The following is a 230686-nucleotide window of genomic DNA, read 5'->3' on the forward strand; positions in this document are numbered from 1 at the left end:
CGTTGACGCAGAACGCGCACTGGCCGGCCTGGAACCGGACGAACGCCTTCTGTAACGGGTGCCGCTCGCCGTTCTCGGCGAGGCCGTCGAGGGTGCGCACCTCGGCGCCGTCGGGCACGGTGTGCACGTCCGTGACGCAGGACCGGGTGGGGACACCGTCCACCAGGACGGTGCAGGCACCGCACTGCGAGACACCACAGCCGAATCTGGGTCCGTACTGGCCGAGCCGCTCGCGCAGCCAGTACAGCAGCGGTTCCGAGGCCTGGTCGTCTCCGGTGCCGGCTGACTGGTACTCGGCGCTGGTCTCCTCACCGTTCAGCCGGATGGTTCGAACTGGCATATGAAGCCCCAGGAGTCATGTCCGCCGCCGCCCGCGCCCGATGCGCGAGGCGTGCAGCGCGCTCTGACGGTAAGCAGGTGTGACGGAGGGAACAAGAGTGCGGCACGTATCCGCCTGGGGCCCGTCGCCGGGGTGCACGGACGCCCGTGGGGGCGCGCCGCCGTCCGTCAACCGGAGCACACGGACTGCGGGCGACCCGCGGCCGGGCTTGACTGGTCGCACCGGGCGCGAACCGGATCACTTCAGGAGGGCCGGTGCGGCATGGACCCTGACTACGGTGCGGCGCTGCTGGCCGTGCTGTTGACCCGGGCGCCCATCGGAGTGCACGTACTGGACCGTCGGCTGCGCGTCGTGCACGTCAGCACCGGTCTGCGCACCGAGGGGGGCGTGGACCCGACACGGATGGCCGGCTGCGCCTGGCAGGACCTGGGGCTGGCCACCGACGAGGTGCTGCACATGATGCAGCGCGTACTGGAGACCGGCGACGAGGTCATCGACCACGTCTACCAGGTGCCGCAGCCACCGGGGTCGCCCACCGGGCGCACCCTGTCCGTCTCCCTGTTCCGCCTCGAGGCGCCGGACGGCCGGATCCTGGGCGTCGCCGCCACCCTCGTCGACATCACCGACCGGGAGCAGGCACGGGCACGCCTGGAGCTGCTGCACCGTGCCGGCGAGCAGATCGGCAGCACGCTGGACGTGGACCGCACCGCCCAGGAACTGGTGGACGTGATGGTCCACGGCCTGGCCGACCTCGCCGCGGTGGACATCCTCGACTCGGTGCTGCACGGTGAGGCACCGGCGCCGGGCCCCGTGCCGGAGCGGGTCACGCTGCGCCGGATCGCCTTCGCCGCCACACCGCAGGAGACGGTGCGCCCCGTGTACGAGGTGGGCAGCATCCGGATGATGCGCTACGGCACGCCGCACACCCGGACCCTCGGCGATCTGCAACCCCGCCGCGTCGCGATGACCGCCGACGAGGACTGGCTCGCCGCTGACACCGCCCAGGCGAAGAAGGCGCGTGAGGGGGGCCTGCACACCCTGATCGTGCTGCCGCTGCGGGCACGCGGGGTCGTGCTGGGGCTGGTGTCGCTCTACCGGACCAGGGACTCGCCCCCCTTCGACGACAGCGACGTCACCCTCGCGTCCGATCTCGCCGACCGGGCCGCCATCAGCATCGACAACGCCCGCCGCTACACACGCGAACACGCCCTGGCCCGGCTCATCCAGCGCAGCCTGGTGCCCACGCGACTGCCGGAGCACGCCGCGGTGGAGACCGCCTACAGCTATCTGCCGGTCGCCTCCAGCGGGGTGTGGTACGACGTCATCGCGCTCTCCGGCTGCCGGGTGGCGCTCGTGGCGGGCGACGTCTCGGGTCAGGGCATGCCGGCGGTGACCACCATGGGCAGGCTCCGCACCGTACTCGGCGCCCTCGCCACCATGGACCTGCCCGCGGAGGAACTGCTGGAACGGCTCCACGAGCTGACCGGCCAGCTGGGCCGTGAGTACCCTTCAGTCGCGGAGTCGCCCACGGAGCTGACCGCGACGTGCCTGTTCGTCGTCTACGACCCCACCACCCGCGCCTGCGTACTGGCCAGCGCGGGCCACCCGATGCCGGTGGTCGTCATGCCCGACGGCCGGGCGGAGGTCCTGGAGGCCCCGCGGGGGCCGGTGCTCGGCCGTGGTGTGCCGCGCTACACCGTCACCCGGGTCACGCTGCCGGCCGGCAGCATCCTCGCGCTGCGCAGCGCGAGCCTGGTGAAGGCCGACCCGATCGATGAACTACGGCTCTACCGGGAGACGCTGAGCCGCCCCGCGACCCGGCTGTGGGACGCGTGCGACGCGCTGCTGTCCGCCCTGATCCCGCCGAACCCCGTGGACGACGCGATGCTGCTGCTGGCCAGGACCCGTGTGCTGGGTCCGGATCAGGTGGCGGCGTGGACGCTGCCCGACACGCCGGAGAGCGCCGCCGAGGCACGCCGGCTGGTCCGTGAGCTGCTGGCGGAGTGGGACCTGGGAGACCTGGGCTTCAGCACCGAACTGATCGCCAGCGAGCTGGTGACCAACGCGGTGCGCTACTCCTCGAGCCCCGTGGAACTGCGCATCATCCGCAACTCCACGCTGATCTGCGAGGTCTCCGACCCGAGCGCCGCCACCCCACAACTACGGCACGCCGAGACGGACGACGAGGGAGGGCGCGGTCTGTATCTGGTCGCCCAGCTCAGCCAGCGCTGGGGGACGCGGCCCCTGCCACGCGGCAAGACGATCTGGGCCGAGCAGCCGCTGGAGTGAGCCCTGCCGGGCGGCTGCCTGACCCGTCATGGCGGGCCGCGGCACGACCGGCCCGCTCACTCCCCGGTCGTCAGCACCACCTCCAGGGTGCGCGGCCCGTGCACGCCCTCCACCCGGTCGAGTTCGATGTCGCTGGTCGCCGACGGCCCGGAGATCCATGTCAGGGGACGTCCGGGAGAGAGCCGTTCGAGGGCCTGCGGGACGGACGAGACGACCTGGTCGGGGACCCGAACGACACAGATGTGGTGGTCGGGGACGAGCGTGATGCGGCGGCGGCCCTGGTCAGGACCGCCGTTGAGCACCAGGGTGCCGGTCTCGGCGATCGCCACCGCGCAGCCGGTGACCACGCTGTCCACCTCGTCGAGTTCGTGCGGGGTGCTCGTGGCGAGGTCCTCCACACGGCGCGGCCCGGCGTCGGCGAGCCAGTGCGGCGGCAGCCCGGGTGGCACCAGCACCGACCGTGCCCCGCGGTCGGCCAGCAGCCGGCCCAGCAGTCCGGCGAGACCGCCCGCGTCCGTGCGGTGCACGATGGCCCGGTAGTCCGCCAGGTTCTCCGCGAGCAGCTCCACCGTCTCCTCCTCGGTGCGCTCACCGTGCGCGCGGAGGTAGTCACGGTCCACGGCCCGCGCGTAGCCGGCCGTGTGGGCGGTGCCGGTGTCGTCGGCGGGCACATCGGCCAGTGCCCGGCGCACCCGGCCCAGGATGACGTCCTTGCTGCTCACTGCGGGTCCTTTCCGGGCTCGGTGCCGGGTTGCGGGCTGCTCTGACCGCTGGCGGAGGGCGGTGCGGGACGCTGGGCGCCGGCCGCGTTGCCGGCCCCGTGGGTGCGCCGCCACCAGTCGCGGAACGGCTCCGCGGGCAGCCTCGGCAGATCGCGCGTCGCGCTCCACGCCCGGCCAGGGCCCGGCAGGGTGCGCGGGTGGACACGACGGGTGGCGGACGCCAGACGCTGTCCCGCACGCAGCGCCGCGGGATGGCTGAACGTCCAGCGGGCGGCGCGCATGGCGGCCCGCTCCGCGGCGTGCCCTCGGGCCGGCTTCAGCCGCACCTTGGCGCCCTGCCGGGTCACCGGACCACCCTCGACGACCCGCTCCCGCAGGTGCACCAGTACCTCGGGGATGTCGATCGCGACCGGGCACACCTCGTAGCAGGCGCCGCACAGCGACGAGGCGTACGGCAGCGAGGCGTCGATGTCGCTGGCCGTGCCGCGCAGTTGCGGGCTGAGGATCGCCCCGATCGGGCCCGGGTACACCGACCCGTAGGCGTGCCCGCCGGCCCGCTCGTACACCGGGCAGACATTGAGGCAGGCCGAGCAGCGGATGCAGCGCAGCGCCTGGCGTCCGACGGTGTCGGCGAGGGTGTCGGTGCGACCGTTGTCGAGCAGCACCAGGTGGAAGGTGCGCGGCCCGTCGGCCGTGTCGGCGTCCGTGGTCCCGGTCCACATGGAGGTGTACGGGTTCATCCGCTCCGCGGTCGAGGAGCGGGGCAGGGTCTGGAGGAAGACCTCCAGGTCCTGCCAGGTCGGCACCACCTTCTCGATGCCCACGACGGAGATCAACGTCTCCGGCAGCGTCAGGCACATCCGGCCGTTGCCCTCGGACTCGACGACGACGAGGGTGCCGGTCTCGGCGACCATGAAGTTGGCGCCCGAGACACCGACCTTGGCGCGCAGGAACTTCTCCCGCAGGTGCAGCCGCGCCGCCTCGGCGAGATCGGCGGGCACATCGCTCAGGCCGTCCGGCGCCGGCCGGCCCCACTCGCCCATCTCCCGCGTGAAGATGTCCTGGATCTCGCTGCGGTTGCGGTGGATCGCGGGAACGAGGATGTGTGACGGGCGGTCCTTGCCGAGCTGCACGATCAGCTCGGCCAGGTCGGTCTCGTAGGCGTCGATGCCTTCGGCGGCCAGGGCTTCGTTGAGCCCGATCTCCTGGGTGGCCATCGACTTGACCTTGACGACCTCGCGCTCGCCGGTCTCCTTGACCAGGCCGGCGACGATCCGGTTGGCCTCGTCGGCGTCGGCCGCCCAGTGCACGGTGCCGCCCGCGGCGGTCACCGACTCCTCCAGTTGCAGCAGATAGCGGTCCAGATGGCGCAGCGTGTGGTCCTTGATCTGCTGCCCCGCCGTGCGCAGCGCCGCCCAGTCGGCCAGTTCGGACACCGCCCGCGCGCGCTTGGCGCGGATGGTGTGCGTGGCGTGCCGCAGGTTGCCGCGCAGGGTGTCGTCGTGCACCGCGGTGCGCGCCGCGGTGGGAAACGCCGGCATGCCGACGAAGGTGCCAGTCACGTCGGTCATGACAGGGTTTCCTCTTCCGTGCTCGCCAGGATGTCCGCGATGTGCACCGGGCGCATGCCGGTGCGCAGCCGTGCCATGGTGCCGCCGATGTGCATGAGGCAGGAGTTGTCGGCAGCGCACAGCACCTCGGCGCCGGTCGACTCCGCGTTGCGTACCTTGTCCGCCCCCATGGCCGCCGACACGTCGGGGTTCTTCACGGCGAAGGTGCCACCGAAGCCGCAGCACTCGTCGGCACCCGGCAACTCCACCAGCCGCAGCCCCCGGACGGCCTCCAGCAGCCGGCGGGGCCGCTCACCGAGCCCCAGGGCGCGCAGCCCGTGGCAGGTGGGGTGGTACGTCACGGTGTGCGGGTAGTACGCGCCCACGTCGGTCACCCCCAGGACGTCCACCAGGAACTCGGTCAGCTCGTACGTCCTGGGGATCACCGGGGCGAGCGCCGTCGCGAGCGCGTCGCCGCGGCCTTCCGCGCGGGCCCGCTCGCCGAGCCGTGGATACAGCTCCCGCACCATCGAGGCGCAGGACCCCGATGGGGTGACGATCGCGTCGTAATCACGGAAGACATCGGAGAATTGGCGCGCCAGCGGCTCCGCCTCGTGCCGGTATCCGGTGTTGTAGTGGGCCTGCCCGCAGCAGGTCTGCGCCATCGGGAAGTCCACCTCGACACCCAGCCGGGTCAGGAGCGTGACCACAGAGCGGCCGGTGTCCGGATAGAGCGTGTCGTTGACGCATGTCAGGAACAGGGCGACCCGCATGACGTGCTTCGTCTCCTCGGTCGTCGGACAGTTGTCGCAGAGATCATGGGATGAGTCATCGGATGGGTGCAGAGTACGCGTCGCTCGTACCTCAGGCCGAGGGGGCATCCCCGTCGTATTCCTCGACCTGGCGGTCCCAGGCCTTCCTGTCCCCGGACGGCCGGTACCGCGCGAGCGGTTGGGTGGCGGCCAGCAGGGACCGCATCCGCGGCAGGTCACCGGCGAGACCGTGCGAGCGGGCCTGCACCAGGACGTTGCCGAACGCGGCGGCCTCCGCCGGCCCGGCGACCACCGGCAGCCCGCAGGCGTCGGCGGTCAGCTGGCACAGCAGGGCGTTGCGGGCCCCGCCGCCGACTATGTGCACCACGTCCACATGGCGCCCCGACAGCCGCTGCGCCTCGTCGACGGCGCGCCGATGGGCCAGGGCGAGGGAGTCCAGGATGCACCGGGTGATCCCGGCGGGCGTGTCGGGCACCCGCCGGCCCTGCTTGCGGCAGGCCGCCGTGATCCGCCCGGGCATGCCGCCCGGCGCGAGGAAGTCCGGGTCGCCCGCGTCCACCACGGACCGCAGGCCCGGTTCGGCGGCGGCATCGCGCAGCAGCGGCTCCAGCGGGGGGTTGTCCCATTCCCGCAGGCACTCCTGGAGCAGCCACAGGCCCATGATGTTGCGCAGGTAGCGCACGGTGCCGTCGAGCCCCAGCTCGTTGGTGAAGTTGGCCAGCCGGCTGGCCTCGGTGAGCACCGGCGCGTCCAGTTCGAGCCCTGCGAGGGACCAGGTGCCGGTGCACACGTAGGCGAACGGGACGCCGTCGGCAGCAGGGACCGCCGCCACCGCCGAGGCCGTGTCGTGCGAGCCGACCGTCGTCACCGGCACCGGGCCGGCCAGCCCGGTCTCGGCCAGTACCTCGGGCAGCAGCGCACCGGCCGGGTCGCCGGGGCGGCGCAGCGGCGGGAAGAGGGACAGGTCGATGCCGAGCCGTTCCGCCGTGGGATACGACCAGTCGCGGGTGCGCGGGTCGATCAGCTGGGTGGTGGAGGCGTTGGTGAGTTCGGTGCCGGCCTCGCCGGTCAGCCAGCGGCTCAGCAGATCGGGGATGAGCAGCATCTGCCGGGCCGCCGCCAGCTGGGCGCTGCCGCGGGCGGCCACCAGCTGGTAGAGGGTGTTGAAGGGCACGTACTGCAACCCGGTCGCCGCATACAGCTCGGCGGCCGGCACGCTCCGCCACACCTCCTCGGCGACGCCCTCCGTGCGCGTGTCGCGGTAGTGGACCGGGTTGCCCAGCAGGCGGCCGTCGGCGTCGAGCAGGCCGTAGTCCACGGCCCAGCTGTCGATGCCGACGGAGGCGAGCCGGTCGGTGGCTGCGCCGGCCGCGCGCAGTCCGTCGAGCACTCCGCCGTAGAGGGCGAGGATGTCCCAGCGCAGGCCTTCGGGCAGGCGGAGCGGACGGTTGGGGAAGCGGTGCACCTCGGTCAGCGACAGTTCGGCGCCCGTGCCGGAGCCCACCCGGCCCAGCATGACCCGCCCGCTGGAGGCGCCCAGGTCGACCGCGGCACACTGGAAGTCACTCATGGGCACCTCTTCTTGCTCGTCTTCTTGCTCGTCCCCCCACCCCGAAGGGGACGGGACCGTGACACATACCGCGGCGCCGCACGGCAACACCTCTGGGGGCGCCTTCCCGTCCGTCGGACAGCGTTCGTCAGACAGCGGGGGAGCCGGGGCGCGGCCACGGATCCCCACACCGCGGAAGGGGCGCTCCGCCGCCAGGACGGCCGCGCCCCGCACCGCCCCGGCTCACCGCAGGAACGCTGCGGCAACCCCCGCGTCCACCGGGATGTGCAGGCCGGTGGTGTGGGTGAGATCGCCGCCGGTCAGGGCGAAGACGGCGGCTGCGACGTGCTCGGGGAGCACCTCGCGCTTCAGCAGGGTCCGCTGGGCGTAGAACTCGCCGAGTTTCTCCTCCGGTACCCCGTAGACCGCGGCGCGCTTGGCGCCCCAGCCGCCCGCGAAGATCCCGGAGCCGCGCACCACGCCGTCGGGGTTGACGCCGTTGACCCGGATGCCGTGCTCGCCCAGTTCGGCGGCGAGCAGCCGTACCTGGTGGGCCTGGTCGGCCTTGGTGGCGGAGTAGGCGATGTTGTTCGGGCCCGCGAAGACGGCGTTCTTGGAGGCGATGTAGACGATGTCGCCGCCCATGCCCTGCGCGGTCATCACCCGGGCGGCCTCCCGGGAGACGAGGAAGGAGCCGCGGGCCATGATGCCGTGCTGGAGGTCCCAGTCCTCGGCGGTGGTCTCCAGCAGCGGCTTGGAGACGGAGATGCCGGCGTTGTTCACGACCAGGTCGAGTCCGCCGAAGGCGAGGACGGCCTCCTGGACGGCGGCCGCGATCTGCGCCTCGTCGGTGACGTCGACGCTGATCGCCACCGCCCTGTCCGGACCGCCGAGCTCGTCCGCGACGGTGGCCGCGTTCGTGGCGTTCACATCGGCGACCGCCACGCAGGCGCCCTCCGCCACCAGTCGGCGGGCGATCGCCTTGCCGATCCCGCTGCCCGCGCCGGTGACCAGGGCGATCCGGGTGGCCAGTGGCTTGGGCTTGGGCATGCGCTGGAGCTTGGCCTCTTCCAGGGCCCAGTACTCGATGCGGAACTTCTCCGACTCCTCGATCGGCGCGTACGTCGACACCGCCTCCGCGCCCCGCATCACGTTGATGGCGTTGACGTAGAACTCGCCAGCGACCCGGGCGGTCTGCTTGTCCTTGCCGAAGGAGAACATGCCCACGCCCGGGACCAGCACGATCGCCGGGTCGGCGCCGCGCATCGCGGGCGAGTCGGGGGTGGCGTGCCGCTCGTAGTAGGCGGCGTAGTCCTCGCGGTAGGCGGCGTGCAGCTCCCGCAGGCGCGCCACGGCCGCGTCGAGCGGCGCGGTGGCCGGCAGGTCGAGCACCAGGGGGCGCACCTTGGTGCGCAGGAAGTGGTCCGGGCAGGAGGTGCCCAGTGCGGCCAGCCGCGGGTGCTCGGCGCGCGAGACGAAGTCCAGCACTTCCTCGGAGTCGGTGAAGTGCCCCACCTGCGGACGGTCCTGGGAGGCCAGGCCGCGGATCACGGGCGCCAGGGCAGCCGCACGCGCCCGACGCTCGTCCGGTGGCAGCGGCTCGTGGCCGGGCAGCACCGCGCCGAAGGGCTCGGCCTTGCCGTGCTCGGCGAGGAACCGCTCGGCGGTGCGGATGATGTGCAGCGAGTTGGCCTCGCACTCCTGCGCACTCTCGCCCCAGGCGGTGATGCCATGCCCCCCGAGGACGCACCCGATGGCCTGCGGGTTCGCGGCCTTGATCGCGGCGATGTCCAGACCGAGCTGGAAGCCCGGACGCCGCCAGGGCACCCAGACCACCGAGTCACCGAAACACTCCGCGGTCAGCTTCTCCCCGTCGGCCGCACAGGCCAACGCGATACCGGAGTCAGGATGCAGATGATCGACATGGGCCGCGTCCACCAGCGCGTGCATGGCCGTGTCGATGGACGGCGCCGCACCCCCCTTGCCATGCAGGCAGTAGTCGAACGCGGCCACCATCTCGTCCTCCCGCGCCACCCCCGGGTAGACGTCCTTGAGCGCCCGCACCCGGTCCAACCGCAGCACGGCGAGCCCCGCACCGGTGAGCGTGCCCAGGTCCCCACCCGAGCCCTTCACCCACATGAGCTCCGCCTCCCCGCCGGTGACCGGGTCGGGGGCCCGGCCCTTGGCGGAGGTGTTGCCCCCGGCGTAGTTGGTGTTGCGCGGGTCGGCGCCCAGCCGGTGCGAGCGGGCCAGCAACTCGGCCACCGCGGGGTGCCCGGCCCGCCCGTCGGTCCGCTCCGGCGGGACACCTTCGCCGGACGGTGTGCTGGTCGTGCTGCTCATGTGCTCAGGCTCCCCATCCTGCTTGCGTGCCGCCGACGCGGTTGGTGACGATGTGCTGCTGCCAGCCCGAGGCGTGGTAGGCCGCGATCGGGTCCGGGTCCAGGCCGGCCGCGCTGCGGACCTCGGCCACCAGCGGGCGTACATCGGTGTTGAACGCGTCCATCAGTACGGCGTTGGCACCGAGCACGTCGCCCGTGGACTGCGCTGCGTGCAGTGCCTCGGCGTCGACGAGGAGGGCCTTGGCCGTGGCCTCCTGGACGTTCATCACCGAGCGGAGGATCGCGGGGATCTTGGGCTCGATGTTGTGGCACTGGTCGAGCATGAACGCGATCTCGTCGCCGAGCCCACCGCCCCGCACCACCTCGTACATGATCCGGAACAGCTGGAACGGGTCCGCCGCGCCCACCATCAGGTCGTCGTCGGCGTAGAAGCGGGAGTTGAAGTCGAAGCCGCCGAGCCGGCCCTCGCGCAGCAGGAAGGCGACGATGAACTCGATGTTGGTGCCCGGCGCGTGGTGCCCGGTGTCCACGACGACCTGCGCCTTCGGACCGAGCTTGAGGCAGTGCGCGTAGGCCGTGCCCCAGTCGGGTACGTCGGTGGCGTAGAAGGCGGGCTCGAACAGTTTGTACTCCAGCAGCATCCGCTGTCCGTCGCCGAGCCGCTCGTGCACGGCGGCGAGCGCCTCGGCGAGCCGGTCCTGGCGGGCGTGCAGATCGTCCTGGCCCGGGTAGTTGGTGCCGTCCGAGAACCACAGCTTCAGATCGCGAGAGCCGGTGGCGTCCATGATGTCGACGCACTCCAGCAGGTGGTCCAGGGCCTTGCGGCGGACCGCCGGGTCGGGGTTGGTGACCGAGCCCAGCTTGTAGTCGTCGTCCTGGAAGACATTGGAGTTGATCGCGCCGATCGTCAGCCCGCGCTCCTTGGCGTGCGCTGCGAGGGCCGCGTAGTCGTCGACCCGGTCCCACGGGATGTGCAGGGCGACGGCCGGCGCCACGCCCGTCAGTGCGTGCACCTGGGCGGCGTCGTCCAGCTTCTCCTGCGGTGTGCGGGGCACCCCGGGTTGGGCAAAGACCTTGAAGCGCGTGCCGGAGTTTCCGTAGGCCCAGGACGGTGTCTCGATGCGCTGGGCCGCGAGCGACGCCCGTACGGCCGACAGATCGGGCATGTGGCCACCTCTGAAAACGATTCAATCCAATATCAGGGAACTCTGACTCCGATTCCACCTCCCGTCAAGGCCTCGGTGTGGCCAGATCACTCATGGTGAGGGACGGAAAAGGGGGCGGAACGCGGTGTGCGGAGCCTTGACGTGCCTTTCGTTCGGGACTAGCTTCCCCGGAACTTGTTTGAATCATTTCATGACCGGTGAGTCATGACGCGCGAGGCACGGGAAGCGGCTCGCTCCGGAGCTGGCCGGGGGTGCGTCGCCGATCGGGTCGTGTCGTGGACCGGCGGCCGGCACGGGCCGGTGCCGCGGGTGTGCTGCTCCGGCGGAGGGGCGGCAGCGCGACTCCGGGGGACCCCTCCGTTGCCGGTACGTCACGGAAAGTCCCTCTTGTCGAGTGGGAGTTGCAGCATGACCGGATCGGAGCCGGACGCGGTGCCGGTGCTCGCGCTGGCGGGGGTGAGCAAGTCCTTCGGCGCGGTGCGCGCGCTACGGGATGTCTCCCTGCGGCTCTACGCGGGCGAGGCGCACGCCCTCGCCGGGGAGAACGGCGCAGGAAAGTCGACCCTGATCAAGATCCTTGCAGCGGTGCACCGACCGGACGCCGGCACCGTGCTCCTCGACGGCCGCCCCGTCGCCTGGCACAGTCCCGCGGACGCCCGCGACGCCGGGGTGGCCGTGATCTACCAGGAACCCACCCTCTTCCCCGACCTGTCGGTGGCCGAGAACATCTTCATGGGCCGTCAGCCGCGCCGCTCCCTGCGCCGGGTCGACCACCGGGCGGCGACCGCCGCCACCGCCGCACTGTTCCGGCGCCTCGGCGTCCACCTCGACCCCGACCAGCCCGCGCGCGGCCTGTCCATCGCCGACCAGCAGATCGTCGAGATCGCCAAGGCGCTCTCCTTCGACGCCCGCGTACTGATCATGGACGAGCCGACGGCCGCCCTCACCGGCAGCGAGGTGGCGCGCCTCTTCGGCGTGGTGCGGACCCTGCGCGAGCAGGGCGCCGCCGTCCTGTTCATCTCCCACCGGCTCGAGGAGATCTTCGCACTCTGCCAGCGGGTCACCACGCTGCGCGACGGTGCGCTGGTCGGCGCCGACCTGCTGGGGGAGCCGGGCGCTGCACAGGCAGCCACGGCAGGAGCGGACTCGACGGGGGAGAGCGGCGCGGGCCGCTCCCGCGGGATCACCGAGGACGACCTGGTGCGCCGCATGGTCGGGCGCGATCTCGACGAGCTCTACCCCAAACAGCCCACCGAGGTCGGTCCCGTCGCGCTGGACGTGCAACGGCTGACCCGCGAGGGCGTCTTCACCGACGTCTCCTTCACGGTGCGGCGCGGCGAGATCGTCGGCCTCGCCGGACTGGTCGGCGCGGGCCGCAGCGAGGTGGCGCGTGCCGTCTTCGGCGTCGACCGCTGGGACGCCGGCTCCGTCCACGTCGACGGCCGGCCGCTCACCAACGGGGCACCGAGCAGCGCCATGGCGGCCGGCCTCGCCCTCGTGCCGGAGGACCGGCGCGCCCAGGGGCTCGTGATGGGCATGTCCATCGAGCGGAACATCGGGCTCACCGGCCTGCGCAGCACGGTGCGCGCCGGCCTCATGGACCGCCGCGCCGAACGCAGCCGGGCCCTGGACTGGGCGGTCAGGCTCCAGGTCAAGTACGCCCGGCTGGCGGACGCGGTGGCCACCCTCTCCGGCGGCAACCAGCAGAAGGTGGTCCTCGCCAAATGGCTGGCCACCGGCCCGAACGTGCTCATCGTCGACGAGCCCACCCGAGGCATCGACGTCGGCACCAAGGCCGAGGTGCACCGGCTGCTGTCGCGGCTCGCCGCCGACGGGGTGGCCGTCCTGATGATCTCCTCCGACCTCCCCGAGATCCTCGGCATGGCCGACCGGGTGCTGGTGATGCACGAGGGACGGCTGACCGCCGAGATCTCCCGCGCGGCGGCCACCGAGGAGTCGGTGCTGGCCGCCGCGACCGGAAGGGCGGCAGCATGACCGTCACGCAGCAACCCGCCACCCCCGCCACCGAGCCGGCCGGCAGCGGCGCCACCCGGCTCGTCGACCGCGTCTTCAAGATGCGCGAACTGGCCATCCTCGTCGTCTTCCTGGTGATGATCGCCATCACCCAGGCCGGCAACAGCCACTTCCTGTCCGTCCAGGGCGTGAAGGACCTGCTGCTGAACGCGACCATCCTGGTGCTGGTCGCCACCGGCCAGGCGCTCGTGGTGATCTCGCGCAACGTCGACCTGTCGGTCGGCTCCACGCTCGGCATCAGCGCCTTCGCCGCCGGCAACTGGCTGCAAGGCGGCGGGAACCCGGTCCTCGCCGTGCTGCTCGCGGTTGCCCTCGGCATCGGCTGCGGACTGCTGAACGGCGCGCTGGTCAGCCTCGGTCAGGTACCCGCGCTGGTCGTGACGCTGGGCACGCTCTACGTCATCCGTGGCGTTGACTCCATCTGGGTCGGCTCCCGCCAGATCACCGCCGCCGACCTGCCCGGCGGGTTCGGCGACTTCGGGGACGGCGGCTTCGGGCCGGTGCCCTACCTGGCGCTGATCGCGCTCGCGGTGGTGGTCTGCGCCGCCTACGGCATGCGGCACTTCGCGGGCGGCCGCGAGCTGTACGCACTCGGCTCCAACCCGGAGGCCGCCCGGCTCGCCGGCATCCAGGTGCGCCGCCGGATCCTGCTCGCGTACACCGTCTGCGGGGCGCTCGCCGGGCTCGCCGGCGCGCTCTACCTCGCCCGCTTCGGCAACGTCGACTCCGGCACCGGAAACGGCTACGAACTCACCGTCGTCAGCGCCGTCGTGGTCGGCGGCGTCGCCTTCACCGGCGGCGCCGGCAGCGTGTACGGCGCCGCCCTCGGCGCCCTGCTGCTGACCTCGATCAACAGCGTGCTGCCCGCCCTGGGGGTCAGCTCCGTGTGGGTGCTGGCCGTCAACGGCGTGCTGCTCGTGCTCGCCATCGCCGTGGACCGGGTGGTCGCCCTGCGCCTGGCCGCGGCCCTGAAGAAGAGGAACGCCCGCCATGGCTGACAGCCCCCGAACGCGCGTCGCCGTGTCGCGCCGCAGCAAGGGCGCAGGCGGTGTCCCAGGAGCCGGCGCACTGCGGTGGGACAGCGTGGTCGGCGCCCTGCTCGTCGTGCTGCTGCTCGCGTCCTGGCAGTTCGTCGACGGCTTCGGCAACGCCCTGAACGTGTCGTTCCTGATCGGCAACACGCTGCCCATCGCGCTGATCGCGCTGCCCATGACGATGCTGGTGGTGGCCGGCGAGATCGACCTGTCGGTCGCCTCGACGGCCGGTCTGTCCGGAGCCGTCATGGGCGCGCTGTGGAACGCCGGGCTGCCCATCGAGACGATCATCCCGCTGTGCCTGCTGCTGGGCGTCGTCTGCGGCCTCGTCAACGGGCTGCTCGTGACCCGCCTCGGGCTGCCTTCGCTCGCCGTCACCATCGGCACGCTGGCCGCCTACCGCGGGGTGGCCCAGATCGTGCTGGGCGCCAACGCGGTGACCGACTTCCCGCCGCAGTACCTGGACTTCGCCTCCGGCCGGATCGACGGCACCTTCATCCCGTACGCCTTCGTGCCGTACCTGGTGCTGCTCGCGATCGCGGTGGCGGTGCTGCACGCCACGCCGTTCGGCCGCTCGCTGTTCGCCGTCGGCGCCAACGAGGAGGCCGCGCGATTCGCCGGCATCCGCGTCAAGCGGCACAAGCTGTGGCTGTTCGTCGCCACCGGCCTGATGTCCGCCCTCACCGGCGTCTTCTGGGCGCTGCACTACGCCAGCGCCCGCTACGACAACGCCACCGGCCTGGAGCTCTCCGTCGTCGCGGCCGTGCTGCTCGGCGGCATCGACTTCGACGGCGGCCGCGGCACCCTCGGCGGCGCCGTCGCCGGGGTCTTCCTGCTGGGCGGGCTCCAGGACACCATGAGCCTGCTGAACGTCTCGGCCCAGTCGCAGATCGTGGTGACCGGCGTGCTGCTGGTGATCTCGGTGCTCGGGCCGCGGGTGGCCCGGCAGATCGCGGTCGCGCAGGCCGGCCGCGGTGCGGGCGCCGGCGGTGGGCCCGGGGCGGATCCCGAGGCCCGCCAGGGCGCCGCGGAGCAACCGGGGGAGCAGCCCGGCCCGGGCCACGGCAGCGCGTCGCCCGCCTCCTGACCCCGTCGGGCACATCCTTTCCGGCCTTCCCTTCGCCCCACCGCCTTCCGTCCTCCACACGCTTCTCCGCCTCCTCACGCCGCTCCACACGCCGCTTCGAAAGGGACCGATGATGTTCTCTCCCGTACCGGGCCGTTCCGCCGCCCACCGCACCCGGAGCCGTTCCACCGGCACCGCCGGACCCCGTGCCGCCGCGGTCCCCAGCGGGCTGCGCCGCGCCGGGGGCACGCTCGCCGCGGTCGTCGCGCTGGCACTGGCCGCCACGGCGTGCGGCGGCACCACCAAGGACTCGGTCGACCACGGCGGCGACAAGGCCACGGGCTCCGGCGCCAAGGCCGACCCGAACGCGGCCACCAAGAAGGGCCTGAAGGTCGCCTTCCTGCCCAAGCAGGTCAACAACCCGTACTTCACCGTCGCCGACAAGGGCGGCGAGAAGGCGCTCAAGCAGCTCGGCTCGTCCTACCAGGAGACCGGGCCCAACAGCGCCACCGACACCTCCGGGCAGGTCTCCTACGTCAACACCCTCACCCAGCAGCAGGTCGACGCCATGGCGGTGTCCGCGCAGGACCCCGGGGCCCTGTGCACCGCACTGAAGCAGGCCATGAAGAACGGCATCAAGATCGTCACCTATGACTCGGACACCAACCCCGAGTGCCGCAACGTCTTCATCTCGCAGGCCAGCGCCGAGGCGATCGGCCGCACCCTGGTCCAGCAGATCGCCAAGCAGATCGGCTACCGGGGCGAGATCGCGATCCTGTCCGCGGCCCAGACCGCGACCAACCAGAACACCTGGATCACGTACATGAAGGACGAGCTGACGGAGCCGCGCTACAAGAACATGAAGCTCGTCAAGACCGCCTACGGCAACGACGACGCGCAGCAGTCCTTCCAGCAGACGCAGGGCCTGCTCCAGGAGCACCCCAAGCTGGCCGGGATCATCTCCCCGACGACGGTCGGCATCAAGGCAGCGGCCCAGTACCTGTCGGGTTCGAAGTACCGCGGGAAGGTGCGTCTGACCGGCCTCGGCACCCCCAACGACATGCGGAAGTACGTGAAGAACGGCACCGTGGACGCCTTTGAGCTGTGGGACCCGGCCAAGCTGGGCGCGCTCGCCGCGCACGCCGCCGTCGCACTGTCCTCCGGGCAGATCACCGGGGCGAGGGGCGAAAAGCTGAAGGCGGGCGACATGGGCACCTTCACCGTGGGCGCCCACGGCGTCATCGACCTCGGGAAGCCGACCGTCTTCGACGCGAAGAACGTCGACGACTACCGGTTCTGAGCGCACGTCGCCGGACGAACCCCTGGTGGCTGGACCGGGCCGCGGGCGCGGGGCGCATACGCTGACACCAACTCGGCCCGTCGGCACCGCCCGCACGGGGCCGAAGACGGCACGGCAGGACGGAGCACAGGGGAGACATGGTCGGTATCAAGGACGTGGCGCGGGACGCCGGGGTGTCGGTGGGCACCGTATCGAACGTGATCAACCGTCCCGATCTGGTGTCCGAGGAGACCCGCCGCCGGGTGCAGTCCGTCATCGACCGCCTGGGTTACGTCCGTAGCGAGTCGGCACGGCAGCTGCGCGCCGGGCAGAGCCGCATCGTGGCGCTGCTCGTGCTCGACATGGGAAACCCCTTCTTCGTGGACGTCGCGCGCGGCGCCGAGCGCGCCGCGCGCGAGGCGGGGCTCGGCGTCATGGTGTGCAACAGCGCGCAGAACCCCGCCGAGGAGGCCGACTACCTGTCACTCTTCGCCGAGCAGCGGGTCCGCGGAGTGCTGCTCACCCCGGCCGACGCGACGGGCCACAACATCGCCGCGTTCCGCCGGCACAACATCCCGTTCGTCCTTGTCGACCGGGTCGCGGAGGGCACCACCGAATGCTCCGTCTCCGTGGACGACGTGGCCGGCGGTGCGCTCGCCGCCCGGCATCTCATCGACGCCGGCCACCGCAGCATCGCCTACGTCAGCGGCCCGCCCGGGTTCAACCAGGTCAGGGACCGTCGCCAGGGCGCCCTGCACGCCCTCGCCCAGGCGGGTCTGTCGCCCGAGACCCTGCACGAACTGCCCACCGAGCACCTCGACGTCGCCGCGGGCCGGGACGCCGGCGCCCGGCTGCTCGGCCTCGCCGACCGCCCGACGGCCGTCTTCTGCGCGAACGACCTGCTGGCGCTCGGCGTGTTGCAGGCGATGTTCGCCGCCGGGGTCTCGGTCCCCGACGAGGTCGCCATCGTCGGCTACGACGACATCGAGTTCGCCGCTGCCGCCGCCGTGCCGCTCACCTCGGTGCGCCAGCCGGCCGTCACGATGGGCTCGATGGCCGCCGAGCTGCTGCTGGAGGAGACCGAAGCGAGCGACGGGGCCGCCGGTCACACCCATCGGCGTGTCGTCCTCCAGCCGGAACTCGTGGTACGCCGCTCGACGCTGCGTCAGCGGTGATTCCCTGGCAGCCTGGCAGTCTGGGGTGATCCGCCGGCGGCTGCCCGGGTGCGGGAGCGCCGGGAGGCCGGGCGGGCGTGTCACCGGGCCTACCCGTGCGGCCGGTGCCACCCGGCAACGGCATGGGCCCGGCTTCCAGAGTGGCAAGCGACTGCTTAGTATGCTCGTCGAGCCAGGTTCTACGAATCCTCCCGTGGAGGCCTCCTATGCCCCCTGAGCCTTCGATGCAGGCATGGCACGTGCACGAGACCGGCGAGCCGAGCGAGGTGATGCGGCTGGAGGAGACCGCCCGGCCGGAGCCCGGCGAGGGCCAGGTCCTGCTCAAAGTGCGCGCAGCGAGCATCAACTTCCCCGACGCGCTGCTCTGCCGCGGCCGCTACCAGGTGCGTCCCCCGCTGCCGTTCACGCCCGGCGTGGAGATCTGCGGCGAGACCGAGGACGGCCGGCGCGTCATCACCAACGCGGCCCTGCCGCACGGCGGCTTCGCCGAGTACGCCCTCGCGGACGCCGCGAACCTGCTGCCCGCCCCCGAGGCGCTGGACGACGCGGAGGCCGCCGCGCTGCTCATCGCCTACCAGACCGGGTGGTTCGGCCTGCACCGCAGGGCGCAGCTCCGGTCCGGCGAAACGCTGCTGGTGCATGCCGCGGCCGGCGGTGTCGGCAGCGCTGCCGTCCAGCTGGGCAAGGCGGCCGGGGCCCGTGTCATCGGTGTCGTCGGCGGCAGCACCAAGGCCCATGTGGCCCGGACCATCGGCTGCGACCTCGTGATCGACCGGCACACCGAGGACGTGATCGGCCTGGTCAAGGAGGCCACGGAGGGTCGGGGAGCCGACGTGGTCTACGACCCCGTCGGTGGCCACGCCTACACCCAGTCGGCCAAGTGCGTCGCCTTCGAGGGACGCATCGTCGTGGTCGGCTTCGCCAGTGGCACCATCCCGAACCCCGGCCTCAACCATGTGCTGCTGAAGAACTACGCGATCCTGGGGCTGCACTGGGGCCTGTACGCCGCGCGGGACCCGCAGGCCGTCCTGGACTGCCACGGTCAGCTGACCGCGCTGGCCGCCAAGGGGGCGATCCAGCCGCTGGTCAGCGAGCGTGTCCCGCTGGCCGACGCGGCTCAGGCGGTCCAGCAGGTGGCCGACGGTGCCACCACCGGACGCATCGTCGTGCTCCCGGACGCCCCGGACAGCGCCGGGCAGAGCGGAGCGCAGGCATGATCGACGCTGCCGACCTGCGCCGTCGCACCCGCGAGCTGCTCACCGCCCACCCGCCGGCGACGACGGAACCCGACCGTTTCCTCAAGGCCCGCTTCGACGCCGGACTCGCCTGGGTGCACTACCCCGAGGGGCTGGGCGGTCTCGGCGCGCCGCGCTCCTTGCAAGCCGTGGTCGACGAGGAGCTGGCGGCCGCCGGCGCCCCCGACAACGACCCGCGTCGTATCGGCATCGGCCTCGGCATGGCCGCGCCGACGATCCTCGGCTTCGGCACCGATGCCCAGAAGCGCCGCTTCCTGCGCCCGCTGTGGATCGGCGAGGAGGTGTGGTGCCAGCTGTTCAGCGAGCCGGGTGCCGGATCCGACCTGGCCGCGCTCGGCACGCGGGCCGTACGCGCCGGGGCCCACGGGGCCGCGACCGCCGGAAACGGGAGCGCCGGAGACGGGAGCGCCAGAAACGGGAGCGCGGTCAGGGCGGCGGAGGACGGCGGGGACGGGGCGGACGGAGCGGACGGAGCCGGCGGGGACTGGATCGTGAATGGCCAGAAGGTGTGGACGTCCAGCGCCCATCTCGCCCGCTGGGCGATCCTCATCGCCCGTACCGATCCCGAAGTGCCCAAGCACCGCGGCATCACCTACTTCATCTGCGACATGACGGCCCCGGGTGTCGAGGTGCGGCCGTTGCGCCAGATCACCGGCGAGGCCGAGTTCAACGAGGTCTTCCTGACCGATGTCCGGATCCCCGACGCCCACCGGATCGGCCCAGTCGGGGCGGGCTGGAAGGTGGCGCAGACCACTCTGATGAACGAGCGGGTGTCCATCGGCGGCAGCCGGATGCCCCGCGAAGGCGGCATGATCGGTCCGCTCGCCCGCACCTGGCGCGAGCGTCCCGAGCTGCGCAGCCATGCGCTGCACCAGCGGCTGCTGACCCTGTGGGCCGAGGCGGAGGTGGCCCGGCTGGCCGGGGAGCGGCTGCGCCAGCAGCTCGCCGCCGGCCATCCGGGCCCCGAGGGCTCGGCCATGAAGCTGGCCTTCGCCCGGCTCAACCAGGAGATCAGCTCGCTGGAAGTGGAACTCCTCGGCGCTGACGGGCTCGGCTACGAGGACTGGACCATGCGGCGCCCCGACCTCGTGGACTTCACGGGCCGGGACGCCGGCTACCGCTATCTGCGCGCCAAGGGCAACAGCATCGAGGGCGGGACCAGCGAGATCCTGCTGAACATCGTCGCCGAGCGCGTCCTGGGCCTGCCGCCCGAGCCCCGTACCGACAAGGACGTCGCCTGGAAGGACCTCACCCGATGAGCACCCCCCGCAGGACCACCGGCGAGCCGCTGCCGCGTACCGAGGAGCCCGGATCCGCCCGCCCGGGCGACGAGCCAGGCTCCGTACCGGCGGCAGCAGGGGCCGGTGCCGCATCGCCGGCGGGAGGGACGGACGCCACCTCACCGGCACCTGGATCCGCCGCGGAGCCGGCGTCTGCTGCGAGGCCGGGGTCTGCTGCGGAGTCGGGGCCCGGTGCGGCGCCCGAGTCCGTCGCGGAGGCGGCGTCTGCTGCGAGGCCGGGGTCTGCTGCGGAGTCCGGGCCCGGTGCGGCGCCCGAGTCCATCGTGGAGGCGGCGTCTGCCGCGAGGCCGGGGTCTGCTGCGGAGTCCGGGCCCGGTGCGGCGCCCGAGTCCGTCGCGGAGGCGGCGTCTGCCGCGAGGCCGGGGTCTGCTGCGGAGTCCGGGCCCGGTGCGGCGCCCGAGTCCGCTGCGGGCGGATCCGCATCTGCGTCCGTACCCGCGTCCGCCCCGCGGGCCGGCATGTCCGCCCCGCGGGCCGGCATGTCCGCCCCGCGGGCCGGCATGCCCGCCCCGCGCGGTGCGTCGAGCGGATCGCTCTCCTGGTCGGCGGGGCCCGCTTCCGCTTCCGGTTCTTCCGCTGCCGGCTCCTCCACCGGCTCTTCTTCGGATCCTGGCTCCGGCGCCGCATCCGACTCCTCGGCATCGCCCGACCTGCTCTACTCCGAGGACGAGGAGGATCTGCGCGCGGCGGTGCGCCGACTGCTGGATGATCACTGCATCCCCGCCGAGGTCCTTGCCCGTACCGAGTCCGGCACGCCGCACGACCGCGCGCTGTGGAAGCTCCTCGCCGAGGACATGGGGCTCGCGGGACTGCTGGTGCCCGAGTACTTCGGTGGCCAGGGCGCCACCCACCGTGAGGTAGCCGTCGTCCTGGAGGAACTGGGCCGCTCCCTGGCCCCCGTTCCCTTCCTGACCAGCGCCGTCGTCGCGACCGATGCGCTGCTGGGCTGCGTGGCTGACCACGCCGGCGTGGGACTGGGAGACGCCCTGGCGCCTGGGGACGCCGGTGCCGGCACCGAGGACGCCGGCTCGGCCACGAGCGCCGGCGGCGGCGGGTCGGACGAGCGCGGCGCCGGCGCGCCGGCCGCGGAGCTGCTGGCGGAGCTGGCCACCGGGCGCACCGTCGCCGTCCTCGCGCTGCCCTTGGCCATGGGCGCCGGGGCCTTTGCCGGCGGGGAGGCAGCGGTGGGCGCCGGCTGTCCTCGCGTTCGCCATGAAGGCGGCGCCCTGCACGGCCAGATCACCGGCGTTGCCGACGCGGCAACGGCGGACGTGCTGCTCGTCTCTGCCGACACCGGGCTGTACGCGGTGGACGTCCGGCAGGACGGGGTGGTCGTGACGGCCAGGACCTCGCTCGACGGCACCCGGCCGCTCGCCGATGTGGCCCTCACCGCAGCCCGGGGGCGGATCCTCACCGCGCACCCGCAGCGGGTTCTGCCCAGGGCCCTGGACGTGGGTGCCGGGCTGCTCGCCTCCGAACAGCTCGGCATCGCCGACTGGTGCCTCACCGAAACCGTGCGGTACACCCGCGACCGGCACCAGTTCAACCGTCCCGTCGGCTCGTTCCAGGCGCTCAAGCACCGGCTCGCCCAGCTGTGGCTACGGATCGTGCACACCCGCGCCGCGGCCCGGAACGCCGCCGACGCGCTGGCGACCGGCAGTCCCGAGACCGTGCTCGCCGTGGCACTGGCCCAGTCCAGCGCCTCGGACACCGCCGTCCACGCCGCCGAGGAAGCCCTGCAACTGCACGGCGGCATCGGCATGACCTGGGAACACCCCGTCCACCTCTACCTGAAGCGGGCCAAGGCGAACTCGATCGCGCTGGGCACCGCCGCCCAGCACCGGCAGCGACTCGCCTCGCTCGTCGATCTGGCACCGCCCGCAGGCTAGGCCCTGTCGTCAAACTCCCGTCTGCCCGGCGACGCCATGCACGCCCTCTCGCCGCACCGGGCACAAGCCCACGTACATCCAGTACGCGGACTCGCGCCCGCCGCGCCGAGAGCACGCACCTGACGCCGCCAGGCCGCCCTTCGGGCAACAACGGGAGTTTGACGACAGGACCTAGGCCGGCCACCGCCGTGGGCGCGTTCGGCACCCAGCGTGACGCGACGGCTTCGGGCCCGGGGTAGCGCCTCGGGCCTGAGGTAGCGCCTAGGGCCCGAGGTAGCGCTGGGGCCGAGAACGCGACCGAGAGCCAGACGCGGGCGGGCCGTTTGAGCCGGGATCGGGCGCCGTCCGGCCCCTGTCCCAGGGGAGCGGGGAGTGATCCAAGTCCCGTCCGGTGGCTGACCGCGCCTGGGGGGCGGGTGACGAAACTCACCCGATGCCAAGTTCGGCCGTCTGAACGCCGCGTGGACCGCGCGCGGCGTGAACCGCTGGCGGCGAGCAGGTCAACTCCCCATCGGCGTGTGCTTCCGCGGCGCCCGGGCCCCCATACTCTCTGGGGTCCCGACCGGTACGTCCCAGGAGGCAGCGCATGGCCGACCCCACTCGCCGCAGAGCCCTCGCCACGCTGGGTGCCGCCCTTGCCTGGGGTACCGCGAGCCCCGCCGCGACCGCGTGGGCGCTCGACGGTCCGCGCGGTCGTCCGCTGCCCCGCGCTCACGCGCACAACGACTACGACCACCCCCAACCTCTCTTCGACGCCCTAGACCATCGCTTCGGCAGCATCGAAGCGGACATCCACCTGGTCGACGGTGCGCTGCTGGTCGGCCACGATGCGGCGGACCTCGATCCCGCCCACACCCTCGAATCGCTCTATCTGGACCCCCTCCACGCCCTCGTCAAGACCAACCAGGGGTCCGTCTACCAGGGCTGGCCGACCCCCGTGCAACTGCTCATCGACATCAAGACCGACGGCGCCGCCACCTACCTGGAACTAGACCGTCACCTCCGGCGCTACCAGCAGATCCTCACCGCATACCGGCACGGCAAGGTGCATCAGGGACCGGTCACCGCCGTCGTCTCCGGTGCCCGCGGCACCCGTGCGCCCCTCGCGGCGCAGCAGGTCCGCCACGCCTTCTGCGACGGACATCTGACCGACCTCGGCAGCTCGGCCTCCGTCACCCCGCTGATCAGCGAGGACTGGACGGCCGCCTTCACCTGGCGGGGCAACGGGCCCTTTCCCGCCGAGGAACGTGCCAAGTTGCGGAAGATCGTCTCCACCGCCCATGCGCACCGGCAGCGTGTCCGCTTCTGGTCCACCCCGGACGGAGCGGGCCCGGACCGCGAAGCCCTCTGGCGTGAGCTCTACGACGCGGGAACCGACCTGCTCAACACCGACGATCTGGCCGGCCTCGAGATGTTCCTCACTGCACGCGGCGGGCACTGACTCCCTCCTGGCCTGCGCCGCCTTCGTCCTGCTCACCGGACCGCCCGGTTCGTGACATACCCCTTCGGCACCCGTGGACGCCGCCCTCGACTCTCGGCCCTGGGGCGGGACGGGAGCCGGTCGACCGAACAGGCAGGCGCCGGACGGTGATCCGTGCGCACGTCGCCCGTGGACACCACCCGTTCGGCGGACACGCCGGTCGGCCGGACGGGCCCCGTGCTGCGCCACACTTACCGCCGAGAGCCATGGTGTCGACGTGGCGCGGGAGGATGACGATGGCGATTTCCATCTCGGCGGTGCTGCTTCTTCTGATCCTGGCCGTGATCTTCATGCGTAACGGCGCACTCAAGACGTCGCACGCCGTGGTCTGCATCCTGCTCGGCTTCTACCTGGCGAGCACGCACATGGCACCGACCATCCAGGACGGTCTGGCGGCCACCGCCGACATCGTGAGCCGTCTGGACCCCTGACCCCGCTGCCATGCCTGAGCCTGCGCCGCGCGAGCAGCCCGGGCCGGGGGTCGTCCTCCGCCCTGAGCCCGGGTGCCGGAGTCGGAGCCGGCCCGGGCGCAGAGGTCCCGCGCCCGGGCCGGGGACGATGGCCCGGGCGCAGGCCGGTGCCGTCGTCAGCCGTTCAGGCCGTCAGATCCTGCCCAGCGCGGCCGCGTTGACGAGGCTGATGTACCTGGCCCAGTCCCAGTACGGTCCCGGGTCCGTGTGGGTGGCTCCGGGCACTTCGACGTGTCCGATGATGGTCTCGTGGTTGATGGGGATGCCGTACTTGCCGCAGATCGTCGCGGTGAGTTTCGCCGACTGGGTGTAGAGCGCGTCGGTGAAGTACTCCGGTTGGTCCACCCAGCCCTCGTGCTCGATGCCGATGCTGCGTGTGTTGTAGTCCCAGTTGCCCGCGTGCCAGGCGATGTCGTGCTCGCGGACGCACTGCGCGATATGGCCGTCGTTCGAACGGACCACGTAGTGCGCCGACACCTCCCTCGACGGGTCCTGGAAGATCTTTATGGCGTCGCTCCAGTACTCCTGCGTGACGTGGATGACCACGTAGTCGATGGGGTACGTGCTGGGCCGGTTGGACGCCGTGTAGTTCGACGTGCTGGCCGGGAACGACTCGGCTGATGGGTAGTCGACCGCGCGCAGTGCCTCTGCGGGCGAGGTCGCCGTCAGCGCGGTGGGCACTGCGGCGAGTGCGGCGCCCTGGAGGAGTCTGCGCCGGCTGAGGAAGGAGGATCTGGCACGTTCCATGGTTGGCCTGCCTTTCGGTGGGGGTACTGACAGGGCGGATCCGAGCGGTGGTGCGGTGGTGCGGTCAGGAGCGGCCACGGACCCGGCGGTTCGGGCCCTGGCAGCCGCACGGGCGGTGCAGACGGTGCGGTACCGGATGGAGACTCGCGGCGGCAGTGCGGAGCTGGACGAGCGTGGTCCGGATCAGAGGGGAGACATGGCTGCGGCGGTCCGCCGCGGGCGCGCACGCAACCCTTGGCGGCCACGACGGTCCGGCAGCCGCTCCCTGCGGAGCACGGCCACGCCCTCCTCGGACCGATCGAGCACGGCGCCCGGGCCGATGCGGGCCTTCGGCGGGGCACCACCGAACGCCCAGCCGCACTCGTCCGGTCGCGGTCGCACCGTCAGGACCCTGGCATCACTCATCGCGGCTGGGCTCCCCTCTGCGCGGACTCGAAGGCGGGGTCCTCGTCGAGGTGGACACGTGCCGTGTCGGCTATGCGCTGCGGATGGCGGCGTATCAGGATGGCCAGGACCACGACTCCGGCCAGCAGCCAGACACCCACGACCGGGCCCGCATAGGACACGGGCGCGCTGAGCTTCGACACGAAGTCGAACACCGGCAGCCCGGCCGCCGTGCACAGTGCCGGCACGAAGGCGACGATGCCCAGTACGGGGAAGACCACATGGCGTAGGGGATGCAGCGCCGCGCGTCGATGGCGGAGGAAGTAACCGGCGCAGGAGGCGTTGGTGATGATGTAGACGCCGATGACGACAGTGACGATCATGGTTGCCAGCAGCAGAAACGCCGTCTGGGGGTCGTATCCGAAGCCCAGGCCCAGCATCACGGCGACCGCCACCACGAACTGCACGGCCACCCCGGCGACGGGGGCGCGGCGCACCGGGTGGAGACGCTTGAACGCACTCGGGAACACCCCGATACGTGCCAGGGCGTAGGCGGTGCGGGTCGACACGTTCGCGCAGGCGTTGGCATTGGCGATGGTCGAATTCACCACGGCAAGGAACACCAGCACCCAGAACAAGCCGAACGACCCGCGGGCCACCCCTTCCCAGGACGCTGCCCCGGAGGCGCCGAACGCCTCGAACCTCCCGGGGCCGATGTACACGTCCATCGCGTAGGTCGTCAGCACGTAGAACAACCCGATGGCCAGTGCCGCGCCGAGCACTGCGCGGTGCAGGGTGCGGCGTGGCTCACGGGTCTCCTCGGCGAGCGGGGCGGCGGCCTCGAAGCCGGCGAAGGCCAGCACCGTGTACACCGAGCCGGCGAAGACGCCGCTGATGCCCTCGTGAGCCGTCGGAGTGTGGCCGGAGCCGAACACCGAGAGCGTGTTGTCGCCGCCCGCCTTCACGATCAAGAGGCCGGCGAAGACCAGCAGCACCGCCACTTCGAACACGCCGAGCACCGTGCCGAAGCGCGCCGAGGCACGCACACCGAAGTATCCCGCCGCGGCGATGATCAGTGCGCCGGCCAGCGACCACGGCCACCACAGGTCACCGGGGTACGAGGACCACTCCTCGTGCAGGGTGCCCGCGGTGGTGAAGCCCAACTGGAGTAGCAGCAGGGGAGGCACCAGGGCCTCCACGCACACATAGCCCCAGCCGACCAGGAACCCGACGGCCGGATGCAGCCCACGCGCCGCGTAGGTGGCCACCGATCCGGCCGCGGGCAACTCCCGTGCCAGATCGGCCACGCATGATGCTGTGAACAGGCACGCGACCAGCGCGATCAGCACTGACAGGGGCAGGCTTCCCCCCGCGAAAGCGGTACCGGCCGGAATGGAAGCGGCGACCGCGGCTGCCGGTGCCATGGCGGTGACGCTCTGGAACAGCACGTCGCTGAGGCCGATCGCCCCGCGTCGCAGGCCCGTGTCCGCCTGATGGGTCTGCTGCGGCATTGCACACCCCCTCCCGGGTCGCCGGACGGCGCTCGTCGGTGTCCACGCGTGTGAGTTACGCGCGTCACATACGGTACGAGCACGGGAGGTTGACGCGGAAGAGTGCACGACGAATCTGGGGACGACCACAAGAATGTGAATAACTTCGTCCCCCACACGGGTGATTGAGGGCCGCCGGACGCGGCACCACGTCCCGATCACCCGGCGACCGGCAGTCGCCTCACGCTCCGTTGACCGACCCGTTCGCCACTCCGGCCGGATCGTCCAGTACCGCCCGTACGACGGAGTGCGCGGCGCCCAGCAACGGTCCCTCGGAACCGAGCGGGGAGATGGCTATCGGACATGCCGGGCCCGCGGTGCGGCGCTCCAGCTCACCTCGGAGCGAAGGCAACAACCAGGGCGCCAGATGTGACAGTGCGCCACCGAGCACGACACACTGCGGATCGAGCAGGTTGACCGTGCCGGTCAGCGCGATGCCCAAGGCCGTGCCCGCATCGTGCAGAGCCTGGCGCACCTGCGCATCGCCGGTGGCTGCGAGCTCCGCGAGCAGACCCACGCGCCCTTCGCCGGGGTCGAGGCCGGCGGCGCGCAGCACTGCCTCCTCACCCGCGAACTGCTCCAGGCAGCCACGTCCACCGCAGGCGCACGGCGGACCGTCGGGGTGCACCGGCACATGGCCCAGCTCGCCCGCGAAGCCACGCGTCCCGCGCAGCAGGCGCCCGTCGACGACCACTGCCGCACCGATACCGATCTCGGCGGAGACGTGGACGAAGTCACCCGGGACCTGCTCGCCGAGCCACAGTTCGGCGAGCGCGCCGAGGTTGGCCTCGTTGTCCACGGTCAGCCGGTGCAGAGACGGCAACAGGGGGCTGAGGTCGGTGTCGTGCCAGTCCAGGTTGGGGGCACGCACCACCGTGCGCGTGTCACGGGCCACCAGGCCGGGAACCGCGACCGCGAGCCCGGCCGGGCGCAGGCCCTCCCGGTCGGCCTGCTCGACCACCTGCTCCACCAGTGCCGTGAGGTCGGCGATCACCGGATCCGGAGCGCGTCCGCGGTTGCTGACGTGCCGTTCGGCGCGGGCACGCACCTCGCCGCGCAGGTCGACCAGACAGACCGCGAGATGGTCCACGCCCACCTCCGCGCCGATCCCGGCGGGACCGCGGCCGCTGACGGCCAGCGCCGAGCCGGGCCGGCCGACCCGCCCCGGCCGCTCGGGACCGAGCTCTTCGAGGAGACCGGCGCGGATCAACTCGTCCACCAGAGTGGAGACCGCGGCCCGGGTCAGGCCGATCCGGGAGGCCACTGCGGCCCGCGACATCGGTCCGTCCGCGGCGATCGTGTGCATGACCCGGGACAGATTGCGGCGGCGCATGCCCTGCTGAGTGTCGGGGGTGCCGGCGCGCGTCTCGTGCAGGGGAGCGGTCATGCGAGGGCCGGCCCTCCGTGCGGGAGGCGCGCTGCCCCGGGTCTGGTCGATGCTCCGATCATGCCTTGTCGAGCAGCGGGGCGGCGTCGGAGAGCACTCCGCTGATCCTTTCCAGGGTCTCGGTGTCACGCTCCACGGCATCCAGCACCGGTCCAGCGGCGGTGTCCCAACGCCGGGCGACGGCAGCGGGATCCTCACCGGTCAGCACCCCGGCCGCCTGGGCCGCGGCACCCAGGGCGACCAGTTCCTTGGCCTCAGGGATCTGCACCGGCCGGCCGGACAGCCGGCGTACCGTCTGCTGCCAGGTCGCCCCTCGGGCGCCGCCCCCGATCAGCAGCAGCGGCGCCGCGCGGTCGGCGTCCGATTCGAGGACCAGGTCGACGGCGCCCAGCAGCGAGTGCACCGCACCGTCGTAGGCGGCCTGCAACAGCTGTCCGGGTGTCGTGTCGTGCCGCAGCCCGTACAGCAGGCCGGAGGCGCCCGGCAGCGCAGGGGTACGCTCGCCGTCGAGGTACGGCAGCAGGGTGACGGCGCCGCCGGGCTCCACCGCCTCGCGTTCCCGACCGAGCAGGGCGGCGACCCGGTCCACGGCGAGCGTGCAGTTCAGCGTGCAGGCCAGTGGCAGCCAGCCGCCGCGGGCGTCGGCGAATCCGGCGACCGTGCCGGTTGCGTCCGTCGTACGGTTCCTGGAGACCGCGTAGACGGTGCCGGACGTGCCGAGGCTGAGTACGGGGGTCCCGGGGCGCAGCCCCAGCCCCAACGCGGCGGCCGCGTTGTCACCGGTGCCGGGCGCGACCAGCGTGCCTTTGGCGAACGGTAGCCCGCTGCCGTCCCGGACCGTGCCGGCCACCTCTCCAGGGCGCACGACGCGCGGCAGCAGCGCACCGTCGACACCGGCCATGGCCAGGATCTCCTCGTCGTACGACTCGGAGGTCGACGCCCACCAACCCGTGCCGGAAGCGTCACCGCGATCAGTGGTGCCCTCGCCCGTGAGGCGTTCGGTCAGGTAGTCGTGCGGCAGGCGGATGGCAGCGGTGGCACGGGCCGCCTCGGGTTCGTGCTCGGTGAGCCAGGCCCACTTGGTGATCGTGAAGGACGGCCCAGGGACGCTACCGACACGCTCAGCCCATGCCTTGGCACCGCCCAGCTGCTCGATGAGGCGCTGGGCCTGCGGTGCCGAGCGCACATCGTTCCACAGCAGGGCCGGGCGGACCGGCCTGCCCTGGGCGTCCAGGGTGACGAGCCCGTGCTGCTGGCCGCCGACCGAGACGGCCGCCGCCTCGTGCGCCGCCGCACCGCACTGGTGCAAGGCCTCGCCCAGTGCGCTCCACCACTCGTCGGGATCGCTCTCCCGCCCCGCTCCCGACGTGACCGTGTGCGGGGCCTGCCCGCTCGCCACGATCCGTCCGGTGGCGACGTCGACGACCAGGGCCTTCGTGGACTGCGTGGAGCTGTCCACTCCGACGACGAGTGGCCCCTCGGCTGCTGACATCCGGCTCTCCGTTCCTGCGGCTCGTACCGGTCTGGTGCGCCGGATCATCCTCCTGGGAGACCGTCTCCCGGACCTCCCCCAGGAGGACGATCCGACCCATTCTGCGGTCCCTGACTTCCCAGCGCTGCGAGTGCATACTAATTTGTAAAGCGCCATGACGAAATAGCGCGAGCGACGAGGAGCCGTGTCATGAGTTTCCAGCCCACCCGCGAGGACAAGTTCAGTTTCGGTCTGTGGACCGTCGGCTGGCAGGGCCGTGACCCGTTCGGCGACGCCACGCGTCCGGCACTCGACCCCGTCGAGTCCGTGCAGCGCCTGGCCGAGCTCGGTGCCTGGGGTGTCACCTTCCACGACGACGACCTGATCCCGTTCGGTGCCTCGGAGACCGAGCGCGAGTCGCACATCAAGCGCTTCAGGCAGGCGCTCGACGCCACCGGCATCGTGGTGCCGATGGCCACCACGAACCTGTTCACCCACCCCGTCTTCAAGGACGGCGGCTTCACCGCCAACGACCGCGACGTGCGCCGGTACGCCCTGCGCAAGGTGATCCGCAACATCGATCTCGCGGTCGAGCTGGGCGCCCAGACCTATGTCGCCTGGGGCGGCCGCGAGGGCGCCGAGTCCGGTGGGGCGAAGGACGTGCGCGACGCGCTGGACCGCATGAAGGAGGCCTTCGACCTGCTGGGCGAGTACGTCACGTCCCAGGGGTACGACCTCCGCTTCGCCATCGAGCCCAAGCCGAACGAGCCGCGCGGTGACATCCTGCTGCCCACCGTCGGCCACGCGCTCGCCTTCATCGAGCGCCTCGAACGGCCCGAGCTGTACGGCGTCAACCCCGAGGTCGGCCACGAGCAGATGGCGGGCCTGAACTTCCCGCACGGCATCGCCCAGGCCCTGTGGGCGGGCAAGCTCTTCCACATCGACCTCAACGGCCAGTCCGGCATCAAGTACGACCAGGACCTGCGGTTCGGCGCTGGTGACCTGCGTGCCGCGTTCTGGCTTGTCGACCTCCTGGAGAGCGCCGGATACGAGGGTCCCCGGCACTTCGACTTCAAGCCGCCGCGGACCGAGAACTTCGACGGTGTGTGGGCGTCTGCCGCCGGGTGCATGCGCAACTACCTGATCCTCAAGGAGCGGGCCGCCGCGTTCCGTGCCGACCCGGAGGTCCAGGAGGCGCTGCGTGCCGCGCGTCTGGACCAGCTGGCCCAGCCCACCGCGGCCGACGGTCTGGCGGGGCTGCTGGCCGACCGGAGCGCCTTCGAGGAGTTCGACGTGGCGGTCGCCGCCGAGCGCGGCATGGCCTTCGAGCGCCTCGACCAGCTGGCGATGGACCACCTGCTGGCGGCGCGCGGCTGACACCCGACCGCACAGCCGGCCACCGGGGCGGGGCCGCGGACGCTCTTGTCCGCGGCCCCGCGCCCGTTTCCGGCGGTCGGTCGCCGGCGTCGCCGGTGCCAGCGGCAGCCCCGGGACCGGCAGGGATCGAGACGGGTCCCCTGGGCGCGGACTGGCACCGCCAGATCGGCATCCTGGGGTACACCCCCGCACGGTAGTGTAGCCAGCCCCCAGGAGATACGGGGGTCGGCGCCGTCCGCTTCGGGGTGGTGGCGCCATGGTCGCCCACGGTCACTGTGCGTACGTTTCATGATGTCAGCCTTTTATCAGAGACCGGAGACCTCATGCCCCAGGCCATTCAGGACCTCGCGGTAGCCCCACCCGATGACGCCCGCTCGCCCACCAAGGGAAGCGAGTTCGCACCGCTGCTGCGCGCCGTCAAGGCCCAGGGGCTGCTCGACCGGCGCCCGCGCTGGTACACCGCGCGCATAGCCTCCAACGCCCTGCTGCTCACCGCCGTGGTCCTCGGTGTCGTCCGCATGGGGGACTCCTGGTGGGCCCTCGCCCTGGCACCCGTACTGGCGGTCCTGTCCGCCCGCACGGCCTTCATCGGCCATGACGCGGGGCATGCTCAGATAACCGCCGACCCCGCGGTGAGCCGAGCGATCGGCCTGGTCCACGGAAACCTCCTCCTCGGCATGAGCTACGCGTGGTGGAACGGCAAACACAACCGCCACCACGCCAACCCCAACCACATCGACAAGGACCCCGACGTCGCCGCCGACGTCCTGGTGTTCACCAGCGAACAGGCCGTCCCACGCAGAGGCTTCCGGCGCTGGCTGACTCGCCACCAGGCGTGGCTGTTCTTCCCGCTGACCCTGCTCGAAGGGTTGGCTCTGAAAGTCCACAGCTTCCGGGATCTGCGCCGGCAGCCACGACGGGACCGGGCGGTGGAGGCCCTTCTCCTGTCCGCCCACGCCGTCGGCTACACGACGCTGCTCTTCACCGCCATGCCCCCGGGCAGGGCTCTGCTCTTCCTGGCGCTCCACCAGGCACTCTTCGGTCTGCACCTGGGTCTGGCGTTCGCTCCCAACCACAAGGGCATGGCGATGCCCGACCCGGGGGGCGAGGGATGGGGCCATCTGCGCCGCCAGGTGCTCACCTCGCGCAACATCCGTGGTGGCCCGTTCACCGACTGGTTCCTCGGAGGCCTCAACTACCAGGTCGAACACCATCTGTTTCCCAGCATGCCGCGCCCGCACCTCCGAAAGGCCCAGCCCCTGGTGCGCGCCCACTGCCATACCCTCGGCATCCCGTACACCGAGACCAACCTCCTCGAGTCCTACCGGCAGGCGCTGCGACACATGCACGCGGTGGGGGAGCCACTCAGGGACGCATAGGGGATGCTTCAGGGGCGTATCAGGGGCGTGGCGTGGAACTGCTGAGGAAGCGGGCACGTTCTTCAAGACAGAGAGCGGCACCCGCCGCGAAGGAGGCGACACACATGTCGAACAGGGCGAAGGTCGCAGCGGGAGGTGTTGCGGTCGGGCTCATCCTGCTGATCTGGCTGCCCTTCTGGGCCGTGCTTCTCATAGTGCTGGGCGTTCCCGCCGCAGCCTATCTGACCTTGGATCCCGGGCAGCGGCGCAGGCTTCGGCGAGTCAGCCGCAAGCAGTTGGGCCGCTGAGAGCCCGGAAGTAGCTCGGTAGGCAGAGACATCGGCGGTCCGGGCAGGGGCGACAGCGGCTGCCCGGCCGATCCGGGGCGGGATCCTTCCCTCCCCGAAGACAAGGCCGGGTATCTGGGGACCTCAGGCGACTCAGGACCGTCCCGTGGCGGCCACGCCGGCCCCGTGCTGCCCGAGGCCGACCGGCGGCGACCGTGCCCGGCGCGTGGGTGGTGCCCGGGGTGGTGCCCGGGGCGCGGGTGCTGCCCCGCGCGCGAGGCCGTCCGGCCGCTGCTCCAGGTAGCACCGGCACAGCGGCCTCCACGTGACCACGCTCAGGCTCGGCCTGCCGCGTCCCTACGGCACACGTCGTCCCTACGGCACACGTCGTTGCAGTCCGGACCGCGTACCGCCGCCCTGCCGAGCGGGCGCTCTCAGGTGGGCCGTACCGCCATCTTGTCGAGCGCTTCCAGCAGCGCCGGAAGCTCTGGGCCGCGTCCCACGGGCAGTACCTCGCCCGGCTTGTCGTCGAGGAGCAGAAAGGCGATGTCGTCCGTCCGGGCCACCATCGACCACCCGGGGCCGTCCGCCCGTAGCGTCCGCGCCTCACCGGGCGCGAAAGAGGACCGTACGCGTCCCAGCGGCGGCGGGTCCGCCACATAGGTACGGGCCTCGGCGAGGACACGCTGGATGTCGGTGTGCCCCGCCGGCGTGCCCGATTCGTCGCCCGCGTCCTCGGCTACATCCGCCTTCGTCCCGCCGTCCTCGTCGTCGGACACCGAGTCGCCTTCTGTGGCGAAGTCGGTGTCGTCGATCCGTTCCCGCCAGGCCGCCCACTGCAGGGCGATCTCATCGGCGCCCAGCCGCCGCTGGGCGGGTCCCCAGATGCTGGTGTCCGGGGGAGTCAAAGGAGAACGTTCCGAGCGTTCGGGGTCCGGCTCCGGATCGTGCGGGGCCGGTACGCCCGGCGCCGAGACAGCAAGGTCGAGCGGCCAGCCGGGCAGGGCGTCGATGATGGAACGCTCGTCGGGTGACAGGTCATACTCCATACCGCAGTCCCAGGAGGCGATGGCGACCGCCACCAGGGACACATCGTCCACGACGACCGTCCACCGGGCGCCCGAACCGTCCTGGCCGAGTACAAGCCCATAGCCGTCCGGGTCAGGCACGAGACCGAGAGCCCCACAGGCCTCTGGATAGTCGTCGCCGAGCACGCTCGGGAACTGCGCGGGCGTCAGCAGCACCGCAGTCAGTACATACAGCGCTTCGTCTCCGGCGGCGACGGCAGCGTCATCCGTCACGGCCATGCATCCTCCCCAGTGCTTTGTTTCGTCGGCGCACCCTAACCACTCGTTGACAAGCGCGTCGAGGGCGGTGACCAGGAATGTTGTCCAGCGGTGCGCATGACGGTCCATCTGTCCGGCTGGTCGGACAACCGGGGGACCGATGGGCGGAGGGCATCGCTCCGGAAATTCTGGCACCCCGCCTCCCGGGACTTTCAGGGGGCCGCCCCCTCCCGGCACCCGCTGGGCACTGCACGGGCCTGAAGCCCTGGTCGGGTCGCCGTGTGGAGGCACGGAAGAGGAAACGTTGCCGACGGTCAAAGCTGCCGTGTCGCCAGGGCCAGAAAGCGTGCGTCCGTGTCGACGTACGACGTCATGCGCCAGCCGGAACGTGCCAGCAGCGGCCGCAGGTGCTGCTTGGCCCGCAGGTCATCGGGCGTGATCTGGCGCCCCTGCCGGGCCGCGAGCGCCGCTCGCCCGACCGGATGGAAGAGCGCAAGCCGTCCTCCCGGCCGCACCACCCGGGCCAGCTCCCGGAGGTTGTCCTCGGGACGTGGCAGATGGGAGATCAGCCCGGCCGCGAACACCGCATCGAGCACCTCCGAGCGCAACGGTAGCCGTGCGACGTCCGCGACCAGCAGCTGTCCACAGACGTGCCGCCCCGCTTCCACCGCGGTGTCGATCATCGCCGGTGTGAGGTCGGCGCCCAGCACCGTGCCCTGGGCGCCGACCGCCTCCCGCAGCGCGGGCAGAGCGCGACCGGTGCCGCATCCCGCATCAAGGACGTGGTCGCCCGAGCGCAGCGCCAACTCGGCCACCGCAGCGCGGTACGCGGGGCCGTCGCCGGAGAATTTGGCGTCCCAGCCGGCGGCGCGAGACGTGAAGAACTCCCGGACGCGTGCGAGGTCCTCCCGTAGCTGTGCATGGTCGTCACTCATGCGCCTCATCCTGGCGCATGGCATGGCGGTGCATGGCGTAGGGACGTCGTGCACCGCCACGCCCTGGGGGGGTGTCGTGCGGAGCGCCGTCGCGGTAGGACACCCGAACCGATCAGCCCACCATGTCCGCCATCGCCACCGCCTTGTCGATCCGCACTCGCACGAGGAGCTCTCCGGGGACGGCGTTGCGTGCCCCGAATTCCTCTGCCTTGTCCTCGCCCAGGTAGCGGGCGGCGATCCTGGTCGCCCAGACCCGCATCTCCGGCAGGTCCTCCGAGAGGGCGGCACGGCCCTGTAGGACGACGAAGGAGAACGGTGGCCGGGCGTCGTCGACGCACAGGCTGACCCGGTCGTTCCGGGCGAGGTTGCGGCCCTTGACGGTCTCCTTGCCGGTGTTGAAGACGATCTCGTCGCCGTCGAGCAGAAACCAGATAGGCGCGCTGTGCGGACTGCCATCGGACCGCACGGTCGACAGCGTGGCAGTGCGCGTGCCCTGCGAGATGAAGGCCCGCCATTCCTCGTCGGTCATCTTGAATGCCATACTCCCATCCTGCTTGCTGGACCGCCGAGGGTGGTGAAGGCTGGCAGACAGATCCTCCGGCCGGGGGCAGACGGCCAGCGGACACACGATGCGGGGAGATCGCGGATGCCTCAGAACAAGGGCCTCAGCTGGCTATTGGACGATCTGATCCACCGCGTCGAATATGTGCGGCACGCGCTGGTGCTTTCGAATGACGGACTCGTCACGGGCACCAGCACCGGCCTGAAGCATGCGGACGCCGAACACCTGGCGGCGGTCTCGTCGGGGCTGCACAGTCTGGCCAAGGGATCAGGGAGCCACTTCCGCGCCGGACGGGTCCGGCAGACCATGGTGGAGTTCGATGACGCCCTGCTCTTCGTCACCGCCGCAGGAGAGGGCAGTTGCCTCTGCGTGCTGAGCGCTGCCGAGGCTGACATCAGCCAGATCGCCTACGAGATGACCCTGCTCATTCATCGCGTGGGGGAGCATCTTGAAGTGGACCCCCGCCATCATGAGCACGCGTCAGCTGATCACTGACCCCATCTGACCAGCGAAAATACGCTTGGCCTCAGAGTTATCCACAGGCTCGACACGTTACGTGACTTTGCGGTTACGGTTTTCCCGTGACCGACGCCTTCTCGATCGGTCACCTGCACGGGGGAGACCGACATGACAGGCAAGACCAGCACGGGCCCTGGCGCGCCCACCGAGCAGCGCCCGGCTCTTTCCGCGAGGCTCACCCTGAGCCGTGCGGCACGCGAGCTGGGGCTCAAGCGCGGCGAAATCGACCTCGCCGTCCGACTGGGACGCATCCGCACCGTCACCGAGCCCTCCCAGGGACCGGAGCCCCCCGGCATGGCCAGGGCGCGCCGTCGGGTGGACCGTACCGAGATCGACCGGCTGCGCGCGCCGGACGGCTCTTTCGAGGCATTGCGCGAGAGTCTTCGAACCGTCAGTGCCCCGCAGGGCGCCGCCGAGCTTGGCATCACCACCGTCAGGTTCACCAAGTTGGCCCGCCTCGGTCTGCTGGCCCCGGCCACCTACTACGTCAATCGCTACCGCACCGTGGTCTGGCAGTACCTGGCAGAGGAAGTGAAGAGTTTCGCGGCCGACGAGGGCCACGAGAGCCTGCTCACCCACCGGCTGCCGGAGCGCATGAGGACCCAGCTGAACGGCGGCGCCGACCTGCGCGCCCGTAACTGGCGGGGCAGGCACGCCGGTTCTCTGATGCGGTTGGCCGAGGACGCCTGGTCACGTGCCGCCGTTCCGGCTTCCCTGCTCGAGGAGGACGAGGTCGCGGATGTCGTCAGGGATCCGCATGAGCGCGCTTATCTGGCCTGGTTGAGCCCCGAGCGGCCTGATGCGTACCCGCCCGACTCGCTCGCCGCCCAGGCCGTCGACGATCTGTTGAAAGCGGACGATCCAGAGGAGATCGCCTGGCTGCGGGCAAGCCTGTCACTCGGTGTAGCCGAGGCAAGGAAGACGCAGCCAGTTCCCCGACCCGCCCCGGGGATGCAGTTCCACAGGAGGTGGCACGACGAAGGGTCCGGCGCCAGCGCGGCGGAGGCGGGATCAGCCGGCTGGTCGGAGCCGGGAGCCGCAGGCCAGGCGAGGGCGAAACTGGCCGGGGGCGCGACCCAGGTCGAGCCGCCCGGTGAGGGCACTGCCCCTGATGAGCCGACGGGCGCTGACGAGCTGACGGGCAGGCCTCCCGGAGGACGAAGAAGGCCGAGGGGGCGGAGATGGCCGATCGGCCGGCTCCGTCGTGGCCGGCGGCGGCCAGGTGAGGAAGGCTCTGGGCGCAGCCCCTCGCTGACGTAGCTCACGGCGCCACGTCACCGACACGCTTGCTGCTGGCCACTGCCCGCGTCCCAAGACCGGCCCGGCTCAGAGCGGCCGGAACAGCCCTTCCTGCACGACCGAGACCAGCAGATGCCCCGACCGGTCGTAGATGCGGCCACGAGCCAGCCCGCGCCCGCCGGTCGCGATCGGTGACTCCTGGTCGTAGAGGAACCATTCGTCCGCGCGGAACGGCCGGTGGAACCACATCGCGTGGTCCAGCGACGCCATGTCGAAGCCCCGGGGCCCCCACAGCGGCTCCACGGGAATGCGTACGGCATCGAGGAGGGTCATGTCGCTCGCGTAGGTGAGCGCACAGGTGTGCACGAGGGGGTCGTCGCCCAGGGGTCCGACCGCTCGCATCCACACCGCGCTACGCGGCTCCGCGTCCTTGATCTCCTGCGGAGCCCAGCGCAGTCGGTCCACGTAGCGGATGTCGAAGGGCTGGCGCCTGGCCATGCGCTCCAGCTGCTCCGGAAGCGCCCCCAGGTGCTCACGGATCTCCTCACCGATCGTCGGCAGCTGCTCGGGGTCGGGAACCTCGCGTGGCAACGGCAGCTGGTGTTCGAACGTGGCTTCTTCGGGTTTGTGAAAGGAAGCGGTGAGATTGAAGATCGTCCGGCCCTGCTGCACGGCGGTGACCCGCCGGGTGGTGAAGGAGCGTCCATCGCGTACCCGCTCGACCAGGTACACGATCGGCACCCCGGGCCTGCCCGGGCGCAGGAAGTACGCGTGCAGGGAGTGCACGGGCCGATCGCCGTCCGAGGTGCGGCCCGCGGCCACCAGGGCCTGCCCCGCGACCTGGCCGCCGAAGACCCGTTGCAGGGACTCGTCGGGGCTGCGGCCGCGGAAGATGTCGACCTCGATCTGCTCCAGGTCAAGTAGGTCGACCAGCCGCTCCGCCGGATTCGTCATGGCTGATGCTCTCCTGTCTGCGGGGCGGAGCACGGCCTCCGGGACCGGTCCGCCGGGGGTGCGGGCCTGCACCTCACAGTTGACCGACGTCCGTCACGCGGACGACCGCCCGGCCCTCTGCATCGGACGCGGCGAGATCGACCTCGGCACTGATGCCCCAGTCATGATCGCCGTTGGGGTCGTCGAACGTCTGGCGGACGCGCCACACCCCGTGCCCAGGATCCTCCTCGATCATCAGCAGCCTCGGCCCACGGGCGTCCGGCCCGGTACCGAGGGTGTCGTACTCGTCCCGGTAGGCGTCCATCGCCTCGCCCCACGCGTCGGCGCCCCAACCGGACTCCTCGTCCAGCTCGCCCAGCTCCCCGACCTGGTCGAGGGCCGCCAGCTCGACGCGCCGGAACAGTGCATTGCGGACCAGCACCCGGAAGGCACGCGCATTCGAGGTGACCGGCTTGACCTGGTCGGCCTTCTCCTGTGCCTCCTCGGCCGTCATCTCCGCCGGATTGGCGAGCTGCTCCCACTCGTCGAGCAGACTGGAGTCGACCTGCCGGACCATCTCACCCAGCCAGGCGATCAGATCCTGAAGATCATCGGATTTCAGATCATCGGGCACCGTGTGGTCCAGCGCCTTGTACGCGCTCGCGAGGTAGCGCAGCACGATCCCCTCGGTCCTCGCCAGCTCGTAGAAGGAGACGAATTCCGAGAAGGACATGGCCCGCTCGTACATGTCACGGATGACGGACTTCGGCGACAGCGGATGGTCGCCCACCCACGGATGGCTCCGGCGGTAGGTGCGGTAGGCGTGGATCAGCAGTTCTTCGAGCGGCTGGGGGTAGGTGACGTCCTGGAGCCGCTCCATGCGTTCCTCGTACTCCACCCCGTCAGCCTTCATCGCGGCCACCGCCTCACCGCGCGCCTTGTTCTGCTGGGCAGCCAGGATCTGCCGGGGGTCGTCGAGCGTGGACTCGACGACGGACACCATGTCCAGAGCGTAGGAGGGCGACTCCGGATCGAGCAGCTCGAAGGCGGCCAGGGCGAACGTCGACAGCGGCTGGCTCAGGGCGAAGTCCCTCTGGAGATCCACCGTCAGCCGGACGATCCGGCCCTCCGCATCCGCGGTTTCCAGCTTCTCGACGATGCCGCCGTCCAGCAGCGAACGGTAGATCGCGATGGCCCGCCGAATGTGCCGCAGCTGCTGCTTGCGCGGCTCGTGGTTGTCCTCCAGCAGCCGGCGCATGGCCTTGAAGGCGTTGCCGGGGCGGGCAATCACCGACAGCAGCATGGTGTGGGTGACCCGGAAGCGGGACGTGAGGGGTTCCGGCTCGGAGGAGATGAGCTTTTCGAAGGTGCTCTGCGACCAGTTGACGAACCCTTCGGGCGCCTTCTTGCGGACCACCTTGCGGCGCTTCTTCGGATCATCACCGGCCTTCGCCAGCGCCTTCTCGTTCTCCACGACATGCTCGGGGGCCTGCGCCACCACGTATCCGGCCGTGTCGAATCCAGCCCGGCCCGCGCGCCCGGCGATCTGGTGGAACTCCCGTGCCCGCAGCACCCGCACCCTGTTGCCGTCGTACTTCGTCAGCGCGGTGAACAGCACCGTCCTGATGGGCACGTTCACCCCCACGCCCAGCGTGTCCGTCCCACAGATCACCTTCAGCAGACCGGCCTGCGCCAGCTTCTCCACCAGGCGCCGGTACTTCGGCAGCATCCCCGCATGGTGGACGCCGATCCCATGCCGGACGTACCGCGAGAGGTTGCGTCCGAACCGGGTGGTGAAGCGGAAGTTGCCGATGAGCTCGGCGATGCGGTCCTTCTCCTCACGCGAGCACATGTTGATGCTCATCAGCGCCTGGGCGCGCTCGACGGCCTGGGCCTGTGTGAAGTGCACGATGTAGACCGGTGCCTGCTGGGTCTGGAGCAGTTCGGTGAGCGTCTCCGTCAGCGGCGTCAGCCGGTAGTCGTAGGACAGCGGCACCGGACGCGTCGCCGAGCGGACCACCGACGTCTCGCGGCCGGTGCGGCGCGTGAGGTCCTGCTCGAACATGGACACGTCGCCGAGCGTCGCGGACATCAGGATGAACTGCGCCTGGGGCAGCTCCAACAGCGGAATCTGCCAGGCCCAGCCCCGGTCCGGCTCCGCGTAGAAGTGGAACTCGTCCATCACCACCTGGCCGACGTCGGCCTGAGCCCCGTCGCGCAGCGCGATGGAGGCAAGCACCTCGGCGGTGCAGCAGATCACCGGGGCGTCGGCGTTCACGGAGGCGTCACCGGTCAGCATGCCCACGTTCTCGGTGCCGAAGAGCTTGCAGAGCTCGAAGAACTTCTCCGACACCAGCGCCTTGATCGGTGCCGTGTAGAACGTGACCTCGTCACGGGCGAGCGCGGCGAAGTGCGCCCCCGCCGCGATCATGCTCTTGCCGGAGCCGGTGGGCGTCGACACGATCACGTTCGCCCCGGAGACCGCCTCGATCAGCGCCTCCTCCTGATGCGGGTAGAGCGTGAGACCGCGCTCGGTGGCCCACGACTCGAAGGCTTCGTACAAGGCGTCGGGGTCGGCGGTCTTCGGCAGCTGATCGATGAGGGTCACACCCCCATCTTGCCCGCCGACCCTCCCGATCCAAGAATCGGTCGGCCATGCGAAGATCGCGAACGCTACGCTGATGCGCCGACGGAACGTCATCGATCGCGGACAACTGCACAGGCGGACAAGGGAAACAGGGCGGGATGCAACCATGATGGGACCGGCACACTCACTGTCTGGAGCAGCGGCCTGGCTGGGGGTGGGCGCGGCCGCGGCAGCCGCCGGGCACACCATGCCATGGCCGGTCCTGCTCGTGGGGGCCCTGATCTGCGCCGGAGCTGCGCTCGCCCCGGACCTGGACCACAAGTCGGCCACCATTTCGCGAGCCTTCGGGCCCATCTCGCGGGGCGTGTGCGAGATCGTCGACAAGCTCTCCTACGGCGTCTACAAGGCCACCCGGATGAAGGGCGACCCGCGTCGCAACGGCGGACATCGCACGCTCACCCACACCTGGGTCTGGGCGGTGCTGGTCGGCGCCGGATCCTCGGCCCTGGCCATCCTCGGCGGCCGCTGGGCGGTACTGGCCATTCTGTTCATACACATGGTGCTCGCCATCGAGGGTTTGCTGTGGCGGGCGGCCCGCGGGTCCAGCAGCGACGTGCTGGTGTGGCTGCTCGCGGCGACCAGCGCCTGGATCCTCGCCGGGATCCTGGACAAGCCGGGGAACGGCTCCGACTGGCTGTTCACCGCCCCCGGCCAGGAGTACCTGTGGCTCGGCCTGCCCATAGTGCTCGGTGCCCTGATGCACGACATCGGGGACGCCCTGACGGTCTCCGGCTGCCCGATACTGTGGCCGATCCCGGTGGGCCGCAGGCGCTGGTACCCGGTGGGGCCGCCCAAGGCGATGCGGTTCCGGGCCGGCAGCTGGGTGGAGCTCAAGGTGCTCATGCCGACGTTCATGGTGCTCGGCGGGGTGGGCTGCATGGCCGCGCTCAACTTCATCTGATCCATCCGAGTGCGCCGGCACCCGTGAACGTGGTGACACGGGCCGGGCGGCGGCCGCCGGTCGCGGAGCCGCCCGGGTGGCGGTCAGCCGTGCCAGGACCGCCACAGCGCCGCGTACGCCCCGTCAGCTGCCACCAGCGCGTCATGGCTGCCCAGCTCGCTGATACGGCCGTTCTCGACGACCGCGATCAGATCGGCATCGTGCGCGGTGTGCAGCCGGTGTGCGATCGCCACCACCGTACGCCCGTCCAGGACGCGGGCCAGGGAACGCTCCAGGTGCCGTGCCGCACGCGGGTCCAACAGGGACGTCGCCTCGTCCAGGACGAGGGTGTGCGGGTCGGCGAGCACCAGCCGGGCCAGCGCGATCTGCTGGGCCTGGGCGGGGGTGAGCGCGTGCCCGCCCGAGCCGACCTCGGTGTCGAGCCCGTTCTCCAGGCCGCCAGCCCAGTCCTGCGCGTCCACCGCGTTCAGCGCCGCCCACAGCCGGGTGTCGTCGGCGTCCGGGCGGGCCAGCCGCAGGTTGTCGCGCAGCGAGCCGACGAACACATGGTGCTCCTGGTTGACCAGGGCAACATGCGCGCGGACCTGCTCGGCGGGCATCCGGGACAGCTCGGCGTCGCCCAGGGTGATCCGCCCGTCTCGGGGCGCGTAGATCCCGGCAAGCAGCCGGCCCAACGTGGACTTCCCCGCCCCCGACGGTCCCACCAGAGCCAGCCTCGTCCCCGGCCGGATCTCCAGCGACACCTTGTGCAGCACATCGAGCCCCGGCCGGTATCCGAAGTGCACCGCATCGGCGCGCACCGCCCGGCCCTCGGGCGCAAGGGAGCCGTCTCCCTCGTCGGGGCTGATCTCCTGGACGCCCACCAGCCGGGCCAGCGAGACCTGAGCGACCTGGAGCTCGTCGTACCAGCGCAGGATCAGGCCCACGGGATCGACCAGCATTTGGGCGATGAGGGCGCCGGTCGTCAGCTGACCCACCCCGATCCAACCGTGCAGGACGAACACCCCACCGACCATCAGGACCGAGCAGAGCACGGTCACATGCGTGATGTTGACGACGGGGAAGAGCACCGAGCGCAGCCACAGGGTGTATCGCTCCCAGGCCGTCCACTGGCTGATCCGTTTCTTGGACAGCTCCACACGGCGGGCACCCAGCCGGTGCGCCTCCACGGTCCGCCCCGCGTCGACGGTCTCGGCGAGTGCGGCGGCCACGGCGGCGTACCCGGCGGCCTCCGATCGGTAGGCGGACGGCGCGCGCCGGTAGTACCACCGGCAGCCGACCGTCAGGAGCGGCACCGCGATCAGCACCGCGGGAGCGAGCTGCGGCGCGGTGACCGCGAGCCCGCCGAGCAGCAGACCGACCCAGACGACACCGATCGCCAGCTGGGGCACGGCTTCCCGCATCGCGTTGGCGAGACGGTCGATGTCCGTGGTGATCCGGGACAGCAGATCTCCGGTACCGGCCCGCTCCAGTACCCCCGGCGGCAGGGCTACGGACCGGACGAGGAAGTCCTCACGCAGGTCCGCCAGCATCCGCTCGCCGAGCACGGCCCCGCGCAGCCGCACCTGCCGTACGAAGTACGCCTGCACAGCGAGTGCCACCGAGAACAGGGCGATGATCCGGCCGAGGTGCATGTCGTGCATTCCGGCGTCGTTCGACACGTTCTGGACGAGCGAGCCCAGCAGGTAGGGGCCCGTCATCGAGGCGATGACCGCGAGTGCGTTCGCCCCGATGAGTACCACGAACGCCTGCCGGTGCCTGCGGAACAGCACACCGACATAGGCCCGTACCGTGGCCGTGGAACCGACGGGCAGGGTGTGCGCCGTCTTCGGTGCCGCCGGATCGTAGGCCGGGGGCGCCAGGCCGATCATGCCGTCTCCTCAATGTCCGTCAGGTCTGCCAGGTCCGTCAGCTCTTCCGCCGTGCTCACGTGCGGCCGGCCGCTCGGGCCCGTCGGCGTGCGTCCGGGGCCGGACTGCGTCGAGCGGGCGCTGTCCGGTGCCGAGGGTGCTGCGGAGGGAACCGCGCTGGTCCGGCCGGTGGGCGCGAGGCCGCGGGATGTCTCGCCGTCCACGGAGGGGTGGTGGCTGGTTTCCGGGAGCACGGCAGGCGCGGCTGAGACCGCCGCTGCACGGCCGCCGTCGCCCGCAGGGGCGGCTTCGGCATCGGGTTCCCGGGTCACCACGGCTCGATACCGGGGCTCGCCGGTCAGCAGCTCGCGATGCGTGCCGGTCGCCAGTACTTTCCCGTCATGGATCAGCACGACCCCGTCGGCGCGGTCCAGGAGCAGTGGCGAGGAGGTGAAGACCACCGTCGTCCGACCGGTCCGCACCGTGCGCAGGCCGCTGGCGATCCGCGCCTCCGTGTGGGAGTCCACCGCCGAGGTCGGCTCGTCGAGGACCAGCACCTGCGGGTCCGTGGCCAGCGACCGGGCCAGCGCGAGACGCTGCCGTTGCCCGCCCGACAGGGAACGGCCGCGCTCGGTGATGTGGGCGTCCATCGGGTCCGTGGTGCCCGGTGCGCCCTGCAACACCGCATCGAGGACGTCAGAACACTGGGCGGCGGTGAGGGCGTCGTCGGCTGAGACCGAGCCGGTGGTGGGGACGTCGAACAGCTCTCGCAGGGTGCCGGAGAGCAGGACCGGATCCTTGTCCTGGACGAGCACGGCGGTGCGGGCGGTGTCCAGCGGCAGTTCGTCGAGGGGCACGTCGCCGAGCAGCACGGACGGCGGCTCGGGCGCGTCGTCGGCCGCGTCGGACACCGCGTGTCCACCGAGTCGTTCGGCGAGTCGCCCGGCGACGTCCGGGTCACCGCACACCACGGCGGTCAACCGGCCCGCGGGCGCGAGCAGCCCGGTGAGCGGGTCGGCGAGATCCCCGGACGGGAGCTCCGCGGCGCGTGATCCGACGGCGTCCGTGACCCGCTCAAGCGACAGCACCCGGGCCGTCCGTTTCGCCGACGGTCGGGAGAAGGAGTACGCCATGGCGATCTCCTCGAAGTGCCGCAAGGGGAAATTGAGCAGGGAGACGGCGCTGTACACGGTGACCAGCTCCCCGACGGAGATACGGCCTTCGTGGGCGAGGTGCACGCCGCGCCAGACAACCAGGATCAGCAGCGCCCCGGGCAGCAGCACCTGGACCATCGAGATCAGCGACCACATGCGGGCGCTGCGCACGGCAGCCTTGCGAACCTCCTGGGAAGCGTGGCGGTAGCGGGTGAGGAAGAGCTCCTCACCGCCGATGCCGCGCAGCACCCGCAGGCCCGCAACGGTGTCGGAGGCCAGCTCGGTCGCCCGGCCGGCCTTGGTCCGCTGGACATCGGCACGGCGGGTCGCGTGGGGGAGCAGCGGCAGCACGGCGAGCGCGAGCACGGGCACTCCGGCCGCCACGATGAGGCCGAGGTCCGGCTGGTAGACGGCAAGGGCGACGCAGATGGCGACGACGGTCACCAGCGCGGCCGTGAAGCGCGACAGGGCCTCCACGAACCAGCCGATCTTCTCGACGTCACCCGTGGAGACGGCGACGACCTCACCGGCCGCGACCTGGCGAGTAAGGGTCGATCCCAGGTGCGCGGTCTGTCGGGAGAGCAGCTGCTGGACTCGGGCTGCGGCGGTGATCCAGTTGGTGATGGCGGTGCGGTGCAGCATCGTGTCGCCCAGGGCGATCAGGAGTCCGCACAGGGCGGTCAACCCTCCCGCCAGGGCGAGCCGGCCGCCATCGCGGTCCACCACGGCCTGCACGGTGAAACCGACCGCGTACGGCAGTGCCGAGACGGACAGGAAGGCCAACAGCCCCCAGCTCAGGGACTTCAGCTGCCCGCCCAGCTGCTTCCGGCCGAGCCACAGCAGAAAGCGAGGGCCTGACCGGGCATCGGGCACACCAGGGTCGGCGAACGGAAGATCTCGAATGTGCATGGTGTCTCAGACTCAGAGTCGGAACGGACGGCGGAGGGGCGGATGGGTGAGGCGGTCGGAGCGGGCGCAGGAGGGGGACCGGGGCAGGCGAAGGGAGAACGGTGCGGGACAGATGAGTGAGACGGCGGCGTGCGCCTGGCCGGTGGTGAGGCGTGCGACGTCATCGTCCACGGCGATGGCCACCTGCGCTGGCGGGGGTGATGGGCGGAATGCGGGAAACCGTGACAGGCTCCCGGCTCAACCGGCCATGAAGCAATCGATTTATTGTCCGGCAGCGGCGGCCACAGCCTGATTCGTCGAGGTCGGCTTCCGCTGCCGGACTGACTCTCGCGTGCTGGGGGAACATAGGGCACATGCGCACATCTGGTGCGGCATCAGCCGCGATCGCCTCGTTGGTCTGCGGAGTCCTTGCGCTGGCCGCGGTTTCCTGTTCGGGCCGGAGCGATGGAAGACCTCAGCGGGCCGACGTGAGTGCTGGACCGGGTCGTGACGCGGATGCCCGGGGCGGTGCGCGGGCCGGCGGTCTTCGGCAGATCCCCTATGTGGGTGAGCGCCTGCGCGGGCGAATCCCTTCGGACACCGGCCAGGTCCTCGCGGTCTACGGCGCAGGCGAGGACTCCGACCGGGCCACCGTGCAGTTGTTCGTCCGTCATGACGGCGTCTGGCGCTCGGTGCGTTCCTGGGCGGCCCACAACGGCAGCAAGGGCTGGACGACCGACCATCATCTGGGGGACCGTCGCAGCCCCGTCGGAGTGTTCACGCTCAGCGACGCGGGGGGAGTGCTGCCCGATCCCGGCGCCAGGCTGCCGTACACCGCATCTGCCTCGTTCCAGGCTCCGCACTACTGGGCGAGGTCCTACTGGCACGACTTCGACTACGTCATCGCGATCGACTACAACCGCGTCAGGGGCACCCCGCCCACGGATCCGACCCGCCCCCAGGGGGAGGCATCAGGCGGTGGCATCTGGCTGCACATGGACCATGGCAGTGGCACCTCGGGTTGCGTGAGCCTGGCCAAGTCGGGAATGCGGTATCTGCTGCGCACTCTCGACCCGAGACAGCACCCGGTCGTCGTCATGGGGGACAGGGCTGATCTGGCCTCCTGATCCGGAAGGCGTGGCGCCGCGGCGCGGTGGCTTCCCGGCCTCCTCCAGGCATCGGGACGACAACGGAACGAAGCCCACCGACGGCTGGCTCAGCAGCGACTGTCGGCCAGCAGCCAGCAGCCAGCAGCCAGCAGCCAGAGGCCAGAGGCCAAGCAGCCAAGCAGCCAAGCAGCACTGTGGCCGCTTGGGGAGCGTCCGCGGATGCCGCTGGGTCTGCTCCTGGCGTCGCTCGCTGACGCGCCGCTGAGACAGCCGCCTTCTACTCGCCGGACGAGAGGGGGGCGGGGGGTGCGCCGCCACCGCCGGAGGCGTCGGCTCCGCCGCCCCCGCGTCCGCCCCTGTCGTCGCCCTTGTTCCTCCTCCTGCCGCGACTCTCGCTCCCGTCGCTGTCATCGGGAAGTCCTGGGGAGTCGATCAACGCGGTCAGCAACTCGCCGAGCGTGTCCCGTTGACCGGGGTCCAGCGGGGCCAGGATCTCCTCTGCGGCTGCGCGACGGGCCCGGCGCAGTTCCTTCAGGGCGTGCCGTCCCTCGTCGGTGAGCTCGATCCGTATCACCCGGCGGTTGTCGGGATCGGGGACGCGTCGCACCGTGCCGTTCGCCTCCAGCCCGTCGACCAGCGTCGTCACGGCCCGGGGCACCACCTCAAGGCGTCGGGCCAGCTCGGCCATGCTCGGGGGCGAGTCGTACTGCGCCAGTACGCGCAGCAGCCGGGACCGCGCCGGTGTCGCGCCGAGCCCGCACCGCTCGAGATGGCGCTTCTGAATGCGATGCACACGGCGCGTCAGCCGCAGCAACTGCTCGGCGAGCAGGCCGTCGGCGTCGGAGGTACTCATGCCGGAACCATAGCAGGACCTCATTCATTGTGAATATAGGTAACAATGAGCTATGCTCGCTCTTGCTTGCGGCGTCGCACCCTCCGTCTGCGCGGTCGTTGCACGCGTCACTCCGTCCGTGCGCCACCTCTGGAACGCGCCACCCTTACCCCCTGGCCCCGCCGCCCGATCTTCCCTGGTGGGGCCAGTCCTCTCACCGTTAGGAGCCCATGCGCCACGATCAACCCGTCTGGAAGCCGCCCTCCACCGATGAGCAGCAGCCTCGCCAGACTCGCCGCATCCTTCGTCTCTTCCGTCCCTACAGTGGCCGTCTCGCCGTGGTCGGCCTGCTGGTCTGCGCCTCGTCCCTGGTGTCGGTGGTCACGCCGTTCCTGCTCCGCGAGATCCTGGACACGGCCATTCCGCAGCGTCGTACGGGGCTGCTGAGCCTGCTCGCGCTGGGGATGATCCTCAGCGCGGTCGTCACCAGCGTGTTCGGCGTATTGCAGACCCTCATTTCGACCACCGTCGGCCAGCGCGTCATGCACGATCTACGTACCGCCGTCTACGGCCGTCTGCAACGCATGTCGCTGGCGTTCTTCACCCGCACTCGCACCGGCGAGGTCCAGTCGCGGATCGCCAACGACATCGGAGGCATGCAGGCCACCGTCACCCAGACCGCCACCTCGCTCGTCTCCAATGTCACCAGCGTCATCGCCACGGTGGTGGCCATGCTCGCGCTGGACTGGCGGCTCACCGTCGTCTCGCTGCTGCTGTTGCCCGTGTTCGCGTGGATCAGCCGCCGGGTCGGTCGCGAGCGCAAGAACATCGCCACCCAGCGACAGAAGCAGATGGCCGCGATGGCCGCGACGGTCACCGAGTCCCTGTCGGTGAGCGGCATCCTGCTGGGCCGGACGATGGGCCGTGCCGACTCGCTGACCAAGTCTTTCACCGGGGAGTCCGAGGCCCTGGTCGACTTGGAGGTGCGCTCGAACATGGCGGGGAGATGGCGCATGTCCGTCATCACCATCGTCCTCGCGGCCATGCCTGCCGTCGTCTACTGGGCGGCGGGGATCGCCCTTCAAATGGGTGGTCCCACCGTCTCCATCGGCACGCTGGTCGCCTTCGTCTCGCTCCAGCAGGGTCTGTTCCGGCCCACCGTGAGCCTGCTGGCCACCGGGGTGCAGATTCAGACCTCGCTCGCCCTCTTCCAGCGCATCTTCGAATACCTGGACCTGCCCATCGACATCGAGGAGCCGGTGCGCCCGGTGCGCCTCGGCGAGGCCAAGGGCGAGATCCGCTTCGAGAACGTCTCGTTCCGCTACGACGACAAGGGGGCCCCGACTCTCGACAGCCTCGACATCACGGTGCCTGCGGGCGCCTCCCTGGCCGTGGTCGGGCCGACCGGAGCGGGCAAGTCGACGCTCGGGTATCTGGTGCCGCGGCTGTACGACGTCACCTCGGGGCGCGTCACCATCGACGGCGTCGACGTGCGGGACCTGCCTTTCGCGGACCTTGCACGCGCGGTGGGCGTGGTCTCGCAAGAGACCTACCTCTTCCACGCCTCCGTCGCCGACAACCTCCGCTTCGCCAAACCCGACGCCACCGATGAGGAACTGGTCGCCGCCGCCCGTGCCGCCCAGATCCACGACCACATCGCCGCCCTGCCCGACGGTTACGAGACGATCGTCGGCGAGCGCGGCCACCGCTTCTCGGGAGGAGAGAAGCAGCGCCTGGCGATCGCACGCACCATCCTGCGCGATCCTCCGGTCCTCATCCTCGACGAGGCCACCAGCGCGTTGGACAACCGCACGGAGCACGCGGTGCAGCAGGCCATCGACACGCTGTCCGCCGACCGAACCACGCTCACCATCGCGCACCGGCTCTCCACCGTCCGCGATGCCGACCAGATCCTCGTCCTCGACCGCGGGCGGGTGGCCGAGCGCGGCACGCACGACGAACTCATCCAACAGGACGGGCGCTACGCCGCCCTCGTCCGCCGTGACGCACGACTGGAGCAGACAGAGTGAAAATATGCCCGGATTCTGGGTATATGCGCGTTAACGTGCCGCCATGAAGAGCACACCTCCGCGACGACCCGGATGGCAGCCACCGAGCCGAAACAGCGTTCGCCTGACCCGCCGGGGCCGGCTCGTCGTGACCGCCGCCTGCGCCATGGCCGTGGCGGGCGTCATCGCACTGACCGTGACGCTGGCGCTCCCCGACGACAGGCAGCCTGCATCGGCCAAGACCCTGACGATTCCCGAGGGCTGGCGCGCCAGCCAGGTGTACGCGGCCGTGGACAAGGCGCTGGCCCTGCCCGAGGGCACCACCCTGAAGGCGGTGCCGAAGGCGGATCTGAAGTTGCCTGCGGAGGCAAAGGGCAACCCGGAGGGCTATCTCTACCCGGCCACGTATCCGGTGACCAAGCGCACCACGCCCCAGTCGCTGTTGGCCGCCATGGTGGCAACCGCCGCCAAAAAGTTCAGTGGTCCCGTGGTCACCGGCGCCCGGAGCAACGCCATGAGCGTCTACCAGGTCGTCACCATCGCCAGCGTGGTGCAGGCCGAGGCCGCCACCCCCGCGGACATGGGCAAGGTCGCCCGGATCATCTACAACCGGCTCGCCCGCGGCATGCCGCTACAGATGGACTCCACGATCAACTACGCGCTGAACCGCTCGAGCGTGCACACCACCGAGCAGGACACCAGGCTCAACAGTCCCTACAACTCGTACAACCGCATGGGCCTGCCGCCCACACCGATCGGCAATCCAGGGCACCCGGCGATCGAGGCGGCGATCAACCCGACGGCTGGGGACTGGCTGTACTTCGTCACCGTCAAGCCTGGGGACACCCGCTTCAGTTCGAGCTACGAGGAGCAGATGGCGAACGTGACGGAGTTCAACCAGCGCCGCCAGGCGGCCCGTGCCATCGGATGACGGCGGGCATCGCCATGGCACAGAGCGAGCCGGAGCGGCTTGCGCCTTCGGCCCGGAATCCGATCCCCCTTGCGTCTTCCGCAAGCGCTGACCGGTGTTCCTCAGGCCACGGCCGGCGTCTGGGCGAGCAACCGGCGGATGTCGCGCACCGCGGCCCGTCCCGCGCGGCCGGCGCCGATGGTGCTGGCGGACGGCCCGTAGCCGACGAAGTGGATCCGAGGATCGGTCACCACGCGTGTCCCATCGAGGCGGATACCGCCGCCCGGCCCGCGTAGCCGCAGCGGTGCCAGGTGGTCGAGCGAAGCCCGGAACCCGGTCGCCCAGAGGATCACGTCGGCGTCGAGGCGGCGTCCGTCGCGCCACACGACGCCGTCCGGTGTGATCCGGTCGAACATGGGGTGCCGGTCGAGCACACCCGCAGCACGTGCCCGGCGCACCGCGTCAGTGAGGGGCAGCCCGGTCACCGAGACCACGCTGAGCGGGGGCAGGCCCCGGCGGACTCGCTCCTCCACCAGGGCGACCGCCGCCCGGCCCCGGTTCTCGTCGAAGGGACCGGCACGGAAGTTCGGCGGCCGGCGGGTGATCCAGGTCGTGGCGGCCGCGTACGGGGCGATCTCCATCAGGTGCTGGACTGCCGAGGTGCCGCCGCCGACCACGATCACCCGCAGCCCGGCGAACTCCTCGGGTCCGCGGTACTGCGCAGTGTGCAGCTGTCGCCCGCGGAAGGCCTCCTGACCGGGCGGGTGCGGCCAGAACGGACGGTCCCAGGTTCCGGTCCCGTTGATCAATGCCCTGGTGGCCCAGACACCCGCCGATGTCTCGACCCGCAGCCGCCCGCCGTCGCCCTCATGTACGGCGCGCACATGCACCGGACGGCGCACGGGTAGCTCGAAGTCGCGCTCGTACGCCGCGAAGTACTCGGCGATCACCTCGGACGACGGCCGCGTGGGATCCGCCCCGATGAGCTCCATCCCGGGCAGCGCGTGCATACCGTGCACGGCGCCGAAGGTGAGCGTTGGCCAGCGGTACTGCCAGGCACCCCCTGGCCCCCGGGCATGGTCCAGCACGACGAAGTCGGAGCCCGGCGCGAACCCGGTGCGCCGTAGGTGGTAGGCGCTGGCCAGTCCCGCCTGGCCCGCACCGATCACCACCACGTCGACCTCGGGGTGCACGCGAGCGGAGCCGGCCGCGCCCTGGCCGGCCAGGGCGCCGGCATCAGCAGCGACGGGGATGTACGCGGTGGCGGCGACCTCGGCGCCCGTGATGACGGCCGGGGAAGCAGCGGGGCGCCCGACCTCCCGGCCGGTGACGGCGCCGGAACCGGCGACGGCACCCTGCACGCTCAAATCGTTCACGTTTCTACCAACCCCACGAGGCCGGAGGATCTTCCCTGACCCAGACGAACCGTCCAGCTCGACGACCCAGACGAACCGACGAGCTCGATCGCCTCGCCCGGCCCTCGCGGATCGCCTCGCCCGGCCCTCGCCACCGCCTCGCCGGCCCGCCGCTTGGTCCCGTCCACCGCCGACCCGCCCGCGGACATGGCCGGGGCATCGCCACAAGCGCGGCGTCGCAAGAGAGGATGGGGCCATGTCCGATGCCTTCAGCACCCGCATGCTCAACATCACCACCGGCTCCGAGGAGACCGTCGTCGACCTCACCCAGGAGTGCGAGCGCTACCTCAGGGAGGTGGCGGGTCGGCGGGACGGTCTGCTCAACGTGTTCGTCCCGCACGCCACCGCCGGAATCGCCCTGATCGAGACGGGCGCGGGCAGCGACCACGACCTGCTTGCCGCCCTGCAGGACCTGCTCCCCGCAGACGACCGCTGGCGGCACCGGCACGGCAGCCCCGGACACGGCAGGGACCACGTCATGCCGGCCATCGTCCCGCCGCACGCCACGCTGCCCGTGATCGACGGCAGCCTGGCCCTGGGCACCTGGCAGTCGGTGTGCCTCGTCGACACGAACGTCTCCAATCACGACCGTCAGGTCCGACTGTCGTTTCTCGCCTGACTCGGTGACTTCCCCGGTCACGGCGCCGTGGCAGTGGACCGCAACACGTCCAGAACCCTGTGGTGGACATAGCCGTTGCTGTACAGGGCCGCCCCCGACGAGATGCTGCGGTCACCGTCCAGGTCGCTGACCGTCCCTCCCGCCTCCTCGACGATGGGGACGGCGGCGGCGATGTCCCAGGGATCGGCGGTCATGTGGAAGAAGACGTCTACTACTCCGGCGGCGACCAGCATGGCTCCGTGGCAGGCGCCGGCCCATTTCGACAGTGGGCAAGTCCCTTTGCGGTCCAGGTTGAGAAGTCGCGGCGGGGGACGGAGGCACGGGGCCGGTCATGCGTGCTCGCCTCGGGGACCGCATCGATCTGCACGCTCATGATTGAGCCTGTTGAGCGGGGCGCGGTGGCCGTCTTCATGGTTCTGCTTCGGCGTCCGAGCGGGCGTTCCCCGCGGCCGGACGGACACTGCTGGACACGGCGCGACGGCGCACCGGCGCGACGGCGCACGGGCAGGGCTCTCTGGCATCGCCTCACCGGGCGAGGCGGCTTCTCAACCCGGCCGGTGTGGTGAAGAGGTGTCCGTGCATGCCGATCGTCTCGGCGGCCTGCACGTTGTCCCGGCGGTCGTCGACGAAGAGGATGCTTCCTGCGTCTTGCCCCAGAGCGTCGCGGCACCAAAGGAAGGCGTCGGGGTCGGGCTTGATGTGGCCGATGCGGCAGGAGAAGGCACGTACCTCGAAGTACCCGAGCCAGGAGTGGTGCGCTTCGTAGTGGGCGGCCAGCTCCTCGGGAACGTTGGAGAGCAGCGCGATGCGCCGCCCGGCGTCGGCGAGCTCGGCGACCAGGGCGACCATGGAGTCGTCGACAGCGCTCCAGCTCGCGATGTCGGCTTGGACGAGCGCGGCGGTGCGGCTCTGGTCCAGCCGGGAGCCGATCACGTGCTGCCAGTAGGCCTGCCCGGTCAACTTTCCGCTGTCGTACCGTGGGCGGTACTCCCAGTAGGCGTCCCAGAACTCGGGAGCGGGCATGTCCGCCGCCCGCACCAGACGGTCCTTTCCCTGCTCGGACTGAAGGCGGGCAAGGACGCCAAAGAGGTCGAAGAGCACGGTCGTGGTCATGCGGTCACACCTTCCGTACGCTCACGCCCGCCCCGGCCAGCGCGCTGGTCGCCTCCTCCGGCGCGAGCTCGTCGGTGACGAGGGCGTGCAGAGCGGAGGCGGGGGCGACGAAGGCGAGCGCGGTGCGGGAGAGCTTGACGGACTCCGCGATGGCGATGACGCGGCGGGACGAGGCGATCGCGGCGCGCTTGACGGCGGCGTCGTCCAGGTCGTAGGCGGTGAGGCCGTGGTCTGCGTCCAGTCCGCAGCAGCCGATGATCGCGGTGTCGAAGCGGAGGGCGGCCAGGGAGGCCTGGGTCAGCGGGCCGGTCAGCGCCAGCTCACCCGGGCGGGGGCAGCCGCCGGGCACGAGAAGCGTCAACTGAGGCGCTGCGGAGAGGGCGTTCACCGCGTGCAGGGAGAGCGGCATGACGGTGAGGCGTCGGTGCTCCAGGGCGCGGGCTACCTCCAGGCAGGTGGTGCCGCTGTCGAGGACGACCGACTCGCCGTCGGCGAGCAGCGCGGCGGCCTCGGCGGCGATGCGCCGCTTGCCCTCGAGCCCCTCCTGAGCCCGGAGCGCGAACGGCGGTTCCTCGCCGCGGAGCAGCAGGCTCTTGGCTCCGCCCCGGTAGCGCTCGAGCACCCCCTGGGCGGCCAAGGTGTCCAGGTCACGGCGGACGGTCATCTCCGAGGCGCCGGTGAGGGCGGCCAGGTCCGCGACCTGCAGGCGGCCCGCCGCGCGTACGGCCTCGGTGATCTGCCTCAGTCTCTCAGTGCCGGTCATACCCTGAATTGAACATCGAGTATGTTTGAAGTGCATCTTATTGCACGAAAATTTTGTTCGATATGTTCGATCCATGGACAGACAGCTGCGAGCCGCCCGGCTGGCCACCTTCGCCTACTTCACCTTGAACGGCTTTCTCCTGGGCATGTGGATCGTCCACATCCCCGACATCGAGCACCGCACCGGAATCGGCCACGCCGTACTCGGCTGGCTCCTGCTCCTCCTCGGCGCGGGCGCCTTCGCGGGCATGCAGGCCGTCGGACCGCTGACCGACCGCTTCGGCGCCCGCGCCGCCGTACCGCTCAGCGCCGCTCTGTGCAGTGCCGCGGTCGCGCTGCCCGGCCTGGCCGCGAACGCCTGGACGCTCGGTGCGGCCCTGCTGACGCTCGGAGTCGGCAACGGCTGCCTGGATGTCAGCATGAACGCCCACGCCATCCATGTGGAACGCGGCTACCGGCGCCCCGTCATGTCCGCCTTCCACGCCGCCTTCTCCATCGGCGGCGGCCTGGCCGCACTGATCGGCGCCCGCACCCTCAGCTGGGGCTGGAGCCCGACGGTGACCCTCGCCACCGCGGCCGTCCTGGGCCTCGCCGTCGCGGCGATGGCAAGGCCCGCACTGCTCCGGCCCGACCACCTCCGCACACCCGGCGCCCCCGCCACCTCACCCAGCGCCGGCCCGAGGGCCCGCCGCACTCCCCGGCGCATATGGGCACTGGCGGCCCTCGCCTTGATGGTCATGCTGTGTGAAGGGGTGGCCAACGACTGGAGCACCCTCCACCTGCGCAACGTCCTGGGCGCACCAGCCGCCGTCGCTGCCCTCGCCTACGGCTCCTTCGCCACCGCCATGACCGTCGGCCGCCTGCTGGCCGACCGGATTGCCGCGCGGCTCGGCCCGGTGGCCGTCCTGCGCTACGGTGCGTTCGGGGCCGCGGTGGGCCTGGCCGTGACCGCGCTCAGCCCCTGGGTTCCCTTGGCGCTGGCCGGCTGGGCCGTGTTCGGGCTCGGTCTGTCCGGCTGCGTTCCCCAGCTCCTGAGTGCCGCCGGCCACACAGGCGAGAACGCCGCCGCCACCAACGTCTCCCGCGTCGCGGGTCTCGGTTACCTCGGGATGCTCGCCGGCCCGGCCGTCATCGGACCTCTGACGCAGCTGCTTCCCCTGAACCTCACGTTCTTCCTTCCCGTGGCGTGCTGCGCCGTCGCCGCCTCTGCCGCCGGAATCCTGCGGCCGCCGTCGCACCATGCCACCACTCCCTGGGAGGCCGGAACCGTAGACACGATCCAGGGATGACTCGGAAGGGCGCCGGCCCGCTCCCGGTGTGCTGATGGTCCATGAGGGCACAGAGGGCACAGAGGGCACAGAGGGCGCAGAGGGCGCAGAGGGTGGTCGAACGTGGGGTGTGGTCCATGGTGCCGTCGATCAGCGCGAGACCAGTCTCTTCGGCTCTTTTCCGAAGGTGGCCGGCGGACCTTCGGCGCGTGAGTGGAGTCCCCCGACACCCCCCGACAAACAGACTGCCGTGGCACTGGCACGACCGCCCCACCCGACATCCCTGATCACACACCCGCTCCGCGCCGCCTCTACTATCGTTGCGCGTTCTCCGACGGACGCCGACGCCAGCCTGGTCGTGTCCGCCGCCAACGCCCGACATGACACGACGACGTCCACCGCAGGGCGATGGAGTCGAGCATCGAGGAGAGGAACGTTCATGCGCGCCCGGAGCATAGCCGCGACCGCCGCAGCAGCATTGGGGCTGGTGGCCGCACATGACCTTGTCCAGAAGAAGCATGCACTGCTCCGGAATTTTCCAGTGGTCGGACATGCCCGGTATCTGCTGGAGGCGATCGGTCCGGAACTGCGGCAGTACATCGTGACCTCCAACGATGAGGAGCGCCCGTTCAGCCGTGACCAGCGCAGCTGGATCTATGCGTCGGCGAAGGGGGAGAACAACTACTTCGGGTTCGGGACCGACAACGACGTTGAGCACATGCAGGGGCACGCGTACCTGAAACAGCGCACGTTCGCCGGCACGCTGCCCGACCTGCACGATCCGCAGGCGCCACTGCCCTCGGCCAAGGTGCTGGGCGGGCCACGTGGGCGCGCCAAGGCGTTCCGGCCGGCGAGCGTGGTGAACATCTCGGCGATGAGTTTCGGATCGCTCTCCGGCGCGGCGATCACCGCCCTCAACAAGGGGGCGGCGCTGGCGGGCACGATGCACAACACGGGGGAGGGCGGCCTCTCGCCGTACCACCGCAACGGCGGCGACCTCGTCCTTCAGATCGGCACGGCGTACTTCGGCTGCCGCAACGAGGACGGCAGTTTCAACATCGACAAGCTCAAGGACGTGGTCGCCAGCGCCCCGGTCAAGGCGATAGAGATCAAGCTCTCCCAGGGAGCCAAGCCGGGCCTCGGCGGGATGCTGCCGGGTGCGAAGGTGACACCCGAGATCGCCGAGATCCGCGGCATCCCCCGCGGCAAGGACTGTGCCTCCCCTGCGCGGCACACCGCCTTCCACGACGTCGACTCGATGCTCGACTTCGTCGAACTGCTGGCCACCGAGACCGGTCTGCCGGTCGGGGTCAAGAGCGCGGTGGGAGAGATGGACTTCTGGCAGGAGCTGGCCACGCTGATGGCACGTGGTGACCGTGGTGTCGACTTCGTGACCGTCGACGGCGGTGAGGGCGGCACCGGGGCGGCGCCGCTGACCTTCAGCGACTCGGTTTCGCTGCCCTTCAGGATGGGCTTCTCCCGGGTCTACAGCACCTTCGCCGAACTGGGGCTGACCGACGACGTGACCTTCGTCGCCTCGGGCAAGCTCGGCCTGCCCGAGAACGCCGCGGTCGCCTTCGCCCTGGGCGCCGACATGATCAATGTGGCTCGTGAGGCGATGCTGTCGATCGGCTGCATCCAGGCGCAGAAGTGCCACACCGACAAGTGCCCCACCGGCATCGCCACCCAGAGCCCGCGGCTGGCCCGCGGCCTCGACCCGACGTCGAAGGCCACCCGCGCCGCTGACTACCTGCGCACCCTGCGCAAGGAGCTGATGAAGATGTCGGCGGCCGTCGGCGTCGCCCACCCGGCACTCATCACGGCCACCGACATCGAGATCATGAACGGTGACTACGACGCCCGCACCCTGGCCAGCGTCTACGGCTACAAGGACGGCTGGGGCAAGCTCGGCCCGCAGCTCGCCGATGAGATCACCGCACTGCTCGCCGCCGAACCGAGCTCCGTGCGGAAGCCGACCGTCTGACGGGGACAGGCACCGCGTCCGCTGCCCTCCGGCCGGTACCCGAGCGGGCACCGGCCGGTGCCGTCTTCGTCTGCCCCGTCCCACGACGGGTTCACGCCCAGGTGGTCACCACCTGCCCCGCCTCCGGCCCGGCCGCACGACACTGACGCCTTCGGCAGGCTGGGATCCCGGTCTTGCCGAGCTTCGGCTGCGGTGTCGATCCGGCTGAACGTGCCTGGCTCGCGCGCCAGGGCATCGAAGGCCTCTGTAGCGGCCCACCCGACTCAGAGCCCGGTGACCTTGGCGCTCGCCGACAGTTCGTAGACCAGGGTGACCGTGCGGCGCCCACCGGGCGGCAGGGTGACGTCCCAGCGGACGATGCCCTCGGCGTCGACCGCGTCGGGCGCCGGCGAGCACGCGTCCTTGTCCAGGCGTATCTCCACCGCCGAGACCTCGGAGACCGGGACCCGCTCCCGAAGGAGGACCACCCGCTCGTCATGCGCCTCGGGGGCGGAGAACCGGGACAGGTGCAGTTGGACCGTGCGGGTGACCACGGTCCGCTGGGTGACACGGGCCACCTCACGGGACTCCTCGGCATGCCGGATCACCCGGTAGTCGTCGCAGCTGCCGAAGGCCAGCTCGACGGCGGCGCCGGGGGCGGTGAAGTCCAGCGTGCCGCGGCCGCTGAATCCGCTCCCGCGTACCAGGTCCACGGGCCCGGCGAGCAGCGCGTGGCCGGACAGGTTGTCGAACCGCACCACCTGGGTGACCAGGGGCGACAACTCCGGTGAGCAGGCGTACTCACTGGGCGCAGCCGTGCTGAACGCGGAGAGCGGCACTCGGTGGGCGCGGCCGTCACCGGGCACCGAGACCGGCGCCGGGGAGCTCAGCACCCGCGCCTCGCCGCCGTCGTCCACCCCCGGCAGGCCGAGCACTCGGGCCGGGCCGAGGGCACCGATCTCCTCCTCGCGCAGTTCGACGTCGACCGTGCGGCGCTCCGCTGCGGAGCGGTCCTTGAGCGTCAACCGGTCCTCGCCGAGCCGCGGCGGGTCGGTCGCCAGCGCCGAGCGGGCCGTCGACAAGGTCAGCCGTACGTCCGACCAGTCCTCACCCGTGCGCTGCCAGACCATGGCGTCGGTCTCCAGCGTCACGGAGTCCCCCTCGAGCACGGCCCGATAGGCGGGCCGCCACAGCGCACACGGGGTGAGGTGGCTCAGGCGCAGCCCGACCGGCCCGGCGGCCGCGACATCCACGGTCAACTCGACATGGCCGACCAGTTCGGCGGGCTCCTCTTGGGACAGGTGCATGGCCCGCTGGGCTTCGCCGAGTTCGACGGAGAGGGCAGCGAGCCGGGCCTGTGCGGCGCGGAGTTGCTCGCCGTACCCGTCGCGCTCGTCGTCCACGCGGTCCAGTTCCCGGGTCCAGCGGGGACGTTCGGCCTCGCCCGCGCCGGCGCCTTCGCCGATCTCCCGCAGCAGATCGGCGGCGAGGCGGCCGAGCAGGTCGAGGCGGGCTTGCAGGCGGTCGCATCGCTGCCCCAGGGCGGACTGCTCCTCTTCGAGGGCCTGTACGCGCCGGCGCAGTGCGGAGTCGTCGTCGGTGGACGGCAGCGGAGCGCGCGGTGTCCAGCTGCGCACGATCCGCACGTCGAGCACGGTCGCGGGGTGGTCGGCGGTCAGCTCGGCGTGGAGGGTCCGGTCGACGGCCAGCGCGCTGACCGGTCCGAGGCGCAGACGGTGGACCCCGGCCTCCAGGTCGAGCACGACGGCGCGCTCGACGTGGGCGCGATCCTCAAGGCAGGTGACGGCGGTGACGGGCAGGGCGATCGGCTTCGGGTCCGTGGACATGGTGGGTGTCAGCTCCTTCGAGCGCCGCCGACCAGGGCTTTGCCGGTCGGGATGCGGATCTCGTAGCCGCCGTCGAGGGCGGCGGTGGCACCTGCGGGCAGGTCCAGTCGCCAGATGCGGGTGCCCGGCGCATGTCGATCCGGGTCCGTGCCCTCCTCGGGTGCCGTCCAGTCGGCCCGTTCCTCGATCCTGACGTCCGGGTCGGAGGTGACCGGCACTCGCTCGCGTACTTCCACGGTGACGGCCCTCGACAGCCGGTTGGCCAGCTCGACGTGGACGCGGTGGTCGAGCACGGTGGTGTTGTTGCGCAGGCCCGAAGTCGACTCGTGCAGGTTCGTACGGCGGGTGACCCGGATGCCCTCGGCCGGCCCGAGCCCCACCCGGCGGACGCCGCCGGGAGCAAGCGTGGGCAGTGCGGCGGTCAGCAGGAAGCCGTCGTCGACGGTGACCTCCACCGGGCCGGCCAGCAGTGCCTGGTCGGTGCGGTTGGAGAGCACCAACGTCGCGTACACGGTCTGTTCCAGGGACGGCACGCACAGGTACTCGGTCCGCAGTCCGATCGGGATCTCGCCGACGGTGACGGTGTGCCAGGTGCCGTCCGACGGAATGTCGGTGCGGGCGGTGGCGTCGAAGCGGTGGTCGAAGGAACCCGCCGACTCGCGGGGCCGCACGGCCTGTCCGGGCAGCGGCAGCGCGGCCACCGCTTCGGCGCGGCGGCGGTACTCGGCCGCGACCGGGTCGAAGGGGGAGTCGGGAAACAGCCGGCCCCTGCGATCGCCCTGCTCGTCAGGGCCGCACAGCACAAGGGCGGCATAGTCGAGCTCGGCGCCGCTCGGCTGCGGCGGACCGGCTACGGGTGCCGGGGAGGGCGGTGGCGCGGCCTGGCCAGGAGCCGCGGGCGCCGTGGCGGCAGGGGCACCCGCGAAGGATTTGGCTGCGGCACGCGGCCTGGCGCCCGGTCGGGAACCGGCCGGCTGTGCAGGGACGGGCATCGCGCCGCCGTAGGCGTCCGGGGGAGCGCCGTCCGCGCTCTCGAGTACGGGGACCGAGTCCGGCGGACCGCCGTAGCCCTGCGGTGCCGGCCTCGGGGCAGGCGGCGGAGGCGGAACGGGAGCGGACGCGAAGTCGGCCACGGCATCCATGGGCGCGGCAGCTGTCCCGGCAGCAGCGGGTGCGGCGCCCTGGGCAGGGCCGGGGCCTGCCGTGTCGTACCCGGAGAACAGGTCGGCGAGTCCGGCCGGGGGCTCGCGCCAGCCAGCGGACGCGGGGGCGGCCTGGCTGCGGCCGATCCGGATCGAGCGGAGCCTCGGCAGGTCGGTGCGGCGCCGAAGGTCCGCGGTGGCCAGGGCGATGCGCACGCCGGTCCAGTCCTCCCCGGTCCGCTGGGCGACCGAGGCGCGCAGCACCATACGGCCGCTGTCGTCGCCCTGACGGTAGGCGAGACGGTAGGCCGGCACCCAGACGGCGCCCGGCACCCCGTATTCCAGCTCCACCTCCGCATCGCCGGTACCGTCGAGGGCCAGCACCGCGCAGAGCGTGGTCTCCACGTGCGCTGACGGCGCGTCGGTGGAGGCGCGGGCGAGCCGGTCGACGGCGACGCTGAGCTCGTGGTCGGCGATGCGCAGTGCCTCCTCGAGCTCCAAGAGGCGGTCGTGCAGTGCCGCCAGTCGCTCGTCGACGAAGTCGGCGAGTTCCAGCCACGCGTCGGCGGGGGTGCGGCGGTGCGGGTCGTCGCGCCTGCGGGGAGGTGGGACCGGGTGGAGGGCCCTCACCTCCTTGATCAGGTTCAGCTGCCGGTCCCGGCGCCCCTGCGCTGCTGCGTGGCCGTCGCTCAGCCGCTCGACCTCGCGCCGCAACCCGTCGGGCGTGTCCGTGCCGAGTGGCTCGGCCTCGACCTGGACCCGGGCCTCGGTGACGCGCACCCCGGAGGCGCCCAGGACACGGGCCCGCAGCGAGCCCGGGTCCAGCGAGCGGGGCAGTCCCGTCACTCGCACCCGGCCGTCAGGCGACACGCTGCCCCGGGCCACGCGTCGGCAGACCGCGCCCTGCGCGTACACCACGACCGAATCGAGGGTGGACTCCCACCTCTGTGCTGGCTCAGCCGTCATGTGCCCCGCCTCCCCGCCGCGCCGATGCCGAGCGAAGCTTACGCTCGGGCGGCATGCGCGTCCGCGTCGAATCAGCAGGAGGGGGGCGTTCCGCAGGCGGGAGGTCCGGGGTCGCGGTGACCTTCAGATGATTGACTGGCTCCGGCAACCGCACCACCCACACAGCAGGAGTACCCGCAGCCATGAGCCAGCCCTACATGTACGAATACAAGGTCGTCACCTTCCGGGAGTCGCTGATCGGCGACGCCCTGGACGCCGACAAGCTGGAGAAGGTTCTCAACAAGCAGGCCGAGGACGGCTGGGGGTTGAAGACGATAACGTCAGCCGACGTCAAGGGCCGCATAGGGCCTGGCGCGGTCGAGGGTCTGCTGCTCACCTTCGAGCGGCCGCGCCAGTAAGGCGGGAGTGCTCTGCTTCGGCCATCCCGAAGGACGGCCGTCAGGACGTACGCGTCTCCGCGTGGGGCAGCAGGCATCCTTGACCGGTTGCCTGCTGCCCTGAATGCGCCGGCGGCATCCGGTTGCCGCGGCTGCATTACGCGGCAACTGAAAGAGGCACGGGCTGTATGAAGTCCACCGGCATACCCGCACGCGATGACCACTCCGGCTCGGCCGTCGGTGCCGCGGACGAACCCAGGCGCACGGGATGGCCGCACAGCCCCCTCACCCCGCTGGTCACCCTCGCGGCGTCGGTGCCCGTCGCCCTCGTCAACGAACTCTTCACACACGGCGAGTCGGCCCTGGTGGCGACGGTGGTCCGCTTCGTCGGCATCGTCATGCTCTGCACCAGCGGCTGGTGGGCGGGCACGCACAAGGCCATCGGCACGCTCATCGCCTTCGTCCTTCCCGCCGTCATCGCCGTGACCGCCTCGCACGCCGCCGACATCGGTGCGGCCACCCTCATCGTCGTCAATGTGCTGCTCACCACGCTCCCCCTGGTCGCGTGCCGCTGGCTGTGGCGGGTACGCCGACGCCCGGCCGACGCCACGCGGTAAGCCAGCGATGAACGGGCTGCGTTGACGACGACTCGAGACGCGCCGCAGTTCAGTAAGTGCGGGTCATCCCCGGCAGGAAGTCCGTGAGCCCCGCGGAGCTCCTAACACGTTCAAGTAGCGCGTTCAAGCGGGAGGTTGGGGGAGCGGTGGCACGGGCGGGGGCGCTCGGGGCCGGCCCGGGATCGCCGCGCGCGGACTGGAGTGGGTGGGTGAGCGGTATGTGCACCCGGCGTGAGGGTGCGGGTGAGGAGTCGGCGTCGCGCTTCGCGCACGGGGGTGTCGGTGTTGGACGTGAACGGTTCCTCTTCCGGATGTGAACCGTCCCCTTGTGTGAATGTTCAACGATCGCCTAGGGTCCGCCCGTCCGCACGGACCCGGAATCTTCGGATCCATGGCAGCTCCGGGCCCTCCCTGTCCCTCACGTCTGAAGTGGGCCACCGCATGATCGTTCTTCTCGGTGTGGTCGTGGTGATCCTCGGATTCGTCACGCGCCGCAACCCCGTCCTCGTGGTGGGCGTCGCCGGTATCGTCACCGGACTGCTCGGCAAGATGAGTCCGCTGGAGGTCCTCGCGGCCTTCGGGCGGTCCTTCGCCGACAGCCGTTCGGTCACCGTCTACGCCATCGTGCTCCCGGTGATCGGCCTCCTGGAACGCTACGGCCTGCGGGAACAGGCCCGTCGGCTCATCGGCCGGCTCGGCAGCCTCAGCGCCGGCCGCTTCCTGACCGTCTACCTCCTGGTCAGACAGGTGACCGCGGCCTTCGGCCTCAACAGCATCGGAGGCCCCGCACAGACCGTACGGCCGCTCGTCGCGCCCATGGCCGAGGCCGCCGCGGAACGCTCGACGGGTGCGGCGCTGCCGGACCGGCTGCGTGAGAAGGTGCGGTCCTACTCCGCCTCGGCCGACACCGTCGGCGTTTTCTTCGGCGAGGACTGCTTCATCGCGATCGGCTCGATCCTGCTGATCACCGGTTTCGTGAACTCGACGTACCACCAGAGTCTGGAACCGACCCAGCTGGCCCTGTGGGCGATCCCGCTCGCCGTCTGCGCCTTCCTGATCCACGGCGCCCGTCTGCTGCTGCTGGACCGGCACCTGGAGCGTGAGATGGCGCTCGCCTCCGCCGAGCACGACATGCCGCTTCCGAAGGAGGACACCAAGTGATCAAGGTCGAATGGCTGTACTGGCTGGTGGGCCTCGTCTTCTTCGTCATGGCCGTACAGATGGCGGCCGACCGCAGCAACCCCAGGCGGTGGGCCTCCGCCGGGTTCTGGGGCCTGCTGGGGCTCACCTTCCCCTACGGCACGGGAGTCGCCAACGCCACCGCGCACACCGGCGGCTGGACCCTGCCTGCCGAACCGCTCGGCGCCGCGGTCCTCGTCCTGATCGTGCTCGCCGGGTTCAACTTCCTCGGCAAGGGAGTCGTGAGCACCACCACCGCCGAACAGCGCGAGGCCTCCGCGGAACGGCTCGGCAGCAGGATCTTCATCCCCGCTGTGACGATCCCGTTCGTGGCGATCGTCTGCGCCTCCGTACTCGACACGTCCGGCCTGTTCCAGGAGGGCCAGGCCACCCTGCTCGGGCTCGGCGCCGGGTGCCTTGTCGCCCTCGTCGTCGGCATGCTGGTCACCGGTGAGAAGAAGCTCTCCGTTCCGCTGCACGCCGGCCGCTCCATGCTGGAGGCGATGGGCTCCGCCCTGCTGCTGCCCCAGCTGCTCGCCGTGCTCGGCTCGATCTTCGCGCTGGCCGGAGTCGGCACCCAGGTCGGCACGATCATGCACGATGTCCTGCCGGGCGACTCGAAGTACCTTGCGGTGATCGCGTACTGCGTCGGTATGTTCCTGTTCACCGTGATCATGGGCAATGCCTTCGCCGCGTTCCCCGTCATGACCGCGGCGATCGGCTGGCCCGTCCTCGTCGTGCAGATGCACGGCAACCCGCCCGCCGTCCTCGCGATCGGCATGCTGGCCGGTTTCTGCGGCACGCTCTGCACACCGATGGCCGCCAACTTCAACATCGTCCCGGCCACGCTTCTGGAGCTGAAGGACCAGTACGGGCCGATCAAGGCGCAGATACCGACGGCGCTGCCGCTCCTGGTCTGTGCCACGGTGCTCATGGCGTTCTTCGCCTTCTGAGCCGTCCGCCGTGCGCGGTGCCCGGGGGTGCCCGCCGCTCACGGCTGCCCGCCGCCCCGAGCCGTCATCCTCCATCCTCCGGAAAGGAAGCGCCGTGACGCGTGTGCTCATCACCGGTTTCGCTCCCTTCGACGGTGCGAGCGTCAACCCGTCCTGGCAGGCGGCCTCGCTCGTGGCCGCCGAGCCACCCGAAGGGCTCACCGTCACCGCCGCCGAACTGCCCTGCGTCTTCGACACATCCATCGACGCGCTGCGCGACGCGATCCGCGCGGCGGTCCCCGATCTGGTCCTGTGCCTGGGCCAGGCAGGCGGTCGCCCCGGCGTCACCGTCGAACGCGTCGGCATCAACATCGACGACGCCCGCATACCCGACAACGCCGGCAACCAGCCCATCGACGAGCCGGTCGTCCCGGGCGGCCCCGCCGCCTACTTCACCAACCTCCCCGTAAAGGCATGCGTCGCCGCCCTGCGCGAGGCCGGTGTGCCGGCCGCCGTCTCCAACACCGCGGGTACCTTCGTCTGCAACCACATCGCCTATGGCATCGGCCACCTGGTGGCCACCGAGTTCCCGCACGTCCGCGGCGGTTTCGTGCATGTCCCCTGGGCGCCGGAGCAGGTCACCGACGGCACCGCCCCGGCCCTTGAACCCGCCACGGTGGCGCGCGGGCTGCGCGCCCTGCTCGTCGCCGCGGCGCACACGCCCGCCGGCCAGGACCTGAAGGTCACCGAAGGAGCAGTCCATTGACGACGCCGATGACGCTCGCCCCGTACGCCGCCGGCTTCGCCCGCCGCGCCCTGGCGAACATCACCCGCGCGTACCCGAACTTCCCCGCGCACCTCATGACCTCCCCGGACGATCGGCCGGCGCCGGGCGACCTCCATCCGGCCTTCTACGGGGCGTACGACTGGCACTCGTCGGTCCATATGCACTGGCTGCTCATCCGCCTGCTGCGCCGCCACGGCAACACGCCCGCGTTCGCGGACACCGCGGAGGCCGTCGACGTGTTCGACCGGCACCTCACCCCTGAGAACCTCGCCGTCGAAGCCGCCTACCTCCTCGACCGCCCCTCGTTCGAGCGGCCGTACGGCTGGGCCTGGCTGGTGGCCCTCGCCGCCGAGTGCCGGGCGTACGGAGGCGCGACGGGCGACCGCTGGGCCGCGGCCCTCGCTCCGGGAGTGGCCGCGGTCGACCGGCTGATGGCCGAGTGGCTGCCGAAGGCCACCTATCCCGTCCGGCACGGGAACCACCCCAACAGCGCCTTCTCCCTGACGCTGATGCTCGACGCGGGACTGCTCTCCGACGCGACCACCAGGGCCGTGCGGCAGCGCCTGCTGGACTGGTTCGCCGACGACCGGGACGCCCCGGCCCACTGGGAGCCCTCCGGCCAGGACTTCCTGTCCCCGACGCTGACGGAGGCCGACGCGATGCGGCGGGTGCTGACGGCGGAGCGGTTCGCGCGGTGGCTCGACCGCTTCCTGCCCGCGCTGCGCTCCGGGGCGACCTGTCCGCTTCTGGACGTGCCCGTCGTCTCCGACCACCGTGACCCGCAGATCGGCCACCTGCTGGGCCTTGCCCTGAGCCGGGCCGCCGCGCTGCGCTCGATCGCATCGGCCCTGCCGGACGGACCGGTCCGCACCCGCCTCACGGAGGCGTCCGAGGCGCACCTCGCGGCGGGCCTGCCCGCCGTGGACGGCGGGGACTTCACCACCGAACACTGGCTGGCCACCTTCGCGGTGCTGGCCCTTGAAGCGCACGGTCAGTAGTGCACGGTCACCAGTGCATGGTCAGTAGGGCACGGTCACCAGTGCATGGTCAGTAGGGCATGGCCAGGTCCTCATCGTCTCCGGTGTGTCGACCGCGGGCCACCCCCTCGCCCGTCGTCACCACCCGGACAGCAGCATCTCCTGCGCCGCCCTCCCCTGGGTGACGCCCACCCCGCCGCCTGTCCGCCGCGTTGCCGCCGATGTGGCCGCACCGTCGACGTGTACCTGCGGGCCGTGCGCGCCGAACAGTCCGAGAGGTAGTCCCGATACCGTCCCCCGTCCCCCGCCGCCCGCCGCCCGCCGCTGGAGCAGCACGGTGATCGCCCTCGTGATCGTCGGCGTCCTGCTCCTCCAGCTGTACTGGATGGTGAACGCCTCGGCTCCAGCCCGGTGGCACCCCCTCGACGCCCCGCTCGAGCGTATTCCGCTGCTGCTGCTGCGCGACGACGCACGGCTGCCGCTGCACGGCTGAGCCACCGGTGCGTGGCGGACGGAGCGGGCGGGGCCGGTGCCGGGCAGGGCTGCGACCTGGCGCGCGGGCAGAGGACACTGTCACCACCACGTGCCCGAGACCGCCACCACGTGCCCGAGACGCATACCCGCACCGGAAAGGCAGCAGGCGATGTCCCCCTCCGAAACGGCAGCCCCCAGCCCGGCCGACCTCCTGGCGGCCATGCCCTTCGCCGCGCGACTCGGCATCGAACTCCACGAGGCCACCCCTGACCGAGTCGTGGGCAGCCTGCCCTGGTCCCCGGACGCCTGCACCGCGGGCGGCATCCTGCATGGCGGCGCCCAGATGGCCCTGGCCGACTCCGTCGGAGCGGTCTGCGCCTACCTCAACCTCCCGCCGGGCGCCGGGACGTCCACGGTGGAGTCCAAGACCAACTTCCTGCGTGCCGTGACCTCCGGGCGCGTCCACGCCACCGCCCGTCCCCTGCACGTCGGCGGCACCCTCGTCGTCGTACAGACCGACCTGCGGGACGACAGGGACCGGCTCGTGGGACAGACCACGCAGACGCAGATCGTGCTCGCCGCGAGGAACGGCGCCACGAGCTGATCCGGCCCGTCGGGGCGACGGCCGCACGGTCCTCAACACCTGGTCAACAACGCGGGCCCGTCGTGCTCGCTCGCGCCGCCGACCGAAACCGGAGTGGCGGAGCTCCGGCGCACCTACGAGACCAACGTGTTCGGTGTCGTCGCCGTCACCAACGCCTTCCGTCGAAGGCCGCCCTCAACGCCCGAGCGGCCGCGGCGGGCGGGGAACCGGCAGAGGCAGCGGAGGGCGCCGTACGGCTGGCGCTCCTGCCGGACGACGGGCCAACCGGCGCCTTCTTCTCCTGGGACGGCACCACCGTGCCGTCGTGATCAGGGCCCCGACTTCCGGTATTCATCGGTGCGGTGAGTCCTGGCCCACCAAATGGTTGAGAATCGGTACATGCCATCCATGCCATCCGTGCCATCCGTGCCTCAAGCTGATGCCGGACTGGAGCGGGCCGCTGCCGCAGATGAGCGCATCACCCACAAGTGGCTTCACGGGCTGACGTGCAATGCGGGTATGCCGGGGGCCGTGCTGGAGCGGCTGTTGGCATGCGATGCGCTGCCCGGGTCCGGCCGGTGGCTCGCCATGCGAAGGCTCGATGCCGAGGCGACCGCCATCGTGGTGGCGTCGCCGTATGTGCGGCACCGGCTGGACGTCGCGGAGAATCCGACGGCGGACCCCGATGTGCTGATGCGGCTCGCCTACGACGCCGAGCCTCGGGTTCGGCTCGTGTACACGGTGATGGTCGGTGAGTTCAAGCGTCGGATCCCGGCGAAGCTGCTGGAGATGCTGGCACGCGATCCGGATCCGAAGGTCAGGCGGGCGGTCCTCTGGTATCAACCCCTGCCGCCCGCCGTGCAGGACCGGCTCGTCGAGGACGAGGACCCACAGGTACGGGCGGCAGCGCTGAACCGGCCGCTGTGGGAACGACTCGCGCAACCGGTACGGGAGCGACTGCTCGACGATCCCGCCGAGCAGGTGCGTGCGAAGCTCGCCGAACTGTTGCGTCCCAGGGAAGAACCGGAGGTACTGGCAGCCGAGTTGCGGGTGGCGCACCCCGAGGCGCACGTCCGATGTGAGGCCGCCGGTGACCTGGACGTACCGTTCACCCTTGCCCTGAGGCTCGCCCACGATCCCGAGAACGCGGTCCGGCTCGCCCTGTCGATGCGGGAGGACCTCACCGAAGAACAGCGCGCATCGATCCGGTACGACGTGCCGGACTGGTTCACATGGCCCGCCTGGATGGCGCAGAAGGCGGCGGATCCTGATACGGCACGGCGGATCTCTGTGTCCGCACACGCCGGGTTACGACGGGCGCTCGCCAGGCAGCCGCACCTGCCGGACGATGTGGCGAGACGGTTGGCCGAGGACGAGGACCCGTTGGTGCGGCGGCACCTGTGCGCCAGCCAGGACGCCCCGCACGAAGTGCTGCTGGAGGCGTATGTCGCGGATGAACGGAGTACGGCATTCCTGCTGAATCACCGCAACTTCGCCAAGCCCGGTCTGGCCCGATTCGTGGACGATCCCGATCCGCGGCTGCGGATGGCCGCGCTCCACGACCCGGAGGCGGGCCCGGAGCTGCCGTTGCGGCTGGCCGACGATCCGGAGGTGGGGTGCTGGGCGCTGCGTGACCCGAGGTTCCCCGCCGGAGAGCTGCTGCGGCGGCTCACCAGGATGGACAGCGCGTTCGGCGCCGCTGCCAACCCGACGCTGCCGCATACCGTGATGCACCGGCTCATCGACCTCAGTCAGGGGGCAGCTCCTGCTGGGAAGGGAGCGTGACCCGCGCCGCGCGCCGCTCGCCGTCCAGTACGCGCAGGGCGCGCGTCAGCGTCGGAGCGTGCAGTTCGTTCTCGCCGCGCTGGTGCATCAGCGCCAGCGCATCCCGCAGCGCGACCGCCTTGGGCACGAGGGCCTGGGCGGCCCGCAGCCCCGAGTACGTGTCGTGGGCGCGCGCCGGATTGATCCGGCCCAGCAGGTCGATGATCTCCAGGTACTGGTCGATCAGCTCGCCTTCGGCGCGGGTGAGCGCGGGCAGCGGGGGAAGTTCGGGAGGCAGCATCAACGGGTCACCCGCCGAACTCGGTCTGGGTGCCCCGCCGGCTCGGGATCACCTGGTCGATCAGGCCGTACTCGACCGCCTGCTGAGGGTCGAGGATCTTCTCACGCTCGATGTCGGAACTGATCCGCTCGACGCTCCGGCCGGTGTGCCGGGCAAGCATCTCCTCCAACTGCTCACGGATGCGTAGCAGCTCACGTGCCTGGATGGCGAGATCGTCCGCCTGGCCCTGGATGGGCTCGGCGACGGCCGGCTGGTGGATCAGCATCCGAGCGTCCGGCAGCGCGGACCGCTTGCCGGGCGCGCCCGCGGCAAGCAGCACCGCGGCAGCGGCGCCGGCCTGTCCCAGGCAGACGGTCTCCACGTCGCAGCGGATGAACTGCATGGTGTCGTAGATGGCCGTCATGGCGCTGAACGAGCCGCCGGGGGAGTTGATGTACAGCGAGATGTCGCGGTCCGGCGTCTGGTATTCGAGGTGCATGAACTGTGCCATCACATCGTTCGCGGAGGTGTCGTCGATCGGTGTGCCGAGGAAGACGATGCGCTCGTCGAGCAGCTTCGAATACGGATCCATGGTCCGCTGGCCGGCGCTGGTGCGCTCGGTGAATTCGGGCAGGACATAGCGGTTGAACGGACCGGACTGACGGGTCATGGCGGACGCCTCCTCGTGGCGGTCTCCGTAGGGGCATGCCCTGTAAGAAATGTACAGGACGTACGTGAAGCGGTGCGATACGTTCGGCCGCCGGTCCGCTGCACGTCCGGCCTGCCGTCATGATCTGGCGCCTCGCACCCCGACCGCCTCTGACCTGCACTCCCGTGCCCCCCGCACGGATCACGTGGATCTCGTGGACCACGCTTAAGCTAGAGAACATGGCCTACGAGATTCCCGTGACGCAAGCACGGGCCGAGCTCGCCGATCTGATCAACCGCGTCGTGTACGGCGGTGAACGCGTGGTCGTCACGCGCCACGGCAAGCCGCTCGTCGCCTTGGTCTCGGCCGCTGACCTGCGCCGTCTCGAAGAGGAGCAGGACACGACGGAGGAGCCGGTGGTCAGCGCCGTCTCGGCCGTCCACGCGGTACCGCCCGCGCCACGCGAGCCACGGTTCGGCATCGCTGCCGAGCACCGGGGCACCGAGGCCCGCTAGGTCCTGTCCGGCGGATCTTGCCGCGATCGCGGGGTCTGGCACGCCCATCTGCGGCGTTGTCGTCGGTTGCCAACGCGCCGCGTCGGCGCCCTCCTCCGCCTTGCAGCTGGACGCACCAGACCCCGCTCACCTGGGCCGAAAGGTGACCGCCACCCGTATGCGGCCTGATCCGCCGGACAGGACCTAGCGCCGGCGACCAGCCGCCGGTGGCGGTCCGGCCGGTCGGCGGAAGGGGGATGTCGCCGGCAGGGTGGCGCGGATGGCAAGCCGGGCTGCTCAGGACGTGTACGTCGCCAGCCATGCGTCTTCCGCCGCGTAGTCGAAGAGGTCCACCACCGGGTCGTATGCGCTGGCCATGTCGGGGAAGGCCGCACGCCAGTCGCGATCCCGTAGCTGTCCCGCCAGCCACTCCACCGTCTCCGGCAGTGCGTCCGCGTAGGAGACGACGGGGCGGTAGCCGATCTCCCGCTCGGCCGCCGCCATGTCGTAGACGACCGGGTGGGCCGTCGTCCAGGGGGTGTCGCCGACGGCGAGCGACGGCGCAGCGCCCGGCAGGAGCACCGTCTCGGTCTCGACGCCCATGACGGCGTCGATCGCCGCGCCGATCTCCCGGACGGTGGGGACCTCCGGATCTCCGGCGTTCAGCACCCGCGAGCCCGGCCGGGCCGCCGCGAGCCGGATCAGCTCGGCGAGGTTGCGCACGCTCGCCGGGTGGAAGCGGTTCTCGCCGCGATGCGCGAGGACCCGGGTGCGCCTGCCGTCCAGATTGCGCTTGACGAAGTACAGCTCGCGCGGTGAGCGGCAGTGCGGGCCGTACACCGCCCCGGCCCGCAGCAGGGTCGTGGGCAGCCGGTCGCCGGCCGCCAGCAGCTCGCGCTCCAGGGCCACCTTCTTGGTGCCGTAGCTCTGCTCGCCCGGCGCGACCGTGGACTGCGTCTCCGGGATCGGCACCGGGTACTGCGGGAAGCCGTCGGGCTCCAGCTGGGTGTCGAAGCTGCGGCCGGTCTCGTCGGCGTAGATGGCGGCACTGGAGATCACCACCGCCGAGCCGACCCGATCGGCGAGCGACACCAGCTGCCGGGCGTGCTCGGCATCGAAGGCGACGATGTCGACCAGGACGTCGCACCCCTCGCCGACGACGGCGGCGAGCGCGGCGTCGTCAGCGCGGTCGAGCGTGACCGCGCGCACCTCCGCGGGCCATCCGTCGTCCCGGCCGCCGCCCCGCGAGCCCGCCGTCACCGTCCAGCCGTCCTCGGCGAGCGCCCGTACCGCTGCGCGTCCGATCTGGCCCGTTGCCCCGATCACCACCGCGTGTCCCATGAGCCGGACCGTACGCTCCGGCCGCGCGACGCAACCAGAGTGTTTAGCCAACCGCAGATTCCGGGTTTGTCCGATGGATTCCCACCGGGGCGCCGCCTCGACCCGAGCGTTGCGTCAGCTCAGCGGTAGGCGCGGGAACTTCCGACCTGTCGCCGCCTCCGAGCCGCCCTGCTGCTCGGCCTGCTCGGCCTTGGCCACGGCGGCGTACTTGTCCACGTACTCCTGGTCCGACAGCTCCAGGATGGTGTACATGATCTCGTCGACGACCGCCCGCAGCACGGCCTTCTCGTTCTCCATGCCGTAGTAGCGGGAGAAGTCCAGGGGCGCTCCGAAGCGGATCGTCACCCGGTGCTGGACCTTGGGCAGCTTCTGGCCGGGCGGCTGCGCCTCGAAGGTGCCGATCATCGCGCACGGTACGACGGGCACCCGGGCCTGGAGGGCCATGGCGGCCACGCCGACCTTGCCCTTGTAGAGGCGACCGTCGTGCGAGCGGGTGCCTTCCGGGTAGATGCCGAGCAACTCGCCCTTGGACAGGACGCCGAGGCCCTCCCGGATGGCGGCCTGACCGGCCTCCTTGCCCGAGCGGTCCACCGGGATCTGCCCGATGCTGTGGAAGAACGCGGCGGTGAGCCGGCCCTTGATGCCGCCCCCGGTGAAGTACTCCGCCTTCGCGAGGAAGGTGATGCGCCGTTTGAGGATCGCCGGCATCACGAAGTGGTCGGAGAACGACAGGTGGTTCCCGGCGACGATGGCGGCACCGGTGGTCGGAACGTGATCGAGGCCCTCGATCCGGGGCCGGAACAGCAGGCGCAGCAGCGGGCCGAGGAACACGTACTTGAGTACGTTGTAGAACACGGGACGCCTCTCTCTACACGATCGGCTCTGTTGAGGTGTTCTGCCATGTCACAGCACACATCTACGAACTCAATCGCCAGGAGAGTGCGGCCGCCGGCGGTCAGATCTGGTCGGACTCATGCTGACTCCTTGCTGCCTTTACTGACGTCGCCTCAGGTGGCGTGCGTGCCGGCGAGGCTCACCCTGCGTGCTGGGGACTGATCGTAGCCCGATTCGCCATGCCACTTGCAGCCCCGGGGCGCCGGTGCCGACGAGTGCCGGTCGGCACCCGGCCGCACCCGCTGTCTCGCTGGACGGAACGGGCGGGAGGAGCGCGGCGCCCGGGTGCGCGGTGATGGCCGCGTGAGTGCTGACCCGCGGGGAGACCCGGAACGTCGCCGCCTCGAAGCCGCCGGCCGGTCGCCCCCACACCGTGGCGCTCATCAGGCGGGTGCGCGTACGTGTGCTCGGCGGTCACGGGGTGAGGCGGGCGCCCTCGGCGTCGTAGCCATAGATCCAGGCGTTGCCCGCCAGGGGATCGGACCCGGCGAGAGCGGTGTCACGTGCCTGTTGCTCGGGCCCGTCGGGCAGGTGGTTGACGTCCCGGCGGGCGTGGCTGACCTGTTGGAGGCGCGTGGTGCGTGCGATGCGTGCCGACTCGTACCGCTCCAGGGCGCGCTCGGGGTCGGGCACGGACGCGGCGAGGCAGCGTGCCAGCACGGCGGCGTCCTCGATGGACTGCGCCGCGCCCTGCGCGAAGAAGGGGAACATGGGATGGGCGGCGTCCCCGAGCAGTGTGATCCTGCCCCGGGTCCAGTGCGGCAGCGGCGCCCGGTCCAGCAGCGCCCAGCGCCCGGGGACACCGCCGGCGGCGATGAGGTCCGTCACCCGTCGATCCCAGCCGGCGAACTCGGCGTGGAACTCCTCGGTCGTGGCCGTCGCGCTCCACGACTCGTCGGTGTAGTCCCCGGCGGGGGCGAACGCCACGACGTTGACGGCGCTGCCGCCGGAGATCGGGTAGTGCACGAAGTGCCGGCCCGGCCCGAGCCAGAGGGTCTGGGCGCGGCGAAGGGCGAACTCAGGGGCGACCCGGGCGGGCACGATGGTGCGGAAGGCGCACACGCCGGAGTACTCCGGCGGGGTGGGCTCGGCCACCGCGCCGCGGACGACGGAGTGCACGCCGTCGGCGCCGATGACGACGTCGGCCTCCGTCCGGCTTCCGTCGGCGAAACGCAGCAGTGCCCCGTTCGGGCGCGCGTGGACCGAGGTGCAGCGTGCGTTCAGCCGGATCCGGTCCTGGGGCACCGCCGTCCTGACGGTGTCGAGCAGATCGGCCCGGTGCGCGACGTACGTGCGCTCACCGTAGAGCCGTTCGCAGACACCGGTCAGCCTCTCCACCGAGAGGACGCTGCCGTCGGCCCAGCGACGGAACTCCCATCCCCAGTCCAGCGGCACGGCCCGGCGGAGAAACCGTTCCATGACGCCGAGCTGCCGCAGCAGCCGTACGGCATTGGGGGCCAGCACCAGTCCGGCGCCGACCTCGGCGAGCGCCGGGGCCTGTTCGTAGACGGTGGCGGCCAGCCCCGCGCGGTGCAGGAAGCCGCCGGCGGCCAGGCCACCGATGCCGCCCCCGACGATGGCGATCCGCGGGCCGTGCACCAGGGCGGGCATGGATCCACTCCTCATGTGTCGCGATCTCGCGATCTCGCGATCTCGCTGTCTCGAGGGAGAACGTCGCCGTGGGACCTCGACCCCACCGATTCCTTCGCCCTCCATCGATACCCTCGACCGCCTGGCGCGTCCATGTGCGCAGGGAGTTCGGCCGCCGCCGCGGGCCAGCGGGCAAGCCGACCCGACACGCGGTGACTGCCCACGGCTAAGGATGGGATCGGGCCGGCCACGTTCGCCGGAGTGGAGTAGAAGCATCCGCCCTGATGATCGTTTTTAAGGCTCGGTGGCGCGGTCCGCGGGCGGCGGGATCTCGTCGGTTTCTGACTCGATCAGGTGGAATGTCGTATCGAAATACCGCCGTATTCGGCATGTGCCGGCGGGCTCGATCGGCCGATCTTCATGCCATGAGGCGAAGCATCGCGCCGCTATAGTCGGGCCCATGGGCAAGCCCAAGGACTTATCCACGTTCTGGATGCCCCCCGTCCACGGGGTCGAGGTGCTGCACGCCCACTTCAGGCAGCACCAGTATCCGCGCCACACCCACGAGGCGGCCACCGTGGCGCTCATGGACAGCGGTGCGGCCTCCTTCCTCTACCGGGGCGAGATCCACACCGCGACCGCGGGCGAGGTGTTCCTGATCAACGCAGGCGAGGTCCACACCGGCTGTCTCGCGCATCCGGAGGGCTACCGCTACCGGGTGCTGTATCTGGGGGCGGGAGCCCTGGGGCAGTTCGACGACGGGGACGCGGCGGACGGCGGGCCGCGCGGCTGTCCGATCGAGTTCCGGGACACCGTCGTACGGGACCCGCGGCTCGCCGCGCTGCTGGACCGCACGCACCAGGCGCTGACGCCGGCCGCGCCCGGTGCCGACAACCGGCTGCTCCAGGAGGAGTTGCTGGCGGAACTCGGAGAGGTGCTGTGCAACCGGTACGCCGAGCCGCGCCCGGGCGGGCCCGAGCCGCCGCCGAGGGACGGGAACCAGGCGGTGTCGATCGCCCGGGAGTACCTCGAGTCCCGGTTGGCGGAGAAGGTCTCGCTGGTCGAGCTCGGGACCGTCGCCTGCATCAGCCCGTTCCGGCTGTCCCGGTTGTTCAACGCCGAGCTGGGCATGCCGCCGCACGCCTTCCAGAACCTGCTGCGGGTCAAGCGGGCCAGGCAACTGCTGGCCGGCGGGGCGCGCGCGGTGGGCATCGCACGTGATCTCGGATTCTACGATCAGGCCCATCTGAACCGGGTGTTCAAGCGCTACACCGGGGTGACGCCCCATCAGTTCAAGGTGGGCGCCACGGGGCAACGCTAGCCGCACGCGTCCCCTGGTCCACCCCGGCCAGCCGGCGTCCGCTGCCGCGGGCCGATCCGCGACCTGTCACGCATCACGGAGGAAAACCATGGTGGAAGTGCATGTCCTGCGCGTCTTCACGGACGAGGACGGAGCGTTCGGCAACCTGCTGGCGGTGCTGCTCGACGCGGCGGACTGGGAGGCGGACGAGCGACAGGAGCTGGCCACCCGACTCGGCTACAGCGAGACGGTCTTCGTCGACGACGTGCCGACCGCACGGCTCCAGATCTTCACACCCGCCTGCGAGCTGGCCTTCGCGGGCCACCCGCTGGTCGGCGTCAGCGCGCTGCTCGCCCGCACCACCGGCCACCCGCCCAGGGAACTGCGCCCCGTGCGGCTCGCGGAGCCGGTGCTGACGCGCACCGACCCCGACGGGACGACCTGGGTGCGCGGCGCGGTCGCGGACGCCCCGCCCTGGATACACGAGCACCTCGGCAGCGCCGCCGAGGTCGAGGGCCTCGTACCGCCCCCGATGGAAGGGCAGTCGCCGGTCGACGAGGAGAAGCGGTGGCGGCGGACGCAGACCTGGGCCTGGCAGGACGAGGCGGCGGGCGAGGTGCGGGCCCGGGTCTTCGCCGCCGACTTCGGGGTGCTCGAGGACGAGGCGTGCGGATCCGCCTCGTTGCTGCTCAGTGCCCGCACCGGCCGGGAACTGACGATCCACCACGGACGTGGCTCGGTGGTGAAGGCCCGCCCCGTGGGCGAGGACCACGCCGAGATCGGCGGCCACGTGGCCCACGACGGTGTCCGGCACGTGGACCGGATTCCGCGGCCTTGAGCGCGCGGTGCCCGGGCACGCAGCCACCGGTGACGAACAAGATGTCACGAAGCCAAAGAATGACCGGAATATACGTACAAAGGTGTTGAACAGCTTATGTTACAAAGAACCGGCGCACAGGACACACCGGACCCGCAGGCCCCGGTCGCAGCGCGGGACGGGCATGCCGCTGCGGACGCGGCGGGCGGCGGAAGCCGGTCAGAGGGCGGCACCTCGGTCTATGTGACGCTCACCCTCAACATGGCGTTGTGGGGCAGCGCCTTCCCCCTGTCGAAGGCGGCGGTCGAGACCGTCCCGCACCAGGTCGCCGCCCTGCTGAGGTTCGGTTTCGGCGGTCTTGCCATGCTCGCGTGGCTGCTCGCCACCGGTGGCCGGCTGTCCGTGAGCCGCAGGGACCTGGGCCGTACCGCGATCGCCGGCGCCCTGGGCGTCTTCGGTTACAACACCCTCTTCTTCTGGGGGCTCTCGCTGGCCCCCTCGATCGACGGCAGCATCCTGGTGCCGGTCTTCGCGCCGGTGCTCACCACCGCCTTCACGGTGCTGATCCAGCGGCAGCGCACCTCGGCGGCGCGCGCCGCCGGGCTCGCGCTGGGCATCGGCGGAGCCGTGGTCTTCCTGCTCGGTGTCGGCGGCCTGTCCGACCGGCAGCGGCTGTTGGGCGACCTCGTCTACGTGGCGGCGGCGGTGTCCTGGGCGGCGTACACGCTGGTGTCCAAGCGGATGCTCACCGGCGATCCGGTGCGGGCCACCGCCCTGGCGACGATGAGCGGCTCGGTGATGCTCGGCATCGTGGCGCTGCCCGCGGCGACCACGGTCGCGTGGACCGGCCTGTCCGGCGGCTTCTGGCTGGTGGTGGCCTACCTGGCCATCGGTCCGACGGCGGTGGCGTACGTCTTCTACTACCGCGGAGTGCGGGCGGTGGGACCCGCCACGGCCTCGGCGATGATGTTCCTGTCGCCGGTGTTCGGCGCGGGAGGCGCCGCGCTGTTCCTGGGCGAAGGGCTGGGCTGGATCCAGGGCGCCGGCGCGATGCTGATGCTGGTCGGCGCATGGCTCGCGGTGAGCGGGCGGGTGCGGCTGCGCGCGAGGAAGGCCACGTCATGAGGCCGGCACGCCAGGGCAGCCATCGACCGAGCCATCAGGGGGAGGCACCGTGACCGACGCGTTCATCGCCGCGCGACTGCGTGCGTACGCCGGGCCGACGATCTTCAGCGAGATGACCGCCCTCGCGCAGCAGACCGGGGCGGCCAACCTCGGACAGGGCTTCCCGGACAGCGACGGCCCGCCCGAGCTGCTCGAAGCCGCCCGTGACGCGATCGCGCAGGGCATGAACCAGTACCCGCCGGCCGTCGGGCTGCCCGCGCTGCGGGCCGCGATAGCCAAGCGGCGGGCGGACGACCACGGCGTCGGCTACGACCCGGACGAGGAGATCGTCGTGACGGCCGGGGCGACCGAGGCGATAGCCGCCGCGCTGATCGGACTCTGCGACCCGGGCGACGAGGTCGTCGTCTTCGACCCGCTGTACGACTCCTACAGCGCCTGCCTGGCCATGGCGCAGGTGCGCCGCGTGCCCGTCCTGCTGGAGTACGACGGCACCCGCTTCACCTTCGACCCCGACGCGTTGCGCCGCGCCATCGGACCGCGCACCAAGGTGATCCTGCTCAACTCCCCGCACAACCCGACGGGCAAGGTGTTCGAAGCGGCGGAGCTCGAACTCATCGCCCGGTGCTGCGTCGAGCACGACCTGATCGCCGTCACCGACGAGGTGTACGAGTACCTGGTCTACGACCGGATGCGCCACCTCCCGCTGGCCGCACTGCCGGGCATGCGCGACCGCGTCCTGTCGATCTCCTCGGCCGGCAAGACGTTCAGCTCCACCGGCTGGAAGGTGGGCTGGGCCTGCGGCCCCGCCCGGCTGGTCAGCACGGTCCGCACCGTCAAGCAGTACCTGACCTTCGGCACCGGCACACCGCTCCAGGCCGCCGTGGCGGTGGGGCTGACCACGTGCATGCCCTGGGTCGAGGAGCTGCGGGCGGGCCTGGAGCGCCGCCGCGATCTGCTGGTCGCCGGCCTGCGGGCGGGCGGCATCACCACCTACCCGAGCAACAGCACCTACTTCGTGCAGATGGACGCCCGGTCCTTCGGCAGCGCGGACGGGCAGGCGCTGTGCCGCACCCTGGTGGCGGAGGCGGGGGTGGCGGCCATCCCCAGCGTGGCGCTCTACGACGACAAGGCGGCCGGGCGCCCGCTGGTGCGGCTGGCCTTCTGCAAGGACGAGGAGGTGCTGGCCTCCGCCGCCCGGCGACTGGCCGACCACGCCCGCGCCACCTCCCAGGACCCGCCCCGGAAGTGACCGGACGGACCCACCCCGCGGACGGAGTCCGCACCCGTGGCGTCCGTGGCACCCATGGCACGAGTGGCCCCGGGTGTCCATCGCCGCGGCACGCCCGGGAAAAGGCAAGAACGTCCAAGACAGCGCGTGCTTGGACCAGAGAGAATCACGGTGCGTGCACGCCTGGCCCGATTGCGTGCCGCACTGCACGATCCGAGGAGGCAACACCACATGACCGACGAGAACGCGCCGACGCCGGTGGTCTGGGACACCAAGATCGCCGTGGTTCTGCGAGAAGACCTTGAAACATGGCAGAAGCTCAACATCACCGCGTTCACCGTGAGCGGCATCGCCGCCACCGTGGAGAACGTGACCGGCGAGCCGTACGAGGACGGCTCGGGCGTGCAGTACCTGCCGATGTTTCGCCAGCCGGTGCTGGTGTTCGCCGCCGACGGCGACAAGCTCCGCCAGATCCACGAGCGCGCGCTGCGGCGTGAGATTCCGGTCGCTGTCTACACCGAAGAGCTGTTCGTCACCAACAACGACGAGGACAACCGGGCGCAGGTCAAGGCCGTTCCCTCCGAGAAGCTCAATCTGGTCGGTCTGGCCATGCGGGGTGACCGCAAGGCGATCGACAAGGTCGTGAAGGGCGCCTCGCTGCACCCGTAGGGACCTTCGTCCGGATCAGGCCCAGCGTGTGATCCGGACGAGAGGCCCCGGGCCCTGTCCGACCTGACTTTCGTCGGCTGCCGGCGGTGGAGCCCCCGAGCGGGCGCTCCACCGCTGTCGGCCGGTGCCCATCCGACGGCCGATCGACCGGCCGAGCACGATCATGCACCGTCAGACAGCTGCGGGAGACCCAGGTGACAGACGTGGACAGTCCGGACTGCGTTCTGATCGGCTTCAACGAGATCGACTTCGGCGACTTCGCCCGCGCGCAGCAGGCGTTCGAGACGACCTCCGGCTCGTATCAGGAACTGCTGACCAACTCCGTACTCCTCGGCGACACGCGCAGAACGTACATGGACCTGCTCAACGCCGTACGGGAGCGCATGACGGGGCAGCCCTCCCACCTGACGGCATTCGAGATGCCCAGCCTCGGGGTTGCCTACCTCGCCAGCTTCCTGCGTCGCCGGGGCTTCGGCGTCGACATCGTCAACTTCTTCAACACCGGCAAGGCGCAGCTGGCGCAGTCACTGGCCCGGTCCCCCCGGGCCGTCGCCATCACCACGACCTACTACGTCGACGACGAACCGATTCGGCAGATCATCCGGTTCGTACGGGAGCACAACCCGGACGTGCCCGTCATCGTGGGCGGGCCACGGGTGCACAACCTCTGTGCCGGACAGCCGGCACGCGTCCAGGACGTGTTGCTGCGGGCGATCGGCGCGGACATCTACATCGACTCCGCCCAAGGGGAGGACACCCTCGCCTCGGTGCTGGGCGCGCTGCGCGACAAGGGCGGCGACCTGAGCCGCACCCCGAACCTGATCTACCGCGACCGGGCGCAGCCGCGCGGTCCGCTGCTGCGCACGCTGCCCATGGTCGAGAACAACGACCTGAACGAGAACGCCGTCGACTGGTCGCTGTTCGACCCCGGCTACTACACGCCGACCACCTACATGCGCACCTCGCGCAGCTGCTCCTTCGGCTGCGCCTTCTGCAACTACCCCGCCATGGCCGGGCCGCTCACCCTGAGCGACGTCTCCACCATCGAGGCCGAACTGCGCTACCTGTGCGACCACGGGCTGCGCAACATCATCTTCGTGGACGACACGTTCAACGTTCCCCTGCCGCGCTTCAAGAAGATCTGCCGGATGATGATCGAGAACAAGTTCGACCTCCGGTGGGTCTCCTTCTTCCGCTGCTCCAACGCCGACGACGAGGCGTTCGACCTGATGGCGGAGGCCGGGTGCGTCGGGGTCTTCCTCGGCATCGAATCCGGTGACCAGCGGATCCTGAAGAACATGACGAAGTTCGCCCGGACCGACCGCTACGCGTACGGCATCCAGGAGCTCACCCGGCGCGGCATCGTCACCCTGGCCTCCATCGTGCTGGGCTTCCCGGGCGAGAACGAGGAGAGCGTCACCAACACCATCGACTTCCTCAACCAGACCCAGCCCACCTTCTACAACGTCCAGCTCTACTACCACGACGTCCTCGCCCCCATCGAGAAGAAGCGGGAGGAGTACGGCATCGAGGGCAGCGGCTACTCCTGGCGGCACGCCACCATGAGCTGGCAGGAAGCGGCCGAGTGGAAGATCGAGTTGATCCGCCGGGTGCAGGGACCGGCTCTCATGCCACTGTACGGGCTGAGCATCTGGTGCATCCCCTATCTGATGGCGCAGGGGATGACCATGGACGACATCGTACGGTTCGCCAAGAGCGCCACGCGGCTGGTGACCAAGGGACTGCAAACCGACCGGACCGACCCCGACCGGGAGATCGACGCGATCGTCCGCGACCTGAGCGGTGCGGGAGCGGTGCGTGCGTAGCAGCGGTGGGCCGGAGGGCGGCTGGCTGCACGTCTGGCACCCCCGGCCTGGCGCCCGGGTACGGATGGTGTGCCTGCCGCCGGCCGGCAGCTCCGCCGCGTTCTACCGGCCCTGGGCCGCCCTGCTGCCGCCGTACGTGGAGCTGGCAGCCGTCGAACTGCCGGGCCACGGCGGCCGTTACGGAGAGCCGTTCGCCACCTCGTTCGACGAGATACGCGACGGGGTGACCGCCGCTCTGGACGAGCTGCCCGACCGGCCGACTGCGGTGTACGGGCACAGCATGGGCTCGGTGCCCGCCCTGCACACCGCACGGGCGCTGGCACGCCGGGGCGGCCCGTCGCCGGTCGCGCTGGTGGTGTCCTCCCGGGACGCCCCGTCGGTGGCCGCCCCCGAGCGGGACGACCTGCCGGACGACCAGTTGGTCGAGCTGCTCCTGCGGCTCGGCGGGATGGCCGAGCAGGCGCTCGCCGACCGCCCGTTGATGGACGCCGTCCTGCCCGTGCTCCGTGCCGACCTGACCTTGCTCGCCGGGTACCGCTACGCCGGCGGGCCGCCGCTGGACTGCCCCGTACGCGTCTACGCCGGCACCGGCGACACCGCCACGACCCCGATCGGCCTTGCGGCCTGGCGGCGCGAGAACCCACGGGACTTCCGGCTGCACCGGATGCCCGGCGGCCACTTCTTCTTCCGCGGGTGCGAACGGCCCTACCTCGCCCGGCTGGCGGCCGACCTCACCCGGACCGCGCTCGGCGAGCCCGGTGCGGCCGTCGCCAGGCCGTAGGCCCGCACCGAAAGCCGGGGCACCCGGACCGAGATCAGCCAGACCCCGCTCGACCAGCCAGCACTCACCAGGGCCCGCCGATCACCGCGGCGGGAGAAGGGACGTCTTCGATGACAGGCGCCGGCCCCGCACCTCTCTCCCCGCCCACCGTGTACAGCGGCCCCACCCAGGTACTGGCCGTCGCCGGCAGCGTCGTGGGACCGGTCGACGTGGCCGCGCTGCGCGAAGCGCTGCGCGCCAGCCGGGCCGGCGCCGAGCTGTCCGTCGTCGACCTGCGCCACGTTCCCGCCGCCGAGCGTGAAGAGGCGGTGCGGGACATCCTGGAGGAGGTGGCGGTGGGTCACGGGATCGACCACCCCGACGACGGCGCATGGCCGCGCCTGCGGCTGCTGCTGGTGCCGGACGGTGCGGTGCTCACCGCCGCCGCGCACCGGGCGGTGCTGGACGAGGCCTCGTTCGGACTGCTGCTGCGCGAGCTGTGCGCCGCCTACGGCCGGCCCGGCCGGACATCCGCCCCCACCGACCCCCCACCTGCGGAGGCCGTGCCCTCCTCGGTGCCGTCCGGCACGTTGCCCACCGACTGGCCCCGCCCGTCGGCGCTCACCCAGATCGCCGCCACCGTGCCGCTCAGCGTCCCGGCCGGGACCGCTTCCGCCCTGCGCGACCTGGCCAAGGAGAGCGGAGCCGACGAGAGCGTCGCGCTGCTGGCCGGGTTGCACGCCCTGCTGTCCCGGCTCGGCGCCGGTGCCGAGACGGCGGTGGCCTGCACCACCAAATCCGGCGATCCCCGGCTGAGCCGCGCGGACACCGCAGCGGCGGCGACCTTCCGCGCCCTGCTGCGGGAGGTGGCCGAAGCGGGACCGACCGGCGAACCGTCCGCTGCCGCCGCGGTGGCCCTGACCGTACGCGAACGGCCGCTGCTGCCGGCCACGCTGGGCACCCTCCCGCTGACCCCGCTGCGGCTGCCCCGCACCGGTTCCCCCCACGAGCTGCGGCTGGTGCTGGAACCGCAGGCCGGCGGCGGTTTCGACGGGACCCTGGAGTACGCCACCGAGCTGTTCGAACCGGTCACGGCGGAGCGGCTGGCGGCCCGCTACCCGCTGCTGCTCGCGGCCGCGGCCGACGACCCGGCGGCCCCGATCGCACACCTGCCGTTGCTCACCGCGGCGGAACGGCACCTGGTGCTCCAGGAGTGGAACCGCACCGGGCCCGTGGAGCCGCCCGAGGGCTGCCTGCACGAACTCATCGCCCGGCAGGCCCGCAGCGCACCGGACGCACCCGCCGCACTCTGCGCCGGCACCCTCCTGACCTACGGGGAGCTGGACCGTCGTGCCGAGCGCCTCGCCAGGACGCTGGCGGGCCACGGGGCGGGCCCCGGGCGCGTCGTCGGCATCTGCGCACGCCGCTCGGTGAACGTCATCGTCGGCATCCTCGCCGTCCTCAAGGCGGGCGCCGCATGGGTGCCGCTGGATCCGGCGTATCCGGCGGAGCGGCTGGCGTTCATGCTCTCCGACAGCGCGGCGCCGGTGGTGCTGACCGACGCGGCGTCCGCGCCACTGCTGGGCGGCGGGTCCGCCACGGTACTGCTGCTGGACGCCGGGCAGGACGGCGTCGACGCCGGCGACGACGGGGACGCCGCCGAGCCCTTCGACGCCGGGGCCACCCCGGAGTCGTTGTGCTACGTCATCTACACCTCAGGCTCCACCGGACTGCCCAAGGGCGCCGCCAACACCCATCGCGGCGTGCTGAACACCATGCGGTCGCTGGTGAGCAGGCTCCGGCTGGGCTCGACCACCCGGCTGCTCCAGACGTCGTCGCCCAACTTCGACATGTCGGCGTTCGACGTGCTCTCCACCCTGATCTCCGGCGGCTGCCTGGTGATCCCCGAGCAGGACGAGGCAACCGACCCGGCTCGGCTGCTCGACCTCGCGCACCGTGCCGACCTCACCGTCTGGAGCTCCACTCCGGCGCTGTTCAGAGGCGCCCTGGACGAGGCGTACGCAACCGGGCGCGGACTCCCGCCCCAACTGCGCACGGTCGCGCTGGGCGGCGACCGGTTCCCGCCCGAGGTGCCCGGGATGCTGGCCGACCTCGCGCCCGGCAGCCGGGCGTTCAACTTCGCCGGGATGACGGAGGTGTCCTTCACCACCACCTCCCACCCGGTGACCGAGGCGGACACCCTGCGTGCGGCGGTGCCGTGGGGCAGGCCGCTGCCCGGCCAGCGGATGTACGTGCTCGACGAGCGTGGCGAGCCGGTGCCGCCCGGCCTGCCCGGGGAGCTGTACATCGGCGGTGAGGGCGTCGGCGCAGGCTACTGGAACCGGCCCGAGCTGACCGCGGAGCGGTTCGTCCCCGACCCGTTCACGGCCGAGCCGGAAGCCCGGATGTACCGCACCGGAGACCGGGTGCGGCACCTCCCGGACGGCGCGGTGGAGTTCCTGGGCCGGTTGGACCACCAGGTCAAGGTGCGCGGCTTCCGGATCGAGACCGGTGAGATCGAGGCCGCGCTGACCCGGCACGACCGGGTGCGGGAGGCGGTGGTCGAGGCACGTGCGGACGATGCGGCGAGGGGCGACCAGCGACTCGTGGCGCACCTCGCCGTGACCGGACCGGACCCGCTGTCCGTCGAGGAACTCCGCGCCTTCCTCGGCGAACGGCTGCCGGACCACATGATCCCGTCCGTCTTCCTGGCCCACGACCGCATCCCGCTCACCCCCGGCGGCAAGATCGACCGGGCCGCCCTGCGCGCCGTCGCGCTCCCCGAGGACCGCCCCGACCTCGACACGCCGTACGTCGCACCGCGCGACGACGTCGAACGCGACATCGTCGCCGAGTGGGAACTCGTGCTCGGGGTCGGCGGGATCGGCGTGCACGACCAGTTCGCGGCGCTCGGCGGCCACTCGCTGCTGGCGACCGCGACCATGGCCGCACTGTCCGACGCCCTCGGGGTGCCGCTGTCCGCCAGGGACCTGTTCGAGGCGGACACCCCGGCCCTGCTGGCCGACCGCGTGCGCACGCTGCGCGGCTGACGCCCGCCGGGCCGGGGCCCGTCTCAACGGTGGTGCACCAGCAGGGTCTGGGCCGAGCGGGCGACCGGGCCCGCCGCGTCGAACAGGGTCGACGTGGTGAGTCCCGGGAACCCGGGGCCCAGGCTGGTCTCGGCGTCCAGGCAGAGCCACTCGCCGACGGGCGGGCGCAGCAGGTGCACGGTCAGCTCGGGCGGCACGAACCCCCAGGCCCGGATGTCCAGTTCGGCGCTGATGCCGTTGGCGGAGTCGACGGACAGCACGGTCCGCTGGACCGGTGACATCGGCTCGCCGTCCAGCAGGGGCACCCGAGGTCGCAGCCAGACGGCGGCCGGCCCCGGCCGGCCGTAGCTGCCCCGCGCGAAGTGCCATTCGACGGAGTCGAGGAAGCCGCACGTCCAGTCGCTCGGGGCACTCGCCGCAACGTCATCGGGACCGGGTGGCCCGGCCGGCGGAAGGCGCTGCGCACCGGCGACGGGCACATCATCGGGCGCGGGCAGCACGGCCCACGCCGCGGCGGACACCAGCGGCCGACCGGCCTCCGACAGCTCGCCGCGCACCAGCCGCACCCGACGGCCCGGGCGTTCCACCCAGGCCCGGACCGTCAGGGGACGCAGCGGGATGGGCCCCAGGATGTCGTAGCCGATCCGGCCCAGCGCCAGTGCCGGGCCACCACCACCCTGCTCATCGCCGTCACCGGCTGCGCACCGCTCGATCTCCCGGGCCAGCAGTGCACCGGGCGGACCGAAATGCTGGTAGTCCGCGGACCAGGGCCCCTGGGTGTGCTTGGTCGGCAGGAACCGACCGTCACCGATGTTCTCGAAGTACGCGTTCATGTACGCCATCCTCGGTGGTCGGCGTCCGACACGGGGACCGTACCCCCTCATCCCGCAGTTCGAGCACGCTCACCCGCTCCCGCACATCGATCCGGGGCCGCGGCGCCGGGGCCACCCTGCCATCCGGCGTCCCCACGTACAGCCAGCCCAGCAGGCGTTCGCCGTCGTCGACCCCGAGACACTCGCGTACCGCCGCCGAGTCCACCGCCGCACCGGTGCGCCAGATCGCGCCCCAACCGCGGCTGTGCAGCAGCAGGTGCAGCGTCTGGACCATGGAGACGGTGGCGGCCAGTTGCTCCCACTCCGGCACCTTGGGGTGCGGCAGCCGCGGGCTGAACACGATCGTCACCAGCAGCGGGGCGCGCAGCGGCTTGCCGCGGGCCCGCTCGCCGGCCAGCCGGTCGCCCGCGTCCTGTGCCAGGGCCCTGCCGAGCCGTTCGCGGCCCGACCCGCGGACCACGACCAGGCGCCAGGGCGTGAGGCGCCCGTGGTCGGGTGCGGTCGACGCGGCCTCGACGAGTTCGAGCAACGTGTCGTCGTCCGGCCCGGGATCGGTGAGCCGGGCGACGCTCCGGCGGGTCAGCACCGTGTTCATCACGTCCATGAGGGTCTCCCTGGCGTCAGCGGGTCGCCGTCCGTGCCGACATCGGCCACAGCAGCCGGGTGGGGCCTGTGCGGGGGATCTGCTCGATGGTCCTGGCCGTGGGCCCGGGAGCGTCCGCCACCAGCATCCGGTCGCTCACACCGGCGAAGCCGGCCCGGAAGTGGTTGACGGACTTCACCGCCACGATCCGGTAGCGCTCCGGGACACACCCGTGCAGCAGCAGGATCTCCGGGTCCAGCACCTGCCGGCGCTGCGAGGCGACGATCACGTCGCAGGTACCGACGGTGATCCGGGCGCTGGTGCCGAAGTCGGCCCGCTTGCCGCGCCGCATCGCGGTCTGCACGATCACCCCGTCCGTGAGCGCGCGCACCGTGCCCTCGGCCTCCACCGGCGGGCCGCTCGCCCAGTCGTGCCGCCCGCCGAGCCGGACCGGGAGGGTGGCGCCGACGCCCGCTCGCACGGCCGCCGCGACCGTCTCCGGGTCCCATACGGTGGCGAAACACGTGGGCTCCGGCACCTGGAGCAGGGCCCGCAGCAGGTAGGTGCTGTCGCCGGCACCGCCGCACCCCGGATTGTCGCTGCCGTCGCCGATGACGACGGTGCCGGGGGCGCCGGCGAGCGCCTCGTGAAGGGCCTGCTCGGGCGTGAGCGGTGCGGTCCGGAACCGTTCCCGGTGGACCGTCAGCCAGGTGGCGACCTCGGCACCGCACTTCTCGGCGAGCGCGTGATCGCCGTCCGTGACGGTGACCACGCTCGCCGCGGCCTGCTCGGTGTCCGCGTACGGGAAGCCGTGGAAGACGGTGCAGGCCAGCACCCCGGGCCGGGCCTCGATCTCGCGCACCAGGTCGCGCAGTTCGGCGGCCGGCGACCCGGCGACGGTCGGCGAGGGCGGCAACAGCATCGGCAGCCTGTGCTGCGCGAGCACCGGCGTCACGGCTCCCCGGGCGGCCGCGAACGCCAGCTCGCCGGCGAGCCGCGAGCGGTCGGCGGCGTCGGTGTGCGGGTACTCGTGGAAGCCCGTCACCACGTCCGCGAGGTCGAGCAGCGCCGGCGGCACGTTGGCGTGCAGGTCCATGGTGACGGCCAGCACGGCGCGCGGCAGCAGCGCGCGTACGGCCTGCAACACGGCCACGTCCATCGAACGGTCCGGGACCACGACCCCGGCCCCGTGCAGGTCGAGCAGTACCACGTCGCAGTCCCCGGCGGCACGCAGCTGCGCCAGCAGCCGTTCCTCCAGCTCCCGGTACGCGTCTGCGCCGACCGCCGGTCCGGGCTCGGCGCGTGCGTGGGCCGCCGGGTGGACCTCCGCCCCGGCACCGGCGCACGCGTCCAGGTAGCCGCCGGTGACGGTGGCGGTGCCGCCGAACTCGGTGATCAGGTCGGGACCGTGGTGGCAGGAGAAGGCCGCCAGGTCGGCGGTGCCGAGGTACTCGACCATGAAGGTGCTGGACTCGTGGACCAGCCCCCCGACCGCTGCCCGTGGCGACGGGCCCCGGCCGCTCACCGCGCCACCGCCGCCCGGGACCCGGTCGCCCGGGTCACCGTCCGGCCCCTTGCACGGCGCCCTTGAGGGTGATCTCCGTCTGCCGTTCCACCGGCAGCGTCGCGGTCGGCTCGGCGGCCGTGCCGGGGCCCGTGCCGGGCAGCACGAAACCCGGCGTGCGGAAGACGACGGGGGGTTCGACGCCGTCGTCGACGTAGTACGTGTCGCTCGGGCCGACGTCACTGGCCTCGGTCATGTTCGGCAACGTCGCCACGGCGATGTTGGCCCAGCGGCCGACGCCCTGGTCCCACTTGGCGCCGACGAAGGCGGGGATCCCCGCCGACGCGCAGAAGTCGTGGACGCGGAGCGCTTCGCCGATGCCGCCCACCCGGCCGACCTTGACGTTCACCATTCCGCAGGCGCCCAGTTCGGCCGCCTCCTGCACCTCGCGCAGCGAGTGGACCTGTTCGTCCAGGCAGATCGGGGTCTCCATGCGCTTTTGCAACTCGGCCGTGCTGCCCAGCAGACGGCGCGGGAAGGGCTGTTCCAGGGCGTGCATGCCGAGCCCCTCCAGCCGGGTCAGGTGCTCCAGGTGCGTCTCGTCGTACGCGGCGTTGGCGTCCGCGATCACCCGCAGGCCGGGGAAGGCCGCGATCACCTCGCGCACCGGGACCAGGTCCCAGCCGGGCTTGATCTTCACCCGGACCCGCGGGTAGCCGACCCGCACCGCCTGCGCGACGGTCTCGACCAGCTCCTCGACGGTCGCTTCGATGCCGACCGTCGTACCGGCGGGGACCGGTCGCACGGTTCCGCCCAGCTCCTCGCAGAGCGGACGGCCCCGCAGCCGGGCCTGGAGGTCCCACAGCGCGGTCTCGACGGCCGCCTTGGCCTCCTCGTGGCCGTTGACGTCCTGCCACAGCCGCAGGCAGTCCCGCGGGTCGCTGCGGCCGGCCTTCAGGAGCATCGGGCCGAGGAACTGCTCGATGACGTACCAGGCCGTCTCGATGGTCTCGTAGTTGTAGAACGGGGTCTCCATGGCGCTGCACTCGGCCCGCCCGGTGGCTTCGGCGCCGTCCGCCCCGCCGTCCACCTCGACCTGGAGCTTGGTCCAGGTGTGGTACCGCTGCCACCGGTTCTCGAAGGGGTGGGACAGCCGGGCCGTCACCAGCCGGAGCCGGATCCTGTCGATGGTCATGGTCAGCGGTTCCGCCGCCGCGGACCGCGTACCCGGTTCGCTCATCCAAGTCCTTCCACGCTGGTGTCGTCGGTGCCGGCGTTGCCGGGACCGGGTGTCCGGGCCGAACCGGGGCGCGGCACGGGGCGGGTGGCCGGGTGGCACACCGGCGCCCCGTGCCGCGCGGACGGGTCGTCGCCTGCCGTCACTCGTCGCCGGAGTAGACGAAGACCGGCTCGCTGGGGTCGTAGGCGCGGTTCAGGATCGCGTCGAAGTGCTGGTGCCGCAGCTCGATGGCCTGGCGCAGGCTCTCCTTGGCGTCCTCCCTGCGCTGCGGGGTGTCGCAGTACCGGATGAGCAATTCGCGCAGCGGCTCGGTGTGCTCGTCCTCCAGCTCGCTCACGCCGTCCTGGTCGGAGTCGCTGGAGGCGTGGTGGACGAAGAACTCGTAGCCCCACCGCGGGAGCTTGTAGACGTCCCGCATCACGGCCATCATGCTGTGGCCCGCGTTGTTGGTGATCGGCGGCTGGCCCTCCATCAGGAGCAGTACGGACGCGGCGCCGACGGTGAAGTGGACGTTGGTGTTGTTGCACGCGTTCTTGTTGTGCTCGATGAGCGCGACGGTCTCCGGGAAACGCTCCGCGTCGGGCAGCGACGCGGGATCGACGCCGACGGCGCGCCCGAAGTCCTCGAAGGTCTCGACGTGCCGCTTGGACCGGGTCAGGCCGCCGGTCTCCTCCTCGTACGCGTTCTCTATGAACGAGCGGCGCAGGTCCAGGTCGTCGGCGCGCATGCCGACGCCCATGAGGTTCCGGGTCCACCAGCTCTTGATCGGCCAGCGCTGGATGACGAAGGTCTGAAGGAGACGCTCCGTCGCCTTGCCCTCGAGGATCGTCTGGTAGAGCGTGCTGGTCATCTTCTTCCGCTCGGCAATGATGCCTTCGAGCTCGTCGACGAATGCGCTGTTGGACATGGTTGCTCCTCGGAGAGGGTGAGCCTGCGGGGGAGAGGTCCGTGCGGGAGGAGATCAACAGGGTGTGTGGGCGCTGTCGAGCATGGTGAAGAGCGTGCTGGTCGGGTCCGCGCTCCTGAGGTCGGCCAGGCTCTCGATGTTGAGGTCGAGTATTCCGCTGACGATCGACTCGCACCGGGACAGGATCTGGTCACCCTTCCAAGGGGTGAGGAGGCCGACCGCGGCGTCGACGAGCGGGGTGACCGAGACATCGCAGAGCCGCCGGAAATGAAGATGCGCGGCAATGAGTTCAAGGGCCAGATTGCCGCCGCCTTTGCCCATTCCGCAGAGCGAGGCGTCGATATAATCGAAGCCGTTGTCCAGGGCGGCGAGGGCGTTGGCGAAACCCAGACTGAGACCGTCGTGCGCGTGGAACCCCAGCGTTGTCGATACGGTTTCGCGTACCTGCCGGGTAATCCGGGAGACACCGTCCGGGAACATGCTGCCGTTGGAGTCGGCGAGATAGAAGAGGTCTGCTGAGATTCTCTCTGCGGCCTCGGCTGCGGTGAGAATCTCCGGCTCGGTGAGTTCGCTGATGCGTATCAGGTTGACGGCGAACCGCATTCCCGCTTCGTGCACCGCAGCCGCGTACGAGTCCAGTTCCGCAACCTTGTGGGGCGGTACCGGCATCCGCACCAGACGTACGCCGAAGCGTGCCAGACCTGCCAGGTCGGATGGCGTGGCGTCCTTGGCGTGGGCCATGACCACGAGTCCGGTGCCGGCTTCCCGGGCGGTGCCGGACTCGGCCTGGAGCGCCTCGAGATAACGGGGTGGACAGGAAGCGGAGGGCGCCGTGTGGCCGTCGGTGGAGTGTCTGGCAGGGCGCAGATATCCCACCTCGGTGAGCGGAATTCCGGCTGCTGCGCAGGATCGGACCACCCGTTTCGCCTGCTCGGTGGTCCACGAATGCTTGTTGACGTATCCGCCGTCGCGGAGTGTTACGTCGAGTAAGGTGGATTTGTTGCCAGATTTCATGGGTCTCCCGAGTTTGAGGCGCAGGGTTTTAGATGCTTCCTCGCGGGTCTCGGGTTTTCATCTGACTGCCCGCTACATGGAGCCTAGGCGAATGGCATGTGCTTGGACAATATTGCAGCCCTACCTTGGCCTGATTACGGCTCTATAACGGGCCCCCAATGCGTCGCAGCGACGGACCTGACCTGCCTCTCGGTGACGGCCTGCTGGTCATCTTCCGCCATCCGTTGACTGAAAAGCGTCCGAGGTCGCTCCGGAAGCGGCTGCCGAAATGTTCGATCTTTCCTGTGTTTGCGCTGGTCAAAACGGCGCCGGTCGACGTTGGGCCGGTGGGCGCGTGGCCGGTCCGCCTGACGGGCACTCAGCTCTCGTCCGCGTAGCTCTCGTCCGCGTAGCTCTCGAACCAGTGGGTGTCGAAGTGGCGGGCCGTCGAGAACGGGTGTTGCCGGTCCGTGAGCATGCGGTACACGAACTCGGTGGTCGTACCGTCGAAACGCCGCCACGAGTCGGGGATGTCCTCGCACGCGAGAACGGGCCACCCGTCGGGGTCCGGGTCCTCGGTGAGCCAGTAGAACTGGTCGGCCTGCTCGGATCCCGCCCACTCCACCAGTCCGCCGGGCGCCGGGTACACCTCGTACGGCTCCCACAGGCCGGTGCGCCGCGTCCCGGCCCACTCGCCCAACCACTCGGTGTGCAGGACCAGGTCATCGCTCTCGAAGCAGGCACCGGGCACGTGGAGCTGGAGGAAGCCGTCGAACGCGCCGTGGCCGAACATCTCGGCGAGCCGCTTGTAGTCACTCGGCAGCGCGGTCCCCATCCGGGCTTCGACCGCCGCCCAGTCGACCGTACGGGCCCGCGTGGTGTCCCATCCCGTGACGGCGACGACCCCGTCCAGCCAGGAGGTCTGCTCCGCCAGGTCCGCCGCCGGGTCCTCCCGCTCGGCGACCAGCGCCACGGTCCGTACGCCGTCGTCGAAGCGTGCGGTGCCGCAGCCGATCCACCGGCCCGCGTGCGCCCACGCGCGCATCTCCACGATCCGCTCGCCGAACGGTGCCAGGAGCGGCAGCCCGGTCCGCCCCGTCACCGTCGGATCGGCGTATCCGTCCATGGCGAGGTTGCGCGGTCGCCCGTACCGTCCGCTGAGCGCGCCTTGCAGCCCGGGGAGGTCGATCCCGTCCGCGGGGGCCAGGCATACGTGTCCTGCCCGATGCCCTGCCTCGCCGCACACCAGATCGCCCGTTCCCGGCCAGGCCAGGCGCTGGACCGCCGAGAGGATGTCGCCCTGCTCATCCGTGGTGGGCATGTCTTCCATGGTGCGCATTGAAGCGGACGCGACTGACATCGGCGTGTGCGGTCCGTGCCCCGCCGGACGAGCGGCCACACCACGGCCCGCCCTCCACGGCCCGCGGTGGACTTCGGGCGAGGTCGTCGTACGGCGCTGACCTGCCATGACGTAAAACTCCTCAAGTAACTTTGCCAAGTTGCTTGAGGAGTTTTACGGTGGGGAGGTGACCCCGAACCCCCGGCCGCAGCAGTCCGGCGCGTCCGCACAGCGTCTCAACGATGCGATGAAGCGGCTGCGCGCACGCCTGCGTGCGGAATCCGGGCAGCACGCGACCGGAGTGACCCCGACGCAACTCGTCATCCTGGCCAGCGTCGTACGGCAGGGCCCGGTCACCGCGGCGCGGCTCGCCGCGCAGGAGCACGTCAGCGCGCAGTCCATCGCGCAGAGCCTGGCGGTGCTGAAGGCCGCCGGACTGATCCACAGCGCGCCCGACCCGAACGACGGCCGCAAGAAACTGATCAGCGCCGCCCCGTCCGCGACCGAGCTGGTCGACAAGCTCCTGGCCGGCCGCGCCGCCTTCCTTGCGCGCGCCATCGACCAGGTGGTGGGCCCCGGCGAACGCGAGGACATGGAGAAGGCCATCGACCTGTTGGAGCGGCTCGCCGATGTCGAGCTGGGCGCGGACGGCCGATGAGGACCGCCACCGGCGGGGACGACACCCGGGAACGCGAGCGCGCGGCGACACCCTTCACATGGACCTTCACCGCCCCGCTGTACCTGGGCTCCGCCCTCAACCCGATCAACAGCTCCATCATCGCCACGGCCCTGGTGCCCATCGCGAGCGAGCTGCACGTCCCGGTGGGCGCCACCGCGGTGCTGGTCTCCTCGCTCTACCTGGCCAGTGCCGTCGCCCAGCCCACCGCGGGCAAACTGGCGGAGGTGCTCGGCCCGCGCCGGGTCCTCCTGTCCGGCGTCGTGCTGGTGCTGCTCGGCGGCCTGGTGGGCGGGCTCGGCCAGAACCTGGCGATGCTGACCGTCGCCCGGGTCCTGATCGGCATCGGCACCTCGGCCGCGTTCCCCTGCGCGATGCTGCTGATCCGCCGCCGTGCCGAGGGCCTCGGCATGGACGCGCCACCCGGTGGAGTGCTCGGCAGCGTCGTCTTCCGCGCCGGTGCCAGCGACCACGGCCTGCACACCCTCGGCCTGGTCCTGGTCGCGGCGGGCGTCGTCGTCCTCCTCTTGACCGTCCTCGACCGCGCGCTGATGCGCCCCGGCACGGACGGGTGAGGCCCACACCCCAAGTACCCCCGGGCACGCGGACCTCCCGGAACCTCGGGCCTGGGAACACCACCTGGGACGTCGACACGGCCCTGGGAAAACGGAAACGAACCCTCGCAAGGAGAACCACCCATGACCCCCTCCGGCCTCCCCGCGATCAACCCCGAGCGCACCGCCCTGCTGGCGATGGACTTCCAGAACGGCATCGTCCCGCTCGCCCCCGAGCCCGATGCACTCGTCGAACGGGTCAAGGGCGTCATCGCCGACGTACGCGCCGCCGGCGGCACCATAGGCTACGTACGCGTCGCCTTCACCGAGGACGACTGGGCCACGGTCCCGGAGACCAACAAGTCGTTCAGCGCCTTCGCCGGCGCGAAGGTGATGCACCACGAGGACGCCACCACGCAGATCGACGGACGGGTGGCCCCCGAGGACGGCGACATCGTCGTCCGCAAGTCCCGCTACGGCTGGGGCACCACCACCGACCTCTACGCACGGTTGAGCGAGCGCGACATCGACACCCTGATCCTCACCGGGATCAGCACCAGCGGTGTCGTCCTGTCGACGGTCATGGAAGCCGCCGACCGTGACTACCGCATCATCGTCGTGTCCGACGGTGTCGCCGATCCCGACCCCGAGGTCCAGCGGGTGCTGGTCGAGAAGGTGTTCCCGTCCCGGGCGTACCTCGTCGACACCGCCGGGCTGCGCGCACTGCTCGCTGCCGCCTGAGACGGCCACCGCGGCGAGCGGTCGTGCGGGTGCTGCTGCCACGGCCGTGTCCCGATGGCGGGGGGCGTGTGCCCCCCTCGCTGTCAGGCACACGGTGCACGGGCTCGGGCTCGACCTCGCCCGACGGCGTCCCCGCTTCGCCGTCCTGTCTCATCTACGGTCCGTTGTCGATTCCGGCAGCGACCACAGGGCCCGCCAAGGCGATGTCGTCGTAGCAACGGGCCTGCGCCAGGAGGTCGGGATCGTACCCGGGCATTTGGCGTGCGCCGGACGGGCGCGCACCGGTCACCGCTCGGCCCAGTTGCGCAGGTGGTCCGCGACGCGGGCGTACGTTCGGCGCCATGTGGGCAGGTGGGGGCCGTACCTCCAGGTGCGTGCCGGCCCGCCGGAAAGCGCCGGCACTTCGGGGCGTGCGGTCATGCCGGCCATCCGCCGTCCACCGGTATCAGCGTTCCGGTGATCCATCCGGACTGCTCCGGGTCCAGCAGGAAGCACACCAGCCGGGCCACCGCGTCGACGGCGCCCGACCGGTCGTGCGCGGCACCCGGTCCGACGGTGCCCCGCAGGTGGCGGACGCCGTCCAGCCCGGTCACGCGTCCCGTGCGGCCGACGCCTTTCGGGCCCGGCAGTACGGCGTTGACGCGTACGTCGGGGGCGAGTTCCCGCGCGAGGGACCGGGTCAGGCTGTTCAGTGCGGCCGTGCTGGCCAGGTGGAACGAGCGGCCCGCAGGAGCCGTCCCGGCTCCCGACGAGGTCACGTTGACCACCGCTCCGCGCTCGGCCCGCAGCCACGGCAGGGCGCACCGGACCAGCTCGGCGGGACCGCGCACGTTGACCGCGAACATGCCGTCGAACATCGCCGGGTCCGAGGCGTCGAACGGTGCGATGCCGGCCAGCCAGGCGCTGTTGACGACGGCGTCCACGCGGCCGAAGCGGTCGACGGCCGCCATGACGATCCGTTCCCCCGCGTCGGGCGCAGCGAGGTCCGCGCAGACCCGGTGCACGGGCGTGCCGAGGCGTTCGGCCAGCACCTGGAGGGGAGCCGCGCGGCGTCCGGTGAGCGTGAGATGCGCCCCCGATCTGGCGGCGCACTCCGCGACACGGGCGCCGATGCGCGATCCCGCACCGGTCACGATCACCGACTTTCCGGCGAGACTCACTACGTGTCCTTTCACGCCCCCGTCCTGCGTGCGTTTATCGGGTACACGGTGCGCGCGGGGTGGCGCCGGAGAGCGTCAGGGCAGCGGACGCACCGGTTTTTCCGAGGGGGTGAGCGGCTCCAGCAAATAGCCGCGCCCCCATGCCGTGCGGATCGCGAGGTTCACGCTGACCAGGCGTCTGCGCAGTCGCATGATGTGCAGATCGAGGGAGTTGCGGGTGGGATTGCTCAGGGCTGAGGTGACGAGGCGTTGCCTGAGTTCCTGACGTGGTACGACCGATTCGAAACGCTCGACGAATAGCCCCATCAGCTCGGTCTGTGTCGACGATATGGTGATCCACTGCGCGTCGAAGTAGAGCGTGCCCGATGAATCGAGAACGGGTGTTCTGCGGCTGCGTGCCCGGTGCCGCAGCGTGGCGACGCGGGCTTCCAGGTCGGCCCGGGATATCGGGGCGCGGACCCAGTCCTCCCGCGGATCACTGCACAACGGCGGTTCGGCGCCCCCTTCCACGACGAGCAGGCAGGGAATTCCCTCCCGCTTGCAGTGGCTGCGTAAGTCCGCCTGGGCCGGCCATCGTACGAACTTCACATCACTATTGGAGTTCTTGTACACGGCGACCCCCAGAGTGATTGGTTCCGGCGTGAACAGCTGGTCGGAACGCAAGAACACTAGCAAGAGGATCAAAGGCCGGACAAGAAGTAAGAATTCGTCAAATCTGGCCCGCCGTATATTTCCCGCCCAGGTAATTATTCAGATTGTCGCGGAATTCATGGTGCCGGAGGGCGGCAGAATCCTCATCCGTGCATGCCGCAACTCCCCGGCACTGAGGTCCCGGATGCCCCTGACAGGGGCGGCTCCCGCGCAGGGCTGTTCAGGGAAGCGGCGCGCGGGTGCGCCGACGTGCCGGACTCGTCGGCACCCTGGCAGGGGATCCTGCACCAGGGTGCCGACGGTGACGGGCTCGTCCGACGGCTGCGTCAGGGCCCTGACGTGGGTGTCCCGAGCCGGCGGTCGGTGCGCCGCCGCCGTAGCCCCCGACCGGTCAGCAGCATCGCCGTCGACGTGGCGGCGAAGGCCCAGATGACACCCGCGTTCGCGGTACGTGCACCCACCACCAGCAGGATGAGCGAGGCCAGGGCCGCCAGCGCCACGAAGAACCCGCGGGCCGCGGTGGCCGCCGCCCAGCCGGCTCGCAACTGACACGCAAAGCGTACGGCCGACAACCGTCGGTGCAGCCGGTGGTCACGGTCGAGCGCCGCCTCCATCTCGTCGAGAATGCGCTGCTCGTGCTCCGGGAGCCGGCCCTTCGCCATGATCTGCTACCTCCCACCATCACTGGTTCGGGCTGCGTCACGGGTGCCCCGGTGCCCCCGAGGCCTAACGACAGGAACCCGCGCGGGGGAGCCTGGCGTCTGAGCTCCTGGGGCCGGTCGACGTCGCCGGTGCGACGCCGGCCGGGGCACCCACGGACCTGCCGGTTCCGGGCGTACTCCCGGGCACGGTCTGCGATGCTTCCTGCGGGCCGCGATCCGCGGGCCGCGTGGCGCCGAAGCGCCTGGGCCCGACCGGCCGGTCCGGCGGGCGCGGCGCACGGCGCCGTCGTGCGAGACGGGTGCTGAGCGCGGTGAGGGAACGACTGGGGGACGGCAAGTGCGTGTGACGTGGTACGGGCGCTGGCGCAGTGGTGCGGCAATGGGGTGGCGGCGGCAGCAGATGGTCCGCTCCGCCCTCGTCGGTGGCACGCTGCTGCTGGTCCTGATCGTGATGCTGTCCATGTGCGGAACGACCCCGTCCGACAGCACCGGGGCGGACGACCACGGCTCCGGGCCGCGGCCCCGCTTCGCGGTGCCGGCCGGCTACGACACCGCGCACGGCTGGGACGCCCACCAGGTGTCGGACGCGTTCGCGGTGGCGCCCACCACCGGCAGCATCGCCGCTCTCGAAGGCGCCGGCCGGGACCGCATCAGGCTGCGCGCACTCGACGTGACGACCGGCCGGACCCGCTGGACCGGCGAAGCCCGAAAGGCCCCGTCCGACTCCTGGACGCACCCCCGGCTGCTGGAGGTGGCCAAGGGCGGCCGTGAGTTCTTCGTCGTCTGGAGTTACGGGGACGTCAGCACGTCGGTGCTGGGCGGCGCCGAGAAGGTGGTCGCCCTCGACGTGTACGACGCCGCCTACGGCACCCGGCGCCACGTCGAGGTGCCCTGGAACGAGCCGCCCGACGTGGCCGGCGGCGGCCCCGGCATCCTCATCGGGCGGGGCGGTGACCACGCCGCCGTGGTGGACCCGACCGACGGAGCCGCGACGAAGATCGCGGCGAAGGACCTGAAGTATCCGAAGGGCTGCACCGACTGCCGTCGGAACACCGAGATCCGCGGCCTCACCACGCACGGTCTGGTGGTGCGCGGCGCACGGCAGTTCTGGGTGCGCGGCGGCTTCTACGGGCGCCGGGTGGCCCCCAAGGGCACCGATCCCGCCTCCGGCGTGCCCACCTCCGTGGCCGCCGACCGGGTACTGGTCAAGTGGCGCAAGAAGCACGGCAGCAAGGGCGCCGACGACCTGGAGACCTGGGCCGTGCACGATGCGGCCACCGGGAAGGTGCTGGCGTCCGCCGACTGCCACCGGCCGGCGATCGAGCCCGGCAGGCACCCGGAGATGACCTCCTCCTTCTCCGGCCGCTACCTGGTGGCCGGCTCGCTCGCCTTCGACCTGAAGGAGCACAAGGGGCACTGCTACGACGAGTCGGACCAGCCCGGTCCCGGCGCCCCCGGTGACGCCGCCGCGGCAGATCCGGACGATCCCGCCGCCGACCACGGCCCCCGGCCGCTGACCCTGACCACCGTCACCGACGACGGCATCGCCTACGGCACCACGGCGGCCCACAGCGCGGGCGGCGGCAGACCGCAGGAGGTCACCCTCGCCACGGCCACCGCCGAGGCGCTCACCCCCACCGCCCATCTGCCCGCGGTCGACGTCGGCGGCTACGGCATCTTCCCGTACACCGACAGCGCGGACGTCGACCACCTCGTCGGCCACCCGCGGCACAGCCCGGCGGGATGAGCCGCGCCCGTCGAACCGGCCTGATCGGACGGGGTGTTCACCGGCACGCACGGCGACGTGTTCGCTACGGTTGATCACGTGCGGAACGGCGCGACGGTGCCGGGTCGCGCCGGATGTGCGGACAGGGGGAGTTGCGGGATGGTCGAACCGATAGCGATGGCGGCGCTCACCTGGATGCTCAACTCGGTGGGCCAGGGCATGGCGGGCGAGGTGGGCCGGCGCGGCGCGGAACAACTGGGCGCCGTGGTCGCCCGGATCACCGGACGCCACGTGCCCGCACCGACCACGAACGCGGAGCGGGACGCCCTGGCGCGGGTCCTGCACGAGGCCGCCCGACGCGACCCGGCCCACGCCCGTAGCCTGGCGGCCGTTCTCGACCTGCTCGGCACCGCCCTGCCCGGACCGCGAACCGGGCACCACCCGCCCCCGCTGCCGCCGGGCGTACGGTCCTTCACCGACCGCAAGGAAGCGCTGCGTCTGCTGACCCGCGAGGCGACCCGGGCCGCCCACGGCCGGCCCCGCCAGGTGCTGGTGTACGGCCCGGAGGGCATCGGCACCAGCGCGTTGGCCGTGCAGTGGGCACGGGAGCACAAAGCGGACTTCCCCGACGGCGCCCTCCTCGCCGATCTGCGGGGCGAGGCGCCGGGCCACGGCTGCGACCCGCGCGTGGCCCTGCGTATCCTGCTGTGCCGCCTGGGCCTGACCGAGGAGGAACTGCCGGGGTCCACCGAGGCACGGTCGGAGACCTACCGGCGGCTGACCGAGGACCTCCGCATGGTCGTGATCCTGGACCACGCCCAAGGGCACGCCCAGGTACGACCGTTGCTCACCGGCGCGCCCGGCGTCTTCACCATCATCTGTGCGCGCCATCCACTGCCGGGCCTCGACGCCGTCCCGGTACCGGTGGGACCGCTGCCCGACCGGGACGCGATGCGGCTGCTCAAGGCGCTGGCCGGCAAGGCGGCGGTGGCCGGCGCGCGGGAGAGGCTGCCCGCCCTGCTCAGCCGCTGCGCGGGTTCTCCCTACGCCCTCCAGGCCGCCGCCCACGACCTGTGCGCCCGCGCCCACGCCTCGCTCACCGGCTGGGAGACGGCCGGCCCCGCACCGGACCCCCAGGGCCCCGCACGCACCGTCGAGGACCCCGCACCTGCCGTCGAGCACCGCCCCGTCGGGCTACGCCCCGATGCCGCGACCGGCGTGCCGCAACCGCCTGACGGTCCGTCCGCACACGGTTCGGGGCCGGCTTCCCAGGGAGAGACCATGCCGCAGGACCCGGTACACGGCCTCGCCGAGGACGCCTACGCCCGGCTCCCGGAGGACGCGGCCCGCTGCTACCGGCTGTGGGCGCTGCGCCCTTGGGACCCGCTGCTGCCGCCGGCCGCCGCGGTCATCGCCGGCATCCCCGAGGAGCAGGCCGCCACGCTGCTCGCCGACCTGGCGCAGCGTTCGCTGCTGGAGCCCGTGGCGGGCGGCGGACACCGCTACCGGGAGGGCGTGCGCCGGCACGCCGAGGCGGCGGCCGTTCGTGAGGACGGCCTGGCCGCCTGCGCCCGCGCCGTCCAGCGCGGCGTGGCGCACCACGTCGACGTCGCCGTGCACGCGGCACGTGCCGCGTTGCCCAAGCGCTGGCCGCTCGGCGCGCGGTACGCCGCGGCAGATCCCGACCGCCACCCGAGCACCGCGGCGGCCCTCACCGTGCTCGTCGCCGCGCTCGGCAACCTGACCGAGGCGGCCCGCGCCGCCGAGGAGTTCGAGGACTGGGACACGGTGTTGGAGCTCGCCGAGGCGTCCTGGCCGGCGCAGTTGAAGGCGGGCCGCGAGGACCAGGTGCTGCCCCTGCTGCGCATCGCGGCACGGGTCGCCGGCGTGCACCGGCCGGAGACCCGGATGGCCGGACGCATCCACGCACAACTCGGCCTCGCCCTGCTGGAGCTGAGCGAGCACGCCGCGGCCGAGGACGCCCTGCGCGCCGCTGCCGAGGCCGACCGGGACGCGGACCACCTGCGCGGGCAGGCCACCGCAGTCGAGTCGTTGGGACTGCTGAGGCTGCGGCAGTGGCGCTGGCAGGAGGCGTACGACTGCTTCGCCGAGGCGGGCGCCCTGTGGGACCGGGTGGGGCCGGGGGACGAGGGCTTCGACGATCTGACCCGCGCGCGTGCACTGCTGCACCGGCACAGCGGTCGGGCCCTACGCGGCCTGGGCGACCTCACCGCGGCACTCGCCCAGTCCCATACGGCGCTGGCCACCTTCCGCGCCATCGACGACGTGTACAACGCGGCGCGTACCCTGACGGACATCGCCGAGACCCAGCTGAAGGCCGGCGCGCCCGAGGCGGCGTTGCCGCTCATCGACGAGGCGTTGCCGCTGCTGGCGGCGGAGGGTGCCGTCCCGCACGTCCGCTATCTGCGGACGCTGCGTGACCAGTGCACCGGCGACCTCACTCCGGAGGACTGACCGTCACCCGGTGCGCGACCTGTCCGGTGCGCACCGTGAGACCGCTCGCACACAGCTCGTCCAGCGACTTCCCGCCCGCGAGCCAGGCGTGCAGCGCGGCGGCGTACGCGGCCGGATCGGCGCCCCGTGCGCTGCCGGTGAGGCGAACCGTCCGGCCGTCGCGCAGGGCGGCCGTGCAGGTGGCGGGGGAGGTGACGTATGCGGCGAGGGCGCAGTGGGGCCAGCGCTGGAGCGTCCGGGCGGCCCACTCCTCGGGCGGGCCGAGCCTGGGGTCGTCGGCGGCCGCGTACTGGAGGATCACATCGGCCTGCGCGAGCCTGCCGGGATCGAGGGTGTCCTCGTGTACGGCGGTGTGCACGGCGCCCTCGCCGGGCGGCTCGTAGCGGGGGTCGGCGTGGCGGGTCACGGCGATGTCGCCGGCAGCCAGCAGCCGGGTGAGGACCCGCAGCGGGGCGGTGCGCCGAGGGGGCCGGTACGGCGGCAGCGGCAGCGGGTCGAGCAGGGCCGGCTCGTCCGGCTCGGCGATCCCGACGAGCCGGTAGCAGGCGCGCCGCAGCAGGGCGGCGGATCTGCCGGGGACGGAGCTGGTCAACCGCGCGGGTCCGGGCAGCGGCCGGTGCTGCTCGACCAGCGCGTCGAGCTGCGGCGGCAGCGGTGCACACGGGTCCAGGCGGGGTGCCTGGCGTATGAAGTCGGCCACCGGGGAGTCGGTGCCCAGGACCGTGAGGGGCGCGGCGCCGAGCAGGACGGGGGTGCCGAGGGCGGCGGCGTAGTAGCTGACCGAACCGAAGTCGCCGATGACGGCGTCGGCGGCGATCAGCGCCTGGCACCACTCGGTGAGCGGGTCGACCAGGGTGAGCCCGGCACGCCGGGACCGATCGAGCCAGGTGCGGACCTGACCGGGGCCGTGGCCGTGCCAGATGTTGGGGTGGAGCACCGCGGCGAGGCGGTGGGTGTCGACGGGGAGTTCCGCGGTCAGCCGCGGCAGCAGGTGGGGGAGTACGTCGTCGGGCGCGTCGGTGCCCTCGGGGGTGTTGTCGCGGCCGCCGTCGCCGAAGAGGGATTCCGGGTTCCAGGTGGAGTTGAGCAGTACCAGCCGCTGCCCTTCGGTGACGCCGAGGGCGCGGCGGAACCGCTCACGGTGCGGCAGGGCGGCCAGGATCCGGTCGTAGCAGGGGTCTCCGGCGAGGACGGCGGTGTGTGCCGCTTCCGGGCAGGCGGCACGGAGCCGGTCGAGCTGCTCGTCGTGCGACAGCACCATCGCGTCGGCGATGGGCGCTCCGTCGGCCAGCAACCACTCGCGCGACAGCCCGAACACCGGCGCCGGTACAGCCGTGTCCCCCTGTGTCCCCCTGTGTCCCCCTGTGTCCCCCTGTGTCCCCCTGTGGCTGAGTCTTTTATTGTAGCCCGCGCCATGCGAGAGGACGATCAATTTGCCTGGTAGTGCGTTGAGTTGGCCGCCGAAGCTCGCGGAGATCGCCAGGTTCACGGGTGTGCGAAGGGCCTGCTCCCAGGGGAGTACGGGTACGCCCACCCGGGTCAGCAGTTCCGGTACGCCGTGCTGGAACGGGGAGGAGCCCGTGCTGGTGGCCAGCAACTGAACCCGCAGGTCGTCGCGGAACAGCGGCAGCACGTCGAGGAGCCTGGTCGCCGAGGTGACGTTGTGCACGACGAGCAGGACCGTACGGCAGCGGCTTCGAGTGGACCATCGGGCCGCATCCGCGCCCACCGGCACCCGTATCCACTCGGCTTCCGTATCGGTCACCGCCGTGTCCCCCTGGTCGCTCGCCCGACTTGCGCGGATCAGGCAACGATAACCAAGGACGGCGGACGGTGGATCAGGCGCGGGAGGCCACCATGGCCAGCGTGATCAGGCCGAGTACGACCCAGCCGAACCAGAGCCATCCGTTGCTTCCCATGGCCGCGGTGTAGGCGGTCACCAGGACCAGACCTGCGACCGTGACGACCCCCATCGTCTTCGTGGAACCGGGCATCGCGAACCTCCTCCTGCGGCCGGGCGCAGCGCGGTCCGGACCGCGGTCCCATGTGTGCGACCTCATCCATCATCCCTCGCGCGGCACTCCGACGACCAGGGCATTGCCGGCCAGGGGCGCTCCGGGGTCTGGAGCGCCCTGCGGGTGTGGTGTCGGTGCGACCGACTACGGCGCCGTCTGGTCGTCGCCGACCAGGAGGGGGTGTTTCGGTCGTGTCCGGATCGTCGGTGGGTGGTGGGTTGCTCGCGCAGTTCCCCGCGCCCCTTCAGGGGCGCCGTGGTCGCCCTGCGACGCCACCAGAGCAGGGGTGACGGTGGCCTGATGTCAGTCGGTGGAGGTGTCGCCGGAAGGGGTCGGCGTGGTGGCCGGTGTGCTGCGGTGCCGTCGGACGAGGACGGACAGCACTGCCAGGCACAGTACGGCGACGGCGTAGGCGAAGTACTGCACGGCGGCGGCGAGCCCTGCTGCGGTGGCGAGGAAGCCGACGCCGATGACGGGCAGGCCGACGCCGACGTAGATGATCACGTAGAAGCTGGAGATCACGTCGGCCCGGCGTTCGGCGGGGGCTGCCTGGTTGACCGCGGTGAGGCCGCCGAGGAACGCCAGGCCCTGCCCGATGCCCGCGATCACGGTTGCGGCGAGCAGCAGGGTCGGCGACGACAGCCCGCCGGCGAGCGCGAGCAACGCCAGTCCGGCGGCCAGCAGCGGGAGGCCGACGAGCTCCAGGGTCCGGGCCGACCTGCCGTAACCGGTGAGTTGGGCGAGTGCGGAGCAGAGCAGCATCAGTGCCACGGCCGCACCACCCAGAAGCAGGTTCGTGCTGCCCGACAGCGTGGTGACGTAGGTGGGGATGAGGGTGAGGAACAGTCCGGTCACGGCGAACGCGAGGAGGCTGGCCGTCCCGCTGGTGGCGAAGACCGTCCGCATGCCGCGGGGGATCTCGGGGCGGCGGGGGTGCCACCGGGCCGTCGGGCGCGTCCTGGCCGGCAGCGCCATGATGGCTGCCGCCGCGGGGAGCAACAACGCGATCTCGATCGCGAAGGGCAGGACGTGCGGTGCAGGGGCGTACTGCGCGAGCAGGCCGGCCAGTACGGGTCCGAGTCCCAGGCCGCCGACGGAGGCCACCGTGGACACCAGCGCCGCCTTGCCGCGGTTGCCGGACGGTTCGAGCTCCGTCAGCGCGGCGGTGAGCGGACCGGAGGCCGCCCCGAGTGCGAGCCCTTGCAGGATGCGCGCGGCGAACAGCCAGCCCGTGCTGTCGGCGAGGGCGAAGACCAGCGATCCCAGGGCGGCCACGGTCAGCGCCGGCAGCAGCACCCTGCGGTGGCCGACGGCGTCCGAGAGCGGGCCGGCCAGCAGCAGGGAGGGGATCAGCACGGCCACGTATGCGGCGAAGATCAGCGTGACGACCAGGGGCGAGAACCCGAAGCGGGCCGCATAGCCCCGGTAGAGCGGTGTCGGCAGATTCGTGCCGGTCAGCAGGATCAGCAGCGCGTAGGCCGTGCCCCAGAACCGCAAACGCGCTGCTCGCGCGGGCCGTCTCCCCGGGTTCGCCTTGGGTGGGCGGTGGCGTTGGGGCGGGTGCGTGCGGTGGGGTGGCTGGCTGCTGGGTGCGGTGATGGGGCGGTCGAGCGACATGCGTTCCCTCCCAGAGCATCATGTTCGGATTCGTCGAACATAGCAGATGTTCGGGATTGCCGAACATGTTTGGGTATGCTGGGGGCATGGCCAGCCGCACCGCGACCGAACTCGTCCACCCCGACCGCGACCACCTGCGGTTCACCACCGTGCTGGCCGCCCTCAGCGACCCGGTCCGGCTGGCCATCGTCGCCCGCCTCGCCGACGTCGAACCGGATGGCGAGCTGGCGTGCGCGACGTTCGCGCTGCCGGTCAGCAAGTCCACGCAGAGCGGCCACTTCAAGGTCCTGCGGGAAGCCGGCGTGATCCGCCAACGCGACGAGGGGACCCGCCGGTTGAACCGACTACGCAGGGACGACCTCGACGCCCTGTTTCCTGGTCTGCTCGATCTCGCCATCCCGCAGGGGCGTGAGGCGATCGCCGGCTGGTGACGGAAGGGTCACCGGTCTCGGGCGCTGAGGGAGGCGAGATAGGCGTTGTAGGCCTCGAGTTCCTTGTCGCCGTCCCGATCCGCGGCGCGATCCTTGCGCCGTGCCTGGCGTTGTTCCGAGCGGTACCACTGGAAGAGCAGTGCCAGCAGCACCAGGACCGACGGCACCTCGCTGAACGCCCAGGCGATGCCGCCCGCAGCGGTCTGGTCCGCCAGCGCGTCGATGCCGAGGGAGGCCGGCGGGTGCTGGTAGGTGCCGATCATCGCGGTGGAGGCCATCATCAGGGCGATCCCGAAGAAGGCGTGGAACGGCATCCCGGCGAACAGCTCCAGCATGCGCAGCACGTAGCCGGGGCGATGCGGGCCCGGGTCCACGCCCATGATCGGCCAGAAGAAGACGAGGCCGACGGCGAGGAAGTGCACCATCATCACCAGGTGCCCGGTCCTGGACTCCATCAGGAAGTCGAACAGCGGCGTGAAGTACAGCCCGTACAGGCTCGCGATGAACAGCGGAATGGTGAAGGCGGGATGGGTGACGACCTTCATGAACCGGCTGTGCAGCAGCTTCAGCAGCATCTCGCGCGGGCCGGTGCGGCCCCGGCCGGCGACCGGCAGGGCCCTCAGCAGGAGCGTGATCGGTGCGCCGAGCAGCAGCAGGATCGGCGACAGCATGCTGATGATCATGTGCTGCACCATGTGCACGCTGAACATGACCATGCCGTAGTCGTTGAGTCCGGTGCACATCACGAGGAGCACCGTCAGCACACCGACGGCGAACGCGGCGCTGCGGCCCACCGGCCATCGATCACCGCGCCGCACCAGCCGCAGGACGCCCCACCCGTACAGGGCGAGCGCCAGCACGCCGACGACGAGGAAGAAGGGGTCGGGGGACCAGGCGAGTCCACGGCCGAACGTGAAGGGCGGCAGATCCATCGTCATGCCGTGCCCGCCGTGATCCATCCGCCGGCTCCAGTTTCGTGCTGATTGCGTGCTGTCCGTCCGCACCAGAGTAGAACCGTCGCCGGGGGCGGCGATCGCCGGGGCGGCTCCTGGCGCGCGCGACACGGCCGGATCACGGTGCGGGCGCGGCGTGCCGGGCAGGCCGGCCCCGCGCCGCGCCGGACTACGCGCTCACAGCACGCACTCGGCCTCCGCGTACCGCTCGTCGGGCACGGTCTTCAGCGTCTCGACCGCCTCGGCGAGCGGCACCATCTCGATGTCGGTGCCGTGCAGTGCGGTCATGTGCCCGAACTCACCACGGTGCACGGCCTCCACGGCGTGCCAGCCGAAGCGGGTGGCGAGCACCCGGTCGTACGCGGTGGGGGTGCCGCCGCGCTGCACATGCCCGAGGATCACCGGGCGGGCCTCCTTGCCGAGGCGTTCCTCCAGCTCCACGGACAGCTGCCGGGCCACGCCGGCGAAGCGCTCGTGGCCGTACATGTCCTTGCCGCCCTCGTCGAACTCCATGGAGCCCGGACGCGGCTTGGCGCCCTCGGCGGCCACCACGATCGCGAACTTCTTGCCCGCCGAGAAACGGGCCCTGACCCGCTCGGTCAGCTCGTCGATGTCGAAGGGCCGTTCGGGCACCACGATGGCGTGCGCACCCGCCGCCATGCCGGAGTGCAGGGCGATCCAACCGGTGTGGCGGCCCATGACCTCCACGATCAGCACACGCTGGTGGGACTCGGCGGTGGTCTTCAGCCGGTCGAGGGCCTCCGTGGCGACGCCGACGGCGGTGTCGAAGCCGAAGGTGACGTCGGTCACGGCGATGTCGTTGTCAATGGTCTTGGGGACGCCGACGATGGGCAGGCCGGCGTCGGACAGCAGGCGGGCCGCCTTCAGGGTGCCCTCGCCGCCGATCGGGATGACCGCGTCCAGACCGAGATCGGCCACGTGTCCCTTGGCGCGTTCCACCCCGTCCCGCAGATGGGCGGGCTGGACGCGGGAGGAGCCGAGGATGGTGCCGCCGCGCGCCAGGATGCCGCCGACCGCGTCCAGGTCGAGCTTGCGCCAATCGCATTCGAGCAGGCCCTTCCAGCCGTCCTGGAAGCCGATGACCTCGTCACTGTGGTCGACGACGGCGCGGTGCACGACCGAACGGATGACTGCGTTCAGGCCGGGGCAGTCGCCGCCGGAGGTGAGGACACCAATACGCATGTGCGCGGGAAACCTTTGCAACGTGGGCCGATGGCCGGACCACGCCGTCCGGCTGGATCACGCCCAGCCTACCGGCGCCGTGGCGTGTTCCCAGGTGCCGTCCGCCTGCTGGACGCGGTCGCTCAGATGTACACCTCCGGCTCCGGTGGTGCGCCCGGAGCGATCACTCAAGGCGGGACGGCCCGATCCCCGGGCGGCCTCAGGCAGGCTGCTGCTGGGCGGCGGAGATGCGTTCGGCGCGCAGCGCCTCGTACCAGCGGTCGTCGACCGGCGGCAGCGCGTTGACGTCGAGCGCCAGCTTCAGCAGCAGGTCCGCGATCTGCGGGTTGCGGGCCAGCACGGGGCCGTGCATGTAGGTGCCGAAGACGGTGTCGTTGAACGCGCCCTCGGTGCCGTCGCCGGTGCCGTTGCCGCGTCCGAGCTGTACCCGGGCGAACGCCTTCGCCCGGGGGCCCAGGTGGGTGATGCCCTGGTGGTTCTCGAACCCGGTGAGCTGCGGCAGGCGCAGCTGCGGGTCGATGTCGGCCAGCACGTCGCCGACGCAGCGCTGGCCCTCGCCGCGGGTGGAGATCACGTCGAGCAGGCCGAGGCCGGGCTCCCGCTCGCCGAGGTCGTTGATGAACTCGTGGCCGAGGATCTGGTAGCCGGCGCAGACCGAGAAGACGATGGCGCCGTTGTCGACCGCCCGGGGCAGCCCGCCGTCGCGGCGCAGCCGCTCGGCGGCGAGCCGCTGCGGGCGGTCCTCGCCGCCGCCGATCAGGTAGATGTCGCCCGAGGTCGGGATCTGCTGGTCACTGCGCACGTCGATCCGGGTCACGGCGAGCCGGCGCTGCCTGGCCCGGCGCTCCACGACGAGCGCGTTGCCCTGGTCGCCGTAGGTGCTCAGCAGGTCCGGGTAGACCCACACCACACGCAGGCTGCTCTCACTCATGCTCGAAGTCGTCCTTACTCGTCCTTCTCGGCGGATCGGCGGCGGGCGGCGAATCAGTTGCCGACGCGGCGGCGTAGGTCCTGGAACGCGGTGTAGTTCGCGATGGTCTCGATGCGGCCCGGTGGGGCGGCACGCACCGCCTCGTCGAGGGTGTCGAAGACCTGGAACGTCTGGTCGGCGACCTCCAGGCGCACCGCGAGGTCGAGCCGGCGGTCGCCGACCACGGCGATCGGGTGACCGGTGAGCCGGGTGTAGTCGACGTCCCACAGCCAGGAGGTGTCGGTGCCGTCGGCGCCCCGGGCGTTCACGGAAAGGATCACTGGGGCCGGCGGGCGGTCGATCAGCGAGAAGGTCTCCAGCCAGCCCGCCGGGTTCTTCGCCAGCAGCAGCCGCAGGTCACGGCCCATGAACTGGACGATGTCGTAGCGTCCGGCGACGGCCTGCACCTGGTACATCCGCTCCAGGGCGACCTGCGGCGGCACCCCGAAGGCGGCGGCGACGGCGGCCGAGGTGGCGGCGTTCGCCTTGTTGGCGCGGCCCGGCAGCTGGAGGTGGATCGGCCAGGCGGAGCCGTTCGGGTCGAGGACGTGGTCGCCGGCGAGCACCCAGGTGGGCACCGGCCGGCGGAAGCCGCACTCGGCGCAGAACCAGTCGTCGCCCGGCCGCTGCATCACGCCACCGCAGGACGGGCAGGACCAGGCGTCGTCCTTCCACATCTGGCCGGCGGCCACCCACACCACGTTGGGCGACGAGGAGGCGGCCCACACCACGAGCGGGTCGTCGGCGTTGGCGATGATGACGGCCTTCGAACCGGCCAGGCCCTCGCGCCAGTGCTCGGCGAGCATCCGGGTCTCCGCGGCGCGGTCCAGCTGGTCGCGCGAGAGGTTCAGCAGCGCGATGGCCTTGGGCTCCACCTCACGGGCGACCCCGGCCAGGTACTTCTCGTCGACCTCGATCACGCCGAACCGGGCGTCCGAGCCGCCGGCCAGGGCGGAGGTGATGCCGGCCGGCATGTTCGCGCCGAGCGCATTCGACACGACGGGGCCGGCGGCCCGTAGCGCCTCGGCGATCAGCCGGGTGGTGGTCGTCTTGCCGTTGGTGGCGGAGACCAGGATCACGTCCAGATGCTGGGCGAGACGGCCGAGCAGCTCGGGGTCGAGCTTGAGCGCCACCCGGCCACCGATCACCGAACCGCTGCCGCGCCCCGCGGCACGGGAGACCGCCGCAGCGGCCCTGCCCGCCGTCACGGCCAGCTTGGCCCGCGGCGACAGCGGGTCCGAGTTGCCTGCCATCGTTGAGGATCCTCCTTGGATACGGCGCGCGCGTGCCCCGGGCACCTGGGTTGAGGGCGCCGCGCAGCCCTCAGCCTATCGAGATCCGCTCAGCTGCCTGAACATCGACGATGTTACGGATCGGGGTGTGCCCGCTGCCGAGGGTGTTCCGTCCAACGCCGAGCGTGTCTTTTCGGATCGAAGGGCGGGGGCGTCCCGGCGGAACCATCCCGTCCGAACCACCCCGGTCCGACCCTTACGCTTGGCGCCGTGCGACGCCGTTCGATACCAGGCGCCCAGGGGCGCGTACGACCCATGAGACTGCTCGGCGACCCCGTGCTGCACGCGCCGTGTGCCGAGGTCACCGAGTTCGGCCCGGACCTCGCCCGGCTGGTCGAGGACATGTACGCGACCATGTACGCCGCTCGGGGGGTGGGTCTCGCCGCCAACCAGATCGGTCACGACCTGCGGGTCTTCGTCTACGACTGCCCGGACGACGAGGAGCGGCGGCACCTGGGACATGTGGTGAACCCCCGGCTGGTCGACGCGGACGGCGAGGTGCTGCACGGTCCCGAGGGCTGCCTGTCGCTGCCCGGCCTCGAGGCCCGCACGCCGCGCTTCGACCGTGCCGTGGTGGCGGGCGTCACCGTCCGGGGCGAGCCGGTACGGGTGTGCGGCACGGGCTTCTTCGCGCGCTGCCTGCAACACGAGTGCGACCACCTGGGCGGCGGCCTCTACCCGGACCGCATCACCGGCTGGCGGCGCCGCCGGGTGCTGCGCGCGGCGGCCAAGGCGCCCTGGAGCACGTGAGGCGCGCCGCACCGGGGCCGGATCCGGCGCGGTGGCGCGCCACGGGCCGTACAGGGTGATCCGATCCGCCCGGCAGCGCGGCCGGACGTGCTGCGGGGACGGTCAGAAGCGCGGCCCGTCCGCCGCGTCCGACGCCTCGGACAGCCGCCCCCACAGCAGATCGGCCAGGCTGCGCACCAGGTCGGCGCGGGAGCACGGCCGCTCGCCGAGCCACCAGTCGCCCGCGGCGTGCATCATGCCGACGATGCCGTGCCCCCAGACGCGGGCCAGCCGCTGTCCGTCCGGACCCAGGTCGAGGCGGGCCTCGATGACCTTCGCCATCTCCTCGCCGAGCCGGCGCAGCAGGGGAGCGGAGTGCCGACCGACGTCGAACCCGCCCTCGGCCTGCGGGCCGGGCTCCGCCGGATGCATCAGGAACCGGTACACCTGCGGGCGTGCTTCGATCGCCGCGAGATAGGTGTCGAGCGTCGCCTCGACCCGCTCGCGGCGCGCGGCGGGGGCGTCCAGGGCGGCGCGCAGCGAATCCAGCAGGGCGTCGGTGTGCCGCTGGGCGAGCGCCGCGTAGAGTCCGCCCTTGTCGCCGAAGTGCCGGTACAGGATGGGTTTGGTGATGCCCGCCTCGGCGGCGATGGCGTTCATGGAGGCGCCGGGACCGTCGCGGAGCACCACACGGTCGGCGGCCTCCAGCAGTTCACGCCGCCGCTGCTCCGGGGACCGCTGTTGCTCGGTCCGCTGTGTGGTGTCGGTGTCCATGGCTCTCCCCACCCGTGCTGATTCGGTGCCGCCTGCGCAAACTAACACTTGTCATGGTGCGGGCCTCGAACGCGCTGCCGGAGCGGGCCGACGACAGAGTTGACATCGGCTACCGGCCAGTAACAGACTCTGTTACCGCAAGTAATGCATGGGGAAGACGTCCCTGGAGGGGTCATGGCGGAGTTCACGATGGAACTCAACGACGAGCAGAAGGAAGTTCAGGAGTGGCTGCACGGCTTCGCCGCCCAGGTCATCCGCCCCGCAGCCGCCGAGTGGGATGAGCGCGAGGAGACGCCGTGGCCGGTGATCCAGGAGGCCGCCAAGGTCGGCATCTACTCCCTCGACTTCTACGCCCAGCAGTACTTCGACCCCAGTGGCATCGGCCTTCCCATGGCCATCGAGGAACTCTTCTGGGGTGACGCCGGCATCGGCCTGTCCATCGTGGGCACCGGCCTGGCGGCCGTCGGCGTCCTCGCCAACGGCACCGAGGAGCAGATCGGTACCTGGATCCCGCAGATGTACGGCGACGTGAACGACGTCAAGGTCGCCGCCTTCTGCTCCTCCGAACCGGACGCCGGCAGCGACGTGGCCTCCATGCGCACCCGTGCCGTCTACGACGAGGCCAAGGACGAATGGGTGCTGAACGGCACCAAGACCTGGGCCACCAACGGCGGTATAGCCAACGTCCACGTCGTGGTCGCCGTCGTCGACTCCGAGCTCGGCTCCAAGGGCCACGCCTCGTTCGTCATCCCGCCGGGCACCCCCGGCCTGTCCCAGGGCCAGAAGTTCAAGAAGCACGGCATACGCGCCTCGCACACCGCCGAGGTCGTGCTGGAGGACGTCCGGGTGCCCGGCGACTGCCTGCTCGGCGGCAAGGAGAAGCTGGACGAGCGGCTGGCACGCGCCCGTGAGCGGGCCAAGGGCGGCGAGCGCCTGAAGAACGCCGCGATGGCCACGTTCGAGGCGTCCCGCCCCGCGGTCGGCGCCATGGCGGTCGGAACCGCACGCGCCGCCTACGAGGTGGCCCTCGACTACGCCAAGACCCGTGAGCAGTTCGGCCGCCCGATCATCGACAACCAGGGCATCGCCTTCCAACTCGCCGACATGCGCACCCGCGTCGACGCGGCCCGGCTGCTGGTGTGGCGGGCCTCCTGGATGGCGGCGAACCGCAAGCAGTTCACGTCCGCCGAGGGGTCCATGTCGAAGCTGTTCGCCAGCGAGACCGCCAAGGAGGTCACCGCCCAGGCGATCCAGATCCTCGGCGGCAACGGCTTCACCCGCGAGTACCCGGTCGAGCGGATGCACCGCGACAGCGCGATCTACACGATCTTCGAGGGCACCAGCGAGATCCAGCGCCTGGTGATCGCCCGCACCCTGTCGGGCGTCCCGATCCGCTGACGCCCCGGGCCCGGAGAACGCGTAGCGGGCACCACCACGAGAGAGCGCCCTCCCGAACGGTCGAGGGCGCTCTCTCTTCGCGCTTTCGACGCCCTGCGAACCAATAACCTGATGGTTGGCAACGATGGACATCCCCTACAGGGCAGAGCGTCATGGAGACAGTGGAAGAAGTCGACGCGTTCGCGTTCGACGCCCACGCGGGACAGGTCGACAAGATCGGCGTGCCGTACATCGAGCACGTCCGCGCGGTCGCCGCCGGACTCATGCCGTTCGGCGAGGAGTTGGTGATGGCCGGGCTGCTGCACGACGTCATCGAGGACACCCGCTGGACCGGCGCTGAGCTGCGGGCGGCGGGCGTCCCGGAGCGCGTGGTCGGCATCGTCGAGCACGTGACGAACCAGCCCGGCGTGCCGTACGAGGAGAAGATCAGGCGGATCACGAGCAGCCGGGACGCCACCCTCGTCAAGATCGCCGACAACGCGCACAACAGCCACCCCGACCGGGTGGCCCAGCTGCCCGAGGAGGAGCGGGCACGGCTGGCCGCCAAGTACCGGACGGCGCGAGATGCGCTGTGGGGCGCAGCAACCTCCGAGGACGTCGCGCGGATCGTCTCCCTCGTCAACCCGTCGCTCCTGGCGGAGCTCCAAGAGCGCACAAGAACGGCGTGACCGCCGCCCGACGCGACCCGGGCGCAGGCTTTCGCTCCGGGCGGGAGCTTCTCCACCTACGCTGTGCACGCATGGGGATCTTTCACCGGCCGGGGCTGCCCGAGGACCTGCCCGAGCCGCGCGTGCTCTGGGCGCGCTGGGGGCTTGTCGCCGTGCTGACGGCGACCACCGAGGACGAGGGGCAGGGGATCCACCGCACGGGTTTCTGGGCGGGGGAGCAGGAGCTGCGGCGGGACGACTGCGGCTGCACGTGGTGGACGCTGGCCCACCAGGGCGACGGGAGGTTCGTGCTCTACGGCGAGGACGAGTCGAGTGACGTCAAATGGCACAAGCCGCCCATCGACATGCTGTCCGGAGTCCCCGACTGGCTCCCCTTCGAGACGCTGCGTGATCTGCTCGACGGGTATGAGCTGGGGTGCGTCTACTGGTGGGAGAAGGGCGCTTGGGCGCGTGCGTCGTACCCGACCGGCCTCGGGGACGACGGCCTCGACTGCGGCATGTCCCTCTTCGCCGACTGGAACGGAGCCAGGAACGAGCTGGCGGGTTTCGACCGTGCCGTCACCGACGAACTCCTGGCGGCCGCCGAAGCGTACCGGCTGACCCCACGAGCGCTGGAGGGCCTGGTGGACGAAACCGGCGCGGAGCACTGGGACCTGCCCGCCATGCTGAGGTCCCTGCGGCAGAGCGGTCTCGGGGCCGGGACGGTGGAGCACGCATCGTGAGACGGCCGGCAGGATCGGACGGTCGGGCGCTCCGATCCGCCGACGTTGCGTGCCCGTGAGAACGCGCGGGGCACGCCATCACGAGAGAGCGCCCTCGACCCTTTCCAAGGGCGCTCTCTCGTGGGCTCCCACGACGTCGGACGGCGTCAGACGAGGGTGAGGCCCGCCTCACGCGAATCGGCCGTCGCGGGTGTTGCGGCCGCACGGTTCTCGCGGCTACTTCTGCGCGACGCAGCACCCGTAACACGGGCCGCAGTTGATCGCGCCGGCCGTACCGGCCACTCCGACCACGCTGACGCCGGCGAGCAGGGCGACGGCAATGAGACGGCTTACCTTGCGCATGAGCGGCCTCCGCTTCGATCACTGGGATATGTCGTAGGCAGAGTCGACGGAGCCGGCACGCGCGTCAAGACCTGTCACCACGGGCCGGTACGCCCACTCGACGGCCGCAACGAGCCACCGGAAGACGGCTGGACGCCGATCACCCGGCGAGTTCCTCGGCCGGCGGGACCGTCGGCGCGGCCGGCCCGTGCCGTAGCGGTGTCAGTTGCTCGATGTCGTAGCGGCGCCGCAGTTCCGCGATGGCCGCGTGGTCGGGTGGGCCTGCCGTGGCGAGGATGTCCAGCAGCTCGTCGAAGTACCGCTCGTGGTCGGGCGGCGGCGAGGCCTGGAAGAACATCTTCGCCGGGGTGTCGGTCGGATTGGCGAACGCGTGCGGGCAGCCGGGCGGCACCACGATGACGGTGCCCGGTGTGGCCCGTACGACACGGTTGCCGGACGACGACTGCCAGTGCCGCCAGCCTTCGGGGGTGCGCACCCGGGGCTCGAAGGCGAGCACGTCCAGCTCGCCGTCGAGCACGTAGAACAATTCCTCGCTACGGGTGTGCACATGGGCGCCCACGTCGAAGCCGGGCGGCACCACCACCTCGAAGCTCGACGCGCTGCGCGAGTGGGCGCCGGTCACTTTGAACGTCACCTGCTGGGCGGCCGTGCGGACGGTGCGGCCCTGCCCCGGTGGCACCAGCAGGCCTTCGGACGGGGTGAGCGTGGTCATGGAACTCCCTGGAGAACGGTCGCGTGGATGGTCACGGGGCGTGCGGCGGGTGCGGGTGCGGGCGTCGTGCCGGCCGGTGCGCCGGTCACCAGGCGACCGGTAGTGCCTCGGGGCCACGGATGAGGGCCCCGCGACGCCAGGGGACCTCGTCGCCGGGCACCGCGAGTCGCAGTCCGGGCAGCCGGTCGAGCAGGGTGTCGACCAGCAACTCGGTCTCCAGACGGGCGAGGATGCCGCCGGGGCAGTAGTGCGGGCCGTGTCCGAACGCCACGTGCGGATTGGGGCTGCGCTCGAAGTCGATCCGGTCCGGGTCGGGAAAGACGTCCGGATCGCGGTTCGCGGCCAGGTACGAGACGTAGACCGGCTCGCCGGCCCGGATGCGCACCCCTTTGATCACCATGTCCTCGAGCGCGATCCGGGACAGGCCGACGGCGGAGCGGTGCGGGATCCAGCGCAGCAGCTCGTCGACGGCCGACGGGCGCAGCTCGGGCTCGGCGCGCAGCCGGGCCAGCAACTCCGCGCGGGTCAGCAGCAGGTAGAACATCTGGCCGCTGTTGTTGGTGACCGCCTCGCCGCCGATCTGGATCAGCACGGCGAGCCCGACCGCCTCCTCCTCGGTCAACTCGCCCCGGCCGACCGCCGCGCCCAGGAGCGAGGCGATGTCCTGCCCGGTGCTGCCGTGCCGCTCGTGCACCAGCCGCGCGAAGTACCCGGCCATGTCGTCCTTGGCCTGCTCGCTGGCCTGCACGCCGTGCGACGACGACAGGATCAGCTGCGTCCAGGTGTGCATCTGCCGTCGGTCCTGTGCCGGCACCCCCATCAGCTCGCAGACCACGGCGATGGGGAAGGGTCCGAGGACCCGTTCGGTGAGGTCGGCGGGCGCACCGTCGGCCAGCATGCCGTCGACCAACTCGTCCAACATGCCCTGCGCACGCCGGCGCAGGGCCGCCACACCACGCGCCGAGAACGCGGGGGTCACCGTGCGCCGCAGGCGGGTGTGGTCCGGCGGATCGGCGAAGCCGACGGCGCCCGGCACCGGGATGAAGTGCGGCGCGAGACGGGTGACTTGCCGCCCGACGACGGCCGCACGGCTGAACCGCGCGTCGTTCGTCACCATCCGGACGTCGTCGTGGCGCGTCACGAGCCAGGCCCAGCCTTCGCCGTTGGGCAGCCGGATCCGGGTCACGGGGCCCTCACGCATCAGCTCGCTGAGCACCGGGTCGAAATCGGCGGACGTGAGATCGAGGGCCGGCCAGAACCGCACGGGTGGCTGGGCGTCCGGCTCGGAAGCCGGGGCGGTCCCGGGCGCCCCTGGGGCCTGGACTGCTGCCCCGGACGCCCCGGACACACCGGACGCCCCGGGCGGCGTGGACGGCCGCCTGGGTGCATCGGTCACGGACGGCTGCGCGCCCACGGCGGTGCCGCCCCTCGTGGTGTCATCGGTCATACGGCGGCCTCCACCGCGATCGGTACCCGGTCCTCGCCCTCGCAGGTCCAGCATCCGAGCGCCATCTCGGCCGTGATGCCGGGGCCGAACCCGGCAAGCAGCCCCTTGGCCTGGTGCTCGGCGCCGCCCTCCTCGAAGAGCCGACGCAGTGCGTCCAGCACGACGGCGCTGGCGATGTTCCCGTACTCGGTCAGCGTCGCCCGACTGAACCGGAACGCCTCCGGCGGCACCCGGAGGAACTTGCTGAGGTCGTCGAGGATCCGTGGGCCACCCGCATGCACGATGTAGAAGTCCAGGTCGCAGGCGTCCCAGCCGTGGTCCCCCGCGAGCTGTTTGAGCGCCGGAGCGAGCGGCTCCATGGTGGCGGGCACCCGCTTGTCCAGCAGGAAGTGGAATCCGGTGGCCCGGACGTCGTAGGCGATCCAGTCCTCCGTCTTCGGGATCAGGTACGAGCCGTTGCGCTGGAGCTCGACCCCCTCACCGCCCCGTCCGCGCACCACGGCCGCAGCGACGCCGTCCCCGAACAGGCCGTTGGACAGCAGCGAGCCGATCCCGAGGTCCATCGGCTGGTAGCACAGCGAGCAGAACTCGCAGGCCACGATGAGCGCGTTCGACTCCGGGTAGGCGGTGCAGAAGTCGTGCGCGCGGTTGATGGCCGCGCCGCCGGCAGCGCAGCCCAGCTGGGCGATCGGTATCTGCCGGGTGTCGCTGGGGAAGCCCATGTTGTTGATCAGCCATGCGGTCAGCGACGGCATCATGAAGCCGGTGCACGACACGTAGATGATCACGTCGACTTCGGCGGGCGTCAGTTGGGCGTTCTCCAGTGCGTCGCGCACCACCGCGGGGACCCGCGCCTTGGCCTCCGCCACGTAGAGTTTGTTCCGCTGCTCGAAACCGGGGTGCTCCAGCGTCTCCCCGATGGGCTGGACGATGTGCCGGGTGAGCACCCCGGTGTTTCCGATCAGCCGTAGCGCGAGCGGTAGTTGAGGGTGGTCGGCGTGCAGGGTGCGCGCCAGGTCGAGCGTCTCCTCCATGGTGATGATGTGTTCCGGTACGGAGACGGTGGGCTTGCACAGAGTCGCCATAAGCCTTGAGCCCTCTCTCGCCCCCCGGGGTGGGTGACCTCCCCACGATCTCCCGTACCGGCGGGGATATCGCGCCGGACTACTCCACACCGGGAACCGGGAGACCGGAAAACGCCCGATGGCACGAGGGCGGCGCCCGCGGACCGGGGCGCCCGGCGGGCCGGCGCCGTACGGGTGAGGTGCAGCGGGCGGGCGGGATGCGCAGTGGCCCGCGGGCCGGCCCGCGGACTCAGCCGCGGGTGGTACTGCTGTGCGCGATGCAGGCGACGTCGATGCGGTCGGCCAGCTTGGCCAGCTCGATGGCCAGCGCCGCCACCGTGTCCTCGTCGAGGTCGTCCCGGCCGGAGTGCACCAGGTGCAGCCAGTGCCCGCCGATCGCGCGGAGCAGCTTGCTGACGTCGGCTGCGGCGACGTGCAGCTGACCGTGGTGGTCGATGATCAGGGGCGGTGTCACTTCACGACCCACTGGACCCTCCCGGAGGACGACGACCCTGTGGATCGTAACCGCTGCCGACGCTCAGGCCGCGCAGCAGCGCGCGCGGCGCCCGGCGCGCCGGGCGGACGGGTCACGCGGCGCGCCGGGCGTGGCGGCGGGCGTGGCCGACGGTCGCGCGCGGCAGAGCTCAGGCGGCCCCGCCGACCTCAGGCCGCCTGCCAGACCGTGGTGGCGTTGCAGAACTCGCGGATGCCGTGACCCGACAGCTCCCGGCCGTACCCCGAGCGCTTCACTCCGCCGAACGGGAAAGCGGGGTGGGATGCCGTCATGCCGTTCACGTAGACCCCGCCCGCCTGGAGATCGCGGACGAAGCGGGCCACGTCGGTCTCGTCGCGGGTCCACACGTTCGAGCTGAGCCCGAACCGGGAGTCGTTGGCGATGCGCACCGCCTCGTCCAGGTCCGGCGCCCGGTACAGCGCGGCGACCGGGCCGAACGCCTCCTCGCGGTGGATGCGCATGTCGGGCGTGACGTCCGCGAGCACGGTCGGGGCGTAGTACCAGCCGTGCTCCGCGCGCCCCTCGGGCCGCCGGGCACCGCACAGCACGGTCGCACCCTGCTGCCGGGCGTCGTCGACGAGCGCTTCCAGATCGGCCCGGCCCTGCTCGCTGGAGAGCGGTCCGACCTCGGTGTTCTCGTCCATCGGGTCGCCCACCCGCAGGGCCCGCATGCCGTCGGTGAAGTGCCGGGTGAAGGCGTCGTAGACGTCCTCGTGCACGATGAACCGCTTCGCTGCGATGCAGGACTGGCCGTTGTTCTGCACCCGGGCCGTCACCGCGACCTGCGCGGCACGCTCGACGTCGGCGGACGGCATCACGACGAACGGATCGCTGCCGCCCAGCTCCAGCACGGTCTTCTTGATCTCGTCGCCCGCGGTCGCCGCCACCGACCGGCCGGCCGGCTCGCTGCCGGTGAGCGTCGCCGCGGCCACCCGGGGGTCGCGCAGCACGCCCTCGACCGCGCCGGAACCGATGAGCAGCGTCTGGAAGCAGCCCTCGGGGAAGCTCGCGCGACGGAAGAGGTCCTCCAGGTACAACGCCGTCTGCGGCACGTTCGACGCATGCTTGAGCAGTCCTACGTTGCCCGCCATCAGCGCGGGCGCGGCGAACCGCACCACCTGCCAGAGCGGGAAGTTCCACGGCATCACGGCCAGGACCACGCCGAGCGGCCGGTAGACGACCCGGACCTCGCGTGCCCCGGAGTCCTCGACGTCCGTGCTCGCCGGGTGCTCGTCGGCGAGCAGGGACTCGGCGCGCCCCGCGTACCACCGCATGGCCTTCACGCACTTGGCGACCTCGGCGCGTGCCTGGGTGATCGGTTTGCCCATCTCGGTGGTCATGGTGCGTGCGACGTCCTGCGCGTCCTCCTCCAGCAGCTCGGCGGCGCGGCCGAGCAGGATGGCCCGGTCGCCGAAGGTGGTGTTGCGGTACGCGGCGAAGGCGGTGTCGGCGGACGCGAGCCGCTGCTCGATCTCCTCGGGGCCCAGGGCCTCGTACGTCTTCAACGTCTCGCCGGTGGCCGGGTTCACCGTCGCGATGGGCATGGGGACGACCTCCTGCGGGATTCTTCGGCCTGCGGTAAGGCCGGTCGGGTACCCCTCGCACCCTCGGCCATGCGTGCCCGGGGTCGTCGGGCGGTGGACCAAGCGGCGGGAGTGCTGCCCTGGGTCAGGTCGGCAGGTCCGGCGCCCGCTCCGCCAACCGGTCGAGGAAGACGCGCTGGGCCGGGATGATCAACCTGCCTGCCTCGTCCAGATCCAACCACGCCACCCGGTCGAGTTCGGGGAACGTGGCCGTGCGGCCCGAGCCCCGTGGCCATTCCATGGTGAACGTGCCGGTGACCACGGTGTCCGGATCGAGGTCCCCGGCCACCGCCCACGCGGTGACGACCTTGCCGCCGGACTGCCGGACCTCGCCGAGCGGCACCGCCGCACCCTGGGGCGGCGGCACGCCCAGTTCCTCGGTGAACTCGCGGCGTGCCGCGTCGAAGGCCGCCTCGTCAGGCTCGTACTCGCCCTTCGGCAGGGTCCAGGCCCCCGCGTCCCGGCGCGCCCAGAACGGGCCGCCCATGTGACCGAGCAGCACCTCCACGCCGCCCTCGGCGGCCGGCCGGAACAGCAGGAGCCCCGCGCTGCGCTTCACGTCCTCTCCTCCCATCCGCCCGGACGGCACCGGCCCGGGGGTCACCGTCCCGCGTGGGCAGCCAGCACCGTCTCCACCGTGTCCGCCTGCTCGGGAGCCTTGTCCTCCCGGTAGCGCACCACCCGAGCGAACCGCAGGGTGACGCCGGCCGGGTAGCGGGTCGAGCGCTGGAGGCCGTCGTAGGCGATCTCGACGACGAGTTCCGGGCGCACCGTCACGACATGGCCGTCATCGTCGGTCGCGAGGGCACGCAGTCGCTCCGTCTGCCAGGCCAGCATCCGGTCCGTCAGCCCCTTGAAGGTCTTGCCCAGCATGGCGAACGAGCCGTCCGGCCGGCGGGCGCCCAGATGCAGGTTGGACAGCGTGCCGGTGCGCCGGCCGTGTCCCCATTCGGCGGCCAGCACCACCAGGTCGAGGGTGTGCACCGGCTTGACCTTCAGCCAGGAGGCACCGCGTCGCCCGGCGTTGTAGGGCGCGTCGAGCGCCTTGATCACCACACCCTCGTGGCCGCGCGCCAGCGTCTGGGCGAGGAAGTCGTCCGCGGCGCGGCGCGCCGCCTCGTCGGCCCGGCCGGGCACGACGGTGCGCCGTACCCGTTGCGGTGCGGGGATCAGCCGGGCGAGTTCGGCGTGCCGCTCGGACAGCGGCAGGGCGAGCAGGTCGCGCCCGTCGACCAGCAGCGCGTCGAAGAAGACCGGCGCCACCGGGACGGCGGCGGCCGCCGTCGCCACGTCGACGCGGGAGCCGACCCGCCCGGCGATCTCCTGGAACGCCCGTGGCCGGCCGTCCGGGTCCAGGGCCAGCACCTCGCCGTCGAGGATGAAGCTGTCCGCTTCGCAGGCCAGCGCCAGCTCGGTGACCTCGGGCAGCCGGCCGGTGATGTCGTCCAGGGTGCGGGTGTAGACGTGCACCTCGTCCTGGTGACGGTGCACCTGGATGCGGATGCCGTCGAGCTTCTCCTCGACGGCGCAGGGGCCCAGCCGGTCGAGGGCATCGCCGACCGAGGTCGCGCTCTGCGCGAGCATCGGCTGCACCGGGCGGCCCACCGTGAGCCGGAAGTCCGTGAGCGCCTCGGGGCCGTGCGCCAGCAGTGCCTGGGCGACGGCCCGGAGCGAGCCGGCCAGCATGACGGCGCGCCGCACGTCCGGCGCGGGTGCCTCCGTTGCCTGGGCGAGGCCTTCGACGGCGAGCGCGTCCAGGGCGCCCTGGCGCACCTCGCCGGTGAGCAGGCCGACCAGGAACCGCTGCTCGTCGGCGGTGGCGGCGCCCAGCAGGGCCCCGACCAGCTCACGCCGCCTGGTCTGCGAGCCGGTGCCGGAGACGGCGGCGAGACCGGTCAGCGCGGCGTCCACCTCGCGCACCGTGAGGCCGGGCTCCGGTGCGGGCGGCACCGGGTGGCGCAGCACGCTCCAGCCGATCCCCAGGCGGCCCTGCGGCAGGCGTCCGGCGAGGTACGGGATGACGATCGGCGCGTCGTCGGGTTCGGCGTCCCGGAACAACCCGGCCAGCAGGGCGATCTTCCGGGACCGCGCCGAGGTGGCGGCGACCTCCCGGGAGACCTGCGCGAGCCGGGCCAGCAGCATGCCCCCATCGTGCACCTTCAGGTCGGCGCGGCACGACCCGGTGACCGGGGCGGGGCGATCCGGCACCGCCGATGGTGCTTGGCCAAAGCTTTGCCGATGGCTTGATCGTGACGTCCGGTGTCCGGTCGGCCCACCTACATGCCCACGATTGCGGCGAACCGCGCAGAGCACATCCGTCCCTCGGCTCCCGCAAGGCCGAATCGCACCGCTGGCCATCTGCCAGGGCCCGTTCGCCGTTTGACCTTGGTAACCGGTGTGACTCACGCTCGAAACATTAGATGCTAGATACAACCGACTCCGTGGACGCCGTGCGGCCACAGGACTGCGCGGTGCCGGCGCCCGCGGACATCGCAACCGGGAGGAAACGGGATGTGTGGCATCACCGGCTGGGTCTCCTTCGATCGCGACCTGAAGGCCGCCGCCGGCACATTGGATGCAATGACGGAGACCATGGCCTGCCGGGGCCCCGACGATCGGGGCACGTGGATCGACGGTCCCGCCGCGCTCGGACACCGCCGGCTCGCGATCATCGACCTGCCCGGCGGACGTCAGCCCATGAGCATCGAGACGCCCGAGGGACCGCTCGCGCTCGTGTACTCCGGGGAGACGTACAACTTCACCGAGCTGCGCCGCGAACTCACCGGCCGTGGCCATGCGTTCACCACCGACTCGGACACCGAGGTCGTGCTGCGCGGCTACCAGGAATGGGGTGAGGCGTTCGCCGAGCGGCTCAACGGCATGTACGCCTTCGCGATCTGGGACGGCCGCAGCGACAAGCTGGTGATGGTGCGCGACCGGATGGGGATCAAGCCGTTCTACTACTACGAGACCCCCGACGGCGTGCTGTTCGGCTCGGAGCCCAAGGCCATCCTGGCCAACCCGCTGGCGCGCCGCCGGGTCACCACGGACGGCATGCGCGAGCTGTTCACGTTCGTCAAGACGCCGGGGCACGCGGTCTGGGACGGCATGCACGAGGTGGAGCCCGGCACGCTGGTCACCGTGGACCGCAGCGGACTGCGCCGGCACGTCTACTGGGAGCTCACCACCCGTGAACACCCGGACGACAAGGACACCACGATCGCCACCGTGCGGTCCCTGCTGGAGGACATCGTGCGCCGGCAGCTCGTCTCGGACGTGCCCCGCTGCACCCTGCTCTCCGGCGGTCTCGACTCCTCGGTGATGACCGCGCTGGCCGCCCGGATGCTCGGCGAGCAGGGCGAGAAGGTCCGCAGCTTCGCCGTCGACTTCGTCGGTCAGACGGAGAACTTCATCGCCGACGAGCTGCGCCAGACCCCCGACGCGCCCTTCGTGCACGACGTGGCCCGCGAGTCGGCCACCGAGCACCAGGACATCATGCTGGACTCCGGCGCGCTCGCCGATCCCGAGGTGCGCGCCAAGGTGATCGGCGCCCGGGACATGCCGACCGGCCTCGGTGACATGGACGCCTCGCTCTACCTGCTCTTCAAGGCCATACGCGGGCACTCGACGGTGGCCCTGTCGGGCGAGTCGGCGGACGAGGTCTTCGGCGGCTACCTCCAGTTCTTCAACGAGGACGCCCGCAAGGCCGACACCTTCCCGTGGCTGGTGGGCTACGAGAAGCACTTCGGCGAGGACTCCGACGTCGTGCGCCCGGAGCTGTCCGCGTCACTCGATCTGACGGCCTACACCGCCGACAGCTACCGCACCGCCGTCGCCGGCATACAACGGCTGGACGGGGAGAGCGACTTCGAGTACCGCATGCGCATGATCTGCCACCAGCACCTGACCCGGTTCGTGCGGGTGCTGCTGGACCGCAAGGACCGCATGAGCATGGCCGTCGGCCTCGAGGTGCGCGTGCCGTTCTGCGACCACCGGCTCGTGGAGTACGTCTACAACACGCCCTGGTCCCTGAAGTCCTTCGACGGACGGGAGAAGAGCCTGCTGCGCGAGGCCTCGGCCGATCTGCTGCCGCGTTCGGTCTACGACCGCGTCAAGAGCCCCTATCCGTCCACCCAGGACCCCAAGTACGCCGTCGCCCTCCAGGAACAGGCCAAGGAACTGCTGTCCCGGCCGTCCCATCCGGTCTTCGACATCGTCGACGCGGACCGGGTCAAGCGCGCCGCGCACCGCGAGGCGGCGCAGACGAGGATGGCCACCCGGCGCGGCCTGGAGGTCGCCCTCAACCTCGCGCTGTGGATGGACCTGTACAAGCCGGAAGTGGTCCTGGACTGACGGCAGGCGAGGGGCCCGGTGACCGACGGCAGCCGGTGGGCCCGGCCGTCCGCCGCCGGGCCCACCGCCGCATGCGGGTGCCCCGCACCGCCGTGCCCCGTAGGGGTGGTGCGGAGGTGACGCGCCGCGGCCGGGACAATCGGGGTCATGTCCGTCTTCGATACCCACCTGCTCGCGGCGCCGGTCCCCGGCGCCGCCCCGCTGTTCGGCCTGTCGTCGGACCAGGGGCTGCGCCAGTTCGCCGAGTTGGCCCTGGCGCTGTTGCTGTCGTCACTGATCGGCCTGGAACGCGAGGCCCGGCAGAAGAGCGCCGGGCTGCGCACCCACACCCTGGTCGGCGTCGGCAGCGCACTGTTCATGGAAGTCTCCGTACACGGCTTCGGCGCCCTGCTCGGCGTGGACGGAGTCGCCCTCGACCCGTCCCGGGTGGCCGCCCAGATCGTGTCCGGGATCGGCTTCATCGGCGGCGGACTGATCTTCGTCAGACGGGACGCGGTACGCGGGCTGACCACGGCGGCCACCGTCTGGCTCACCTGCGCCATCGGCATGACGTGCGGCGGTGGGCTCGGCCTGCTCGCGATCGCCGCCACCGTGGTGCACTTCCTGATCGTGCGGGGCTTTCCCTGGATGTTCGCCTGGCTGCCCTCCCAGGCCGCTCCCGGCCTGGTCGAGCTGCGGCTGAGCTATCTGCCGCGCAGGGGACTGCTGGGGCGGACGCTCGAGCTGTGCACCGGCCGCGGGTTCCGGGTCGTCGACATCCAGGTCGAGGGCCGTGAAGAGACCGGCGGCCGGCCCGTCGACGTGGTGCTGCACCTGGAGGGCACCGCCCCCGCGTACCAGCTGGCCGCCGAGCTGACCGAGTGGGAGGGGATCAGCGCCGTCGGCGTGGGAAGCGAGTCGGACCACACGGAGTGAGGCGGACCGCACGGAACGCCTCGCCCGAGGGTGCCGAGGGGCACCGGGGGAGGCGTGAGGGCGACCGTGAGCGCCGAGGGCGGAGCGGCCCTGGCGGAGCCCCGGCCCTTAGATCGACAGGCAAACTTGCAAGATTGACTGCCTGCCTCGTACGGTGGAGGCCATGCAGGACATCTCTGACCAGACCACCGCGGAGCAGGTCGCGGCCGATCTCTCGGCCACCGTCGGCCGGCTGTCGCGCCGGTTGCGCACCGCCTCGCGGGAGAGCGGGCTCACCCCGTCTCAGCGTTCCGTGCTGGTCCGGCTCGGCACGGTCGGGCCCGCCACCACCGCCGCCCTGGCCCGCGCCGAGTACGTCCGGCCCCAGTCCATGCGGGTGACCCTCGCCGCCATCGAGGAGCAGGGCTTCGTGGCCCGCACTCCGGACCCCAGCGACGGACGGCAGTCCGTCGTCGCCATCACCGACAGCGGCCGGCGCACCCTGGAGGCGGTCACGGCAGCCAAGCAGGGCTGGCTGACCGCCGCGCTCGCCGACCGGTTCGACGCCGCTGAGCTGCGCACCCTCGCCGAGGCCACCGCCCTCCTGGAGAGGCTGGTGGGTCGGTGACCCGCGACGCGCCACCCCGGACCGGCGGGTCGGCAACGGTGCGCACGCCCGGGAAGGCGCCCCCGCCCGGCGCACGGGGCGCCACCGCTGTCACCGACGACCGGACGCGATCGGCGGACCCCGGCAGCCGGCGGACGCCCGACTCCGGCGGCCCGACCGGCGGCGCCCGCGGCACGCGTGACGGGGACGCCGGGGGCCCCGCCGAACCGCGCAAGGGGTTCGGCGCCCGGCTCACCGCCCCGTTGTTGCTCGGGTCGCTGCTGAACCCGTTGAACACCACGATGATCTCCACCGCCCTGGTGGCGATCGGGCACTCCTTCGGCATCGGCGCCGCCGACACCGCCTGGCTGATCTCCGTGCTCTATCTGGCGAGCGCCGTCGCGCAGCCCGTGCTCGGCAAGCTCGCGGATCTGCTCGGCCCGCGCCGGGTGTTCCTCGCCGGACTCGTGGTGGTGGCCGCCTCCGGCCTGGTCGGCACCCTCGCGCCCACCTTCGCCTGGCTGGTGGTCTCCCGACTGCTGCTCGGCGTCGGCACCTCGGCGGCCTACCCGGCGGCGATGTCGGTGCTGCGCGACGAGTCACGCCGGGTCGGGCGCGCCACCCCGCGGCCGGTACTCGCGCGGCTGTCCTTCGCGGCGCTCGGCAGCGCGGCGGTCGGCCCCACCTTGGGCGGGTTGCTGGTGACCGCGGTCGGCTGGCGCGGCATCTTCGCCGTGAACATACCCATCGCCGCGGTCGCCTTCGCCAGTGCCCTCGTGTGGGTGCCCGCCGACCCGCCCCGTGCGGCCGCGCGCCGTGCGTCGGACGCGTCCGCCAGGACCCCGCGGGCCGGTCTCGACCCGCTCGGCATCGGACTGTTCTCGACCGCGCTGACGATCCTGGTCTTCTTCCTGCTCGGCCTCTCCCACCCGATGTGGTGGCTGCTCGCGCCGTTCGTCCTGCTGGGCGTCGTCCTGGTCGGCTGGCAGCTGCGCTCCGCGCACCCCTTCATCGACGTGCGCATGCTCGCCCGCAACCGCGCCCTCAGCCGCACCTATCTGCGGCACGGCATCAGCTATCTGCTCATCTACTGCGTGCTGTACGGGTACACGCAGTGGCTCGAGGAGGCCCGCGGCTTCTCGTCCGGCCACACCGGGCTGCTCATGCTGCCGATGTCGCTGTCCGCGCTGGCCGGCTCGCTCTTCGGCGCCCACACCAAGGGCATCCGGGCCCCGCTCACCGTCGGTGCGGTGCTGCTCGCCATCGGGTCCGGCGTGCTGGCCACCCTCGGCGGCGCCACGCCGGTCGTCGTGCTGCTGCTCGCCGGCGCCTGCTTCGGACTCCCGCAGGGCCTCATCGGCACCAGCAACCAGGCGGCCGTGCAGCACCACGCCCCGGCACGCGACATCGGCTCGGCGGCCGGCCTCCAGCGCACCGCCCAGTACGTCGGCGCCATCACCGCGTCCAGCCTGATCGCGCTCGCCTACGGGCAGCGGGCGACCGACGCCGGACTGCACCTGATGGCGATGGTGGCCGGGGTGCTCGGCCTGGTGCTGATCGCCCTGACGGTCACCGACCGGGCGCTACGAGGCCGCTGAGCCCCGCCGCCCGGCCGGCGACGCGCGCCTGCCGTCAGCCCCGCAGCCGCGGTGGCAGCCAGCGCAGCTGCACCGCCTCCTGGAACGGGCCGCCGCCCTCGTGCTCGTTGAAGTCGTACACCTCTATCGTCTTGTCGTCGTTGCCGTAGACGTTGAAGGCGGCGAAGACGGTCGACGGCGGGCAGATCTGGTCCTCCAGGGCCGTGGAGAACAGCGCGGGGGCCCGGCCGCGCGCCGCGAAGTGCACCCCGTCGAAGTAGGCGAGGGTCTGGAGGGTCTGGGCCGTGCGGCCCCGGTGCGTCTTGAGGTAGCGGCCGATCTCGCGGTACGGGTCACGGTCGGTGAGCGTCGTCGCACGCGGGAAGTCGCACAGGAACGGCACGTCCGGCGCGATCGCCGTCAGATCCGGCACCAGGCCCCCGACGGCGACCGTGAGGGCACCGCCCTGGCTGGCCCCGGTCACCGCGGTGCGCGCGGCGTCGACCAGCGGATGGGAGCGGGCGGCCTCCACGGCACGTACGGCGTCCGTGATGACCCGGCGGTAGTAGTAGTCGTGCGGGTCCTCGATGCCGCGGGTCATGAAGCCCGGGTGGGAGGGCGGGCTGCCCACCGGGTCGGGGGTGTCGCCCGGGCCCCAGCCGGAGCCCTGGCCGCGGGTGTCCATCACGAAGTGGGCGAAGCCCGCCGACGCCCAGAGCAGGTGCGTGTGCGCAAGCCCGCGTCCGCCGCCGTACCCGACGAGCGTCACCACCACCGGAAGCGGCTCCGTCGTACCCGAGGGAAGCACCAGCCAGCCCTTGACGGGGTGCCCGCCGAAACCCGCGTAGGTCACGTCGTGCACCTCGACCGTGGACAGGTGCGTCTCGACGGGCTCGAAGCGGGCGTCCAGGGCGTGGCTGCGCGCCTCCGTGAGGGTCTTCGTCCAGAAGGCGTCGAAGTCCTCCGGTTCCACGGACGTACTGCGGTAGTCCCGGAGTTGGGCCAGGGGCAGGTCGAACAGAGCCATGCGGTACCGCCTTGATGAGGAGAAAACGGCTGACGGAACGGTACGTCGTCGTGGATCGGGATGGCACGGCCCGGTCGTGCCGGGACGCCGATCACCGCGGCGAGCCGGGTGATATGCCCGGAATGCTGCTCTCCGGCGAGGGATTTTGACACGCCCTTGACAAATGTGGGGGCGGGTTGCGGGCATGCAAAAGATTCAAGCTGTCGCGCAAAAAGTGATTGAGTCACGTTAATAAATTGTTTGCTGTCGTGCTGGTACGGACCCATCCTCACGCTCCCCACCCTTCGTACCGGCCCCGCAGGCGTCCTCCTCCGCGCGGCGGCAGCGAGTGCACAAGAGCAAGCGCGGCCGGCGCGCGCCTTGCCTGACATCCCCACGCACGTCAGGAAGGAAGGCTCATGTCACGACGTCCACACAGCGGGCGGCGGCTGATCACCGCCCTCGCCCTGATCGTCACCGGTGGGGCGGCCGTCGCCTTCCCGGCGCACGGCGCACCCGGCGACATCCCCCCGGGGACTACCAGCAAGTCCAGCTCGCCTACGGTTCCGACGAACTGGGCGAGGCGATGTCGCTCGCGGTGCTGCCGGACCGGTCCGTGCTGCACACCGCCCGGGACGGCACGCTGCGGCTCACCGACGCCGAGGGCAACACCAAGGTCGCCGCCAGGCTGAACGTGTACACCCATGACGAGGAGGGCCTGCAAGGCGTCGCCACCGACCCGGACTTCGCCCACAACCGCTTCGTCTACCTGTACTACTCACCCCGGCTCGACACCCCCGACGGCGACGCCCCCACCGACGGTGGCGCCGCCGACTTTGCGCCCTTCAAGGGCCATGTGAACCTCTCGCGGTTCCACCTGGACGACGACGGCACGCTGGACACGGCGAGCGAGAAGGTGCTCCTCGAAGTCGACAACGACCGCGGGCAGTGCTGCCACGTCGGCGGTGACATCGACTTCGACAGCACGGGCAACCTGCTGCTGAGCACCGGCGACGACACCAACCCGTTCGAGTCGTCCGGCTCCACCGCCGGACGGCTGCCCGACCTGCCCGTCAGGAGGCCGTCCGGCGGCCCGGGCCGCGCCGCAGCGCCAGGTAGGCCCAGCCCGCCATCAGCAGGGCTGCCGCCCCGGCCGAGATCAGGGTGCCGGTGCTGAACAGCGGCTTCGCCCTGGCGACGGGGGCCGGCAGGGGCGCAGCGGCCCGTGCCGGCTCCGCCTTCTTGCTCGGCAGCGCCGGCAGCGAGCCCACCGGCCGCACCTGCCCCGAGGCCTTGAACCCCCAGTTCAGCAGGGAACGCGCCTCGGCGTAGACGGAACCCTGGCCGGCCTCGGGGTGCATCACCGTCACCAGGATGGTCCGTCCGCCGCGGCGTGCGGCGGCCACGAGGGTGTTTCCCGCGTTGGTGGTGTAACCGTTCTTGACGCCGATCAGCCCGGTGTAGCGGTCCACGCCGTCGGCGCCGGTCAGCAACCGGTTGGTGTTCTGGATGGCGAACGAGCCGTGCTCGTCGGGAAACTTGGCGAAGTCGGTCGCGCAGTAGCGCGCGAACTGCTCGTCGGCGAGCCCCGCCCGGCCGAACACCGCGAGGTCGTAGGCGGAGGAGACCTGCCCCGGCTCGTCATAGCCGTCCGGGGTCACCACCCGGGTGTCACGCGCCCCGAGCCGTGTGGCCGTCGCCTGCATCTGCCGCACCGTCGACCGCTCCCCGCCGATCATGGCGGCCAGTACGTGCACGGCGTCGTTGCCGGACCGCAGGAAGACACCGCGCCACAGGTCGTCGACGCGGTAGCGGTAGCCGGGTACCACCCCGACCAGGCTGCTTCCCTCGCCGACGCCGGCCAGATCGCGGTCGGTGACCTTGTGCCGGGTGCCCGGGGTGAGCTGGGGCAGCGCGGTGAGCGCGAAGAGCGTCTTCAGGGTGCTCGCCGGAGGAAGTCTGCGGTGCGCGTTGAGCGAGGCCAGCACCTCGCCGGTGCGCGCGTCGGCGACCAGCCACGACCTCGACGACAGGTCGACCGGCAGGGCCGGCGCTCCGGACATCCGTCGCACCTGCTCGCCCGCCCTGTCCAGCAGCGAGTGCGGGGGCGCCGGCCGCGGCTTGGGAGGCTGGGGCTCCGCCACGACGGCGGGGGACGGGGCCGCCGCCGCGGCACCGGGCAGCAGCAGGACGGCGCCGGCGGCGAGCGCCGCGGCACGGGTGCTCCGCAGGCACCGAAGTGATCTGATCGCCATTCAGCCACCGTAAGAACGCGGGGCCGACCTCGCAGACCGGCATGGGCCACCCGGAGGAAGGCCGACCGGGGGACACGGGCCCGTCCGGGTGAGCGCGACGGCCCGGCGGGCGTCGCGGTGACCGGCGCGGCGGGGCGTGTCCGCGTGCCCGGGTCACGGGCCACTGCTCCGAATGACGTTGCCCAGGGGGCCATTCGCCGCGCCGCAGACCACCTTCCGCGCGAATTCGTCACGAACGGGGAACCCCGTACGGGGCCACCCTGTTGTGCCTGGCGTGAGAGTTGCCATCCGTCCCCACCGGCTCCCGCTCTTGGTGCTCCTGCCGCGTTGCGCGCCGCTCGCCGCCGCCGTGACCGCCGCCCTGACCGTCGCCCTCTCCGGATGCGCCGGGTCACCAGGTCCGGCCGAGTTCGGCGATGCTCCCGGGGCCTCGCGCACGCACGGCTCCACCGCCCCGTCCCCGGCCCAGGGACCTCAGCGACCCAGGCACCACACCTCCCGCTTCCTGGCCCTGCCGCGCCGCCCACCCGGACTCGGCACCCGCACCCTGGCCCTGATCCCCCGCGAAGCGCAGCAGGTCCTCGTGGTCACCGGTTCCGGCCGGAACACCTCGTCGGCCCGTGCGGTCCTGCAAACCCGCACGGCGGACGGCTGGCGCCCCGGCCCCATCTGGCCGGCCCGCAACGCCCGCGACGGCTGGACCACCCGCCACTTCGCCGACGACCTGCGTACCCCCATCGGGGTCTTCGGCCTCACCGACGCCGGCGGCCGGCGCGCCAACCCGGGCACCCGGCTGCCCTACGACCGCTCGGAGGACTTCACGGCCGCCGGCACCGGGTTCAACGGCGAATCCCTGGCCGGCTCCTTCGACTACGTGATCGCCATCGACTACAACCGCGAGCCGGGCACCTCACCCCTCGACTGGAGCAGGCCACTCGGCGAGGACCGGGGCGGCGGCATCTGGCTGCACGTGGATCACGACGGCCCCACGCACGGCTGTATCGCCCTGAGCGAGGAGCACATGACGGAACTCATGCGCCTGTTGGACCCGGACAAGCACCCCGTCATCGTGATGGGTCCGGAAACCTCGCTGGCACGCTGACGCACGGTCGCATCTTCGGGCTCGGCTCCAGGACGACGTGGGAGCCCGCTCTCCTGGTCCGCTGGTCCACTAGTTCACTAGTCCACGTGCAGCCACACGGCCTTGGACGGCGTGCCCTTCTTGTCGCTGGCGAAGACCATGTACCACCCGGACGGCACCAGCGAGCGGTCCACGGGGATCCGTACCGTGACCGAGTCGGGGCCGCGTCGCATGTCGAGCCCGATGGAGCGCTGGTCGAAGTCGGTGACATGGGTGGCCGAACCAGGCCGCATCAGCCGCATCCGGGTGATCCGTGCGGCATCCGCACTGCGGAACGTGACCTGGTCCCCGTGCGCCACCATCCGGGGCCCCCGGAGGGCCAGCGCGGCGCGGTGGCCGTGGTACAGGTACGGCGGCGAGTACACCTCCACCCGCTGCTCGAACCGGCCGGGCCGGGTGTTCGCCCGATCGGAGAAGAGCGGGTCGGAGCCGAAGACGGCGACCCGGCCGTCCGGCAGCAGCAGCGCCTCGCTGTGGTAGTTGCGGCCCACGGTGGGCGCGGCGGCCGGCACGAAGGCGTTCCTGGCGGGGTCGTAGAACTGCGCCCGCAGCACGTTGCTGGCACCCCGCCCCCGGTAGTCCCGGCTGCCACCGGTCGTGAAGACGGTGTCGTCGGGCATGACCACGCTGTTCAGGTACCGGGTCGGTACCGGCAGTTCGGGGCCCGGTGTGAAGGTCGGACGGTCGGACGCCAGGTCGACGATCGCGGTACGGGCCGTGGACCTGGTCGACTCGCCGACCCCGCCGCCGCCGAGCACCATGACCCTGCCGCGCTGTGCCGGCGGCAGCAGCACCGACGATGAGGTCTCCAGGACGCCCGGGTCGGGCAGACCCTTGATCGGCGTGAACGTGTTGGTGCCCAGATGCCACACGCCGGGCTTGCGGCCGCGGTCCGCCGGCCCGTAACCGGCGTTGGAGCCGGAGTAGAAGACCGTGCCGTGGCCCGTCAGGAAGAACGACGGGTAGGTGGGGAAGTAGCGCGTCGGCCCCGTCGACCACGTCTTCGTCCGCGGGTCGTAGATCTCGTTCTTGCCGGGCACCACCTGGCCGATGTCGTCCAGGCCCGAGACCGCCAGCACCCGCCCGTCCGACAGCGAGGTCAGGGTCGGATACCAGCGCGCCTCGCTCATCGGCGCCACCTGCGTGTACTTCTCCGTGACCGGGTCGAACTCGTAGGCGTTCCGGATGCCCTGGAAGTCCTTCTTGTCGAGACCGAGCCTGGTGGCGATGCCGTAGAAGTTCCGCTCCTCGTCGCCCTTGAGGCCCTTGACCCTGTACTGCTCGGTGGTGTTCGTGATGCCCCGCCGGCCGTTCACGGAGGCCTCCACGTAGACCCGTGCCTCGCTGGCGGTGACCTTGACCAGGCCCGCGCGGCCGGTCGTCGTCTTCTTCGCGGGCGGCACCCGGACGGCCACGTCGGAGCGGTACTCCACGCCCGACGGGGAACGGAAGACAGTGCCCTTGGGGAAGACCCGGGCGTGATCGGGATCCTCGTTCTTGACCAGCATCGCACCGCCGGCCCGTTTGACGTCGCCCTTGAGCACCTCGTAGCTGCCGGTGCCACCCGCGATGAGGATCTTGCCGTCCGGCAGCTGGGCGTGCCCGGCGCAGAACAGGTCGTCCGGCGTGTCGATCTTCTTGAAGGTGTTCTTCACCGGGTCCCACAGCGTGCTGCGGAACGTGCCGCCGTGAAAGTGCTTCACGTCGTTGCCCGAACCGGCGATCAGCAGCACCTTGCCGGTGTGCAGCATGATCGCGTGGATCGCGTTGAGCTGGAACCTCCGCGGCGCCGGCGCCGGCGCCCAATGGCCCTGCTGCGCCTTGTAGGCGGGACGGTTGACGGCGTACCGGTGGTACTCGTGGCGGGCGAAACCGACCACCGCCGGGGCGTTCAGACCGACCAGCAGCAGGACGACACCGGCGCCCAGCCAGGTCCTACGGGCCTTGCGACGGGCGCGGCGAGGGGTCATCGGCTGCCTTTCGGGTCACGACGGGCGCGGATGTACCGACGACTACCGCACCTGCCCGGACAGCCGGTGGCGACACTCTGACGGACCGGCGGCAATAGCCCGAACCGGCCAACGGCGCCGTGCCCCGAAGACACCCGCGGGCCGGGGGAGGGACGCCCCCCGAAAAGACGGCCGGCCGCACCCAAGTCCCACGCTGGGTGCGGCCGGCCGACGACAGTGACCGTTCGATGACCAGTCGAAGTCGATCACTCTGTCACCCCTGCGGAGGTGCGTCTGCCCCCGCTTCCGCCGCCTACACACGGCAGCCGCGGGGGAACCGCAGAGAAGCCGTGGAGAAGCGTGGAGTACCGGGCACGGCAGACCACCCCACGGCGCCCGCGTCGGCCCGTCCGGGTGCGACATTCTCGCCGTTTTCAGGACGGTCGGTGGTTTATGGAGGGAATCAGGAACTCGGCGAAGCAGCCGTGGAACTTGGCCATTCCTTTACAACCGCTCGGCACCTGACGGGCTCTCAAAGATGTGACGTCCCCAGCGGATGTGCTCCCCGCCCGGCCCCACCGGCTGTCCGGGCACCGGCACCCCGCAGGGACACCTCGAAATGATTCCGACCGGACACCACCGCACCACCCGCACCAGGCCCACCGCGACAGGCCCCAGACAGGACCCCACTCCTTCGGACACCTGAAACGGCAGGAAGAGGATGGACGCCGTGCACGACGCAGTGCAGCGGCCGGCACCGGCAGGTGCACGGACCGCGGAGAGCAGGCGGGAAGCCGCTGCCGCTGCCCTGTTCGCCTCTGCCTACCCCAGACTGGCCGGCTGGTGCCGGGGCCTGGTGCACTCCGACGACATGGCCCACGACATCGCGGCCGAAGCCTTCACCCGGCTCTGGTCCCGCTGGACCAGCGTCGCCGCCCCGGTGCCCTACCTGTACTCCGTTGCCTCGAACCTGATCAAGCAGCAGTGGCGGCGCGCCGACCGGGAACGCCAGGCCCTGGGCCGCATGACCGCCGAAGCCGTCGAGCCTGCGCCGCCTGCCGACCGGGGCACCGCGATCAAGGAACTGGTCCAGGCCCTTCCGGAGCGGCAGCGCGTTCCCGTGCTGCTGCACTACTACGCCGATCTGAGCATCGACGAGATCGCGAAGGCGCTCCACCGCCGCCCCGGAACGATCAAAAGCGACCTCTACACCGCACGTCAGGCACTCAAAGCCGAACTGCGAGGACACCATGACATCACGACCTGACCGTGAGCGGCGCCCCAGCGGCGACCACGACCCGTCCGACGTCCCCGACGCGCTCCGGCGGTCGGTGACACCGCTCTCGCCACCGCCCGGCGCCTACCAGGACATCAGGAGCCGCGCCCGCACCCGGCGCAGGGGCCGCTTCCTGTGGACCGGCGTCGCCGTGGCCTGCTGCGCCGCCGCCGGCGTCGTGGTGGTGAACGCCACCAGCGACCACACCTCCCCGCCCAGCGTCGCCGTCGGAGCATCCGACGACGCCTCGGCGCAGGGCCGGTCGGCGACGGGGAGCACCACCCCCTCCGGCAAGGACTCGTCCGCCGCCGGCGGCGGCGCCACCGCGTCGAGCCCCGGCACCACCGGCCACCCCAAGAGCGCCGATGCCGGTCCCGCCACCTGCGAGACCGCCGACCTGAAGGTCGCCCTCGGCGCGGGCGAGGGCGCGGCCGGATCCCAGTACCGGCCCCTGCGGATCACCAACACCGGCGACGCGGCCTGCTCGCTCTACGGCTTCCCCGGCGTCTCCATGGTCGACGCCGCCGGCAAGCAGGTGGGCAAGCCCGCCGACCGGTCCGGCAGCCAGGCCAGTGGCCGCGTCGTGATGAAGCCGGGACAGCGCGCGCAGGTCACCCTGCGCATCGTCAACGCCGCCAACTACGGCGGTGACCAGTGCCACCTCACCGATGTCGCCGGGATCCGCGTCTACCCGCCGGGTGAACGGCACTCCGTCATCGTGCACGTGTCGGGTCTCCAGGGCTGCACCAGCACGACCGCACAGACCCTGACCGTCACCTCGTACGGCGTGCACTGACCCGTCACGGCCCCTCAGGGGTCTTACGGGCCTGCGCTGACCTGGGGTGATGCCTGGGTTGACCACGAGACCCCGCAGCGACACCCGGAACCCCGAACGACACCCCGAACAGGTGCGCGTGGGACGCCGCCCGGGGCGTATGGCGGTCCCCGGGTGGCGCCACGGGGTCCCTCGTGTTGCGCAGCCGAGGGGCCGCAGCGACCCTGGAAAGTAACCCAATGTTCATCAGCGCTCACTCTTCGCGCTCAGGGCTCTCCCTCGCTGCCTTCAGGACGTGGGTGGGGGCACTTCCCGCGGCTGTTCGGGGCAGTGCGGTGGGGTGCACCTCGTACGCCCGTTCCGGGCGGTGGGGGAGTCCCGGGTGGGAGGGGGCGGCGAGTCGGGCCCTGCCGCGAAGGAGCACGCCCATGACCGCTCCCGTCAACCGCTACTACGTCCTGGAAGTGCAGGCATCCGGCGAACGCGCCGCGCACATCCGCCACATCCTCACCGCCCACCTGCGCTACTGGGGGCTCGAAGAACACATCAAGCCGGTCTGCCGCGCGGCACACGAACTCTTCCGGAACGTGGCCGAACACGCCGGCGACAACAAGGCCTGCATCGTCGAACTCCGCTGGAACGGCCGCTTCCTGACCACGGCGATCTCCGACCGGGCCGCCTCCCTGCCCCGGCCGCTCGGCCCGGCGCGCGGGGGCCTCGCCACCGTCGCGGCGCTGAGCGACACCTGGGGCGCCTGCCCCACGCCCGAGGGAAAGATCGTCTGGTTCACCAGGCGGGCCACCTGTGACCACACCCTGCCGCTGGCCGGCCGGCCGGCGCCGACGCGGTCGACGGCGAAGCGGACACCGGACGGCGTGCCGTCCTGATCGGACGCGCCCCCCCCGCCGGACAGCCACCCGGCGGGCGATCCTCGGCCCTCGCCGGTTTGGGCACACCCACCCGGTGGCAGCCGACAGCCCCCGCAGAAACGGGCGCCGACGCCCCACCCCCGGCGTCGGCAGCCTTCCTCCCACCCCTGCGCGCCGGCGTCCTGGAGCCCCTTGTTTCGCCGACGGGGAGCAGGGGACTAAATTGGTTGACGTCAAGCAAGTAATTTGCCCGCGCCGAGCCGATCGAGCGCCCGCGAGTCTCGTCCGCACCGCCCGGACGGGACCCGGACGGGCGGGGGACGCCGGTCCAGGCCCGGGCCCGAGGCGTCCACCGGGTGGGAGTGGTTCGTGTGAGAGATGCCGTTGAGGTGACCGCGTCGGGGCCGGCCCGTCCCGAGGTGGGGCCCCGGTACAAGTGGGTCGCGCTGTCCAACACCACCCTCGGCGTGCTGATCGCCACGATCAACCAGTCGATCCTGCTGATCGCCCTTCCGGACATCTTCCGGGGCATAGGCGTCGACCCGCTGGAGCCGGGCAACACGGGCCTGCTGCTCTGGCTGATCATGAGCTACATGGTGGTCACGGCCGTCCTGGTGGTCAGCTTCGGCAAGCTGGGCGACATGTACGGCAGGACCCGGATGTACAACCTGGGCTTCGCCGTCTTCACGGTGTTCTCCGTGCTGCTCTCCGTGACCTGGATGAAGGGCACGGACGGTGCCCTCTGGCTGATCGCCATGCGGGTGCTCCAAGGTGTCGGCGGCGCCATGCTGATGGCCAACTCCAACGCGATCCTGACCGACGCGTTCCCGGCCCGCCAGCGCGGCCTCGCCCTCGGTCTCAACCAGGTCGCCGGCATCGCCGGATCCTTCGTCGGCCTGGTCATCGGCGGTCTGCTGGGGCCCGTCGACTGGCGTCTGGTCTTCCTGGTGTCCGTGCCGTTCGGCGTCTTCGGCACCGTCTGGGCGTACCTACGCCTGCGGGACACCGGCGTGCGCACCCCGGCCCGGCCCGACTGGTGGGGCAACATCACCTTCGCGCTCGGCCTGGTCTCCCTGCTCACCGGCATCACCTACGGCATCCAGCCGTACGGCTCGCACAGCATGGGCTGGACCAACCCCTCCGTCATCGCCGAGTTGGCCGGCGGAGTCGTCGTCCTGGTGATCTTCTGCGTGATCGAGACGAAGGTCGCCTCGCCCATGTTCCACCTGAGCCTGTTCCGCATCCGTGCCTTCACGGCGGGCAACCTCGCCGGGCTCCTCGCCTCGCTGGGCCGCGGCGGACTGATGTTCATCCTGATCATCTGGTTGCAGGGCATCTGGCTGCCCCGGCACGGCTACAGCTTCGCCCAGACCCCGCTGTGGGCGGGCATCTACATGCTGCCGCTGACGGTCGGCTTCCTGGTCGCAGGCCCGGTGTCCGGCTGGGCCTCCGACCGGTTCGGGGCGCGGACCTTCGCCACCGGCGGCATGGTGCTGGCGGCCGCCACCTTCGTGGCCCTGCAAGCGCTGCCGGTCGACTTCAGCTATCCGTGGTTCGCGCTGATCCTGCTGCTCAACGGCATCGGCATGGGCCTGTTCGCGTCGCCGAACCGTGCCGCCATCATGAACAGCCTGCCGCCGGACCAGCGCGGCGTCGGGGCAGGCATCAGCACCACCTTCCAGAACGCGGCCATGGTGCTGTCCATCGGCATCTTCTTCTCGCTGATGATCGCAGGACTCGCCGGCTCGCTGCCGCACGCCCTGACCAGCGGCCTGACCGCGCAGGGCGTCCACCACGCCGACGCCGAGAAGATCGCGGCCCTGCCGCCGGTGGGCGTGCTGTTCGCCTCCCTGCTCGGCTACAACCCGATCAAGACCCTGCTCGGGCCGCATGTGCTGAGCCAGCTGCCGCAGGGACACGCCGGATACCTGACCGGCCGGGAGTTCTTCCCGCAGCTCATCTCGGGCCCGTTCGCCGACGGCCTGTCGGTGGCCTTCGACTTCGCCATCGCCGCCTGCCTGATCGCCGGCCTCGCCTCGCTGCTGCGCGGCGGCCAGTACTACCACGACGACCAGCGGGGTCGGGCCGGTCGTACGGAGGCCGAGGACGGCACGCCGGCCGCGGCGCCGGACACCGCCGAGCCGTCCCCGGCGCCGGGCGGCCCCGCGCCGAAGCACTCGCCGGCGGCCGGCGGCCCGGGGGCGCCCTGATGCCGCACACGCCCGACGGCCCGCACGGCGACGGCCGCCCGCACCACCCCGACGACCGGGAGGACGCGGACGGCCCGGGACCGGCCGACAGCCGGGACGGTTCGGCCGGCCCGGACCGTGCCCGCGCCGCGGACACCGCGCACGCCGCGGGTGGCTCGGACAGCCCCGACTCCGCCGAACTGGCCAACCGGCTCCGGGCCGCGATCCAGCATCTGCTGCCGCTGCTGCGCGGCCAGAGCGTGCGCGGTGACATCACCCCGAGCCGGATGGCCGCCCTCGCCGAGCTGGCCGAAGCCGGGCCGATGCGCATCAGCGAACTGGCCGAACGGGTCGGGATCACCCTGTCCACCACCTCCCGGATGGCCGACCTGCTGGACGGACTCGGCTGGATCGAGCGCCGGCCCGACCCCGCCGACCTGCGGGCCACCCTGATCAGCGTGAGCGAGGCCGGCCGCGCCGTGCTGATCTCCGTACGCAAGGAGCACGCCGACCGGCTCGCGGCCCGGATCGACCGGCTCCCCGACGACCTGGTCCGCGAACTGCACCACGCGCTGCCCGCCCTGGAGGCCCTCGCCGAACGGACCACGCGACGCCACGAAGCGCAGCCACCCGGCAGCGTCGGACGCCGGTAAGCAGCGCCGCCGTACCGGGCCGCCACCCACCCGGTTCGGCCGGCACCCCACCGACCAGGGCAAACGCACCACCGATCAGAAAGAAACAGAGGACACTCATGTACGACGCAGTACTGTCCGAGACCATCACGATCACCGGGCACGGTGGCGACCGGATCGAGGCGTACTCCGCGCGCCCGCTCACCCCGGGACCGTTCGGCTCGGTCGTGGTGATCCACCACATGCCCGGCTACGACGCCCCCACCAAGGAGATCGTCCGCCGGTTCGCAGCGGAGGGCTACGCCGCGGTCTGCCCCAACCTCTACAGCCGTGAGGCCCCCGGTGCGGAGCCCGACGACGCGGCCGCCGCGGCCCGCGCCCAGGGCGGTGTCCCCGATGAGCGGCTGGTCGGCGATGTCGCGGGCGCCGCCGCCCACCTGCGTGGCCTGCCCTCCTCCAACCAGCGTGTCGGCACCATCGGCTACTGCTCCGGCGGTCGCCAGTCCTTCCTCGCCGCGTGCAGCCTCGACCTCCAGGCAGCGGTCGACTGCTACGGGGCGTTCGTCACCGGCCGCCCGCCGGAGGGCTTCCCCCTCCAGGTCGAGCCGCTGGACCACCTGACCGGTGAGCTGTCCTGCCCGCTCCTCGGGCTGTTCGGCGCCGAGGACCAGCACCCCTCGCCCGCGGAGAACGCGGCGCTCGAGGAGGAGCTGAAGAAGCACGGCAAGGACTACGAGTTCCACACCTACGAGGGGGCGGGGCACGCCTTCTTCGCCGTCGACCGGCCCAGCTACCGCCCGCAGGCAGCGGTGGACGCCTGGGGCAAGGTGCTGGACTTCTTCGGCCGCCACCTCCAGGGCTGACCACCGGCCGTCACAGAGCCCCCGACACATCCCCGTACATCTCTCCGGTGGCCCTCCCACCGGCACACGGAAGGCGTCAGCAAGCCATGTGCACCTACCTCACCGAGAAGATCGCCATCCAGGGCAGCGGCAAGGGCGCGCGCGGGTACTTCTCGCTCAGCGAGGCCATGGTCTACATCGACCACCCCCAGCACGCTCCCTATGAGCACACGGTGAACATCGACTTCCTCAACCCCGCCCAGGGCCCGTCCGCCCGGGTGGCGGTCGAGCTCACCGAGGAGGCCGCGCTCGCGCTGATCGACGCCGTGCGCACCGCCCTCGACGCGGCACCCCCCGGGCTTGCCTCGGCCGGGAACGCGGGCGCCGAAAACGCGGCGTAGCCGCCGGGCGCCCTGTTCCGTGGGAAGCCGCACGGGTCGTCGCCGCGGCCGTCGGAGTCGACGACCCGACCGCCGTGGCGACGCTTTCGCTTTCGGGGCGCCGGCTTCCGACGTGGCCCGACACCGTGGCAGGGCTGGCCCGTCGCCGAACGGTTCCTGCTCATCGGGCTCTCCAACGCGAGCCGGACGGCCCCTGCTCGGCCTCAACGCGCACGCCGGGCTGCGCTGGCACCAGGCCCTGTCCGCCGAAGACGCCGCACGCGCCGAGCGAAGCGCGGCCGGTGCGCGGCCGGTGTCTCAGCCTCGGCCGTCCGCCTCGGCGGCCCCCGCACCGGTGTGCAGGACCTGGTGCTCGATCGTCTCCAGGGACTTGCGGGACAGCTCGCTCAGCAGCTTCGCGGCGAACACGTAGGCGACCACGCCCATGACGGCGAACAGGAAGAAGATCAGCGAGGCACCGGCAGCCAGCATGATCGGGAAGAGCAGGGTGACCAGGAAGATGGCCACCTGCGCCCACAGCGCGGAGAAGCTGACCCCCGCACCGCGCAGATGGAGCGGGAAGATCTCGGGCAGCGTCACGTAGAGCAGCGGGCCCCAGCTCAGCGAGTAGGCGAACTTGAAGACCGCCAGCGCCAGGACGGACACACCCTTGCCGAAGGCCTGCGACTGGAACGAGAAGAGGAAGACCAGACCCAGTGCCGCCATGGCCGTCGCCATCAGCGCGGCGCCGAGCAGCAGCAGGCGCCGCCTGCCGACCCGGTCCACGACCCTGGCCTCGATGGCGGTGGCGATGACGGACAGCAGCCCGAGGCCGACGCTGTTCATGATGGCCGCCGACTGGCCGAACCCGACGCTCTGAAGGATCTTCGGCGCGTAGTAGACGATCGTGTTGATGCCGATGAGCTGTTGCAGGGCCGCCATCGCACAGCCGATCAGCAGGACCCGGCGCAGCGACCGGTTCCGGAAGAGTTCGACGAGACGGCCACCGCGCTGCCGGGAACCGGAGTCGCCGCGCAGCTGGGCGACGACCTCGTCCTCCTCGCCCGGGGCACAGATCCGCAGCACGGCCCGCGCCTCGTCCTCGCGGCCCTGGCGCAGCAGCCACCGCGGGCTCTCCGGCTGGAAGAGCATGCCGATCACGACGAGCGCCGCCAGCACCGCGCCGATCCCGATGATGACCCGCCATGCCTCCCAGTCGGCGAGCACGTAGTCGACCACGAACGCCAGGAGCGTGCCGGTCGCCAGCATCAGCTGATGCAGCGACGTCACCGCGCCACGACGCTGGGTGGGCGCGAGTTCGGCGAGGTAGGCCGGTACCACCGCCGTGATGCCGGCCAGGCCGAGGCCCATGAGGACACGGAAGACGATCAGCGGGGTGCCGCTGTCCGACCAGGCCATGCCGAGCGCCGCCAGGCCGAGTACGACGGCGGCGGCCATCAGCGTGGGGCGGCGCCCGAAGCGGTCGCTGATCCTGCCCACGACGAGCATGCCGCCGACGGTCCCGGCGGTGACGATGCTGACGAAGAGGCCGACCATGCCGTCCGACAGGTGCAGATCGTGCTGGATGAACAGGATCGCGCCCGCCATCATGCCGAGGTCGTACCCGTACAGCAGGGCGGCCAGGGCGATACAGACGAACATCACCGCGCGGCGGACCCGTCGGGGGTGCGGCGCGGCGCTCGACCGGTTCCGGTCGTGCTCAGTGGCGGAGTTCAACGACATGTGTGCTTCCGTTCATCGGCGCGCTGGGGTGCAGGAGGGACATGCGCCCGTGGGCGGCGGCCATGGGTACCGGCAGGGCGGGGCGAGTAGGCGGCGTCGCCAGACCGTCGAAGGGGGTGACCCCCATCGGCCGGACGCCAGACCCTACGGAGCTTCTACATTCTGCATGTAGAATGTCAATACCCTGATCACCACTCGGTGGGTCGCCCGTCGGGCAGCCGCCAGTCGGGATCGGCCGGCAGGTCCTCCGTCCGGCGGCGCAGCACCTCCGGCAGGGACACGTCGATGCCGAGTCCGGGGCCGGTGGGCACCGCAAGATGACCGTCCGCCGGCGTCAGGGGCGCCGGATCGGCGAGGTAGTCGGTCATCTCGGCCGTCGCGCCGGCGCGTGCGCTGTTGTAGTGGATGCCCAACGACTGCTCGTGCAGCGGAATGTTGACGGCGCACGACGCGACCTGGAGCGAAGCGGCCAGGCTGACCGGGCCGTTGGGGTTGTGCGGGACCACGGCGACGTCGAAGCACTCGGCCATCCGGCAGATCTTCTCCAGCTCGAACAGGCCGGTCAGCGAGACGTCCGGTTGCAGCACGTCGACGACGCCCTCGGTGAGCAGGGTGCGGAACTCCCACCGTGAGGTGAGGCGCTCCCCGGTGGCGATCCGGGTCGAAAGACCGCCCCGGCAGATGTCGCGGAGCAACTCGTCATGGCCCGGGGCGACCGGCTCCTCGACCCACAGCAGCCGGTACTGCTCCAGCTCGCGCAGCAGCGGACGGACCATCGGGCGGGCCACCCGGCCGTGGAAGTCGAGCGCCACCTCCAGATCCGTGCCGAAGGCGTCCCGCAGGGCCGCGACCCTGGCCACCACGGAGTCCACCGCCCCAGCGGTCTCGATCAGGTCGAACTCGGCGGTGGCGTTCATCTTGACCACCGTGAAGCCCTGCGCCAGACGCGCCTTGGCGCCGGCCACGACGTCGTCCGGGCGGTCGCCCGCGATCCAGGCGTAGGTCTTGACGCGGTCACGGACCCGGCCGCCCAGCATCTCGTGCACGGGCACGCCGAGCGCCCTGGCCTTGCGGTCCCACAGCGCCTGCTCGATCGCCGCGGTCGCGGTCGCGAGGACCGGCCCGCCACGGAAGAAGCCGTCCTTGCGGCACCGCTGGACGGCCTCCTCGATGCGGTCGGCGTCGGCGCCGGTCAGCGCGCGCGTCAGGTCGTCGATCGCCCCGCGCACCGCGGCCCGCCGCTTGGGGACGATCGCCTCTCCCCAGCCCTCGGCGCCGTCGTCGGTGCGCAGCCGGACCAGGATCCAGCGCGGTGCCACGCAGTAGGTCTCTATGTCGGCGATGGCGGGCATCGCGTCTCCTCGCTGTCGGTGGGTGCGGGTGGGTTTTGGCGTCCCGCATGTTACATGTAATATTCATGGCAAGATAGATCAAGGAAAGGCGTGCTGTGGGGTCACGGATCGCGAGCAGCCGGGTTCGGGTACTGCGGGCCGAGGCCCATGACGGAATCGCCATGTCGTTCTCCGCGCTACGGCACCGGAGCATGGTGCTGGTCGAGCTGACCGACCCGAGCGGACTGGTCGGCCGCGGCGAGAGCTGGGTCAACTTCCCGCACTGGGCACCCCACGAGCGGCTCGCCACCCTGCGCGAAGGCGTGCTGCCGCTGCTCGACGGCGAGGACGGCGACCGCGTCGCGGCAGTACAGGCGAAGCTCGTCGAGGCGCTGGCCCCGCTGGGCCGCCAGTGGGGCGCCCCCGGGCCGGTGTTCCAGGCCATCAGCGCGGTCGACGTGGCGCTGTGGGACCTCAGGGCACGCCGGGCGGGCTGCTCGATCGCCGACCTCGGCGCCGGCCGGGTCCGCGACGAGATCGGTGTCTACGCCAGCAGCCTGGGCCCGACCGGAGTCGCCGAGCTGGCGGCCCGCTGCCGGGACCAGGGCTTCACCGCGGTGAAGGTCAAGCTCGGCTTCGGCAGGCAGATCGACGACGCCAACCTGGCGGCGGTCCGTCGGGTCTGCGGTGCCGACGTCGACGTGTTCGCCGACGCCAACCAGGGCTGGTCCCTCCAGGAGGCGATCGACGCCGCGCCGATGCTGCGCGAACACGGCGTCGCCTGGATCGAGGAGCCGGTGCGCGGCGACCGGCTGCCCGACCTGGAGCGGCTCCACGACCGAACCGGCCTCACCATCGCCACCGGAGAGAACGTGTACGGCCGCGCCGACTTCTGGTCCTACGTGGACTCACCCGCCGTGGCCATCGTGCAGCCCGACCTGTCCAAGACGGGCGGCCTGACCGAGGCGCTGGCCGTCTGCACCCTGGCCGGCGCCCGGGGCAAACGCGTCGCACCCCACCTGTACGGCGGTGCGGCCGCCTTCCTGGCGACCCTGCAACTGGCCGCCATGTGCCCCTCGGTGTGCGTCGTCGAATACGACGTCCGGCACAACCCGCTGCGTGACCCGCTGCTGCACCGGCCACCCCACCCCGTCGACGGCCGACTTCGCCTGCCCGCCGGGCCGGGCCTCGGCGTCGAGTTCGACACCGCCGCACTGGACAAGTATTCGGAGCCGCACTCATGACACAGACCCAGACGACCCTTCCGGGACACGCCGTCCCCGGGCTGCCCGAGCCACGGCAGCCCTGGCCGGTCGACGTGGTCGAGCCGGCCACCGGCGCCGTGCTCGCCAGCTACGTCGGCGGTGGCCGCGCGGACGCGGCGCTGGCGGTCGACGCCGCATCGGCCGCGCTGCCCGACTGGTCCGCCACCCCGACCCCGCGCCGCGCCGCCGCCCTGCTGGCGATCGCCGCGGCACTGCGCACCCCGGACGTCACCGAGGAACTCGCCGTGCTGACCGCACGGGAGACCGGCAAACGGCTCGCGGAGGCCCGCGCCGAAGTGGGCATGTCCGCCGGCTTCTTCGAGTGGTTCGCCGCGGCCGTCCAGGGCCGGACCGCACACCAGCTCGACGTCGTCCCCGGCATCCGGCACGAGGTGAACTCTCGCCCGCTCGGCGTGGTCGCCGTGGCCACGCCGTGGAACTTCCCGCTGTCCATCCCCGCCCGCAAGATCGCTGCCGCGCTGGCCGCCGGGTGCACGGTGCTGTTCAAGCCTTCCGAGGTGGCCGCCGGTTCCGCGCTCCGGCTCGCCGAGATCGTCGCCGGGCAGGTGCCGAGCGGTGCGCTGTGCACCCTGCTGGGCGACGGCGCCGCGATCACCGAGACCTGGATCGACGACCCGCGGGTGCGCGGCATCAGCTTCACCGGATCCACCCGCGTCGGACTGCTCGTCGCGGAACGCGCCCGGCACAGCCTCACCCGGCCGGTGCTCGAGCTCGGGGGCAACGCCCCGTTCGTGGTGCTCGACGACGCCGATCCGACGGACGCGGTCGAGCTGATCAACGGCGCGAAGTACCGGAACAACGGCCAGTCCTGCATCGCTGCCAACACCGCCTGGGTGCCGCGCCGCATGCTGGACACGGTCGTCGAGGCACTGCTGGACACGGCCGGCTCGCTCGTCCTCGGTGACCCGCTCGACCCCGCCACCACGCTGGGCGCGCTGGCGCTGCCGTCCGACCCCGCGCGCGTCGACGAACTGGCCGAGGACGCCCGGCGGCGCGGCGCCACCGTGCACCGACCGGGCCCCGCGGCCCCGGGGCAGGGGCAGTTCGCCCGTCCCGCGATCGTGGTCGACCCGCCACGGGACGCCCGCGTGGTCACCGAGGAGAGTTTCGCGCCCGTGCTGCCGGTGCTGCCCTACGACGACGTCACCGAGGTCATCGAGGCGACCCGGGCCTGCGATCTCGGGCTCGCCGGCTATGTCGCCACCCGTGATCCCGACCGCGGCAGGCGGATCGCGGCGGCGCTGGACGTCGGTATCGCCGGCGTCAACACGGCGACGCCCAACAGCCCCCATGTGCCGTTCGGCGGCCTGAAACTCAGTGGCCTCGGTTGGGAGGGCGGACAGGCGGGCCTGGACGCCTTCCTCGCGCCGCAGACGATCGCGGTGGCCGGCCGGTGAACCGACCGGACCTGCCCGAAGTCGTGGCCATCCTGCGCGGCCTGGCGCCCGAACGCGCCGTACCGGCGGTCGGCGCCCTGGTCGACGCCGGCATACGGGCCTTCGAGATCACCATGAACAGCCCGGGCGCCCTCACCTCCATCGAACGGCTCGCCGCCCGGTACGGCGCGGACGTCCGGGTCGGCGCCGGAACGGTGCGGTCCGTGGACCAGGTGGGCCAGGTCGCCGCGGCGGGCGGCACGTTCGCCCTGTCGCCGCACACCGACACCGGCATCATCGCCGCATGCCGCGAATCCGGGCTGCTGTCCGTGCCCGGCGCCTTCACGCCCACCGAGATCGAGCACGCCTGGCGCAGCGGAGCGGACGTCGTCAAGGTCTTCCCGGTGCAACCGGCCGGCCCCGGCTACCTGCGGGCCGTGCGCGATCCCCTGGACGACGTGCCGTTGCTGGCCTGCGGCGGCCTCACCGCGGAGGTGGGCCGGGAGTGCCTCGCCGCCGGGTGCGTCTCGCTGGGCGTCGGGCTCGGCCTCTTCGACGCCGACGCGGTGGGCCGGGACGACTGGGCGGCCCTGGGCCGCTCGGCAGCCGGCTATCTCGAGGCCCTCGGCCCGAGGCGACCGTAGGATCATGGCACCCTGTTCATCACCCGGGCGCCGATCGCAGCCGTGCCGGCGGCCGACGTGAGGAGAGACGTGGAGGGAACGCGGGTGGACGAACTGGCGCCGTTGCGTACCTCGGAGCGCATCACCGACGCCGTCTACGAGTCGCTGCGCCAGGCCATCTTCTCCGGGACGCTGCCCCCGGGCACGAAGCTGAGCGTGCCCGGCCTCGCCGAACGCCTCCGGGTGAGCCGGAGCCCGGTCAGGGAGGCCGTCGTACGGCTCACCTGGGACCGGCTGGCCGTCGAGGAGCCACGACGCGGCGCCGTGGTCGCCCGGATAGACCCGGCGGACCTCGCCGAACTCTACGAGGTGCGCGAGGTGATGGAGGGCGTCGCCGCACGGCTGGCCGTGCAGCGCGGCGGACCGCACCTGGTGGCCGAGCTCGACCGGATCCTGCGCAAGCACCAACAGGCGGTCGCGCTGGGCAATCTGGCCGAGCACGCCGAGCTCGACATGAGCTTCCACAGCAAGATCAGGGAGGCCGGCGGCAACCGCCATGTCATCCGTACCCTGGACGAGATCCAGGCCCAGGTACGGCTGGCCATGGTCACCACGACGGTGACCTCGGGCCCGAGCACTGCCGTCGACGATCACCGCCGCATCGTCGAGGCGATGCGCAGCGGTGACGCGGACGCCGCAGAGGCGCACGCCCGGACGCACATCGCGCGACTCAAGCACGCCCTGAGCCACCAGGAACCCCTCGCTCCCGAAGCCTCCTGAGCCTTCTGAGCCCTCTGAGTGCTGTCGGAAGCCCCCTCCGTCTCCTCCGCCGGAGTGGGCCGTGCGCGCGGGGACGACCTGCCGCCCGACACCGCGCAATCTGAACTCCCCGTGAGAATCGGCGCTGCCGGCACGCCCGCCGCATCACTTCAAGCGCGTTGTCTTGACACTGCACCGGCTCGATGACTGGATGTGCCCTGACATCGCTGATTCCTGCTCACTTTTCCGCTTACGTCTCAAAAGCAGCAGCAGGTTCTTTTGGCATATCTTCGGTCCGGGGGGAGAGATGGGAAGCAGTATCGGCCTGAGACAGGTGAGCAAGGTCTTCCCGGGCGGGCAGCTGGCCGTCGAGCGGGTCTCGCTCGATGTGGAACCGGGAGAGTTCCTGGTCATCCTCGGTCCGTCCGGATGCGGAAAGTCCACGTTGCTGAGGATGATCGCCGGTCTCGAGGAGATCTCCGAGGGGGAGTTGGAGATCGACTCCGAGCCGGCCAGCCACCTGCCGCCCGCCCACCGTGACGTTGCCATGGTGTTCCAGAACTTCGCGCTGTACCCCAGCATGCGCGCCGCCGACAACGTGGGGTTCCCGCTGCGGATCTCCGGCCGCACCGAGGAGGAGGTCAACGCCCGCGTCAACGACATGGCGCGCATGCTCAGCCTCGAGGACCTGCTCGGGCGGTACCCCTCCCAGCTGTCCGGTGGCGAACGCCAGCGGGTCGCGATGGGCCGCGCGGTCATCAGGCGACCGTCGATCTTCCTCATGGACGAGCCGCTGTCCAACCTCGATGCGAAACTCCGCCACCAACTGCGCAGCGAAATCCTCGGTGTGACCCGGCAGACCGGCGCCACCACGGTCTACGTGACCCACGACCAGTCCGAGGCCATGTCGCTGGGCGACCGGGTAGCCGTCATGCGCGGCGGGGTGCTCCAGCAAGTGGACACCCCCAGAGCCGTCTACGCCCGGCCCGCCAACGTCTTCGTCGCCGCCTTCGTCGGCGTCCCCCGCATCAACCTGCTGCACGGCACCGTGATCGCCCCGCTCGGCGGCGCCATGGCGGTCGACCTCGGTGAGCAGCGGCTGACGCTGCCCCAACCGCTCTCCCGCGACCACCAGCTGCTGCGGATCCAGCAGAACCGCCCGCTGCTCATCGGACTGCGCGCCGAATCGGTGCGGGTCGCACCGCCCGACCAGGCGGCACCCTACGAGGCGCCGCTCAGCGGAACGGTCCAACACGTCGACTACCAGGGCCACGAGACGCTGCTGCACCTGACCGTCGGCGCCCGCGCCGCCGAGGTGCCCGACCTGGACCGGCCCGGGGCCCGCCGCAGGGCCCGCGTCGCCCGGAACACCCGGCCGGCCCGCGGCAGCTCCCGTCTCCAGGTCCGACGCCTGGCGGCCGCCGCCCTGCGCCGCGCCGACGGTGGGGGGTCCGCGTCCGGCGCCCCCGGCGCGGAGACCGCGACCGTCTCCGGGCCTTCCGCGACGGCGTCCGCGACCGCGATGACGCTCGGCGACGCGGCGGGCGAACTCGTCGTACGAGCCGTGCCGCACGCCCAGCCGGTACGCGGCGACCGGCTGCCGCTCCTCGTCGACCTGCGCAGCATGCTCGTCTTCGACCAGGCCGGCAACCGCATCTGCCCGGCACCGTCCCAGCAGCCGAACCTGGAGCTCTAGGTGTGCTGACCGGACAGGTTGGCGACGCCATGCACGCCCTCTCGCCGCACCGGGCACAAGCCCACGTACATCCAGTACGCGGACTCGCGCCCGCCGCGCCGAGAGCACGCACCTGACGCCGCCAGGCCGCCCTTCGGGCAACGACGGGAGTTTGACGACAGGACCTAGACACCGCCAGGACAACGGCACGTTCGGTGGGGAATCGCACGCCAGCGGACGGCGCCAGAGCGTGTCAGGGCACGCGTGAGGCAGGAGACGACCGGGCCCGGGCCTGTGGCCAGGGCGTCGTGGTGGCGCCGGATCGGCGGCAATGGGCCGGGCGACCGTGTACCGCCGAGTGCCGGGCGCACCCCGGTTGCCCGGCCGGCACCCGCTCAACGCCGCCAGCGGTCCCGCGCCGAGCAGCGCGAGCATCACCGCGTCGTTGTGCGCACCGCCCACCAGATGCCGGAGCACCGGCGGGTTGAGACCGCCGAGCCAGCGCGCGGCGGCCGGATCGGAGCCGCACCGCCGGGCCAGCACCGGCAGGAGGGCGACCATCGTCGCCACCCCGGCCGGCACGAGCAACCGCATCCCCGGCAGCCCGACCGGCGCCAGGAGTCCCGCAAGAGCCAGGAACGCCGACCCGTAGGGTGCCGGGGTGCCGCGCCACGTCGGCGCGACACCGGCGACGGGTGGGCCCCGGAGCCGGTCGGGACCGGCGGCGTACACGTCCACGTGCGCGTGCGCCATCGCGCCCTGGGCGAGGTAGCCGTAGACGTCCCTGCTGAACAGCGGCGGCGCCAGCACCAGCGGCACGGCCCAGATCACCAGCGTGATCGGAGTGCCGGTGGCGACGGCCCGGCCTGGGCCCCGCTTCGGCCCCGGTGGCCCCTCCCCCCAGCCGGTCCAGGCCCCACCAGGCCCCGATGAGCAGCACCAGACCGAAGTACGAGCCGCACAGGGCCGGCGCGTGAGGGCCGGCCGACGACACCGGCATGTCCCGCATGGCGAGCGCCCCCGCACCACCCAGGCTCCCGAGCGCCGATGCCGTAAATCCCACGAGCCCGAGCAGCCGGCACACCCTGACGTTCGACCGGCACGCCCTGGTGTTCCACGCGGCGGAGAGCCTGCTTGCCGCGCATGACGGGCACGCCCATGCGGGGCGGCGGCCACCTTACGGGTCGCCCGCGGTCGGGCGCCGGGTCGGGAGACGGCTGGCGCCGGCTCGCGGGATGGCGGGCGCCGGTGGACATGGCAGCCGGGCGCCGGTGGGGGAGCGGTGGGCGCGGAGGCGACGACGGAGGGGCGGTGGCTCAGCGGGGTGGGGTGTGGCCGCCGGCCGGCCGCGTGCCGATGACGACGGTCGAGCCGAACTCCGCGGAGTCGGCCACCCGCACGTCAAGACCGCCGAGAGTGAAGGCGCGCGCCGCCGAGGGGGCCTGACGGCGGCTCGTCTCGACGAACAGCCGGCCACCCGGCGCCAGCCACTCGTGCGCCCCGTCGACCACCCGGCGCAGCACGTCGAGCCCGTCCGTGCCGCCGTCGAGCGCGACCAGCGGCTCATGCACCCGGGCCTCCTGCGGCAGCAGCCCGATGTCGCCGCTGGGCACGTACGGCACGTTGGCGGCGAGCAGGTCGACCCGGCCGCGCAGGGCGCCGGGCAGCGGGGCGTACAGGTCGCCCTCGTACACCGTGCCGGTGGGCAGGTTACGGCGGGCGCAGCGCACCGCGGCCGGGTCGACGTCCGCCGCATGCAACTCGGCCCCGTCCAGCGCTGCGCCGAGCGCCGCCGCCAGCGCACCGGTGCCGCAGCACAGGTCGAGGACGACGGGGCGGGCCGGGGCGAGCGCGACGGCCGTGGAGACGAGGAACTCGGTGCGCCGGCGGGGCACGAAGACGCCGGGGTCGACCGCGATCCTGAGCCCGTGGAACTCCGCCCAGCCCACGACCTGCTCCAGCGGGAACCCGGCCACCCGCCGCTCGACCATCGCGGCCAGCTCCGCCGGAGTGCGGGCCGCGGCGTGCAGCAGCCGTGCCTCGTCCTCGGCGAACACGCAGCCCGAGGCCCGCAACCGCGCCACGATCGCGGCGGGACCGGGCGCATCGAGGGCGGCCGGCGATGGCGTGGGGGAGGAGCCCAGGGCGCCGGAGGGGTCCTGGGCGTCATGGGAGGGATGAGCGTCGCCGGCGGCGGGATCGGGACCGGGCAGCCGGGCGGACGAAGAAGATACCGACATGGAACTGGGGAGCCTTTCGACGGGAAGCCGAGGGTGCTCCGCGGTCTCCTACGCCGAGGCGGTCGGACGGCCGTGACGAGGGAGCACCCCACCGTGCACTGCGGTAATGGGTCTCACCTCCTTGGGACGTCCCTGCTGGGCCCGGCCACCCTACCCGACGCCACGGAGGCGCGGCCCGGCCGCCCCCGTCGCGCCCCCCGGCGCGCCGGGGATCGCACCCGGTGGCCGGGGATCACACCTCGGCCGCCTCGAAGAGCGCGCTCACCGACTCACCGTTGTGGATGCGCCGCACCGCCTCCGCCAGCGCCGGGGCGATCGACAGGATCCGCAGCTTGGGCGTGTGGTCCTCCTTCGGCACCGGCACCGTGTTGGTGCAGACGATCTCCAGCACGTCGGGCTGCTGGGAGAGCCGGTGCAGCGCGCCGGCCGAGAACAGGCCATGCGTGCAGGCCACCCGGATCGAGCGCGGCCGCAGCTCACGCAGCCTTTCCAGCAGCTCCAGGACGGTGCTGCCCTTGGCGATCTCATCGTCCAGGACGATCACGTCCCGGTCGGTGATCTCGCCTATCACGGAGCTGATGCTCACCCGGTCGTCCGCGAACCGCTGCTTCGCCCCCGCCGCCACCTGCGCGCCGAGCATCCGGGCGAACGCGGCGGCCTCCTTGGCGTTGCCGAGGTCGGGGGAGACGACGGTGGCCCGCGACAGGTCGTGGCTGCGGAAGTGCGCCGCCAGCTCGCGCAACGCGTGCAGATGGTCGACCGGCACCGAGAAGAACCCGTGCACCTGCGGGGAGTGCAGGGTCATCGCCAGCACCCGGCTGGCGCCGGCGGAGACCAGCAGATCGGCGACGAGGCGTCCGCCGAGGGAGATACGCGGTGCGTCCTTCTTGTCCGAGCGGGCGTAGGAGTAGTGCGGCATGACGACGGTGATGCGTGCCGCCGAGGCCCCGCGGGCGGCGTCGCACATCATCAGCAGTTCCACCAGATGCTCCTGCACCGGCGCGACCAGCGGCTGGATCAGGAAGACGTCCCGTTCCCGGCAGTTGGCCTGCAACTGCACTTCGAGGCAGTCGTTGGCGAACCGGCTGACCCGTGCCGGAGACAGTGGCACCCCCAGGTGCGAGCAGACCTCTTCGGCTAGTTCCCGGTGGGCGCTACCGCTGAACACGGCGATGTCACGCACGGACTGCTCCTCGCTGTTCCTGCCGGCCCGTACATGATCGGCCGGGCTGCTCCGCCATGCTACTGAGCCGGCCGGCACGTCCGGCGGTGGGCCGCTCAGGCCGCCCGCTCGTGGGCCAGTTGCGCGGCCGCGGGGACGGAGCCGCGGTGCAGGGGGCCGTGCCCCGGCAGCAGCGTGTCACCGGCCAGCTTCTCGATGGTCCGCAGTGACTCCCGGGCCGTCGCCCGGTCCCGGTCGAACATCGCCGGCAGCAGTTGGGGTCCGCGGGTGCGCGAGGTGGGGTGCCCGCTGACCAGCGCATCGCCCGAGATCACGATCCCTTGGTCGGGCAGGTGGTAGACGCAGTGGCCCAGGGTGTGCCCCGGAGTGTGCACCGGCACCGGCCGCCCGGGCAGGTCCAGCGGACCGGCTGCCGGGAAGGGCTGCGGGGCGCTGACCCGGACGTCCGTCAGCGCGCCGGCGCGCAGGACGTGCACGAGCCAGCGCGACACGCCGGGCCGCCAGGCGTTGGCCACCGCGCGGCCGGCGGAGAGCTGGTGGAGGAACTCCCGCCGCGCATGCGGCACCTCCGCCTCGTGCAGGTACACCGGTACCGCGTGGCCGCTGCTGAGGAACTCGACCGAACCCAGATGGTCCACGTGCGCATGGGTGACGAGGACCGCCGCCACCGATTCGGGGCGATGCCCGAGTGCCGCCAGCGACTCCAGCAGCAGGGCGCGGTCGCCCGGGTACCCGGTGTCGATCAACGTGACGGCGTCGCCTTCGGAGAGGATCACCCAGTTGGTGTTGCTCCCGTGCACCAGGTGCACGCCCTCGGACGCCTGGACGATGCTGTCGGAGCGCATGGTCCTCCCATCTGGCCCTGACCGGGAGCGCCGGCCCGGACCGCCGGCCGTCCCGTGGCGAACGGACCGCCACGAGGCTAGTGCGGTAACCGGAAAGGTTCACCGGCTCGCGGCGCCCTGCACGGCACCTCGCCGCGTTGTCACATCGCCCGAGTACATCCCGTACACGGGCGATGCTCCGCCTTGCGATGCACCGCACGCCGCGAGCTTCCGGCAAACCTTCCCGGCCACAGCACTAGACAATCACAGCACCCCTCGCCAACCGCCTCGCCGACGGACCGTTCCGCCGCGACGCTTTCCGGTCAGCTGCCCGGACGTCCGGACGCTACGAAGGCGTGGGCGCCGGGTCCTCGGGCTGCGCGCCCGAGCCGATCACCCCGCGCACCCGCGTGGGGGCGGCCGCGCACGAGGCGCGCCGCACCAGCCGGGTCGGCAGCGTGAGCTGCCGCTCGGCGGGCGACCGGCCGGCGAGGAGGTCCAGCAGCATCTCCACCGCGCGCTGACCCATGAGTTGCAGCGGCTGCTCGACGGTGGTGAGGGCCGGCTCGACCGCGGTGCTCTCGGGGACGTTGTCGAAGCCGATCACCGACAGGTCGTCGGGCACCCGCATGCCGAGGGTCAGCGCGGTCTCCATGGTGTTGATCGCCGTCACGTCGTTGGCGGCGAAGACGGCGGTCGGCCGGTGCGGCAGCGTCAGCAGGGAGCGGACGGCGTCGGCCGACTCGCTCTCGTGGTAGCCGGCGTTGCGCACCAGCTCCGGGTCGAAGGGGACGCCGGCGGCGGCCAGGGCGCTGCGATAGCCCTCCTCACGCTGCTTGCCCGAGACCAGGTCGCGCGGCGGACGGCCGAGGAAGGCGATCCTGCGGTGCCCCAGGCCGAGCAGGTGCTCGACGGCGAGCCTGGCGCCGTGCACGTTGTCGGCCTGCACCGTCCAGGCACCGTCCTCCCCGGTGTGCGGGTCGACCGCGACGACCGGCGAGGCCTCCTGCCCGGTGGGCGCCGTGGGCGTCACGAGCACCGCCCCGTCGATCAGCGTTCCCAACAGCCGGGAGAGATAGCGACGCTCCCAGCCGATCCGGCCGGCCGGGTCCGCGCCGGTGGAGTACACCACCAGCTCGTAGCCGGTGCCCCGCAGGGCGCGCGCCGCTCCCTTCAGCAGTTCCGCGCTGTAGGGCTCTATGGCCCACACCAGGATGCCGATCACGTTGGTGCGGTGGTTGCGCAGGCTGCGCGCCACGATGCTGGACTCGTAGCCCAGCTCGTCGATGGCCGCGCGCACCCGCTCCAGGGTGCTCCGGGCCACCCCATGGCGTTCGTTGAGCACCTTGGAAACGGTCGCGACGGACACGCCCGCCTGCGCTGCGACCTCCCGGATGGTGACGCGGTTGCTCCTCACGGCCGGAATTGTACGGGCCGTCAGGCGGATAGAAAACGTTATCGATAACGATTGACATGTCTGTTCCCGGACGAGCACGATGGCGGTCGCCGCGGTGGAACACCCCGTTGCGGCACGGAACTTGTCCCCGCCGACACGGCGGCACGAGAGGCGCCGCACGCCGGACGGCCATGCGTCCAGGAGTCCGGTGCACAGCTGCACCTGAGCGGACAACGGGCCGGAAGGAGGCCGCACATGACGCCGATGACGAGATTTCGATCTTGCGGGCGCCCGCTCGGCCGGAGCGCCTGCGCCCCACGAGGCCGGCCACTACGATCCGCAGGCGACGCGTGGGCGCGGCCACCGGCACCCCTGCGCCGCTGGCCGCTGCCGCGTCGGAACCCCCATCCCAAACTCCCGGTCACACCGGTGTGACCGGGGAGAGAGGCGGACAGCGATGACGGCATCGGTCACCCCTCGTAGGACCGTGCTGGCGGCGGGCCTCGCCACCCTGGTCGGCGGCGCGCTGACCGGCTGCGGCAGCTCGGGACCGGAGTCCGGCGACGCCGGAGGCGACGCCCCCTCGGCATGGATCATCGACGGCGTCACGGCACAGGTGTTCAACAACTCCTTCACGGCCTGGGGCGACGCGCACCCCGACCAGAAGTTCACGGTCCAGTCGTTCGCCAACGACCCGTACAAGCAGAAGATCCGCACCGCCGTCGGCGCGGGACAGGCGCCCACCCTGATCTACAACTGGGGCGGCGGCACGCTGGCCTCCTACGTGCGGGCCCACAAGGTCGACGACCTGAGCGACCTGGCGGCCGACCCGAAGCTGAAGGGCCGGTTCCTGCCCTCGATCGCAGCCGGCGGCCGGATCGGCGGCAAGACGTACGCGATGCCGAACAACGGCGTCAAGCCGGTGATGATCTACTACAACAAGGACCTGTTCCGGAAGATCGGCGCGGAGCCCCCCACGTCCTGGGCCGCCCTCATGGACCTGGTGCCCGCGTTCAAGCAGGCCAAGATCGCGCCGTTCGCCGTCGCCGGCCAGGCCAAGTGGCCGCTGCTGCCGTGGCTCGCCTACCTGATGGACCGGATCGGCGGCCCCGGCGTGATGAACGACATCCTCGCCGGCAAGGACAGGGCCTGGTCCCATCCGGCCGTGACCGACGCCAACCACAAGATCCAGGCCCTGGTGGACGCCGGCGGCTTCGTCGATGACTTCGCCTCCCTCACCACCGACAGCGGCGCCGACGTGGCCCTGCTCTACACCGGCAAGGCCGCGATGACGCTGGGCCTGCCGGCCGCCTACCAGACCGTGCAGGAGGGCGACCCGGGGTTCATCAAGGACGGCAAGCTCGGCTACGCGCCCTTCCCGACGGTCGACGGCGGCTCCGGAGACCCCGGGAACGTCGTCGGCAACCCGTCCAACTACTGGTCGATCTCGGCGGATGCGAGCGACGCGCAGAAGGAGGCCGCCCGCGCCTACCTCAAGGGCGGCCTGCTGAACGGCGCGTACGCGCACGACCTGCTCACCGCCGGCAACGTCCCCCCGGTGGCGGGCGCCACGTCGAAGATCGCCGGCTCCAGCGACCCCGACTACTTCACCGCGGTCTACGACATGTCCGCCAAGGCGCCGCACTTCGCCCTCTCCATGGACCAGGCACTCAGCCCCAAGGCGGGCGACGCGGTGCTGACCAACCTCCAGCAGATCTTCCTCAAGCAGATCACCCCCAAGGAGTTCGCGGACCACATGAACGCCACCCTGCGAAGCTGAGATCGAGTCGACGTGACGGCCCTGCACCCCCGTACCCCCGCGACCCCACCACCCCGGTCCGTGCCACGCCGTCGCCGGGACGGCGCGAACGGGCTGCTCGTCCTGCCGGCACTGGCCATGTTCGTCGTCTTCGCCCTGCTGCCGCTGGCCGGTGCCGTCATCCTCAGCCTCACCCGCTGGGACGGCCTGGGCGCCATCGGTTGGGCGGGGCTGGCCAACTGGTCCGGTGTGGTGAAGGACCCGGTCACCGGCCACGCCCTGCTGCTCACCTTCAAGATCATGGTGGTGTCCTGGCTGGTGCAGACCCCGATCAGCCTGCTGCTCGGGGTCTTCACCGCCGGCACCCAGCGCTACCGCGCCGTTCTCGCCGCCCTGTACTTCGTGCCGCTGCTGCTGTCCTCGGCCGCGGTCGCCCTGGCCTTCAAGGCCATCCTCGACCCGCACTTCGGCATCGGCGCGGCGCCGGGCCTCGGCATGCTCGCGCAGAACTGGCTGGGCGACCCCGATCTCGTCCTCTACGTGGTGATCTTCGTGATCGCCTGGCAGTTCGTGCCCTTCCACACCCTGCTGTACCAGGCCGCCGTACGGCAGATCCCCGTCTCGCTCTACGAGGCGGCCACCATCGACGGCGCCGGCCGGCTCCAGCAGTTCCGCCACATCACGCTGCCGCAGCTGCGGGGCACCTTCATCACCTCGTCGACCCTGATGGTCACCGGCTCGCTCACCTACTTCGACGTGGTCTTCGTGCTCACCGGCGGCGGACCCGGCAACGCCACCCGGCTACTGCCGCTGGACATGTACCTCACCGGTTTCACCGCGAACGACATGGGCGCGGCGAGCGTGCTGGCGGTGCTCCTGGTCGTGATCGGGCTCGCCCTCGCCCTCGCCCTGACCAGGTTCACCGGCTTCAGCCGGATGCGCAGCGAACAGGAGGGGCTGTGACGGCCCAGGCACCCACCACCTCCGCACCGCATCCCGGGACCCGGGCCGCCGGCCGGCATCCGACGGGTCCCACGCGCCGCCGCGGCGCCCGGCGCCGCCGCCCCAACGTCCCGGCAGCCGTCGGCGGGTTCGTCTGGCTGGCCGTCATCATCCTGCCCGTCTACTTCGTCGTCCTGAGCAGCCTGCGCGACCAGGCCGGGTTCTTCACCACCAACCCGCTGGCCCCCACCGCCGACCTCACCCTGCACAACTACGCGCTGGTGCTCCAGGGCGGCTTCGGGCGCTACTTCCTCAACAGCGTGACCATCACGGTCGCCTCGGTGGTGGTGACCGTGGTCCTCTCCCTCATGGCCGGCTACGCGATCGTGCGCGGCCGGGGCCGGCTGGTGCGCTCGGCGTTCTCGATCTTCCTGGTGGGGCTCGCCGTCCCCGTGCACGCGACGATCATCCCGCTCTACTACATGATCACCCGCGCCCATCTCTACGACAGCCTGCTCGCGCTGATCCTGCCGTCGATCGGTTTCGCCGTGCCGATCACCGTCCTGATCCTCGCCAACTTCATCCGGGACATCCCCAAGGAGCTGTTCGAGTCGATGCGGCTGGACGGCGGCACCGACTGGCACATCCTGCGGCACCTCGTCGTCCCGCTCGCCCGGCCGGCCGTCGTCACCGTCGCCATCTACGACGCGCTGCACGTGTGGAACGGCTTCCTCTTCCCGCTGATCCTCACCCAGAGCCCCAGCCAGCGGGTGCTGCCGATGGCCCTGTGGACGTTCCAGGGCGAGTTCACCATCAACGTGCCCGCGGTGCTGGCGGCGGTGATCCTGTCGACGTTGCCCATGTTCGCCGCCTACCTCGTCGGGCGCCGCTACCTGGTCCGCGGGCTGACCGCGGGCTTCAGCAGATGACCGGCACACCTCCCGGCGGCCCACCGCCGCGGCACGCAAGGAGCATCCACATGAACGACGCGTCCGTGCTGATCCACGTCGACGGCGACCACCTCGCCACCGCGGCGGGCACCCCCGTGCGGCTGCGTGGCGTGGGCCTCGGCGGCTGGATGAACATGGAGAACTTCATCACCGGCCACGCCTCCACCGAGGAGCTCCAGCGGGCCGCGCTGCGCCGCATCCTCGGCGAGGAGGCCACCCACGCCTTCTTCGAGCGGTTCCTGGACGTGTTCTTCACCGACGCCGACGCGGCGCTGCTCGCGGGCCTGGGCATGAACTGCGTCCGCGTGCCGTTCCACTACCGGTACTTCGAGGACGACCAGCGCCCGATGGAGCTCAAGAAGGAGGGCTTCGCGCTGCTGGACCGGGTGGTCGACACCTGCGCGCGGCACGGCCTGTACACGGTGCTCGACCTGCACGCCGCGCCCGGTTTCCACAACCAGCGCTGGCACAGCGACAACCCCACCCACCGCTCGTTCTTCTGGACCCACCGGCACTTCCAGGACCGGGTGGTGCACCTGTGGGAGGCGCTGGCCGAGCGCTACCGCGACAACCCCTGGGTGGCCGGCTACAACCCGCTCAACGAACCCGCGGACTCCGAGGGCCGCAGCATCGGGCCGTTCTACGCCCGGCTGCACGCCGCGATCCGCGCCGTCGACCCGCATCACGTGATCTTCCTCGACGGCAACCGGCACGCCACCGACTTCCAGGTCTTCGGCGATCCGTGGCCGAACACCGTCTACACCGTCCACGACTACGCGCTCGCCGGCTTCGCCGACAGCGGCGAGTACCCCGGCCCGTCCCGCGGTCACCACGTGGACCGCGCCTTCCTGGAAGACAGGTTCCTGACCCGTGCCGCCTACATGCGCAGCACCGGCACCCCCATCTGGGTCGGCGAGTTCGGCCCGGTGTACAGCGGCGACGAGCAGCGTGACGCGTCCCGCTACCGGGTGCTCGCCGACCAGCTCGGCATCTACGACGCGTACGGCGCCGGCTGGAGCCTGTGGACCTACAAGGACATCGGCCTGCAAGGTCTGGTGCACCCGCCGGCCGACGCCCCGTACGTGCGCCGCATCTCCCCGGTGCTGAAGAAGAAGGCCCGGCTGGGCGTGGACGTGTGGGGCGGGACCGACGAGGGCGTGCGGCACCTCCTCGAACCGATCGAGCGGACCGTCGCCGAGGAGTTCCCCGCCTTCGACCCGCCGCCCTTCGGCGCCCGGCAGTGGATCCACGTCCTGGTGCGGCACATCCTGCTGGCCGAGCCCATGGTCGACGACTACGCCCGCTGCTTCGTGGGGCTCGACGCCGACGGCATGCGCGCACTCGCCGACTGCTTCGCGCTGGAGAGGTGCGCGGTGCGCACGCCGCTCGCGGACGTGCTGCGGGAGCACCTGTGAGGATCGCCCGTATCGAAACGCTGCTGCGCGGGCCGCTCGCCGTGGTCCTGGTGCACACCGACGACGGGCTCACGGGCATCGGGCAGACCGCGCCGTACGAGGCCGCGGGCAGCGTCGAGATCCTGCACACCATGATCGCGCCACACTTCCTGGGCCGCGATCCCTGGGACGTGGAGGCGCTCGTCGACGCCTGCCTGCGGACGCACTACAAGTTCCCCGGCAGCTTCGTGCACCGGGCGCTGGCCGGCGTCGACACCGCCCTGTGGGACATCCTCGGCAAGGCCGTCGGCCGGCCGGTCAGCAAGCTGCTCGGCGGGCACGCCCGTGCTTCGGTGCCGATGTACGCCTCCAGCATGCGGCGCGACATCGGACCCGAGGCGGAGGCGGAGCGGCTGGCGCAGGCCGTGGCCGACCACGGCTTCCGGGCGGTGAAGATCCGGGTCGGAGAGGCGATGGGCCGCGACGCCGACGCCGCACCCGGCAGGACCGAACGGATCGTCCCGCACACCCGCAGGGTCCTCGGCGACGCCGTCGAGATCTCCGCGGACGCCAACGGGGGCTTCTCGGTGGGCCGGGCCATCCGGGTCGGGCGGCTGCTGGAGGAGTACGGCGGCTTCCACTTCGAGGAGCCGTGCCCGTTTGCGGACCTCGAACAGACCGCGCAGGTGGCGGCGGCGCTCGACATCCCGGTCTCCGGAGGCGAGCAGGACTACTCGCTCGCCCAGTTCCACCGCATGATCACCGGCCGGGCCGTGGACATCGTGCAACCCGACATCGGCTACATCGGCGGCGTCTCGCGGGCCCGCAAGGTCGCCGTGCTCGCCGAGGCCGCCGGCATCCCCTGCACCCCGCACTGCGCCAACGACTCGTTGCTCCAGGTCTTCACCCTGCACCTCGCGGCGGCCCTGCCGACCTGCTTCCAGTACCAGGAGTGGAGCATCGAGAGCACCGCGTGGTCCCGGGGCGTCTACGCGCCGATGCTCGAGGTGATCGACGGCGCCGTCGCCGCCCCCACCGCGCCGGGGTGGGGCGTCGAGGTGGACCCGGAGTTCGTTCGCGCGGCCGAACGCCGCACCTCCGGCCTTTAGGCGCGCCGGGGCCCGCCGGGCGGAAGCGGACCGGGCGGCGCCGAGGGCGGCGAGCGGGCATTTTCGATCATGGCCGGTCGAGACCGGTGGGGCTTCCGGCGCGGGGCCCGCGCGGGGCCTGCGCGGCGCGTGCAGAACTGCGTGGTCATGGCATCCAAGGCGGTGGTGACCGGCCATGCCGGTAGATCCGGACGTCTTCGACCTTGAGGCGGTCACAAGGGGTGCGTAAGCGGCTCGAAAGCGCTGTAATGACGGATTGTGGTCACCGACGGCTCGACGGGACGGGGAACGAGGGCGTTGCGTGCCGAAATCGCGTTGGAAGCACTGTCCGCCGATCTTGATACCCAGGCCTGGACTCGGGCCGTCATCGAGCAGGTGCTCGTCTTCACGGACACCGCCCTCGCGGCCGTCTACCTGCCGGACGAATCCGGCGACGAGCTACGCCTGGCCTGCTCGGCGGGCGTGCCGCGGACGCTGTACTCGATCGCCGACCGCTATCCGGCCGACGGCGACGCACCCGTGGCCGCCGCCCACCGCGCGGGCGCACCACTGTGGCTGACCGCGGACGACCTGACCCGGCAGGCACCCGCCGCCCTTCAGGAGGCGTGGAAGAGCAACGGTGCCCAGGAGAGTGCCGCCAAGGACATGTCCCTCGCGGTGCTGCCGCTGAGGGGGGAGCGGGCCGCACAGGGGTGCCTGCTGGTCGTGGGGGACGGCCCGGACGGCTTCGGCGCGGCGGACCGGCACCACCTGGAGGTGTTCGCCGCGGCCCTCGCCGACCGGCCCCCGCCACGCCCGCCCACCCTGCCCGCGCAGGACGGCTCCACCGCCGCCAGCAGCTTCACCCTGGCGATGGACTCCGGCCGGGTCGACGTCGACGACCAGGTGCTGGAGCTGTTCGGTCTCGACCGGGACGCCTTCGACGGCCGGGTGGAGACGCTGCTGGCGCAGACCGTGCCGGAGGACCTGCCCACCCTGATGTCCGTCGTCGAGCCCGGGCACATGGCCATCGGCGACCGCGAGCTGGACTTCCGGATCCGGCGGCCGTCCGGCGAGCCGAAGTGGCTCAGGCTGCGCGGCCGGGTGCTGCCGCCCGACGAGGGCCTGCCGCCGCGCCTGCTGGGCACCGTCGTGGACACCTCCGACCTGCGCTCGCGCGCCGGCGACGTGTTCCGGGTGCAGCGGCTGGCGGCCGTGCTCGCCGCCGCCACCACCGTCCGTGACGTCGGCCAGGCCATCGTCACCGCCCTGCGGCACCCCCTGAAGGCCCATCGCGTCGCGCTCGCCGAGGTGGAGTCCGACCGTCTGGTGGCCACCGTCCTCGATCCGCCCGAGCCGGAGGCCTGGCCCGAGGTGTGGCGCACCGAATGGCGCTCGGAGTGGCCCGACGCGCCCATCCGGGCGATGCCCACCGTGGCGTCGGCCCTCCAGGAGGGGCGGCTGGTGTTCCGGGCCGCCGGCGCGGAGCTGGAGCCCGCCCTCGCCGAGGTGGGCCCCGGTGGCCTGGCCGTGCTGCCGCTGCCCGCCGCCGGCCGCACCGTCGGCGTCTGCCTGATCGGCTGGGACGAGCCGCATGCGCCCGGGTCCGACGAGCGGGCCCTGCTGACCGCCGCCGCGACGCTCGCCGGCCAGGAACTGGTGCGGGTGCACGCCCTCGACGCGGAGCACGAACTCGTCGGCACGCTCCAGCGCACGCTGCTGCCGCGCAGCCTTCCCGACCTGCCCGGCGGGCGCGCCGAGGCCCGTTACCTGCCCACCACGGTCGGCCTCGAAGTGGGCGGCGACTGGTACGACGTCATTCCCAGGCCGGACAGCCATGTGGCCCTGGTCATCGGCGACGTCCAGGGCCACAACGCGGGCGCTGCCACCCTGATGGGCCAGATGCGCACCGCACTGCGTGCCTACGCCGTCGAGGGGCACCCGCCGGACGTGGTGGTGTCCCACGCCAACCGGCTGCTCGTGGGCATGGAGAGCGACCTCTTCGCCACCTGCGTCTATGTCGACGTCGACATGGAGGAGGGCACCGCCTGGTGCGTACGGGCCGGGCATCTGCCGCCCGTGCTGCGTCACCCGGACGGCAGGACGGAACTGGTGGAGACCGAGGGCGGCCCGCCCCTCGGCGTGCTCGCCGAGGCCGACTTCCCCATGACACCGCTCCGCCTCCAACCCGGCGCGCTGCTCGTCCTCACCACCGACGGTCTGGTCGAGTCGTCCGAACTCGACATCGACGACGGGCTGCGCCAGCTCTCGGCCACGCTCGGCCAGTGCGACCCCGCCCACCTCGGCCTGGTCGCCGACGCCCTGCTCGGCCGCGGCAACCGCAACGACGACGTTGCCCTGCTGCTGCTCCGCTACGACGGCATGGCGGTGCGCCCGCTGCGGGAGAGCTGGACCATCTGGCGGGTGCCGGAGGCGCCCCGGCACGCCCGCCGCTTCATCAAGCGCACCCTGCGCGCCTGGAACGTGACGCGTGAACTCGACACCGTCCTGCTGGTCGTCTCCGAACTGGTCACCAACGCCCTGGTGCACACCGACGGTCAGGTACGCCTCGAGCTGACCCTCATCAACAACCGGCTGCGGGTCGCCGTCACCGACGCGTCACCGCGCACCCCCGTCAAACCGACCAGCATCGGCTGGGAGGCCACCGGTGGCCGCGGCATCCTCCTCGTGCAGGCCGTCTCGGACGCCTGGGGCACGCTGCCCGTCAGCGGCGGCAAACAGGTCTGGAGCGAGATCGAGGTGGGGTGAACGGCGCGTGCCGTGGCCGCCCGTGCCCCGGCCAGGGGCACGGGCGGCCGTCCCGACGTCACAGGCCCGAGCGCAGGCGCCCCACGAGCTCCGCCGCGTCCCGCGGTCCGCCGCGCGGCGCCTCGGGCCATTCGTCCACCCGCGTCCACCAGTAGGCCCGGGGCGTGCCGGGGTAGCGCGGCAGGAGGTGTACGTGCAGGTGGGGCACGTTGTCACCGATCACGGCCGCGTACACGTGCTCCGCGCCCGCAACCTCGCGCAGCGCACGTGCCGCCGTTGCGTTCCAGCGCCCGACGCAGGCGGCTTCGTCGTCGGTCAGGTCGCCGAGCCCGGCAGCGTGCCGGCGTGGTTCCACCAGCAGGTGCCCCAGGTACACCTGCTTTGCCTGCCCCGGTGAGTCCGGGCAGACATGAGACACCACCACCAGCTCGTCCTCGTACACCGCTCCACCGGGCGTCAGCCCGATGTCCCGGTGCTTGCCGCAGACGAAGCAGTCCGCCGAACCACCCTGATCCGCCATGGACCTGATGGTGGCTGACCGGTGGGCACGCCACCACCGTTTTCGACGGGAACGGCGGGGCGGTGGCCGGGCGATCCGTGCCGGCGAGCGCAGGTGGCAGGTGTTCACCGTCCGGGTTTCCAGCGGTGTCAGGCGCGGGTCAGCGATCCGTCATCGGGTCCGGGCACCATGGTGGTCAACGGAACCGGGGGAGGCCGAAGGCGGGCCGCACCAGGCGGTTCCCCGGAGAGGTACCCGAAGTGGCCCAACAGGGTCCGGGATTCGCGTCCCGGTCGGGTTCTGCCCGCGCAGGTTCGAATCCTGCCCTCTCCGCTGCGCGGCCGGTCACCGAAGTGTCGGTGGCCGGCCGCTCGGTGTCTGCCGACAGGTATGCGGCAGGGGTTCCTACTGGGTCACGAAGGTCGTCACGCTCTGAGCGGGAAGGCTGCCTGTGAAGGAGCCGTTCGACACGCTGATCCCGGCCTGGGACGCGACGTTCCTGCTGGAGTCCGTCAGCCAGGACGCGACGCTGGACGCCGTGCTGTTCGACAGGCTGAACTGCTGGCTGACCGTCGAGGAGTTCTTGTTGATGGCGACGATGACGATCTGGGAATTGGCGCCCTTGTATGCCGAGACGTAGACGTTCGACTGGGGGTTCGCGGTCACGTTGATCCGCACGGCACCGGGGCGGACGAACTTCGAGAACTGCGCCATGTTGGCGCCGCGCTTGCTGATCTGCCCGTCCTCCCGCATGGGGCCGTAGCTGCGCCGGATGTACCACCACACGTACGCCTGGAACTCGGCGTCCACCATGGCGTGGTGGATGTGCTCACTCACGTCGAGCGCCTCGGGCCAGGCGTCCGCCGAACTGCTGCTGTTGGGGTAGTAGACCTCGGTCATCCAGAGTTCCTTGCCCGCGCCCTTCTGCTGGAAGAGGGGGTAGGGGAAGTTTCCGTACGAGGTGCCGTAAAGGTGGGCCCCGAGAATGTCCATGTTGGCGAGTGCGGCCGAGTCGTTGAGAATCGGGTCGGACATGCTCTTCACGTACTGGAACGACTCCGGTGCGATGACCTTGGTGTTGATCGAGCCGGCGTTGTTCTTGAGGAAGTTGACTATCTCGGTGGACGTCCATGACGTCCAGTCGTTCGCATAGTCGGGCTCGTTCTGCACCGAGACGGCATACAGGTTGACGCCGTTGTTCTTCATGTACGTGGTGAAGTCGTTCAGGTGCTGCGCATAGGCGGCGTACGAGCTGTACTTCAGCCGCTTGCGGCCGGAGACGGTCTCCGTCATCGAAGAGGGGGGATTCCACGGCGAGGCGAAGACGATCGCCCCGAGCGCGGCTGCACGCTGCGCCGTCGCCACCTCCTTGCTCCAGTTCGACTGGTCCTCGTCGATGTGGATGCGCAGGATGGAGAATCCCAGTTGCCCCGTGCCGTTGCCGAATGCCGTGTCTCTCTGGGCGGCTGTCAGGTCGCTGATCCAGACCGGGTGGTTCATGCCACCGAAGCCCCGGATCGTCTGCCGCACCGCCGACGGGTCGACTACCACCGTGGCGGCCGCCGCGGACGGTGCTCCGGATGCCGCCCTGGCCGGGGTCGCGGCCAGGACGGGGAGCGCACCCATCGCGGCCAGGACGGACCTGCGACGTGCGTGTCCCGACCCGCTGGCTCCGTCGGCCGTGGATTCATTTCGATGTGACGCCATTATCCCACCTCTTGGACGTTGGTATTGCCCTGAACCCTCTCGATTCCACTGCCTGGTTGACGTTGTTCCGCCTGCCTCACCTCCTTGCGATTCAATTATGGGAGCGCTCCCATTTTGAATCGGAGCGTTCCTTTGTGGCGGTGCGCATTTCCGGTGTTGCCCGGACCCGGCCTTCGTGATGCCGGAAAGTCCGTCTTGGGGGCTGGGTGCCCGCACAAGGGCGTTCAGCATGGTGAACGGTGTGCATGATGCTGAGCGGTGGCACCGTAACGGCCCAACTCGCCACCGTCAATACGTCCCCCCATGGGCAGCGCGGGGTGGCGCAGGCGAGAGGCTCCCTTGTAGCGTCCCCGACGTGGGACCACGGTGCAGACCTGGCAGCAGCAGTGCAGCCGGCAGAGGGTGAAGAACCGCTGTCCGGCGGGCGGATCACGTGTGGCGTCGTGCGTGTCGGCGACACCGTTCGACGGCCGGTGACAGCGAGGTCCGCGTTCGTCGCCGAACTGCTCGGGCACCTCGAATCGCACGGTTTCGCCGGTGCACCGCGCTACCTCGGGCTCGACGACCGTGGCCGCGACACCTTCAGCTACGTGCCCGGATGGGTACCCGCCAGGTTTCGGACCTGGAGCCGTTCTCAGGTCGCCGCCGCCGGCGCACTCCTGCGATCACTCCACGAGGCCACCCGCGACAGCCGCCTTGCCGGAGCCCATCCGGTGGTGTGCCACCACGATCCGGGACCGAACAACGTCGTCTTCCGCGACGACCGCCCCGTGGCCTTCATCGACTTCGACACGGCGGCGCCCGGCCATCCCCTGGAAGACCTCGGCTACCTGGCCTGGACGTGGTGCGTCTCGTCCAGGCCACAGGCCCCACCGGTGCAGGCACAGGCCGCCCGGGTGCGGATCCTCGCCGACGCCTACGAACTCGACCGTCCCGACCGGGCCGCTCTCGTCGACGCCATGCTCGACCGCCAGATGCGCAACGCCGGCTGGTGGCGCCGGCAGCTCGACGCTCCCCGGCCGCGCGTGGCCGACGGCGAACTGATCCTCTCCCGCATCGCATGGTCGCTGCGCGAGCACCGGCACACCGCCGCCCACCGCCTTGTCTTCGCCACGGCGCTGCGCTGACGCCACCATGTCGTCCCCGGCCCATGACCACGGTTCATGGCTACGGGGTTCGTGACTACGGTGCATGGCCACGTCATGAGACGGTCCGGTGGTGTCGGAGATGCCGGAGATGATGAGCGGGGTGGCGGCGGCCTTGGCTGGGGCTTCGTCCCCTTCGTGGGCGCAGCGTGTTCGTGCCGGGCAGGACCTGGCTTCCTGCGCTGAGGTTCCCGAGGCAGCCGAAGCGTTGCTGAGGCTGTTGCTGGACGTCGAGGACACGGCCGTGACGCGCCGGACCGCCGAGGCCCTGGTCCGGGTGGGTTCGCTCGCCGCCGTCCGGCTCCTCGCACGAGCGGTGGCCGACGCCGACGACAATCATGCCGACTGGCTGGAGACCGGGGTGGGTGACGCACGCGCGGGAGAGCGGGGTGTGCCGGACATCGCGCCCGTCTGCGGGCAACTCGCTCACGACCCGGACGAAGCCGTTCGTCGGGGTGCCGCGGAGATCTCCGCATGGGCGGACGACATGAGCGGGTGACGCGGGCTGTACGGGCATCCGCTCAGGCGCCGGGCACCGTGCGGTGGACCTGGCGCAGGAATGCGGCGTTGTCCGGGGTGTTGCGGATCTTGTCCAGCAGGACCGGCAGGCTCGGGTGCCCGTCCTGGGCCGACAGGGCGCGCCGTAGGCCCCGCACGGCGGTCAGTTCGTGCGGTGGGACCAGCAACTCCTCGCGCCGGGTGCCGGAGCCGGCGATGTCGACGGCCGGGAAGACGCGCTTGTCGGCCTGGGCGCGGTCGAGCCGCAGCTCCATGTTGCCGGTGCTCTTGAGCTCTTCGAAGTAGTAGTCGTCGGCGCGCGATCCGGTCTCGACCAGTGCCGTGGCGAGGATGGTCAGCGACCCGCCTTCCTCCGTGAGCCTGGCCGCTCCGAACAACCGCTTGGGCCCGAGCAGGGCGGCCGCGTCCACCCCGCCGCTGAGGGTGCGCCCGCCTGCCGCGGCCGCGTTGTTGTGGGCCCGGCACAACCGGGTCAGGGAGTCCAGCAGGATGACGACGTCACGGCCCTGTTCGACGAGGCGTTTGGCGCGTTCCACCGCGAGTTCGGCGAGCGCGATGTGTTCTTTGGCGGCCCGGTCGAAGGTCGAGGCGAGTACGTCGCCGCGTACCCGGCGGGTCATGTCGGTGACTTCCTCGGGACGTTCGTCGAGCAGCACCACCATCAGGTGGCACTCCGGGTGGTTGGCGGCGATCGCGTCGGCGATCTGCTGGAGCAGCACCGTCTTGCCGGTGCGGGGTGGCGCCACGATCAGTCCACGCTGCCCTTTGCCCACCGGTGCGAGCAGGTCGACCACGCGCGGGGTGAGTACTCCGCCGGGAGCTTCGAGCCTGAGCCGCTCGTGGGGGTGCAGGGGGGTGAGGGAGTGGAAGTGCGGCCGGCCGCGCTGCTGCTGCACCGGGCGGCCGTTGACGAGTTCCACCTGCGCCAGCGCACGGGCTCCCGCGCGTTCTCCCACGATCAGGTCGCCCTTGCGCAGGTCGAGGCGGCGGATCTGGGCGGCGGGCACCTGCACGTCGTCGGGCGCCGGCAGGAGCGCGGGCCCGCGCAGCAGTCCCTGCCCGTTCCTGGTGATGTCGAGGATGCCGCCGATCTGCTCGGTGTGGGCGGTCGTGTCGGGTGCGTGTCGGTCGTGTGGCCGGTGCTGGGTAGAGGGTGGTTCGAGTGTGGTGGTCATGCTGGTGGTCCTTTCGGGACGGATGTGTGGGTGGGGCGGGGTTCGCTCTGGCGGACGGACGGCCCGGAGCAGGGAGCAGGGAGCAGGGAGCAGGGAGAGACGAGAGGGGAGAGGCGAGTGCCGAGGGCAGCCCGAGGCCGGCGGCCGTGCTGCCGCGCCCGTCGGCGGGCGGGGGCACGTCAGCGGGCCGGACGGCGCCACGCGGGCGGCGTAGGGGCCTCGACGGAGGCCGGTGCGCCGCCGGACGGTTGGCACGGTGCCGTGAGCGTCCGGGGGCGTGGTGCGGTGGCCTGCCCGTGCGCCGTTCGGCGCGTCAACTGCCGCGCACCGGGCCGTGGCAGACCGTCGAGCGGCCCATGGCCGCTCGGTGCACCGACGGCAGTGCGTCGGTTGTCCGTATCGGAGAGCCCGATACGAGATCTCGCCGGTGAAGAGAGAATCTCGGAGGGAAGAGCACGCCGGTCGTGCTGGACGGGCGGCACGTTCCTGAGGGAGAGCGGCGATACGGCGCCTGAACGGCGCTAGAGACGCATGCCTAAGATAACTGTAGCACTATCGAGGCTCGGCGTGTGCCTTTCAGCTCGATACGGCGATCGGATCAGTGCGGCGGTTGGCCCGCGGGACCCGCAGGAGGCTCCGTCGGCCAGGGTGCCGGCCCCTGGCTCGGCGGCGGAAACCCGGGCGCGGAAGGTCCTGCGAAGTCGGCCGCCGGGTCGGGCACGGCCGGCCCGAAACCGGGTGGGGGCAACGGGGCGGCCGAACCGGGAGGTGCCGCATACGCGGAACCGGGAGGCACCGGCGAAGACGGATCGGCGTACCCGTAGGGCGCGGCCGGGCCGGTGGGCAGGGACGACGCCGGTTCGGCATACGGTGCCGGGAACGGCGTCGGCGAACCGGGAACGAGGCCGGGCGGAACGAGGCCGGGCGGAACGGGGCTGCCGCGTCGCAGGCGCCCGGCGGCCCGGGTGACGGCGGCACGGCTCTTCCCGGCGGCGTTGGCGACGCTCTGGTAGAGCTGCACGCCGGTGACCGAGGTCCCGGCGATGCGGTCGGCGACCGAGCGGCCCGTTCCGAACAGCGTGGGCACCGCGTTGCACAGGAAGATGAGGCCCGAGAGCAGCCAGCACAGCCAGGCCACGACGAAGTCGCCTTCCAGCAGCAGGCAACAGGCGAGCGCGTACAGGCCGACGTCGGTCACGGCGGTGACGCCCGCACGCACCGCCGCCCGCCGCCGTCCCGGCGGCACCGGCTCGATCGCCGTGACACGCAGTCCCATGAGGGCCTTGCCGAGGGTGCGGCGCATCCACAGGACGGACGCGAACTGGTAGAGGAACGCGAAGACCGTCAGCCCGACGAACGCCTGCTCGACGTCGCGTACCGCGGTGTGCCAGAGCCGTAGGCCGATGTTCTCGGCCGCGCCGGGTACGTCCCCGTGCGAGCCGAGGACGTCCCAGACGCCCGCTCCGGCCAGTCCGATGCTGGTCACCTCGCCGGAGATCCGGTGGAAGGTGAAGACACCGAGCAGCACGGCCACGGTGACCACCAGGGCGAAGTCGACCAACCAGGCGAGCAGGCGACGCCCTACCGCCGGCCGGGCCGGTGGCGCCGGCGGGCCCGCAGCCACTGCGCCCGGCAGCGGCGTCCCCCACCCCGCTGCCTCGCCGCCCGGCGGACCCCAGCCCGACGGGACCTGACCCGGGACCGCCGGACCTGGTATGCCTGGCTCCGACGAGTCCGCCGAATGCTGGAACACGAATTTCTCCCCCGAGACAGCGACACGAGGCGGGACAGCGACACGAGGGGACGCTGTGGACGCCACAACGGCCTCATACGATAGTCGCGGCCGTCGCAACGGCCCAGCGGTCGCGCCGATGCTGCTGGCCAGCGGCCGGCGGCGCGCCGGCGTTGTACCCCGATACCCCGTCAGAATTCCTCGTGCCGGTCCGGATCGCCGCCCAGCCGGCGGCCGGTGCGATCGCCGACGGCGGCCATGTCGACCTCGTCGAGCTCGAAGTCGAAGACGGCGAAGTTCTCGCGCTGCCGACCTGGATCGGCGGACTTGGGGATGGGCAGGGCGCCGAGCTGGATGTGCCAGCGCAGCACCGCCTGGGCCGGGGAGACACCGTGCCGCTCCGCAACGGACCTGATCGCCGGGTCACCCAGCAGGTCACCGCCGCGCCCCAGCGGGCTCCAGCTCTCGGTGACGATGTTCTTGCCGGTGCCGAAGGCGCGCAGCTCGTCCTGGGGCAGCAGCGGGTGCAGCTCGATCTGGTTGACCGCGGGCAGTACGCCCGTCTCCTGTTCCAGCCTGTCGATCTGGGCCGGGGTGAAGTTGGAGACGCCGATGGAACGGATCAGCCCCTCCTCGCGCAGCTTGATCATGGCCTTCCAGGAGTCGACGTACTTGTCCACCCGCGGCAGCGGCCAGTGGATCAGGTACAGGTCGACGTACTCCAGGCCGAGCCGGGTCCGCGACTCCTCGAAGGAGCGCAACGTGCTCTCGTGACCGTGGTCGCGGCCGGGCAGTTTGGTGGTGACGACGATGTCCTCGCGGGGTACGTCGCTGCGGGTGATGCCGCGTCCGGTGCCGGTCTCGTTGCGGTAGTTGGTTGCCGTGTCGATGAGGCGGTAGCCGATCCGTAGCGCGCTGCCGACGGCTGCCTCCGCCTCACTGTCACTCAAGGGCCAGGTGCCCAGCCCGAGGCCGGGAATCGTGGTGCCGTCGTTGAGCCGGTACGCCGGGACGCGGGTCACGGATCGCTCCTTCGCTCGCTGGATCGGTGGTGCGCTGGCCCGGCCAGCGTATACACGTGCCGGTCCGGCGCCGGGGAACGGCGTGCGTGCCGGTACGGCCGCGCCGCCGCGGGCGGGCATCGGCCGTGCGCCGGGGCGCCGGGTACGAGCCCGGGCGCGGCACACGGGTGTCGGGGCACAGATGTCGGGCACGCGTGTCGGGTGTGGCTCGGGGGATGATCGGCACGGTCATGTGAGCGGATCTCAGGAGTCCACGACCGACCACGACCGGCACGAAGGCCCCGGCGGAAAGGCACGGCATGAACAGCGCGGAACTGCTCGGCGACGCATACGGGCGCATCCGGGAGGAGGTGCACGCCGTGGTGGAGGGCCTCTCACCGCAGGACCTGAACGAACGCCTCGACCCCGGCGCGAACTCGATCGCCTGGCTGGTCTGGCATCTCACCCGGGTCCAGGACGATCACATCTCCGAGGCCGCTGGCCGCGAGGAGGTGTGGACGGCGCAGGACTGGCACGGTCGCTTCAAGCTGCCCTTCGCCTCCTCCGCGACCGGCTACGGCCAGAGCAGCAAGCAGGTCGGTCAGGTGCGGGTGGAATCGGCGGAGCTCCTGCTGGGGTACTACGACGCGGTCCACGAGCAGACGATGGACTTCATCCGCGGCCTGCACAACACCGACCTGGACCGGGTGGTCGACGACAGCTGGACGCCCGCGGTGACGCTCGGGGTGCGCCTGGTCAGCGTCATCGGGGACGACCTCCAGCACGCCGGACAGGCAGCGTACGTACGCGGGGTCCTGAAGCGGCGCTGACCGCGCGGTGCCGGTGCCTGCACATCCTCGGCGGGTCCGTCGCCGCTCAGGCGCGAGCCAGCAGCGCGTACAGCAGCGGAATGCGCGGCGCGGGGTCGGGCAGGCGCCACCAGCCGGAGGCGGTACGGACCATATCGGGCCATCGCGGCCACGGCAGTTCATGGGATTCCCGGAGCCGTGCCACGCGCAGGCCCGCGCCCGTCACCGCGTTCACCACCTCGGCGATGCCGTGCATCCACTCGAAGCACTCGGTGGCGCCGGTGACGGCGGGTCCGTCGGTGTAGGTGTGGGTGCCGTCGCGGCGTACCGGACCCCGGCCGCCCAGGTAGTCGTGGCGCAGCAGCAGCGCAGTGCCCTCGTCCAGTTCGGGCGTCAGGCCCAGGGAGTTCAGCAGCGGATGGAACTCCACGATGTACAACCGTCCGCCGGGCCGAAGCAGCCTGGCGATCTCGCGCGCCCAGCGATCCAGGTCAGGGAGGTAGCACAAGGCCCCCTTTCCGGTGTAGACGACGTCGAAGCGGCGTTCGCCCAGCGTCTGGACGGCGTCGTAGACGTTGCCCTGCACGTACTCGACGGCGATGCCCGACCGGGCGGCCAGCTCCCGGGCGGCGGTCACCGACGCGCCGGACAGGTCGAGCCCGACGGCGCGTGCGCCGCGTGCGGCGAGCGGAATCGTCTCGGTGCCGAGATGGCACTGCAAGTGGACGAGGTCCCGGCCGTCGAGCGGGCCCAGGTCGTCCCACTCGAAGGGCGCGAACCACCGTTCCGGGTCGAGTTCGTCCGCCAGGCCGTAGAACCGGCTGGCGACGTGGATGGGGGTGCGGGCGTCCCAGTTGGCCTCGTTGGCCCGCATGCGCCGCTGGTCCTCCAGGGACAGCAGTGACGAAGGCCGAATGGATTCCCGTGCTGCCTCGGTCATGGGGCCATCTCACCACGACCCGGCGGTGTGGATGGCCGGAAAGCGCCAGGTGTTCACCCTGGGCGGGCGGCACCAAGCGCCGCCCGCCCGTCTTCCCCCGCCTTCCTCAGGGGGCAGTCCACCCGTCGGCCTTCCGGCCGGCTGTCACTGCTGCGGCCCCTGGCCCTCCCCGTGGCCGTACTTGTCCTTGGCCTTCTCCTGGGCGGTGTCGACCTGACCGCTGTGCTTGCCCTCGGTCTTCTTGTCGACGTAGTCGCCGCCCTTGTCGATGCCCTTGCTCGTCTGCTCGGGGTGACCCTTCAGCATGTCTTTGAGCTTGTCCATGACGGACATGAGTCATCCTCCCTCGACGTTCCTTGCATATCCTCCGCTGGTTCAGGTTCCCGCTGCGACGTGATATTCGCACCGCCCGCCCATTCTTTTTTCGTGTTTCACCCGCGGTGCCGGGACGGTGACCGAACGGCGTCGGTACGCCGCCCTCACGCATCTGTTTCCCGTGCTTCATGGGCCGCCAGTGCCGGAATGACGCCGCCGGCGAGGACCGCCGCCCTGCGGTGCGGCGGCAGTCGATGGCGCAGCCGGTACTCCTCGTCTCGGGTGGTGTTCCGGGCGGTCAGACACGGCTCGGCGGTGGGGGCGAGCGCGGCCCGCACTCCCTCGATGACCAGCTCGTCGTCCTGCTGGATACGGTCGTAATCCGCCGGATCCATGAATTCCAGGGCGAGGACGCCGAAATTCGCGAGATTCTGCCAGTGAATGCGTGCATACGACTTGGCGATCACCGCACGCAACCCCAGATAGCGTGGGGTGATGGCGGCGTGCTCGCGTGACGAACCCTGCCCGTAATTGTCACCGCCCACCACGAGATGCTCGCCGTCCTCCTCGCGATCCGTGGCACGGTGCGGATATTCCGGGTCGATCCGCGTGAACGTGAACGCGGCCAGCCGTGGAATGTGCGACCGGAAGGGCAGCGCCTTCGCGCCGGCCGGGGAGATCTCGTCGGTGGAGACGTCGTCACCCACCTTCAGCAGCACCGGTCCCCGCACGGTGTCCGGCATCGGATCGAGGTCGGGCAGCGCGGAGACCCCGGGACCGCGCACCAGCTCCACCCGGGCCGCCTCGGCGGGTGGCGGCGGCGGCTCCAGCATGGCCGTGTTGTGTGCCGCCCGCCGCATTGCGCCGGCTTCGGGAGGCTGCGCCCCGGTGCGCGCCGCCCAGTCCCGCGGATCCGTGATGACGCCGGTCAGCGCGGAGGCCGTGGCGGTCTCCGGCGAGCACAGCCACACGGCGTCCTCCTCGGTGCCCGAGCGCCCCGGGAAGTTGCGCGGGAAGGTGCGCAGGGAGTTCCGGCCCACCGCCGGGGCCTGGCCCATGCCGATGCAGCCCAGGCAGCCCGCCTGGTGGATCCGGGCACCGGCCGTGATCAGGTCGAGGACCGCGCCGGAGCGTGTGAGGTCCTGGAGGATCTCCCGCGAGGTCGGGTTGACGTCCAGGCTCACCCCGGCGCCCGTCTGCCGCCCCCGGACGATCGCCGCAGCGACGGCGAAGTCCCGCAGCCCCGGGTTGGCGGACGAGCCGATCACCGCCTGGTGGACCTCCTCGCCCGCCACCTCGCGCACCGGCACCACGTTCCCCGGCGAGGTGGGCCGGGCGATCAGCGGCTCCAGCGAGGACAGGTCGATCTCGTCGACGCGGTCGTACCGGGCGTCCGGGTCCGCCGTCAACGGCGTGAAATCGTCCTCCCGGCCCTCGTCGCGGAGGAAGTCGCGCACGGCCTCGTCGGCGGGGAAGACGGTCGTGGTGGCCCCCAGCTCCGCGCCCATGTTGGCGATCACGTGCCGGTCCATCGCGGACAGCGCGGCGAGCCCCGGGCCGTGGTACTCCAGGACCCGGTTCACCGCGCCCTTGACGCCGTGCCGGCGCAGCATCTCCAGGACCACGTCCTTGGCGCTCACCCACGCCGGCAGGGCCCCCGTCAGCCGGATGCCCCAGATCTCCGGCATCCTCAGGCGCAGCGGCCGCCCGGACATCGCCAGCGCCACCTCGAGACCTCCGGTGCCCACCGCGAACATGCCCATCGAGCCGGCGGCGCAGGTGTGCGAGTCCGAGCCGGCGAGGGTGGCGCCGGGCCTGCCGAAGTGCTGCATGTGGACCGGGTGCGAGACGCCGTTGCCCGGCTTGGAGTACCACACCCCGAACCGGTGGGCCGCGGACCGCAGGAACGCGTGGTCCTCCGCGTTGCGCTCGTCGGCCTGGAGGATGTTGTGGTCCACGTACTGCACGCTGGCCTCGGTACGCACCCGGTCCAGGCCCAGCGCCTCCAACTCCTGCATGACGAGCGTGCCGGTGGCGTCCTGGGTGAGGGTCTGGTCGATGCGCAGCCCGATCTCGCCGCCCGGCTCCATCGTGCCCTCCACCAGGTGGTCGGCGATGAGCCGCTGGGTCACCGTGCCCCGCGCCCCTCCCGCGCCCTCCTGCCGTGCGGCGTCCGCCGCCGCGCGCGTGCCTGCTGCCATGCCGCGCCTCCGCCTGAACGTAGCGTCCTGCTCCATCGCGGGCCGGGTACCCGGCGGGCCGGCGATGACGCCGGGCCGCAGAGCGGGGGAGGGGCGTGCGCTGACGATGCGGTACGGCGGCCCAGCGGTGGTCACACTGCCGGCCCAGCGGTGCAACGCGCACGTGCAGAGGATGATCACGAACGTGCAGAGGATGTGGTGGCCATGCATCCGCGGTGAGGCGTGGGGCGGTTGCGAGCCGTGACGCCGGAGGGAGTACTGTGCGCCGCGCACCTCTTCACTCCAACTACACACCTCGTGTGGAGGATTCATGAATGGACCCACCTCATCCTGGCGACGGCCGGGACTCTTCATAGGGAGCGCCGCCGCCGCGGTGGCCGCCGTCGGCCTGTGCGCCGTGCCCGCGTCGGCGCACACCCCGCACTGGTCGGTGGACTGCTCGCAGGTGACGGTGGACCTCGCCGCCTACAACGGCAAGGTGACCAACACCGTCTCCGTCACGGTGGACGGCAAGGACCTGCTGGCGACCAAGACGTTCGGTAGCACGTACCACGACAACCTGACGCTGCCCGAGCACGACAAGGCGCTCACGGTGCACCTGGTCGTCAAGGCCGGCGATGGTGACCAGTACAACGTCGACCAGACGAAGACGGCTCCGGTGTGCGCCTCCACCCCGCCCGCCACGCCGACGCCGTCGGAGACCTCGAAGCCGTCGCCGACCCCCACCAAGGAAGTCCCGTCGGCCACCGCGTCGGCGAGCGAGGCCGCTCCGGTGCCCAGCAGCAAGCCCAGTGCGTCCGATCTCGCTGAGACCGGCTCCTCCAGCTCCACCCCGATCATCGCCGGCGCAGCCGCCGTGGTCGTGGTCGCCGGTGGTGGCATCCTGCTGGCCACGCGCAAGCGGAACGCCGCGCGTCACTGACGCTCCGTCAGGGCACGATTGACGGTCGTGGCATCCACGGCCTCAGGACACCCGTGACGTAGGGCCGGCCCTGACCCCGTCGGGCCGGCCCTGACCATGTGCGCCAAGATCCTGCCGCCCTCTTCCCCCTGCCCCGCCTGTCGTGCTGAAGTCTCGTGCGAACACGGTGATGTGACGAGACATGGGGTGGCGAAAGTGATGACGACACAGCGGACGGCGCGACGGTTCAGACCTCTGCGTGCCACGGCGGTCGTACTGGCAGCGAGCGGTGCCCTCGTCGGCGGCACCTTCACCACCGCGGCGGTCGCCGGCACCGCCCCCGACACCGGCGCGGTCCGCTCGGCACCCGCCGCCCCCCTCGCCCCCGGCGTCGACTACCGCGACTTCACCATCATCGCCTCCGCGGGCACCGTGCACGGCCACCTGGTCTCCGTCGACCTGCACGATCCGCACATCGCCGTCGACCTGCTGCACGGCGCCTCGGTCACCGACCGGCAGCCGGTGTCCGCACTCGCCGACGCCCAGGGCGCGGTCGCCGGCGTCAACGCGGACTTCTTCAACATCGACGAGAGCCAGCACCCGGGCGTGCCGGCCACCGGCTCCTCGAACGGCCCCGCCATCGCCGCCGGCCACGAGCTCAAGGCCGCCGTGCCCAACGGGCAGCGGTTCGGCCCCGCCCTGCCGTCCGGCACCTCCACCAAAGACGTCATCGGCGTCGGCGCCGACCGCCGGGCACGCCTCGACACGCTCACCCTGGAGGGCGCGGCGCTCACCCAGGACGGCACCCTGCCGCTGGCCGGGCTGAACCAGTACGCGCTGCCGGTGGGCGGCGTCGGTGCCTACACCTCCGACTGGGGCACCGTCTCCCGGGCCCGCGCCGCCTGCGGCACCGACACCCAGCGGGGCGCCCCCTGCACCACGGACACCTACGAGGTGACGGTGCGCCACGACCACGTCGTCGCCCGCTCCGACACGCCCGGCACCGGTGCCGTCGCCCCCGGATCCGTGGTCCTCCTCGGGCGCGAGGCGGGCGCCGACGCACTGCGGGCACTGCCCGACGGGGCGTACGTCCACGTCGCACACCACCTCGCCGGCACCGGCCGCACCCCGCTGCGGTTCGCCGTCGGAGGGTTCCCCGTGCTGCGTGACGGCAGCCCGCTGCCCGGGCTCGACACCGTCACCGCCGCGACCCGCACCGCAGCCGGCCTCGGTGACGGCGGACGCCGGCTGTACCTCCTCGCCCTGGACGGCACCGCGGAGACCAGCGCCGGCCTGACGATCAGCGAGCTGGCCGCGGTGTTGCAGGACTTCGGTGCCACGGACGGGATCAACCTGGACGGTGGCGGCTCCACCACGCTGGTCACCCGCGACCCGGGCGCCGACCGGGTGACGGTGCGCAACCACCCGGGCGGCGGTGCGGAGCGTCCGGTGCCCAACGGCGTCGGCGTGTTCACCCGCCCCTGAGCGGCGCGTGCGCGCCGGCACCCCTGCCGAAGGGGGCCGGCGCGTCGTGCCGCGCGGGGTGCCGCGGCGGCCGGCGCGGCGTTGGCACGGGCAGCGCCGCCCACTGAGTACCATCCGGGACGTGGCGCGCCCGGGACGCCCGGCCGGCGGGCCACACCGTTCGCCCCACGGAGGAACCACCATGCTGTCCACCGCGTACGTGCCCGGTGTTCCAAACTGGCTCGATCTCGGCACCCCCGACACCGACGCCGCAGTCGCCTTCTACACGACCCTGTTCGGCTGGGAACACCGTTCGGCCGGGCCCGAGGCGGGCGGCTACGGCTTCTTCCTGTACGACGGCAAGGTGGTGGCCGGCGTCGGCCCCCTCACCGACGAGGGCGCCGCCTCCGCCTGGACCGTCTATTTCCACACCCCGGACGCGGACGCCACCACGAAAGCCGTGGAGCAGGCCGGGGGAGCGGTGCGGGTCGCCCCCATGGACGTCTTCGACTTCGGTCGGACCGCCGCCTTCACCGACCCCACCGGCGCCGACTTCGCCGTCTGGCAGCCGGCCCGGACACCGGGAGGTCTGGAGGCCGTCGGCGTGCCCAACAGCCTTGCCTGGACCGAGCTGTACACCACGGACGCGGCCGCAGCCGGCGCCTTCTACCGCTCGGTGTTCTCCTGGCAGATCACCGAACAGGACGTCGGAGGCGGCATCACCTACGCGGTCCTGGCGCCTGCCATCGGCGGGTCGGACAGCGAGCACGGCGGGCTGATGCAGTTGCAGAAGGTCAACCTCGACGCCGGTGCCACCTCGGAATGGCACCCGTACTTCGCGGTCGCCGACTGCGACATCACCAGCGCCGCGGCCACCGGCGCCGGTGCCACCCTGCTCATTCCGCCCATGGACGCCGGCAACGTCGGCCGGATCGCCATGTTCCTCGACCCCGCGGGTGCGGCCTTCGCGATCCTCACCCCAAGGCCCTGACGTCCCCCGGACGGGGCGGAAGGCCCCGGGTGGACTCGCCCTGAGCGGCCAAGGCACAGCACCCCGTGGCCGATCTGCTTCTCGAGACTCGTGGTCCCCGACGGTCCGCCCGTGCACGACGGGCCCCTTTCCACGCTCATCGGCGGTACCGTCGTGCCAGCAGTGGAAGCCGCTGGCGCGTGTGGCCTTCCGCATCCTGCGAAGGAGACACAGTTGGCCACACACCGTCCCCCACGCCTGTCCACGGGCCAGGCCGGCCAGGGGCCCGATCGTCGTCGCGCCCTGCTCGGGCTGGCGCTGGCGGGCACCCTCGCGGCGGGCCTGCTCGCCGCACTGCCCCCGGACAGCGGCCAGGCGGCCGCCCCGCAAGGCCCCACCGCCACCGCGCCCGCCAGCTCATCGGACACCCTCGGTGCCCTCTACACCTCCGCGCACACCACCTTCCGGATCTGGTCGCCGGACACGTCCGACGTGTGGGTGACGGTCGGCGACACCAGCTACTCGCTGGACCCGGTCACCCTGGACGGGTACAGCGACGTCTACCAGGTCATCGTCGACGGCGATCTGAAGGGCAGGGCCTACCAGTTCGCCGTCGGCGGCAGGAACGTGCCCGACCCGTATGCGCAGATGGTCGAGCCCAACACCACCCGCGGCATCGTCCTCGACACCGCCGCCGTCACGCCCAGCTCCGGTGGCTGGGCCGCCACCCCACAGCTGGCCGAACGCGAGGACGCCTCGATCTACGAGCTCAGCGTCCATGACTTCACCGTCGACGCCAGCTCCGGGGTCGACCCGGACAAGCGAGGAAAGTTCCTCGGCCTGGTGCAGACCGGCACCACCCACGACGGCGTCCGCACCGGCATCGACCACCTGAAGGAACTCGGCATCACCGACGTCCAGCTCATGCCGTCCTTCGACTTCGGCTCCGCCGAACCCAACTGGGGCTACGACCCGGTGAACTACAACGTCCCCGAAGAGCAGTACGCACAGTCCACCGACCCCGAGGACCGGGTCAGGGAGTTCAAGGACATGATCAACGGATTCCACCGGAACGGCATCCGCGTGATCATGGACGTGGTGTACAACCACACCTTCAGCAAGGACGTCTTCGGCGGCATCACGGGCAAGTACTACACGGCGACCGACCTGTCCGGCACCGGCAACTCCCTGGACGACGGCAATCCCATGGTCAGCCGCATGATCCGCGACTCGCTCGAACACTGGGTGCGGGACTACCACGTCGACGGATTCCGCTTCGACCTGCTCGGCATCCACCACTACGCCAACGCGGCCGGCTGGGCGAGCTATCTGAACGCCGCGTACCCGGAGCGCCGGTTGCAGTTCCACGGGGAGCCGTGGAGCGGCGGGGTGACCGACCCCCAGGAGTCCGAGAAGGTGCGGTACGGCACCGTGCCGGCGCTGGCCGCGGCACACGTCGGTGTCTTCAACGGCGCCTACCGCGACGCGATCAGGGGCGGCACCCGGGACAACGTGATGGCCTACATGGGCGGCGCCGGCGACGCCACGGCCGTTGCCACCGGCATGCGGGGCTCCCCGCTGGCCGTCAAGAGCACCGACCCGCTCTCCAACCCCTGGGACCCCGCCTTCACCTACGACCCCGAGCAGACCGTCAACTACGTCTCCGTGCACGACGACCTCAACCTCTGGGACAAGATCACCTACTCCGGCGGCACGGACGGCGCGGACGGCCGGGCCGGCCGGATCGACCGGTTCGCCGTCGGCATGGTGCTGACCTCCCAGGGCATCCCGTTCCTGTCCGAAGGCGACGAGTTCCTGCGCTCGAAGGTCGTGAACGGTGACTACACCACCGCGATGAACTCCTACCGCGCCCCGGACCAGGTCAACGCGATCCACTGGGGTGACAAGACCGCCCACGCCACCACCTTCGCCTACTACAAGGACGCGCTCGCCCTGCGGAAGTCCACCCCCGCCCTGCGCCTGACGTCCTGGGACGCGGTGCACGACCAGATGTCCACCCGCACCGACGGCCAGGTCGTGATCTCCGCCATCAGCTCCGACGCCGGCGCCCCGGACACCTACGACACCGTCGTCGTCGACAACCCCACGGGCGGTGACTACACCGCCTCCCTGCCCGCGGGCTCGTGGACCAAGGTCTTCGACACCACCGGCGCGGTCAGCGCAGCGGACACCACGTGCGGGTCCCTCGCGGTGACGGTCTTCAGGAAGTCCTGACGACAACCGCCTCCAGCGGCGCCCCATGGCGGCGCGGGGAACCGCGGGAGCAACCACCCACCGGCAGGTGGCCCGGCTACGACAGGGACAGCCCCTTTCGGACGGTGACGACCTGACGGTCTCGTCGTGGCCTGTCGCGCAGTTCCCCGCGCCCCTTGAGGACGCCGTGGGCACCGGAGGCGCAGGGGCAGCGCGGGGTCAGCCCCGCCACGCCCAGTCCGCCACCTCCGGCAGATCGTTGCCATGCTCACGGATCCAGGCGTGGTGGCGCAGCCGCACGTCCTGCATCTGCTGCCGCACCGGCGCCGCCCGCACCGCGAGTCCGGGCACCCGGTCGATGACGTCCATGACCAGCCGGTACCGGTCCAGGTCGTTGCGGACCACCATGTCGAACGGGGTCGTCGTCGTGCCGATCTCCTTGTAGCCGCGGACATGCAGATGCGCATGGCCGGTGCGGCGGTAGGCGAGACGGTGGATCAGCCACGGATACCCGTGGTACGCGAAGATCACCGGCCGGTCCCGGGTGAACAGCGCGTCGTACTCCGCGTCCGTCATGCCGTGCGGGTGCTCCTCCTTCGGCAGCAGCCGGGCCAGATCGACGACGTTCACGAAGCGCACGGCGAGCTCCGGAAGGTGCGCGCGCAACAGCTGCGCGGCGGCCAGCGCCTCCTGGGTCGGCACATCACCGGCGGCGGCCAGCACCACGTCCGGCTCCCGGGTGCCGTCCTCGGTGCCCGCCCACGGCCAGACCCCGGCGCCCCGCGCGCAGTGGGAGCGCGCCTGGTCCATCGTGAGCCAGTCGAAGGTGGGCTGCTTTCCGGCCACCACCACATTGACGTAGTCGCGGCTGCGCAGCACATGGTCGGCCACGGAGAGCAGGGTGTTCGTGTCCGGTGGCAGATAGACCCGGACGACCTCGGGGCTCTTGTTCAGGATGTGGTCGACGAAGCCGGGGTCCTGGTGCGAGAAGCCGTTGTGGTCCTGGCGCCAGACATGCGAGGTCAGCAGGTAGTTGAGGGAGGCCAGGGAGGCCCGCCACGGCAGCTTGCGGGTGATGCGCAGCCATTTGATGTGCTGGTTGACCATCGAGTCGACGATGTGCGCGAACGCCTCGTAGCTGGAGAACAGGCCGTGCCTGCCGGTCAGGAGGTAGCCCTCCAGCCAGCCCTGGCAGGTGTGCTCCGAGAGGATCTCCATCACCCGGCCGTGCGGGTCGAGGTGCTCGTCCACGGCCAGCTGCTCGGCCTGCCAGGCCTTGCCGCTGGCGTCGTAGACGGCGGACAGCCGGTTGGACGCGGTCTCGTCGGCGCCGACGATACGGAAGTTCCGGCTGCCGGCGGTCGCCTTCAGGATGTCCCGCAGCAGCGCCCCCAGGACCCGGGTCGGCTCGTGCGTGCTGCGGCCGGGGCCGTCGACCGGTACGGCGTAGTCCTCCAGCGGTGGCACGGGCAGCTCCCGCAGCCTGAGCCCACCGTTGGCATACGAGGTCGCACCGAGCCTGCGGCCGCCCTTCGGCACGCAGGCGAGCACGTCGGGTCGGGGCCGGCCCTGCTCGTCGAAGAGGTCCTCGGGCGCGTAGGAGCGCAGCCAGTCCACCAGCTGCCGCAGGTGCTCCGGGTTCTCCCGCACGGCAGGAAGGGGCACCTGGTGGGCGCGCCAGGTGCCCGCCACGGGCAGCGCGTCGACCTCGGCGGGGCCGGTCCAGCCCTTCGGGGTGCGCAGCACGATCATCGGCCAGCGGGGCTGGCCGGTGACGCCCTCCTGGCGGGCGGCTCGCTGGATCTCGGCGATCCGCTCCAGGGCGTCGTCCAGAGCGGCGGCCAGGGCGCGGTGCACGGTCGTCGGGTCGTCGCCGGTGACGTGCAGCGGCGTGTGCCCGTAGCCGCGCAGCAACGCGTCGAGCTCGGCCTCGGGCAGCCGGGCGAGCACCGTGGGGTTCGCGATCTTGTAGCCGTTGAGGTGCAGGATCGGCAGCACCGCACCGTCGTGCACCGGGTCGAGGAAGGTGTTGGAGTGCCAGGAGGCGGCCAGCGGCCCGGTCTCCGCCTCGCCGTCGCCGATCACGCAGGCGACCAGCAGCTCGGGATGGTCCAGCGCGGCACCGTAGGCGTGGGCGAGGCTGTAGCCCAGTTCGCCGCCCTCGTGGATGGAGCCCGGTGTCTCGGGCGCGACATGGCTGGGCACCCCGCCGGGGAACGAGAACTGCCTGAAGAGCCGGGCCATGCCCGTCGCATCCCGCGCCACGTCCGGGTAGACCTCCGAGTACGAGCCCTCCAGCCAGGAACAGGCCAGTACGGCGGGACCGCCGTGTCCCGGCCCCCACACCGCCAGCACGTCCCGGTCCCATACGGTGATCACCCGATTGAGGTGGGTGTACACCAGGTTCAGGCCCGGTGAGGTGCCCCAGTGGCCCAGCAGCCGCGGTTTGATGTGTTCCGGTTGCAACGGCCGGGTCAGCAGCGGGTTGGCCATCAGGAAGATCTGGCCGACGGCCAGGTAGTTGGCGGCCCGCCAGTGCGCGTCGAGCCTGCGCACCTCGTCGTCCGTGAGCGGCATGCGGGGCTGGGTGGCGGCGTCGGGCATGAGCGGTCCTTCCCGTGGGAGCAGGGTGGCGTTGCACCTCTCCTTCCACGGTCCGCCGCCCGCTACGACGGGCGCGCGATGGCTGCGCCCACCGGGTGACCGTCCCCGGCCGATCCACAGGCAACCGGACGGGCCCGGGCGCACCCGCTGGCCCGCCCAGCTCGTCCGGTTCCATGGCCCCTACAGGGGCCCGGACCGCCCGCTGCCGGGGCCAGGTCGACCCCTACATGGGCCAGGGGGTCAGCTGCTCCCGTTTCGATGGCGCGTTCATGTCCTCGATGTCCCGCTGTGCGGTGCCCAGGAGCTGGTGGGCGAGGTCGCGTATGGCCCGCCCCGCGGCCAGCTCGTCACCGATCTCCGGTACGTCGCGGTCCTTCGGGTTGCACCGGGCGAGACCGTGCCCCACCACGGACGTGGTGCCGGTGTCCACCTCGGCGCGCGCTGTCGTCTTGCCCTCTTCCTCGGAGAGGTAGAGGTCCACCTTCCACTGCGCTGTGTGCTGCATCGTCCGCTCCTGATTCACGAGAGTCCAGCTACAGCCTCGGACCTTCGCGCCGGACCGTCATGGGGCCCAAGGTCCCCACCACGCCGCCGACCGGGCCATGGCCCGGCACCGCGCCCGTCACCCTCCCGGCACCGCCGCACAGCCGCCGCTCAGCTCCCGTCGGGACCTCGCATCGCCCGTACCTGGGCCAGCTGGGCGTCCAGCGGCCCGAGCCCCACGTCGCGGCGCCGCTCGTCGAGCGTCTGCGGATGGCGGACCTCGTACGGCAGCAGGGTGTCCGGGTTGATGCGGGTGCCGTAGAACTGCGGCTGGCCCACTTCCACCGCACAGTGGTCGGCGATGAAGGCGTGGTGCACGGCCGGGCAGGCGCCGTCGTCGGCCGCACGCGCGATCAGATCGCGGCAGGACAGCTGCAAGGCCAGGTCAGACGCATGGAGCAAGATCATCAACGCCGCCGTGGACGCCCGCTCGCCGACCGCCCGGGTGGTCGGCCAGCCGTGCCGGTCCACGATCGTGCGCAGCGCATCGGTGTTCGCGCGGCGGCACGCGGCGACGCGGCGCAGCGGCAGCGTCGCGCACGTCGTCTGCGCCTGCTGCGTCAGCCGACGGTCCTGCTCGGCAAGCCGCACCAGCTCGGCGGCGAGCCGGGCCAGCAGCGCCCGGTCCGGTGCCTCGGGTGTCCGTGGTGACCGCCGTGACACCCGGCTCATGCGCAGTCCTTGGTGGAGAGCGTGAACCACACCTTCTTGCCCCGGCTGCCCGGATCGGGAGGCGCCGTGCCCCAGTCGTCGGCCAGCGCACACACGATCGCCAGGCCGCGCCCCGATTCGGCGGTCTCGTCCGGTATCCCGGGCCGAGGCAGCCGGGGGCATGGGTCGGCCACCGTGACCTGTAGCTCCTCGGCCGTGCACGCCAGGGTGATGGTCACGACGTCACGCGCGCCGCCACCGGTGTGCCGGACCGCGTTGGCGAAGAGCTCAGCCGTGGCCAGGACGGCGCTGTCGAGGAGGTCCGACAACCGCCAGAGCTTGAGATGGGCCGTGACCATGCGCCGCACCCCGGAGGCGTGCGCGGGGTGGGCGGGGACGGCGGTCCTGAAGAGCAGCGGCCTGCGCGGCGCGGTCAAGACACCCTCACCACGCTGTTCGGTACGGCAGGAGTGCACGCCGTCGATCGGGAGGCGGGGGCGTGCGGTGGGGAAGGTGGCGTGGGGGAGGGCACTCCCGATGCCGTCATCAATCGTCCTTTTGTGCGTGCCGCAGGAGTGGGGGTGGCCGCATGGGTGAGGGCGGCTGAGCCGCGTTGGCTGTAGGGACAGCCAACAGTCCTCCGTGGCACTTCGGCCAGAGGGTGCGGGGGTTGTCTGGTTGGCAGGAGGTAGTGGGGGGTGGCCAGGGGGTGGTGGGGCGGAGCCCCGAGGGGCGGGGAGCGCGACGGGCGTGACCGGCGTGGTGGAAGCGGTGCGCAGGACGGGCGAAGCGGACATGGCGGAATGCGGGGGCCTGGGGGACGGGGTGGGCGCGACCGGCGTCGCGGGGGCGGTGTGCATGGCGGGAGTGGCAGACCTGAGGGGAGCGGTGAAGGGGAGAACGGGTGCGTGCGCGGGGGGTGCCGTGACCACGCCCGGGTGTGAACGGTGTGTTTCGATGGCGAGATGAGTGTGAGCGAGGACCGGGTGACCGAGGGCGCAGGGCTCGGCCCGGGGCCCGGAATACGCGGAAAGCGGGTCGTGGTCACCGGCGGCGGCCGCGGGCTCGGGGAGCAGATCGTACGCCTCCTGGTGACCGAGGGTGCGCGGGTGGCGACCTGTGCGCGTACGGCGGGAGATCTGGCGGCTCTGGCGGCTTCGCTGGAGCCCGAAGCTCGGGAACGGCTGTACACCGAGACGCTCGACGTCACCGAGCCGGATCGGCTGGATGCCTTCGTGGCCGCGGCGGAGAAACGTTTTGGGGGGCTGGACGGCGTCGTCGCCTGCGCCGGTGGCGCGCGCGGCGGTCGTCTGGACCGTTCCGACCCGGTCGACTGGTCCGCCACCTGGGCGGTGAACGTCGGCCACACCGCCGGGCTGATCCGCGCGGCCGTGCCGCATCTGCGGGCCCAGGGCGGCGGTTCCGTGGTGGTGATCGCGTCGATCTCGGGCTGGAAGCCGGGGCCGCACGCCCCGTACGGGACCGCGAAGTCGGCTCAGATCCATCTGGCGGCCACCCTTGCCCGTGAACTCGGCCCGGACGGCATCCGGGTGAACGCCGTCTCGCCCGGCTCGATGCTCATCCCCGGCAGACGCTGGGACCGGATGCGCAACGAACACCCCGAGGCCTTCGCCGGCTTCGTCGCCGCTGAGCTGCCGAGCGGCAGGCCGGTGGCACCGCAGGAGGTCGCGCGGGTGGTCGCCTTCCTGCTGTCCGACTGGTCGACCGGCATCTCCGGTGCCCACCTCCCTGTCGACCGCGCCCAGAACGCGCCGACTCCTGACGGTTACTGACTCGCCCTGACCCATGTCCGCTCAGGCCGCCATGCCCAGTACGGCCCGGGACGTGCGCTCGAACTCCTGGACCAGGGGCTCCTTGCGGTGCGGAGCCAGGCGCTGGCGGAAGTCGCGCAGCGCCTGGATCGAGCGTTCGCTGTGTACCGCGCTCAGGGTGTCCAGTGCCTCGGTCGCCGTGCTGATCGCCTCGTCGAGTCGGTTCTGCTGGAGGTGGGCGGTGGCCAGTACGGACCGGCTGATCGCCTGCCGGCGGCGCCGTTCGGCGTTGGCCCGCACGGAGGCGTCGGCCAGTTGCTCGGCCTGCACGGCGAGTCCCAGATCCCGATGGCACAGGGCGGCCTCGGCCTGGAAGTAGTGGGAGTCCAGAAAGCGCACCCAAGGCGACTCCTGGTCCGCCCCCCGGCTGGCCGACAACCGGTCCTCGGCGGCCCGCAGCGACGTGGCGGTCTCACGGTGGTGGCCCTGGGCGGCATGTCCGCGTGCCGCCATCGCGTGCAGCCGCATCAGACCGAGCGGACTGCCCGCGTACTTCGCGGTCGCGATCCCCGCCCTGGCCAGCGCCACGCCCTCGTCGGGGCGCCCCAGGTTGGTGGCCAGATGGGACAGGCCGGCCAGGATCTGACCGCCCAGCACCCGGTCCCCGCTCTCGGCGCAGAGTCTGAGCCCCTGGGTCATGTATCGCTGCGCCAGTCCGTACTCCCCGGCGTCGTACGAACTCCAGCCGGCCATCGCAGCGAGGCGTGCCGCGGCGGCGAACAACTGCCGCTGCTGGTGCTCGGGCAGGCCGCGCTGCTGGAGCATGGGCACGACCTCGGTGGAGAGGTAGTGCACGATGCTGGTGCGCACCCCGCCGCCGCCGTACAGGTTGTCCATCCGGTCGAACATGCCGATCATGGCGTGCACTTGCTCGACTCGGCCGCTGGGCGGCGCATGGTCGGGCTCCGGCTGGTTGCCCTGCTGCGGCGTGGTCCTGTCGGGCTGCTCGGGGCGCTCGACCAGCCACAGCAGCCAGGCACGCTGCCCAGCGGCCAGGGCCCCCGCCACGAAGGGCACCGTGCCGAGCAGGGTGCGCCGTGCGATGTCGGTGGAGCCGAGTTCGGCCAGGGTGTGCAAGGTGTCTCCCACGTCTTCCCCGTAGACGAGGGCCCGGCTGACCACCGGGCGTTGCTGGTCGGTGAGGAAGCCCAGGTCCGACGGCGAGAGGGAGCGGCCGATGCGCTCCGAGAGCACGGCGGCTATCAACTCCGGGGTACAGCCGCGGGGTTGCTGTCCTTGCAGCCAGCGGGTGACGGACGCCTTGTCGTAGTGCGGCTCGGCGCCCTGGCGGCGGCCCAGTTCATTGATGCGCAGGGCGAGCGAAGCGTAGGAGCAGCCGGCTTCCTTGAGCGCGGCGGCCAGTGCCTGGTTGGCCGCGCCGGCGCCCTTCTCCGGGGTCCTTGCCTGTCCGATGGCCACAGTGCCGTCCCGCTCTCACCTCGCGGTCCCAAGCGGCCCGGTCCGTCGTCCACGGACCGGGCCGCTTCCGGTCGCCCCACGCCCCGCCCCCCCGAGCGCTGCCAGGGCCCGTGGGGGCGACCAGGCATTCGAGCGCCGCACGCCCGGCCGGCGCGCGTGAAAGAGGTCCGTCCGGTCGTGTGCGGCAGATCACCTGCTAACTATGGGTGCCACCGGTAACAGTCCGCAACCTGCATTCTGATAATTTCAGAACGAACCGCAGGCGCACGTTTGTCTCATGGGTGCCGTGGCACACTGGCCCGCTGGAACACCGTGATCAGGGAGGTGGGCACGTGGCCGACGGCCGCTCGGGCGGCAGCGCCCCGACCGTCCTGCGCATGGTCCTCGGCAGGCGCCTGCGGCACCTGCGTGAACAGGCGGGGGCGTCCTTCGACGAGGCCGCCCGAGCCATCGATGTGACGCCGCTGACCGTGCGGAGGATGGAGAAGGCCGAGGTAGGGCTGCGTATCCCCTATGTCCGGGAGTTGCTGCACACCTACGGCGTCAGCGCCCAGGAGACAGACGACTTCCTCGCACTGGCCCGCAAGGCCAACCAGCCGGGCTGGTGGTACAAGTACCGTGACGTACTGCCCGACTGGTTCAGCGCCTACGTGAGCCTGGAGAGCGAGGCCACCGTCATCCGGGTCTACGAACCCCACTACGTGCCCGGCCTGTTGCAGACCCACGACTACACCACCGCCCTGATGCGCGTCGGCTTCCCGAGCGAGTCCGAGGACGAGATCGAACGCCGGGTGGACCTGCGGATGCGCCGCCAGGAGCTGCTCACCAAGCCCGAATCGCCCGCGCTCTGGGCGATCCTCGAAGAGACCGTGCTGCGTCGTCCGGTGGGCGGCAGGGGTGTGATGCAGGCCCAGGTCGAGCGGCTCATCGAGGCCCTCGACCTGCCGCGGGTGCGCCTCCAGATCATGCGGTACGCGACCGGAGCACACCCCGGGGCCTTCGGCCCCTTCCACTACTTCCGGTTCGGTTTCACCGAACTGCCCGACGTGGTCTACACGGAGTCCCTCGCCGGCGCGGTCTACGTCGACCAACCCGACGACGTCGTCTCCTACCTCGAGGTGCTGGACCGGATGACGGTGCAGGCCGAGCCGGTCTCCCGGACCAGAGCGATTCTGGACGAACTGCGTAAGGAGTTGTGATCCATGGGATCCAAGGACCCGATCCACAGCGGCGTCAGCGCCGTCGACCTCGGCACCGAGGGCTGGCACAAGCCCTGGAGCGGAACCAACGGCGGCAGCTGCGTGGAGGCCAAGATGCTGCCCGGCGGAAACGTCGCGCTGCGCCAGTCGACCGATCCGCAGGGACCCGCACTCGTCTGCTCCCAGCAGGAGATGGCCACGTTCCTGGCGGGTATCAAGTCCGGCGCGGCCGACTTCCTGCTCGCCTGAGTCGTTCTCCTCGCCGCGTTCGGGGCGGCGGTGGTGCGCCGGGCCGACGTCGCGCACCACGACGCATCTCGATACGCCGCTCCCTTCGTCACTACGCCCGCACAACCGGACAACCACCCCGGCCACTCCCGCCGTCGCACGGCTGCGGCCCACACTGGTCGGGCCCGAGGGGGGCCCGGTCCACGTAGACCACGCCCGATCCGAGGAGGCCGCGCCCGTGTGCCGGGCCGCGGTCTCCTCGGATCGCGCGAACGGGGGCCGGATGCGTCAAGAGCGTTGGTTCCGCATCGACGAGAAGTCGAGTCCGCGTCGACACCGTGTGCCGCCTCCGTATCCATGAGGCGGCACACGCCGTGGCGGCAGGGCGACCCGGACAGGGGGCACGGATGAACCTTCAGGAGGCCATGAGCCGGTACCGGACCCTGGTGCTCGAAGGCCGTGACGGCCTCGACCGGGACGAGGCGCTCACCGAACTGACCCACGGCGGGTTCCACATCCGGCGCATCGCCGGCACCCTGCACCACCTGGACCCGGCCCGGCCGTACCGCGAACTGCTCACCGGCTCCGAACGGCTCGCCCTCGACGGCGGCATGGTCCGCGAACTCGTCTACGGACCGCTGCGCCGCGGCCACTCCCGGGTCACCTGGATCCAGGCCCTCGACTTCGCGGAGGCCGTTGCCGAGCGCGACGGCGCCCTGCTCCACCTGAAGCAGGCGCCCGGCATGGCGAACACCTGCGCCGCGCCGGCCATGGCGATCCGATCCCGCACCCACCCCGCGGCCACCACGAGCACCACCACCGGGCCCGACGGGATCGGCGCGTCCGGGCGGATCGGCGCAGCCGACCGCATCGAGGAGGGCGACGAGAGCGATCGAGGTGAGGAGGTCGACGCGGCGTGCGCCGCGTACGACCGGGCCTTTCGCACCCTCGCCCAGCACGTTCCCATCGTGACCATCCCCGCCGCTACCACCGCTTCGGGACGGCGGATGTCCGGAAACACGGGGGAGCGGTTTCCCGTCTCTCGGTAGCTTTCTATGGCAGCCGAAGTTAGTCGCGGGCCTCGATCAGTTCGCCGACGCGGGTTCTCGGGAGCCCAGGCGTCCGGGCAGGCGGAGTCCCTCCCGCAGTGGCACCAGCTCGGTCTGTAGCACCAGCGTCGCCGCGCCGATGGCGGGTGCGGCCGCTGCGGAGGTGGAGAGTTGGACGTCGATGGGGTGCGTGGCGCGGGCGAAGAAGGAGCGGTCCAGCTCGTCGCGGACCACGGGAAGGTAGATCGAGCCGGCGGAGGCGAGGCTCGGGCCGGTGAGCACCAGCAGCTCCAGGTCCATGATGTTCGCCAGGGTGCGCGAGGCCACCGCGAGATAGCGTGCCGAGCGCTCCAGCAGGCCGCGCGCCGTGCTGTCGCCGCGTCGCGCTGCCCGGGTCAGCGCGGCGAAGTCGGCCGCGATCCGCTGCTGGTCATCGGCCTTGGCCAGCCCCGCGGCGCGGGCCAGACGGCCGTCCGCACGGGCCTCGGCCACCACGGCAGCCGGCCCGGCCAGGGCCTCCGTGCAGCCGCGCGCCCCGCACCAGCAGACGGGCCCGGCCACGTCGAGACAGATGTGGCCGATCTCCCCGGCGTTGCCGCTGGCGCCGCGGTACACCACGCCGTCGATCATCAAGCCGGTGCCGATGCCGGTGCCGCCCATGTACACCGCGGCGAAGGTGCGGGAGGTGCCCACCACTCCTGACCAGTGCTCACCGAGGGCGGCCGCGGTGGCGTCGTTGTCCAGCACCACCGGGAGCCGGGCGGCCTCGGACAGCGCCTGGTCCAGCGGGAAGTCCTCCCAGTGCCGCATCACGGGTGGCGTGAGCCCCATGCCGCTGGCCGGGGTGAGCGGCCCGGGGGAGACCAGGCCGATCCCGAGGACCCGGTCCGGGTCCACCCCGGCACCGTCGATGAGGGAGCGCACTTCGCGGGCCATGCGGGCGACGACCGCGGGTGGCTCCGCCGTGCCCGCACCGGCGCGTGCGATGCGCGAGACCACCGAACCGGCCAGGTCGGTGAGGACGTAGGTGATGCCGGCGTGGTCCAGCTGCACCCCGACCGCGTACCGGGAGGTGTGGTTCAGGCGGAGCAGGACCCGCGGCTTGCCGCCCGTCGACTCGGCCCTGCCGATCTCCATCACCAGGCCGTCGTCGATCAGCCGGCGCACCACCGTGGAGATCGTGGCGCCGGTGAAGCCGGTCGCCTGGATGAGGCCGACCCGGCTGATCGTGCCGGCGGCCCGGATCACGTCGAGCACCGCCGACCTGCTGCTGGCATGGTGGGTGCCCCGTACGGGACCTGTCACGTCGTCCTCCGACAAGGCCGCCGGCCGCCCGGGTGGGGCGGGCCGAGTGGCGATCGCAGACCTTTTCTTCGGCTCGTAAACATACCTGCCCACACTCCGTCCCGATCAACATCACATCCCGCCCGCGTGCGCGGTCCCACCCACCGGACACGCCGTCAGGCCGCGCCACCTGGCCCGACCGTCGAGCGGATCCGCCGGACGTGCAGCTGGGGCAGCCCGGACGTGCTCCCGAAGCTGCGGGAGTTGTCGAACGGGGAGCCGCAGGTGTCGAACGGGTTCCTCGTCCTGAGCCCAAGCCTCCCCGCTGCTCCCCGAGAACGCGACCGCCCGGACCGCTGAGACCGCACCGGAGCAATCTGGCGCACCCTCACGACGACGCCCCTCGCACGGCCCGCGCGAAGGCTCCCGCAAGGGTCCCCACCAGCGCTTCAGTCACCTCCGACCCGGGAGCTCACAGCACCTCATCACCCGGAGAAGCGGCGGCCGTTGACCATGTGCACCGACCGCCGTCAACCCCGGTCGACTCGTCCTCGACGGACCCGTTCCCACACCCTTGACTTTGTTTCTTCGGGAGATTAACAATCCGCTGACGCGCCAGCCATGGACGGTTGTGGAAGCGGTTGCAGCTGCGCCCGCCGATCCATCAGGAGAGGATCAACGATGTCCGTGCACACCAGGGTCGGCAGGGGACGGCGCGTACGCGGCGCCGTCGTGGGGGTCCTCGCGGTGGCGCTGAGCGCGGCCGGTTGCGCCGGGTCCTCGGACGGCGGGGGCGGCAAGAACGCCGACACCCTGATCGCGTACACCGGTCAGGCGGGCGACTACCAGTACAACTTCAACCCGTGGTCGCCGACCCACATCGGCGGTGGGGGCACGATCTTCGAGCCGCTCTTCTACTACAACGTCGCCCGGCAGATGGACCCGGTGCCGAGGCTGGGCACCGCGTTCCAGTGGAACGAGGACGGCACCCAGCTGAAGATCACGACCCGTGCCGGGGTGAAGTGGACCGACGGGCAGAAGTTCACCGCCGCCGACGTCGCGTTCACCTTCAACATGATCAAGAAGAACAAGACGATCAACAACACCGGCTACGACGGCACGGCCAAGGCCGTCGACGGCACCCACGTGGTGGTGGACTTCGACAAGCCGGCGTTCATGGACGGCCCGCAGATCCTCGGCAAGTTCTTCATCGTCCCCGAACACGTCTGGAAGAAGTACGCCGACCCGGCCACGAACACGGTCAAGAACCCCGTGGGCACCGGTCCCTACAAGCTGGGTGACTTCAAGGCGCAGGCGTTCACCCTGACGGCGAACAAGGGCTACTGGGGCGGCGCGCCCAAGGTCAAGAACGTCCGTTACATCGCCCTGTCCGGCAACCAGTCCGGCGCTGACGCCCTGAAGGCCGGCCAGGTCGACTGGATGACCGGACCGGTGCCCGGCATCGAGAACGTCCCCAAGAACTACCCGGGCTACCAGTCCATCACCACCCCCCTGAACCAGACGGCCCTGTTCACCTGCTCCAACACCGACCTCGGCTGCAAGGGCCCGCAGACCGACCCGGCGGTGCGCAAGGCGATCTACTACGCCCTGGACCGCACCCAGGTGAACAAGCTGGCGTTCGACAACACCTCGAGTGAGATCTCGCCCGGCGGCGTCATTCCCGGCCGCGACAAGAAGTACGTCTCCGGCAAGCTCTCGGAACATCTCGCCCCGATGTCCCCGCAGCTGAGCAAGGCCACCGGCATCCTCGAGGCGGCCGGGTACACCAAGGACTCCAAGGGGTTGTACGCCAAGAACGGCGAGGAGCTCTCGCTGACCGTCAAGGTGGTCTCCGGCTGGACCGACTACATCACGGCCGTCAACACCATGGCCCAGCAGGTCAAGAAGGCCGGGATCAAGCTCACCATGCAGCAGCAGTCCTGGAACGAGTGGGCCGACGCCCGTGGCCAGGGACACTTCGAGCTGCTGATCGACGCGCTGACCCAGGGCCCGGCGCCCGACCCCTACTTCGCCCTGGACTACTTCTTCGACGGCAAGAACACCGCCGAGGTCGGCAAGACGGCCAACCCGAACTTCAGCCGGTTCAAGAACGCGAAGGTCGACACGGCCCTCGCCAGGCTCAAGACGATCAACCAGGACGACACCGCCGCCCGGCAGGCCCAGCTCGACATCATCCAGACCGAGATCGAGAAGAGCCTGCCGTACATCCCGGTGCTGACCGGCGGCACCACCTCCGAGTTCAACACCGCCAAGTTCACCGGCTGGCCGTCCGCGAACAACCTCTACGCGTTCCCCGCGGTGTGGTCGACGCCCGATGACTCGCAGGTGTACCTGCACCTCAAGCCCGCCAAGTGACGCCGGACACGACCCGATTCGGGGCCCTGCCGTCCGCGGCCGGGCCCCGCCGGATGCTGCGCACCGACCAGGCGCCCGTAAGGAGCGGCACCGCATGAGGTACTTCGGCCGGAAGATCGGCTTCTATCTCGTGGCCCTGTGGGGGGCCCTGACCCTGAACTTCATCATCCCGCGGCTGATGCCGGGCAACCCGGTGGACATCCTGATCGCCAAGCTTCAGGAGCACGGCGGCACCGTCGGCCCTCACGTGCGGCGCTCCTACGCGCTGCTGCTCGGCACCGACACCGACGAGCCGATCTGGAACCAGTACGTCGCCTATCTGGGCCACATGGCCCACGGCGACCTCGGCGTCTCCGTCAGCGCCTTCCCCGCGAAGGTGTCCGACGTCATCTCCCAGTCCCTGCCGTGGACTCTCGCCCTGGTCGGCCTGTCGACGTCGATCTCGTTCGTGGTGGGCATCCTCATCGGCACGATCGTCGGCTGGCGGCGCGGCACCTGGCTGGACTCCGCGGTGCCGGCGACCACCGTGCTGGCCGCCGTGCCGTACTTCTGGCTGGCGTTGATCTTCGCCACCGTGTTCGCCTCGGCGCTGCACTGGTTCCCGCTGCTGGGCGGCTACGACGTGACCCTCACACCCGGCTGGAACGCCCCGTTCATCCAGTCCGCCATCAGCCACGCGGCGCTGCCCGCGCTCACCATCGTGGTCTCCTCGCTCGGCGGCTGGCTGCTCGGCATGCGGAACATGATGGTGGCCACCGCCTCCGAGGACTACATCCTCACCGCCCGCGCCAAGGGCCTGCGCACCAGCCGCATCATGCTCCGCTACGCCGCCCGCAACGCGGTGCTGCCCTCGATCGCCGGCTTCGCCACCTCGCTCGGCTTCGTGGTCTCCGGCTCGGTCGTCACCGAGCAGGTGTTCTCGTACCCCGGCATCGGCTCCAAGCTGCTCCAGGCCGTGCAGAACAACGACTACGCCCTGATGCAGGGGATCTTCCTCGTCATCACGGTGGCCGTGCTCGGCGCCAACTTCGTCGTGGACCTGCTCTACGGCGTGATCGACCCCCGTACCCGATCCGGTACGTGAGCAGGGAAGGAAGCGTCACGGTGACGAACATCAGCACCCCACCCGGCGTCGTGGGCGAGGCGTTCCCGCCCGAGCCGGGCGCGCCGGTGCCGGCCGGCGGCGGCGCGCCGCGCAACGGCTGGCGCGCCCTGCTGCCGCGCTGGTCGCCCAAGTTGGGCGTCGGGATCGGCCTCGTGGGCGCCATCGCCCTCTTCGGCATCTTCGGCCCGTTCTTCGCCGGCGACCCCGACACCATCAGCAACATCGGCCTGACCCCGCCGGGGGGCGGCCACCTCCTCGGCACCACCCAGACCGGGCAGGACGTCTTCGCGCAGCTCACCCACGCCACCCGCGGCTCCTTGCAGATCGGGCTGCTGGTCGGCGTCATGGCGACCCTGCTGTCCGCCGTCTTCGGTGTCGTCGGCGGTTTCGCCGGAGGCATCCTCGACGAGGCGTTCTCGCTGTTCTCCAACGTCATGCTGGTCATTCCCGGGCTGCCCCTGGTGATCGTGATCTCCGGCTTCGTGCCGGTGAAGCAGCGGGGCAGCTGGACCATCGCCGTGGTGCTCGCCGTCACCGGATGGGCGGCCTCCGCGCGGGTGCTGCGCGCCCAGACGCTGTCGTTGCGCGGCCGGGACTACGTGGCCGCCGCCCGTGTCGCGGGGGAGAAGCCCTGGCGGATCATCGGCGTGGAGATCCTGCCGAACCTGCTGCCCGTGCTGGCCTCGCAGTTCGTCTTCGCGGTCGTCCTGGCCATCCTCAACGAGGCGGGGCTGTCCTTCCTCGGCCTCGGCGCCGCCAACTCCGAGACGCTGGGCACGATGCTCTACTTCGCACAGAACGGGTTCGCCCTGCAACGCCAGGCGTGGTGGTGGTTCGTGCCACCCGGCCTGGTCATCGCCCTGTTCGGCTGCGGCCTTTCGCTGATCAACTTCAGCCTCGACGAGATCATCAACCCGCGGCTGCGGACCGCCCAGGTGCGGCGACGGTGGCTGCGGCGTACGGCAAGGAGCGTGGCGTCATGAGCCTGCCCGCCACCGGCTCCCGTGGCGCCCGGCCGTCGGACGGCCCGACCGACGCCGTGCTGACCGTCGACCACCTCGACGTCGTCTACCGCGCCATCCCGCAGGTACACGCCGTCAAGGACGTCTCGCTCACCCTGCGGCGCGGCGAGATCCTCGGCCTCGCGGGCGAGTCGGGCTGCGGCAAGACGACCCTCGCGTACGCCGTCAACCGGCTGCACGAGCCGCCCGCCGAGGTGACCGGCGGCACCGTGACCTTCCATGACCGCGACGGCACCGACATCGACCTGCTCGCCCTCGGCGACGAGCCGCTGCGCCGGTTCCGCTGGGACAAGCTGTCCATGGTCTTCCAGGGCGCCATGAACGCGCTCAACCCGGTGCTGTCCGTCCGGGCCCAGCTCGACGACGTGCTGCGCACCCACCGCCCGCGGATGACCAGGGCCGACCGGCACGCCCGCTGCACCGAGGTGCTGGAGCTGGTGGGCGTGGACCCGGCACGGATGAACGGCTTCCCGCACCAGTTCTCCGGCGGCATGCGCCAGCGGGTGATGATCGCGATGGCGCTGCTGCTCGACCCGCAGGTCATGATCATGGACGAGCCCACCACGGCGCTCGACGTGCTGGTGCAGCGCGGCATCCTCCACGAGATCCTGCGGCTGCGCCACGAACTCGGCTTCGCCGTCATCTTCATCACCCACGACCTGCCGCTGCTGCTGGAGCTCAGCGACCGTATCGCCGTGATGCTGCGCGGCGAGGTCGTCGAGTACGCCGCGGCGGACGAGCTCTACGCACGCCCGAGCCACCCCTACACCCGGCAGCTGCTCGGCTCCTTCCCGAGCCTGACGGGGGAGCGCGGCGGGTTCCTGCGCACCGGCGACGGAGCGGCGACCGCTGAACCGACCGGGTCCGGCGAGTCGGCCGCGTCGCCCGGGTCCACCGTGGCCGGCGCGACACCGGACGCGGTCGGCACCGAAGCCGGCGCGCCCGGCGCACAGCTGACGAAGGAGCAACCATGACCACCCTCGAGGTGCGGGACCTCGTCAAGGACTTCCACGCGCGCTCGGGCTTCTCACGCAGCACGCTGCGCGCCGTGGACCGGGTCTCGTTCCGGTTGGCGCCGGGCCGCACCGTGGCCCTGGTGGGCGCCTCCGGGTCCGGGAAGTCCACGGTGGCCCGCATGATCGCCCGGCTGGAGCGGCCCACGTCCGGGCGGATCACGGTGACCGACGACGACGGCCACGAGGTGCAGCGACGCCACTACCGCGACCACGTCCAGATGGTCTTCCAGGACCCCTTCGCCTCGCTCAACCCGTTCCACTCCATCGAGCACCACATCGCCCGCCCGCTGCTGCTGCACGGGCGCGCCAAGGGCCCCGACGACACCCGTGCGCACGTTCGCCACCTGCTGGAACGCGTCAATCTCAGTCCGGCCGACGACATCGCGCACCGCAGACCGCACGAGCTGTCCGGCGGGCAGCGCCAGCGGGTGGCCATCGCCCGGGCGCTGGCGCCCGGCGCCCGGGTCGTCATCGCCGACGAGCCGGTCTCCATGCTGGACGTCTCCAGCCGGCTCGGCGTGCTGAACCTGCTGGCCCGCCTGCAACGCGAGGACCGGCTCGCGGTGCTCTACATCACCCACGACCTGGCCACCGCCCGGCACTTCTCCGACGACATCCTCGTGATGTACCGGGGCCGGATCGTCGAGCGGGGCCCGGCCGACGACGTCATCCTGCGCCCCCGCCACCCGTACACCCGGATGCTGGCCGCGGCCTCGCCCGATCCCGAGGCCCGCGGCCGCCGCTTCACCCGTGATGACGTCCCCACCGCCCTCCCGGACCCGGGCGAGGCCGCCTTCGACCACCACACGGGCCGGTGGACCGCGCCGGACGGCACGGAGCGGCCGGCCCCCGCCGGAGTGTGACGCCGCCCCCGGGTCGTTTGACGCGCCCGTCATTCTCTGACTACGGTCAGAGAATGACGACGGAGCAGGTGGCGCAGGTGCGACGCTTCAACCGGACGGTCGCCGAGCGCGTGGGTGTGCTGAACGACCACTACCTGGGCGGCGCGCGCCCGTACGGGCAGGCCCGGCTGCTCTGGCAGATCGGTGACGAGGGCACGCACGACGTCCGTAGCCTGCGCGACCGGCTCGGCCTCGACTCCGGCTACGTGAGCCGTCTGATGCGGGCACTGGAGCGCGACGGTCTGATCGCCGTGGAGCCGCACCCCCGCGACCGTCGGGTGCGCACCGTACGGCTGACCGAGGCCGGACGGGCCGAACGCGCCCTCCTCGACGACCGCAGCGAGGCGCTCGCCGCATCGCTCCTCGGTCCGCTCGACGCCCGGCAGCGGGACCGGCTCACGTCCGCCATGGCCGAGGTCGAGCGACTGCTGACCGCCTCCGTGGTCTCCGTGGAGGTGCTCGATCCCGACCACCCGGACGCCGCGTACTGCCTGCGTGCCTACGCCACCGAGCTGCACGAGATCTTCGACGGCGGCTTCGACCCCCAGAACTCCCTGCTGCCCGATCCGGCCGAACTCCGCGCGCCGCGCGGCCTGTTCGTCGTCGCCCGGCTGCACGGCGAGCCGGTGGGCTGCGCCGGGCTCAAGCTGCCGGCCGGAGCACCCGCCGAGATCAAGCGGGTGTGGGTCTCGCCCGGCACCCGGGGACTCGGCCTGGCCCGCCGACTCCTCAGCGAGCTCGAAGAGCGTGCCGCCCGGTGCGGCCGTGATCTGGTCCGGCTCGACACCAACAAGGCCCTGGAGGCGGCCACCCGCCTCTACCGCTCCAGCGGCTACACCGAAGTCCCGGCCTTCAACGACGAGCCGTACGCCCACCACTGGTTCGAAAAGCGGCTGACCCCCACCACACGGAGGCAAGAACCCTAGAGGGGACGGCCTGGGGCGGACCTGCATAATGCGGACCTGCATAATGCAGTCATGGATCATGAGACCGCACGGATGTTCGTCGACTCCTGGGTGAAGGCGTGGAACGCGCACGACCTGGACGCCCTGCTGGCGCACTTCGCCGACAGCGTGACGTTCCGGTCGCCGGTGGCCGCGCAGCTGCTCGGCGGTGACGGAGTCATGCGCGGCAAGGACGCGCTGCGCGGCTACTGGGCGGAGGGCCTGCGGCGCATCCCGGACCTGCGGTTCGAGGTGGTCGGCGGCTACGTCGGTGTGGACTGTCTGGTCATCAACTACCGCAACCAGAAGGGCGGCCTGGTCAACGAGGTGCTGATCTTCGACGGCCCGCTGGTCACCGAGGGCTACGGCACCTACCTCGGCGCGGACGACAACCCGGCCGGAGCCCGCTGATCCCGTTCCGGCCGTATCCGGACTGAGCTTCGCCCCTGCCGGCGCCGGACGAGTGGCCGACTCGCCGTGGGACCGGGGGAAGGCCGGACGCCGTCCTACGGGCACGTTGTTCCGCTGGGCCACCACGCCCACGCTTCCGGGGGATGATTCTCGTGCGGGTCTCGCGTACCGTCCTGGCCGTTCTCGTCGCGCTGCCGCTGGTGGTGGCGGGGGTGTTCGGCTGGGCCGTCAGCAGCCACAACGGCCGCTGCCCGGAGTCGGACTGAGGTGGTGGGGCGGCCGGCCGGACCCCCGCAGGCCCCGCACCGACCGCCCTCACCGGCCCCGTCGGTACACGTACACGTGTACTTACAGGCACGTACTCACGGGCGGGTACTCACACATCGGGTACTCACACATCGGGTGCTCACACCCGCGTCGCCCGGATCAGCACCAGCCGCTCCGGGAACAGCACGGGCGCCTGCACCCCGGCGGACGACAGGGCACGGCCGGGCAGGATGATCCCTTCGGGGGTCCACCAGGGCAGCGGGATGGTCCAGCGCTGGGCGATGCCGTCCGGGACGTCGCCGGGCGGCTGCGGGCGTACCCGGTACCGGGCCTCGGGGTCCAGGCCCGGCAGCCGGACCGGGCCGGTCGGGTACAGCTCGGACGACGCGTGGGCCACCAGGGCGTACAGGGCGTCGCAGCGGTCCTCGGCGACCACGCCGTGCAGGTGGTAGGCGGGGTCGGGGTGGTCGGCGTGCACCGCGGTGCCCGAGTGCAGCAGCGGGCGCAGCTCCTTGTACAGCGCCACCCACGCGGCGAGCCGGGTGCGGTCCTCCTCCGGCGCGGCGGTCAGGTCCCACTCGATGCCGAAGTGGCCGAACAGCGCGGTCCCGGCACGGAAGTCGACGACATGGCGGCGGCCCGTGGTGTGCGCCGGCGCCGGGCCGATGTGGGTGCCCATCAGCTCCAGGGGGATCAGCGCGTTCGTCCAGCGCTGGATCTGCTGGCGCTCCAGCGCATCGTTGCAGTCCGACACCCAGACCCGGTCGGTGCGTTGCAGGACCTCCAGGTCGACCCGCCCGCCACCGGACGAGCAGGACTCGATCTCCAGACCGGGGTGACGCTCCTTCAGCTCGTCCATCAGCCGGTAGGCCGCACGCGTCTGGTCGTGTACCCCGGCCCGGCCGCTGGCCTGGTGACCGGCCTCGACGAGATCGCGGTTGTGGTCCCACTTCAGGTAGGCGATGGGGTACGTGGTCAGCAACTCGTCCAGCCGCCCCAGGAGGTAGGCGAACGCGTCCGGGTGCGCCACGTCCAGAACCTGCTGGTGCCGGGCCCGGCCGGGTAGCCGGTCGGCCGCCCCGGCCATGATCCAGTCCGGGTGGGCGCGGGCGAGCTCCGAGTCCTCGTTGATCATCTCGGGCTCGACCCAGATGCCGAACTCCATGCCGAGGCCCGTCACATGGTCGATGAGCGGGCCGAGCCCGTCGGGCCAGACCTCGTCGGAGACGTACCAGTCGCCCAGCGCCCGCCGGTCGTCGCGCCGTGCGCCGAACCAGCCGTCGTCCAGCACGAACCGTTCCGCGCCCACCGCTGCCGCGGCATCCGCCAGCTGCCGCAACCGCGCCAGGTCATGGTCGAAGTAGACCGCCTCCCAGGTGTTGGCGACGACCGGGCGGGGGCGCGACGGGTGCTGCGGCCGGGCCCGCAGATGGCGGTGGAAGCGTGCCGACAGCGCGTCAAGACCTACGCCGTAGGACGCGTACTGCCACGGCGAGGTGTACGACGCACCCGGCTCGAGGAGGACCTCGCCGGACAGCAGCAGCTCGCCCGAACCCAGCACCGACACGGAGTGGAAGGTGCGCTCGGCGAACGTGCGGTGGTTGCCCGACCAGGCGGTGTGCACGCCCCACACCTCGCCCGACCGGTTGCCGAACCCGGCGGCGCCGGCGATCAGCAGGTACGCCGCGTCGAAGCCGGTACGGCCGGTGCGGTTCTCGCGCATCCGCAGGCCCTGGGTGAAGGCGGTCCGCTGCGGGCTGCGCTCCCTGAGGTGGTGGCCGCTGAAGTCGAGCAGTTCGGTGGCGACGGACGGCACCGGCAGGGTCAGGTGCAGCGCGTCGACCGTGAACGGGCCTTCGCCGGTGTTCGTCAGCCGGGCCCGCTGCCGTACCAGACCCTCGGCGGTCAGCTCGATCGTCAGCTCCAGGCCAAGACCGGCCGTGTCGTCCCGGGCGTCGACGAGCAGCCGTCCGCCGGCGCCGTCCGCGGAGGGTGAGCCACCAGCCGAGGCGGAGCCGCCGGCCGTGTCCGCGCCCCCGAGCGTGAGCGAGCCGCCCACCACCCGGAACGCCGTGGAGAAGTCCCGCCCGGCCCGGTTGCCCACCAGTCCCGGCGTCCCCAGCCAGCCCGCCGACTGCTCGGGCAGGATGCAGACCTGCACCGGGTCCTCGACCGAGAACCCGACGGGCTGCGGCCGGCAGGCGAGCCGCAGTGCCGCAAGCTCCGCCGCGTCCAGCAGCCCCGGATCGGCACCCCAGTGCACGACCCGGGGCAGCAACCCGTCGGAGAGATCGAGGACGAGACCGACGCCCGCCGCGCGCAACTGCACAAGCCCGCTGTCGGGCAGGCCGGCGAGGCCCGGGGTGGGGGAGTGCGGGAGGGAGGTGTGGGAGGTCATGGGCGAAGGAATCCTCCGGGGAGCGGCATCGGGTGGATGGACGGCTGAAGAGACGTGCGGGTACTTCGTGCCCGGACTTAGTTAATTTAACGGCCTAAGAATGTGTTGCGCCATGCCCGCATCGGCTCCCGTACCGTTGCGGACCGTTTTCACCAGGCGTGCCCCGAACCCTCGTCCGGGGTACCGTCCTGCCGCGAAAACCGCTGGTTCGCGCCGCGTTGTTAGGGTTCCATCGACACCGGCCGGGGTATTCCGCAGGGGGTCCGGCCGGCTTGCGCGGGTCCGGCCCGAGCGCCACGGCTCCACCGCGCCGCCCGGCGCATGACCTTCAGGAGGTGTGCGGTGCGATCCGACGGGGCGGGAAGCGGCCCGGTGGGACTGGTGCTGGCACGGCCGACCAGGCTGCTCGGCGTGGAACCGTTCTTCATGGAGCTGATCGCCGGCATGGAGGAGCGGTTGGTGCCGCGCGACATGCCCGTGCTGCTGCACGTCGTGCCGACCCTCCAGGACGAGTGCGCCACCTACCGGCGCTGGGCCCGGCAGGAGCTGGTCGAGGCGGTGGTGGTGGTCAATCAGGTCACCGACGATCCACGGCCCGCGGTGCTGCGGGAGCTGGGCATCCCGTTCGTCCTCGTCGGCCCGGGAGAGCCGGACGCGGCCGCCGCTTGCGTCCGCACCGATCACGCGACCCCGGTGCGCGACGCGCTCACCCACCTCCTGGAACTGGGCCATCGGCACATCGCCCGCATCAGCGGCCCGACCACCCTGCTGCACACCCAGGCCCGCACCCGTGCGCTCCTCGACGGCTGCCGGGCCGTCGGCCTCGATCCGGTGCTCGTCGAAGGCGACTACTCCGCCGAGTCCGGCGCCCGGCTCACCCGGCAGCTCCTCCAGGGCGGCACACCGCCCACGGCGATCGTGTACGACAACGACGTGATGGCCGTCGCCGGACTCGCCGCCGCCAAGGAACTGGACGTCGCCGTCCCGGACCGCCTGAGCCTGGTCGCCTGGGACGACTCCACGCTCTGCTGGCTCGCCTCGCCGGCGCTCACCGCCATGACCGTGGACGTGCACCGGTTCGGCGAGCTCGTCGCTGAGACGGTCCTGGAGGCCGTCGACGGCGGACCCGTCACCGAGCGGTGGTCCCCGACCGCGCACTACTCGCCGCGCGGCACGACCGCCCCGTGCCGCTTCTCGCCGGTGCCGCTGCCCACCGCGCCCCGCCCAGGACCGACCGTGCCGCCCCGAGACACGGGCGCACGCGCAGGGCGGCGCTGAGCCCCACACCCTGCCGGTACGACGCCCCACCGCACCCGCGACACCACCCGGATCCGGTGCCATGGCCGGCATCACCCCGCTGACCTGGTACGGAGCGGCGTAGTCCACGCAGTGCACGGCAATGTCCACACACGCCGTGGCACAGTCCCGCACGGTCCTTGAACGGCGCGACGGAGACGGCGCCCGAGGATGACGCACCCCCGTCTTGACGGCGCTGTACGGCCCAGGGCCCGGCCGGTCAGCGGTGCGTATCTCCCCCACTCACCAAGGAGAAGTCCATGACATCGATCAGACACCTCCATCGCCAACGGCGGACCTGGGCGTTCCTGGTACCGGTCCTGGCCGTGCCCGCGGCGCTGCTCGCCGCCCCGAGCGCGGCCAACGCCGGACCGCAGCTCACCGCGGTGGCGGCCGGCTGGCCCACGCCGACCGGGCAGAAGGCGGTCTCCTCCACCATCGAGGTCAGCGGCAGCATGGACGGCGGCCTGGTCCGCTACTACGGCAGCGGCGACCTCGGTGACGGCGGCCAGGACGAGGGCCAGGACCCGATCTTCAACCTCGCCAACGGCGCCACCCTGTCGAACGTCATCATCGGCTCGCCCGCCGCCGACGGGATCCACTGCGACGGTACGTGCACGCTCAAGAACGTCTGGTGGGAGGACGTCGGCGAGGACGCCGCCACCCTCAAGGGCGACGACGGCGGCAGCGGCCAGACCATGACCGTCGACGGCGGCGGTGCCCGCAAGGCGTCCGACAAGGTCTTCCAGCACAACGGCCCGGGCAACTTCGTCATCGAGAACTTCCAGGTCGATGACTTCGGCAAGCTGTACCGCTCGTGTGGAAACTGCAGCAACAACGGGTTCGCGCGGCATGTGACGGTCTCGAACGTCACGCTCACCGCACCGGGCGACGCCGTGGTGGGGATCAACACCAACTACGGTGACACCGCCCGGCTCTCCGGGATCACGATCATCGACGACGATGACCACGACATCACCATCTGCCAGAAGTACAAGGGCACCACGAGTGGTGAGCCGAGCGAGATCGGTGAGGGCCCGGACAGCACCAACTGCCTGTACAGCACGTCCGACATCCACTACCAGTAGCGGGCGCAGCACCTGCACGAGCCGCAGGTGCACCACGCGCCCGTCCCGCCGGCAGGGCGACACCCGGCCGGTGGGGTGCCCTGCCTGACCAGCAGGACCGCCTCGCCCGACCGACGAGGCACATCGCTACCGAAGAGGCCGCACCGCGCGGCCGTGTACGACGGGGGTGTCCCGCGGCACGGCCGCGCCGGTGTGTCCGGCACCCGACCCGCGCCCACCCGCGCTGCCTGCCGTCGCCGGCCCGGACCCCGTCCCGTCGGCGTCGCTGCCCGGTGTGAGAACGTGCCGTCATGCCCTTCGCCCAGGCGGCCGACGGTGCCGCGCTCCATTACGAGGTGCACGGCTCGGGACGGCCGCTCGTCCTCCTGAGCGGGCAGGCCAACGACCACCGCTGGTGGGACGCCGTGCGGGACGACTTCGCCGCCGAGTTCACCACCGTCGCGCCGGACTACCGCGGCACCGGCGCCAGCGACCGGCCCGACACCGACACCTACGGCACCCGCGACCTCGCACGCGATGTGCTCGCCGTGCTCGACCACGCCGGCATCGAGCGCGCCCACGTCTACGGCACGTCCATGGGCGGGCGGGTCGCGCAGTGGCTCGCGGCCGACCACCCGGAGCGCATCGACCGCCTGGTGCTCGGCTGCACCTCGCCCGGCGCACCGCACGGCCTGGAACGGGGCCCCGAGGTGCGGCGCGCCCTGGCGCAGCCCGATGCGCGGGCCGCCCGGCGCGCCCTGCTGGAGCTCATGTACACGCCCGGTTGGCTCGCCACGCACCACGGACCGTTCCACACCCTCGGCGACCCGACCATGCCGGGCCATGCGCGACGCCGGCACCGCCAGGCCAGTGCCGGGCACGACGCATGGCAGGCGCTCCCGCGCATCACGGCACCCACCCTCGTCGTGCACGGCACCGACGACACGTTCAACCCCACGGGCAACGCCCCGCTGCTCGCCGAGCGCATCCCCGGGGCGCGGCTGCACCTCGTACCGGGCGCGCGGCACGCGTACTTCGAGGAGTTCGCAGCCGTCGCCACGCCGCCGGTGCTGGAGTTCCTCACGTCCGACGGCACCTGACGCCGCTCACCGGTGCCGGCGCCCGGGATCGTCCGGCGCCGGCCCGCCGGCCTCGGCCGCGCGCGCCCTCAGCGCCCTGAGTCCCTCGGCGATGGGCGTCTGCCGCTCACTGCCGCGGCGCACGCAGGTCAGGATGCGGCGGGAGACCGGCGGCCGGTCGCCGAGCCGCACCCGGACCAGGTCGTGGTGGCGGGCGAGTGGTGCCAACCGGGGTACCAGGCACACCCCCCAGCCCGTGACCGATCAGGGCCAGCACGGCATGCCAGTCGTCGGCGTGGTGCACGGCGACCGGGTGCATCACCCTGGCGTCCGCCGGCGCCGTGGTGTCCCGGGACCGCCCGGTGCTCAGGGCAGGATCGAGTCCACGTACCCACCGTCCACGCGCAGCGCGCCGCCCGTGGTCGCGGAGGCCTGGTCGGAGCTGAGGTAGACCACCATGTTCGCGATCTCCTCCGGTTCGATGAGGCGTTGCAGGAGGGACTGCGGGCGGTGCTCGCGCATGAAGACGCGCTGTGCCACGTCCCACGGCAGATCGCGGTCGACGAGTTCGTAGACGAAGTCCTCCACGCCCACGGTGTGCGTGGGGCCGGCGATCACGGAGTTGACGGTGACGCCGCTACCCGCGGCCTCCTTGGCGAAGCCCCTGCTCACGGCCAGCAGCGCCGACTTGGACATGCCGTAGTGGATCATCTCGGCGGGGATCACCACGGCGGAGTCGCTGGCGATGTACTGGATCCGACCCCAGCCGCGCTCCATCATGCCGGGCAGCAGTGCACGGGTCAGACGCACCCCGGCCAGCACGTTCACCTCGAACGAGCGACGCCAGTCGGCGTCGGTGATCTCCAGTGCGGGCTTGGCGCCGAAGATGCCGAGGTTGTTGACGAGGACGTCGATCTGCGGCAGCTGTGCCACGGCACGATCGGCACCCTCCTGCGTGGACAGGTCGGCGGGCACCGCGACGAAGTCCGAGCCCGGCGCCTCCGCGAACAGCTGGGCCACCGTCGCGGCGACCTTCTCCCTGTCCCGGCCGTTGATCCCGACCCGGGCACCCGCATGGGCGAGGCCCGCGGCGATGGCCGCCCCGATGCCCTGGGTCGATCCGGTGACCAGCGCCGTGCGGCCCGAAAGGTTGACCTGCATCAGTACCCACTCCACATTCCACGTCGTCGATGGATGCTGCACCTCTGCTCCCACTCGATCGTGGATGAGGATCGGCACGGGCGCAGCTTTCCCGACGTGTCAACTCGGGGTTGACACCCCTAGAGTGTCAACCTAAGGTTGCCTCATGGAGCAGCAGCCCACTCAAGCGACCACGTCCGTCCGCCTCGACGACCTGATTGACGCGATCAAGAAGGTGCACACCGAGGCGCTCGACCAACTCACCGACGCCGTCCTCGCCGCCGAGCACCTCGGCGAGCTGGCGGACCATCTCATCGGACACTTCGTGGACCAGGCCCGACGTTCCGGCGCCTCCTGGACCGACATCGGCAAGAGCATGGGCGTCACCCGTCAGGCGGCCCAGAAGCGTTTCGTCCCCAAGGGGCCCGGCAGCCTGTCGGACCTCGACCCCAGCCAGGCCTTCGGCAAGTACACGGTGCGCGCCCGCAACGTGGTGGTCTCCGCGCAGACGGAGGCCCGGGTGGGCAGCCATGACCACATCCTCTGCGCACACCTCGTCCTGGGCCTGCTGAGCGAGCCCGAGGCGCTGGCCGCGCAGGCGATCGTGGCGCAGGGGGTCAGCCTGGACGCGGTGCGGGAGGCGGTGACCGGTGCACTGCCGCCCGCCGTCGACGAGGTGCCCGCCCTCATCCCCTTCGACGCGGGCGCCAAGAAGGCGTTGGAGCTGACGTTCCGCCAGGCCCTGCGCCTCGGCCACAACTACATCGGTACCGAGCACCTCCTGCTCGCCCTGCTGGAGTGCGAGGAGACCGACGGCGGCGGCGTCCTGACCGGCCTCGGCGTCGACCGCGAGGCGACGGAGGCCACCATCCTCAAGGCCATTTCAGCTCTCGTGGCCCGGCGCGCTACGGAGACGGACAAGGACTGACGACCGGCCGGAGCGCGGGACGGCCACGATGCGCCGTGTAGTGCCGTGTGCAGCCGTGTACGGCTGAGGGCATGGCGCAGCCGTCGCCGCCCGCGCTCGATGTCGTCGTCTCCTCCGTCCCTTTGTGCGCAACCATGCCGCGGGCCCTGGGCCGAGCGGGAAAACCGCTGGCCGCACGGGGCGTTCCCATGGCAGGGTCCCGCCGTGACGGAGAAAGACAGCATCGTGATCACCCCGCTGGTGGAGCGCCCATCCCTGGCTTCCCGGATGTACGGGATCGCCGACTCCTGGCCGGCCTTCACCTCGCACGACCCGGTCGCGGACTCCCTGCTCAGCCGGGTGGTCGAGGACTTCCCCCACACGTGCGTGGTGGCGACGGACGGCGACCGGGTCGTCGCCCGTGGGCTGAGCGTGCCGTTCAACGCCGTGCTGGACGGCCGTGAGGAAATGCCGGACACGGGGTGGGACCAGGTGCTCGTGTGGGCGTACCGCGACCGGCGCGCCGGCCATGCACCCACGACGATCAGTGCGCTGGAGATCACGGTGGACGCCGCATACCTCGGCCGCGGCCTGTCCTACCGCATGCTGGCCGCGCTGCGGGACGCCGCCGCCGGGCAGGGCCACACCGCGCTGCTGGCCCCGGTCCGCCCCACGGCCAAGCACCTCGAACCGCGCGTCCCGATGACCGACTACATCCGCCGACGGCGCGACGACGGGTTGCCGACCGACCCATGGCTGCGCGTACACGTCAAGATCGGTGGCAGCATCACGAAGGTGGCTCCGGCGGCGATGACGGTCAGCGGCTCCCTGTCCCAGTGGCGGCAGTGGACCGGCCTGCCCTTCGACGCCGACGGTGACGTCGAGGTACCGGGCGCCCTCGTCCCGGTGCACTGCGACACCACGCATGACCGTGCCGTCTACGTCGAGCCCAACGTATGGGTCCGGCACGAGGTGCATGCCCGCGCCACCTGACCGGCGCCGGCGGACCCGGAACCGCACGGCACGTGTCCGCGTCCGTTGGGACAGCCGGGAGATCGTTCGGGCATCCGGGAGATCGCCTGTAGGGGACTCGCCATGAGTCTCGCCACGAGTAGGGGGAATCGCTGTGACGGGAACGGCCGCCCGCCATCTCTACCTCACGCGGCACGGTGAGGCTGCACCGGACGAGAGCGAACTGACGGACGTCGGACGCCGGCAGGCCGTACTGCTGGGTGAGCGACTTCAGGGGAGCCCTCTCTCGGTGGTCCATCACGGCCCCCTCCCGCGGGCGGAGCAGACGGCCAGGCTGATCCGTGACCAGCTCGACGACGTTCCCCTGCACCGGTCCGAACTGGCGGGTGACTACCTCCCCTACCTGCCCCGGCGCGAAGAGCTTCCGCGGGAAACGGCCGATGACACGCTCGCCCGGCTGTCCCGGTTCCCGGCCGACGAACGCAGGAAGGGGCCGGAGCTGGCCGAGGCGGCACTCGCCCACTTCACCGGACCTGTGGTCGGTGACGAGCCGCGCCATGAACTGCTCGTCACCCACAACTTCCTCATCGGCTGGCTCGTCCGAGCCGCTCTCGAGGCCCCGAGGTGGCGCTGGATGGGTCTCAACCACGCCAACGCCGCACTGACCGTCATCCGTTACGCACCGGGCCGGCCCGCTTCCGTGCTCGTCTACAACGACACGGGGCACCTTCCCCCGGAACTCCGCTGGACCGGCTTCCCGCCCGACCTCCGCCCAGGCTGGTGAAGGAGGTGTGATGCCCGGAGGAGGAGACCACGAGGAGCCTGAGCCGGCCGACCGCGGCGGCGACCCCGCTGCCACGCAGACCGGACTGATCATCTTTTTGAACGGTACATCCAGTTCGGGCAAGTCCAGCATCGCCAGGGAACTGTTGCAGATCCTGGACGCGCCCGGGCCTGCGCTCGAGCCTGCGTCCGGACCTGCGTCCGGCCCGGGTCCCGGGGCCTACTTCCACATGCCGGTGGATGCCTTCCATGCGCTGCGCAGTCGCAGGGAGGTCAGCGCGGAAGCGCTGCCCGGTGTGCTGCGGCGTACGTGGATGGGCTTCCACCGCGCGGTCGCCGGTATGGCCGCGGCCGGCAACAACGTGGTGGTCGACCATGTACTGAGCGAGGAGTGGCGTCTGCTGGACTGCCTGCGGCTCTTCAGCGCCAGGAACGTCGTCCTCGTCGGCGTGCGGTGTTCGCTGGAGGAACTCCGGCGGCGTGAGCAGGCACGCGGTGATCGCCCGCCCGGGCTGGCGGCGCGGCAGTTCCAGCACGTCCATGCGCATGGCCTGTACGACGTCACCTGCGACACCACCACAGCCACCGCGCTGGAGTGCGCCCGGCAGATCAGGGCCTTCCTGCCGCAGCGGCCGACCCCGACGGCCTTCGAACAACTTCGAAGGAAGCTGCTTCCCGACCTGCCGGGCGCGGGCCGAGAGGCCGTGACGTCACGTCGTCCCGGCGTTCCCCCGGCAGGCCCATAAGGTGAGCGGATGATCGAACCTGATGGGTGGGACACACCGGCGGCGCTGCCTGCGCACGCCATCGAGGTGGGCGGTGACGCGACGGCCCGGCCGACGCGGAACTCGGTGGGCGGCTGGCCCTTCCTCGACGAGGGCCAGGAATGGCCGGAGTGCTTCTGCGGTCAGCGGATGGTGCTCTTCTTCCAGCTCGACATCCCCTCGGACCTGGAACCCTTCGCCGGAGATCACCTGCTGGTGTTCCACTGCCGTGCTCACAACGACGCCTCCGAGCCCGAGCTGTCCGACGGCCGGCTGGTGTCCCGCTACTGGGACGCTCCCCAGCTGCCCTATCCGCGCCCGTTCTGGCGGATACTGCTCCAGCGCGAGGCCGCGCTCCCGACGCCGGAGCCCGAACCGTCGCTGCGCGCCGCGGCGCTCACGCTCCGGCCCTTCACGGACGTCCCCGGTGGGCAGGGCAAGGGCTCCCAGACCTTCAAGGTGGGCGGTGCGCCGTCCTGGGCACAGTTTCCCGAGCACTACACCTGCGCGTGCGGCGCCGAGCTGGTGTACGTGTGCCAGGTGCCGGAGGGCATGGAATTCGCTGCCTGTCCCGGCCAACCGGAGCAGCCCTACAGCGTCGGCGCGGACACCTACAACCTGTTCCTCGGTAACGAGGTCTACCTGCTGGCCTGCCCTGCGCACTGCGACCCGGCTGCGGTCTGGCCGGTCAACCAAAACTGACCAGCGGCGCCGGTCCGCATTTTCGTTCTCGTTCACACGGTTTTGTTTCCGCAGGTCAGAGAGCTGTTATAGGAGATGACAACGGTCATCAATACAGCCTTTGGCGAATGCGTCGATGGTGCGTTTCACTACGGCGAGCCGTCAACGCAAGGGGGGATACGTACGACATGAGCGACCACCACCACGACCACGATGCGGGCCACCAGGGCGGAAGCCACGAGCATGCGCACGGGCAGGCGCACGGGCATGGACACGGAGCCGGTGGGCACGCGGGGCACTCCCACGGCGTGTCGGCGGACGCGGACCGCCGCTGGCTGGCCATCGCGCTCACGCTCATCACGGTGTTCATGGCGGTCGAGGTCGTCGTCGGCATCGTCGCCGGCTCTCTGGCGCTCATCTCCGACGCCGCGCACATGCTCACCGACGCCGCGTCGATCGTGCTCGCCATGGTCGCCATGCGGTTGTCCGCACGTCCGGCCCGCGGCGGCTTCACCTACGGGCTCAAGCGCGCGGAGATCCTCTCGGCGCAGGCCAACGGTCTCACCCTGCTCCTGCTCGGGGCCTGGCTGGCGTACGAGGCGGTCCGCCGGCTCATCAGTCCCCCCGCGGTCGAGGGCGGACTGATGCTCGCCGTCGCGCTCACCGGCATCGTCGTCAACGTAGCGGCCACCTGGTGCATCTCGAGGGCCAACCGCACCTCCCTGAACGTCGAGGGCGCCTACCAGCACATTCTCAACGACCTTTTCGCGTTCGTCGGAACCGCCATCGCCGCGCTGTTCGTGCTGCTGACGGGCTTCGACCGCGCCGACGCCATCGCCACGCTCGTCGTGGTGGCCCTCATGGGCAAGGCGGGATACGGGCTGGTGCGCGACTCCGGCCGGATCTTCCTGGAAGCCGCTCCGGTCGGCTTCGACCCCGACGCGATCGGCGACGATCTCGCCGCGCAGCCATCCGTGGTGGAGGTCCATGACCTGCACGTCTGGACGATCACCTCGGGCGAACCCGCCCTGTCCGCACACGTCCTGGTCGAGCCGGGCGGCGACTGCCACGCCGTGCGTCGGCACTTGCAGAAGTTGCTGCGCGAGAGCCACGACATCGGCCACGCCACGCTCCAGGTGGACCACCTCGGAGAGGACAGCCAGGCTGCCGACGAGCTCCTCCAGATCAGAACGCCACCTCGGAACGCCGATCCGGGCGAGCACTGCGACGACGCCCACGGGCCGGTCCACCGGGCCGGACCGCACGAGCACTGACACCCGCGGGCGCCGTCGCCTTCTCAGCCGACGTGCAGCGTCAGGGCTGTGGTGTGGAGCTTGCCACCGGTCTGGAACTGGAGGAACAGCCGCCAGTTGCCCGCGGTGGGCAACTCGGCGTGGAAGGGCAGTCGAGGCCCGCCATGGCCGGCGTCGACCCCGGTGGTCGGGTGGAGGTGGGCGAACGCCGAGTCGCCCTCATGGAAGGCGGTGAGGTGGGCGTAGCTGTCCAGGTAGGGCTCGAGGTTCGTGACGGGCGCGCCGCCCCTGGAGACGCTGACGGTGAGCGGATGTGCCATCCCCGCCATCAGTTCGCCCTTGACGGTGACGGTGTACCCGTCGACCTCGGCAGACGCGGCGGGCGCGGGCAGCGGGGTCTTCGTGGCGTTGCCCGGGACGGTGACGGTACGGCTGAGCACGAAGTCCTTCCCCTTTCCGGGCCCGTCGGCGGGGGTGAAGGAGGCGAACATGCGCCAGCTGCCCGGGGTGAGGGAAGCGAGGTCGGCACTCCAGGTTCCGCTGTCGGCCATGACCGGATGGACATGCTGGAAGCCGGTCAGATCCGAGCGGACGGCGTAGAAGTGCATCCGCTTGGTCTGGTCGAGGGAGAAGCCGGTGACCGGTGAGCCGTCCGGTCCGTTCACCGTGAACCGGTAGGCGACCGGCTCGCCGGCGGGGAGGTGCGCGTCCTGGGAGGCGAGGCGGTAGCCGTCCTTGCCGGCGGACAGGCCGTTGCCGGTGGCCATGGTGCCCATGCCGGGCATGCCGTCCGTCGACGAGGTGGCCTTCGGCGAGGCGGGCGCCGTGGTCTTCGTGCCGTGGTCCATGCCGGGCATGGACGAGGAGTCGTGGGAGGTGCCGCAGGCCGCCAGCGCCAGTGCAAGGGCGGCTACAGCGCCGGCGGCCGTGATGGAGCGACCGGGGCGGGTGAAACGCGAAAATGCGGACATGTGTTCGAGTTGCTTTCCGGGTGGCGCGCCACACCGGTGGCGCGCGAGAAGGACAGGGCTCGGAGCCGGACCCGGTCAGGAACCGGGGCCGGCGATGCCCGTCACGTCCGCGCGACGCACACCTGAAAGAGGAGATCCCGCCCGCGTTCCGGAGGCCCACGCCGTCTTGTCCCGCCGGTGGCTCGCAAGGCCGTCGGTGACCACGTGGCCAGTGCCGCGACGGCACCTGCGGTGAGCAGTGCGGGGGTCGGCAGCGGATGGTTGTGCACACGGACGGGGGTGGAGACACACGTCGCACCGTGCGTCCCCGTCTCGTACGCTGCCTGGGCGGCGGGGGCGCCGTGCCCGGCCGTGCCGTGCAGGTCGGTCCGGGCCATGGTCGAGGAGGCGTGGCCGGCCTGCATGGGTACGGCGGCGGGGCCCGTTCCCCCGTGGCATCCTCCGATCGCCGTGGCCGGGGAGCCGTGCATGAGGAACAGGCCGAGGAGGATCGCGCACAGTGCAACCAACCGGGCGGTGCCCTGCCGGTTCACACGTCCGCCGTCCACTGACGTCCCTTCCGTCTGCCGCGTACCGGGTGGCCGTGACCTCCACAGCCCCACGCGCACCACGATACCCCTCCCCGGTACCGCGGTGTCAGGAGCCGACCATCAGTCCCTCGGGTGCCGTCCCGAGCTGAGCGTGCTCATACGGGAAGCGGGCGAGTGGGGCTTCGCCGCTGAAGAACGTCTGGGCCCGGACCATCGCCTGCTCGTCCCTGGTCACCTGCCCGGGCCGGGAGCCGTTGCCGAGGAGCACGCCTCCGAAGCGCATGCCCATATAGGCCGCGGTGTGGTGCAGGGTGAGCACCAGCGGCCGAGCCACCACCTCTTCACGATGCGCCATCGCCGTCACGCCCCACAGCGTGCGCCCCGCCATCTGTGCCTTGAAGCTCGGGTCGGGGGAGGCCAACCACTTCGACCAGTAGTCGAGGTAGCGCTTGGCGTAGGACGACAGCGAGTACCAGTACAGCGGCGAGACGATCACGATGTCGCTGGCCGCCAGCGTCGCCTGGCGCAGCAGCTCCTCGTCCTGCTGCTCCGGCCAGGGCGCGTCGGCATGTCGCGCGTCGACGTAGTCGGGAAGACGGAGCCGGGTCAGGTCCAGCCAACGCTGCTCGACGGTGCCCGGCAGCCGCTCTGCCGCGGTCCGGGCCAGCTGCTCGGTGTTGCCGTCCGCGCGGGCGCTGGCGAGCAGAAAGAGGAACGAACGGGTCAACGTGGCCTCCAGCCGCGTGGGTGGGTTCGCCCGATCCAACCCTGATCGAGGTCGCGGTATTTCCTGCCGTCCCCGGCCTCCGCACCCCTCGCCCAGGGCGATCGGCGCTACGGCCGGGAGCCGGTGGCGGGTCGGCCCGTGCCGTTGTCGCGTGCGCCCTTGGCGCGGCGGGCCCGGGACTGCGTGAGCGCGGCGCCGATGATCACGACGGCCGCGCCGGCCGGGGTGGACCAGCTCAGGGATTCACCGAGCAGTGCGACACCCGCCGCGGTGGCGATGACGGGCACGAAGTAGGTGACCATCTGCGCGGTCGTCGGGCCGACTTCGTGCACGAGCCCGTACTGGATCAGCATGGCGAGACCCGTACCGAGAGCTCCCAGGGCGACCACCGCGAGCAGGGGCAGGAGGGGGAAGTGCGCCGGCAGGGAGGTGAACAGGGGGGTGACGACGGCCAGCTCCACCGTGGCGAGCAGCAGTTGTCCGCCCGTCAGCGTGAGGTGGGAGTGCGGGGAACCGGCCAGCGTCCGCCGGACGTAGATCCAGCCGACGGGGTAGCTGAGCGAGGCCAGGAGCGCCAGCAGCGTGCCCCGTACGTCCAGGCCGCTGAAGCCCTGCCAGACGCCGAGCACCGTGAGCACGCCGAGGAAGCCGATGCCGAGCCCCGCGACACGACGGCGCGAGGGGCGGTCCTCCGAGAGCGCGACGAGCGAGAGCAGCATGCCCCACAGCGGTGACGTCGCGTTGCATATCCCTGCGAGGGTGGACGGAATCGTCAGCTCTGCGAAGGCGAACATCGAGAAGGGTGCGGCATTGAGCAGCAGGGCGGCGACCGCGAGATGGGCCCAGGTGCGCGGCTCGCGCGGGAGCCGCTGACGCTTGACCACCAGGGCGGCGACGAGCACGGCCGAGCCGAAGAACAGGCGGCCCAGCGTCACCTGGAACGGCGCGTAGGCCTGGGTGCCGACCTTGATGAGCAGGAAGCTGAACCCCCAGATCGACGCCAGTACACCGAAGCGCAGCCGCCAGCCGAACGCCCGCCGGCCAGGCGCGGGGAGTGTCTCGTCACCGGCGGTCGAGGCCCCGGTGCCGGTGGCGCCGGAGCGGGTGATCCCCTTCGTGGCGGGCGAAGGGCGGGTGGTGGGGCGCGCGCCGGCATGGGTGGTGGTCGTGGTGGGTGGCGTGGGCGCGCAGGGGGCGGTGTCGCCGACGGTGGATCCGAGGCTGTGGGGCGTGGTGCTCATGGTCCCCAGGATGAGGTGGCTCATCGATTAGCACAAGAGAGTTTTTCTGAGCATCATTGCGTAGCATTGCTTACATGTTGAATCTGGAGCGTCTCCGTACTCTCGACGCGATCGCCCGCCATGGGTCGGTCAGTGCTGCCGCTGCCGGCCTGCACGTGACGACCTCCGCGGTCTCCCAGCAGATCACCAAGCTGGAGCGCGAGGTGGGCCAGCAGCTGGTGGCGAAGAACGGCCGCGGGGTGCGCCTGACCGACGCCGGCCGGCTGCTCGGCGAGCACGCCGCGCGCATCCTCTCCCAGGTGGAGCTCGCCCAGGCGGACCTGGAGGCACGGCGCGGGCAAGCCGTGGGCGAGCTGCGCCTTGCGGCCTTTCCCACCGCCGCCCGCGGTCTGCTGCCACCCTCGCTCGTCGCGCTGCGCGCCCGGCACGCGGGGCTGCGGGTACGCACCGAGGAGCTGGAGCCGGAGCAGGCCGTCAGCGCGGTGGTCCGGGGCGACCAGGATCTCGCCGTCGTCCTGGACTGGGACAACCGCCCCCTCCCGCTCCCCGAGGGCCTGGTCAAGGCCGCCGTCCTCGACGACCCTGCCGATATCGCCATGCCCGCGGACCACCCGCTCGCCGACCGCGCCGAGGTGGACCTGGAAGAGCTCGCCGACGACGAGTGGATCACCTGGCCGGCCGGCGAGTTCTGCCATGAGTGGCTGCTGTTCACGCTGCGGGCCAAGGGCTTCGAGCCGCGTATCGCGCATCGCGCGCAGGAGCATCACACCCAGCTGGCGCTGGTCGCCGCCGGGTTCGGGGTCTGCGTGGCCCCCCGCCTGGGCCGCGGCCCGGTGCCCGCCGGGGTGCGCACCATCCCCGTGCGGCACCGGGTGTACCGCCATGTCTACGTGGTCTGGCGCGCGGACGCCGATCGCCGGCCGTCCATCCGCGCGGCCGTGGAGGCGCTGCGGACCGCGGCCGCCACGACCGGCGGGCAAGGCCACGGGCGGCCCGCGAGCCCAGCATGATCCAGACGAAGGGCCCTGGCTCCGCGACGTCTTGGCCGGCCACGGCGCCGGGCCGCACGCGTGGCCGGAATACCCACGGATGCGGGCCGGTTGGCCCGGCGTGGCCACTTCGGGGCTCATCGGCAGTGGACTGATCGGCAGCACGCTCGCGCGACTGGCCGTGCCCTTCAAGGCCTACCACTCGTTGCCGCGCGAGCCTCTGGCGGGCAAGACGGTCATCGACGCCGGCAACTACGCTGCGCAGCGCGACGGCAGGGTCGAGGCCCTGGACAACGGCTCGACCACGACCAGCGAGCTGCTCCAGCACCACCTCGGCGAATCGGCGCACGTCGTGAGGGCGTTCAACAACATCCACCACACCCACCTCGCCCTACTGAACAGGCCGACCGGCGCCGAGGACCGCAGCGCGCTCCCCATCGCCGGAGACGACGCCGAGGCGAAGCGGCACGCGACCGAGCTGCTCGACACCCTCGGACACGACACCGACGACGCGGGACCACTCGCGCAGAACAGGCTGTTCGCACCGGGCACGCCCGCGTACGGCGCTCCCCACACGGAGCTGCCCAGCGGTTCGTTGACCTCTCTGGCCGCCGGCCCCGCCTCGGCCGAGTTGCTCTCCCCGACGCCGGGCCCGGCTCCGGCAGCCGAGATACGAGCGCTCCCGGCGAAGGCGTCCATCGCGCGAAACCGCCCGTGACGTACGGTGTGCGCAGGCGAACAGCGCTGAACGCGCGGCGAGCGCGCAACCCGGGTCGAGATCAGAGCGCATGATGAAGGCAGCCCGCTTCAGCCACTTCGGTGGCCCCGAGGTCCTCGAGATCGTGGATCTTCCGGACCCGCACGCGGGGCCCGGCCAGATCCGCGTCTCGGTGCGCGCGGTCGGTGTCAATCCGACCGACTGGAAGCTGCGCAGGGGTCTGATGGGCGGGGAGCTCCCGCAGCTGACGGGCCGCGACGTGGCGGGCGTCGTCAACGCGGTCGGCGCGGGCATCACGGACGTCAGGCTCGGTGATCGTGTGTTCGGCTTCTCCGACGACGGTGCGGGCGCGGCCGAGCTGGCGCTGCTCTCCCACTACGCGCCGATCCCGCCGTCGCTCGGCTTCGCCGAGGCCGCTGCCTTGCCGGTCGCCCTCGAAACGGCCACCCGCTCCCTGGACGCGCTCGGAGTCGGGACCGCGTCCGGCGCCGGGAACACGCTGCTCGTCAACGGCGCCACCGGTGGGGTCGGCAGCGCCGCCGTCCAGCTCGCCGTGGCACGCGGCGCACGCGTGATCGGCACCGCCAGTCCGGCCAACCACGCGTACCTGCGCTCGCTGGGCGCCGAGCCCGTCGCCTACGGCCCAGGCCTCGTCGCACGGGTTCGCACGCTCGCGCCCGACGGCGTCGACGCGGCGCTCGACGTCGCCGGGAGCGGCGTGCTGCCCGAGCTCATCGAGCTCGCGGGCGGTCCGGAGCAGGTCGTGACGATCACCGACTTCGCCGGCGCGCAGGAGCACGGGGTGACGTTCTCACGCGGCGACACCGGCCGCGCGGTCCATGCGCTCGCCGAGATCGGTGAACTGATCGAGGCCGGGCGGTTCTCGCTCCCGGTCGCGCGGACCTTCCCGCTCGCCGAGATCGCGCAGGCGCACCGCCTCAGCGAGGACGGCCATGTGCGCGGGAAGCTCGTGCTGCTGGTCGGCCGATGCGGCCGCGGCGACGGGACGTGACCTGGCTCGCCGGGTGACGAGCGAGCCCGGCGCGGGTACGGGGAGTGGCAGCTCAGGGGCGGTTCCTGCGCGGTTTCAGCGGGGTGCCGGGGAGCGTGGGCGCAGGCAGGCGGTCGCCGTCGTAGCCGTGCACCGCGCCGAAGCGGTCACCGCGTTCCCAGTCCTCGCGGGCCTGCCTGATGTCGTCGTGCGTACGGCCGACGAAGTTCCACCACATGATGATCTCCTCATCGAACGGCGGCCCGCCGAGCAGCACCGTCCGGGCGGCGGTGCCCGAGCCGTTCGCCATCGTCAGCCCGGCGGCACCCGGTGGGACGTAGCCCAGCTCGCCGGGGGCCACCGGCGCCCCGGACAGGCGGACGTCGCCTTCGTCGACGAGGAGTCCGTGCTCGAAACCGGTGGTCACGGGGAACGTGACCCGCGCACCGGGAGCCAGGAGGATCTCGGCGCCCAGCAGCGGAGTGAAGGTCGGCACCGGTGAGGTGCTGCCGGCCAGGGCGCCGAGGAAGACCCGGACTTCGGCGCCGTCTAGGCGGACGGGCTCGGGCGCGTAGTGCTGGAAGGCGGGCTCCGTGTCGCGGTGCTCCGCCGGCAGCGCCACCCAGAGCTGCACACCGTGCAGGACCGTGGTGTCCGGCGTGGAGACCTCCGAGTGGCAGATGCCGTACCCGCCCGTCATCAGGTTCAGCTCGCCGGGCCGCACGAACGCGTGGCTGCCGAGACTGTCGCGGTGCTCGATCTCGCCGCTGAACAGCCAGCTCACCGTCTGGAGACCGATGTGCGGGTGCGGTGCGACGTCCATGCCGCCGGTCGCTGCGACGTCGTCCGGGCCGTAGTGGTCCGCGAAGCACCAGGCGCCCACGAGGGACCGGGCCCGCTGCGGCAGCGTGCGCCGCACCCGCATCGCCCGCGGCCCGCCCAGCGGGACCTCGCGCGCCGAGAGCACCTGCACGGGCCCGGCCGTGTCCTGGCCGCCGGGTGCCGTATCCGCGCAGCGCACCTCTTCCGGCCGGGTTTCGAGATTGCTCACGGGCCCTACCGCCTTCCAAGATTGTTGTTCATTCAACTATAATCGGGATCGGCGCCAGGGCGGTCGCGCCGCGCGGGCGACACGGCGCGGAGCAGCAGACGGTGACGGCCGTACTCCGGAGCGGACCGGGGGCGCCCGCCTCGCCCCGGGGCTCCGAGGCGCACCTTATGCGGGCGGCTCCCGGCACGTAGCGTTCCTGTGAGCCTGCCGCCGTCCCTAAGGAGCCCGCCGCCGTGCGCGCGATCATGGTCATGTTCGACACGCTCAACCGCCGCTTCCTGCCGCCCTACGGAGCCGAGGGGATCCACGCGCCGAACTTCGAGCGGCTGTCCCGCGAGGCCGCCGTGTTCGACACCGCCTACGCCGGCAGCATGCCCTGCATGCCGGCACGCCGGGAGATCCACACCGGCCGGCACAACTTCCTGCACCGCTCCTGGGGCCCGCTGGAGCCGTTCGACGACTCCGTGCCGGAGATGCTCTCGCGCGCCGGCGTGTACACCCACCTCGCCACCGACCACCAGCACTACTGGGAGGACGGTGGTGCCACCTACCACAACCGCTACGACACCTACGAGTTCTTCCGCGGCCAGGAAGGCGACAGGTGGAAGGGCCACGTGGCCGACCCCGTCCTGCCCCCCAGCCTGAGCTGGAAGTCCGACGCCGCACGCCGTCAGGACTGGATCAACCGCCAGTACATGGCCACCGAGGACCTCCACTCGCAGACCCGCACCTTCGACGCCGGCCTCGAGTTCATCGCCACCAACGCCGCCGAGGACCGCTGGTTCCTCCAGATCGAGTGCTTCGACCCGCACGAGCCGTTCTTCAGCTACGACGAGCACCGCTCCCACTACCTGCACGGCATCCCCGCCGACCAGGTGCCGGGGGAGCGGGCCGACTGGCCCGACTACCGCCGGGTCACCGAGGACAAGGACGACGTGGAGCGGGTGCGCGGCGAGTACGCCGCCCTGCTGACCATGTGCGACGCCTCGCTCGGCCGGGTGCTCGACGCCATGGACGAGCACGGGCTGTGGTCCGACACCCTGCTGATGGTCTGCACGGACCACGGGTTGCTGCTCGGCGAGCACGGTTGGTGGGGCAAGAACGTGCAGCCCTGGTACGACGAGACCATCCACACCCCGCTGTTCATCTGGGACCCGCGCTGCGGGACGCGGGGCGAGCGCAGGACGAGTCTGGTGCAGACCATCGACCTCGGTCCCACCCTGCTGGACTTCTTCGGTGTTCCGCCGACCGACCTGATGCAGGGCGTGCCGCTCGGCGGCGTGGTGGCCGACGACACGCCGGTGCGCGAGGCGGCCCTGTTCGGCGGGTTCGGCGCGCACGTCAACGTCACCGACGGCCGTTACGTCTACATGCGCGCCCCGGCGCGCGCCTCGAACGAGCCGCTGTTCGAGCACACCCTGATGCCCACCCACATGGAGAGCCGCTTCACCCCGGACGAGCTCGTCGACGCCGAACTGATCGGGCCGCTGCCGTTCACCAGGAACGCCCCCGTGCTCCGCATCCCGGGACGCACCTGGGGCAACGCCTACGCCTACGGCACCCTGCTGTTCGACCTGGCGGACGACCCGGGTCAGCAGCGTCCGCTGCTCGACGGCGCCGTGGAGCTGCGCATGGCCGGCCTGTTGACCGACCGGATGCGGGCCTGCGACGCGCCGGAGAGCCAGTTCGTCCGGCTCGGCCTGCCCGCCACCGGAGCGGTCACCGAGGAGCATCTGCTGGCCAGGGTCCAGTACGCCCAGGTCCTGGCCGCACAGGAGGACCTGCCGGACGCCGAGGAGTTCGGCGGGCACGCGCTGGGGGTGACCGTGCCGGTGGGCGAGCTGCTCGGGCACGAGGGGGCCCAGGCCGCGTTGCTGCGGCACCTCCCGCTGCTGGCCAACCAGAACTTCGCCGCGCAGGTCGCGGACCAGTCGCCCTGGCAGCTCGCCGTCAGCACGGCCGGCATCTCGGCGGCGGTCCTGCACGCCCTGGACGCCGAGCTGGCGGCGCTCGCCGCACCCGTCACCCCCGCCGGCGCAGCGGCGGCCCACGCCGACGCCACCGACCAGGGGCGATGAGCCTTCGGTGGGCCGTCGCCCACCGCGACGGCCCGCCGCCGCACCGCTTCGACCTGCCCTTTACGGTGGCCTGGTCACCCCATCGGGTGTCATCCCCGCCGGGGCGCCCGGCACCGCACCACCGCACAGGAGCCACCCGTATGAAGATCCGCTCGGCCGAGACCCTCGTCACCAGCCCGGGACGCAACTTCGTCACCCTGCGCATCACCACGGACGACGGCATCACCGGCCTCGGGGACGCCACGCTCAACGGTCGCGAGCTTGCCGTCGCGAGCTATCTGCGCGATCACGTCGTGCCCCTGTTGATCGACCGGGACGCCGCCCGCATCGAGGACACCTGGCAGTACCTGTACCGCGGCGCCTACTGGCGGCGCGGCCCGGTGACCATGGCGGCCATCGCCGCCGTCGACACCGCCCTGTGGGACATCAAGGCCAAGGCGGCCGGCATGCCGCTGTACCAGCTGCTCGGCGGCGCGTCACGCACCGGAGCCCTCGCCTACGGGCACGCGTCCGGTCGCGACGTGCCCGAACTGCTGGACTCGGTACGCGCCCATCTGGCCAAGGGCTACCGTGCCATCCGCATCCAGACCGGCATCCCCGGACTCGACTCCGTCTACGGGGTGGCCGCCTCCTCGGCCGCCGGGGGCGAACGCTACGACTACGAGCCGGCCCGCCGGAGCACCACGGCGGTGAACCGGCCCGTGGAGGAGGTCTGGGACACCCGCGCCTACCTGCGTCACCTGCCGAACGTCTTCGAGGCCGTCCGGGCGGAGTTCGGTCCCGAACTGCCGCTGCTGCACGACGGCCACCACCGCATGACCCCCATCCAGGCCGCGAAGCTCGGCAAGGCGCTGGAGCCGTACGACCTGTTCTGGCTGGAGGACGCCACACCGGGCGAGGACCAGGCAGCCCTGCGGCTCATCCGGCAGCACACCACCACACCGCTCGCCATCGGCGAGGTGTTCAACTCGGTGTACGACTACACCACGCTGCTCGGCGAGCGGCTGATCGACTACGTGCGCTCCGCCGTCACGCACACCGGCGGGGTGACGCCGATGCGCAAGCTCCTCGACTTCGCCGCCGTCTACGGCATCAGGTCCGGGCTGCACGGGCCCACGGACATCTCGCCCGTCGGCATGGCCGCCGCCCTCCACCTGGACATGGCCGTGCACAACTTCGGCATCCAGGAGTACATGCAGCACGCCGCGCAGACCCTGGAGGTCTTCCGCACCTCCTACACCTTCACCGACGGCCTGCTGCACCCGTCCGACACACCGGGCATCGGCGTGACCTACGACGACGACGTGGCCGCCACGTTCCCCTACGAACCGGCATACCTGCCCGTGAACCGGCTCAAGGACGGCACCGTCCACGACTGGTGAGCCACCGAACTCTGCAAGAAACGCAAGTGCTTGCAGAGAATCGCAATTTTGCAGCGAATAATTAGAAAGTTGCGCTACTTCGTAGACTCTCTGCGGAGGACGCTCATACTCTCTGCACGTCCGCGCCACCCCACTACGCAAGGACGTATGGACGCATGAACGTCATCCGTGCACACACCCCCACCAGACGCCGCAGGACGGCCCGCGGCCTCGGCGCAGCCCTGTCGCTGGTACTCGCCGCGGGCACCCTCGCCGGTGCGGCCGTCGCCACCGCAGCGTCCGACGCGCATGCGGCGGCCGTGCCGGCGCTGTCCCCGTTCGCGGTGCCGGGCCGCGGCGCCACCGTGCCGTTCGCGGAGCAGGAGGCCGAGTACGCCGACACCAACGGCACGCTCATCGGCCCCGACCGGCACTACACCACGCTGCCGTCGGAAGCCTCCGGGCGGCAGGCCGTCACGCTGGACGGGGCGGGAGAGTACGTCGAGTTCACCCTCACGAAGCCGGCCAACGCCATGTCGTTCCGGTACTCGCTGCCGGACAGCTCCGACGGCACGGGACGTGACGCCGCGCTGGACCTCAGCGTCAACGGGACGCACCTCAAGGACGTGCCGGTGACCTCGAAGTACAGCTGGTACTACGGCGGCTATCCGTTCAACAACAACCCGGGCGACACCAACCCGCACCACTTCTACGACGAGGCCCGCACCTTCCTCGGCGCGACCCTGCCGGCGGGCAGCAAGGTACGCCTCCAGGTGACGTCGACCGCCGGCTCGCCCACCTTCACCATCGACCTCGCCGACTTCGAGAACGTCGCGGACCCGATCGCGAAGCCGTCCGGCGCCCTCGACGTCGTCGCCGACTACGGCGCCGACCCCACCGGCGCGGCGGACTCGACCGCGGCCATCCAAAAGGCCGTCGACGACGGCCGGACGCAGGGCAAGGAGGTGTACATCCCGCAGGGCACCTTCCAGGTCACCCAGCACATCGTGGTCGACCAGGTGACCCTGGCCGGTGCCGGCCCCTGGTACTCGGTGCTGACCGGCCGGGACGCCGGCGACCGCACCAAGGCCGTCGGCGTCTACGGCAAGTGGGCCGCCGACGGCGGCAGCAGCGACGTCACCCTCAAGGACTTCGCCATCATCGGCGACATCCGCGAGCGGATCGACGACGACCAGGTCAACGCCATCGGCGGCGCCCTGTCCGACTCGGTCGTGGACGACGTGTGGATGCAGCACACCAAGTGCGGTGCCTGGATGGACGGCCCGATGGACAACCTGACCATCAAGAACAGCCGCATCACCGACACCACCGCCGACGGTGTCAACTTCCACAAGGGCGTGACGAACTCCACCGTCACCAACACCTTCGTCCGCAACACCGGCGACGACGGCCTCGCGATGTGGGCGGAGGCCACCCCCAACGTCAAGGACGGCTTCACCCATGACACGGTGGTGCTGCCCATCCTCGCCAACAACATCGTCACGTACGGCGGCCAGGACATCAGCCTCTCCGACAACGTCATGGCCGACACCCTCACCAACGGCGGCGGGCTGCACGTCGCCAACCGCTACCCGGGCGTCAACTCGGGCCAGGGCACCGCGGTCTCCGGCACCACCACCGCGGCCCGCAACACCCTGATCCGCACCGGGAACAGCGACTACAACTGGAACTTCGGAGTCGGCGCACTCTGGTTCGACGGGCTCAACGAACCCATCAACGCCACCATCGACGTCACCGACACCGATGTCCTCGACTCCTCCTACGAGGCGATCCAGCTGATCGAGGGGTCCACCAACGGCCTGCACTTCAGCCACGTCGACATCGACGGCACCGGCACCTACGCCCTACAGATCCAGGCACCCGGCACGGCAACGTTCGACCATGTGGTGGCCACCGGCATCGGCCAGGCGGACACCCCCATCCACAACTGCATAGGCGAGGGCTTCAAGATGACGGTCGGTGACGGCAACTCCGGCTGGAACGAGGCCGCCCCCGTCTGCACCGGCACCTGGCCGGACCCGAAGTGGACCTACGACGGCGTCCCGTCGGGCTCATAAGCGTCCTTCCCGCCCCACACCGGTCCCCGGCAGCCGTGCGACCCCACCCCGCGGCTGCCGGGGACCTCCCTGTCCCACGCCTGGCCGCACGGGCCTGCGGTGGGCCCTTCAGAGCACCGCCCGAACCTGCGGGAAGTGGCAGGCCGCCACCTGGTCGGTCGCACCGTCCCCGAGCAGCGCCGGACGCTCGCGTTCACAGCGGGTGCGGTCACTCGCTCCCAGCGCGGCGAAGACGGGGCAGCGGCCACGGAACCGGCAGCCCGGGTCGCGCTGCGTCGGACTGGGGGGATCCCCGGCCAGCAGGATCCGCTCACGGGCCCGTTCCCGGGGCGGGTCCGGCAACGGCACCGCGGAGAGCAGGGCCTGGGTGTACGGATGCCGGGGGCGTGCGAAGACGTCCTCCACGGTGCCCGCCTCGACCGTGCGCCCCATGTACATCACGCTCACCCGGTCGGCGATGTGCCGCACCACGGACAGGTCGTGCGACACGAACAGATACGCCAGACCCAGCTCCGCCTTGAGCTGCTGGAGCAGGTTCAGCACGCCGGCCTGGATCGACACGTCCAGCGCGGACACCGGTTCGTCCAGCACGAGCAGTCGCGGATCCACCGCCAGCGCTCGCGCGATCCCGATCCGCTGCCGCTGCCCCCCGGAGAACTCGTGCGGGAAGCGGTGCGCATGGGCCGCTTCGAGCCCGACCAGACCCAGCAGCTCCGGGATCCGCCGACGCACCGCGGCGCGGTCGGCGCCCAGGGCACGCAGTGGCTCGGCGACGAGGTCGGCGACCGGCATCCGGGGGTCCAGGCTGGCCATCGGATCCTGGAAGACGATCTGCATCTGCGACCTGAGCTGGCGCATCTGCTGCTTGGTCAGCTGGGCCGTGGAGCGCCCGAGCACCTCGACGCTGCCGCTCTGGGGCGGTCTGAGCCCCAGGATCTCGAACAGCGTCGTCGACTTCCCGGACCCGGACTCGCCCACCAGGCCCAGCGTCTCACCGCGGCCGATGTCCAGGTCGACGCCGTCCACCGCGTACACGCTGCCCGTTCTACGCTTGAAGACGGTGCCCTTGAACAGCGGGAACGTCTTCGTCAGCGCCCGCACCCGCAGCACCGGCGAAGCGTCGTCAGGGGCGTCGGGCCCGGCCGCCCGGGGCGGGATCGACGGGACGGGGAAGACATCGGCGGGACCGAGCCCGCGCCGCAGGATCTCCTCGGCCCGTATGCAGGCCGCCCGATGCGTCTCGGGGGATGCCGGGTCCGCAGCCGTGACGGCCGAAGCGGGTTTCGCCTCCGGGCTCCCCGCCGGGACCGGCGCTGCGGTCCGCGAGTCCGGGGCCGGTGCTGCGCTCCGTGGGGACCGGCCGACGGGCAACAGTTCGGGCTCCGCGTCGCGGCACGCCGGCTCGGCGAGCGGGCAGCGGGGCGCGAAGGGGCAGCCGGCCGGCAAGGCATCGGCGGCCGGCGGCGCGCCCGGGATCGGCACCAGCACGGACGGCCGGGGCGACCCGGCGCCGCCGGCCCCGTCCTCCCCGGCCGACGACGCGTCCGCCGAGGACGGCACGGAGGGCGCCGCCCCGTCGAGCCGCGGCACCGCGCCCAGCAGTCCCAGCGTGTACGGCATCCGGGGCCGGGCGAACAACGCGTCGACCGGTGCCGTCTCGACCATGCGGCCCGCGTACATGACGGCGACCCGGTCCGCGCTGCCGGCGATGACGCCCAGATCATGGCTGACCAGCACCATCGCCGCGCCGGTGGCCTGCTGGGCGGTGCGCAGTGCGGCCAGGACCTGGGCCTGGATGGTGACGTCGAGGGCGGTGGTCGGCTCGTCAGCGAGGATGACGTCCGGGTCGTTGGCCATCGCCATGGCGATCATCGCCCGCTGGCGCATACCGCCGGAGAACTCGTGAGGGAACGCCGCCGCGCGCAGCCGCGGCTCGGGTATGCCCACCAGGTCGAGGAGTTCCACGGCGCGCTCGGCCGCCTTCTCTTTGGACACGTCCTGGTGGGCACGGACCGCCTCGGCGATCTGGTCGCCGATCCGGTACACCGGTGTGAAGGCGGACAGCGGGTCCTGGAAGACCATCGCGATCCGGTTGCCGCGCACCGTGTTGAGCAGGCTCTCGCTCGCCCCGAGCAGCTCGGTGCCGTCCAGCCGCACCGAGCCCTCGGCCCGCGCGCCGTCCGGCAGCAGCCCCAGCAGGGCCAGCGCCGTCATCGACTTGCCGGAGCCCGACTCGCCGACGATGCCGAGCACCTCGCCGCGGCGCAGCGTGAAGTCGACGCCGCGTACCGCGGGCGTGGCACCGAAGCGGACCCGCAGCCCGCGCACCTCCAGGACGGTGTTCTGCGCGGTCACGACCGTGCCTTCCGTGTGGTCGGGTCGAAGGCGTCCCGTAGGCCGTCCCCGACGAGGTTGACCGCGAGCACCAGCACCACCAGCAAGCCGGCCGCGAAGAAGAACATCCACGGATAGGTGACCGCCGCGGGGGTGTTGTCGGCGATGAGGGTGCCCAGGGACACATCCGGTGACTGCACGCCGAACCCGAAGTACGACAGGGCGGTCTCGCTCATGACCGCGCCGCCGATCGCGATCGTTGCATCGATGATCAGGAACGAGGCGATGTTGGGCAGGATGTGCCGCACGATGATCCGCACCGGATGCACGCCCATGTACTGTGCGGCCCGTACGAACTCCCGCTCCCGCAGGGACAGCGTCATGGACCGCACCACGCGGGCCGTGATCATCCATGCGAAGAGGGTCAGAAGACCGGCGAAGGCCAGCCAGCCGGTCGACTTCAGCCGGGGCGCGACGATCGCGATGATCAGGAAGCTGGGGAAGACCAGCAGCAGATCGACGAGGAACATCAGCCCCCGGTCCGTCCAGCCGCCGAAGTAGCCCGCGCTCGCGCCCACCACAGCCGCGAGCAGCGTCGCCACCAGACCCACCAGCAGACCGATGACCAGGGACTTCTGGAGCCCGCGCACGGTCTGCGCGAACACGTCCTGCCCGATCCGGTTGGTGCCGAACCAGTGGTCGCCGGAGGGTGCCGTGCGCAGCGCCGTGTAGTCGATGTCGGAGTAGGACCAGTGCGTCAGATGCGGCCCGGCGAAGGCCAGCACGAACAGCAGCACCAGCACGGCGAGCCCCGCCAGCGCACTGCGCCGCGCCACGAAGCGGCGCACCACCGCACGGCCCCGGCCCGGCAGGGCGCCGGCGCCCAGCGGGGCGTCGACGGCGTCGGCCGCGGCCGCCACCACACTCTCGGTCGTCACGTCGGCGACTCCTCCTAGGCCCGTACGCGGGGATCGAGCGCGGCATGCAGCACATCCGCCAGGAACCCGGAGAACAGCACGACCACGGCGGCGAACGCGGACACCGCGACCACCGAGTTGATGTCGTTCTTGCCGATGGACTCCACCAGCCACTCACCCATGCCGTGCCAGCCGAACACGATCTCGGTGAAGGTGGCTCCGGTGAACAGGGCGAGGAACCCGTAGGAGAAATAGGTCGACATGGGGATGAGCGCGGTGCGCAGCCCGTGCTTCAGCAGCGCGCGGCCCCGGCTGAGCCCCTTGGCGCGCGCCGTGCGCAGATAGTCGGCGCCCAGCACGTCCAGCATGGTGTTGCGCTGGTAGCGGCTGTAGGCGGCGACGGTGACCAGGCCGATGGAGAGCGTCGGCAGGAGCAGGTGCACCCCGTGATCCCGCAGTTCGGCCCAGATGCTGCCGTGCAGATCCGGATCCTTCTCACCGGTGAACTGGATCAGGTCGGTGCCCAGCACCGCGTTCAGCTTGATCGCCCCGATCTTCAGCAGCACCGCCAGCAGGAACGTGGGCGTGGACAGCAGGAGGAACGAGGCGAGGGTCACCGCACGGTCCGACAACCGGTACTGGCGCACCGCGGTCCACGCCCCGGCGAGCACCCCGACGACCGTCCCCAGCACCGTTCCGGTGAGGAGCAGCCGCATGCTCACCCCGAGCCGGCGGACCAGTTCGGCACCGACGGGGGAGTCGTCGATGGTGCGCCCGAGGTCGCCGTGCACCGCACCGGCGAACCAGTGCCACAGCCGGCTCGTCAACGGCGTGTGGTCGTCGATGCCGAGCGCCGCCAGCTGCGCGCGGACCGCCTCGGGGGGCGGCGGCGGATGCCGGCCCTCGAAGTACGCGCGCGGATCCAGCGCGACGGACGCCAGCAGGTAGGACAGACAGACGGCCACCACCAGCAACACCACGTAGTAGGCGAACCTTCTGGCCAGATAGGCCGTCACGTCACGCACCCCTCCCTCGCAGTGACCGTTGGTCATGTCGCCGGTCGTTCCGGCACGGCAGCCGATCACGCAGCGGACGCCCACCGCCACCCTCCAAGGATCGCGGTCCGCGCCGTATTCCCGCGCCGCCGTGTTGCCGTGCTGCGAAGAGAGCATGTCAGATGGCCCGAGGGAGTTACGGCGGGGTGGCCCGCGACTTATCATCCCCTCGGCCGCACCGGACCCACCCCTGCCGGGCGCCGGCACCGACCTGTAGCGGAGGAACCCCCATGTCCAGAGCTTCGAGATCCACCTGCGTCGCCGTGGTCGCCGTCTCGGCGGCCCTGGTGATGGCCGGATGCAGTTCCTCCGACGACTCCGGCGCGGACCACAAGAAGGGCAAACCACCCGCGGTCGACGCGCAGGGCCTCAACGCACAGCCGGCGTCGAAGGTCCGCCAGGGCGGCAGGCTCAAGCTCTCCGTCCAGAAGTGGGTCCACCAGTACAACTTCTACCAGGTGGACGGCACCGACGGAGACGCCGTGGCCATCCTGGAGCAGGTCGAGCCGGTGCTGATGCCGCGGGACGCCAAGGGCGTGCCGCACCCGGACCCGAACTTCCTGATCTCGGCGAAGGTGACGTCCACCAGCCCCCAGGTCGTCACGTACAAGCTGAACCCCAAGGCCAAGTGGTCCGACGGCAAGCAGCTGAGCTACCGGGACTTCGCCACCCTGTGGAAGGACCTGAACGGCAAGGACGACCGGTACCTGGTCGCCGACTCCACCGGCTACGACCGGATCTCGAAGGTGGCCCGTGGCGCCGACGACCAGGAAGTGAAGGTCACCTTCAGCAAGCCGTACGCCGATTGGCAGCGGCTCTTCCGCCCGCTGCTGCCCGCAGACGGCATCGACACGCCCGAGAAGTTCAACAAGGGCTGGATCGAGAAGATCCCGATCACCGGCAGCTCCTGGAAGATCAAGTCCTTCGACAAGACCGCACAGACCGTCTCCACCGTCCCCGACCCGAACTGGTGGGGCACCAGGCCCAAGTTGGACTCCATCACCTACCGCGCCCTCGCCCAGCCGGCGGACACCGAGGCCTATCTGAACAAGGAGATCGACTACGCCCCGGCGATCCTGCCCGAGGACTACCAGCGGCTGTCGAAGGCGCCCGGCACCGACATCCGGCGCGGGGCGCGCTGGGACGAGGTGCACCTCACGCTCGGCACCCGGGGCCCGCTAAAGGACCTGAAGGTGCGCCAGGCCCTCGACCTGGCCATCGACCGCAAGGGCATCGTCGCCGCCTTCGCCAAGGACCTCGACTTTCCGGTGCAGACCCTCGACAACCACTTCTTCATGCCCAACCAGCAGGGCTACAAGGCGAACGCCGGCAAGTGGGGCACGTTCGACCTGGCCGGCGCGAAGAAGCTGCTCGACGCGGCCGGCTGGAAGGACAACGGCGCCGGCAAGCCGCGCACCAAGGGAGGCAAGGAGCTGACCCTC

198 protein-coding genes, 1 tRNA gene and 6 pseudogenes (2 of these 205 only partly in view) are annotated in these 230686 nt (G+C 71.5%); 113 read left to right on the forward strand and 92 right to left on the reverse strand.

Annotated features, from left to right (window positions below; translation table 11 throughout):
- Positions 1-340 carry the 5' portion of a (2Fe-2S)-binding protein gene (locus NQO67_RS03120; protein WP_255946048.1) on the reverse strand. It extends 197 nt beyond the left edge of the window, so the window shows 340 of its 537 coding nt (coding positions 1-340); the start codon lies at positions 338-340; its stop codon lies off the left edge, out of view.
- A gap of 261 nt (positions 341-601) precedes the next feature.
- On the opposite strand from NQO67_RS03120, the gene NQO67_RS03125 reads away from it, so the two are divergent.
- Entirely contained in the window at positions 602-2629 is a 2028-nt protein-coding gene (locus tag NQO67_RS03125; RefSeq protein WP_255946050.1) for a SpoIIE family protein phosphatase, read from the forward strand.
- Positions 2630-2685: 56 nt separating this feature from the next.
- Here NQO67_RS03125 and NQO67_RS03130 read toward each other — a convergent pair whose 3' ends face one another.
- From NQO67_RS03130 to rhaI, 6 genes are all read right to left on the reverse strand, one after another.
- Positions 2686-3351, reverse strand: coding sequence for a LutC/YkgG family protein (locus tag NQO67_RS03130; RefSeq protein WP_255946052.1), 666 nt, complete (start codon positions 3349-3351; stop codon positions 2686-2688).
- Positions 3348-4913 (reverse strand): LutB/LldF family L-lactate oxidation iron-sulfur protein, encoded by a 1566-nt coding sequence (locus NQO67_RS03135; RefSeq protein ID WP_255946752.1) that lies wholly within the window; start codon positions 4911-4913, stop codon positions 3348-3350. Before NQO67_RS03135 ends, NQO67_RS03130 begins: the two co-directional genes overlap by 4 nt.
- Before the next feature lie 5 nt (positions 4914-4918).
- The gene (locus tag NQO67_RS03140; RefSeq protein ID WP_255946054.1) at positions 4919-5674 is read right to left on the reverse strand and encodes a (Fe-S)-binding protein; all 756 of its coding nucleotides are present in this window, start codon (positions 5672-5674) and stop codon (positions 4919-4921) included.
- A gap of 91 nt (positions 5675-5765) precedes the next feature.
- Positions 5766-7244 carry a rhamnulokinase gene (locus tag NQO67_RS03145; protein ID WP_255946056.1) on the reverse strand — a complete coding sequence of 493 codons (1479 nt, stop codon included), beginning with the start codon at positions 7242-7244 and terminating at the stop codon, positions 5766-5768.
- Positions 7245-7466: 222 nt separating this feature from the next.
- A complete protein-coding gene (locus NQO67_RS03150; RefSeq protein WP_255946058.1) occupies positions 7467-9566 on the reverse strand; it encodes a bifunctional aldolase/short-chain dehydrogenase in 2100 nt (699 codons plus the stop codon).
- A 4-nt stretch (positions 9567-9570) separates the two neighbouring features.
- Positions 9571-10731: an L-rhamnose isomerase gene (rhaI, locus tag NQO67_RS03155; RefSeq protein ID WP_255946060.1), complete on the reverse strand. Its 1161-nt coding sequence runs from the start codon at positions 10729-10731 to the stop codon at positions 9571-9573.
- 432 nt (positions 10732-11163) lie between these two features.
- Here rhaI and NQO67_RS03160 point away from each other — a divergent pair.
- From NQO67_RS03160 to NQO67_RS03190, 7 genes and pseudogenes are all read left to right on the forward strand, one after another.
- Positions 11164-12726 (forward strand): annotated as a pseudogene (locus tag NQO67_RS03160) (sugar ABC transporter ATP-binding protein); the annotation flags it as partial.
- A complete protein-coding gene (locus NQO67_RS03165) occupies positions 12723-13763 on the forward strand; it encodes an ABC transporter permease (RefSeq protein ID WP_255946064.1) in 1041 nt (346 codons plus the stop codon). The pseudogene NQO67_RS03160 and the gene NQO67_RS03165, both read left to right, overlap by 4 nt.
- Positions 13756-14886 carry an ABC transporter permease gene (locus NQO67_RS03170; RefSeq protein WP_255946066.1) on the forward strand — a complete coding sequence of 377 codons (1131 nt, stop codon included), beginning with the start codon at positions 13756-13758 and terminating at the stop codon, positions 14884-14886. The genes NQO67_RS03165 and NQO67_RS03170 overlap by 8 nt, the downstream gene beginning before the upstream one ends.
- 112 nt (positions 14887-14998) lie before the next feature.
- A complete protein-coding gene (rhaS, locus tag NQO67_RS03175) occupies positions 14999-16165 on the forward strand; it encodes a rhamnose ABC transporter substrate-binding protein (RefSeq protein ID WP_255946068.1) in 1167 nt (388 codons plus the stop codon).
- A gap of 137 nt (positions 16166-16302) precedes the next feature.
- Positions 16303-17319: a LacI family DNA-binding transcriptional regulator gene (locus NQO67_RS03180; RefSeq protein ID WP_255946070.1), complete on the forward strand. Its 1017-nt coding sequence runs from the start codon at positions 16303-16305 to the stop codon at positions 17317-17319.
- Between the two features lie 224 nt (positions 17320-17543).
- Complete coding sequence (locus NQO67_RS03185) at positions 17544-18536, forward strand: NADPH:quinone oxidoreductase family protein (protein WP_255946753.1); 993 nt, start codon at positions 17544-17546, stop codon at positions 18534-18536.
- Complete coding sequence (locus tag NQO67_RS03190; protein ID WP_255946072.1) at positions 18533-19834, forward strand: acyl-CoA dehydrogenase family protein; 1302 nt, start codon at positions 18533-18535, stop codon at positions 19832-19834. Before NQO67_RS03185 ends, NQO67_RS03190 begins: the two co-directional genes overlap by 4 nt.
- On the opposite strand, the gene NQO67_RS03195 is transcribed toward NQO67_RS03190, so the two are convergent.
- Complete coding sequence (locus NQO67_RS03195) at positions 19824-20468, reverse strand: hypothetical protein (RefSeq protein ID WP_255946789.1); 645 nt, start codon at positions 20466-20468, stop codon at positions 19824-19826. The two genes, NQO67_RS03190 and NQO67_RS03195, sit on opposite strands and share 11 nt — an antisense overlap.
- Before the next feature lie 58 nt (positions 20469-20526).
- On the opposite strand from NQO67_RS03195, the gene NQO67_RS03200 reads away from it, so the two are divergent.
- The 3 genes from NQO67_RS03200 to NQO67_RS03210 all read left to right on the forward strand — a co-directional run bounded on the left by NQO67_RS03200 (position 20527) and on the right by NQO67_RS03210 (position 23676).
- The gene (locus tag NQO67_RS03200) at positions 20527-21765 is read left to right on the forward strand and encodes an acyl-CoA dehydrogenase family protein (protein ID WP_255946756.1); all 1239 of its coding nucleotides are present in this window, start codon (positions 20527-20529) and stop codon (positions 21763-21765) included.
- A 586-nt stretch (positions 21766-22351) separates the two neighbouring features.
- Complete coding sequence (locus NQO67_RS03205; RefSeq protein WP_255946074.1) at positions 22352-23206, forward strand: phosphatidylinositol-specific phospholipase C/glycerophosphodiester phosphodiesterase family protein; 855 nt, start codon at positions 22352-22354, stop codon at positions 23204-23206.
- Positions 23207-23481: 275 nt separating this feature from the next.
- Positions 23482-23676 (forward strand): hypothetical protein, encoded by a 195-nt coding sequence (locus NQO67_RS03210; protein ID WP_255946076.1) that lies wholly within the window; start codon positions 23482-23484, stop codon positions 23674-23676.
- 171 nt (positions 23677-23847) lie between these two features.
- On the opposite strand, the gene NQO67_RS03215 is transcribed toward NQO67_RS03210, so the two are convergent.
- The 5 genes from NQO67_RS03215 to xylB all read right to left on the reverse strand — a co-directional run bounded on the left by NQO67_RS03215 (position 23848) and on the right by xylB (position 29275).
- Positions 23848-24462, reverse strand: a complete 615-nt coding sequence (locus NQO67_RS03215) for an N-acetylmuramoyl-L-alanine amidase (RefSeq protein WP_255946078.1) — start codon at positions 24460-24462, stop codon at positions 23848-23850.
- A gap of 183 nt (positions 24463-24645) precedes the next feature.
- Positions 24646-24867, reverse strand: a complete 222-nt coding sequence (locus tag NQO67_RS44150; protein WP_308295611.1) for a hypothetical protein — start codon at positions 24865-24867, stop codon at positions 24646-24648.
- Positions 24864-26357: an APC family permease gene (locus tag NQO67_RS03225; RefSeq protein ID WP_255946080.1), complete on the reverse strand. Its 1494-nt coding sequence runs from the start codon at positions 26355-26357 to the stop codon at positions 24864-24866. The genes NQO67_RS44150 and NQO67_RS03225 overlap by 4 nt, the downstream gene beginning before the upstream one ends.
- Positions 26358-26577: 220 nt before the next feature.
- Positions 26578-27783 carry an ROK family transcriptional regulator gene (locus NQO67_RS03230; RefSeq protein ID WP_255946082.1) on the reverse strand — a complete coding sequence of 402 codons (1206 nt, stop codon included), beginning with the start codon at positions 27781-27783 and terminating at the stop codon, positions 26578-26580.
- Between the two features lie 58 nt (positions 27784-27841).
- Positions 27842-29275 (reverse strand): xylulokinase, encoded by a 1434-nt coding sequence (gene xylB / locus NQO67_RS03235; RefSeq protein ID WP_255946084.1) that lies wholly within the window; start codon positions 29273-29275, stop codon positions 27842-27844.
- 189 nt (positions 29276-29464) lie between these two features.
- On the opposite strand from xylB, the gene xylA reads away from it, so the two are divergent.
- The 3 genes from xylA (at position 29465) to NQO67_RS03250 (ending at position 32297) form a co-directional block, all read left to right on the forward strand.
- Positions 29465-30631, forward strand: coding sequence for a xylose isomerase (xylA, locus tag NQO67_RS03240; protein ID WP_255946086.1), 1167 nt, complete (start codon positions 29465-29467; stop codon positions 30629-30631).
- 323 nt (positions 30632-30954) lie between these two features.
- Positions 30955-32010 carry a fatty acid desaturase family protein gene (locus NQO67_RS03245; RefSeq protein WP_255946088.1) on the forward strand — a complete coding sequence of 352 codons (1056 nt, stop codon included), beginning with the start codon at positions 30955-30957 and terminating at the stop codon, positions 32008-32010.
- A gap of 104 nt (positions 32011-32114) precedes the next feature.
- Positions 32115-32297, forward strand: a complete 183-nt coding sequence (locus NQO67_RS03250) for a tail-anchor membrane protein (protein ID WP_255946090.1) — start codon at positions 32115-32117, stop codon at positions 32295-32297.
- Between the two features lie 413 nt (positions 32298-32710).
- Here NQO67_RS03250 and NQO67_RS03255 read toward each other — a convergent pair whose 3' ends face one another.
- The 3 genes from NQO67_RS03255 to NQO67_RS03265 all read right to left on the reverse strand — a co-directional run bounded on the left by NQO67_RS03255 (position 32711) and on the right by NQO67_RS03265 (position 35038).
- Entirely contained in the window at positions 32711-33583 is an 873-nt protein-coding gene (locus tag NQO67_RS03255; RefSeq protein WP_255946092.1) for a hypothetical protein, read from the reverse strand.
- 293 nt (positions 33584-33876) lie between these two features.
- Complete coding sequence (locus tag NQO67_RS03260; protein ID WP_374118890.1) at positions 33877-34497, reverse strand: class I SAM-dependent methyltransferase; 621 nt, start codon at positions 34495-34497, stop codon at positions 33877-33879.
- Positions 34498-34609: 112 nt separating this feature from the next.
- The gene (locus tag NQO67_RS03265) at positions 34610-35038 is read right to left on the reverse strand and encodes a PPOX class F420-dependent oxidoreductase (protein ID WP_255946096.1); all 429 of its coding nucleotides are present in this window, start codon (positions 35036-35038) and stop codon (positions 34610-34612) included.
- Between the two features lie 105 nt (positions 35039-35143).
- Between NQO67_RS03265 and NQO67_RS03270 the strand changes: the two genes are divergently transcribed.
- Together NQO67_RS03270 and NQO67_RS03275 are read left to right on the forward strand one after the other, a co-directional pair.
- On the forward strand, positions 35144-35554 hold the full coding sequence (locus NQO67_RS03270; RefSeq protein ID WP_255946098.1) for a roadblock/LC7 domain-containing protein: 411 nt from the start codon (positions 35144-35146) through the stop codon (positions 35552-35554).
- A 132-nt stretch (positions 35555-35686) separates the two neighbouring features.
- Positions 35687-36838, forward strand: coding sequence for a DUF6397 family protein (locus NQO67_RS03275; RefSeq protein WP_255946100.1), 1152 nt, complete (start codon positions 35687-35689; stop codon positions 36836-36838).
- A 66-nt stretch (positions 36839-36904) separates the two neighbouring features.
- Here the strand turns inward: NQO67_RS03275 and NQO67_RS03280 are convergent, their stop codons facing one another.
- Both NQO67_RS03280 and NQO67_RS03285 read right to left on the reverse strand, forming a co-directional pair.
- Complete coding sequence (locus NQO67_RS03280) at positions 36905-37771, reverse strand: acyl-CoA thioesterase (RefSeq protein WP_255946102.1); 867 nt, start codon at positions 37769-37771, stop codon at positions 36905-36907.
- Positions 37772-37844: 73 nt separating this feature from the next.
- Positions 37845-40451: a DEAD/DEAH box helicase gene (locus tag NQO67_RS03285; protein WP_255946104.1), complete on the reverse strand. Its 2607-nt coding sequence runs from the start codon at positions 40449-40451 to the stop codon at positions 37845-37847.
- Positions 40452-40503: 52 nt separating this feature from the next.
- Between NQO67_RS03285 and NQO67_RS03290 the strand changes: the two genes are divergently transcribed.
- Positions 40504-41298, forward strand: coding sequence for a metal-dependent hydrolase (locus tag NQO67_RS03290; protein WP_255946106.1), 795 nt, complete (start codon positions 40504-40506; stop codon positions 41296-41298).
- An 83-nt stretch (positions 41299-41381) separates the two neighbouring features.
- Here NQO67_RS03290 and NQO67_RS03295 read toward each other — a convergent pair whose 3' ends face one another.
- Positions 41382-43169: an ABC transporter ATP-binding protein gene (locus NQO67_RS03295; protein ID WP_255946108.1), complete on the reverse strand. Its 1788-nt coding sequence runs from the start codon at positions 43167-43169 to the stop codon at positions 41382-41384.
- The gene (locus tag NQO67_RS03300; RefSeq protein ID WP_255946110.1) at positions 43166-45211 is read right to left on the reverse strand and encodes an ABC transporter transmembrane domain-containing protein; all 2046 of its coding nucleotides are present in this window, start codon (positions 45209-45211) and stop codon (positions 43166-43168) included. Before NQO67_RS03300 ends, NQO67_RS03295 begins: the two co-directional genes overlap by 4 nt.
- A gap of 353 nt (positions 45212-45564) precedes the next feature.
- Between NQO67_RS03300 and NQO67_RS03305 the strand changes: the two genes are divergently transcribed.
- Positions 45565-46317, forward strand: a complete 753-nt coding sequence (locus NQO67_RS03305; protein WP_255946112.1) for a L,D-transpeptidase family protein — start codon at positions 45565-45567, stop codon at positions 46315-46317.
- A 394-nt stretch (positions 46318-46711) separates the two neighbouring features.
- On the opposite strand, the pseudogene NQO67_RS03310 reads toward NQO67_RS03305, so the two are convergent.
- Positions 46712-47152, reverse strand: a pseudogene (locus tag NQO67_RS03310) (MarR family winged helix-turn-helix transcriptional regulator); the annotation flags it as partial.
- A gap of 209 nt (positions 47153-47361) precedes the next feature.
- On the opposite strand from NQO67_RS03310, the gene NQO67_RS03315 reads away from it, so the two are divergent.
- Both NQO67_RS03315 and mltG read left to right on the forward strand, forming a co-directional pair.
- Positions 47362-49161, forward strand: coding sequence for an ABC transporter ATP-binding protein (locus NQO67_RS03315; protein WP_255946117.1), 1800 nt, complete (start codon positions 47362-47364; stop codon positions 49159-49161).
- A gap of 43 nt (positions 49162-49204) precedes the next feature.
- Entirely contained in the window at positions 49205-50071 is an 867-nt protein-coding gene (gene mltG / locus NQO67_RS03320) for an endolytic transglycosylase MltG (RefSeq protein ID WP_255946119.1), read from the forward strand.
- A 101-nt stretch (positions 50072-50172) separates the two neighbouring features.
- Here mltG and NQO67_RS03325 read toward each other — a convergent pair whose 3' ends face one another.
- On the reverse strand, positions 50173-51243 hold the full coding sequence (locus NQO67_RS03325) for an NAD(P)-binding domain-containing protein (RefSeq protein ID WP_255946758.1): 1071 nt from the start codon (positions 51241-51243) through the stop codon (positions 50173-50175).
- 418 nt (positions 51244-51661) lie between these two features.
- On the opposite strand from NQO67_RS03325, the gene NQO67_RS03330 reads away from it, so the two are divergent.
- Positions 51662-52084, forward strand: a complete 423-nt coding sequence (locus NQO67_RS03330; protein WP_255946121.1) for a secondary thiamine-phosphate synthase enzyme YjbQ — start codon at positions 51662-51664, stop codon at positions 52082-52084.
- 17 nt (positions 52085-52101) lie between these two features.
- Here NQO67_RS03330 and NQO67_RS03335 read toward each other — a convergent pair whose 3' ends face one another.
- The 3 genes from NQO67_RS03335 to NQO67_RS03345 form a co-directional block, all read right to left on the reverse strand.
- A complete protein-coding gene (locus tag NQO67_RS03335; protein ID WP_255946123.1) occupies positions 52102-52317 on the reverse strand; it encodes an inositol monophosphatase family protein in 216 nt (71 codons plus the stop codon).
- Positions 52318-52609: 292 nt separating this feature from the next.
- Positions 52610-53197 (reverse strand): HAD family hydrolase, encoded by a 588-nt coding sequence (locus NQO67_RS03340; RefSeq protein ID WP_255946125.1) that lies wholly within the window; start codon positions 53195-53197, stop codon positions 52610-52612.
- Between the two features lie 4 nt (positions 53198-53201).
- Positions 53202-53960 (reverse strand): DeoR/GlpR family DNA-binding transcription regulator, encoded by a 759-nt coding sequence (locus NQO67_RS03345; protein WP_255946127.1) that lies wholly within the window; start codon positions 53958-53960, stop codon positions 53202-53204.
- Positions 53961-54033: 73 nt separating this feature from the next.
- Here NQO67_RS03345 and NQO67_RS03350 point away from each other — a divergent pair, with 73 nt between their 5' ends.
- Together NQO67_RS03350 and NQO67_RS03355 are read left to right on the forward strand one after the other, a co-directional pair.
- Positions 54034-55248, forward strand: a complete 1215-nt coding sequence (locus NQO67_RS03350; RefSeq protein WP_255946129.1) for an MFS transporter — start codon at positions 54034-54036, stop codon at positions 55246-55248.
- A gap of 418 nt (positions 55249-55666) precedes the next feature.
- Positions 55667-57211 carry an FMN-binding glutamate synthase family protein gene (locus NQO67_RS03355; protein ID WP_255946131.1) on the forward strand — a complete coding sequence of 515 codons (1545 nt, stop codon included), beginning with the start codon at positions 55667-55669 and terminating at the stop codon, positions 57209-57211.
- Positions 57212-57474: 263 nt separating this feature from the next.
- On the opposite strand, the gene NQO67_RS03360 is transcribed toward NQO67_RS03355, so the two are convergent.
- Together NQO67_RS03360 and NQO67_RS03365 are read right to left on the reverse strand one after the other, a co-directional pair.
- Positions 57475-59037 carry a DUF4139 domain-containing protein gene (locus NQO67_RS03360; protein WP_255946133.1) on the reverse strand — a complete coding sequence of 521 codons (1563 nt, stop codon included), beginning with the start codon at positions 59035-59037 and terminating at the stop codon, positions 57475-57477.
- An 8-nt stretch (positions 59038-59045) separates the two neighbouring features.
- Positions 59046-61145, reverse strand: a complete 2100-nt coding sequence (locus NQO67_RS03365; protein WP_255946136.1) for a DUF4139 domain-containing protein — start codon at positions 61143-61145, stop codon at positions 59046-59048.
- 182 nt (positions 61146-61327) lie between these two features.
- Between NQO67_RS03365 and NQO67_RS03370 the strand changes: the two genes are divergently transcribed.
- The 10 genes and pseudogenes from NQO67_RS03370 (at position 61328) to NQO67_RS03415 (ending at position 68856) form a co-directional block, all read left to right on the forward strand.
- On the forward strand, positions 61328-61543 hold the full coding sequence (locus tag NQO67_RS03370; protein ID WP_255946138.1) for a DUF4177 domain-containing protein: 216 nt from the start codon (positions 61328-61330) through the stop codon (positions 61541-61543).
- A gap of 167 nt (positions 61544-61710) precedes the next feature.
- Positions 61711-62139, forward strand: a complete 429-nt coding sequence (locus NQO67_RS03375; protein ID WP_255946141.1) for a hypothetical protein — start codon at positions 61711-61713, stop codon at positions 62137-62139.
- A gap of 441 nt (positions 62140-62580) precedes the next feature.
- A complete protein-coding gene (locus NQO67_RS03380) occupies positions 62581-63300 on the forward strand; it encodes a DUF969 domain-containing protein (protein ID WP_255946143.1) in 720 nt (239 codons plus the stop codon).
- A complete protein-coding gene (locus NQO67_RS03385; RefSeq protein ID WP_255946155.1) occupies positions 63297-64271 on the forward strand; it encodes a DUF979 domain-containing protein in 975 nt (324 codons plus the stop codon). The genes NQO67_RS03380 and NQO67_RS03385 overlap by 4 nt, the downstream gene beginning before the upstream one ends.
- A gap of 94 nt (positions 64272-64365) precedes the next feature.
- Complete coding sequence (gene pcp / locus NQO67_RS03390) at positions 64366-65016, forward strand: pyroglutamyl-peptidase I (protein ID WP_255946157.1); 651 nt, start codon at positions 64366-64368, stop codon at positions 65014-65016.
- 8 nt (positions 65017-65024) lie between these two features.
- The gene (locus NQO67_RS03395; protein ID WP_255946760.1) at positions 65025-66035 is read left to right on the forward strand and encodes a DUF2891 domain-containing protein; all 1011 of its coding nucleotides are present in this window, start codon (positions 65025-65027) and stop codon (positions 66033-66035) included.
- A gap of 316 nt (positions 66036-66351) precedes the next feature.
- Positions 66352-66507: a hypothetical protein gene (locus NQO67_RS03400; protein WP_255946159.1), complete on the forward strand. Its 156-nt coding sequence runs from the start codon at positions 66352-66354 to the stop codon at positions 66505-66507.
- A 150-nt stretch (positions 66508-66657) separates the two neighbouring features.
- Complete coding sequence (locus tag NQO67_RS03405; protein WP_255946161.1) at positions 66658-67092, forward strand: PaaI family thioesterase; 435 nt, start codon at positions 66658-66660, stop codon at positions 67090-67092.
- A 39-nt stretch (positions 67093-67131) separates the two neighbouring features.
- Positions 67132-67400 (forward strand): annotated as a pseudogene (locus NQO67_RS03410) (short-chain dehydrogenase); the annotation flags it as partial.
- A 190-nt stretch (positions 67401-67590) separates the two neighbouring features.
- On the forward strand, positions 67591-68856 hold the full coding sequence (locus NQO67_RS03415; protein ID WP_255946163.1) for a HEAT repeat domain-containing protein: 1266 nt from the start codon (positions 67591-67593) through the stop codon (positions 68854-68856).
- On the opposite strand, the gene NQO67_RS03420 is transcribed toward NQO67_RS03415, so the two are convergent.
- Together NQO67_RS03420 and NQO67_RS03425 are read right to left on the reverse strand one after the other, a co-directional pair.
- The gene (locus NQO67_RS03420; RefSeq protein ID WP_255946165.1) at positions 68819-69136 is read right to left on the reverse strand and encodes a hypothetical protein; all 318 of its coding nucleotides are present in this window, start codon (positions 69134-69136) and stop codon (positions 68819-68821) included. The two genes, NQO67_RS03415 and NQO67_RS03420, sit on opposite strands and share 38 nt — an antisense overlap.
- 7 nt (positions 69137-69143) lie before the next feature.
- Complete coding sequence (locus NQO67_RS03425) at positions 69144-69785, reverse strand: ATP-dependent Clp protease proteolytic subunit (protein ID WP_255946167.1); 642 nt, start codon at positions 69783-69785, stop codon at positions 69144-69146.
- Positions 69786-70003: 218 nt separating this feature from the next.
- On the opposite strand from NQO67_RS03425, the gene NQO67_RS03430 reads away from it, so the two are divergent.
- Positions 70004-70279 (forward strand): type II toxin-antitoxin system Phd/YefM family antitoxin, encoded by a 276-nt coding sequence (locus tag NQO67_RS03430; protein WP_255946169.1) that lies wholly within the window; start codon positions 70004-70006, stop codon positions 70277-70279.
- Positions 70280-70555: 276 nt separating this feature from the next.
- Here the strand turns inward: NQO67_RS03430 and NQO67_RS03435 are convergent, their stop codons facing one another.
- The 3 genes from NQO67_RS03435 to NQO67_RS03445 all read right to left on the reverse strand — a co-directional run bounded on the left by NQO67_RS03435 (position 70556) and on the right by NQO67_RS03445 (position 74104).
- Positions 70556-71599: an NAD-dependent epimerase/dehydratase family protein gene (locus NQO67_RS03435; protein WP_255946171.1), complete on the reverse strand. Its 1044-nt coding sequence runs from the start codon at positions 71597-71599 to the stop codon at positions 70556-70558.
- Between the two features lie 114 nt (positions 71600-71713).
- Positions 71714-72454, reverse strand: a complete 741-nt coding sequence (locus NQO67_RS03440) for a lysophospholipid acyltransferase family protein (protein ID WP_255946173.1) — start codon at positions 72452-72454, stop codon at positions 71714-71716.
- A 453-nt stretch (positions 72455-72907) separates the two neighbouring features.
- Positions 72908-74104 carry an FAD-dependent monooxygenase gene (locus NQO67_RS03445; protein WP_255946175.1) on the reverse strand — a complete coding sequence of 399 codons (1197 nt, stop codon included), beginning with the start codon at positions 74102-74104 and terminating at the stop codon, positions 72908-72910.
- 439 nt (positions 74105-74543) lie between these two features.
- On the opposite strand from NQO67_RS03445, the gene NQO67_RS03450 reads away from it, so the two are divergent.
- The 8 genes from NQO67_RS03450 (at position 74544) to NQO67_RS03485 (ending at position 84858) form a co-directional block, all read left to right on the forward strand.
- Entirely contained in the window at positions 74544-75404 is an 861-nt protein-coding gene (locus NQO67_RS03450; protein ID WP_255946177.1) for a helix-turn-helix domain-containing protein, read from the forward strand.
- 88 nt (positions 75405-75492) lie between these two features.
- Entirely contained in the window at positions 75493-76221 is a 729-nt protein-coding gene (locus NQO67_RS03455) for a PhzF family phenazine biosynthesis protein (protein ID WP_255946179.1), read from the forward strand.
- 96 nt (positions 76222-76317) lie between these two features.
- Positions 76318-77325: a DMT family transporter gene (locus tag NQO67_RS03460; protein WP_255946181.1), complete on the forward strand. Its 1008-nt coding sequence runs from the start codon at positions 76318-76320 to the stop codon at positions 77323-77325.
- Positions 77326-77374: 49 nt separating this feature from the next.
- Positions 77375-78574, forward strand: a complete 1200-nt coding sequence (locus NQO67_RS03465; RefSeq protein ID WP_255946183.1) for a pyridoxal phosphate-dependent aminotransferase — start codon at positions 77375-77377, stop codon at positions 78572-78574.
- 210 nt (positions 78575-78784) lie between these two features.
- Positions 78785-79222: a DUF2000 domain-containing protein gene (locus NQO67_RS03470; protein ID WP_255946185.1), complete on the forward strand. Its 438-nt coding sequence runs from the start codon at positions 78785-78787 to the stop codon at positions 79220-79222.
- 203 nt (positions 79223-79425) lie between these two features.
- Positions 79426-81048, forward strand: a complete 1623-nt coding sequence (locus tag NQO67_RS03475) for a B12-binding domain-containing radical SAM protein (RefSeq protein WP_255946187.1) — start codon at positions 79426-79428, stop codon at positions 81046-81048.
- Positions 81041-81829, forward strand: a complete 789-nt coding sequence (locus NQO67_RS03480) for a thioesterase II family protein (protein WP_255946189.1) — start codon at positions 81041-81043, stop codon at positions 81827-81829. Before NQO67_RS03475 ends, NQO67_RS03480 begins: the two co-directional genes overlap by 8 nt.
- A gap of 110 nt (positions 81830-81939) precedes the next feature.
- Complete coding sequence (locus NQO67_RS03485; RefSeq protein WP_255946191.1) at positions 81940-84858, forward strand: non-ribosomal peptide synthetase; 2919 nt, start codon at positions 81940-81942, stop codon at positions 84856-84858.
- A gap of 23 nt (positions 84859-84881) precedes the next feature.
- On the opposite strand, the gene NQO67_RS03490 is transcribed toward NQO67_RS03485, so the two are convergent.
- The 7 genes from NQO67_RS03490 to NQO67_RS03520 all read right to left on the reverse strand — a co-directional run bounded on the left by NQO67_RS03490 (position 84882) and on the right by NQO67_RS03520 (position 92239).
- Positions 84882-85691, reverse strand: coding sequence for a thioesterase family protein (locus tag NQO67_RS03490; protein WP_255946193.1), 810 nt, complete (start codon positions 85689-85691; stop codon positions 84882-84884).
- Positions 85663-86295: a nitroreductase family protein gene (locus NQO67_RS03495; protein ID WP_255946195.1), complete on the reverse strand. Its 633-nt coding sequence runs from the start codon at positions 86293-86295 to the stop codon at positions 85663-85665. Before NQO67_RS03495 ends, NQO67_RS03490 begins: the two co-directional genes overlap by 29 nt.
- A 16-nt stretch (positions 86296-86311) precedes the next feature.
- Complete coding sequence (locus tag NQO67_RS03500) at positions 86312-87799, reverse strand: M81 family metallopeptidase (protein WP_255946197.1); 1488 nt, start codon at positions 87797-87799, stop codon at positions 86312-86314.
- Between the two features lie 34 nt (positions 87800-87833).
- Positions 87834-89018, reverse strand: coding sequence for an o-succinylbenzoate synthase (menC, locus tag NQO67_RS03505; RefSeq protein WP_255946199.1), 1185 nt, complete (start codon positions 89016-89018; stop codon positions 87834-87836).
- Positions 89019-89157: 139 nt separating this feature from the next.
- Entirely contained in the window at positions 89158-89925 is a 768-nt protein-coding gene (locus tag NQO67_RS03510; RefSeq protein WP_255946201.1) for an iron-containing redox enzyme family protein, read from the reverse strand.
- Between the two features lie 54 nt (positions 89926-89979).
- Positions 89980-90939 (reverse strand): hydroxymethylglutaryl-CoA lyase-like TIM-barrel protein, encoded by a 960-nt coding sequence (locus NQO67_RS03515; RefSeq protein WP_255946203.1) that lies wholly within the window; start codon positions 90937-90939, stop codon positions 89980-89982.
- A 358-nt stretch (positions 90940-91297) separates the two neighbouring features.
- A complete protein-coding gene (locus NQO67_RS03520) occupies positions 91298-92239 on the reverse strand; it encodes a hypothetical protein (RefSeq protein ID WP_255946205.1) in 942 nt (313 codons plus the stop codon).
- A 205-nt stretch (positions 92240-92444) separates the two neighbouring features.
- Here NQO67_RS03520 and NQO67_RS03525 point away from each other — a divergent pair, with 205 nt between their 5' ends.
- From NQO67_RS03525 to NQO67_RS03535, 3 genes are all read left to right on the forward strand, one after another.
- Positions 92445-92915 (forward strand): MarR family winged helix-turn-helix transcriptional regulator, encoded by a 471-nt coding sequence (locus tag NQO67_RS03525; protein WP_255946207.1) that lies wholly within the window; start codon positions 92445-92447, stop codon positions 92913-92915.
- Positions 92912-93508 (forward strand): MFS transporter, encoded by a 597-nt coding sequence (locus NQO67_RS03530; protein ID WP_255946208.1) that lies wholly within the window; start codon positions 92912-92914, stop codon positions 93506-93508. The genes NQO67_RS03525 and NQO67_RS03530 overlap by 4 nt, the downstream gene beginning before the upstream one ends.
- A gap of 123 nt (positions 93509-93631) precedes the next feature.
- Entirely contained in the window at positions 93632-94228 is a 597-nt protein-coding gene (locus tag NQO67_RS03535; protein WP_255946209.1) for a cysteine hydrolase family protein, read from the forward strand.
- A 416-nt stretch (positions 94229-94644) separates the two neighbouring features.
- On the opposite strand, the gene NQO67_RS03540 is transcribed toward NQO67_RS03535, so the two are convergent.
- The 3 genes from NQO67_RS03540 to NQO67_RS03550 all read right to left on the reverse strand — a co-directional run bounded on the left by NQO67_RS03540 (position 94645) and on the right by NQO67_RS03550 (position 96701).
- Positions 94645-95388 (reverse strand): SDR family NAD(P)-dependent oxidoreductase, encoded by a 744-nt coding sequence (locus NQO67_RS03540; protein WP_255946210.1) that lies wholly within the window; start codon positions 95386-95388, stop codon positions 94645-94647.
- A 75-nt stretch (positions 95389-95463) separates the two neighbouring features.
- Positions 95464-95976, reverse strand: coding sequence for a helix-turn-helix domain-containing protein (locus tag NQO67_RS03545; protein ID WP_255946211.1), 513 nt, complete (start codon positions 95974-95976; stop codon positions 95464-95466).
- Positions 95977-96365: 389 nt separating this feature from the next.
- Complete coding sequence (locus NQO67_RS03550; protein ID WP_255946212.1) at positions 96366-96701, reverse strand: DUF3040 domain-containing protein; 336 nt, start codon at positions 96699-96701, stop codon at positions 96366-96368.
- Between the two features lie 379 nt (positions 96702-97080).
- On the opposite strand from NQO67_RS03550, the gene NQO67_RS03555 reads away from it, so the two are divergent.
- The gene (locus tag NQO67_RS03555; RefSeq protein WP_255946213.1) at positions 97081-98448 is read left to right on the forward strand and encodes a hypothetical protein; all 1368 of its coding nucleotides are present in this window, start codon (positions 97081-97083) and stop codon (positions 98446-98448) included.
- Between the two features lie 138 nt (positions 98449-98586).
- Positions 98587-100902, forward strand: a complete 2316-nt coding sequence (locus tag NQO67_RS03560; protein ID WP_255946214.1) for a tetratricopeptide repeat protein — start codon at positions 98587-98589, stop codon at positions 100900-100902.
- On the opposite strand, the gene NQO67_RS03565 is transcribed toward NQO67_RS03560, so the two are convergent.
- From NQO67_RS03565 to NQO67_RS03575, 3 genes are all read right to left on the reverse strand, one after another.
- A complete protein-coding gene (locus tag NQO67_RS03565) occupies positions 100886-102667 on the reverse strand; it encodes a hypothetical protein (RefSeq protein ID WP_255946215.1) in 1782 nt (593 codons plus the stop codon). The two genes, NQO67_RS03560 and NQO67_RS03565, sit on opposite strands and share 17 nt — an antisense overlap.
- A 73-nt stretch (positions 102668-102740) precedes the next feature.
- Positions 102741-102896: a hypothetical protein gene (locus tag NQO67_RS03570; RefSeq protein WP_255946216.1), complete on the reverse strand. Its 156-nt coding sequence runs from the start codon at positions 102894-102896 to the stop codon at positions 102741-102743.
- A 324-nt stretch (positions 102897-103220) separates the two neighbouring features.
- On the reverse strand, positions 103221-104414 hold the full coding sequence (locus NQO67_RS03575; protein ID WP_255946217.1) for an MFS transporter: 1194 nt from the start codon (positions 104412-104414) through the stop codon (positions 103221-103223).
- A gap of 206 nt (positions 104415-104620) precedes the next feature.
- Between NQO67_RS03575 and NQO67_RS03580 the strand changes: the two genes are divergently transcribed.
- A complete protein-coding gene (locus tag NQO67_RS03580; protein WP_255946218.1) occupies positions 104621-104965 on the forward strand; it encodes an ArsR/SmtB family transcription factor in 345 nt (114 codons plus the stop codon).
- A gap of 8 nt (positions 104966-104973) precedes the next feature.
- Here the strand turns inward: NQO67_RS03580 and NQO67_RS03585 are convergent, their stop codons facing one another.
- From NQO67_RS03585 to NQO67_RS03600, 4 genes are all read right to left on the reverse strand, one after another.
- Complete coding sequence (locus NQO67_RS03585; RefSeq protein WP_255946219.1) at positions 104974-105924, reverse strand: cytochrome c oxidase assembly protein; 951 nt, start codon at positions 105922-105924, stop codon at positions 104974-104976.
- 171 nt (positions 105925-106095) lie between these two features.
- Complete coding sequence (locus NQO67_RS03590; RefSeq protein ID WP_255946220.1) at positions 106096-107121, reverse strand: 6-phosphofructokinase; 1026 nt, start codon at positions 107119-107121, stop codon at positions 106096-106098.
- A gap of 199 nt (positions 107122-107320) precedes the next feature.
- The gene (locus NQO67_RS03595; RefSeq protein WP_255946221.1) at positions 107321-108052 is read right to left on the reverse strand and encodes a type 1 glutamine amidotransferase; all 732 of its coding nucleotides are present in this window, start codon (positions 108050-108052) and stop codon (positions 107321-107323) included.
- Between the two features lie 53 nt (positions 108053-108105).
- Positions 108106-109344, reverse strand: coding sequence for a MurT ligase domain-containing protein (locus NQO67_RS03600; RefSeq protein WP_255946222.1), 1239 nt, complete (start codon positions 109342-109344; stop codon positions 108106-108108).
- A 249-nt stretch (positions 109345-109593) separates the two neighbouring features.
- Between NQO67_RS03600 and def the strand changes: the two genes are divergently transcribed.
- On the forward strand, positions 109594-110133 hold the full coding sequence (gene def / locus NQO67_RS03605; RefSeq protein WP_255946223.1) for a peptide deformylase: 540 nt from the start codon (positions 109594-109596) through the stop codon (positions 110131-110133).
- Between the two features lie 102 nt (positions 110134-110235).
- Here the strand turns inward: def and NQO67_RS03610 are convergent, their stop codons facing one another.
- Positions 110236-110886: a TetR/AcrR family transcriptional regulator gene (locus tag NQO67_RS03610; RefSeq protein WP_255946224.1), complete on the reverse strand. Its 651-nt coding sequence runs from the start codon at positions 110884-110886 to the stop codon at positions 110236-110238.
- A gap of 174 nt (positions 110887-111060) precedes the next feature.
- Between NQO67_RS03610 and NQO67_RS03615 the strand changes: the two genes are divergently transcribed.
- The 3 genes from NQO67_RS03615 (at position 111061) to NQO67_RS03625 (ending at position 113674) form a co-directional block, all read left to right on the forward strand.
- The gene (locus NQO67_RS03615) at positions 111061-112284 is read left to right on the forward strand and encodes an acyl-CoA dehydrogenase family protein (RefSeq protein ID WP_255946225.1); all 1224 of its coding nucleotides are present in this window, start codon (positions 111061-111063) and stop codon (positions 112282-112284) included.
- 152 nt (positions 112285-112436) lie between these two features.
- Entirely contained in the window at positions 112437-112952 is a 516-nt protein-coding gene (locus NQO67_RS03620; RefSeq protein ID WP_255946226.1) for an HD domain-containing protein, read from the forward strand.
- A 71-nt stretch (positions 112953-113023) separates the two neighbouring features.
- A complete protein-coding gene (locus NQO67_RS03625; RefSeq protein WP_255946227.1) occupies positions 113024-113674 on the forward strand; it encodes a hypothetical protein in 651 nt (216 codons plus the stop codon).
- A gap of 216 nt (positions 113675-113890) precedes the next feature.
- On the opposite strand, the gene NQO67_RS03630 is transcribed toward NQO67_RS03625, so the two are convergent.
- From NQO67_RS03630 to NQO67_RS03665, 8 genes are all read right to left on the reverse strand, one after another.
- Positions 113891-114016, reverse strand: a complete 126-nt coding sequence (locus NQO67_RS03630) for a hypothetical protein (RefSeq protein WP_255946229.1) — start codon at positions 114014-114016, stop codon at positions 113891-113893.
- 139 nt (positions 114017-114155) lie between these two features.
- Positions 114156-114728 carry a cupin domain-containing protein gene (locus NQO67_RS03635; protein WP_255946231.1) on the reverse strand — a complete coding sequence of 191 codons (573 nt, stop codon included), beginning with the start codon at positions 114726-114728 and terminating at the stop codon, positions 114156-114158.
- Between the two features lie 85 nt (positions 114729-114813).
- Positions 114814-116175 carry a cytochrome P450 gene (locus NQO67_RS03640; protein ID WP_255946236.1) on the reverse strand — a complete coding sequence of 454 codons (1362 nt, stop codon included), beginning with the start codon at positions 116173-116175 and terminating at the stop codon, positions 114814-114816.
- Positions 116172-117260 (reverse strand): type III polyketide synthase, encoded by a 1089-nt coding sequence (locus NQO67_RS03645; protein WP_255946238.1) that lies wholly within the window; start codon positions 117258-117260, stop codon positions 116172-116174. Before NQO67_RS03645 ends, NQO67_RS03640 begins: the two co-directional genes overlap by 4 nt.
- Before the next feature lie 229 nt (positions 117261-117489).
- The gene (locus tag NQO67_RS03650) at positions 117490-117726 is read right to left on the reverse strand and encodes a DUF6213 family protein (protein ID WP_255946240.1); all 237 of its coding nucleotides are present in this window, start codon (positions 117724-117726) and stop codon (positions 117490-117492) included.
- A gap of 176 nt (positions 117727-117902) precedes the next feature.
- Positions 117903-119297, reverse strand: coding sequence for an NADP-dependent succinic semialdehyde dehydrogenase (locus tag NQO67_RS03655; RefSeq protein WP_255946241.1), 1395 nt, complete (start codon positions 119295-119297; stop codon positions 117903-117905).
- Positions 119298-119421: 124 nt separating this feature from the next.
- Positions 119422-119895, reverse strand: coding sequence for an NUDIX hydrolase (locus NQO67_RS03660; RefSeq protein WP_255946242.1), 474 nt, complete (start codon positions 119893-119895; stop codon positions 119422-119424).
- A gap of 41 nt (positions 119896-119936) precedes the next feature.
- Positions 119937-121478: an ATP-dependent DNA ligase gene (locus NQO67_RS03665; protein WP_255946243.1), complete on the reverse strand. Its 1542-nt coding sequence runs from the start codon at positions 121476-121478 to the stop codon at positions 119937-119939.
- Between the two features lie 369 nt (positions 121479-121847).
- On the opposite strand from NQO67_RS03665, the gene asnB reads away from it, so the two are divergent.
- From asnB to NQO67_RS03685, 4 genes are all read left to right on the forward strand, one after another.
- Positions 121848-123689: an asparagine synthase (glutamine-hydrolyzing) gene (asnB, locus tag NQO67_RS03670; protein ID WP_255946244.1), complete on the forward strand. Its 1842-nt coding sequence runs from the start codon at positions 121848-121850 to the stop codon at positions 123687-123689.
- Positions 123690-123836: 147 nt separating this feature from the next.
- Positions 123837-124604: an MgtC/SapB family protein gene (locus NQO67_RS03675; protein ID WP_255946245.1), complete on the forward strand. Its 768-nt coding sequence runs from the start codon at positions 123837-123839 to the stop codon at positions 124602-124604.
- Between the two features lie 163 nt (positions 124605-124767).
- A complete protein-coding gene (locus NQO67_RS03680) occupies positions 124768-125211 on the forward strand; it encodes a MarR family winged helix-turn-helix transcriptional regulator (RefSeq protein ID WP_255946246.1) in 444 nt (147 codons plus the stop codon).
- Positions 125208-126788 carry an MFS transporter gene (locus tag NQO67_RS03685; RefSeq protein ID WP_374118891.1) on the forward strand — a complete coding sequence of 527 codons (1581 nt, stop codon included), beginning with the start codon at positions 125208-125210 and terminating at the stop codon, positions 126786-126788. Before NQO67_RS03680 ends, NQO67_RS03685 begins: the two co-directional genes overlap by 4 nt.
- Positions 126789-126822: 34 nt before the next feature.
- Here the strand turns inward: NQO67_RS03685 and NQO67_RS03690 are convergent, their stop codons facing one another.
- Positions 126823-127794 (reverse strand): acetylxylan esterase, encoded by a 972-nt coding sequence (locus tag NQO67_RS03690; RefSeq protein WP_255946247.1) that lies wholly within the window; start codon positions 127792-127794, stop codon positions 126823-126825.
- A 398-nt stretch (positions 127795-128192) separates the two neighbouring features.
- Between NQO67_RS03690 and NQO67_RS03695 the strand changes: the two are divergent.
- Positions 128193-128863: pseudogene (locus tag NQO67_RS03695) on the forward strand (PQQ-dependent sugar dehydrogenase); the annotation flags it as partial.
- Here NQO67_RS03695 and NQO67_RS03700 read toward each other — a convergent pair.
- Complete coding sequence (locus tag NQO67_RS03700; RefSeq protein WP_255946248.1) at positions 128847-130028, reverse strand: D-alanyl-D-alanine carboxypeptidase family protein; 1182 nt, start codon at positions 130026-130028, stop codon at positions 128847-128849. The pseudogene NQO67_RS03695 and the gene NQO67_RS03700 overlap by 17 nt on opposite strands.
- 274 nt (positions 130029-130302) lie before the next feature.
- On the opposite strand from NQO67_RS03700, the gene NQO67_RS03705 reads away from it, so the two are divergent.
- Positions 130303-131130 carry a L,D-transpeptidase family protein gene (locus tag NQO67_RS03705; protein WP_255946249.1) on the forward strand — a complete coding sequence of 276 codons (828 nt, stop codon included), beginning with the start codon at positions 130303-130305 and terminating at the stop codon, positions 131128-131130.
- Between the two features lie 77 nt (positions 131131-131207).
- Here NQO67_RS03705 and glxA read toward each other — a convergent pair whose 3' ends face one another.
- Positions 131208-133139, reverse strand: coding sequence for a radical copper oxidase GlxA (gene glxA / locus NQO67_RS03710; RefSeq protein ID WP_255946251.1), 1932 nt, complete (start codon positions 133137-133139; stop codon positions 131208-131210).
- 709 nt (positions 133140-133848) lie between these two features.
- On the opposite strand from glxA, the gene NQO67_RS03715 reads away from it, so the two are divergent.
- The 8 genes and pseudogenes from NQO67_RS03715 to NQO67_RS03750 all read left to right on the forward strand — a co-directional run.
- The gene (locus NQO67_RS03715; RefSeq protein WP_255946253.1) at positions 133849-134385 is read left to right on the forward strand and encodes an RNA polymerase sigma factor; all 537 of its coding nucleotides are present in this window, start codon (positions 133849-133851) and stop codon (positions 134383-134385) included.
- A complete protein-coding gene (locus tag NQO67_RS03720) occupies positions 134369-135190 on the forward strand; it encodes a DUF4232 domain-containing protein (RefSeq protein ID WP_255946255.1) in 822 nt (273 codons plus the stop codon). Before NQO67_RS03715 ends, NQO67_RS03720 begins: the two co-directional genes overlap by 17 nt.
- A gap of 407 nt (positions 135191-135597) precedes the next feature.
- On the forward strand, positions 135598-136056 hold the full coding sequence (locus NQO67_RS03725; RefSeq protein WP_255946257.1) for an ATP-binding protein: 459 nt from the start codon (positions 135598-135600) through the stop codon (positions 136054-136056).
- Positions 136057-136409: 353 nt separating this feature from the next.
- Complete coding sequence (locus NQO67_RS03730; RefSeq protein ID WP_255946259.1) at positions 136410-138248, forward strand: MFS transporter; 1839 nt, start codon at positions 136410-136412, stop codon at positions 138246-138248.
- Entirely contained in the window at positions 138248-138880 is a 633-nt protein-coding gene (locus NQO67_RS03735; protein WP_255946261.1) for a MarR family winged helix-turn-helix transcriptional regulator, read from the forward strand. The genes NQO67_RS03730 and NQO67_RS03735 overlap by 1 nt, the downstream gene beginning before the upstream one ends.
- A gap of 98 nt (positions 138881-138978) precedes the next feature.
- Positions 138979-139722 (forward strand): dienelactone hydrolase family protein, encoded by a 744-nt coding sequence (locus tag NQO67_RS03740; protein WP_255946263.1) that lies wholly within the window; start codon positions 138979-138981, stop codon positions 139720-139722.
- A gap of 86 nt (positions 139723-139808) precedes the next feature.
- Positions 139809-140102: a DUF6295 family protein gene (locus tag NQO67_RS03745; protein WP_255946265.1), complete on the forward strand. Its 294-nt coding sequence runs from the start codon at positions 139809-139811 to the stop codon at positions 140100-140102.
- A gap of 23 nt (positions 140103-140125) precedes the next feature.
- Positions 140126-140358 (forward strand): annotated as a pseudogene (locus tag NQO67_RS03750) (haloacid dehalogenase type II); the annotation flags it as partial.
- 41 nt (positions 140359-140399) lie between these two features.
- Here NQO67_RS03750 and NQO67_RS03755 read toward each other — a convergent pair.
- Both NQO67_RS03755 and dgoD read right to left on the reverse strand, forming a co-directional pair.
- Positions 140400-141824, reverse strand: a complete 1425-nt coding sequence (locus NQO67_RS03755) for a sugar porter family MFS transporter (protein ID WP_255946267.1) — start codon at positions 141822-141824, stop codon at positions 140400-140402.
- 188 nt (positions 141825-142012) lie between these two features.
- Positions 142013-143176: a galactonate dehydratase gene (gene dgoD / locus NQO67_RS03760; RefSeq protein WP_255946269.1), complete on the reverse strand. Its 1164-nt coding sequence runs from the start codon at positions 143174-143176 to the stop codon at positions 142013-142015.
- A 95-nt stretch (positions 143177-143271) separates the two neighbouring features.
- Here dgoD and NQO67_RS03765 point away from each other — a divergent pair, with 95 nt between their 5' ends.
- The 5 genes from NQO67_RS03765 to NQO67_RS03785 all read left to right on the forward strand — a co-directional run bounded on the left by NQO67_RS03765 (position 143272) and on the right by NQO67_RS03785 (position 148895).
- Positions 143272-144399, forward strand: coding sequence for a mandelate racemase/muconate lactonizing enzyme family protein (locus NQO67_RS03765; protein ID WP_255946271.1), 1128 nt, complete (start codon positions 143272-143274; stop codon positions 144397-144399).
- Positions 144396-145838 carry an aldehyde dehydrogenase family protein gene (locus tag NQO67_RS03770; protein WP_255946273.1) on the forward strand — a complete coding sequence of 481 codons (1443 nt, stop codon included), beginning with the start codon at positions 144396-144398 and terminating at the stop codon, positions 145836-145838. The genes NQO67_RS03765 and NQO67_RS03770 overlap by 4 nt, the downstream gene beginning before the upstream one ends.
- Entirely contained in the window at positions 145835-146461 is a 627-nt protein-coding gene (locus tag NQO67_RS03775) for a bifunctional 4-hydroxy-2-oxoglutarate aldolase/2-dehydro-3-deoxy-phosphogluconate aldolase (RefSeq protein ID WP_255946275.1), read from the forward strand. Before NQO67_RS03770 ends, NQO67_RS03775 begins: the two co-directional genes overlap by 4 nt.
- A 69-nt stretch (positions 146462-146530) precedes the next feature.
- Complete coding sequence (locus NQO67_RS03780; protein WP_255946277.1) at positions 146531-147220, forward strand: GntR family transcriptional regulator; 690 nt, start codon at positions 146531-146533, stop codon at positions 147218-147220.
- A gap of 286 nt (positions 147221-147506) precedes the next feature.
- Complete coding sequence (locus NQO67_RS03785; RefSeq protein WP_255946279.1) at positions 147507-148895, forward strand: ABC transporter ATP-binding protein; 1389 nt, start codon at positions 147507-147509, stop codon at positions 148893-148895.
- Between the two features lie 429 nt (positions 148896-149324).
- Here NQO67_RS03785 and mptB read toward each other — a convergent pair.
- From mptB to NQO67_RS03810, 5 genes and pseudogenes are all read right to left on the reverse strand, one after another.
- Positions 149325-150050, reverse strand: a pseudogene (gene mptB, locus NQO67_RS44155) (polyprenol phosphomannose-dependent alpha 1,6 mannosyltransferase MptB); the annotation flags it as partial.
- A 140-nt stretch (positions 150051-150190) separates the two neighbouring features.
- Positions 150191-151114: a putative protein N(5)-glutamine methyltransferase gene (locus NQO67_RS03795; RefSeq protein ID WP_255946281.1), complete on the reverse strand. Its 924-nt coding sequence runs from the start codon at positions 151112-151114 to the stop codon at positions 150191-150193.
- Positions 151115-151346: 232 nt separating this feature from the next.
- Positions 151347-152297 (reverse strand): ribose-phosphate diphosphokinase, encoded by a 951-nt coding sequence (locus NQO67_RS03800; protein ID WP_255946283.1) that lies wholly within the window; start codon positions 152295-152297, stop codon positions 151347-151349.
- 95 nt (positions 152298-152392) lie between these two features.
- Positions 152393-153142 (reverse strand): MBL fold metallo-hydrolase, encoded by a 750-nt coding sequence (locus tag NQO67_RS03805; RefSeq protein WP_255946285.1) that lies wholly within the window; start codon positions 153140-153142, stop codon positions 152393-152395.
- A 325-nt stretch (positions 153143-153467) separates the two neighbouring features.
- Positions 153468-154538, reverse strand: coding sequence for a LacI family DNA-binding transcriptional regulator (locus tag NQO67_RS03810; protein ID WP_255946287.1), 1071 nt, complete (start codon positions 154536-154538; stop codon positions 153468-153470).
- Between the two features lie 436 nt (positions 154539-154974).
- Here NQO67_RS03810 and NQO67_RS03815 point away from each other — a divergent pair, with 436 nt between their 5' ends.
- The 6 genes from NQO67_RS03815 (at position 154975) to NQO67_RS03840 (ending at position 163419) form a co-directional block, all read left to right on the forward strand.
- A complete protein-coding gene (locus tag NQO67_RS03815) occupies positions 154975-156297 on the forward strand; it encodes an ABC transporter substrate-binding protein (protein WP_255946289.1) in 1323 nt (440 codons plus the stop codon).
- A gap of 117 nt (positions 156298-156414) precedes the next feature.
- The gene (locus NQO67_RS03820; protein WP_255946764.1) at positions 156415-157239 is read left to right on the forward strand and encodes a carbohydrate ABC transporter permease; all 825 of its coding nucleotides are present in this window, start codon (positions 156415-156417) and stop codon (positions 157237-157239) included.
- Positions 157236-158147 (forward strand): carbohydrate ABC transporter permease, encoded by a 912-nt coding sequence (locus tag NQO67_RS44160; protein WP_255946291.1) that lies wholly within the window; start codon positions 157236-157238, stop codon positions 158145-158147. The genes NQO67_RS03820 and NQO67_RS44160 overlap by 4 nt, the downstream gene beginning before the upstream one ends.
- Before the next feature lie 50 nt (positions 158148-158197).
- A complete protein-coding gene (locus NQO67_RS03830; protein ID WP_255946293.1) occupies positions 158198-159583 on the forward strand; it encodes a glycoside hydrolase family 5 protein in 1386 nt (461 codons plus the stop codon).
- Positions 159580-160671 (forward strand): mandelate racemase/muconate lactonizing enzyme family protein, encoded by a 1092-nt coding sequence (locus NQO67_RS03835; protein WP_255946295.1) that lies wholly within the window; start codon positions 159580-159582, stop codon positions 160669-160671. Before NQO67_RS03830 ends, NQO67_RS03835 begins: the two co-directional genes overlap by 4 nt.
- A gap of 297 nt (positions 160672-160968) precedes the next feature.
- Positions 160969-163419 carry a SpoIIE family protein phosphatase gene (locus NQO67_RS03840; protein WP_305125265.1) on the forward strand — a complete coding sequence of 817 codons (2451 nt, stop codon included), beginning with the start codon at positions 160969-160971 and terminating at the stop codon, positions 163417-163419.
- Positions 163420-163477: 58 nt separating this feature from the next.
- On the opposite strand, the gene NQO67_RS03845 is transcribed toward NQO67_RS03840, so the two are convergent.
- Positions 163478-163939, reverse strand: coding sequence for an HIT family protein (locus tag NQO67_RS03845; RefSeq protein ID WP_255946298.1), 462 nt, complete (start codon positions 163937-163939; stop codon positions 163478-163480).
- Positions 163940-164163: 224 nt separating this feature from the next.
- Between NQO67_RS03845 and NQO67_RS03850 the strand changes: the two genes are divergently transcribed.
- Positions 164164-164251 (forward strand) — tRNA-Arg (locus tag NQO67_RS03850).
- Between the two features lie 72 nt (positions 164252-164323).
- On the opposite strand, the gene xynC is transcribed toward NQO67_RS03850, so the two are convergent.
- Positions 164324-165544, reverse strand: a complete 1221-nt coding sequence (gene xynC, locus NQO67_RS03855; RefSeq protein WP_255946300.1) for a glucuronoarabinoxylan endo-1,4-beta-xylanase XynC — start codon at positions 165542-165544, stop codon at positions 164324-164326.
- 554 nt (positions 165545-166098) lie between these two features.
- Here xynC and NQO67_RS03860 point away from each other — a divergent pair.
- Positions 166099-166752, forward strand: a complete 654-nt coding sequence (locus tag NQO67_RS03860) for a phosphotransferase family protein (RefSeq protein WP_255946301.1) — start codon at positions 166099-166101, stop codon at positions 166750-166752.
- A gap of 262 nt (positions 166753-167014) precedes the next feature.
- On the forward strand, positions 167015-167269 hold the full coding sequence (locus NQO67_RS44525) for a hypothetical protein (protein ID WP_374118892.1): 255 nt from the start codon (positions 167015-167017) through the stop codon (positions 167267-167269).
- Between the two features lie 22 nt (positions 167270-167291).
- On the opposite strand, the gene rho is transcribed toward NQO67_RS44525, so the two are convergent.
- The 3 genes from rho to NQO67_RS03880 form a co-directional block, all read right to left on the reverse strand.
- Positions 167292-168464, reverse strand: coding sequence for a transcription termination factor Rho (gene rho, locus NQO67_RS03870; RefSeq protein ID WP_255946302.1), 1173 nt, complete (start codon positions 168462-168464; stop codon positions 167292-167294).
- Between the two features lie 598 nt (positions 168465-169062).
- The gene (locus NQO67_RS03875) at positions 169063-170283 is read right to left on the reverse strand and encodes an RDD family protein (protein ID WP_308295613.1); all 1221 of its coding nucleotides are present in this window, start codon (positions 170281-170283) and stop codon (positions 169063-169065) included.
- 104 nt (positions 170284-170387) lie between these two features.
- Positions 170388-171218, reverse strand: coding sequence for an aldo/keto reductase (locus NQO67_RS03880; RefSeq protein WP_255946304.1), 831 nt, complete (start codon positions 171216-171218; stop codon positions 170388-170390).
- Positions 171219-171517: 299 nt separating this feature from the next.
- Here NQO67_RS03880 and NQO67_RS03885 point away from each other — a divergent pair, with 299 nt between their 5' ends.
- A complete protein-coding gene (locus NQO67_RS03885; RefSeq protein WP_255946305.1) occupies positions 171518-172027 on the forward strand; it encodes a mycothiol transferase in 510 nt (169 codons plus the stop codon).
- A 46-nt stretch (positions 172028-172073) separates the two neighbouring features.
- Here NQO67_RS03885 and NQO67_RS03890 read toward each other — a convergent pair whose 3' ends face one another.
- The 3 genes from NQO67_RS03890 to NQO67_RS03900 form a co-directional block, all read right to left on the reverse strand.
- Positions 172074-172946 (reverse strand): class I SAM-dependent methyltransferase, encoded by an 873-nt coding sequence (locus NQO67_RS03890; protein WP_255946306.1) that lies wholly within the window; start codon positions 172944-172946, stop codon positions 172074-172076.
- A gap of 144 nt (positions 172947-173090) precedes the next feature.
- Complete coding sequence (locus NQO67_RS03895; protein WP_255946307.1) at positions 173091-173279, reverse strand: antitoxin; 189 nt, start codon at positions 173277-173279, stop codon at positions 173091-173093.
- 146 nt (positions 173280-173425) lie between these two features.
- Complete coding sequence (locus NQO67_RS03900) at positions 173426-175462, reverse strand: aconitate hydratase (protein ID WP_255946308.1); 2037 nt, start codon at positions 175460-175462, stop codon at positions 173426-173428.
- A 310-nt stretch (positions 175463-175772) separates the two neighbouring features.
- On the opposite strand from NQO67_RS03900, the gene NQO67_RS03905 reads away from it, so the two are divergent.
- The 4 genes from NQO67_RS03905 to NQO67_RS03920 all read left to right on the forward strand — a co-directional run bounded on the left by NQO67_RS03905 (position 175773) and on the right by NQO67_RS03920 (position 181032).
- The gene (locus NQO67_RS03905) at positions 175773-176384 is read left to right on the forward strand and encodes an LAETG motif-containing sortase-dependent surface protein (protein ID WP_255946309.1); all 612 of its coding nucleotides are present in this window, start codon (positions 175773-175775) and stop codon (positions 176382-176384) included.
- A gap of 198 nt (positions 176385-176582) precedes the next feature.
- A complete protein-coding gene (locus NQO67_RS03910) occupies positions 176583-177848 on the forward strand; it encodes a phosphodiester glycosidase family protein (protein ID WP_255946311.1) in 1266 nt (421 codons plus the stop codon).
- Positions 177849-178029: 181 nt separating this feature from the next.
- Entirely contained in the window at positions 178030-178818 is a 789-nt protein-coding gene (locus NQO67_RS03915; protein ID WP_255946313.1) for a VOC family protein, read from the forward strand.
- A 213-nt stretch (positions 178819-179031) separates the two neighbouring features.
- On the forward strand, positions 179032-181032 hold the full coding sequence (locus tag NQO67_RS03920) for an alpha-amylase family glycosyl hydrolase (protein WP_255946315.1): 2001 nt from the start codon (positions 179032-179034) through the stop codon (positions 181030-181032).
- A 198-nt stretch (positions 181033-181230) separates the two neighbouring features.
- On the opposite strand, the gene NQO67_RS03925 is transcribed toward NQO67_RS03920, so the two are convergent.
- The 4 genes from NQO67_RS03925 to NQO67_RS03940 all read right to left on the reverse strand — a co-directional run bounded on the left by NQO67_RS03925 (position 181231) and on the right by NQO67_RS03940 (position 185246).
- Entirely contained in the window at positions 181231-183615 is a 2385-nt protein-coding gene (locus NQO67_RS03925) for a phosphoketolase family protein (RefSeq protein WP_255946317.1), read from the reverse strand.
- A gap of 223 nt (positions 183616-183838) precedes the next feature.
- Entirely contained in the window at positions 183839-184120 is a 282-nt protein-coding gene (locus NQO67_RS03930; protein WP_255946320.1) for a DUF1876 domain-containing protein, read from the reverse strand.
- 149 nt (positions 184121-184269) lie between these two features.
- Positions 184270-184830, reverse strand: coding sequence for a DUF6624 domain-containing protein (locus tag NQO67_RS03935; RefSeq protein WP_255946322.1), 561 nt, complete (start codon positions 184828-184830; stop codon positions 184270-184272).
- Positions 184827-185246 (reverse strand): ATP-binding protein, encoded by a 420-nt coding sequence (locus NQO67_RS03940; RefSeq protein ID WP_255946324.1) that lies wholly within the window; start codon positions 185244-185246, stop codon positions 184827-184829. The genes NQO67_RS03935 and NQO67_RS03940 overlap by 4 nt, the downstream gene beginning before the upstream one ends.
- Before the next feature lie 528 nt (positions 185247-185774).
- Between NQO67_RS03940 and NQO67_RS03945 the strand changes: the two genes are divergently transcribed.
- A complete protein-coding gene (locus NQO67_RS03945; RefSeq protein ID WP_305125267.1) occupies positions 185775-186602 on the forward strand; it encodes an SDR family NAD(P)-dependent oxidoreductase in 828 nt (275 codons plus the stop codon).
- Positions 186603-186623: 21 nt separating this feature from the next.
- Here the strand turns inward: NQO67_RS03945 and NQO67_RS03950 are convergent, their stop codons facing one another.
- Positions 186624-188060, reverse strand: coding sequence for an NsdA family TPR-like regulatory protein (locus tag NQO67_RS03950; protein WP_255946326.1), 1437 nt, complete (start codon positions 188058-188060; stop codon positions 186624-186626).
- A 332-nt stretch (positions 188061-188392) separates the two neighbouring features.
- Here NQO67_RS03950 and NQO67_RS03955 point away from each other — a divergent pair, with 332 nt between their 5' ends.
- The 3 genes from NQO67_RS03955 (at position 188393) to NQO67_RS03965 (ending at position 190536) form a co-directional block, all read left to right on the forward strand.
- Positions 188393-189259, forward strand: coding sequence for a Sco1979 family transcriptional regulator (locus tag NQO67_RS03955; protein WP_255946328.1), 867 nt, complete (start codon positions 188393-188395; stop codon positions 189257-189259).
- Between the two features lie 3 nt (positions 189260-189262).
- The gene (locus NQO67_RS03960; protein WP_255946330.1) at positions 189263-189508 is read left to right on the forward strand and encodes a DUF397 domain-containing protein; all 246 of its coding nucleotides are present in this window, start codon (positions 189263-189265) and stop codon (positions 189506-189508) included.
- Between the two features lie 386 nt (positions 189509-189894).
- Complete coding sequence (locus NQO67_RS03965; protein WP_255946332.1) at positions 189895-190536, forward strand: hypothetical protein; 642 nt, start codon at positions 189895-189897, stop codon at positions 190534-190536.
- Between the two features lie 36 nt (positions 190537-190572).
- Here NQO67_RS03965 and NQO67_RS03970 read toward each other — a convergent pair whose 3' ends face one another.
- Positions 190573-191841 carry an ROK family transcriptional regulator gene (locus NQO67_RS03970; RefSeq protein WP_255946334.1) on the reverse strand — a complete coding sequence of 423 codons (1269 nt, stop codon included), beginning with the start codon at positions 191839-191841 and terminating at the stop codon, positions 190573-190575.
- Positions 191842-192501: 660 nt separating this feature from the next.
- Here NQO67_RS03970 and NQO67_RS03975 point away from each other — a divergent pair.
- The 8 genes from NQO67_RS03975 to NQO67_RS04010 all read left to right on the forward strand — a co-directional run bounded on the left by NQO67_RS03975 (position 192502) and on the right by NQO67_RS04010 (position 199862).
- The gene (locus NQO67_RS03975) at positions 192502-194196 is read left to right on the forward strand and encodes an ABC transporter substrate-binding protein (RefSeq protein ID WP_255946336.1); all 1695 of its coding nucleotides are present in this window, start codon (positions 192502-192504) and stop codon (positions 194194-194196) included.
- Positions 194197-194290: 94 nt separating this feature from the next.
- A complete protein-coding gene (locus NQO67_RS03980; RefSeq protein ID WP_255946338.1) occupies positions 194291-195280 on the forward strand; it encodes an ABC transporter permease in 990 nt (329 codons plus the stop codon).
- 20 nt (positions 195281-195300) lie between these two features.
- Complete coding sequence (locus NQO67_RS03985; protein ID WP_255946340.1) at positions 195301-196284, forward strand: ABC transporter permease; 984 nt, start codon at positions 195301-195303, stop codon at positions 196282-196284.
- Positions 196281-197297 (forward strand): ABC transporter ATP-binding protein, encoded by a 1017-nt coding sequence (locus NQO67_RS03990; RefSeq protein WP_255946342.1) that lies wholly within the window; start codon positions 196281-196283, stop codon positions 197295-197297. Before NQO67_RS03985 ends, NQO67_RS03990 begins: the two co-directional genes overlap by 4 nt.
- Positions 197294-198202, forward strand: a complete 909-nt coding sequence (locus NQO67_RS03995) for an ABC transporter ATP-binding protein (RefSeq protein WP_255946344.1) — start codon at positions 197294-197296, stop codon at positions 198200-198202. The genes NQO67_RS03990 and NQO67_RS03995 overlap by 4 nt, the downstream gene beginning before the upstream one ends.
- 53 nt (positions 198203-198255) lie before the next feature.
- Entirely contained in the window at positions 198256-199167 is a 912-nt protein-coding gene (locus NQO67_RS04000) for a bifunctional helix-turn-helix transcriptional regulator/GNAT family N-acetyltransferase (protein ID WP_255946346.1), read from the forward strand.
- A gap of 51 nt (positions 199168-199218) precedes the next feature.
- Complete coding sequence (locus tag NQO67_RS04005; RefSeq protein ID WP_255946356.1) at positions 199219-199596, forward strand: nuclear transport factor 2 family protein; 378 nt, start codon at positions 199219-199221, stop codon at positions 199594-199596.
- Positions 199597-199739: 143 nt separating this feature from the next.
- On the forward strand, positions 199740-199862 hold the full coding sequence (locus tag NQO67_RS04010; protein WP_255946358.1) for a hypothetical protein: 123 nt from the start codon (positions 199740-199742) through the stop codon (positions 199860-199862).
- Between the two features lie 140 nt (positions 199863-200002).
- On the opposite strand, the gene NQO67_RS04015 is transcribed toward NQO67_RS04010, so the two are convergent.
- A complete protein-coding gene (locus NQO67_RS04015; protein WP_255946360.1) occupies positions 200003-202261 on the reverse strand; it encodes an alpha-galactosidase in 2259 nt (752 codons plus the stop codon).
- A 342-nt stretch (positions 202262-202603) separates the two neighbouring features.
- Here NQO67_RS04015 and NQO67_RS04020 point away from each other — a divergent pair, with 342 nt between their 5' ends.
- The 3 genes from NQO67_RS04020 (at position 202604) to NQO67_RS04030 (ending at position 205724) form a co-directional block, all read left to right on the forward strand.
- Positions 202604-203539, forward strand: a complete 936-nt coding sequence (locus tag NQO67_RS04020; protein ID WP_255946362.1) for a LacI family DNA-binding transcriptional regulator — start codon at positions 202604-202606, stop codon at positions 203537-203539.
- Between the two features lie 278 nt (positions 203540-203817).
- The gene (locus NQO67_RS04025) at positions 203818-204645 is read left to right on the forward strand and encodes a pectate lyase (RefSeq protein ID WP_255946364.1); all 828 of its coding nucleotides are present in this window, start codon (positions 203818-203820) and stop codon (positions 204643-204645) included.
- Positions 204646-204935: 290 nt separating this feature from the next.
- Positions 204936-205724 carry an alpha/beta fold hydrolase gene (locus NQO67_RS04030; protein WP_255946366.1) on the forward strand — a complete coding sequence of 263 codons (789 nt, stop codon included), beginning with the start codon at positions 204936-204938 and terminating at the stop codon, positions 205722-205724.
- A gap of 6 nt (positions 205725-205730) precedes the next feature.
- Here the strand turns inward: NQO67_RS04030 and NQO67_RS04035 are convergent, their stop codons facing one another.
- Both NQO67_RS04035 and NQO67_RS04040 read right to left on the reverse strand, forming a co-directional pair.
- Positions 205731-205931, reverse strand: coding sequence for a hypothetical protein (locus NQO67_RS04035; protein ID WP_255946367.1), 201 nt, complete (start codon positions 205929-205931; stop codon positions 205731-205733).
- A gap of 138 nt (positions 205932-206069) precedes the next feature.
- Positions 206070-206864, reverse strand: a complete 795-nt coding sequence (locus NQO67_RS04040) for an SDR family NAD(P)-dependent oxidoreductase (protein WP_255946368.1) — start codon at positions 206862-206864, stop codon at positions 206070-206072.
- A 145-nt stretch (positions 206865-207009) separates the two neighbouring features.
- Here NQO67_RS04040 and NQO67_RS04045 point away from each other — a divergent pair, with 145 nt between their 5' ends.
- From NQO67_RS04045 to NQO67_RS04070, 6 genes are all read left to right on the forward strand, one after another.
- Positions 207010-207771 carry a Clp protease N-terminal domain-containing protein gene (locus tag NQO67_RS04045; protein WP_255946369.1) on the forward strand — a complete coding sequence of 254 codons (762 nt, stop codon included), beginning with the start codon at positions 207010-207012 and terminating at the stop codon, positions 207769-207771.
- A 204-nt stretch (positions 207772-207975) separates the two neighbouring features.
- Entirely contained in the window at positions 207976-208743 is a 768-nt protein-coding gene (locus NQO67_RS04050; RefSeq protein WP_255946370.1) for an N-acetyltransferase, read from the forward strand.
- 133 nt (positions 208744-208876) lie between these two features.
- Entirely contained in the window at positions 208877-209506 is a 630-nt protein-coding gene (locus tag NQO67_RS04055; RefSeq protein ID WP_255946371.1) for a histidine phosphatase family protein, read from the forward strand.
- Between the two features lie 10 nt (positions 209507-209516).
- Complete coding sequence (locus NQO67_RS04060; RefSeq protein ID WP_255946372.1) at positions 209517-210251, forward strand: chloramphenicol phosphotransferase CPT family protein; 735 nt, start codon at positions 209517-209519, stop codon at positions 210249-210251.
- 9 nt (positions 210252-210260) lie between these two features.
- Positions 210261-210971: a YwqG family protein gene (locus tag NQO67_RS04065; protein WP_255946373.1), complete on the forward strand. Its 711-nt coding sequence runs from the start codon at positions 210261-210263 to the stop codon at positions 210969-210971.
- A gap of 167 nt (positions 210972-211138) precedes the next feature.
- Positions 211139-212224: a cation diffusion facilitator family transporter gene (locus NQO67_RS04070; protein WP_255946374.1), complete on the forward strand. Its 1086-nt coding sequence runs from the start codon at positions 211139-211141 to the stop codon at positions 212222-212224.
- Positions 212225-212247: 23 nt separating this feature from the next.
- On the opposite strand, the gene NQO67_RS04075 is transcribed toward NQO67_RS04070, so the two are convergent.
- From NQO67_RS04075 to NQO67_RS04085, 3 genes are all read right to left on the reverse strand, one after another.
- A complete protein-coding gene (locus tag NQO67_RS04075; RefSeq protein WP_255946375.1) occupies positions 212248-213174 on the reverse strand; it encodes a DUF8832 domain-containing protein in 927 nt (308 codons plus the stop codon).
- 636 nt (positions 213175-213810) lie between these two features.
- A complete protein-coding gene (locus NQO67_RS04080) occupies positions 213811-214431 on the reverse strand; it encodes a flavodoxin family protein (RefSeq protein ID WP_255946377.1) in 621 nt (206 codons plus the stop codon).
- A gap of 107 nt (positions 214432-214538) precedes the next feature.
- Positions 214539-215672, reverse strand: coding sequence for a DMT family transporter (locus NQO67_RS04085; protein ID WP_255946378.1), 1134 nt, complete (start codon positions 215670-215672; stop codon positions 214539-214541).
- 74 nt (positions 215673-215746) lie between these two features.
- Here NQO67_RS04085 and NQO67_RS04090 point away from each other — a divergent pair, with 74 nt between their 5' ends.
- The 3 genes from NQO67_RS04090 to NQO67_RS04100 all read left to right on the forward strand — a co-directional run bounded on the left by NQO67_RS04090 (position 215747) and on the right by NQO67_RS04100 (position 218391).
- Positions 215747-216682, forward strand: a complete 936-nt coding sequence (locus NQO67_RS04090) for a LysR family transcriptional regulator (protein ID WP_255946379.1) — start codon at positions 215747-215749, stop codon at positions 216680-216682.
- Positions 216683-216782: 100 nt separating this feature from the next.
- Positions 216783-217379, forward strand: coding sequence for an NADPH-dependent F420 reductase (locus NQO67_RS04095; protein WP_255946380.1), 597 nt, complete (start codon positions 216783-216785; stop codon positions 217377-217379).
- 73 nt (positions 217380-217452) lie between these two features.
- Positions 217453-218391 (forward strand): NADP-dependent oxidoreductase, encoded by a 939-nt coding sequence (locus NQO67_RS04100; protein WP_255946770.1) that lies wholly within the window; start codon positions 217453-217455, stop codon positions 218389-218391.
- 52 nt (positions 218392-218443) lie between these two features.
- Here the strand turns inward: NQO67_RS04100 and NQO67_RS04105 are convergent, their stop codons facing one another.
- Positions 218444-219421, reverse strand: coding sequence for a pirin family protein (locus tag NQO67_RS04105; protein ID WP_255946381.1), 978 nt, complete (start codon positions 219419-219421; stop codon positions 218444-218446).
- A 233-nt stretch (positions 219422-219654) separates the two neighbouring features.
- Between NQO67_RS04105 and NQO67_RS04110 the strand changes: the two genes are divergently transcribed.
- The 3 genes from NQO67_RS04110 (at position 219655) to NQO67_RS04120 (ending at position 224938) form a co-directional block, all read left to right on the forward strand.
- The gene (locus tag NQO67_RS04110; RefSeq protein ID WP_255946382.1) at positions 219655-221499 is read left to right on the forward strand and encodes a sulfatase; all 1845 of its coding nucleotides are present in this window, start codon (positions 219655-219657) and stop codon (positions 221497-221499) included.
- 140 nt (positions 221500-221639) lie between these two features.
- Positions 221640-222881, forward strand: a complete 1242-nt coding sequence (gene manD, locus NQO67_RS04115; RefSeq protein ID WP_255946383.1) for a D-mannonate dehydratase ManD — start codon at positions 221640-221642, stop codon at positions 222879-222881.
- Positions 222882-223036: 155 nt separating this feature from the next.
- A complete protein-coding gene (locus tag NQO67_RS04120; protein ID WP_374118893.1) occupies positions 223037-224938 on the forward strand; it encodes a glycosyl hydrolase family 28-related protein in 1902 nt (633 codons plus the stop codon).
- A 108-nt stretch (positions 224939-225046) separates the two neighbouring features.
- Here NQO67_RS04120 and NQO67_RS04125 read toward each other — a convergent pair whose 3' ends face one another.
- The 3 genes from NQO67_RS04125 to NQO67_RS04135 form a co-directional block, all read right to left on the reverse strand.
- A complete protein-coding gene (locus NQO67_RS04125; RefSeq protein ID WP_255946384.1) occupies positions 225047-227293 on the reverse strand; it encodes a dipeptide ABC transporter ATP-binding protein in 2247 nt (748 codons plus the stop codon).
- Complete coding sequence (locus tag NQO67_RS04130) at positions 227290-228123, reverse strand: ABC transporter permease (RefSeq protein ID WP_255946772.1); 834 nt, start codon at positions 228121-228123, stop codon at positions 227290-227292. The genes NQO67_RS04125 and NQO67_RS04130 overlap by 4 nt, the downstream gene beginning before the upstream one ends.
- Before the next feature lie 101 nt (positions 228124-228224).
- On the reverse strand, positions 228225-229205 hold the full coding sequence (locus NQO67_RS04135) for an ABC transporter permease (RefSeq protein ID WP_255946774.1): 981 nt from the start codon (positions 229203-229205) through the stop codon (positions 228225-228227).
- 269 nt (positions 229206-229474) lie between these two features.
- Between NQO67_RS04135 and NQO67_RS04140 the strand changes: the two genes are divergently transcribed.
- On the forward strand, positions 229475-230686 hold the 5' portion of the coding sequence (locus tag NQO67_RS04140; RefSeq protein WP_255946385.1) for an ABC transporter family substrate-binding protein. Its footprint extends 480 nt past the window's final position; only the first 1212 of its 1692 coding nucleotides appear in the window; its start codon is at positions 229475-229477; the stop codon falls past the right edge of the window.

This window comes from Streptomyces odontomachi (genome assembly GCF_024435355.1).
In the GTDB taxonomy this organism is placed as follows: domain Bacteria; phylum Actinomycetota; class Actinomycetes; order Streptomycetales; family Streptomycetaceae; genus Streptomyces; species Streptomyces odontomachi.

What these genes read in the sequence shown, in the direction of transcription:
- rho (WP_255946302.1), bottom strand. Translation starts at nt 168,464, where the DNA reads ATGACCACCACACTCGAACCACCCTCTACCCAGCACCGGCCACACGAC.
- NQO67_RS04005 (WP_255946356.1), top strand. Translation starts at nt 199,219, where the DNA reads ATGGATCATGAGACCGCACGGATGTTCGTCGACTCCTGGGTGAAGGCG.
- NQO67_RS03590 (WP_255946220.1), bottom strand. Translation starts at nt 107,121, where the DNA reads ATGCGTATTGGTGTCCTCACCTCCGGCGGCGACTGCCCCGGCCTGAAC.
- NQO67_RS03520 (WP_255946205.1), bottom strand. Translation starts at nt 92,239, where the DNA reads ATGCCCACCACGGATGAGCAGGGCGACATCCTCTCGGCGGTCCAGCGC.
- NQO67_RS03910 (WP_255946311.1), top strand. Translation starts at nt 176,583, where the DNA reads ATGACGACACAGCGGACGGCGCGACGGTTCAGACCTCTGCGTGCCACG.
- manD (WP_255946383.1), top strand. Translation starts at nt 221,640, where the DNA reads ATGAAGATCCGCTCGGCCGAGACCCTCGTCACCAGCCCGGGACGCAAC.
- NQO67_RS03885 (WP_255946305.1), top strand. Translation starts at nt 171,518, where the DNA reads ATGAACAGCGCGGAACTGCTCGGCGACGCATACGGGCGCATCCGGGAG.
- NQO67_RS03515 (WP_255946203.1), bottom strand. Translation starts at nt 90,939, where the DNA reads ATGAAATCTGGCAACAAATCCACCTTACTCGACGTAACACTCCGCGAC.
- NQO67_RS03490 (WP_255946193.1), bottom strand. Translation starts at nt 85,691, where the DNA reads ATGAACGCGTACTTCGAGAACATCGGTGACGGTCGGTTCCTGCCGACC.
- NQO67_RS03430 (WP_255946169.1), top strand. Translation starts at nt 70,004, where the DNA reads ATGGCCTACGAGATTCCCGTGACGCAAGCACGGGCCGAGCTCGCCGAT.
- NQO67_RS03150 (WP_255946058.1), bottom strand. Translation starts at nt 9,566, where the DNA reads ATGAGCAGCACGACCAGCACACCGTCCGGCGAAGGTGTCCCGCCGGAG.
- rhaI (WP_255946060.1), bottom strand. Translation starts at nt 10,731, where the DNA reads ATGCCCGATCTGTCGGCCGTACGGGCGTCGCTCGCGGCCCAGCGCATC.
- NQO67_RS03535 (WP_255946209.1), top strand. Translation starts at nt 93,632, where the DNA reads ATGACCCCCTCCGGCCTCCCCGCGATCAACCCCGAGCGCACCGCCCTG.
- xylA (WP_255946086.1), top strand. Translation starts at nt 29,465, where the DNA reads ATGAGTTTCCAGCCCACCCGCGAGGACAAGTTCAGTTTCGGTCTGTGG.
- NQO67_RS04100 (WP_255946770.1), top strand. Translation starts at nt 217,453, where the DNA reads ATGAAGGCAGCCCGCTTCAGCCACTTCGGTGGCCCCGAGGTCCTCGAG.
- NQO67_RS03190 (WP_255946072.1), top strand. Translation starts at nt 18,533, where the DNA reads ATGATCGACGCTGCCGACCTGCGCCGTCGCACCCGCGAGCTGCTCACC.
- NQO67_RS03740 (WP_255946263.1), top strand. Translation starts at nt 138,979, where the DNA reads ATGTACGACGCAGTACTGTCCGAGACCATCACGATCACCGGGCACGGT.
- mltG (WP_255946119.1), top strand. Translation starts at nt 49,205, where the DNA reads ATGAAGAGCACACCTCCGCGACGACCCGGATGGCAGCCACCGAGCCGA.
- NQO67_RS03485 (WP_255946191.1), top strand. Translation starts at nt 81,940, where the DNA reads ATGACAGGCGCCGGCCCCGCACCTCTCTCCCCGCCCACCGTGTACAGC.
- NQO67_RS04040 (WP_255946368.1), bottom strand. Translation starts at nt 206,864, where the DNA reads ATGCAGGTCAACCTTTCGGGCCGCACGGCGCTGGTCACCGGATCGACC.
- NQO67_RS03335 (WP_255946123.1), bottom strand. Translation starts at nt 52,317, where the DNA reads ATGCTGGTCGCCGCCGGAGTAGTAGACGTCTTCTTCCACATGACCGCC.
- NQO67_RS03260 (WP_374118890.1), bottom strand. Translation starts at nt 34,497, where the DNA reads ATGAGTGACGACCATGCACAGCTACGGGAGGACCTCGCACGCGTCCGG.
- NQO67_RS03425 (WP_255946167.1), bottom strand. Translation starts at nt 69,785, where the DNA reads ATGACCCGTCAGTCCGGTCCGTTCAACCGCTATGTCCTGCCCGAATTC.
- NQO67_RS03630 (WP_255946229.1), bottom strand. Translation starts at nt 114,016, where the DNA reads ATGCGCAAGGTAAGCCGTCTCATTGCCGTCGCCCTGCTCGCCGGCGTC.
- NQO67_RS03420 (WP_255946165.1), bottom strand. Translation starts at nt 69,136, where the DNA reads ATGCTGCCTCCCGAACTTCCCCCGCTGCCCGCGCTCACCCGCGCCGAA.
- asnB (WP_255946244.1), top strand. Translation starts at nt 121,848, where the DNA reads ATGTGTGGCATCACCGGCTGGGTCTCCTTCGATCGCGACCTGAAGGCC.
- NQO67_RS03140 (WP_255946054.1), bottom strand. Translation starts at nt 5,674, where the DNA reads ATGCGGGTCGCCCTGTTCCTGACATGCGTCAACGACACGCTCTATCCG.
- NQO67_RS03735 (WP_255946261.1), top strand. Translation starts at nt 138,248, where the DNA reads ATGCCGCACACGCCCGACGGCCCGCACGGCGACGGCCGCCCGCACCAC.
- NQO67_RS03460 (WP_255946181.1), top strand. Translation starts at nt 76,318, where the DNA reads ATGTTACAAAGAACCGGCGCACAGGACACACCGGACCCGCAGGCCCCG.
- NQO67_RS03610 (WP_255946224.1), bottom strand. Translation starts at nt 110,886, where the DNA reads ATGGACACCGACACCACACAGCGGACCGAGCAACAGCGGTCCCCGGAG.
- NQO67_RS03245 (WP_255946088.1), top strand. Translation starts at nt 30,955, where the DNA reads ATGCCCCAGGCCATTCAGGACCTCGCGGTAGCCCCACCCGATGACGCC.
- NQO67_RS03225 (WP_255946080.1), bottom strand. Translation starts at nt 26,357, where the DNA reads ATGCCGCAGCAGACCCATCAGGCGGACACGGGCCTGCGACGCGGGGCG.
- NQO67_RS03570 (WP_255946216.1), bottom strand. Translation starts at nt 102,896, where the DNA reads ATGCCCGGTTCCACGAAGACGATGGGGGTCGTCACGGTCGCAGGTCTG.
- NQO67_RS03720 (WP_255946255.1), top strand. Translation starts at nt 134,369, where the DNA reads ATGACATCACGACCTGACCGTGAGCGGCGCCCCAGCGGCGACCACGAC.
- NQO67_RS03600 (WP_255946222.1), bottom strand. Translation starts at nt 109,344, where the DNA reads ATGGCAGGCAACTCGGACCCGCTGTCGCCGCGGGCCAAGCTGGCCGTG.
- NQO67_RS03365 (WP_255946136.1), bottom strand. Translation starts at nt 61,145, where the DNA reads ATGACGGCTGAGCCAGCACAGAGGTGGGAGTCCACCCTCGATTCGGTC.
- NQO67_RS03990 (WP_255946342.1), top strand. Translation starts at nt 196,281, where the DNA reads ATGAGCCTGCCCGCCACCGGCTCCCGTGGCGCCCGGCCGTCGGACGGC.
- rhaS (WP_255946068.1), top strand. Translation starts at nt 14,999, where the DNA reads ATGTTCTCTCCCGTACCGGGCCGTTCCGCCGCCCACCGCACCCGGAGC.
- NQO67_RS03915 (WP_255946313.1), top strand. Translation starts at nt 178,030, where the DNA reads ATGCTGTCCACCGCGTACGTGCCCGGTGTTCCAAACTGGCTCGATCTC.
- NQO67_RS03370 (WP_255946138.1), top strand. Translation starts at nt 61,328, where the DNA reads ATGAGCCAGCCCTACATGTACGAATACAAGGTCGTCACCTTCCGGGAG.
- NQO67_RS03640 (WP_255946236.1), bottom strand. Translation starts at nt 116,175, where the DNA reads ATGACCGATGACACCACGAGGGGCGGCACCGCCGTGGGCGCGCAGCCG.
- NQO67_RS03275 (WP_255946100.1), top strand. Translation starts at nt 35,687, where the DNA reads ATGACAGGCAAGACCAGCACGGGCCCTGGCGCGCCCACCGAGCAGCGC.
- NQO67_RS03815 (WP_255946289.1), top strand. Translation starts at nt 154,975, where the DNA reads ATGACGGCATCGGTCACCCCTCGTAGGACCGTGCTGGCGGCGGGCCTC.
- NQO67_RS03700 (WP_255946248.1), bottom strand. Translation starts at nt 130,028, where the DNA reads ATGGCGATCAGATCACTTCGGTGCCTGCGGAGCACCCGTGCCGCGGCG.
- NQO67_RS03295 (WP_255946108.1), bottom strand. Translation starts at nt 43,169, where the DNA reads ATGATCGGCCTGGCGCCCCCGGCCTACGATCCGGCGGCACCGAAGACG.
- NQO67_RS03900 (WP_255946308.1), bottom strand. Translation starts at nt 175,462, where the DNA reads ATGGCAGCAGGCACGCGCGCGGCGGCGGACGCCGCACGGCAGGAGGGC.
- NQO67_RS03290 (WP_255946106.1), top strand. Translation starts at nt 40,504, where the DNA reads ATGATGGGACCGGCACACTCACTGTCTGGAGCAGCGGCCTGGCTGGGG.
- NQO67_RS03745 (WP_255946265.1), top strand. Translation starts at nt 139,809, where the DNA reads ATGTGCACCTACCTCACCGAGAAGATCGCCATCCAGGGCAGCGGCAAG.
- NQO67_RS04085 (WP_255946378.1), bottom strand. Translation starts at nt 215,672, where the DNA reads ATGAGCACCACGCCCCACAGCCTCGGATCCACCGTCGGCGACACCGCC.
- NQO67_RS03145 (WP_255946056.1), bottom strand. Translation starts at nt 7,244, where the DNA reads ATGAGTGACTTCCAGTGTGCCGCGGTCGACCTGGGCGCCTCCAGCGGG.
- NQO67_RS03725 (WP_255946257.1), top strand. Translation starts at nt 135,598, where the DNA reads ATGACCGCTCCCGTCAACCGCTACTACGTCCTGGAAGTGCAGGCATCC.
- NQO67_RS03470 (WP_255946185.1), top strand. Translation starts at nt 78,785, where the DNA reads ATGACCGACGAGAACGCGCCGACGCCGGTGGTCTGGGACACCAAGATC.
- NQO67_RS04075 (WP_255946375.1), bottom strand. Translation starts at nt 213,174, where the DNA reads ATGTCCGCATTTTCGCGTTTCACCCGCCCCGGTCGCTCCATCACGGCC.
- NQO67_RS03355 (WP_255946131.1), top strand. Translation starts at nt 55,667, where the DNA reads ATGCGCGCCCGGAGCATAGCCGCGACCGCCGCAGCAGCATTGGGGCTG.
- NQO67_RS03935 (WP_255946322.1), bottom strand. Translation starts at nt 184,830, where the DNA reads ATGAGCCGGGTGTCACGGCGGTCACCACGGACACCCGAGGCACCGGAC.
- xynC (WP_255946300.1), bottom strand. Translation starts at nt 165,544, where the DNA reads ATGGGTGCGCTCCCCGTCCTGGCCGCGACCCCGGCCAGGGCGGCATCC.
- NQO67_RS03960 (WP_255946330.1), top strand. Translation starts at nt 189,263, where the DNA reads ATGGGATCCAAGGACCCGATCCACAGCGGCGTCAGCGCCGTCGACCTC.
- NQO67_RS03340 (WP_255946125.1), bottom strand. Translation starts at nt 53,197, where the DNA reads ATGACCACGACCGTGCTCTTCGACCTCTTTGGCGTCCTTGCCCGCCTT.
- NQO67_RS03170 (WP_255946066.1), top strand. Translation starts at nt 13,756, where the DNA reads ATGGCTGACAGCCCCCGAACGCGCGTCGCCGTGTCGCGCCGCAGCAAG.
- NQO67_RS03580 (WP_255946218.1), top strand. Translation starts at nt 104,621, where the DNA reads ATGGCCAGCCGCACCGCGACCGAACTCGTCCACCCCGACCGCGACCAC.
- NQO67_RS03965 (WP_255946332.1), top strand. Translation starts at nt 189,895, where the DNA reads ATGAACCTTCAGGAGGCCATGAGCCGGTACCGGACCCTGGTGCTCGAA.
- NQO67_RS03165 (WP_255946064.1), top strand. Translation starts at nt 12,723, where the DNA reads ATGACCGTCACGCAGCAACCCGCCACCCCCGCCACCGAGCCGGCCGGC.
- NQO67_RS03455 (WP_255946179.1), top strand. Translation starts at nt 75,493, where the DNA reads ATGGTGGAAGTGCATGTCCTGCGCGTCTTCACGGACGAGGACGGAGCG.
- NQO67_RS03315 (WP_255946117.1), top strand. Translation starts at nt 47,362, where the DNA reads ATGCGCCACGATCAACCCGTCTGGAAGCCGCCCTCCACCGATGAGCAG.
- NQO67_RS03625 (WP_255946227.1), top strand. Translation starts at nt 113,024, where the DNA reads ATGGGGATCTTTCACCGGCCGGGGCTGCCCGAGGACCTGCCCGAGCCG.
- NQO67_RS03205 (WP_255946074.1), top strand. Translation starts at nt 22,352, where the DNA reads ATGGCCGACCCCACTCGCCGCAGAGCCCTCGCCACGCTGGGTGCCGCC.
- NQO67_RS03930 (WP_255946320.1), bottom strand. Translation starts at nt 184,120, where the DNA reads ATGCAGCACACAGCGCAGTGGAAGGTGGACCTCTACCTCTCCGAGGAA.
- NQO67_RS03215 (WP_255946078.1), bottom strand. Translation starts at nt 24,462, where the DNA reads ATGGAACGTGCCAGATCCTCCTTCCTCAGCCGGCGCAGACTCCTCCAG.
- NQO67_RS03255 (WP_255946092.1), bottom strand. Translation starts at nt 33,583, where the DNA reads ATGGCCGTGACGGATGACGCTGCCGTCGCCGCCGGAGACGAAGCGCTG.
- NQO67_RS03445 (WP_255946175.1), bottom strand. Translation starts at nt 74,104, where the DNA reads ATGCCCGCCCTGGTGCACGGCCCGCGGATCGCCATCGTCGGGGGCGGC.
- menC (WP_255946199.1), bottom strand. Translation starts at nt 89,018, where the DNA reads ATGAGCGAACCGGGTACGCGGTCCGCGGCGGCGGAACCGCTGACCATG.
- dgoD (WP_255946269.1), bottom strand. Translation starts at nt 143,176, where the DNA reads ATGCCCGCCATCGCCGACATAGAGACCTACTGCGTGGCACCGCGCTGG.
- NQO67_RS03905 (WP_255946309.1), top strand. Translation starts at nt 175,773, where the DNA reads ATGAATGGACCCACCTCATCCTGGCGACGGCCGGGACTCTTCATAGGG.
- NQO67_RS03380 (WP_255946143.1), top strand. Translation starts at nt 62,581, where the DNA reads ATGATCGTTCTTCTCGGTGTGGTCGTGGTGATCCTCGGATTCGTCACG.
- NQO67_RS03770 (WP_255946273.1), top strand. Translation starts at nt 144,396, where the DNA reads ATGACACAGACCCAGACGACCCTTCCGGGACACGCCGTCCCCGGGCTG.
- NQO67_RS03450 (WP_255946177.1), top strand. Translation starts at nt 74,544, where the DNA reads ATGGGCAAGCCCAAGGACTTATCCACGTTCTGGATGCCCCCCGTCCAC.
- NQO67_RS03995 (WP_255946344.1), top strand. Translation starts at nt 197,294, where the DNA reads ATGACCACCCTCGAGGTGCGGGACCTCGTCAAGGACTTCCACGCGCGC.
- NQO67_RS03300 (WP_255946110.1), bottom strand. Translation starts at nt 45,211, where the DNA reads ATGCACATTCGAGATCTTCCGTTCGCCGACCCTGGTGTGCCCGATGCC.
- NQO67_RS04090 (WP_255946379.1), top strand. Translation starts at nt 215,747, where the DNA reads ATGTTGAATCTGGAGCGTCTCCGTACTCTCGACGCGATCGCCCGCCAT.
- NQO67_RS03585 (WP_255946219.1), bottom strand. Translation starts at nt 105,924, where the DNA reads ATGGATCACGGCGGGCACGGCATGACGATGGATCTGCCGCCCTTCACG.
- NQO67_RS03560 (WP_255946214.1), top strand. Translation starts at nt 98,587, where the DNA reads ATGGTCGAACCGATAGCGATGGCGGCGCTCACCTGGATGCTCAACTCG.
- NQO67_RS03980 (WP_255946338.1), top strand. Translation starts at nt 194,291, where the DNA reads ATGAGGTACTTCGGCCGGAAGATCGGCTTCTATCTCGTGGCCCTGTGG.
- NQO67_RS04000 (WP_255946346.1), top strand. Translation starts at nt 198,256, where the DNA reads ATGACGACGGAGCAGGTGGCGCAGGTGCGACGCTTCAACCGGACGGTC.
- NQO67_RS03820 (WP_255946764.1), top strand. Translation starts at nt 156,415, where the DNA reads ATGTTCGTCGTCTTCGCCCTGCTGCCGCTGGCCGGTGCCGTCATCCTC.
- NQO67_RS03415 (WP_255946163.1), top strand. Translation starts at nt 67,591, where the DNA reads ATGCCGGGGGCCGTGCTGGAGCGGCTGTTGGCATGCGATGCGCTGCCC.
- NQO67_RS03530 (WP_255946208.1), top strand. Translation starts at nt 92,912, where the DNA reads ATGAGGACCGCCACCGGCGGGGACGACACCCGGGAACGCGAGCGCGCG.
- NQO67_RS44150 (WP_308295611.1), bottom strand. Translation starts at nt 24,867, where the DNA reads ATGAGTGATGCCAGGGTCCTGACGGTGCGACCGCGACCGGACGAGTGC.
- NQO67_RS03785 (WP_255946279.1), top strand. Translation starts at nt 147,507, where the DNA reads ATGGGAAGCAGTATCGGCCTGAGACAGGTGAGCAAGGTCTTCCCGGGC.
- glxA (WP_255946251.1), bottom strand. Translation starts at nt 133,139, where the DNA reads ATGACCCCTCGCCGCGCCCGTCGCAAGGCCCGTAGGACCTGGCTGGGC.
- NQO67_RS03405 (WP_255946161.1), top strand. Translation starts at nt 66,658, where the DNA reads ATGTCCCCCTCCGAAACGGCAGCCCCCAGCCCGGCCGACCTCCTGGCG.
- NQO67_RS03550 (WP_255946212.1), bottom strand. Translation starts at nt 96,701, where the DNA reads ATGGCGAAGGGCCGGCTCCCGGAGCACGAGCAGCGCATTCTCGACGAG.
- NQO67_RS03230 (WP_255946082.1), bottom strand. Translation starts at nt 27,783, where the DNA reads ATGACCGCTCCCCTGCACGAGACGCGCGCCGGCACCCCCGACACTCAG.
- NQO67_RS03755 (WP_255946267.1), bottom strand. Translation starts at nt 141,824, where the DNA reads ATGTCGTTGAACTCCGCCACTGAGCACGACCGGAACCGGTCGAGCGCC.
- NQO67_RS03510 (WP_255946201.1), bottom strand. Translation starts at nt 89,925, where the DNA reads ATGTCCAACAGCGCATTCGTCGACGAGCTCGAAGGCATCATTGCCGAG.
- NQO67_RS04030 (WP_255946366.1), top strand. Translation starts at nt 204,936, where the DNA reads ATGCCCTTCGCCCAGGCGGCCGACGGTGCCGCGCTCCATTACGAGGTG.
- NQO67_RS03680 (WP_255946246.1), top strand. Translation starts at nt 124,768, where the DNA reads ATGCAGGACATCTCTGACCAGACCACCGCGGAGCAGGTCGCGGCCGAT.
- NQO67_RS03180 (WP_255946070.1), top strand. Translation starts at nt 16,303, where the DNA reads ATGGTCGGTATCAAGGACGTGGCGCGGGACGCCGGGGTGTCGGTGGGC.
- xylB (WP_255946084.1), bottom strand. Translation starts at nt 29,275, where the DNA reads ATGTCAGCAGCCGAGGGGCCACTCGTCGTCGGAGTGGACAGCTCCACG.
- NQO67_RS04015 (WP_255946360.1), bottom strand. Translation starts at nt 202,261, where the DNA reads ATGACCTCCCACACCTCCCTCCCGCACTCCCCCACCCCGGGCCTCGCC.
- NQO67_RS03805 (WP_255946285.1), bottom strand. Translation starts at nt 153,142, where the DNA reads ATGCGCTCCGACAGCATCGTCCAGGCGTCCGAGGGCGTGCACCTGGTG.
- NQO67_RS03270 (WP_255946098.1), top strand. Translation starts at nt 35,144, where the DNA reads ATGCCTCAGAACAAGGGCCTCAGCTGGCTATTGGACGATCTGATCCAC.
- NQO67_RS03830 (WP_255946293.1), top strand. Translation starts at nt 158,198, where the DNA reads ATGAACGACGCGTCCGTGCTGATCCACGTCGACGGCGACCACCTCGCC.
- NQO67_RS03375 (WP_255946141.1), top strand. Translation starts at nt 61,711, where the DNA reads ATGAAGTCCACCGGCATACCCGCACGCGATGACCACTCCGGCTCGGCC.
- NQO67_RS04070 (WP_255946374.1), top strand. Translation starts at nt 211,139, where the DNA reads ATGAGCGACCACCACCACGACCACGATGCGGGCCACCAGGGCGGAAGC.
- NQO67_RS03595 (WP_255946221.1), bottom strand. Translation starts at nt 108,052, where the DNA reads ATGAGTGAGAGCAGCCTGCGTGTGGTGTGGGTCTACCCGGACCTGCTG.
- NQO67_RS03895 (WP_255946307.1), bottom strand. Translation starts at nt 173,279, where the DNA reads ATGTCCGTCATGGACAAGCTCAAAGACATGCTGAAGGGTCACCCCGAG.
- NQO67_RS03185 (WP_255946753.1), top strand. Translation starts at nt 17,544, where the DNA reads ATGCAGGCATGGCACGTGCACGAGACCGGCGAGCCGAGCGAGGTGATG.
- NQO67_RS03690 (WP_255946247.1), bottom strand. Translation starts at nt 127,794, where the DNA reads ATGGCTCTGTTCGACCTGCCCCTGGCCCAACTCCGGGACTACCGCAGT.
- NQO67_RS04045 (WP_255946369.1), top strand. Translation starts at nt 207,010, where the DNA reads ATGGAGCAGCAGCCCACTCAAGCGACCACGTCCGTCCGCCTCGACGAC.
- NQO67_RS03305 (WP_255946112.1), top strand. Translation starts at nt 45,565, where the DNA reads ATGCGCACATCTGGTGCGGCATCAGCCGCGATCGCCTCGTTGGTCTGC.
- NQO67_RS03845 (WP_255946298.1), bottom strand. Translation starts at nt 163,939, where the DNA reads ATGGCGGATCAGGGTGGTTCGGCGGACTGCTTCGTCTGCGGCAAGCAC.
- NQO67_RS03645 (WP_255946238.1), bottom strand. Translation starts at nt 117,260, where the DNA reads ATGGCGACTCTGTGCAAGCCCACCGTCTCCGTACCGGAACACATCATC.
- NQO67_RS03285 (WP_255946104.1), bottom strand. Translation starts at nt 40,451, where the DNA reads ATGACGTTCCGTCGGCGCATCAGCGTAGCGTTCGCGATCTTCGCATGG.
- NQO67_RS03435 (WP_255946171.1), bottom strand. Translation starts at nt 71,599, where the DNA reads ATGGGACACGCGGTGGTGATCGGGGCAACGGGCCAGATCGGACGCGCA.
- NQO67_RS03975 (WP_255946336.1), top strand. Translation starts at nt 192,502, where the DNA reads ATGTCCGTGCACACCAGGGTCGGCAGGGGACGGCGCGTACGCGGCGCC.
- NQO67_RS03665 (WP_255946243.1), bottom strand. Translation starts at nt 121,478, where the DNA reads ATGCTGCTGGCCCGGCTCGCGCAGGTCTCCCGGGAGGTCGCCGCCACC.
- NQO67_RS03250 (WP_255946090.1), top strand. Translation starts at nt 32,115, where the DNA reads ATGTCGAACAGGGCGAAGGTCGCAGCGGGAGGTGTTGCGGTCGGGCTC.
- NQO67_RS03265 (WP_255946096.1), bottom strand. Translation starts at nt 35,038, where the DNA reads ATGGCATTCAAGATGACCGACGAGGAATGGCGGGCCTTCATCTCGCAG.
- NQO67_RS03345 (WP_255946127.1), bottom strand. Translation starts at nt 53,960, where the DNA reads ATGACCGGCACTGAGAGACTGAGGCAGATCACCGAGGCCGTACGCGCG.
- NQO67_RS03330 (WP_255946121.1), top strand. Translation starts at nt 51,662, where the DNA reads ATGTCCGATGCCTTCAGCACCCGCATGCTCAACATCACCACCGGCTCC.
- NQO67_RS03945 (WP_305125267.1), top strand. Translation starts at nt 185,775, where the DNA reads ATGAGTGTGAGCGAGGACCGGGTGACCGAGGGCGCAGGGCTCGGCCCG.
- NQO67_RS04065 (WP_255946373.1), top strand. Translation starts at nt 210,261, where the DNA reads ATGATCGAACCTGATGGGTGGGACACACCGGCGGCGCTGCCTGCGCAC.
- NQO67_RS03890 (WP_255946306.1), bottom strand. Translation starts at nt 172,946, where the DNA reads ATGACCGAGGCAGCACGGGAATCCATTCGGCCTTCGTCACTGCTGTCC.
- NQO67_RS03350 (WP_255946129.1), top strand. Translation starts at nt 54,034, where the DNA reads ATGGACAGACAGCTGCGAGCCGCCCGGCTGGCCACCTTCGCCTACTTC.
- NQO67_RS04010 (WP_255946358.1), top strand. Translation starts at nt 199,740, where the DNA reads ATGATTCTCGTGCGGGTCTCGCGTACCGTCCTGGCCGTTCTCGTCGCG.
- NQO67_RS03495 (WP_255946195.1), bottom strand. Translation starts at nt 86,295, where the DNA reads ATGGACGTGATGAACACGGTGCTGACCCGCCGGAGCGTCGCCCGGCTC.
- NQO67_RS04120 (WP_374118893.1), top strand. Translation starts at nt 223,037, where the DNA reads ATGAACGTCATCCGTGCACACACCCCCACCAGACGCCGCAGGACGGCC.
- NQO67_RS03795 (WP_255946281.1), bottom strand. Translation starts at nt 151,114, where the DNA reads ATGTCGGTATCTTCTTCGTCCGCCCGGCTGCCCGGTCCCGATCCCGCC.
- NQO67_RS03395 (WP_255946760.1), top strand. Translation starts at nt 65,025, where the DNA reads ATGACGCTCGCCCCGTACGCCGCCGGCTTCGCCCGCCGCGCCCTGGCG.
- NQO67_RS03925 (WP_255946317.1), bottom strand. Translation starts at nt 183,615, where the DNA reads ATGCCCGACGCCGCCACCCAGCCCCGCATGCCGCTCACGGACGACGAG.
- NQO67_RS03280 (WP_255946102.1), bottom strand. Translation starts at nt 37,771, where the DNA reads ATGACGAATCCGGCGGAGCGGCTGGTCGACCTACTTGACCTGGAGCAG.
- NQO67_RS03360 (WP_255946133.1), bottom strand. Translation starts at nt 59,037, where the DNA reads ATGTCCACGGACCCGAAGCCGATCGCCCTGCCCGTCACCGCCGTCACC.
- NQO67_RS03555 (WP_255946213.1), top strand. Translation starts at nt 97,081, where the DNA reads ATGGGGTGGCGGCGGCAGCAGATGGTCCGCTCCGCCCTCGTCGGTGGC.
- NQO67_RS04025 (WP_255946364.1), top strand. Translation starts at nt 203,818, where the DNA reads ATGACATCGATCAGACACCTCCATCGCCAACGGCGGACCTGGGCGTTC.
- NQO67_RS03615 (WP_255946225.1), top strand. Translation starts at nt 111,061, where the DNA reads ATGGCGGAGTTCACGATGGAACTCAACGACGAGCAGAAGGAAGTTCAG.
- NQO67_RS03655 (WP_255946241.1), bottom strand. Translation starts at nt 119,297, where the DNA reads ATGCCCATCGCGACGGTGAACCCGGCCACCGGCGAGACGTTGAAGACG.
- NQO67_RS03125 (WP_255946050.1), top strand. Translation starts at nt 602, where the DNA reads ATGGACCCTGACTACGGTGCGGCGCTGCTGGCCGTGCTGTTGACCCGG.
- NQO67_RS03675 (WP_255946245.1), top strand. Translation starts at nt 123,837, where the DNA reads ATGTCCGTCTTCGATACCCACCTGCTCGCGGCGCCGGTCCCCGGCGCC.
- NQO67_RS03635 (WP_255946231.1), bottom strand. Translation starts at nt 114,728, where the DNA reads ATGACCACGCTCACCCCGTCCGAAGGCCTGCTGGTGCCACCGGGGCAG.
- NQO67_RS03620 (WP_255946226.1), top strand. Translation starts at nt 112,437, where the DNA reads ATGGAGACAGTGGAAGAAGTCGACGCGTTCGCGTTCGACGCCCACGCG.
- NQO67_RS04060 (WP_255946372.1), top strand. Translation starts at nt 209,517, where the DNA reads ATGCCCGGAGGAGGAGACCACGAGGAGCCTGAGCCGGCCGACCGCGGC.
- NQO67_RS03210 (WP_255946076.1), top strand. Translation starts at nt 23,482, where the DNA reads ATGGCGATTTCCATCTCGGCGGTGCTGCTTCTTCTGATCCTGGCCGTG.